The sequence below is a fragment of the Aeromonas sp. L_1B5_3 genome (genome assembly GCF_963866575.1).
GTDB lineage: Bacteria > Pseudomonadota > Gammaproteobacteria > Enterobacterales > Aeromonadaceae > Aeromonas > Aeromonas jandaei.
Genome location: NZ_CAWMDN010000001.1, coordinates 1 through 223,870, shown reverse-complemented (window position 1 = coordinate 223,870; position 223,870 = coordinate 1). Strand labels below are relative to the sequence as shown.

At 59.4% G+C, this 223,870-nt stretch carries 199 protein-coding genes, 1 pseudogene and 1 riboswitch; of the genes and pseudogenes, 88 read left to right on the top strand and 112 right to left on the bottom strand.

Annotated elements, in window-relative coordinates; genetic code table 11:
• The first annotated feature begins 216 nt into the window (after nt 1-216).
• The 3 genes from AACR93_RS01000 to AACR93_RS00990 all read left to right on the top strand — a co-directional run bounded on the left by AACR93_RS01000 (nt 217) and on the right by AACR93_RS00990 (nt 3,663).
• A complete protein-coding gene (locus AACR93_RS01000) occupies nt 217-873 on the top strand; it encodes a Bax inhibitor-1/YccA family protein (RefSeq protein ID WP_033113039.1) in 657 nt (218 codons plus the stop codon).
• A 249-nt stretch (nt 874-1,122) separates the two neighbouring features.
• Complete coding sequence (gene yccS, locus AACR93_RS00995) at nt 1,123-3,288, top strand: YccS family putative transporter (protein WP_043849413.1); 2,166 nt, start codon at nt 1,123-1,125, stop codon at nt 3,286-3,288.
• A gap of 24 nt (nt 3,289-3,312) precedes the next feature.
• On the top strand, nt 3,313-3,663 hold the full coding sequence (locus AACR93_RS00990; protein ID WP_019446869.1) for a TusE/DsrC/DsvC family sulfur relay protein: 351 nt from the start codon (nt 3,313-3,315) through the stop codon (nt 3,661-3,663).
• A gap of 111 nt (nt 3,664-3,774) precedes the next feature.
• Here the strand turns inward: AACR93_RS00990 and AACR93_RS00985 are convergent, their stop codons facing one another.
• The gene (locus AACR93_RS00985) at nt 3,775-4,689 is read right to left on the bottom strand and encodes a Gfo/Idh/MocA family protein (RefSeq protein ID WP_043849412.1); all 915 of its coding nucleotides are present in this window, start codon (nt 4,687-4,689) and stop codon (nt 3,775-3,777) included.
• Nucleotides 4,690-4,896: 207 nt separating this feature from the next.
• Nucleotides 4,897-5,283: a hypothetical protein gene (locus AACR93_RS00980; RefSeq protein WP_043849411.1), complete on the bottom strand. Its 387-nt coding sequence runs from the start codon at nt 5,281-5,283 to the stop codon at nt 4,897-4,899.
• Between the two features lie 730 nt (nt 5,284-6,013).
• Between AACR93_RS00980 and AACR93_RS00975 the strand changes: the two genes are divergently transcribed.
• Nucleotides 6,014-6,658: a hypothetical protein gene (locus AACR93_RS00975; protein WP_231556861.1), complete on the top strand. Its 645-nt coding sequence runs from the start codon at nt 6,014-6,016 to the stop codon at nt 6,656-6,658.
• 176 nt (nt 6,659-6,834) lie between these two features.
• Here AACR93_RS00975 and AACR93_RS00970 read toward each other — a convergent pair whose 3' ends face one another.
• Entirely contained in the window at nt 6,835-8,016 is a 1,182-nt protein-coding gene (locus AACR93_RS00970; RefSeq protein WP_043849410.1) for a M28 family metallopeptidase, read from the bottom strand.
• A gap of 645 nt (nt 8,017-8,661) precedes the next feature.
• Between AACR93_RS00970 and AACR93_RS00965 the strand changes: the two genes are divergently transcribed.
• Complete coding sequence (locus AACR93_RS00965) at nt 8,662-8,880, top strand: DUF7661 family protein (protein ID WP_043849409.1); 219 nt, start codon at nt 8,662-8,664, stop codon at nt 8,878-8,880.
• 589 nt (nt 8,881-9,469) lie between these two features.
• Complete coding sequence (locus AACR93_RS00960) at nt 9,470-11,329, top strand: P-loop NTPase fold protein (RefSeq protein ID WP_043849408.1); 1,860 nt, start codon at nt 9,470-9,472, stop codon at nt 11,327-11,329.
• Nucleotides 11,330-11,421: 92 nt separating this feature from the next.
• Here AACR93_RS00960 and AACR93_RS00955 read toward each other — a convergent pair whose 3' ends face one another.
• The 3 genes from AACR93_RS00955 to AACR93_RS00945 all read right to left on the bottom strand — a co-directional run bounded on the left by AACR93_RS00955 (nt 11,422) and on the right by AACR93_RS00945 (nt 18,205).
• Nucleotides 11,422-13,821, bottom strand: a complete 2,400-nt coding sequence (locus tag AACR93_RS00955; RefSeq protein ID WP_043849407.1) for a YgiQ family radical SAM protein — start codon at nt 13,819-13,821, stop codon at nt 11,422-11,424.
• Between the two features lie 206 nt (nt 13,822-14,027).
• Nucleotides 14,028-17,156, bottom strand: coding sequence for an efflux RND transporter permease subunit (locus tag AACR93_RS00950; RefSeq protein ID WP_043849406.1), 3,129 nt, complete (start codon nt 17,154-17,156; stop codon nt 14,028-14,030).
• Complete coding sequence (locus AACR93_RS00945; protein WP_043849405.1) at nt 17,156-18,205, bottom strand: efflux RND transporter periplasmic adaptor subunit; 1,050 nt, start codon at nt 18,203-18,205, stop codon at nt 17,156-17,158. Before AACR93_RS00945 ends, AACR93_RS00950 begins: the two co-directional genes overlap by 1 nt.
• 200 nt (nt 18,206-18,405) lie before the next feature.
• On the opposite strand from AACR93_RS00945, the gene AACR93_RS00940 reads away from it, so the two are divergent.
• Nucleotides 18,406-19,959, top strand: coding sequence for a sensor domain-containing diguanylate cyclase (locus tag AACR93_RS00940; RefSeq protein ID WP_043849404.1), 1,554 nt, complete (start codon nt 18,406-18,408; stop codon nt 19,957-19,959).
• Between the two features lie 33 nt (nt 19,960-19,992).
• Entirely contained in the window at nt 19,993-20,859 is an 867-nt protein-coding gene (locus AACR93_RS00935) for a patatin-like phospholipase family protein (RefSeq protein WP_033115730.1), read from the top strand.
• Between the two features lie 78 nt (nt 20,860-20,937).
• Here the strand turns inward: AACR93_RS00935 and AACR93_RS00930 are convergent, their stop codons facing one another.
• Nucleotides 20,938-22,299, bottom strand: a complete 1,362-nt coding sequence (locus AACR93_RS00930; protein WP_043849403.1) for a sodium-dependent transporter — start codon at nt 22,297-22,299, stop codon at nt 20,938-20,940.
• A 204-nt stretch (nt 22,300-22,503) separates the two neighbouring features.
• On the bottom strand, nt 22,504-22,770 hold the full coding sequence (locus AACR93_RS00925; RefSeq protein ID WP_026456659.1) for a helix-turn-helix domain-containing protein: 267 nt from the start codon (nt 22,768-22,770) through the stop codon (nt 22,504-22,506).
• Between the two features lie 259 nt (nt 22,771-23,029).
• Between AACR93_RS00925 and AACR93_RS00920 the strand changes: the two genes are divergently transcribed.
• The 4 genes from AACR93_RS00920 to AACR93_RS00905 all read left to right on the top strand — a co-directional run bounded on the left by AACR93_RS00920 (nt 23,030) and on the right by AACR93_RS00905 (nt 27,288).
• A complete protein-coding gene (locus AACR93_RS00920; protein WP_043849402.1) occupies nt 23,030-23,626 on the top strand; it encodes a hypothetical protein in 597 nt (198 codons plus the stop codon).
• A gap of 303 nt (nt 23,627-23,929) precedes the next feature.
• A complete protein-coding gene (locus tag AACR93_RS00915) occupies nt 23,930-24,955 on the top strand; it encodes an OmpA family protein (RefSeq protein WP_041208197.1) in 1,026 nt (341 codons plus the stop codon).
• 337 nt (nt 24,956-25,292) lie between these two features.
• Nucleotides 25,293-26,291, top strand: a complete 999-nt coding sequence (locus tag AACR93_RS00910; RefSeq protein ID WP_043849401.1) for a porin OmpA — start codon at nt 25,293-25,295, stop codon at nt 26,289-26,291.
• A 175-nt stretch (nt 26,292-26,466) separates the two neighbouring features.
• Nucleotides 26,467-27,288 carry an alpha/beta fold hydrolase gene (locus AACR93_RS00905; protein ID WP_043849400.1) on the top strand — a complete coding sequence of 274 codons (822 nt, stop codon included), beginning with the start codon at nt 26,467-26,469 and terminating at the stop codon, nt 27,286-27,288.
• 67 nt (nt 27,289-27,355) lie between these two features.
• Here the strand turns inward: AACR93_RS00905 and AACR93_RS00900 are convergent, their stop codons facing one another.
• Nucleotides 27,356-29,050, bottom strand: coding sequence for an NAD-dependent malic enzyme (locus AACR93_RS00900; protein ID WP_041208193.1), 1,695 nt, complete (start codon nt 29,048-29,050; stop codon nt 27,356-27,358).
• Between the two features lie 69 nt (nt 29,051-29,119).
• A complete protein-coding gene (locus tag AACR93_RS00895; protein WP_043849399.1) occupies nt 29,120-29,977 on the bottom strand; it encodes a helix-turn-helix transcriptional regulator in 858 nt (285 codons plus the stop codon).
• A 120-nt stretch (nt 29,978-30,097) separates the two neighbouring features.
• On the opposite strand from AACR93_RS00895, the gene AACR93_RS00890 reads away from it, so the two are divergent.
• Nucleotides 30,098-31,477, top strand: a complete 1,380-nt coding sequence (locus AACR93_RS00890; protein ID WP_043849398.1) for an MATE family efflux transporter — start codon at nt 30,098-30,100, stop codon at nt 31,475-31,477.
• Between the two features lie 138 nt (nt 31,478-31,615).
• Complete coding sequence (locus AACR93_RS00885; RefSeq protein ID WP_033115738.1) at nt 31,616-31,864, top strand: YciN family protein; 249 nt, start codon at nt 31,616-31,618, stop codon at nt 31,862-31,864.
• Between the two features lie 33 nt (nt 31,865-31,897).
• On the opposite strand, the gene AACR93_RS00880 is transcribed toward AACR93_RS00885, so the two are convergent.
• Nucleotides 31,898-33,019, bottom strand: coding sequence for a GGDEF domain-containing protein (locus AACR93_RS00880; protein WP_043849397.1), 1,122 nt, complete (start codon nt 33,017-33,019; stop codon nt 31,898-31,900).
• A 247-nt stretch (nt 33,020-33,266) separates the two neighbouring features.
• Between AACR93_RS00880 and AACR93_RS00875 the strand changes: the two genes are divergently transcribed.
• Nucleotides 33,267-34,664, top strand: a complete 1,398-nt coding sequence (locus tag AACR93_RS00875; protein ID WP_043849396.1) for a nucleobase:cation symporter-2 family protein — start codon at nt 33,267-33,269, stop codon at nt 34,662-34,664.
• Nucleotides 34,665-34,742: 78 nt separating this feature from the next.
• On the opposite strand, the gene AACR93_RS00870 is transcribed toward AACR93_RS00875, so the two are convergent.
• Nucleotides 34,743-36,119 carry an alanine/glycine:cation symporter family protein gene (locus tag AACR93_RS00870; protein ID WP_043849395.1) on the bottom strand — a complete coding sequence of 459 codons (1,377 nt, stop codon included), beginning with the start codon at nt 36,117-36,119 and terminating at the stop codon, nt 34,743-34,745.
• A 106-nt stretch (nt 36,120-36,225) separates the two neighbouring features.
• Nucleotides 36,226-36,336: riboswitch (glycine riboswitch) on the bottom strand.
• Nucleotides 36,337-36,843: 507 nt separating this feature from the next.
• On the opposite strand from AACR93_RS00870, the gene AACR93_RS00865 reads away from it, so the two are divergent.
• Nucleotides 36,844-37,995: a type III PLP-dependent enzyme gene (locus AACR93_RS00865; RefSeq protein WP_043849394.1), complete on the top strand. Its 1,152-nt coding sequence runs from the start codon at nt 36,844-36,846 to the stop codon at nt 37,993-37,995.
• 70 nt (nt 37,996-38,065) lie between these two features.
• Here AACR93_RS00865 and AACR93_RS00860 read toward each other — a convergent pair whose 3' ends face one another.
• Together AACR93_RS00860 and AACR93_RS00855 are read right to left on the bottom strand one after the other, a co-directional pair.
• Complete coding sequence (locus AACR93_RS00860) at nt 38,066-39,034, bottom strand: calcium/sodium antiporter (protein ID WP_043849393.1); 969 nt, start codon at nt 39,032-39,034, stop codon at nt 38,066-38,068.
• 125 nt (nt 39,035-39,159) lie between these two features.
• Nucleotides 39,160-39,633: a peroxiredoxin gene (locus AACR93_RS00855; RefSeq protein ID WP_043849392.1), complete on the bottom strand. Its 474-nt coding sequence runs from the start codon at nt 39,631-39,633 to the stop codon at nt 39,160-39,162.
• Between the two features lie 142 nt (nt 39,634-39,775).
• On the opposite strand from AACR93_RS00855, the gene AACR93_RS00850 reads away from it, so the two are divergent.
• Nucleotides 39,776-40,702 (top strand): phenylacetate--CoA ligase family protein, encoded by a 927-nt coding sequence (locus AACR93_RS00850; RefSeq protein WP_043849391.1) that lies wholly within the window; start codon nt 39,776-39,778, stop codon nt 40,700-40,702.
• A gap of 54 nt (nt 40,703-40,756) precedes the next feature.
• Here the strand turns inward: AACR93_RS00850 and yfcD are convergent, their stop codons facing one another.
• Nucleotides 40,757-41,239 (bottom strand): NUDIX hydrolase YfcD, encoded by a 483-nt coding sequence (gene yfcD / locus AACR93_RS00845; RefSeq protein WP_043849390.1) that lies wholly within the window; start codon nt 41,237-41,239, stop codon nt 40,757-40,759.
• A gap of 197 nt (nt 41,240-41,436) precedes the next feature.
• On the opposite strand from yfcD, the gene AACR93_RS00840 reads away from it, so the two are divergent.
• Nucleotides 41,437-41,655: a DUF1107 family protein gene (locus AACR93_RS00840; RefSeq protein WP_033115747.1), complete on the top strand. Its 219-nt coding sequence runs from the start codon at nt 41,437-41,439 to the stop codon at nt 41,653-41,655.
• A 53-nt stretch (nt 41,656-41,708) separates the two neighbouring features.
• Here the strand turns inward: AACR93_RS00840 and AACR93_RS00835 are convergent, their stop codons facing one another.
• From AACR93_RS00835 to AACR93_RS00780, 12 genes are all read right to left on the bottom strand, one after another.
• Entirely contained in the window at nt 41,709-42,023 is a 315-nt protein-coding gene (locus AACR93_RS00835) for a DUF2845 domain-containing protein (RefSeq protein ID WP_041208180.1), read from the bottom strand.
• Between the two features lie 196 nt (nt 42,024-42,219).
• Nucleotides 42,220-42,831, bottom strand: a complete 612-nt coding sequence (locus AACR93_RS00830) for an FKBP-type peptidyl-prolyl cis-trans isomerase (protein WP_033115749.1) — start codon at nt 42,829-42,831, stop codon at nt 42,220-42,222.
• Between the two features lie 204 nt (nt 42,832-43,035).
• On the bottom strand, nt 43,036-43,761 hold the full coding sequence (locus AACR93_RS00825) for a copper homeostasis protein CutC (protein ID WP_043849389.1): 726 nt from the start codon (nt 43,759-43,761) through the stop codon (nt 43,036-43,038).
• A gap of 41 nt (nt 43,762-43,802) precedes the next feature.
• On the bottom strand, nt 43,803-44,705 hold the full coding sequence (locus AACR93_RS00820) for an ROK family protein (RefSeq protein WP_043849388.1): 903 nt from the start codon (nt 44,703-44,705) through the stop codon (nt 43,803-43,805).
• Between the two features lie 103 nt (nt 44,706-44,808).
• Nucleotides 44,809-45,315 (bottom strand): GNAT family N-acetyltransferase, encoded by a 507-nt coding sequence (locus tag AACR93_RS00815; RefSeq protein ID WP_043849387.1) that lies wholly within the window; start codon nt 45,313-45,315, stop codon nt 44,809-44,811.
• Nucleotides 45,303-46,109 (bottom strand): M48 family metallopeptidase, encoded by an 807-nt coding sequence (locus AACR93_RS00810; RefSeq protein WP_042032971.1) that lies wholly within the window; start codon nt 46,107-46,109, stop codon nt 45,303-45,305. The genes AACR93_RS00815 and AACR93_RS00810 overlap by 13 nt, the downstream gene beginning before the upstream one ends.
• Before the next feature lie 180 nt (nt 46,110-46,289).
• Nucleotides 46,290-47,264, bottom strand: a complete 975-nt coding sequence (locus AACR93_RS00805) for a PstS family phosphate ABC transporter substrate-binding protein (protein ID WP_043849386.1) — start codon at nt 47,262-47,264, stop codon at nt 46,290-46,292.
• 177 nt (nt 47,265-47,441) lie between these two features.
• Nucleotides 47,442-48,737 carry a phosphate regulon sensor histidine kinase PhoR gene (phoR, locus tag AACR93_RS00800; RefSeq protein WP_033115755.1) on the bottom strand — a complete coding sequence of 432 codons (1,296 nt, stop codon included), beginning with the start codon at nt 48,735-48,737 and terminating at the stop codon, nt 47,442-47,444.
• Nucleotides 48,738-48,745: 8 nt separating this feature from the next.
• Nucleotides 48,746-49,435: a phosphate regulon transcriptional regulator PhoB gene (gene phoB, locus AACR93_RS00795; RefSeq protein WP_033115756.1), complete on the bottom strand. Its 690-nt coding sequence runs from the start codon at nt 49,433-49,435 to the stop codon at nt 48,746-48,748.
• Nucleotides 49,436-49,530: 95 nt separating this feature from the next.
• Entirely contained in the window at nt 49,531-49,950 is a 420-nt protein-coding gene (locus AACR93_RS00790; RefSeq protein WP_043849385.1) for a VOC family protein, read from the bottom strand.
• 62 nt (nt 49,951-50,012) lie between these two features.
• On the bottom strand, nt 50,013-51,293 hold the full coding sequence (locus tag AACR93_RS00785) for a GGDEF domain-containing protein (protein ID WP_043849384.1): 1,281 nt from the start codon (nt 51,291-51,293) through the stop codon (nt 50,013-50,015).
• Between the two features lie 132 nt (nt 51,294-51,425).
• Complete coding sequence (locus AACR93_RS00780) at nt 51,426-52,253, bottom strand: AraC family transcriptional regulator (protein WP_043849383.1); 828 nt, start codon at nt 52,251-52,253, stop codon at nt 51,426-51,428.
• A 214-nt stretch (nt 52,254-52,467) separates the two neighbouring features.
• On the opposite strand from AACR93_RS00780, the gene AACR93_RS00775 reads away from it, so the two are divergent.
• On the top strand, nt 52,468-53,367 hold the full coding sequence (locus AACR93_RS00775; RefSeq protein ID WP_043849382.1) for a DMT family transporter: 900 nt from the start codon (nt 52,468-52,470) through the stop codon (nt 53,365-53,367).
• 81 nt (nt 53,368-53,448) lie between these two features.
• Here the strand turns inward: AACR93_RS00775 and AACR93_RS00770 are convergent, their stop codons facing one another.
• From AACR93_RS00770 to AACR93_RS00750, 5 genes are all read right to left on the bottom strand, one after another.
• Nucleotides 53,449-54,141 (bottom strand): response regulator, encoded by a 693-nt coding sequence (locus AACR93_RS00770; RefSeq protein ID WP_041208165.1) that lies wholly within the window; start codon nt 54,139-54,141, stop codon nt 53,449-53,451.
• Nucleotides 54,142-54,144: 3 nt separating this feature from the next.
• Nucleotides 54,145-55,710: an ATP-binding protein gene (locus tag AACR93_RS00765; RefSeq protein ID WP_043849381.1), complete on the bottom strand. Its 1,566-nt coding sequence runs from the start codon at nt 55,708-55,710 to the stop codon at nt 54,145-54,147.
• Nucleotides 55,711-55,727: 17 nt separating this feature from the next.
• A complete protein-coding gene (locus AACR93_RS00760) occupies nt 55,728-57,278 on the bottom strand; it encodes an NAD-dependent malic enzyme (protein ID WP_043849380.1) in 1,551 nt (516 codons plus the stop codon).
• A gap of 23 nt (nt 57,279-57,301) precedes the next feature.
• Complete coding sequence (locus tag AACR93_RS00755) at nt 57,302-58,618, bottom strand: 2-hydroxycarboxylate transporter family protein (RefSeq protein WP_043849379.1); 1,317 nt, start codon at nt 58,616-58,618, stop codon at nt 57,302-57,304.
• A 500-nt stretch (nt 58,619-59,118) separates the two neighbouring features.
• Nucleotides 59,119-59,301: a hypothetical protein gene (locus AACR93_RS00750; protein ID WP_231556859.1), complete on the bottom strand. Its 183-nt coding sequence runs from the start codon at nt 59,299-59,301 to the stop codon at nt 59,119-59,121.
• Nucleotides 59,302-59,609: 308 nt separating this feature from the next.
• Between AACR93_RS00750 and AACR93_RS00745 the strand changes: the two genes are divergently transcribed.
• The 5 genes from AACR93_RS00745 to AACR93_RS00725 all read left to right on the top strand — a co-directional run bounded on the left by AACR93_RS00745 (nt 59,610) and on the right by AACR93_RS00725 (nt 63,582).
• Nucleotides 59,610-60,116: a MarR family transcriptional regulator gene (locus AACR93_RS00745; protein WP_043849378.1), complete on the top strand. Its 507-nt coding sequence runs from the start codon at nt 59,610-59,612 to the stop codon at nt 60,114-60,116.
• A 1-nt stretch (nt 60,117) separates the two neighbouring features.
• Nucleotides 60,118-61,173 (top strand): HlyD family secretion protein, encoded by a 1,056-nt coding sequence (locus tag AACR93_RS00740; RefSeq protein ID WP_043849377.1) that lies wholly within the window; start codon nt 60,118-60,120, stop codon nt 61,171-61,173.
• Nucleotides 61,163-62,230 carry a DUF2955 domain-containing protein gene (locus AACR93_RS00735; protein WP_043849376.1) on the top strand — a complete coding sequence of 356 codons (1,068 nt, stop codon included), beginning with the start codon at nt 61,163-61,165 and terminating at the stop codon, nt 62,228-62,230. The genes AACR93_RS00740 and AACR93_RS00735 overlap by 11 nt, the downstream gene beginning before the upstream one ends.
• A gap of 99 nt (nt 62,231-62,329) precedes the next feature.
• The gene (locus AACR93_RS00730) at nt 62,330-63,088 is read left to right on the top strand and encodes a substrate-binding periplasmic protein (RefSeq protein WP_043849375.1); all 759 of its coding nucleotides are present in this window, start codon (nt 62,330-62,332) and stop codon (nt 63,086-63,088) included.
• Between the two features lie 137 nt (nt 63,089-63,225).
• A complete protein-coding gene (locus AACR93_RS00725) occupies nt 63,226-63,582 on the top strand; it encodes an MliC family protein (RefSeq protein WP_042032947.1) in 357 nt (118 codons plus the stop codon).
• Between the two features lie 51 nt (nt 63,583-63,633).
• On the opposite strand, the gene AACR93_RS00720 is transcribed toward AACR93_RS00725, so the two are convergent.
• From AACR93_RS00720 to nrdD, 3 genes are all read right to left on the bottom strand, one after another.
• Nucleotides 63,634-64,026, bottom strand: coding sequence for an energy transducer TonB (locus AACR93_RS00720; protein ID WP_041208157.1), 393 nt, complete (start codon nt 64,024-64,026; stop codon nt 63,634-63,636).
• Nucleotides 64,027-64,216: 190 nt separating this feature from the next.
• Nucleotides 64,217-64,726: an anaerobic ribonucleoside-triphosphate reductase-activating protein gene (gene nrdG, locus AACR93_RS00715; RefSeq protein WP_043849374.1), complete on the bottom strand. Its 510-nt coding sequence runs from the start codon at nt 64,724-64,726 to the stop codon at nt 64,217-64,219.
• 100 nt (nt 64,727-64,826) lie between these two features.
• A complete protein-coding gene (gene nrdD, locus AACR93_RS00710; protein ID WP_043849373.1) occupies nt 64,827-66,944 on the bottom strand; it encodes an anaerobic ribonucleoside-triphosphate reductase in 2,118 nt (705 codons plus the stop codon).
• Between the two features lie 445 nt (nt 66,945-67,389).
• Between nrdD and AACR93_RS00705 the strand changes: the two genes are divergently transcribed.
• Nucleotides 67,390-68,364, top strand: a complete 975-nt coding sequence (locus AACR93_RS00705) for an ABC transporter substrate-binding protein (RefSeq protein ID WP_043849372.1) — start codon at nt 67,390-67,392, stop codon at nt 68,362-68,364.
• A gap of 61 nt (nt 68,365-68,425) precedes the next feature.
• On the opposite strand, the gene ligA is transcribed toward AACR93_RS00705, so the two are convergent.
• The 3 genes from ligA to AACR93_RS00690 form a co-directional block, all read right to left on the bottom strand.
• On the bottom strand, nt 68,426-70,432 hold the full coding sequence (ligA, locus tag AACR93_RS00700) for an NAD-dependent DNA ligase LigA (protein WP_043849371.1): 2,007 nt from the start codon (nt 70,430-70,432) through the stop codon (nt 68,426-68,428).
• Nucleotides 70,433-70,531: 99 nt separating this feature from the next.
• Nucleotides 70,532-71,680 (bottom strand): cell division protein ZipA, encoded by a 1,149-nt coding sequence (gene zipA, locus AACR93_RS00695; RefSeq protein WP_043849370.1) that lies wholly within the window; start codon nt 71,678-71,680, stop codon nt 70,532-70,534.
• A gap of 15 nt (nt 71,681-71,695) precedes the next feature.
• A complete protein-coding gene (locus AACR93_RS00690) occupies nt 71,696-75,070 on the bottom strand; it encodes an AAA family ATPase (protein ID WP_043849369.1) in 3,375 nt (1,124 codons plus the stop codon).
• Nucleotides 75,071-75,180: 110 nt separating this feature from the next.
• Between AACR93_RS00690 and cysZ the strand changes: the two genes are divergently transcribed.
• Together cysZ and AACR93_RS00680 are read left to right on the top strand one after the other, a co-directional pair.
• The gene (cysZ, locus tag AACR93_RS00685) at nt 75,181-75,945 is read left to right on the top strand and encodes a sulfate transporter CysZ (RefSeq protein WP_043849368.1); all 765 of its coding nucleotides are present in this window, start codon (nt 75,181-75,183) and stop codon (nt 75,943-75,945) included.
• A 144-nt stretch (nt 75,946-76,089) separates the two neighbouring features.
• Entirely contained in the window at nt 76,090-76,704 is a 615-nt protein-coding gene (locus AACR93_RS00680) for a trimeric intracellular cation channel family protein (protein WP_043849367.1), read from the top strand.
• Nucleotides 76,705-76,789: 85 nt separating this feature from the next.
• Here the strand turns inward: AACR93_RS00680 and AACR93_RS00675 are convergent, their stop codons facing one another.
• The 4 genes from AACR93_RS00675 to AACR93_RS00660 form a co-directional block, all read right to left on the bottom strand.
• On the bottom strand, nt 76,790-77,041 hold the full coding sequence (locus AACR93_RS00675) for a lipoprotein (protein ID WP_041208149.1): 252 nt from the start codon (nt 77,039-77,041) through the stop codon (nt 76,790-76,792).
• 49 nt (nt 77,042-77,090) lie between these two features.
• A complete protein-coding gene (locus AACR93_RS00670; protein WP_043849366.1) occupies nt 77,091-77,636 on the bottom strand; it encodes a YcbK family protein in 546 nt (181 codons plus the stop codon).
• A gap of 163 nt (nt 77,637-77,799) precedes the next feature.
• Nucleotides 77,800-79,284, bottom strand: a complete 1,485-nt coding sequence (locus AACR93_RS00665; protein WP_043849365.1) for a L,D-transpeptidase family protein — start codon at nt 79,282-79,284, stop codon at nt 77,800-77,802.
• A 146-nt stretch (nt 79,285-79,430) separates the two neighbouring features.
• Entirely contained in the window at nt 79,431-79,796 is a 366-nt protein-coding gene (locus tag AACR93_RS00660; RefSeq protein WP_156152834.1) for a hypothetical protein, read from the bottom strand.
• A 135-nt stretch (nt 79,797-79,931) separates the two neighbouring features.
• Between AACR93_RS00660 and AACR93_RS00655 the strand changes: the two genes are divergently transcribed.
• The 5 genes from AACR93_RS00655 (at nt 79,932) to AACR93_RS00635 (ending at nt 85,415) form a co-directional block, all read left to right on the top strand.
• Entirely contained in the window at nt 79,932-80,477 is a 546-nt protein-coding gene (locus AACR93_RS00655) for a hypothetical protein (RefSeq protein WP_033115781.1), read from the top strand.
• A 53-nt stretch (nt 80,478-80,530) separates the two neighbouring features.
• A complete protein-coding gene (locus AACR93_RS00650) occupies nt 80,531-81,538 on the top strand; it encodes a glycosyltransferase family 2 protein (protein WP_042032891.1) in 1,008 nt (335 codons plus the stop codon).
• Complete coding sequence (locus AACR93_RS00645; protein WP_033115783.1) at nt 81,538-81,909, top strand: GtrA family protein; 372 nt, start codon at nt 81,538-81,540, stop codon at nt 81,907-81,909. Before AACR93_RS00650 ends, AACR93_RS00645 begins: the two co-directional genes overlap by 1 nt.
• Nucleotides 81,909-83,075 carry a hypothetical protein gene (locus AACR93_RS00640; protein ID WP_033115784.1) on the top strand — a complete coding sequence of 389 codons (1,167 nt, stop codon included), beginning with the start codon at nt 81,909-81,911 and terminating at the stop codon, nt 83,073-83,075. The genes AACR93_RS00645 and AACR93_RS00640 overlap by 1 nt, the downstream gene beginning before the upstream one ends.
• A 228-nt stretch (nt 83,076-83,303) precedes the next feature.
• Nucleotides 83,304-85,415, top strand: coding sequence for an alpha-amylase (locus tag AACR93_RS00635; protein ID WP_043849364.1), 2,112 nt, complete (start codon nt 83,304-83,306; stop codon nt 85,413-85,415).
• Between the two features lie 68 nt (nt 85,416-85,483).
• On the opposite strand, the gene AACR93_RS00630 is transcribed toward AACR93_RS00635, so the two are convergent.
• Entirely contained in the window at nt 85,484-86,110 is a 627-nt protein-coding gene (locus AACR93_RS00630; RefSeq protein WP_043849363.1) for a glutathione S-transferase, read from the bottom strand.
• A 168-nt stretch (nt 86,111-86,278) separates the two neighbouring features.
• Between AACR93_RS00630 and AACR93_RS00625 the strand changes: the two genes are divergently transcribed.
• From AACR93_RS00625 to AACR93_RS00610, 4 genes are all read left to right on the top strand, one after another.
• Nucleotides 86,279-86,923: a response regulator transcription factor gene (locus tag AACR93_RS00625; protein ID WP_033115787.1), complete on the top strand. Its 645-nt coding sequence runs from the start codon at nt 86,279-86,281 to the stop codon at nt 86,921-86,923.
• Nucleotides 86,924-87,010: 87 nt separating this feature from the next.
• Nucleotides 87,011-87,592, top strand: a complete 582-nt coding sequence (locus tag AACR93_RS00620; protein WP_042032883.1) for a TetR/AcrR family transcriptional regulator — start codon at nt 87,011-87,013, stop codon at nt 87,590-87,592.
• Between the two features lie 71 nt (nt 87,593-87,663).
• Nucleotides 87,664-88,542 carry an alpha/beta hydrolase gene (locus AACR93_RS00615; RefSeq protein WP_043849362.1) on the top strand — a complete coding sequence of 293 codons (879 nt, stop codon included), beginning with the start codon at nt 87,664-87,666 and terminating at the stop codon, nt 88,540-88,542.
• 112 nt (nt 88,543-88,654) lie between these two features.
• Nucleotides 88,655-89,800, top strand: a complete 1,146-nt coding sequence (locus tag AACR93_RS00610; RefSeq protein WP_043849361.1) for a patatin-like phospholipase family protein — start codon at nt 88,655-88,657, stop codon at nt 89,798-89,800.
• A 6-nt stretch (nt 89,801-89,806) separates the two neighbouring features.
• Here AACR93_RS00610 and AACR93_RS00605 read toward each other — a convergent pair whose 3' ends face one another.
• On the bottom strand, nt 89,807-91,759 hold the full coding sequence (locus tag AACR93_RS00605) for a monovalent cation:proton antiporter family protein (protein WP_043849360.1): 1,953 nt from the start codon (nt 91,757-91,759) through the stop codon (nt 89,807-89,809).
• A 120-nt stretch (nt 91,760-91,879) separates the two neighbouring features.
• Between AACR93_RS00605 and AACR93_RS00600 the strand changes: the two genes are divergently transcribed.
• Nucleotides 91,880-92,782 (top strand): GGDEF domain-containing protein, encoded by a 903-nt coding sequence (locus AACR93_RS00600; protein ID WP_033115791.1) that lies wholly within the window; start codon nt 91,880-91,882, stop codon nt 92,780-92,782.
• Nucleotides 92,783-92,849: 67 nt separating this feature from the next.
• On the opposite strand, the gene tilS is transcribed toward AACR93_RS00600, so the two are convergent.
• Complete coding sequence (gene tilS / locus AACR93_RS00595) at nt 92,850-94,196, bottom strand: tRNA lysidine(34) synthetase TilS (RefSeq protein ID WP_043849359.1); 1,347 nt, start codon at nt 94,194-94,196, stop codon at nt 92,850-92,852.
• Between the two features lie 221 nt (nt 94,197-94,417).
• Between tilS and AACR93_RS00590 the strand changes: the two genes are divergently transcribed.
• Nucleotides 94,418-96,451, top strand: coding sequence for a M13 family metallopeptidase (locus AACR93_RS00590; RefSeq protein WP_043849358.1), 2,034 nt, complete (start codon nt 94,418-94,420; stop codon nt 96,449-96,451).
• 120 nt (nt 96,452-96,571) lie between these two features.
• Nucleotides 96,572-97,009 carry a PliI family lysozyme inhibitor of I-type lysozyme gene (locus AACR93_RS00585; RefSeq protein ID WP_005347855.1) on the top strand — a complete coding sequence of 146 codons (438 nt, stop codon included), beginning with the start codon at nt 96,572-96,574 and terminating at the stop codon, nt 97,007-97,009.
• Nucleotides 97,010-97,090: 81 nt separating this feature from the next.
• On the opposite strand, the gene pdxY is transcribed toward AACR93_RS00585, so the two are convergent.
• The 5 genes from pdxY to cadC form a co-directional block, all read right to left on the bottom strand.
• Nucleotides 97,091-97,954, bottom strand: coding sequence for a pyridoxal kinase PdxY (gene pdxY / locus AACR93_RS00580; protein WP_043849357.1), 864 nt, complete (start codon nt 97,952-97,954; stop codon nt 97,091-97,093).
• Nucleotides 97,955-98,025: 71 nt separating this feature from the next.
• The gene (locus AACR93_RS00575; protein WP_043849356.1) at nt 98,026-100,158 is read right to left on the bottom strand and encodes a lysine decarboxylase CadA; all 2,133 of its coding nucleotides are present in this window, start codon (nt 100,156-100,158) and stop codon (nt 98,026-98,028) included.
• 76 nt (nt 100,159-100,234) lie between these two features.
• A complete protein-coding gene (cadB, locus tag AACR93_RS00570; RefSeq protein ID WP_041208134.1) occupies nt 100,235-101,569 on the bottom strand; it encodes a cadaverine/lysine antiporter in 1,335 nt (444 codons plus the stop codon).
• A gap of 152 nt (nt 101,570-101,721) precedes the next feature.
• Nucleotides 101,722-101,967, bottom strand: coding sequence for a hypothetical protein (locus AACR93_RS00565; protein ID WP_156152832.1), 246 nt, complete (start codon nt 101,965-101,967; stop codon nt 101,722-101,724).
• A 435-nt stretch (nt 101,968-102,402) separates the two neighbouring features.
• The gene (cadC, locus tag AACR93_RS00560; protein ID WP_043849355.1) at nt 102,403-103,935 is read right to left on the bottom strand and encodes a lysine decarboxylation/transport transcriptional activator CadC; all 1,533 of its coding nucleotides are present in this window, start codon (nt 103,933-103,935) and stop codon (nt 102,403-102,405) included.
• Nucleotides 103,936-104,563: 628 nt separating this feature from the next.
• On the opposite strand from cadC, the gene AACR93_RS00555 reads away from it, so the two are divergent.
• Both AACR93_RS00555 and AACR93_RS00550 read left to right on the top strand, forming a co-directional pair.
• Nucleotides 104,564-106,324, top strand: coding sequence for an ABC-F family ATP-binding cassette domain-containing protein (locus AACR93_RS00555; protein ID WP_043849354.1), 1,761 nt, complete (start codon nt 104,564-104,566; stop codon nt 106,322-106,324).
• Between the two features lie 68 nt (nt 106,325-106,392).
• A complete protein-coding gene (locus tag AACR93_RS00550; RefSeq protein ID WP_043849353.1) occupies nt 106,393-106,929 on the top strand; it encodes a GNAT family N-acetyltransferase in 537 nt (178 codons plus the stop codon).
• 42 nt (nt 106,930-106,971) lie between these two features.
• Here the strand turns inward: AACR93_RS00550 and yjeH are convergent, their stop codons facing one another.
• Both yjeH and AACR93_RS00540 read right to left on the bottom strand, forming a co-directional pair.
• Complete coding sequence (gene yjeH / locus AACR93_RS00545) at nt 106,972-108,249, bottom strand: L-methionine/branched-chain amino acid transporter (protein WP_043849352.1); 1,278 nt, start codon at nt 108,247-108,249, stop codon at nt 106,972-106,974.
• Nucleotides 108,250-108,350: 101 nt separating this feature from the next.
• Nucleotides 108,351-109,250 (bottom strand): LysR family transcriptional regulator, encoded by a 900-nt coding sequence (locus AACR93_RS00540; protein ID WP_005347867.1) that lies wholly within the window; start codon nt 109,248-109,250, stop codon nt 108,351-108,353.
• Between the two features lie 156 nt (nt 109,251-109,406).
• Between AACR93_RS00540 and AACR93_RS00535 the strand changes: the two genes are divergently transcribed.
• Nucleotides 109,407-110,429, top strand: a complete 1,023-nt coding sequence (locus AACR93_RS00535; RefSeq protein ID WP_043849351.1) for an MBL fold metallo-hydrolase — start codon at nt 109,407-109,409, stop codon at nt 110,427-110,429.
• A 91-nt stretch (nt 110,430-110,520) separates the two neighbouring features.
• Complete coding sequence (locus AACR93_RS00530) at nt 110,521-111,240, top strand: substrate-binding periplasmic protein (protein ID WP_043849350.1); 720 nt, start codon at nt 110,521-110,523, stop codon at nt 111,238-111,240.
• 79 nt (nt 111,241-111,319) lie between these two features.
• Here AACR93_RS00530 and AACR93_RS00525 read toward each other — a convergent pair whose 3' ends face one another.
• Nucleotides 111,320-112,612 carry an HAAAP family serine/threonine permease gene (locus tag AACR93_RS00525; RefSeq protein ID WP_041208124.1) on the bottom strand — a complete coding sequence of 431 codons (1,293 nt, stop codon included), beginning with the start codon at nt 112,610-112,612 and terminating at the stop codon, nt 111,320-111,322.
• A 494-nt stretch (nt 112,613-113,106) separates the two neighbouring features.
• Here AACR93_RS00525 and AACR93_RS00520 point away from each other — a divergent pair, with 494 nt between their 5' ends.
• Both AACR93_RS00520 and AACR93_RS00515 read left to right on the top strand, forming a co-directional pair.
• Entirely contained in the window at nt 113,107-114,045 is a 939-nt protein-coding gene (locus tag AACR93_RS00520) for a LysR family transcriptional regulator (RefSeq protein WP_042032866.1), read from the top strand.
• Between the two features lie 73 nt (nt 114,046-114,118).
• The gene (locus tag AACR93_RS00515) at nt 114,119-115,531 is read left to right on the top strand and encodes an MATE family efflux transporter (RefSeq protein ID WP_043849349.1); all 1,413 of its coding nucleotides are present in this window, start codon (nt 114,119-114,121) and stop codon (nt 115,529-115,531) included.
• A gap of 86 nt (nt 115,532-115,617) precedes the next feature.
• Here AACR93_RS00515 and alsS read toward each other — a convergent pair whose 3' ends face one another.
• Nucleotides 115,618-117,288, bottom strand: coding sequence for an acetolactate synthase AlsS (gene alsS, locus AACR93_RS00510; RefSeq protein ID WP_043849348.1), 1,671 nt, complete (start codon nt 117,286-117,288; stop codon nt 115,618-115,620).
• 18 nt (nt 117,289-117,306) lie between these two features.
• On the bottom strand, nt 117,307-118,101 hold the full coding sequence (gene budA, locus AACR93_RS00505) for an acetolactate decarboxylase (protein WP_033115811.1): 795 nt from the start codon (nt 118,099-118,101) through the stop codon (nt 117,307-117,309).
• Nucleotides 118,102-118,209: 108 nt separating this feature from the next.
• Between budA and AACR93_RS00500 the strand changes: the two genes are divergently transcribed.
• Nucleotides 118,210-119,121 carry a LysR family transcriptional regulator gene (locus AACR93_RS00500; RefSeq protein ID WP_082044025.1) on the top strand — a complete coding sequence of 304 codons (912 nt, stop codon included), beginning with the start codon at nt 118,210-118,212 and terminating at the stop codon, nt 119,119-119,121.
• A 22-nt stretch (nt 119,122-119,143) separates the two neighbouring features.
• Here the strand turns inward: AACR93_RS00500 and tyrS are convergent, their stop codons facing one another.
• Entirely contained in the window at nt 119,144-120,343 is a 1,200-nt protein-coding gene (gene tyrS / locus AACR93_RS00495) for a tyrosine--tRNA ligase (RefSeq protein ID WP_024941863.1), read from the bottom strand.
• 109 nt (nt 120,344-120,452) lie between these two features.
• Between tyrS and AACR93_RS00490 the strand changes: the two genes are divergently transcribed.
• Nucleotides 120,453-121,790, top strand: a complete 1,338-nt coding sequence (locus AACR93_RS00490) for a peptidoglycan DD-metalloendopeptidase family protein (RefSeq protein WP_043849347.1) — start codon at nt 120,453-120,455, stop codon at nt 121,788-121,790.
• A 124-nt stretch (nt 121,791-121,914) separates the two neighbouring features.
• Nucleotides 121,915-123,033, top strand: coding sequence for an anhydro-N-acetylmuramic acid kinase (locus AACR93_RS00485; RefSeq protein WP_043849346.1), 1,119 nt, complete (start codon nt 121,915-121,917; stop codon nt 123,031-123,033).
• A gap of 20 nt (nt 123,034-123,053) precedes the next feature.
• Here AACR93_RS00485 and AACR93_RS00480 read toward each other — a convergent pair whose 3' ends face one another.
• Nucleotides 123,054-123,575 (bottom strand): GNAT family N-acetyltransferase, encoded by a 522-nt coding sequence (locus AACR93_RS00480; protein WP_052497037.1) that lies wholly within the window; start codon nt 123,573-123,575, stop codon nt 123,054-123,056.
• Nucleotides 123,576-124,504: 929 nt separating this feature from the next.
• Here AACR93_RS00480 and AACR93_RS00475 point away from each other — a divergent pair.
• A complete protein-coding gene (locus AACR93_RS00475) occupies nt 124,505-125,770 on the top strand; it encodes a RidA family protein (RefSeq protein WP_043849345.1) in 1,266 nt (421 codons plus the stop codon).
• Nucleotides 125,771-125,871: 101 nt separating this feature from the next.
• Here AACR93_RS00475 and AACR93_RS00470 read toward each other — a convergent pair whose 3' ends face one another.
• Together AACR93_RS00470 and tkt are read right to left on the bottom strand one after the other, a co-directional pair.
• Complete coding sequence (locus AACR93_RS00470) at nt 125,872-126,783, bottom strand: AbiTii domain-containing protein (RefSeq protein ID WP_043849344.1); 912 nt, start codon at nt 126,781-126,783, stop codon at nt 125,872-125,874.
• Between the two features lie 154 nt (nt 126,784-126,937).
• Entirely contained in the window at nt 126,938-128,929 is a 1,992-nt protein-coding gene (gene tkt, locus AACR93_RS00465) for a transketolase (RefSeq protein ID WP_043849343.1), read from the bottom strand.
• A 350-nt stretch (nt 128,930-129,279) separates the two neighbouring features.
• Between tkt and metK the strand changes: the two genes are divergently transcribed.
• The 5 genes from metK to gshB all read left to right on the top strand — a co-directional run bounded on the left by metK (nt 129,280) and on the right by gshB (nt 133,744).
• Nucleotides 129,280-130,431, top strand: coding sequence for a methionine adenosyltransferase (gene metK, locus AACR93_RS00460; RefSeq protein WP_042030287.1), 1,152 nt, complete (start codon nt 129,280-129,282; stop codon nt 130,429-130,431).
• 68 nt (nt 130,432-130,499) lie between these two features.
• Nucleotides 130,500-131,039, top strand: coding sequence for a SprT family zinc-dependent metalloprotease (locus tag AACR93_RS00455; protein ID WP_043849341.1), 540 nt, complete (start codon nt 130,500-130,502; stop codon nt 131,037-131,039).
• Nucleotides 131,040-131,112: 73 nt separating this feature from the next.
• A complete protein-coding gene (locus AACR93_RS00450; protein WP_043849340.1) occupies nt 131,113-131,817 on the top strand; it encodes an endonuclease in 705 nt (234 codons plus the stop codon).
• A gap of 127 nt (nt 131,818-131,944) precedes the next feature.
• Entirely contained in the window at nt 131,945-132,676 is a 732-nt protein-coding gene (gene rsmE / locus AACR93_RS00445) for a 16S rRNA (uracil(1498)-N(3))-methyltransferase (protein ID WP_043849339.1), read from the top strand.
• Nucleotides 132,677-132,790: 114 nt separating this feature from the next.
• A complete protein-coding gene (gshB, locus tag AACR93_RS00440; RefSeq protein ID WP_040098063.1) occupies nt 132,791-133,744 on the top strand; it encodes a glutathione synthase in 954 nt (317 codons plus the stop codon).
• Nucleotides 133,745-133,852: 108 nt separating this feature from the next.
• On the opposite strand, the gene AACR93_RS00435 is transcribed toward gshB, so the two are convergent.
• Entirely contained in the window at nt 133,853-135,478 is a 1,626-nt protein-coding gene (locus AACR93_RS00435) for a methyl-accepting chemotaxis protein (protein WP_043849338.1), read from the bottom strand.
• A gap of 118 nt (nt 135,479-135,596) precedes the next feature.
• On the opposite strand from AACR93_RS00435, the gene AACR93_RS00430 reads away from it, so the two are divergent.
• The gene (locus AACR93_RS00430; RefSeq protein ID WP_043849418.1) at nt 135,597-136,151 is read left to right on the top strand and encodes a YqgE/AlgH family protein; all 555 of its coding nucleotides are present in this window, start codon (nt 135,597-135,599) and stop codon (nt 136,149-136,151) included.
• A gap of 37 nt (nt 136,152-136,188) precedes the next feature.
• Nucleotides 136,189-136,611, top strand: coding sequence for a Holliday junction resolvase RuvX (ruvX, locus tag AACR93_RS00425; protein WP_033116074.1), 423 nt, complete (start codon nt 136,189-136,191; stop codon nt 136,609-136,611).
• Nucleotides 136,612-136,667: 56 nt separating this feature from the next.
• On the opposite strand, the gene dtpB is transcribed toward ruvX, so the two are convergent.
• The 7 genes and pseudogenes from dtpB to ampC all read right to left on the bottom strand — a co-directional run bounded on the left by dtpB (nt 136,668) and on the right by ampC (nt 144,441).
• Nucleotides 136,668-138,173 carry a dipeptide/tripeptide permease DtpB gene (gene dtpB / locus AACR93_RS00420; protein WP_043849337.1) on the bottom strand — a complete coding sequence of 502 codons (1,506 nt, stop codon included), beginning with the start codon at nt 138,171-138,173 and terminating at the stop codon, nt 136,668-136,670.
• Nucleotides 138,174-138,654: 481 nt separating this feature from the next.
• Nucleotides 138,655-139,620, bottom strand: a pseudogene (gene yidZ / locus AACR93_RS00415) (HTH-type transcriptional regulator YidZ).
• Nucleotides 139,621-139,844: 224 nt separating this feature from the next.
• Nucleotides 139,845-140,042 (bottom strand): hypothetical protein, encoded by a 198-nt coding sequence (locus AACR93_RS00410; RefSeq protein ID WP_156152831.1) that lies wholly within the window; start codon nt 140,040-140,042, stop codon nt 139,845-139,847.
• A gap of 27 nt (nt 140,043-140,069) precedes the next feature.
• Complete coding sequence (locus AACR93_RS00405; protein WP_133164099.1) at nt 140,070-140,420, bottom strand: Bor/Iss family lipoprotein; 351 nt, start codon at nt 140,418-140,420, stop codon at nt 140,070-140,072.
• A 415-nt stretch (nt 140,421-140,835) separates the two neighbouring features.
• Nucleotides 140,836-141,807 (bottom strand): HTH-type transcriptional regulator YidZ, encoded by a 972-nt coding sequence (yidZ, locus tag AACR93_RS00400; RefSeq protein ID WP_043849336.1) that lies wholly within the window; start codon nt 141,805-141,807, stop codon nt 140,836-140,838.
• Nucleotides 141,808-141,825: 18 nt separating this feature from the next.
• Nucleotides 141,826-142,998 carry an MdtL family multidrug efflux MFS transporter gene (locus AACR93_RS00395; protein ID WP_043849335.1) on the bottom strand — a complete coding sequence of 391 codons (1,173 nt, stop codon included), beginning with the start codon at nt 142,996-142,998 and terminating at the stop codon, nt 141,826-141,828.
• Between the two features lie 294 nt (nt 142,999-143,292).
• The gene (ampC, locus tag AACR93_RS00390; protein WP_043849334.1) at nt 143,293-144,441 is read right to left on the bottom strand and encodes an FOX/MOX family class C beta-lactamase; all 1,149 of its coding nucleotides are present in this window, start codon (nt 144,439-144,441) and stop codon (nt 143,293-143,295) included.
• Nucleotides 144,442-144,653: 212 nt separating this feature from the next.
• Here ampC and AACR93_RS00385 point away from each other — a divergent pair, with 212 nt between their 5' ends.
• The 3 genes from AACR93_RS00385 to AACR93_RS00375 are packed head-to-tail and all read left to right on the top strand — an operon-like array spanning nt 144,654 to nt 148,511.
• Nucleotides 144,654-145,574, top strand: a complete 921-nt coding sequence (locus tag AACR93_RS00385; RefSeq protein ID WP_043849333.1) for an AAA family ATPase — start codon at nt 144,654-144,656, stop codon at nt 145,572-145,574.
• Nucleotides 145,571-146,554, top strand: coding sequence for a DUF58 domain-containing protein (locus AACR93_RS00380; protein WP_043849332.1), 984 nt, complete (start codon nt 145,571-145,573; stop codon nt 146,552-146,554). Before AACR93_RS00385 ends, AACR93_RS00380 begins: the two co-directional genes overlap by 4 nt.
• Complete coding sequence (locus AACR93_RS00375) at nt 146,541-148,511, top strand: transglutaminase TgpA family protein (protein ID WP_043849331.1); 1,971 nt, start codon at nt 146,541-146,543, stop codon at nt 148,509-148,511. The genes AACR93_RS00380 and AACR93_RS00375 overlap by 14 nt, the downstream gene beginning before the upstream one ends.
• A gap of 71 nt (nt 148,512-148,582) precedes the next feature.
• On the opposite strand, the gene AACR93_RS00370 is transcribed toward AACR93_RS00375, so the two are convergent.
• Nucleotides 148,583-150,013 (bottom strand): alanine/glycine:cation symporter family protein, encoded by a 1,431-nt coding sequence (locus tag AACR93_RS00370; RefSeq protein WP_041208088.1) that lies wholly within the window; start codon nt 150,011-150,013, stop codon nt 148,583-148,585.
• 711 nt (nt 150,014-150,724) lie between these two features.
• On the opposite strand from AACR93_RS00370, the gene tal reads away from it, so the two are divergent.
• Together tal and AACR93_RS00360 are read left to right on the top strand one after the other, a co-directional pair.
• Entirely contained in the window at nt 150,725-151,675 is a 951-nt protein-coding gene (tal, locus tag AACR93_RS00365) for a transaldolase (protein ID WP_043849330.1), read from the top strand.
• A 159-nt stretch (nt 151,676-151,834) separates the two neighbouring features.
• Nucleotides 151,835-152,017, top strand: a complete 183-nt coding sequence (locus AACR93_RS00360) for a DUF3545 family protein (protein WP_005338547.1) — start codon at nt 151,835-151,837, stop codon at nt 152,015-152,017.
• A gap of 150 nt (nt 152,018-152,167) precedes the next feature.
• On the opposite strand, the gene accA is transcribed toward AACR93_RS00360, so the two are convergent.
• The 17 genes from accA to rpsB all read right to left on the bottom strand — a co-directional run bounded on the left by accA (nt 152,168) and on the right by rpsB (nt 171,500).
• Nucleotides 152,168-153,118: an acetyl-CoA carboxylase carboxyl transferase subunit alpha gene (gene accA, locus AACR93_RS00355; protein WP_033116084.1), complete on the bottom strand. Its 951-nt coding sequence runs from the start codon at nt 153,116-153,118 to the stop codon at nt 152,168-152,170.
• A gap of 15 nt (nt 153,119-153,133) precedes the next feature.
• Nucleotides 153,134-156,613 carry a DNA polymerase III subunit alpha gene (gene dnaE, locus AACR93_RS00350; protein WP_043849417.1) on the bottom strand — a complete coding sequence of 1,160 codons (3,480 nt, stop codon included), beginning with the start codon at nt 156,611-156,613 and terminating at the stop codon, nt 153,134-153,136.
• A 68-nt stretch (nt 156,614-156,681) separates the two neighbouring features.
• Nucleotides 156,682-157,272: a ribonuclease HII gene (rnhB, locus tag AACR93_RS00345; RefSeq protein WP_043849329.1), complete on the bottom strand. Its 591-nt coding sequence runs from the start codon at nt 157,270-157,272 to the stop codon at nt 156,682-156,684.
• Nucleotides 157,273-157,425: 153 nt separating this feature from the next.
• The gene (lpxB, locus tag AACR93_RS00340) at nt 157,426-158,565 is read right to left on the bottom strand and encodes a lipid-A-disaccharide synthase (protein WP_043849328.1); all 1,140 of its coding nucleotides are present in this window, start codon (nt 158,563-158,565) and stop codon (nt 157,426-157,428) included.
• Entirely contained in the window at nt 158,558-159,349 is a 792-nt protein-coding gene (gene lpxA, locus AACR93_RS00335; protein ID WP_042030265.1) for an acyl-ACP--UDP-N-acetylglucosamine O-acyltransferase, read from the bottom strand. Before lpxA ends, lpxB begins: the two co-directional genes overlap by 8 nt.
• Nucleotides 159,350-159,354: 5 nt before the next feature.
• On the bottom strand, nt 159,355-159,816 hold the full coding sequence (fabZ, locus tag AACR93_RS00330; RefSeq protein WP_005338559.1) for a 3-hydroxyacyl-ACP dehydratase FabZ: 462 nt from the start codon (nt 159,814-159,816) through the stop codon (nt 159,355-159,357).
• Between the two features lie 24 nt (nt 159,817-159,840).
• The gene (lpxD, locus tag AACR93_RS00325; protein ID WP_005343790.1) at nt 159,841-160,860 is read right to left on the bottom strand and encodes a UDP-3-O-(3-hydroxymyristoyl)glucosamine N-acyltransferase; all 1,020 of its coding nucleotides are present in this window, start codon (nt 160,858-160,860) and stop codon (nt 159,841-159,843) included.
• Nucleotides 160,861-160,863: 3 nt separating this feature from the next.
• Nucleotides 160,864-161,376 (bottom strand): OmpH family outer membrane protein, encoded by a 513-nt coding sequence (locus AACR93_RS00320; protein WP_033116088.1) that lies wholly within the window; start codon nt 161,374-161,376, stop codon nt 160,864-160,866.
• Between the two features lie 149 nt (nt 161,377-161,525).
• Nucleotides 161,526-164,057, bottom strand: coding sequence for an outer membrane protein assembly factor BamA (bamA, locus tag AACR93_RS00315; protein WP_043849327.1), 2,532 nt, complete (start codon nt 164,055-164,057; stop codon nt 161,526-161,528).
• Between the two features lie 34 nt (nt 164,058-164,091).
• Nucleotides 164,092-165,444, bottom strand: coding sequence for a sigma E protease regulator RseP (rseP, locus tag AACR93_RS00310; protein WP_043849326.1), 1,353 nt, complete (start codon nt 165,442-165,444; stop codon nt 164,092-164,094).
• Complete coding sequence (gene ispC, locus AACR93_RS00305; RefSeq protein WP_043849325.1) at nt 165,444-166,640, bottom strand: 1-deoxy-D-xylulose-5-phosphate reductoisomerase; 1,197 nt, start codon at nt 166,638-166,640, stop codon at nt 165,444-165,446. The genes rseP and ispC overlap by 1 nt, the downstream gene beginning before the upstream one ends.
• Nucleotides 166,640-167,497: a phosphatidate cytidylyltransferase gene (locus tag AACR93_RS00300; RefSeq protein WP_043849324.1), complete on the bottom strand. Its 858-nt coding sequence runs from the start codon at nt 167,495-167,497 to the stop codon at nt 166,640-166,642. Before AACR93_RS00300 ends, ispC begins: the two co-directional genes overlap by 1 nt.
• Nucleotides 167,498-167,524: 27 nt before the next feature.
• Nucleotides 167,525-168,301 (bottom strand): polyprenyl diphosphate synthase, encoded by a 777-nt coding sequence (gene uppS / locus AACR93_RS00295; RefSeq protein WP_043849323.1) that lies wholly within the window; start codon nt 168,299-168,301, stop codon nt 167,525-167,527.
• 72 nt (nt 168,302-168,373) lie between these two features.
• The gene (gene frr, locus AACR93_RS00290; protein WP_041208078.1) at nt 168,374-168,931 is read right to left on the bottom strand and encodes a ribosome recycling factor; all 558 of its coding nucleotides are present in this window, start codon (nt 168,929-168,931) and stop codon (nt 168,374-168,376) included.
• A gap of 48 nt (nt 168,932-168,979) precedes the next feature.
• A complete protein-coding gene (pyrH, locus tag AACR93_RS00285) occupies nt 168,980-169,714 on the bottom strand; it encodes a UMP kinase (RefSeq protein WP_041208077.1) in 735 nt (244 codons plus the stop codon).
• Between the two features lie 71 nt (nt 169,715-169,785).
• The gene (tsf, locus tag AACR93_RS00280) at nt 169,786-170,667 is read right to left on the bottom strand and encodes a translation elongation factor Ts (RefSeq protein WP_041208076.1); all 882 of its coding nucleotides are present in this window, start codon (nt 170,665-170,667) and stop codon (nt 169,786-169,788) included.
• A gap of 104 nt (nt 170,668-170,771) precedes the next feature.
• Nucleotides 170,772-171,500, bottom strand: a complete 729-nt coding sequence (gene rpsB, locus AACR93_RS00275) for a 30S ribosomal protein S2 (RefSeq protein WP_005303470.1) — start codon at nt 171,498-171,500, stop codon at nt 170,772-170,774.
• A 371-nt stretch (nt 171,501-171,871) separates the two neighbouring features.
• Here rpsB and map point away from each other — a divergent pair, with 371 nt between their 5' ends.
• The 4 genes from map to AACR93_RS00255 all read left to right on the top strand — a co-directional run bounded on the left by map (nt 171,872) and on the right by AACR93_RS00255 (nt 176,895).
• Nucleotides 171,872-172,660, top strand: coding sequence for a type I methionyl aminopeptidase (gene map / locus AACR93_RS00270; protein ID WP_043849322.1), 789 nt, complete (start codon nt 171,872-171,874; stop codon nt 172,658-172,660).
• Between the two features lie 86 nt (nt 172,661-172,746).
• Entirely contained in the window at nt 172,747-175,383 is a 2,637-nt protein-coding gene (gene glnD, locus AACR93_RS00265) for a bifunctional uridylyltransferase/uridylyl-removing protein GlnD (RefSeq protein ID WP_043849321.1), read from the top strand.
• A gap of 173 nt (nt 175,384-175,556) precedes the next feature.
• Nucleotides 175,557-176,384, top strand: coding sequence for a 2,3,4,5-tetrahydropyridine-2,6-dicarboxylate N-succinyltransferase (gene dapD / locus AACR93_RS00260; protein ID WP_033116099.1), 828 nt, complete (start codon nt 175,557-175,559; stop codon nt 176,382-176,384).
• 127 nt (nt 176,385-176,511) lie between these two features.
• Nucleotides 176,512-176,895: a DUF3461 family protein gene (locus AACR93_RS00255; RefSeq protein ID WP_043849320.1), complete on the top strand. Its 384-nt coding sequence runs from the start codon at nt 176,512-176,514 to the stop codon at nt 176,893-176,895.
• Nucleotides 176,896-177,067: 172 nt separating this feature from the next.
• On the opposite strand, the gene ptsG is transcribed toward AACR93_RS00255, so the two are convergent.
• The 6 genes from ptsG to AACR93_RS00225 all read right to left on the bottom strand — a co-directional run bounded on the left by ptsG (nt 177,068) and on the right by AACR93_RS00225 (nt 183,386).
• Nucleotides 177,068-178,498, bottom strand: a complete 1,431-nt coding sequence (gene ptsG / locus AACR93_RS00250) for a PTS glucose transporter subunit IIBC (protein WP_041208073.1) — start codon at nt 178,496-178,498, stop codon at nt 177,068-177,070.
• A 420-nt stretch (nt 178,499-178,918) separates the two neighbouring features.
• Entirely contained in the window at nt 178,919-179,914 is a 996-nt protein-coding gene (locus AACR93_RS00245; RefSeq protein WP_156152830.1) for a MalM family protein, read from the bottom strand.
• Between the two features lie 77 nt (nt 179,915-179,991).
• The gene (locus tag AACR93_RS00240; protein WP_043849319.1) at nt 179,992-181,242 is read right to left on the bottom strand and encodes a maltoporin; all 1,251 of its coding nucleotides are present in this window, start codon (nt 181,240-181,242) and stop codon (nt 179,992-179,994) included.
• A 526-nt stretch (nt 181,243-181,768) separates the two neighbouring features.
• Nucleotides 181,769-182,203, bottom strand: coding sequence for a flavodoxin (locus AACR93_RS00235; protein ID WP_042030251.1), 435 nt, complete (start codon nt 182,201-182,203; stop codon nt 181,769-181,771).
• 77 nt (nt 182,204-182,280) lie between these two features.
• Nucleotides 182,281-183,054 (bottom strand): tRNA pseudouridine(65) synthase TruC, encoded by a 774-nt coding sequence (truC, locus tag AACR93_RS00230; RefSeq protein WP_041208070.1) that lies wholly within the window; start codon nt 183,052-183,054, stop codon nt 182,281-182,283.
• Nucleotides 183,051-183,386: a YqcC family protein gene (locus tag AACR93_RS00225; protein ID WP_033113715.1), complete on the bottom strand. Its 336-nt coding sequence runs from the start codon at nt 183,384-183,386 to the stop codon at nt 183,051-183,053. Before AACR93_RS00225 ends, truC begins: the two co-directional genes overlap by 4 nt.
• A gap of 259 nt (nt 183,387-183,645) precedes the next feature.
• Here AACR93_RS00225 and AACR93_RS00220 point away from each other — a divergent pair, with 259 nt between their 5' ends.
• From AACR93_RS00220 to AACR93_RS00200, 5 genes are all read left to right on the top strand, one after another.
• Nucleotides 183,646-184,686, top strand: coding sequence for a DUF3549 family protein (locus AACR93_RS00220; RefSeq protein WP_043849318.1), 1,041 nt, complete (start codon nt 183,646-183,648; stop codon nt 184,684-184,686).
• Nucleotides 184,687-184,796: 110 nt separating this feature from the next.
• Nucleotides 184,797-185,096: a DUF3301 domain-containing protein gene (locus AACR93_RS00215; protein ID WP_041208068.1), complete on the top strand. Its 300-nt coding sequence runs from the start codon at nt 184,797-184,799 to the stop codon at nt 185,094-185,096.
• 341 nt (nt 185,097-185,437) lie between these two features.
• The gene (locus AACR93_RS00210; RefSeq protein ID WP_043849317.1) at nt 185,438-185,674 is read left to right on the top strand and encodes a DUF2789 family protein; all 237 of its coding nucleotides are present in this window, start codon (nt 185,438-185,440) and stop codon (nt 185,672-185,674) included.
• Nucleotides 185,675-185,767: 93 nt separating this feature from the next.
• Entirely contained in the window at nt 185,768-186,064 is a 297-nt protein-coding gene (locus AACR93_RS00205; RefSeq protein ID WP_043849316.1) for a DNA-binding protein, read from the top strand.
• 3 nt (nt 186,065-186,067) lie between these two features.
• Entirely contained in the window at nt 186,068-186,853 is a 786-nt protein-coding gene (locus tag AACR93_RS00200; RefSeq protein WP_043849315.1) for a Zn-ribbon-containing protein, read from the top strand.
• A gap of 127 nt (nt 186,854-186,980) precedes the next feature.
• On the opposite strand, the gene syd is transcribed toward AACR93_RS00200, so the two are convergent.
• Nucleotides 186,981-187,529, bottom strand: a complete 549-nt coding sequence (gene syd / locus AACR93_RS00195) for a SecY-interacting protein (protein WP_043849314.1) — start codon at nt 187,527-187,529, stop codon at nt 186,981-186,983.
• Between the two features lie 182 nt (nt 187,530-187,711).
• On the opposite strand from syd, the gene queF reads away from it, so the two are divergent.
• From queF to AACR93_RS00160, 7 genes are all read left to right on the top strand, one after another.
• Complete coding sequence (queF, locus tag AACR93_RS00190) at nt 187,712-188,560, top strand: NADPH-dependent 7-cyano-7-deazaguanine reductase QueF (RefSeq protein ID WP_043849415.1); 849 nt, start codon at nt 187,712-187,714, stop codon at nt 188,558-188,560.
• 135 nt (nt 188,561-188,695) lie between these two features.
• Nucleotides 188,696-190,969 (top strand): tetratricopeptide repeat protein, encoded by a 2,274-nt coding sequence (locus AACR93_RS00185; RefSeq protein ID WP_043849313.1) that lies wholly within the window; start codon nt 188,696-188,698, stop codon nt 190,967-190,969.
• A gap of 88 nt (nt 190,970-191,057) precedes the next feature.
• A complete protein-coding gene (locus AACR93_RS00180; protein ID WP_043849312.1) occupies nt 191,058-192,674 on the top strand; it encodes a GGDEF domain-containing protein in 1,617 nt (538 codons plus the stop codon).
• Nucleotides 192,675-192,825: 151 nt separating this feature from the next.
• Nucleotides 192,826-194,181, top strand: coding sequence for a nucleotide 5'-monophosphate nucleosidase PpnN (ppnN, locus tag AACR93_RS00175; RefSeq protein ID WP_033114234.1), 1,356 nt, complete (start codon nt 192,826-192,828; stop codon nt 194,179-194,181).
• 130 nt (nt 194,182-194,311) lie between these two features.
• On the top strand, nt 194,312-195,112 hold the full coding sequence (gene xni, locus AACR93_RS00170; protein ID WP_043849311.1) for a flap endonuclease Xni: 801 nt from the start codon (nt 194,312-194,314) through the stop codon (nt 195,110-195,112).
• A 158-nt stretch (nt 195,113-195,270) separates the two neighbouring features.
• Nucleotides 195,271-196,278: an isocitrate dehydrogenase gene (locus AACR93_RS00165; protein ID WP_043849310.1), complete on the top strand. Its 1,008-nt coding sequence runs from the start codon at nt 195,271-195,273 to the stop codon at nt 196,276-196,278.
• A gap of 116 nt (nt 196,279-196,394) precedes the next feature.
• Nucleotides 196,395-196,850: a hypothetical protein gene (locus tag AACR93_RS00160; protein WP_156152828.1), complete on the top strand. Its 456-nt coding sequence runs from the start codon at nt 196,395-196,397 to the stop codon at nt 196,848-196,850.
• A 74-nt stretch (nt 196,851-196,924) separates the two neighbouring features.
• On the opposite strand, the gene rlmM is transcribed toward AACR93_RS00160, so the two are convergent.
• The 6 genes from rlmM to dinB all read right to left on the bottom strand — a co-directional run bounded on the left by rlmM (nt 196,925) and on the right by dinB (nt 203,529).
• Nucleotides 196,925-198,019, bottom strand: a complete 1,095-nt coding sequence (rlmM, locus tag AACR93_RS00155; RefSeq protein ID WP_042030238.1) for a 23S rRNA (cytidine(2498)-2'-O)-methyltransferase RlmM — start codon at nt 198,017-198,019, stop codon at nt 196,925-196,927.
• Nucleotides 198,012-198,398: a DUF423 domain-containing protein gene (locus AACR93_RS00150; RefSeq protein WP_041208057.1), complete on the bottom strand. Its 387-nt coding sequence runs from the start codon at nt 198,396-198,398 to the stop codon at nt 198,012-198,014. The genes rlmM and AACR93_RS00150 overlap by 8 nt, the downstream gene beginning before the upstream one ends.
• A 31-nt stretch (nt 198,399-198,429) precedes the next feature.
• Nucleotides 198,430-199,068: an alpha/beta fold hydrolase gene (locus tag AACR93_RS00145; protein WP_043849308.1), complete on the bottom strand. Its 639-nt coding sequence runs from the start codon at nt 199,066-199,068 to the stop codon at nt 198,430-198,432.
• Nucleotides 199,061-199,981 carry a transcriptional regulator GcvA gene (locus AACR93_RS00140; RefSeq protein WP_005338622.1) on the bottom strand — a complete coding sequence of 307 codons (921 nt, stop codon included), beginning with the start codon at nt 199,979-199,981 and terminating at the stop codon, nt 199,061-199,063. Before AACR93_RS00140 ends, AACR93_RS00145 begins: the two co-directional genes overlap by 8 nt.
• 283 nt (nt 199,982-200,264) lie before the next feature.
• Nucleotides 200,265-202,406, bottom strand: a complete 2,142-nt coding sequence (locus AACR93_RS00135; protein WP_043849307.1) for a methyl-accepting chemotaxis protein — start codon at nt 202,404-202,406, stop codon at nt 200,265-200,267.
• A gap of 67 nt (nt 202,407-202,473) precedes the next feature.
• A complete protein-coding gene (gene dinB, locus AACR93_RS00130; RefSeq protein ID WP_043849306.1) occupies nt 202,474-203,529 on the bottom strand; it encodes a DNA polymerase IV in 1,056 nt (351 codons plus the stop codon).
• A gap of 132 nt (nt 203,530-203,661) precedes the next feature.
• Here dinB and AACR93_RS00125 point away from each other — a divergent pair, with 132 nt between their 5' ends.
• Entirely contained in the window at nt 203,662-203,868 is a 207-nt protein-coding gene (locus AACR93_RS00125; RefSeq protein ID WP_043849305.1) for a hypothetical protein, read from the top strand.
• 111 nt (nt 203,869-203,979) lie between these two features.
• Here the strand turns inward: AACR93_RS00125 and AACR93_RS00120 are convergent, their stop codons facing one another.
• On the bottom strand, nt 203,980-204,540 hold the full coding sequence (locus AACR93_RS00120; RefSeq protein ID WP_043849304.1) for a DJ-1 family glyoxalase III: 561 nt from the start codon (nt 204,538-204,540) through the stop codon (nt 203,980-203,982).
• Between the two features lie 31 nt (nt 204,541-204,571).
• Nucleotides 204,572-205,513: a ketopantoate reductase family protein gene (locus tag AACR93_RS00115; RefSeq protein WP_043849303.1), complete on the bottom strand. Its 942-nt coding sequence runs from the start codon at nt 205,511-205,513 to the stop codon at nt 204,572-204,574.
• Between the two features lie 199 nt (nt 205,514-205,712).
• Here AACR93_RS00115 and AACR93_RS00110 point away from each other — a divergent pair, with 199 nt between their 5' ends.
• A complete protein-coding gene (locus AACR93_RS00110) occupies nt 205,713-206,195 on the top strand; it encodes a YajQ family cyclic di-GMP-binding protein (RefSeq protein ID WP_005303589.1) in 483 nt (160 codons plus the stop codon).
• A 101-nt stretch (nt 206,196-206,296) separates the two neighbouring features.
• Here the strand turns inward: AACR93_RS00110 and AACR93_RS00105 are convergent, their stop codons facing one another.
• The 5 genes from AACR93_RS00105 to AACR93_RS00085 all read right to left on the bottom strand — a co-directional run bounded on the left by AACR93_RS00105 (nt 206,297) and on the right by AACR93_RS00085 (nt 211,142).
• The gene (locus AACR93_RS00105) at nt 206,297-207,139 is read right to left on the bottom strand and encodes a nucleoside-specific channel-forming Tsx family protein (RefSeq protein ID WP_043849302.1); all 843 of its coding nucleotides are present in this window, start codon (nt 207,137-207,139) and stop codon (nt 206,297-206,299) included.
• Nucleotides 207,140-207,295: 156 nt separating this feature from the next.
• On the bottom strand, nt 207,296-208,669 hold the full coding sequence (locus AACR93_RS00100) for an AmpG family muropeptide MFS transporter (protein WP_043849301.1): 1,374 nt from the start codon (nt 208,667-208,669) through the stop codon (nt 207,296-207,298).
• Between the two features lie 164 nt (nt 208,670-208,833).
• Nucleotides 208,834-209,409: a peptidylprolyl isomerase gene (locus AACR93_RS00095; RefSeq protein ID WP_033114219.1), complete on the bottom strand. Its 576-nt coding sequence runs from the start codon at nt 209,407-209,409 to the stop codon at nt 208,834-208,836.
• Between the two features lie 2 nt (nt 209,410-209,411).
• Nucleotides 209,412-209,996 (bottom strand): YajG family lipoprotein, encoded by a 585-nt coding sequence (locus tag AACR93_RS00090; protein WP_043849300.1) that lies wholly within the window; start codon nt 209,994-209,996, stop codon nt 209,412-209,414.
• Between the two features lie 12 nt (nt 209,997-210,008).
• Nucleotides 210,009-211,142: a methyltransferase gene (locus tag AACR93_RS00085; RefSeq protein WP_043849299.1), complete on the bottom strand. Its 1,134-nt coding sequence runs from the start codon at nt 211,140-211,142 to the stop codon at nt 210,009-210,011.
• Between the two features lie 206 nt (nt 211,143-211,348).
• On the opposite strand from AACR93_RS00085, the gene AACR93_RS00080 reads away from it, so the two are divergent.
• The 9 genes from AACR93_RS00080 to nqrM all read left to right on the top strand — a co-directional run bounded on the left by AACR93_RS00080 (nt 211,349) and on the right by nqrM (nt 219,211).
• The gene (locus AACR93_RS00080) at nt 211,349-211,663 is read left to right on the top strand and encodes a BolA family protein (RefSeq protein WP_043849414.1); all 315 of its coding nucleotides are present in this window, start codon (nt 211,349-211,351) and stop codon (nt 211,661-211,663) included.
• A 437-nt stretch (nt 211,664-212,100) separates the two neighbouring features.
• Entirely contained in the window at nt 212,101-213,444 is a 1,344-nt protein-coding gene (locus tag AACR93_RS00075) for a Na(+)-translocating NADH-quinone reductase subunit A (protein ID WP_041208046.1), read from the top strand.
• 3 nt (nt 213,445-213,447) lie between these two features.
• Nucleotides 213,448-214,677: an NADH:ubiquinone reductase (Na(+)-transporting) subunit B gene (locus tag AACR93_RS00070; protein WP_041208045.1), complete on the top strand. Its 1,230-nt coding sequence runs from the start codon at nt 213,448-213,450 to the stop codon at nt 214,675-214,677.
• Nucleotides 214,667-215,455 (top strand): Na(+)-translocating NADH-quinone reductase subunit C, encoded by a 789-nt coding sequence (locus tag AACR93_RS00065; protein WP_041208044.1) that lies wholly within the window; start codon nt 214,667-214,669, stop codon nt 215,453-215,455. Before AACR93_RS00070 ends, AACR93_RS00065 begins: the two co-directional genes overlap by 11 nt.
• Entirely contained in the window at nt 215,448-216,080 is a 633-nt protein-coding gene (locus tag AACR93_RS00060; RefSeq protein WP_033114212.1) for an NADH:ubiquinone reductase (Na(+)-transporting) subunit D, read from the top strand. Before AACR93_RS00065 ends, AACR93_RS00060 begins: the two co-directional genes overlap by 8 nt.
• A gap of 3 nt (nt 216,081-216,083) precedes the next feature.
• Nucleotides 216,084-216,680 carry an NADH:ubiquinone reductase (Na(+)-transporting) subunit E gene (gene nqrE / locus AACR93_RS00055; RefSeq protein ID WP_041208043.1) on the top strand — a complete coding sequence of 199 codons (597 nt, stop codon included), beginning with the start codon at nt 216,084-216,086 and terminating at the stop codon, nt 216,678-216,680.
• Between the two features lie 32 nt (nt 216,681-216,712).
• Entirely contained in the window at nt 216,713-217,936 is a 1,224-nt protein-coding gene (nqrF, locus tag AACR93_RS00050) for an NADH:ubiquinone reductase (Na(+)-transporting) subunit F (protein WP_033114210.1), read from the top strand.
• A 3-nt stretch (nt 217,937-217,939) separates the two neighbouring features.
• On the top strand, nt 217,940-218,977 hold the full coding sequence (locus AACR93_RS00045) for an FAD:protein FMN transferase (RefSeq protein ID WP_041208042.1): 1,038 nt from the start codon (nt 217,940-217,942) through the stop codon (nt 218,975-218,977).
• Nucleotides 218,978-218,986: 9 nt separating this feature from the next.
• Entirely contained in the window at nt 218,987-219,211 is a 225-nt protein-coding gene (gene nqrM / locus AACR93_RS00040; protein ID WP_041208041.1) for a (Na+)-NQR maturation NqrM, read from the top strand.
• 74 nt (nt 219,212-219,285) lie between these two features.
• Here the strand turns inward: nqrM and AACR93_RS00035 are convergent, their stop codons facing one another.
• The 7 genes from AACR93_RS00035 to AACR93_RS00005 form a co-directional block, all read right to left on the bottom strand.
• Nucleotides 219,286-219,846 (bottom strand): DUF3833 domain-containing protein, encoded by a 561-nt coding sequence (locus tag AACR93_RS00035; protein WP_043849298.1) that lies wholly within the window; start codon nt 219,844-219,846, stop codon nt 219,286-219,288.
• Between the two features lie 14 nt (nt 219,847-219,860).
• Nucleotides 219,861-220,403 (bottom strand): chalcone isomerase family protein, encoded by a 543-nt coding sequence (locus AACR93_RS00030; RefSeq protein WP_043849297.1) that lies wholly within the window; start codon nt 220,401-220,403, stop codon nt 219,861-219,863.
• A complete protein-coding gene (locus AACR93_RS00025) occupies nt 220,360-220,578 on the bottom strand; it encodes a TIGR02450 family Trp-rich protein (RefSeq protein WP_033114239.1) in 219 nt (72 codons plus the stop codon). Before AACR93_RS00025 ends, AACR93_RS00030 begins: the two co-directional genes overlap by 44 nt.
• Nucleotides 220,578-221,054: a DUF2878 domain-containing protein gene (locus AACR93_RS00020; protein WP_041208039.1), complete on the bottom strand. Its 477-nt coding sequence runs from the start codon at nt 221,052-221,054 to the stop codon at nt 220,578-220,580. The genes AACR93_RS00025 and AACR93_RS00020 overlap by 1 nt, the downstream gene beginning before the upstream one ends.
• 2 nt (nt 221,055-221,056) lie before the next feature.
• The gene (locus tag AACR93_RS00015; RefSeq protein WP_043849296.1) at nt 221,057-222,313 is read right to left on the bottom strand and encodes an SAM-dependent methyltransferase; all 1,257 of its coding nucleotides are present in this window, start codon (nt 222,311-222,313) and stop codon (nt 221,057-221,059) included.
• Nucleotides 222,313-223,095 (bottom strand): DUF1365 domain-containing protein, encoded by a 783-nt coding sequence (locus tag AACR93_RS00010; protein WP_043849295.1) that lies wholly within the window; start codon nt 223,093-223,095, stop codon nt 222,313-222,315. Before AACR93_RS00010 ends, AACR93_RS00015 begins: the two co-directional genes overlap by 1 nt.
• A partial coding sequence (locus tag AACR93_RS00005; RefSeq protein WP_043849294.1) for an NAD(P)/FAD-dependent oxidoreductase occupies nt 223,092-223,870 on the bottom strand: 779 nt, incomplete at its 5' end. The genes AACR93_RS00005 and AACR93_RS00010, both read right to left, overlap by 4 nt.

The window sequence follows — 223,870 nt, the reverse complement described above, 5'->3', positions numbered from 1 at the left end:
CCGCTCTGCCACCCCTCCGAACGGCGAGCATACTACGTCAAGCGCTTGTTCATATGCAATACATATTTCCTGTGGGATAGTGTGCGGGAGCAAAATGGCAGGTGGCTTGAAATTGTTCCTCGTCATCCCTATTTGTTCTTCATAGAATGCTTAGGCTTTAAGTGATGACGAGACGGCCGCTCGCCGCCTCAACAGGACACCAAGAGGACACCCAAGATGGATACCCGTTCTATCTACACCGGCACCCAGAGTGCCGCACGCGATACCAACAAGGTGCTGCGTAACACCTATATGCTGCTCTCCCTCACCCTCGGCTTCTCTGCCGTGGTGGCGGGCATCGCGACCGTAATGAACATGCCGCCGCTGCACTGGGCCATCTTCCTCATCGGCGTATACGGTCTGATGTTCCTGACCGAGAAAAACCGCAACAACAGCATGGGCCTGGTATTCACCTTCGCCCTGACCGGTCTGCTGGGCTATAGCCTGGGCCCCATCATCAACATGTACATGAACAATGGTGGTGGCGAGATCGTGATGACCGCCCTTGGCGGCACCGCGCTCACCTTCTTCGGTCTGTCGGCTTATGCCCTGACTACCAAGCGTGACCTCTCTTTCATCGGTGGTATGCTGTTCGTCGGTTTCTGGGTACTGCTGGTGGCCATGATTGCCAACATCTTCCTGCAGATGAGCGCCCTGAGCCTGGCTCTGTCCGCCATGTTCATGCTCTTCTCCTCCGGGGCCATCCTGCTGACTACCCAGCAGATCGTGCGCGGCGGCGAGACCAACTACATCTCCGCCACCGTTACCCTGTATGTCTCCATCTACAACATCTTCCTGAGCTTGCTGAGCCTGCTTGGCGGCAACCGCAACTAATCAAAAACCCCGCTTCGGCGGGGTTTTTATTGGCGTCGATTTTTGTCAGGATAAGTTGTAAATCAAGGATATGAAGCGAAGTGGCCCTGATTTGGATCAGGGCCACTTCGCGCTTGGCGGGTTACTATCTCGCTCTCGTTTCGATCAAGGGTTTCACCTGTCTCATGCCGATGGATCTCTCTGGCCTGCTGCGCCGACTGCTGATTGATAGTCACATCGATTTTGCTTCGCTCAAGGGTGGTGCCTAGCATGCCCATGGAATTCTCCGGTTTGTTACGCCGACTGCTGACCGATAGTCACATCTACTTCGCTCTCAAAGTGCTGCTGGCCATTCTCGGTCTGCTCGCCTTCACCCTGGCCACCGGCAATATCCAGCTCACCGTGCTGCTCTCCCTCGGGGTCGTAGCGGGCGCCATCGCCGAAACCGACGACAGCCTGTGGGGACGGCTCAAAAACCTCGCCATGACGCTGATTTGCTTCATGTTTGCGTCCCTGTGCGTGCAGTATCTCTACCCCACCCCCTGGCTGTTTGCCATCGGGCTGGCCAGCTCCACCTTTATCTTCGTGATGGTGGGGGCGCTCGGTGCCCGCTACGCCACCATCAGCTTCGGCTCACTGCTGATCGCCATCTACACCATGCTGGGGGCCGCCAAGGCGCCGGATCTCTTCTACCAACCGCTGGCCCTCGGTGCCGGCGCCCTCTGGTACGGGCTGGTCTCGTTTATCTGGCTCTGGTTGCTGCCCTACAAAACCCTGCACGAGCAGCTGGCCCAGAGCTACTTCGCCCTTGGCCGCTACCTGCTGGAAAAATCCCGCTTCTTCCCGGCGGACGAGCACGGCGCCCAGGCCATTCGCCACAATCTGGCCCAGCTCAACATCAATCTGGTGAGCGCGCTGACCCTCACCAAATCGGCCCTCAACGCCCGCCTGAGCCGCCGCCATCCGGCCAGCCCCGAGCTTGCCAGCCTGCTGCGCCTCTATCTGCTGGCGCTGGAAATTCACGAACGCGCCACCTCCAGCCACTACCCCTACAGCCGGCTGGAAGAGGAGCTCAAGCAGGGCATCGTGCTGGAAGGATTTCAGGAGGTGTTCCTGCAGCTCTCCGAGGCGTGCCAGCGGCTCGGTTACGCCATTCTGGTGCACAAGCCCTACGCCCATAACAAGCGCATCCACTGGACGCTGGAGGCCCTCGGCGATCAGCTGGAGTTCACCAATCTCAAGCAGCACTACCCGAAAACCCTGCTGACGCCGATGAAGTTCCTGCGCCGCAATCTGGCCAGCATCAACCAGCTGCTGGGCAGCGCCGAAGTGCTGCAAAACCCCGAGCAGCCGGAGCAGGAGCTGCCCGCGCTGGCCAAGCCACCCCGCCTACCGCTGCTGACCCAGCTCAAGCAGCACCTCACCTTGCACTCCATGGTGTTTCGCCACGCGCTGCGTTTGTCACTCGGGCTGGTGATCGGCTACGGCATACTGCAAGCCTTTGATCTGGAAAAGGGCTACTGGATTTTGCTGACCGTGCTGTTTGTCTGCCAGCCCAGCTACAGCGCCACCCGCCGCCGACTGGTGCAGCGGATGCTCGGCACCTTCGCGGGTATTCTGGTGGGCATTCCGGTGCTCTGGCTCTTCCCCGAGCTGCACGTTCAGCTGGTGGTGATGGGGCTGGCCGCCTTCCTCTTCTTCACCCAGGTGCGCAACAACTACAGCGCCGCGGTCTGCTTTATCACCCTCTACGTGCTGATGGCCTTCAACCTGCTCGATGGGATCGGCTTTGCCATTCTGGGGCCGCGGCTGCTCGATACCCTGCTCGGCTGCCTCATCTCCTACGGGCTGGTGGCCTGGCTCTGGCCGGACTGGCAATACAAGCGACTGCCGACGCTTATCGCCAATTCGCTGTCAGCCAATGCCCGCTACCTCTCGGCGGTGCTGGCGAGCCTCAAGCAGCAGCGGGACGAGTCCATCGACTATCGGGTGGCGCGCAAGAGCGCCCATCTGGCGGACAGCGAACTGGCCACCGCCTGGCAGAGCATGCTGGTAGAGCCGCAAAAGCGCCGCCGCTTCCTCGATCTCTGTTTTACCCTCACCTGGCGCAACCACGCCCTGCTCTCCTACATCTCGGCGCTGGGGGCCCATCGCGACAAGCTGGAGGCCATCAGCGGGCTGGATGAGGTGCGCCACCACATCTGCCACACCCTGGAGCAGGCCGCCGGTCATCTGGCGGGCAACCCCTCCAGCTCCATCGGAGGTCAGTGCCCCATTCTTTGCACGGACAGCAGTGCAGACAGCAGCGAGGAGCAGCTGATGCTGACCCAGCAGCTCAACCTGATCAGCGAGCTGGCGGATCAGCTGCTGCATCTGGCCAACGAGAGTCGGTTGCTCACCGGGGATCAAGGCGCTACCATGCCCGCCCAATCCTGATAGCCCCATTAGCGAGGAGCCCTCATGTCTGCGTCCGAAAAACATCAGCTGGAATTCAACGGCCAACTCATCGAGACCGATGCCAAGGGCTACCTGCTCAACAGCAACGACTGGAGCGAGGAGCTGGCGCTGGTGCTGGCCGCGCAGGAGGGGATCACGCTTGAGGAGCCGCACTGGGAAGTGGTGCGCTTTGTGCGCGCCTTCTATCTGGAGTTCAACACCTCCCCCGCCATCCGCGCGCTGGTCAAGGCGATGGAGAAGCAGTACGGCCCCGAGAAGGGCAACAGCCGCTACCTCTACAAGCTGTTCCCGGAAGGGCCCGCCAAGCAGGCGACCAAGATTGGCGGCCTGCCCAAACCGGTGAAGTGCATCTGATCCCATGCATCTCATCCCATAACAACGGGGGCCGCAACTGCGGCCCCCGTTGTGTTTGATGCGCTATCTTCGCGCACCTCGTATTCATATCTCTGAGACTTCCAGCCAGCCTTATCCCCGCTGGTCAGCCAGCGCCACCAGCTGCTCCGCCAGCCGGTGACCGTGCAGGTAGGAGGCGATCAGCTCGCTATCCGCCTTGCCGATTGCAATCTGCTGATACCAGTGCTCCAGCATGGCGGCAAAGCCGCGCTGGGCCAGCACCGGCTGCCAGTCGCTGGGGCTAAGCATCTGCGCCTGCTTGTCGCGGGCGATGCTGCCGCGAGTGCAGTTCTCAAGGTGCAGGGAGAGATTGTCGCCGTAGGCATCGATGCGCTCCTCGGTGATCCCGGCGCTGCGGTTCATGCTGCCGCTGATGGCGCGATCGCCGCTCTGCCAGCTGACGCTCACCCCGGCCAGCAAGCTGTTGTCCTTCATATCCGGTCGCAAGACCGCATGAAAGTCGCCGTCCGGCACGCCGCCATAGAAGCAGAGGCTGTCGAGCACATGGATAAAATCGTCGAACATAAAATCCCGCGCCTTGCCCGGCAGGGCGAAGCGGTGCTTTTGCCAGTTGAGCTCGGTGAGCGGCTGGGCGCGCGCCTCGGCCATGGCGGGCAGATAGCGGCGGTTAAAGCCGGTAAAGAGGGCGCAATCTTGCGCGATGGCGAGGTTGGCCAGCGCTTCTGCCTCGGCCAGATTGTCGCACAGGGGCTTGTCGACAAAGGTGGGGATCCCTGCGCGCAGGCACTGCTCGGCCAGCTCGCGGTGCACGGCGGTGGCGGCGTGGATCATCACGGCGTCGGGGCGGCTGGCCAGCATAGCCGCCACATCGGTAAAGCACTCGGCGACCCGATACTGGCGGGCCAGCTTTTCCAGCACCGCTGGACTCCGGGTGCAGAGCAGCGGGGTGACCCGCTCATCGCAGGCAAGCAGCGGCAGATAGGCTTTTTGGGCGATATCCCCCAGACCAATCATGGCAATGCGCATGACAACTCCTTGTTTTATCTGGCAAGCGTGTGAAGGGCTGCGGTGGCGACTCTTGCGGCAACCCGGCAATGCAAACTGGCCGACAGGGTAACACTCCCCTCTCGCCGTCTCCATCGGCGGCACCAAAAACAGCAGGGGCGACCCGCTGGTCGCCCCCGTCTCTGCATCTGTTGCATGCACTACACGCCGCGCGGCGGCCTGCGGGCATCAGCCCCGTGACAGCCCCTTGAGGGACTGGCAGTCGTAGTAGGTGATGCGCGGCTTGTCGTTGTAGTTGAGATCGATCACCCCGAACAGCATCTTCTGCGCCGGCAGATAGATATGGACATAGTTGGCCTGCTTGGCATCGGCGACCTTGAGACTCTCCTGACTGTTGTTCATGTAGGAGTTGAGCATGCCGGCGGTGCTGTAGCGCTCCAGCAGGTTCATTGGCATCTCTTCGTTGTGCTTGAGGGTGCAGTTGTTCTCCGGCTTGGGCGGGAACTGACCAATAACCACTTTGCGCCCTTCCGGGCTGGTCTTGTCGACAGAGGTCATGCTGCCAGCACAGGCCGTCAGCAGCAGAGCGGGCAATAACAGAAACAGTTTTTTCATGGAACCTGAACTCACAAAATGAGGCCATCCCGGCCCGGGTTTTCGCCGCGGTGGGGGCCGGAGCATCTGCCGCCAGCCTCACCGCCGTCGCTTGTTATATAGGTCTCGCCGAGGCGAGTGGCGCGCATCTTCACACCCCGCCCGTCGATATTCAATCACTATTCAATCAATAGGGCGGGAAGAGTGTAACCAGATATTTCATGGGGTTATCCAGCCCGCGCCGGACGCGCTTTGCCACCCTTTTCCGCCAACCAGCCGATCGATGCAAGCCCCCATCCTTGCTGGCCTTGGGGCCGACTCCCCTTGCCTCTTTTGTCCGCTGTTATCCAGTGATCGGGGGGATGATTTGCTGCGCCCCTCCCCCTTGGGTTCGCCCATGCCAAGGGCCAATCGTTTCACCTATGTAACGCTTTAAGGGATTCATGTTTCACCTGCGCAAAAATCAGGGTTGGGCTACTAGCGGCGGTTGGCTGGCATGGGCTGCGGGTAGATGCCCGCCAAGAGAGCTTTTCAGGCTCTTATGGTGTCCAGCTCACAGTCATGATGGCTTCGTTTGGCTTACCATGGCGCTCTTGTCCCTGCTGCCGTGCAAAGGGCTGTTGCAGGCTATTTGCCGGAATGGATTACCGCTGACCAAGCCCTGTTTGGCTGCTGCCGTTTATTGGCGGCGGCCATGATGGCCTGTGCGCTATCAGCCCCTATAAGACGCGTTATTTATGGATATATAGCGATGAAATCATCAATTGCTGTCAGGGCCCTGTCGCCCTATATATTCGCCATTTTGTCAGCTGGGCTGATATCCAGCGGATACAATGCGCTGCCGATCTATTGCGGCCTCGCCGTGGTGCTCTATCCGGTGCTGGTTGCCATGCTGGCCAACGACTGGGAAAAAGCGGGGCTGGTCTATCGCGAATCGACCCTGGTCGAGGTGGATGTCAATGTGCGCGGGGTCCTTATCACGGAGCAGAGACGGCATTTGGAGAACCTCTATTTTGTCTCGCCGGAAATAATGCAGGGCAAGCTCACCCGCCTCGCCCGTATCAAACTGCTGCTCTGCGGCACCATGTTTGCCGTGTCGCTCTATGAACTCGCCCTGCAAGCCGAGGCTCAATTTGCCCTGCCCGCCGTCAATCTGCTGGATATCAATCTGCTGGATATATGCAGCCTGATGATCGGCCTTGGCGCCGTGCTGTTTCTCGGTCACTGCGCGAGAAAAAGCCTCTCCCTTTACGAGGCCTGTCGCCACAAAAACTATCTGGTGCACTCTTATGACGAGCCCGGTGCCCAGCTCTATAGCGCCACCATTGCGCTCAAGGGGGATAACCTGCAGGTGCGCCATACCCGCATCTTCGATGCACTGCTAGCGTGGTATTGAGCAAGCTTTACCTGAAATAACGACTGGGGATAGCGACCTTGCGGGGTGTTTCCTCTTCCCCGAAAGCGCCAGCTCTCGGGGCTTTTTGTATGGCGGGGGCAAAGCCGCACAGAAGATAGAAAAAAAGGAAGGAAGTCGAGACTTCCCTCCTTTTGGCTTGCGCAGTGGCCTGTGACTCAGTTTATCTTGCCCATTTCGACGGCAAAGCTGGTCGCCAGCTGGGCAAACTTGAGAGCGTGGCCAGCCGAGGGATCCGAGTTTTGCAACGTATCCTGCGCCGTGTGGATCCTGGGGTTGTATTCGCTAAAGCGTGACTCGAACGGCATGGCGGCGGGGTAGCCCTGATTGTGCCAGGAGGCGTGATCCGAGCAACCATAGCCACAGCTGTCATAGCCATAGCTGACTTGCGGCAGGTAGGCATCGATCAGCTGGGTGAGGTAGCCGGTCAACCCCTTGTCGGTGTAGTCGGTCATAAAGACGATGTCGTTCGCCGAGCCCTTGTAGTTGGTCATGTCCAGCTGGAGCGCGGCCAATACCCTGGTGTTGGCCGCCTTGTAGCGGCTGGCGATATCCTTGGAGCCTCGCAAGCCCACCTCCTCCGCCGCATAGCCGATAAATTGCAGGGTGCGCTCCGGCTGGCGGCCCTGTTCGGCAATGACCCGCAGCACCTCGGTCAGGGTGGCGATGCCGGAGGCATCATCATCGGCGCCGGGGGCCAGCGTCTTGCTGTTGGGGGCCGAGCCTGCGGTGGAATCGAGATGGCCACCGAGCACCACCACCTCGTCCGGATAGCGGCTTCCCTTGAGGGTCAGCACCACCGATTGTTGCTGGTAACCGCTATGTTTGACCCGGCTGACGCTGGCCCATGGCAGGGTGCTGCCGAGGCTCTGCCACTGGCTGGCCACCCAGTCGGCGGATTGCGTGCCGGTGGGGGTGGTGTAGTAGCGGTTGCGCCAGCCGGACAGCTTGCTGATGGTGCTGGCGATATTGCCTTGATCCAGATGGGGTAGCAGCCGGTTGACACTGGCCCCCTGGGTCAACGGCGGTGCACTGAACAGGTTTTGGCTGAGGGGCTGGGCCATGCTCTGCAGCGCATCGGCCAGAGTCGTGTGCACCACATAGCCACCGCAGCGCTGATGGCCTTCGTGCATCAGATGCGAGAGGGAGCCAAGCTCGCTTGCCTCAATCTGGGCCAGCTGGACGGGCGCCCCGCTGGCACTGAACAGGGGGGAGAGCTTGGCATTGACCTGCTTGAGTTCAGCCCCGCTATCGGCCCCAATCGTGATCCACACGGGTGCCCCCGCCTGAACGGCAAGGGGAATCAGGGGGAGCAAAAGAGCTGCAGTCATCGCTTTCATGTCGGATCCTTCCGGTTATGGTCAACAGTGAATAGATTTAATGGGTCTCATAAGAAGACCAAGCTAGTCTAGTCACCCACTGCCGTTAAATCGACCACTCCCTGCACCAAATTGCACCACCTGATGTAAAGCGCGCCAGCCGGGGGTTTTATCTCTACCGGGCCACCTGCTTTTCCCTCCCCGCCCCTGCTGCCCTGCCCGCACCACCTCTTGATTGTTCCACCTGCGCAACAGCTCTTCGCTTATGCGTTGCACCAGTAAAACAATTTGAGGTGTTCCAGCACCCAGCCATGGCCGCAAGATAGCCAGCAGCCAGCGCCCAGTCACTGTCCGGTTGGCGGCAAGGTCGCAGAGCAAGAAGAGTTTGATAGCGGTCAAAAAACGCGTTTTTTCTGATGGTTACATCAGGTTAAGGCTCACCTCGACAGTGTCGTTTGACTTACCATGGCCACTCAGAACCTGTTGAACTGCGATGGGTTGCGGCCAGCGCGGGTCAAGGGAGCATTTTGGAAGCAGGCATCTCGGAAGCAAGAATCCATGGAAGCGGTAGCATTATGCTTGGCTCACACAGGCAGGTGTCCCGGATTTCGTATTAAAAAGGGATAACAGCGCGCGGCAAGGCAACTGCACAAGAAGGAGCACGGCATGATGATATTCAGCGTCTTTGGCCGACTGGTTGGCGTAAAACGGGAGGGGGAGCAGTGGCTGCTGTTTAACGTCAGCCTGCCCGAGCGCAAATACTCGCGCATCCGCGATGTGATTATTCCCGACTTTCTGAGCGAGGATGAGATCCCGCGCTGGCTTGACGATATCTATCATGAGGCCGCCAGCGCCGACCACCCCGATGTGGTGCGTATCGAGTAACTCGCCCGCTTGCCCCCTTATCGGCCACACCATGGTTCAAATCGGCGGGGCTGCCTGTCCATCCCCGCCCCTGTTGCCCTGCCCGCACCGCCCCTTGATTGTTCCACCTGCGTAACAGCTGCTCGCTGATTCGTTGCACCAGTAAAACAATTTGAGGGGTGCCAGCACCCGGCCATAGCGGCAGAATGGCCAGCAGCCAGTGCCCGATCACTGTCCAGTTGGCAACAAGGCTGCAGAGCAAGAAGAGTTTGATAGAGGTCAAAAAAACGAGACGTTTCTGATAGTTATATCACTTTAAGGCTCGCCTCAGCAGTTTCATTTGGCTTATCATAGCCATCCAGAACCTGTTGAACTGCGATGGGTTGCTGCCAGCGCGATTGGAAGCTGTAATCCACGGGCAGTAGCTTCGCTCCTCATTCCGAAATGGTAAATGCTAGATTTTGGAGTAAATGATTCCAAACCAATTTCATGTCATTACATCGAAGCTAATTAAAAAACACACCGCATTTAAAAATAATTTCTTTAAGAATTTTTCACTTCGTGAAGTACCAATCCACCCTAAACTCGTTGCATATTATGGTAATTAAAAATGAACATTAATCATCACATAGAAATGAACTTAGAATACTATTTTAAATTACATGAGCCTGAGTATGCATTTCTGATTACAGGTGCTTGGGGGGTTGGCAAAACATATTTTATTGACTCATTTGTTGAAAGTGTAGAATTAAAAAACAAAGAAATAAAAATCGTAAAAATAAGTTTGTTTGGCTTAAAAAAATCATCCGAAATTAATGACATGATCTTTCAGTCATTCCATCCAATTCTTGGTTCAAAAGGTATGAGAATGGCTGGGAACATATTTAAAGGCGCAATAAAACTAGGGTTAAAAGTTGATCTTGATAGCAACGGGAAACCAGATGGACAAGTTGAACTAAAGAATGAAAATATATTTAACGAGATCATTGAAAAACTAAAAGATAATAAAGGCAATGGGTTTGTATTGATATTGGATGACCTAGAGAGAACGGACATATCAATTACTGAAATCCTTGGATACATTAATTACATAGTTGAAATATCAAAACAAAAAGTTGTTTTGATTGCTAATGAATCAAACATTTCTGACAAAGAAAGATATATCTTATTTAAAGAGAAGGTTGTAGGGAAAACTTTTGAAGTCAAGCATAACTTTGATGAATTCATTAACGCAGCTGTACAGAAACATCCTGCTTGTTATTTGTCAGAAAGCATAGATATCATTAAAGATATATATGAAAAATCAAATTTAAAAAATCTTAGGAAAATAAAAAGATCCATTGAGAATTTTGAATATTTAATAAGTCATATTGATGAGTATAGAAGTCATTCTGAGTTTTATAAAAACTTAATCAGATGCTATTTCTCACTCAGCATGGAAATAGAGACTGGAAATATCAATGAAGAAGTCATAAGGAATAAATTTCCTTTTAATTATGCAAAGGCTGATGAAAAATTATGTGAAGAATCTACAATGACATTTAAGGAGATGCACGAAAACTATTTTAAGGGCTATCCACAACTTTACTCAGGTGATGCTTGGTGTGACTTTTTATACAAAGGTGATATAGAAAAAATAATCTCCCTCACTAAAGGCTTGCCCTATTTTAATAATGACAATGTAAAAGATGACCCTCTATGGCTTAAGCTATGGCACTATAACAAATTAGAGTTAGAAGAATTTAATAAACTACTTCATGAGATGGAATCTGATTTCAAATCTCTAAAAGAGTACGAACTCCCAATTTATTTGCATATAATTTCGCTCATAATATTCTTTATAAAGAATGATCTCAGTACGCTATCAATTAAAGACGTAAAGGAAACTGTATGTAAATATACTGAAGAATTTAAATCAAGCTCTCACTGGAAAAAATCATATATCGGTAAAAAGGAAAGGATGAATGGAAGTGGATATGGATACATTTGTGATGACGATGGAGATGACGACTTCGATTTCTGTAGAGAAATGATTAGGTCTGAAAATGAAAAATCATATCTTGCTGAAGAGGCTGAGCGAACTAAAAATAGAATTATTGAGGCTGCATCTCATCTTTTTAAAGAATTTAATGATGAAACGTTTAAATCAGCATACGAAGAATATAAATACGAACCTATTTTTGAAAATATAAATCCAACCGAGTTCACTCATACCATATTAAATAAATGCAACAATGAAATAAGAATGTTTAATCAGCAACTGTTTGCCAGATACACAGGGTCAATGACTCTAAATAACAGACCGATATGCTTTTACTTTAGAAGCGAATTGTCATTCTGGATGTCTTTAGAAAAAGAACTAGCTAAAGGTTTAGCTGACATAGATATACTAAAAAAACATCTAATACAATCACTTATAAATAACAACATAAAAATAATAATTAGTATTTTAGAAGCCTATCAGTCTTGATGATTTTTGGAATAAGAAAATACTCTAACGGACTATAAAAAGGCGACCATCCGGTCGCCTTTTTATTTCTGTCGCTTTCCAATCAGGAAATATTACCGAGCCGGTCGCTTGGCACCATTTCCTTTGACAGCAGGCTTACCGCCCTGAGCGGCGGGCTTGGCAGAACCGGCACGGGTCGGCGCCTTGCCCTTATGGGCGGGTTTACCGGTCGGTTTGCCCTTACCTGCACTCTTACCAGCACTATGACCTGCGCCTTGTCCGGCGGGCTTGCCGTTCCCCAGCTTGAGCTCGGAGCCCAGCGGCTTGCCATTGCCTTTGCCGCTCTTGTTGGCGTTGCCGCTAGCGTGCTGGCCGTTGCTCTGGCCCGCAGCCTTGTTGCCAGCACCATTGCCACGCTGGTGACTGATGTTGCTGTGGCGAGTCAGGGCCGGTTTCATGCCCTTGCCAGTGGCGGCGCGCTCGTTGCGACCTTCTGCTGGCACCAGACAGCCGGGGCCGTTGCCAATCAGGTGGCCCTTGCCCATGGCGAGTAGGGCTTCGCGGATCATCGGCCAGCCAGCTGGATCGTGATAGCGCAGCAGCGCCTTGTGCAGGCGGCGACGGCGCTCGCCCTTGGCGACGAAGACATCGCCCCCCTCGCGGCTCACCTTGTTTAACGGGTTTTTCTCCGTGTAATACATGGTGGTGGCGTTGGCGAGCGGCGACGGGTAGAAGTTCTGCACCTGATCGAGCTTGAAGCGGTTCTCTTTGACCCAGAGCGCCAGATTGACCATGTCTTCATCTGTGGTGCCCGGGTGGGCGGAGATGAAGTAGGGGATCAGGTACTGCTGCTTGCCCGCCTCTTTGGAGTATTTGTCGAACAGCTCCTTGAACTGGTAGTAGCTGCCCATGCCCGGCTTCATCATCTTGGAGAGCGGCCCCTCCTCGGTGTGTTCCGGCGCGATCTTGAGGTAGCCACCGACGTGGTACTTGGCCAGCTCCTTGATATAGCGGGGATCTTCCACCGCGATGTCGTAACGCACGCCGGAGGCGATGAGGATCTTCTTGATCCCCTTGAGGTCGCGCGCCTTGCGATAGAGGTTGATGGTCGGGCTGTGGTCGGTGTCCATGTGCGGGCAGATGGTGGGCCAGACACAGGAGGCGCGACGGCAGGTCTGCTCGGCTTTGGGGCTCTTGCAGCGCAGCTTGTACATGTTGGCGGTGGGGCCGCCGAGATCCGAGATTACGCCGGTAAAGCCCGGCACCTTGTCGCGGATATCTTCGATTTCTTTGAGGATCGACTCTTCCGAGCGGCTCTGGATGATGCGCCCTTCGTGCTCGGTGATGGAGCAGAAGGAGCAGCCGCCAAAGCAGCCGCGCATGATGTTGACCGAGGTCTTGATCATGTCGAACGCCGGGATCTTCTCCTTGCCATAGGCGGGGTGCGGCACCCGCTGGTAGGGCAGGCCGAAGACGCCGTCCATCTCCTCGGTTTCGAGCGGGAAGGCAGGCGGGTTGACCCAGACGATGCGATCACCGTGAGCCTGCGCCAGCGCGCGGGCGCAGCCGGGGTTGGTCTCGTGGTGCAGAATGCGCGAGGCGTGGGCGTAGAGCACCTTGTCCTCTTTGACCCGCTCATAGGCGGGCAGCTTGACATAGGTCAGCTCCCACGGCTTGGGCTTGGCCGGCTGCACCAGCACGGGTTTGGCCTCTTGCGCGGCAGGCGCCGCGTCGGTGGCGTCATCTGCGCAGGGCGCCCCTTCCATATAGGGGTTGGGGATGGGATCGATGCGGCCAATCTGGTCGAGCTTGCTCGAATCCACCCCTTTCCAGCCCGGCAGCGGCTCCTTGCGGATAACGGCGGTGCCGCGAATATCCTGCATGGTCTCGATGGTCTCCCCCGCTGCGATGCGGTGAGCCACTTCCACCAGCGGCCGCTCGGCGTTGCCGTAGATGAGGATATCGGCCTTGGCATCGAGCAGGATGGAGCGGCGGATGGTCTCGGACCAGTAGTCGTAGTGGGCGATGCGGCGCAGGGAAGCCTCGATGCCGCCGATAACGACGGGCACCTCCTTGAAGGCCTCCTTGCAGCGCTGGGTATAGACCAGAGTCGCGCGATCCGGCCGCTTGCCACCCACATCCCCCGGGGTGTAGGCGTCGTCGTGGCGCAGCTTTTTGTCGGAGGTGTAGCGGTTGATCATGGAGTCCATGTTGCCCGCGGTCACCCCGAAGAAGAGGTTCGGTTTGCCCAGACGCATAAAGTCATCCTTCGATGACCAGTCCGGCTGGGCGATGATGCCGACCCGAAAGCCCTGCGCCTCCAGCATCCGGCCGATGACCGCCATGCCGAAGCTCGGGTGATCCACATAGGCATCCCCCGTCACCAGAATGACGTCGCAGCTGTCCCAACCGAGCTTGTCCATCTCTTTGCGGGACATGGGCAGGAAGGGCGCCGTGCCGTAGCACTCGGCCCAATAGCGGGGATAGGAAAAAAGGTTGGTAACCGGCTGCATTTTAACCACCTGGAACAATTCGGGTCGCGCATTATACCGGTTGCGGCCAAGGGGGGCGATGGCTTTTTGCCCCCAGAGTTCGCACGGGATAAGGGCTGGCCATCAACACCGCCCCCCATTCCGGCAACAACTGCGCCAGCAGCCGGGCCAAAAGCAAGGGCGCCCGCAGGCGCCCTTGTTGGCAAAACTCACCCTGACGGCAGCCGTCAGTGGGCTGGGGTCTGTTCGTCCCCCTCCCCTTTGGCGGTCAATTTGGCGGCCAGCGCCTCGTCCACCTGCTGATCCCGCTGCCCGGTCATGCCGGCGTGGCGGGCAATCAGGTGGTAGGTGGCAGGCACCACCAGCAGGGTAACCAGGGTCGCCAAGGAGAGGCCAAAGAAGACCACAGTACCCACCGCCATCCGGCTCTCGTAGCCCGCCCCCATGGAGAGCATCAGCGGCACCGCGCCGATAATGGCGGTGAGCGAGGTCATCAGGATCGGGCGCAGGCGGCGCACCGAACCGGCGATGATCGCCTCCTCGAACCCTTCGCCGCGCTGGCGCAGCTGGTTGATGAACTCGACGATCAGGATGCCGTTCTTGGTCACCATGCCGATCAGCATGATCATGCCGATCTGGCTGTAGATGCTCATCTCCTGCCCCGTCAGCCAGAGGCCGAGCAGGCCGCCGAAGATGCCGAGCGGCACCGTCATCATCACCACGGTCGGGGTAAGGGTGCTCTCGAACTGGGCCACCAGCACCAGATAGACCACCAGCAGGGCGAGGCCAAAGACCATCGCCATCTCCCCCTGATTGTCGCGGTAATCCTTGGAGTCACCGGCGTAATCGACCGTCATGCCACTAGGCAGATGCTCGTTGGCCCAGCCGTCGAGGAAGTCGAGGGCCTCGCCCAGAGTGTGATCAGGTGCCACGTCGGCGGTCAGGGTCACCGCCTTCTGGCGCTGGTAGTGGTTGAGGCGGTTGGCGGTCGCTACTTGCTTGACTGTCGCCAGGGTCGAGAGGCTCACCATCTCGCCGTTGGCCGCCTTCAGGTAGATGCGGCCGAGATCCGAGATGCCGTTGAACTCCTTCTGGTTGGCGCGCAGGTAGACGTCATACTCCTCGCCCCGGTCCACATAGGTGGTCTTGCTCACCCCACCCAGCATCGCCTGCAGGGTGCTGGCGACGGTGGAGACCGGAATGCCAAGCTGGCTGGCGCTGTCGCGCGAGACGGTCACCTGCAGCTCCGGGGTCTTCTCGGCGTAGTCGAGATCCGGGCTTATCATCAGGCCGCTGGCCTGCGCCGCTTTTTGCAGCTCCAGCCCCTGCTGGTAGAGCTCGGCATAGTCGTTGCCCTGCAGCACGAACTGCACCGCAGCGGTGGAGCCCCCACGGAAGCCCGGCTGGAAGGTGCGGATCATCACGTCGGGAATACCGGCGAGTTTGGCACCCAGCGAGCGGGAGAACTGGGTGGCGGTGATGTCGCGCTCGGCCCAGTCGGTGAGCTGGATGATCACCATGCCGGTCTGATCACCGCCACGGCCAAAGGCGGGGGTACTGAAGCTCATCGCCTTGACCACCCCTTTGCCCAGCATCGGCATGATGGCGGACTCCACCTGCTGCATGTTGCGCTTCATCCGCTCTATGCTGGTCCCCTCCGCCCCCTTGACGAAGACGAAGACCACGCCGCGATCCTCGGTCGGGGTGAGGCTACTCGGCAGCTGGGTAAAGAGAGCGCCGATACCGGCGAGACAAAGCAGCAGCGCCAGCGGCGTCCAGCGCGAGCGGCGCAGCAGCCCCTGCAACAGGCGGCGATAGTGCCCCTCCACCCAGCCAAGGCCGCGATCGAGGGCTGCCGTCAGCCGGTTCGGCTTGTCGAGCGGGCGCATCAGCCAAGAGCCCATGGCCGGCGTGAGGGTCAGCGCCACCAGCGAGGAGCAGAGCACCGCCAAAGAGAGCAGAATGGCAAACTCGGTAAAGAGCCGGCCCACCATGCCATCCATAAAGGCGATGGGGATAAAGACCATCACCAGCACTGCGGTGGTGGCGATGACTGCAAAGCCCACCTCGCGGGTGCCGTGCCAGGCCGCCAGCAGGGGGGGCTCACCCCGCTGCAGATGGTGGTGAATGTTCTCCACCACCACGATGGCGTCATCCACCACCAGACCGATGGCGAGAATAAGGGCCAGCAGGGTGATGAGGTTGATGGAAAAACCGAGATACCAGGCGCCGATAAAGGCAGAAATAAGCGACACGGGCACCGTGATGGCCGGAATAAGAGTGGTTCGCCCCTGGCCGAGGAACAGATAGAGCACCGCCACCACCAGCACGGCGCAGATGGCCAGCGTTTCATATACCTCGTCGATGGCCAGCTTGATAAAGATGGTGGAGTCGTAATCGACCTCCAGCTTGGCCCCCTCCGGCAGGAAGCGCTGCATCTCCACCAGCTTCTTCTCCACCCCCTGCGCCACCGCCAGCGGGTTGGCGGTAGACTGGGCGACGATGCCGATACCCAGACTCTCGCGGCCGTTGCGCTGGTAGGCGCTGTCTTCGTTCTTGGCCCCCACCTCCACATCGGCGATATCGGAGAGATAGACGCTCTGGCCGTTGGCGGCGGTGCGCACCTGCAACTGCTGGAAATCTTCAGCTGTGTGGTAGAGCCGGGCAATCTGCACCGACATGGTCATGGAGTTGTTGCGGATCTCGCCGCCCGGCAGCTCGATGTTCTCGCGCTTGAGGGCATCCTGCACATCCGCCACCGTCACGCCGCGCGCCGCCATATCGGCCGGGCGCAGCCGCACATACATCACCTGGGTGAGATCGCCGGAGAGCTCCACTTCGCTCACCCCGTCCACCAGACTCAGGGGGTCGACCAGCACCCGGTTGGCGTAATCGGTCATGGCGGTGCGATCCATCTGGCTGCTGCTGAAGTTGAGCCAGACCGCCACATCGCCGCTACCGCTATCCTTGGTCACCAGCGGGTCGTCGGCATCCTCCGGCAGCTTGCTCTTGGCGCGGGTCAGGGCATCGCGCACATCGGAGACCCCCTCCACCATGTTCCAGCCGAGCTTGAACTCCACCGTGATCATCGAGCGCCCCTTGCGGGTCACCGAGTTGATGTTCTTGATGCCGCTGATGCCGGAGAGCTGATCCTCGATGGGTTTGGTAACCTGGCTCTCCATCACCGCCGGGGCAGCCCCCTCATAGGTGGTGGTGATGGTGACCGACGGGGTCTGCACATCGGGCATCTCTCGCACCGTCAACTTGCTGAAGGCGACCAGACCGAACACGGTGAGCAGGGCGCTGAGCACCACCGCCACCAGCGGGCGGCGTACTGAGATATCGGAGAGCCACATCAGCCGTTTACCTCCGCCAGATCGCGGACCTTGGCACCATCACGCAGATTGACCAGCCCCTCGACCACGATGCGATCGCCAACCTTGAGCCCTTCGGTGACCCAGACGGTCTCCCCTTCAGTCTCACCGAGCACCACCGGCACCCGCTTGACCCGGCCATCGGCCTCGAGGCGGTAAACGAAGCGCTGCTCGCCGGCATACTCCACCGACTGGGCAGGAATAAGGGTGAGCTGGCGGGAGGGGAGCGAGAGCTCGACGTTGAGCAGCATGCCCGGGCGCAGCTGGCCGTTGTGGTTGGGCAGCTCGACCCGCGCCTTGATGTTCTGGGTCTCGTTGGAGATGCGGCTGTCGAGGGTGGTGAGGTTGCCGTTGAAGTGCTGATCCGGCCAGGCAGCGCTGGTCGCCGTTACCGCCATACCGGGGCGCAGCAGAGCGAGGTAGCGCTCCGGCACCGCCAGATCGAGGCGCAGGGTGTCGATATCGTCGAGGTGCAGCAAGGTATCGCCGCTATTGACCAGCGCCCCTTCGCTCAGATCAATCAGGCTGACGGTGCCGGCAAACGGTGCCTGCAAGTTACGCAGGGAGAGCTCGTAGCGGGCGGCATCGACGCGTGCCTGCACCTGATCGACGGTGGCCTCCTGCCCCTCCAGCACCGACTGGGTGACGGCGCCACGGGCCACCAGCTTGCGCATCTCGTTAAGCTTGCGGTGCTCGTCGCGCAGGCTGGCGCTCTGCTCGGCCAGCTCGGCGCGCTGCTTGCCGTTGTCGAGGGCGATCAGGGTCTCCCCTTTGGCGACGCCCTGCCCGGACTTCACGGCGATATTGACGATGCGGCCGGTCACCTCGGGGCTGATGACCACGGAGCGGTTGGCCTCCAGCTTGCCCACCAGCTTGAGGGTCGGCTCGGCCAGACTCTGCTTGACGGTCTGGGTGCGAATATTGATCTCGCGGGTCGGGGCCTTGGCTGCCGGTTGAAAGTGACCAACCGCCCACCAGATGGCAGCCACCAGAGAGAGCAGGCCGAGGCCCAGCCAGATACGCATTTTCATCGAGCAATCCATGAAGAGTTGAGAGAGGGAAATCTGATTGGGGGCCATTTTAGCCCCAGACTATGCCGTGACTATGTATAAATGTGACAAAACGTAACAGGAGTGGCGCAAGATCACTGCAATCAAGCCTTTTCGATCCCTTTTTCAGCAGAGTCGCATACACTAGCGACAGTTTTCTTCGCAATATAGCCAAATCGCCTATGCCAAATGTGTCTGACCGACGTTTCCTCTCACGCCTGACCTGGCTGCTGTTTGCCTCCGTCATCCTGCTGGTTGGTCTGACCCTGCGGCAAAGTCTGAAACAGATAGAGGATCTCTATCTTAGCGATACGGCCAACAGCGCCATTCGCCTGCGCGATCAGTTCAAGCAGACCGAGACCTTTCTCGAGGCGATGCGCGGACAGGCCGAAGAGCGACTGCGCAGCGATCCCCAGTCGGTACTGACCCGCCAGCTCTATCGCCATCTCGAACAGCTGCCGGAGGGACTGGCACTCGATCACCCGCCAGCCGACCTGCCCGCAGGGCTGGTCGGCAACCTCACCGGATTTGGGCCCCTGCCCCCCCGTGGCAGCGAGCGGGAAGCGCGCATTCATCTGGCCCTGAGTCTCTCGCCCCTGCTCTCTACCGCCAGCCAGCGCCTTGGCAAGGAGATCGCCTGGGTCTACTTCACCGGCGCAGACAACTTTGTCTACCTCTACCCCTGGCGCCCCTCCAGCCAGTACCGTTTTACCAATGCCATCTATGAGAAGTCCTACTGGCAGGATGCACAGGCGACCCCCAATCCGGCCCGCACCACCATCCTCTCGCGCCCCTATGAGGACTTTGCCGGCCTTGGCACCATGATCACCATGTCGCAACCCCTCTACAAAGGCTCGACACTGGTGGGGGTCATCAGCATGGATGTGCTGCTCTCGCGGCTGCACCAGCAATTGCAGGCGCTCACCCCAAAGCTCGGCGGTTACCTGCTCATCAATCAGTACGATCAGGTGCTGGCCTGCAGCAACTCGGATCCCCATCCCCAACAACATCTGGCACCGGACGATCAGTACCGCTGGAATCAGGGGGGCTTTCAACTCACCCAGGCGCTGAGCGATACGCCGCTGCGGCTGGTGCATCGCATCCCTCTGTTTGAGCTGCTCGTTGCACTGATCTGCCAGTCGGCACCGACCCTGCTCGCCATCGCTTTCATGTTGCTGGCTGCCCTCTCCAGCCTGAGATCTCGCCGTCTCAACCTGCAGCTCAACTACCTCTCCTGCCATGATGCGCTCACCGGTGCTTTCAATCGGCACTATCTGACCCAACAGGAGCAGAGTGGCCAGCTGGCAAAACAGATGCCTGTCGGGGTGATCCTGTTCGATGCGGATCACTTCAAGCGGGTCAACGACCGCTTCGGCCATGGAGTGGGTGATATCGTGCTGATCCGGCTGGTGCAGATCTGCCAGCAGCAACTCAGCCCATCGGATTGTCTAATCCGCTGGGGGGGCGAGGAGTTTTTGCTGCTGGTCGCCCGCTGTGACGACGCTCGTCTCGTAGCGCTGGCCGAGCAGATCCGCATCGCGGTCGAGGGTTATGACTGGCGCAGCATAGTACCCGAGCTGGCCGTCACCATCAGCCTCGGTTATCACCCCCATGCAGACTCCATCCCGCTGCACGAGGCGATCCGCCGCGCCGACGTCGCCCTCTATCAGGCCAAAGGCAATGGCCGCAACCGCTCGGAAAGATGGCAGGGTGACGAGGCCCAGCTCACAGAGTAAGCTGGGCCCTCCACACTTTTCAGGAGTCACTTCGTGCCACGAAAACCCCGCGTAGGGCTCGCTCTGGGGAGCGGTGCCGCCAGAGGATGGGCCCATATCGGCGTCATCCGCGCTCTTGAACGACTCGGCATCAAGCCCGATCTCATCGCCGGCTGCTCCATCGGCAGTTTTGTCGGCGCCGCCTATGCCGCTGGCGAGCTGGACAGACTGGAGAGCTGGGTGCGCGGCTTTACCCGCCTGCAGGTGGTGAGCCTGCTCGATCCTGCCCTCTCCGGCGGCCTGTTTCGCGGCGAAAAGGTGTTTGGCATTGCCGCCAACCATCTCGGGGATCCCGAGCTGGAGAGTCTGCCCATCCCCTTCGCCTGCGTGGCGACCGAACTCGATACCGGCCGCGAGATCTGGCTGCAACGGGGGCCGCTGCGCCAGTCGGTGCGCGCCTCCTGCGGCATGCCGGGGATCCTCACCCCGACCCGGGTCAACGACCGCTGGCTGGTGGATGGTGCCGTGGTCAATCCGGTGCCCATCTCGCTGGCGCGCGCCATGGGAGCCGAGGTGGTTATCGCAATCAACCTCAACACCGACATGCACCAGCCCTGGACCGACGAGCCGGATCAATCCGGCGGCGGCCTGCTCAGCCAGTGGCTCAATCGCGGTGAGGCAACCCCGGCCACGCCCGGCATGTGGAGTGTGATGAGCGGCTCCATCAACATCATGCAGGAGCGGATCACCCGTGCACGGATGGCGGGGGATCCCCCGGAAATCCAGCTCTGTCCGCGCCTTGGCAGTTTCTCCATCATGGACTTTCATCGCGCCAGCGATGCCATCGAGGAGGGTGAGGCCTGCGTCGAGCGCAACCTCGACCAGCTCAAGGATGAACTGGGCCGGCTCGGGGTGATCTAGCCCGAAGCCCCATCGCCAAAACCACCGAAACAAAAAGAGCGCCTTGCGGCGCTCTTTTGCTATGCGGGAACGGTTGGCTTAGAAGAGCCCCAGCCCCTTGAGCATCACGATCAGGATCAGCAGCGGCGATACGTAACGGATGATGAAGAAGAGCGGCTTGAGGATCGGCAGCTCCAGCTCGCCACCATTGGTCAGGGCATCGCGCAGCTTCTCCTCGCCCCATACCCAGCCCACAAACAGGCAGAGGAAAATACCGCCCAGCGGCATCAGGATGTTGGAGGAGAGGTAGTCGAACAGATCGAAGAAGGTCTTGCCGGCAACATGCACATCCGCCATGGCGCTGTTGGAGAGCGCGCAAGTGGAGCCGACGGCCCCCAGCACCAGCAGGTTGATCAGGGTCGCCTTGGGGCGGCTCATCTTGAAGCGCTCGGAGAGCACGGATACCGGTACTTCCAGAATGGAGAGCATGGCGCCGGTGGCAGCGATGGCCGACAGCACGAAGAAGAGCACCATAAAGAGGTGGCCAAACGGGATGCTGGCAAAGACCGCCGGAATGGTGATGAACAGCAGCGAGGGGCCAGCGGTCGGTTCGAAACCGAAGGCGAACACCGCCGGGAAGATGGCGATACCGGCCAGCATGGAGACGAACAGGTCGGCACACATCACCCGGAACGCGGTGACCGGGATGTTCTGGTCATCACGGAAGTAGCTGCCGTAAGTCATCATGCAGCCCATCCCGATGGAGAGCTTGAAGAAGGCAAGCCCCATGGCGGTGAGCACCACGGCGCCGGTGATCTTGGAAAAATCGGGCGAGAAGAGGAAGGAGAGCCCCTGGCTCGCACCCGGCAGGGTCAGGCTACGCACGCCGATCACCAGCAGCAGAATGAAGAGCACCGGCATCAGCTTCTTGGTGACCGCTTCGATCCCCTTGGAGACCCCCATCAGCAGGATACCGCCCATCAACGCCAGCACCAGCCACTGCCACAGCAGGCTTTGCAACGGGTTGCTGATCAACGCGTTGAAAGCGTCGCCGGTGACCTTGGGATCGGTCGAGAGGATGGAGCCATCAACCGCTTTGAAGATGTAGGCGAAAACCCAGGCAGCCACTTCCGAGTAGAAGGACATGATAAGGAAAGCGGCCAGCACGCCCATGACGGCGATCAGCCACCAGGGTTGCCCTTTGGGCGCCAGCTTGCTCAGGGTGGTCACCGCATCGGTTTTGCTTTTGCGGCCCAGCATGATCTCGGAGATCATCACCGGCAGGCCGACCAGCAGGGTTGCGATCACATAGACAAGCAGAAAGCCGGCACCGCCGTTCTCACCCGTCAGATAGGGAAATTTCCAGATGTTGCCAAGACCGACGGCAGAACCTAGGGTGGCGGCGAGTACGCCGAATTTGCTGGTAAAGCCGTCTCTGGCCTTGGGGGTGGTTTGACTCATGCTTGTCTCACTTTCTTTCGCATCATGCGAGATGAACCGGGTTTTGAGGGTCGGAATTTTCTGAGGTTTGCTGTGGTTTGCCAAGATGTTTTGCGTAAAAGCTCTATGCAGTGCACAGATACGGGAAACGTCTGGCCGGGCACTGTTTCAGGGACAAAAAAATGCCGCCCAGGGGCGGCATTTCTCTATCTGTCACAGTGACGATTACGCCTTGGCGAGATCGTCCGGACCAATCTGGCCGATTTCGGCGACTTTTTTGTCAGCCAGCAGCCAGAGAGTGAACTTGTGCAGTTCCGGGTGATGAGCCAGGGCAACCAGGAAGGCACCACCGACTTCACGATAACCCAGTTCGTAGTTCTTCAGGGTTGTGGGTGGAACACCCAGCAAATCAGCAAACTTCGGACGGCTCAAACCAACCGCTTCACGGATCTGACGGATCTTCTTGCCAACAGTGACGATATTTGAATTCATATTGTTCCATACTCCGTTTGGCGGATTTAATCCGCCTTTTATTTTTCGCGACGACTCGTAGTCAAGTGTATCAGTTTTGTTCGGACTCGTTATGGTCGAGCCTCTATCTTTATGAGCGCCTTTCGGCGACAACCCTTGCCTTCAAGGGGGGATGGTAATCGCTCAGCCGCCTCAGGTAAACAGTCTCGAAAAGAAACCTTTATTGTTGCCATCCCAATAAACCGTATAATTCGCTGGCTACCCATTAAGAGGAATAAGTATGGCGTTTCCCGGCATTATCTCTCGCCTGCACACGGTTTCCAGCGACATAGAATTGCAACTGCAGCTCCAGCAGGGAGCGCAATATCGCGCCGAAGCATTCTGGCTTCCCGCCTCACTGAGCGATCACTGCGGCACCATTCTGACAACCCTGTCAGAGAAATGTTCACTCTTTCTGGAGCAGGATGAACCGACTCTTCAACTGCGCAGTCATGACGGCGTGTTGCAGCAAAATGGTCTGCTGCTCACCGGTAATGGTCAGGAGATGATGCTGGCCGCCACGCCGGGAGATAAAGGTGTAGTGCCGGAATCAGAATTGGCTGACATGGCCACATGGCTGGAAGCGGGCCACCTGCACTTTGTCTGCCCGGCAGCCATCCAGCCGGTCGCCCGCGCCATCCTCAATATCTGGCCACTGGATCCCTATCTGGCCCACCATTTTCTGACCAGTCTCACTCCGTTGCTGCAAAACGCGACCGAGCAGGATTATCTCGCCGTCTTTGCTGCCAGAGCGAATCCGGCCAACCCGCAGCCAGACTGGGTTCAGGCCTATATGAAGCTCGAAAAGCGCCTGCACAGGGCCTATCTGGATCACTAATTAATCTGGATAAACAGCCAGTTATCGACACGACACAATTTGCCATCAGGTTCATTTGTGAGCTTGATCATGTTTCAAAATCGGCATAGAGTGCGCCTCGTCATCGGAATGACATCGTTGCCTGGCTGCGGTTTTTCACGCTCAGCGTGCCCTGCCAGCGCATCTGACACACCAGGAGAGTGTGCGACCCGACACCGGGTCACTGCCAGACTCGACGCCAGCAGTACGGCGGAGCCTGCAGCTTACATAAATTCAATAGTGCGAAGCATGTGAACAACGTGCGATCTCAACGAGGATTTTTTTATGATGAAAATGGCTCCTTCCCTGATTGCCATCACCATGGCTGCTCTGGGTGCCACCGCTGCTCACGCCGCTGACGACATCTACTTCGGTGCCGGTGTTGGTGCTGCTCACTTCAACGGTCTGAACAAGATCGAAAGCACCAACGTTGGTGAAGAAGATGCTGCTGCTGCCAACGCCTTCGTAGGTTACAACTTCACCGAAAACTTCGGTACCGAGTTCGGCTACCAGTACGCTGGTCGTGGCAACACTGACGGCAACCGTTACGAGAACCAGGGTGCCACTCTGTCCGGTATCGCTCGTCTGCCGCTGGGCGGCGACTTCTCTGCCTTTGCTGAAGGCGGCGCCTACTGGGCTCACACCGATGGTCTGGGCGTAAGCGACACCAAGGTTTCCCCGCTGGCTGGCTTGGGCGTGACCTACAAGGTGAACGACGCTCTGGATCTGCAAGCTCGCTACCGCTACATGTGGGACGTGGCTGACCTGCACGCTGACAACGGTGACCGTTACAAGTCCAACCAGAGCGTTGCTACCTTGGAAGCCGTATACCACCCGTTCCGTTCTTCCTACGTAGCTCCGGCTCCGGCTCCGGTTGTTGAAGAAGCTCCGGCTCCGGTTGCTCCGCAGATCGTTGAGAAAAACTTCGCTCTGAACTCCGACGTCCTGTTCGCCTTCGGCAAAGACAGCCTGAAGCCGGAAGGTGTTGCTGCCCTGAACGCTCTGTACCAGCAGATCGTTGAGTTCCAGCCGAAAGATGGCAACGCTGTTGTTGTTGGTTACACCGACCGTATCGGTTCCGACGCTTACAACCAGAAGCTGTCTGAAGCGCGTGCCCGCACCGTTGCCAACTTCTTGGTCAGCAAAGGTATGGCTGCCAGCAAAGTTGCCATCGAAGGTCGTGGCGAAGCCAACCCGGTTACCGGCACCAAGTGCAACGGCGTGAAAGCTAAAGCTCAGCTGATCTCCTGCCTGGCTCCGGACCGTCGCGTAGAAGTTCGCGTATCTGGCGTACAAGAAGTTCAGAAGTAATCTGACTCTTGTGTGCGGAAAGGGGGAGCCAAGGCTCCCCCTTTTGTTTATCCCCTGTCATTTTTCCCCGCTTCATACTTCCCCGTCTGCTTCTGACAATCCTGTCACCTTTTCCCGTGAACTTGCCTGCTCAGAGTCAAAGGCATACAGTAGTTGCGCCTGTAAGGGATTGGATAAGCGCGAGATAACGCTTCCCTTCCGGCCTGTTGTCCATGATGCCAATGCCTCATGAGTGTCCCGAAGCCATCCGCTATCCACTTTGCTGGCGAATTTTTCGCAGCTAATAAAAACGACTGTTTCGAATGCCCGCAAGGGCTGATGCAACGAGGATAATTCGATGAAAATCAACATGGCACCAACTCTGATCGCACTGGCGCTCGCCGCCGCAGCTACCACGGCACAGGCCGCCGATGACTGGTACGGCGGTATGGGCGCAGGCTGGGCTTATGCCCACAATCTCGATGATTTCGGCAAAGATGCCGACAAGGATGCTACCGCGCTGAACCTGTTCGGTGGCTACAACTTCAACCAGAACTTCGCCGCCGAGCTGGGCTATCTCTACGCTGGCAAAGCTGGCGTAGACGGTACCGACTTCAAGACTCAGGGGGGCACTTTATCCGGCATCGCCCGCCTGCCGCTGGGCGATATCTTCTCCGTATTCGCTGAAGGTGGCGCCTACTTCAACCACGTCAACGGTAACGGCAACGACGCCAACGGCACTGCGCCGCTGGCAGGCCTGGGGCTGACAGCCAAGCTCTCCGACCTCATCGATGTGCAGGCTCGCTACCGTTACCTGTGGAATCTGGGTGACGAGCAGAAAACCTGGGAGAGCGACATGAGTGTTGCCACCCTGGAGCTGGTGCTGCACCCCAACCGGACATCTTATGTCGCACCGGTTGCCGCTCCGGCCCCCGAGCCCGTCCCCGAGCCTGTGGTCGTCGACAAGAACTTTGCCCTGAGCTCTGACGTGCTGTTTGCCTTTGGCAAATCCAGCCTCAAGCCAGAAGGTGTCGCAGCGCTCAATACCCTGTATCAACAGATCGTCGACGTGCAGCCGAAAGATGGCAGCGCCGTGGTGGTCGGTTACACCGACCGCATCGGCTCCGATGCCTATAACCTGAAGCTCTCCGAAGCCCGTGCCCGCACCGTGGCCGACTTCCTGGTGGGCAAGGGTCTGCCGGCTGGCAAGGTCTCCATCGAGGGGCGTGGCGAGGCTAACCCGGTTACCGGCACCCAGTGCGACGGCATCAAGGCCAAGGCCAAGTTGATCGCTTGTCTGGCCCCGGATCGCCGCGTCGAAGTGCGCGTCACCGGCGTCCAGCAAGTAACCAAGTAACCAAGTTCTGTTTGCGTAGCGAACGCTGTATTACCTGAATCAAGGGGGGATGTCTGGGCATCCCCCCCTTGTTATTTATCCTTCGCTTCCACAGCGCTCAAACCAGCTTGCCGTCGTTGCCTTGCCAGCATAAAGTCTGCACTCCCGACCGGTTCAAGTCATAGATAAATACACAATGCATGACGTGCGTTATACCCCCTCCCGCATTCGCATGAGATGCGTCTCGCGCTCGGCAGGCAAATACAACTGGCTGCTGCTTCCAGGTGGTCCGGGGCTTGGCTCGGAAAGCCTGCAGATGCTGGCAGAGCAGCTGACGGTCAACAGCACAGTCTGGCTAATTGATCTGCCCGGCGATGGCAGCAATACCGACATGATCGATCATACGACTGCGTACGAGCGCTGGCCGGATGTACTCATAGAAGCCGCCGATGCACTTCCCAACCCCGTTTTCATTGGTCATTCAACCGGTGGCATGTATCTGCTCTCGGTATCTGAACTGGCTACGCGGCTGGCTGGGCTGGTGTTGATAAGCTCGGCCCCCTCTGCTCGCTGGCAGGCCGACTTTGCAAGCATGTGTGAACAGCACCCCTTGCCCGAGAGCGAGACTGCCGCGCAAGCTTTTTCCCGCGAACCAAATATCGCGACCCTCAGGACGCTCGTCATGGCAAGTGCTCCCTGGAACTTTTCGACGCACACGTTGGCCATGGGGCGGGCCATGCTGGCGAGCCTCCCCTTCAACCTTGCGGCCATGAGCTGGTCGGCAGACCACTTTGATGAAACGTACGAAGCCCGCTGGTGGCCAGCGACTATCCCGGTGCTTATTATTTCCGGTGGTGATGATCGAGTAGTCGCTCAGCAGCAGTGGCAGGATCCCCGCTATCAAGGGGATAACGTTCGACAGGTAACCATCCCCAACGCAGGCCATTTCCCTTGGTATGAAGCACCAGATGAGGTCATGGAAGCAATCATTCAGTTCGATCGCTCACTATCGCAATAACTCACCGGATGCAAAAAGGGATGCCGAGGCATCCCTTTGTTTTTATGGCTTTTAGCGCTGCGCTGTATCAGAAGGAGGTGCGGCGGTAGCGGCGATACTCCGGATGCCAGAAGTTCGCTTCAATGGCCTGATCGATAACCTCGTCCGGGGTCTGCACCGCCTTGCCCTGCAGCATGGCGGTCTTGGCCACCATCTTGGCGATGTAGCGGGAGACCTGATGGATATCCGCCAGATCCGGCAGCAGGGAGCCCTCCTCCCCTTTCACCAGCGGCGAGCACTCCGCCAGCGCACGGCTAGCCGACATCAGCATGGCGTCGGTCACCCGGGTGGCGCCGGAGGCGATGACGCCAAGGCCAATCCCCGGGAAGATGAAGGAGTTGTTGCACTGGGCGATGACGTAGCGCTTGCCCTTGTACTCCACCGGAGCAAACGGACTGCCGGTTGCCACCAGCGCCTGACCGTCGGTCCAGCGGATAAGGTCTGCCGGCGTCGCCTCGACCCGGGAGGTGGGGTTGGAGAGCGGGAAGATGATGGGACGGGCACAGTGCTTGTGCATAGTCTTGACCACCTCTTCGGTAAACAGCCCCGGCTGGCCGGAGACCCCGATCAGAATGTCCGGGCGACCGTGCTCCATCACCTCCAGCAGGGAGATGTTGTCCCCCACCGGCCAGTCGGCAATGCGCTCCACCGGCTGGGAGAGGCGGCGCTGGAAGTCGAGCTGGTTGGGGATCTTGTCGGTGATAAGACCGAATCTGTCCACCATAAAGACCCGGCTGCGTGCCTGAGCATCGGTCAGCCCTTCGGCCTTCATCTGCGCCACGATCTGCTCGGCGATGCCGCAACCGGCGCTGCCCGCGCCGAGGAAGGCAACCCGCTTCTCGGAGAGCTTGGCGCCGGAGGCCTTGCAGGCGGCGATCAGGCTGCCGAGGGTCACCGCCGCGGTACCCTGAATGTCGTCGTTGAAGCAGCAGAGCTCGTTCTTGTAGCGGTTGAGCAGCGGCATGGCGTTGTTCTGGGCGAAATCCTCGAACTGCAGCAGGATATCGGGCCAGCGGCGCTTGACCGCCTGAATGAAGGCATCGACGAACTCGGCATACTCTTCACCGGAGATGCGCGGATTGCGCCAACCCATGTAGAAGGGGTCGTTCAGCAACTGCTGGTTGTTGGTGCCCACATCCAGCACCACCGGCAGGCAGTAGGCAGGCGAGATGCCGCCACAGGCGGTGTAAAGCGACAGCTTGCCGATGGGAATGCCCATGCCGCCGATGCCCTGGTCACCCAGACCCAGGATCCGCTCGCCGTCGGTCACCACGATCACCTTGACGTTCTGCTTGGTGGCGTTTTGCAGCATGTCATCGATCCTCTCCTTGTCCGGATAGGAGATGAAGAGGCCACGGGCGCGGCGATAGATGTTGGAGAACTCCTCGCACGCCTTGCCGACGGTCGGGGTGTAGATGATGGGCAACATCTCGGTCAGATGGTTGTGCAGCAGTCGGTAGAACAGCGTCTCGTTGGTGTCCTGGATGTTGCGCAGATAGATGTGCTTGTCCATGTCGTTGCCAAACGCCATGAACTGGCGATAGGCACGCTCGGCCTGCTCCTCGATGGTCTCGATATTCTGGGGCAGCAGCCCCTCGAGGTTGAAGTTGCTGCGCTCTTCGCTGGTGAAGGCGCTCCCCTTGTTGAGCAGCGGGGTCTCCAGCAGGGCGGGACCGGCGTAGGGAATGTAGAGAGGACGTTTCTGGTTATTATCTTCAAACATGGATCTTGATACCTAAACGGTTAGCTAGACGCAGGAACCCGCCGATCCTAGGGGCTTGTGTCATTAATTTCAAAGAGTTTGCATATCCGTTGCAAAAGGTTTGCGACCGAGTCGACGAAATGCCCCCGGGGTCTGACCAGTCAGGCGTCGAAACGAGTTGGCAAAGTTGGCGCCATCGCTGTAACCGACCCGGGCGGCCAGCTCGCTGAGCGGCCAGTTGGTATAAAGCAGCAACTGGCGCGCCTTGTTCATTCTGAGCTCGGTCACCCTCGCCATTGGCCCCATACCAAAGTGCTGCTGACAGAGGCGGTGCAGATGGGGCACCGAGCAGGCCATCTGGTCGGCGAGCTGGGCCACACTCCAGGGCTCGTCGAGGCGCGCCTCCACCCGGCGAAACAGCGCCTGCAAACGCAGCTCCGGCGTACCACGCACTTCTCCCTGCAGGGTGCGCTCCAGCAGTGCCAACAGCAGAGTGAGCAACTGGGGCTGGAGTGGGGAACGAACCCCTTCGAGCTGGATCAGGCTGAGCAGATGATGAAGCTGATCACCGCCATCCCCCTGCCAGATACGGTGACCAAGCCGATGCAGATGCTGCCAGCGCGGCACGTCATCGAGCAAAATCCAGCTCATCTGCCACTGCTCCCCCACCAGCTTGAGGCCACCGGGCACGGCGGCGGGCAAAAAGATGAGCGAACCGTTCGGGACTGGCTGCTCGCCCCGGTCGGTAAGCAGCGCCCCCCCCTCGCTGTGGCTCGCCATCAGAATGTGAAACTCGGGCCGATTACGGCGAATGAGGTAGTGCTCCCGAATGGTCGAGAGCCCGGTCAGAAAAATACCGGCCTCGCCGAGCAGCGGCAGCCCTTCGCGCCCCAGCATTCGCTCATCGCAGGAGGGCGCTATCTCCAGACACTCGCTGACAAAGGACATAACACCTCAACAGGATAGTTTCACACAATAAACCCGAGAGAGACTCACAGTGAAGCCGCTCGCCACTCCCCCTATCATACCCATGACAAACCTTGCTTTTCTCATACCCGGTTAACACTAATGAATTATTGGCAAGCGATTTTAAAACAAACCACCGATCGCGAGTTCATGACCCGATTGTGGCGGCTGGCCCTGCCGGTTTCGCTGCAATCCATGATGTTCTCCCTGCTTGGTCTCATCGACATCATGATGGTGAGCCAGCTTGGCACCACGGCTGTGGCGGCGGTCGGCTTGGGTAACCGGGTCTTCTTCTTCAATCTGCTGGTGACAGCGGGCCTCGCAGGCGGGGTCTCGGTGTTGGCAGCACAATATTACGGCCGCGGCGAGATGGCAGGGGTACGCCGGTCACTGGCGCTGGCACTGGTCGGCGCCCTGCTGGTGGCGCTGCCGTTTGCCCTCGTCTATGTGTTCGCACCAGGCGACGTGCTCGGATTTGCCAGCCAGGATCCCGAGCTGCGCGCGCTGGCCGACCAGTTTCTGATGATCACCGGCGCCACCATCCTCTGCACCGCCGTGGTGGTGCCGCTGGAGTCGGCGCTGCGCTCGGTCGGCAATGCCGCCGCCCCCACCCGGATCGGCATCATCGCCATCATTGCCAATGTCATCCTCAACTACGCCCTTATCTTCGGCCATTTCGGCTTCGAGGCGATGGGCGTCGCCGGCTCGGCCTGGGGCACCACTATTTCCCGACTGCTGCAAACGGTGCTGCTGCTCATCTATGTGCAGCGCAATGAGGCTCGCCTCGTGCCGCGCAAGGCTGACTGGCTGGCGGCATTTCGGCGCAAGGAGGTGGTGCGCTTTACCCTGATCGCCCTGCCGCTGCTGTTTCATGACGGCCTCTGGGCGTTCGGCATGCTGCTCTACGGCTTTCTCTACGCCCATCTTGGCACCGACTCGCTGGCCATCATGACGACCCTGGGCACGCTGGAGAGCATCCTCATCTCCCTCTTCTTCGGGCTGGCGGTGGCCTGCTCCACCCTGCTCGGCCACCGGCTTGGCGCCGAGGAGTACGAGGTCGCCTGGCAGCACTCCCAGCTCTTCCTGCTGCTCGCCCCCATAGGCGCCCTGCTGGTGGGGATCGCTGTCTGGCTGCTGCAGACCAACCTGCTGCAGTGGGTCGGTAACCTGCCTCCCGAGCTGATGGCCGAGGCGGGTCAGGTGCTCGCTATCATGTGCTTTGGCATGCTGCTCAAGGTGTTCAACATGGTGGGGATCATCGGGGTGCTGCGCTCGGGCGGCGATGTCAACTACACCATCTTCATCGATATCGTCGGCATGTGGTGTATCGGCTTGCCGCTCGCCTGGGTGGCGGTCTCTCTGCTCGGCTGGCCCCTCTCCTGGGTAGTAGCGGTGGTGCTACTGGAGGAGATCAGCAAGATGGTGCTGGTGCAGCGCCGCATTCGCCAGCGCCGCTGGTTGAAGAATCTGGTGATGGGCTAAAACGCGACAAAGCGGGGTCATATCAATGACAGAAAATCCCCGTTTGCAGTATGCTAGCCCCCTCTTCAATCAGAGGCAGGGCGCCGCCACATGCAATGGCTCAATGCCCCTGCCCAGTAGTCGTTTAAGGAGACGAGCATGCAACCACAGAAAGAGCTGATCACCGAGACTGCCCTGCTGGAGATGGCCAACAAGATCATCAAGGAACATGAGGATTTCATCCACGGCATGCGCGCCGACTCGGTGGAGCAGAAGGGGGATATTCTGGTGTTCAAGGGGGAGTTCTTCCTCGCCGAAGATGGCACCCCGACCGGCAAGACCATGGCAGTGTTCAACATGTTCAAGCTGCTGGCCCAGCAACTCTCCGGCAAGTACAAGCTGAGCTGATTTCGTCAGCACCTTGCCAACAAGATGCCGCCCTCAGGCGGCATCTGTTTTTCCACTGTTCTGCCCCTCGACCACCACGCAGTTGCGCCCCGCCATCTTGGCCTGATAGAGACACTCGTCGGCGCGGTTGATCAGAATATCGATGGTATCGTCGGCACGAGCCATGGCAATCCCGATACTCACCGTCACCTCCAGCAACTCGTCCGAGGTGGGACTCTTTACCAGCCGCGCCTCGACCGCAATACGCAGCCGCTCGGCCATTCTGGTCGCCTGTACCGAATCGGCGTTGTTGTGCATCAGGATGGCAAACTCCTCGCCGCCGTAGCGCCCCAGCACCATATCCGGTTCCAGCTGCTCGCCCAGCGTGGTGGCCACCTCCTTGAGCACCGCATCCCCAGCCAGATGACCGTAGATATCGTTGATCCGCTTGAAGCGATCGAGATCCAGCAGCATTACCGCAAAGGGCTTCTTCTTGGTCTGCAGTCGGACTCTCGCCTGTTCCAGCTGCTTCATCAGCAGGCGGCGGTTCATCATGCCGGTCAGCTCGTCGGTGGTGGACTCCCGATAGAGTCGCAGCAGCATATTGAGCTGACCACACTGCACCCAGCAGCTGGCCAGGGTAAACATGCCGAGCACCCAGATCTGGTTCAGGGTGGCCTGGCTCCAGAGGCTCTGCCCCACCAGCAGCCAGTACCCCAGCAGCATGGTCACCAGCACCACGCCAGCCAGCTGTAGCCCAAGAGAGAGCGGAATGGGAAAGATGGCAAACAGGGTGATGAGCAGATAGGGGAAGACGGCATAACCGGCCTGCAGCTCCTGCTCGCTGCCAAAACTGTGCAGACAGAAGAGGGAGAAGATCATCATCACCATCATCAGATAGCCGAGGGCCAGCTTCATCCGCTCGCGACGAAAGTGAATGAGGTAAGAGAGGGGGATCAGCGGAGAGAGTGCCAGAGTGCAGAAGATGCGGGCCTGAAACAGCTGCTCGAAATGGGGGGCAGGCAGGGTAATCCAGTCCACCACGGCCCAGGCTGGCAACCCGGCCATCAGCAGACAGGTGAGCAGGCGCAACCGCACCGTCATAAAACCCATACGGGTACGGGTAAAGTCTTCGGAGTGAACCCTCGCACTCCAGAACTCTGACAACTTAAGCATCCAGAGTCTCCACGATTAATTACCGAGGGCTCATTCTACACCTACAAAGTGGTAAAAATGTCATTAGCGAGGGGAATAAAAAGGAGAGGACGATCACACAAACCGACAGATGATAACGACACCGCGCAAACGTTTCAATACACAGAAAAATAAACCTTTTTTCTCTTCATTAACGCTGGTCATCCCCCTCTCGATCACTACAATAGCGCCCAATTTTTCCCCCTCCCCCCACACAGTCGAGGTACATATGGAACAGGCAGCAGTCACACGCGCCAATCGAGAGGCACATCCACCCAGGCGAGCCCATAGCGAACTGGTCTATGGCATAGAGGATGTCCCGCCTCTGCCCCAGACGCTGTTCGCCGCCCTGCAGCATATGCTCGCCATGTTTGTCGCCATCATCACCCCCCCTCTCATCATCGCCAATGCCCTCGGCCTCCCTGCCGCCGACACTCGCTATATCGTCTCCATGTCGCTGGTCATGTCCGGCATCGCCTCCTTCATCCAGACCCGCCGCTTCGGCCCCATCGGTTCCGGCCTGCTCTCGGTACAGGGCACCAGCTTCAACTTCCTCGGGCCCATCATCGCCTCCGGTCTCGCCCTCAAGCAGGCGGCCATGCCCACCGACGATCTGCTGGGCACCCTGTTCGGCACCATGCTGGCGGCCGCCCTCACCATCGTAGTGATGAGCCGCTTCCTCCATCTGGTGAAACGGATCATCACTCCGCTGGTGACCGGCATCGTCGTGCTGCTCATCGGCCTGACCCTGATCAAGGTGGGGCTCATCAGCATGGGTGGCGGCTACGGCGCGCTGGCGGACGGCAGCTTCGCCAGCCACACCAACCTCTTTCTCTCCCTGCTGGTGCTCGGTCTCATCGTGCTGCTGCAGCGCAGCCGCAACCCCTGGTTGCGCCTCTCCGCCATCATGATCGCCATGCTGGCGGGCTATGCCGTGGCGCTGCTACTGGGCAAAGTGAGCGCCCCCACCTTCGATGGCCCGCTGGTGATGGTGCCCATTCCGCTCCACTACGGCCTCGGCTTTGACTGGCAGCTGTTCGTACCGCTCGCCATCATCTTCGTGGTGACGGCGCTCGAAGCGATCGGCGACATGACCGCCACCTCGGACATCTCCGGCGAACCGCTGGAAGGGCCTGTCTATATGGAACGGATCAAGGGTGGCGTGCTGGCCGATGGCGCCAACTCCATGCTGGCGGCGCTCTTCTCCACCTTCCCCATGTCCACCTTCGCCCAAAACAATGGCGTTATTCAACTGACCGGCGTCGCCAGCCGTCATGTCGGCCTCTTTATCGCAGCCATGCTGGCCCTGCTCGGCCTGTTCCCAGCGGTGGCCAGTCTGGTACAGCAGATCCCCGAACCTGTGCTGGGCGGCGCCACCATCGTCATGTTCGGCACCATTGCCGCCGCGGGTGTGCGCATCATCTCCCGCGAGGAGCTGGACAGACGCGCCCTGATGATCCTGGCGGTGTCGCTGGCCATGGGCCTCGGGGTCGCGCAGGTGCCGGAAGTGCTGCAGCACCTGCCGGAGCTGGCCAGAAGCGTACTCTCATACGGCGTTGCCACCGGCGGCATCACCGCCATCGTGATGAACCTGCTGCTGCCCAAGCGCAGCAAACAGTCTCTCTGATCCCGCGACGAACAGAGCGCAATAAAAAAGCCACGACCTGGGTCGTGGCTTTTTTCGTTTGGATAGATTGTTGCGGGATCAGGCGGTCTGAGGTTCCGGCTCTGCTTCGCCATCCTGTTCGCGGCCAAAGTAGGCGCGGGTCTCGGCAATCACCACATGGCGCAGGCCAATCAGGCCGATGAGGTTGGGCACCGCCATCAGGCCGTTAACTATGTCGGCCAGCAGCCAAATCATATCCAGATGGAGGAAGGCACCACTCGCCACCAGCACCAGATAAATGAGGCGGTAAGGTTTGATCGCTTTCACCCCGAACAGGTACTCGGTGCAGCGCTCGCCGTAGTAGTTCCAGCCAAGGATGGTGGTAAAGGCGAAGAACAGCAGGCCGATGCTCACCAGATACTGGCCGACATGGGCATCAAGCCCCTGGGCAAAGGCCAGACTGGTCATGGCAGCACCGCTCACATCGCCACTCCACACCCCGGTCACCACCAGCGTCAGACCGGTCATGGTGCAGATGATGATGGTGTCGATGAAGGTGCCGGTCATGGAGACCAACCCCTGCTCCACACAGGAGTCGGTCTTGGCCGCCGCCGCCGCGATGGGCGCAGAGCCCAGTCCCGACTCGTTGGAGAAGACCCCCCGCGCCACCCCGGACTGAATGGCCAGCATGATACCGGCACCGACGAAGCCACCGGTCGCCGCATGGCCGGTGAAGGCACTCCCGATCACCAGCGCGATCGCCTCCGGCAAGGCACTGGCATTGTTCACCAGCACGCCCAGGCAAGCGACGATGTAGAAGATGGCCATGAAGGGGACCACCTTGCTCGACACGCTGGAGATGGACTGGATGCCCCCCAAAGTCACCAGCGCCACGATCAGGGTCAGCACCACGGCAGTCGCTTCACGGGGTACCGAGAAGGAGAGGCTCATGGCGTCACTGATGGCGTTCACCTGCGGGAAAGTGCCGATGCCGAAGAAGGCGACACCGATGCCAAACAGGGCAAACAGCTTGGCGAGCGGCCTGGAGCCGAGCCCCTTCTCCAGATAGTACATGGGGCCGCCAGCCATCTGGCCGTTGGCATCCTGCTCGCGATATTTGACCGCCAGCAGACACTCGGCGTACTTGGTCGCCATACCAAACAGCGCTGCCATCCACATCCAAAACAGGGCACCGGGGCCGCCGAGCTTGATGGCGGTGGCGACCCCGACGATGTTGCCGGTGCCGATCGTTGCCGAAAGCGCGGTACAGAGGGCGCCGAAGCTGGAGACATCCCCCTGCTTGCCCTGGCCCTGATCGCGGCCAAAGACCAGACGCAGAGCGAGCGGCAAGCGCACCACCTGAAGCAGACCCAGACGAAGAGTGAGGTAGATACCGGTCCCGACCAGCAGGATCAGCAGGGGTGGCCCCCAGATAAAGCTATCGATGGCGGTTAACGCCGATTGAATTGATGACATGCATCCTCCTTAAGAAACAAAAATTAAGGAGGAGAAGGATGATCTTCCCATAGGTGTCGCGATCCCCAGAGGCGATCGGATGCGGGCCAAGCCCAGGTACAACCATCCCATCCCCTCTGTCCTTTTGCCTGAGAGTTTCCGGCGCCAGATTGCGATGCAATCATGGTGCCTTGCTCCTTCGGCGCCCGATTAAACGGGTCTCTCCAGAGTATCGTCCAGTAGCAGTCCACACCGGTTGCCCGGTACCTGAAAGATTCACTTCTTCGGTGGATGGTTGCCCATCGCTCTCCTGCTACCTTCATCCGAACTAATTTGGATTAGGAAGCGGGCATGTTAATCCAAAAAATGTGAGCTGTCTCGCACTTGGAACCCCGCGGCAGCACTTTTTTGCCCTGCGCTCAAACCCTCGCCAACATGTTAAATGTTAGTTAACTATCAACAAGTTAAGCCCGAACGGCAGCGAAACGGTTCGATCAGGAAAGTGGCTGAATTGATAGCAATCCTCTCAATCGTTTCGGCCAGAAAAACTTGCCAACATATCCAATCAAATAGCTTGCACACAGAGTCAATAAGCAGATAATCCGACGCATAACCAAGCACTTTGCCATCAATTTATGCACTGTGTTCGGTTGGTCCCACCGGACCGCTCGCCTGACCCGGCCGTCGCCGGTTCAATCGCATATGGCTTGGGCATATCACGCCCCCTAAGGATGACCAAAAGAGAATGAACGAGACCCTGGTAGCACAAGATTACCGTCAGCTGGTTGAACAATTCGGCTCCCCCCTGCTGCTGCTCGACAAGGCAGCCGTCCGCAAACAGTATCGGGCCCTGGCCGCCGCCCTGCCCGATGTACGATTGCACTATGCACTCAAACCCCTGCCCCATGAGGCGGTGGTCTCTGTCTTGAAGGAAGAGGGGGCCTGTTTCGATCTGGCCACCAATGGCGAAGTGGATCTGATGCGCAGTCAGGGGGTTCGCCCGGGACGCTGCATTCATACCCATCCCATCAAGCGCGACAGCGATATCCGCTATGCGCTGGAGTTCGGCTGCACCGTGTTTGTCTACGACAACCCGCTGGAGCTGGAGAAGTTCATTCCCTACAAGGACGAAGTGAAACTGCTGCTGCGGGTCAGCTTCCCCAACCCCGAGACCAAGGTCGATCTCTCCAAGAAGTTCGGCTGCACCCCGGAGCAGGCGCTGCCACTGCTGCAACTGGCACACGCCAAGGGGATCAAGGTGATGGGGCTGTCGTTCCACGTCGGCTCGCAGGTGCCTCACGCCCGTCGCCATGTGCAGGCCATCGACGCCTGCCGCGAGATCATGGAGCAGGCTTGGGCGCTCGGGCTCAAGCCCTGGGTGCTGGATATCGGCGGCGGCTTCCCGGTCGATTATGAGGGTGGCGAGTTCGATATCGACGGCTTCTGCGCCCCGATCCGCGAGGCGCTGGCCAAGCTGCCCGCAACCGTACAGAAGATTGCCGAACCGGGCCGCTTTATCAGCGCACCGGCCATGACCTCGGTCGCCAGCGTGATGGGCAAGGCCCACCGCGGTGACAAGATCTGGTACTACCTGGATGACGGCCTCTATGGCAGCTACAACGGCCAGCTCTACGACCACGTCACTTATCCGGTGAGTACGCCCTATGCCAGCGGCGAGCTGCACAACTCGGTACTCTCCGGCCCCACCTGCGACAGCGTGGATGTGATCCGCGAGGGCATCATGCTGCCGGATCTCGAGCTTGGCGAACTGGTAGTGGGCAAGGTGATGGGCGCCTACACCTGGGCCTCCGCCTCAACTTTCAACTTCTTCCCCAAGGCGAGCATCCTCATTCTGGACAGCAGCCAGAAGGGCCAGAAACTGGTGGCTGTCGCTTAAACGCCGCCAACAGAATGCAAAGAGGGGAAGCCATGGCTTCCCCTCTTTCGTTGCATCTTGCCCGATATGGCTAGACGAACTGGCTGCCCAGCAACCAGCCAGTGTAGGCAACGAAGCAGGTGAGCAGCACGCCCCCCTCCAGCCGGTTGATGCGGCCCTGCCCCTTGCGGCCCAGACACATCACCAGCAGCAGCAGGGTCAGCCCCATCATGATGCTCCAGTCGCGGGAGAGCACTTCCGGCGCTACATCGAGCGGATGAATACCGGACGCAATCCCCACCACAGCCAGGGTGTTGAACAGGTTGGAGCCGAGCACGTTGCCAAGGGCCAGATCGTGCTCATTCTTGCGAATGGCGATGAGGGACGAGGCCAGCTCCGGCAGCGAAGTACCGATCGCGACGATGGTGAGACCAATCACCAGATCGCTGATGCCAAGCGTCTGAGCGATGGTCACCGCCCCCCACACCAGCAGGCGGGAGGCGCCGATCAGCAACACCAGCCCGACCACCAGCCAGAAGATGGCGCTTTTGAGGGACATCCCCTCACTCGCGATATCCTCTTCGGTCTCTACATCCAGCGCATCTCCCTTGCCATTCATGCCAGCCCAAATTGACCAGCCCATCAGGCCAACAAAGACGACACCCAGAATGGCGGCATCCATCCGGCCAAGATGGCCATCCAGCAGCAGGGCACCGGAGAGCAGGGTAATGCCGAGCAGGATCGGGATCTCTTTGCGCACCACCTGAGAGGCGACCGCGATAGGGCTGATAAGGGCCGTCAGACCCAGGATCAGCGCAATATTGGTGATGTTGGAGCCATAGGCGTTGCCAAGGGCCAACCCGGGATTACCCTGAGAGGCTGCCAGCGCCGACACCACCATCTCGGGGGCCGAAGTGCCGAAACCGATGATCACCATGCCGATCAGCAACGGCGGCATGCCGGCATAACGGGCGGTTGCCGCCGCCCCATCCACAAACTTGTCAGCACTCCAGACCAGCAGCGCCAGTCCGGCAATCAGGGCAACAAAAGCCAGGGTCATACAGTCTCTATCCCATCGCCAGTAAACAGGAGCGCCAGCAAAAGCTGCTGGCGCCATTGGAAAGTGGCGCCCAGTGTAACGGCGCCGCCTGTCAATTCAAGGGAAAATCAAACAACGATTAATCGCTACAGTCTGCTCAGTAGACTCGCCGCATCGGAGACCTCGAACTTGCCGGGCTCCTCCACAAACAGCTGCTCGACCACGCCATCGTTGGCGATCAACGCAAAGCGCTGGGCACGCACGCCGCCAAAGGCTCCGGTCTCTTTGGCCAGACCCAGCGCCCGGGTCCAGCTGCCATCGCCATCGGCCAGCATGGTGATGGCCCCGGCGTTCTGGGCATCCTGCCACGCCTTCATCACGAAGGCGTCGTTGACCGACAGACAGCAGAGGGTATCGACCCCCTTCTCCTTGAACTTGTCCGCCAGCACCACGTAACCCGGCAGATGGGCGTTGGAGCAGGTGGGGGTAAAGGCGCCGGGCACCGCAAACAGCACCACCCGCTTGCCGCCAAACAGGCTTTGGGTATCTCGCTGCTGCTTTCCCTCGGCGGTGATGAAGGTGAATTCGCCCGCAGGCAGGGTCTGACCAATCGCGATCATCGTGCTCGTCCTTTAGTTGAGGGGGGATCTGTGGATGAAAAGAGCCCCAGTCTACCTCACACCTGCCATGTGACACAGGCCCCTCTCTGCCGGGCCCATTTGAACTAACCTTGAGCAGGATCTGCCGACTCAGGAGGCCTTCATGCATAACCATTACGACGGGCTGGAAATTCGTCCTCCCGCCCTGCGCGCACAACAGCAGCTGGACCAGCTTAATCATCAACTCGCCCATGTCAGCCAGTATTGTTCTGGCTACTCCAGCGCCTATCGCCACTGCCGTCTCGACGATCTGGAGCAGCTCGCCTCCCTGCCGCTGCTCGACAGCACGGATCTCTTTGCCGCCCAGCAAGCCTATCCCCCCTTTGCCGGACTCACCGGTCGACCAGCCAGTCAGGCGTTGCGGGTTTTCTCCTGCCCCGGGCAGCTGGCCATTCCCGAATATGCCGGGGCCGACTGGTGGGGGGCTGCACGGCCGCTCTTTGCCGCCGGCTTCAAGGCGGGAGAGGTACTGCTCAACTGCCACGACTATCACGCCGGCCCCACCGCCTTCATCTTTGACAACGGGGCTCGCCAGCTTGGCTGCCCCGTGGTGCCCTGCGGCCCCGACGACACCCAGCGCCAGCTCGAAGCACTGCGGCGCTATCAACCCACCGGGTTCGTCGGCCCGCTGGTCACCCTGCTCGATCTGCTGGAGGCCGCCGAGCTGGCCGAGACCCCCACCGAGTGTCTGCGCCACGCCCTGCTATGCGAGGTGACCCACCCCGAGACAGCACCGCTCGAGGCTATCCACGGCATTGCCGCCTTCAACTGTCTGGTGTGGCAGGATGTCGGGGTAGTTGCCTACGAGAGTCGTCCCGGTCAGGGCTTTATCGTCAACGAGAGCTGCATCGTCGAGATCATCGACCCGGCCAGCGGCAAGCCGGTGACGGGGGAAGATCCGGGACAACTGGTGGTGACCAGGCTCGATCTGGAGTATCCGCTGCTGCGCCTTGCCACCGACTGGCAGGGCTACTGGCTGGCCAGACCCAGCCGCTGCGGGCGCACCAACCGCCTGCTCAAGCTTGTCTAGCCACACAACAAAAACGGGCAGCCCAAAGGCTGCCCGTTTTTTGTGGCGGCGCTCTTAACGCCGCGCCTGCCAGGTGGCGATGGCCAGCAGGGAGTCGGGGGTAAACTCGGCGGCGCAGGCAGCTATCTCGGCCAGGCTCATCCACTGCACCTCGCTCACCTCTTCAGCCTGCAACTGCAACGGCCCCTGATAACGGCAGCTGAAGAGACCGCCCCAGACCCGATACCCCTCCCCTTCGGCATAGAAGTCACCGAATGTCTCAAGCGGCACATTACGTATCCCCAGCTCCTCGGCCAGTTCACGCCGCGCCGAGGGTTCCATCTCCTCCCCGGTGGTGACCACTCCGCCGGCGCAAGCATCCAGCATACCGGGGCAGAAATCCTTGCTGAGGGTGCGCCGCTGCACCAGGATGCGATTCGCCTCGTCGAGCACCAGAATGTAGCTGGCCCGATGGCAGAGATTCTCGCGCCTCACTCTGGCACGCTCGGCCACGCCAATCACCCGGTTATCCGCATCCACTACATCAACCCATTCCACGCGCAGACCCTTTTGCTCATCCAGTCAAAGTGCTCGCAGTATATCGGGGCCGGGCCGCTGTACCGCACAACTTTTTCATGACCGCATTGCCGCGCATGACCGTGACCGGGTTAATTGAACGCGTACAAAACCGTCATCAGCATGTCATATACGAGTCCCATTATCTCCCCCGTCCGGTTCAATCAGGGTTTGTTGTGATGAAGGTGTTCAAGCAGTTATCCCCGCGCCAGATTGCTCGCTACATCAAGAGCTTTCACCGAGGTTACTTTGCCATCGAGGCATTGGGGACATTTGAATTCAACGCCGGCAGGATCAGCCTTCACGGCCTGACCTGTCGCCAGCGACTGAGGCTGGCCCGCCAGATCAATCTGGCGGTCAGACAACTTGGTCACCGCGACCCCTTGCCGGACATGTGAGTCAAGGGACTTGCCCTTCTGTCTGTTGTGCATCCATGCCTTTCGCCCGCCGGCTACTCGCCGCGCGGGCCATTTTCGATGTCGATTACCTTGCCGTTGCGCACGGTGACAAAGCGCATGAACTCATTCTTGCCGAAGTTGTAGGTCCAGCGTTCGCCATATTTGACCTCGACCACGTTGCCGTACTGATTCTCCTCGTTACGGGTAATATCTTCCCGCAACATCGGCTCGCCGCACTTGAGCAGCATCTCGGCGGTGCTGTCCCCTTCGGTAATGAGCGCATTCTTGCAGCGCATGGCGTCGGCACTGGCCGGAATGCTGAGCAGCAACAGGGCAGTCAGCACGGCGTTGTTCATGTATCTGTTCATCCGGGGTTCCTCGATTTGATCTGACGGTTTGCAGTATGCCTGCTGCCAGAGTGAAAAAATCAATCAAGAGTCGAAAAAGATGGCGGCTATCGTCCCCGATTTCATCTGGTCGCGACAACCGGTGTCTATTGAGGGGCCCCAAAAAACAGACGGCGACCCGAGGGTCGCCGTCTGCATCAAGATCAAGCCAGCCGGATTACAGGATATCCAGCAGCTCTACTTCGAATACCAGCGCGGAGTAGGGCGGGATGGAACCGGCACCACGGGCACCGTAGGCCAGATCGTGTGGGATGTAGAGCTTCCACTTGGAGCCAACCGGCATCAGTTGCAGCGCTTCAACCCAGCCAGCGATAACGCCGGTCACCGGGAACTCGGCCGGCTGACCGCGCGCAACGGAGCTGTCGAATACGCCACCGTGGGTAAAAGTACCGTGGTAGTGCACGCGTACGGACTGACCCGCTACCGGCACGGCGCCATTGCCCTCTACCAGCACTTCGTACTGCAGGCCGGAATCGGTCACAGTCACTTCGTCGCGCTTGGCGTTGTCGGCCAGGAAAGCTTCGCCAGCAGCGGCAGCGGCTTTGGCAACCGCTTCCTGCTCTTCCTGCATGCGAGCGGTGATGACCTGGAAGGCATCGTTGATATCGTCACGGCTGACCGCGAACTCCAGACCATTCAGGGCATCTGCCAGACCTTGCTGCAGAGCCGGGATATCCAGACCGGCGAAGGCTTGCTGCGCCAGCTGATCACCCATGTTGCGGCCGATGCCATAACTGGCTTTCTGTTCGATAGAGTCGTATTGGGACATTGAGATGTGCTCCGGGTCCAGATGATAAAAGAGACGGGATGATATCAGACTTTTTCGCGAGGTGCTGCCGACCTCGCACCTGATTTCCCCGAGCGTGGGAGAGAGTTCACACAAGCAAAAAGAGGGGCGCCAGCAAGTGGCGCCCCTCTTTTGTCCGAAAGGTTATCGTCCAGCAGTACACGAACTACCGCCACGCGGCCCGTATCAGGCCTTGTCCAGCAGAGCCCGCACCGCAGCTACCTTGGCGCCATCTGTGATATTGACCCTGCCATCATCCGAGGTGCCCATATTGACGCCATGGGGCACCATGCCGCCGCGCCAGCCCATGCCGGACATATGCACTTCGATCACCCCGGTAAACTCGATGATGGTACGCACGTTATCGGCATTGACCCCCGCCCCCGGCATCAGGCTGGCTCGCCCCGCCAGCGCCTGTTGCATCGCCTGCAGATTTTCCAGCCCGGCCAGCGCGGTCGGTGCATGGCCGGAGCTGAGAATGCGCTCGCAGCCGGCAGCGACAATGATCTCCAGATCGAGCCGCCAGTCAGAAGAGAGATCGATGGCGCGATGGAAGGTGACCCCCAACGGGCCGGCGGCATCCACCAGCTGTTGAAGTTTGGCGGCGGGGACCCGCCCCTCTTCATCCAGCAGACCAACCACGACCCCTTGCAGACCGGCAGAGCGGGCCGCCGCGATATCTTGCAGCATCATCTCGAACTCACCGTCATTGAAACAAAAATCTCCGGCGCGCGGCCGGATCATGGCATAGACAGGGACGGTGGCGTGACGAGCGGCCAACTGCATAAAACCATAGGAGGGGGTCAGCCCCCCAAGCCCCAGCGCAGAGCAGAGCTCGATACGATCGGCGCCAGCCTCCTGGGCGGTGAAGAGGGATTCCAGATTGTCGATGCAGATTTCAAGTGAGGTCATGAGGACTCCTTTTATCGGGGAGATCAGACCTGCATCTGATCTCATAGATTGAGCAAGGCTGCGCCCCGCACCCCACCGGCACCGCCAAAACGGGCTTCGCGGATTTCGGGCACTGCCACCCCGGGCAGCAGATGGCCGGGCAGGCGCAGCGGCAACTGTTCGTAAAGGGCAGGCAGGCCGCTCAGGCCGCCCCCCAGCACCACCACCTCGGGATCCATCACCGAAATGGCGGTAGCAAGTCCGGCCGCCAGGATCTCCAGCCAGCAGTCGATGGTGGCAACGGCATGGGGCTCATGAGCCTCGAAGCGCGCCACAATCTGATGGCCGGTGGCCCGGTGGCCGTGAAAATGGTAGTAGAGACGCTCAAGGCCTGTACCGGAGCCATAGGTTTCAAAACAGACCAGACGGCCACAGCCGCAGCGGGGACGAGGCAAGTCGGGATACTTCATCAGGATGGTGGCCGGCAGCGGATAGTGGCCGATTTCGCCAGCCAGCCAGTTACGCCCCTGGATCAGGGTGCCGGCCAGATAGATGGCACCGCCGATGCCGGTGCCAATGGTCATGCCAAGCGCACTGCCGGCCCCATCGGCTGCCCCTTTGTGCACTTCCGACCAGAGGAAGCAGTTGGCATCGTTATCCACCTTGACCTGCCGCGCCAGCAGCTCGGCCAGATCAGCCCCCAGATGGCGACCATTGATGGATGGGAGGTTAGCCGCCACTATGCTCTGGTCGTGACGGTTGAGAATGCCGGGAAAACCGATACCGACCGCCCCTTTGACGCCAAAGCGGGTATCGGCCTGCTCGACCCGGGAGAGAACCAGCTGCAACAGCCCCTGATAGTCATCTCCAGGCGTACTCATGCGCTCTTCATGGCAAAGGTTCAGGGCGCCGTCGTAGACAGCGAACGCAATCTTGGTTCCACCGATATCAAAGCCGTAATACATGCCGCACTCCCTGTCAGCGAGTTCTCATCCCATCTGTTTCGGGTGACATTGTATTAATTCGCAAAAAAAATAAAGTGACCGGGGGCGAAAAACGGGAGAGAGATCAGAGCAAACGGGACATTTCCCGCTGCAGACAGGGGTGGCCAAGGCTCATCAGGGTGCGCTCCTGACCATCAAACATGAAACCGCGGCGCAGGTAGAAGCCCTCGCCGATGTGATTGCCATCGAGCAGCCACAATTTGACGCAACTGCAACCGGCGCGGCGCATCTGCATCGCCACCGCCTGCCACAACCGCTTGCCATAGCCCTGCCGCCAGTGATCGGGGTGAAGATAGAAGGCGCGGATCCAGGCGATGGTCTCATCACCCTCCTGCACCGGTTGCCAGTAGAGCAACCCGATAACGACGTCGTCGAGACAGAGCAGCATGGGCCTTGGCCCAGCGTCAGCCAGCCGCTGCTGCCAGATCTGCAGATGGGAGGTCACCGCCAGCTGCTCCAGCAGATCCGGGCCCAGTACCTGACCATAGGCAGCGAGCCAGCTGGCTCGCTGCATCACCGTCATGGCGGCAGCATCCTCGGGCCGCGCCATGCGCAGGCTTATGCCTTGCATTGGGGCACCAGACCCGACGCGCGAGCCTGTTGATAGAGCGGCTCGACTTCAGCCTGCTGCGCCTGCAACTCGGCAATCCGGCTCTCGTTGCTCGGGTGGGTGGAGAGCAGCTGGGGCGGATTGTTGCCACCGGAGGCTGCGCTCATGTTTTGCCACAGCGGAATCGCTTCAGCCGGGTTGAAACCGGCACGCGCCATCAGCTCCAGCCCCAGCCGGTCCGCTTCGCTCTCCTGGGTGCGGCCATAGGGGAGCATCACCCCCACCTGCATGCCAAGGCCAAGCGCCGCCATGGTGGCGCCACGGTACTCGCTGCTGCCGAGGGCAACATCGGCGGCCGCCATACCAATACCGGCCAGCTGGCTGCGGGAGAGGCGCTCGTTGGAGTGCTGGGCCAGCACGTGAGTCAGCTCGTGACCGATAACGGTTGCCAGCTGATCCTGATTCTTGGCTACCTTGAGCAGGCCGCTGTAGACCCCGATCTTGCCGCCGGGCAGCGCAAAGGCGTTGACCTGCTTGGAGTCAAACACCACAACTTCCCAGTTGGTGATGCCGTAGCTGGCGGGCACCTGGGCTGCGACCGCCTTGGCGACGCAGGAGACATAGGCGTTCATTTTGGCATCCGTGCTCACCTTCTCCTGCTGCTTCATCTGGGCAAACGAGTCGGCACCCAGCTGGTTCATCTGCTGGGGAGAGTAGAGCAGCATCTGGCTGCGGCCGGTCGGCGACTGGGCACAAGCGACCAGCAGGGAACTGCAGAGGGCTACCAGGCCAAACTTGGAGAGAGACGCAATCATGAAGGGGTCCTTTGCCATAACGTTGCCCTATTCTCGGAAATGCCGCCCTGCTACGCAAGGGAGCTAGCCCCCGGCTGGCGGAAAAATATCCATCCTGCGCTATTAACAAAACTGACAGCCGCCAAAAACAAAACGAGCCCGCTTGGGGCTCGTTTTATCAGGCATGCTGACTGCAGGCAGTTACATAATACCCAGCTTTTTCAGGTCAGCCTGTACAACCTTGGCCGGTACCGGTACGTAGCCATCTTTGGCAACGATATTCTGGCCCGCCTTGGAGAGCATCATCTTGACGAACTCCTGCTCCATCGGGGAGAGCGGCTTGTTCGGATGCTTGTTCACGTAAACGTAGAGGAAGCGGGAGAGCGGATACTTGCCGGTGATGGCGTTGTCAGCATTCGCTTCGATAAAGGTCTTGCCATCCTTGGAGAGCGGAACCGCACGCACGCCGGAGGTGACGTAGCCGATGCCGGAGTAACCGATGCCGTTCAGGGAGGCGGAGACGGACTGTACCACGGAGGCAGAACCCGGCTGCTCGTTCACACCGCTCTTGAAGTCGCCGTTACACAGGGCGTGCTCCTTGAAGTAACCGTAAGTACCGGATACGGAGTTGCGACCGAACAGTTGCAGATCCTTGCCGGACCAGTTACCGGTCAGCCCCAGATCAGACCACTTGGTGGCCGCCTTGGCTTCACCGCACTTGAGGGTGCTGGAGAAGATGGCGTCGATCTGCGGCATGGTCAGCCCCTTGATGGGGTTGTCCTTGTTGACGAATACAGCCAGGGCATCGACTGCAACGCGGATGGCAGTCGGCTTGTAGCCGTAGCGCTTCTCGAATGCTTCCTCTTCACCGGCCTTCATGGCGCGGCTCATCGGGCCAAACTGGGCAACACCCTCGGTCAGGGCGGTCGGCGCGGTAGAGGAGCCGGCGGCCTGGATCTGCACGTTGACGTTGGGATACATGCGCTTAAATTCTTCAGCCCACAGGGTCATCATGTTGGCCAGGGTATCCGAGCCGACAGAGGACAGGTTGCCCGAGATGCCGCTGGTCGGGGTGTATTCCGGCAGGTTTTTATCGACACCATAGGCCAGGGTGCTGGCAGAAAAGAGGGTTGCTGCGGTGAATCCGATTACACCAGCCAGTTTGTTGAGTTTCATCCAATCTCTCCAAAGTTACAGAAGGTCCGTTCTTAAAACGGCGCCAGTATCTGACCTGGCAGTGACAAATTTATGGATTTAATGTGACACTTTAATGACATGGCGGCGCTTTTGTCCAAATGGCAAAGGGCTGCCAACGCAGCCCTTCCCGTATATCTAACACCTTGTCATAAAAGACTATTTTATCACCACCATCCGGCCGGGGATAAGAAAGCTGAAGCGGCTGCCAAAGCCGACCCGGCTCTCGATATCGAGCTGGCAGTCGTGATGACTCAAGGCATGCTTGACGATGGCAAGGCCGAGGCCGGAGCCACCGGTGTGGCGCGAGCGCGCCTTGTCCACCCGATAAAAACGCTCGGTGAGCCGTGCCAGATGCTCGGGCGGGATCCCCTCCCCCTCATCCTGCACCGCAAACAGCGCCATTGCCCCCTGCTTGCGCCACTCCACCGTCACCTTGCGCCCTGGCGGTGTGTAGTGAATGGCGTTGTAGACCAGATTGGAAACGGCACTGCGCAGTTGCTCCTGATCGCCGCGCACCAGAAGATTGGGCTGCACCACGAACTCGATCTGATGGGCCCGCTCGCCCGAGAGCGCCCGCGCCTCCTGCTCCAGCAGCCCCAGCATGGCGGGCATGTCCACCAGATGGGAGAGATCAACGCTCGGAGCCGCCTCGATGCGTGACAGGGTGAGCAGCTGATTGACCAGATTGTCCATCCGGATGGTCTGCTCCATCATCACCCGGTGCGCCTTGGCCCACATGGCGGGCGGCGGCGGCTCCTCGGTCATCTCCAGATAGCCCTTGAGCACCGTGAGTGGCGTGCGCAGCTCGTGGGAGACGTTGGAGACGAAGTGTTTGCGGGTCTTCTCCAGACTGCGCAAGCGGGTGACATCGCGCACCACCAGCATCGCCTGATCGGAGGCGTAGGGCATTATGCGAAACTCGAGAAACTTCTCCTCGTTGACCGGGGAGTGCATCTCCAATGGCTCGTCAAAAGCCTGTTTCGCCAGATAGGCGGTAAAGGCCGGATTGCGGATCAGGTTGCCGATATGCTGACCGGCATCTTCCGGCCAGCGAAAACCGAGCAGCTGCTCCGCCAGCCGGTTGCACCAGAGGATGCTGCCATCATCGCGCAATACTACGGCCGCGTCAGGCAATGCCTCGGCCCCTTCCCGAAAGCGGCGGATCAGGCCCGCCAGCTCGCGGCGACGGGCGCGGTGGCGCTGCTGCAACTTGTAGATACCGTTGAAGATGTGCTCCCAACTACCTTTGCCGTTGGGAGGAACCAGGCTGCGATCGTGCCACAGCCAGTCCGACAGCCGCTTCTGGAAGCGATAGTGCCAGCCAAGATGGAGCAACGCAGCGACCAGCAGAGTGAGCGAAAGGTGATCAATCAGCCAGCCAACCAATGCGAAGGGCGCGTAAAAAAATGCCATTCGCCACAACTGTCGCCGCCAGGCGTAGGGTTGCAACATAACAGCCTCTAGAGACGGGTTGAGAAGCGGTATCCGGCTCCACGCACCGTCTGAATCAATCTATCGTGCCCTGTCTCTTCGATCGCCTTGCGCAGGCGGCGAATATGGACATCCACGGTTCTGTCCTCGACGTACACATTGGTACCCCAGACATTGTTGAGCAACTGCTCGCGGCTGTAGACCCGCTCCGGGTGGGTCATGAAGAAGTGGAGCAGCTTGAATTCGGTTGGCCCCATGTCGAGGGCCCTCTCTTCGGCGCTGACCCGGTGCGAAACAGGATCCAGCTTGAGCCCCTGCACCTCGATCACCTCGTCCACCGAGGTGGGAGAGACGCGGCGCATCACCGCATGGAGGCGGGCAGTCAGCTCCTTGGGAGAGAACGGCTTGGTGATGTAGTCATCGGCCCCCGCTTCGAGGCCGCGGACCTTGTCCTCCTCCTCGCCGCGGGCGGTCAGCATGACCACCGGGATCTGGCGGGTCACTTCATCCTGCTTGAGCTGCTTGATGAACTGGATGCCGCTGCCACCGGGCATCATCCAGTCGAGCACGATGAGTTCCGGGTAGGGTTCGCGCACCTTCGCCAGTCCATCGGCAAAATCTTCCGCTTCAATCGTCTCATATCCCTTCTGTTCCAGCACGAAACAGAGCATTTCGCGGATCGGTGCTTCGTCCTCGACCACCAGAATTCGCTTAGCCATTCCCTTCTCTCTCCTCTGTGAAGATGGGTGCGCCAATTATTAGAATTTTCTGTGACACTTTTATGACTTTGTGACAGACGGGATGATAAACGTTTTCAAATGCCACTGGCAGATATCCGTTGCAGCAGATCCCAACGGTTGCCACTGATATCTTCAAATACCACTACGGTGCCGTAAGGCTCGTCACGGGGCTGTTCACAAAAATGGACACCATACTGCTGCATCCGCCGGTAATCCCGCCAGAAGTCATCGGTCTCGAGAAACAGAAATACCCGCCCGCCGCCCTGCTTGCCGATGGCGGCACGCTGCTCTTCGCTGGCGGCACGTGCCAACAGCAGCGCGGAACCCGTGCTGCCCGCCGGAGCGACCCGCACCCAGCGCTTGCCCGGTTTGCCCGGCTCGTCGAGCCGGGTATCTTCCAGCAGCGCAAACCCCAGTCCCTCGGTGAAAAAGGCGATGGCCTCGTCGTAATCGGCCACCAGCAGGGTCAAGGCCCCGATGGTTTGTCCTGTCATAGGGTTCTGCCCGTTTTATAAGAAGTTGTCCAATGGTGGTCTACACGGCGTACTGCCCGCTCTCACTGCGCTTCCACCCGATTGCGGCCACGCTTCTTGGCCTGATAGAGCGCCTCATCGGCCCGCTTGAGCACCCGCTCCGGGCTATCTCCCGCCCGTTCGGCCACCCCGAACGAGGCGGTCACCTGCAGGGAGGCGGGCCAGTGGGGATACTCTTCCAACCGGGAACGCAGCCGCTCGGCCAATGCACAGGCCCGCAGCAGGTCGTAATGGAGGCAGAGCAGCACAAACTCCTCGCCCCCCCAGCGCACCAGATGGCAGAGCGCATCGCTGTTTAGCTGGATCTCGCTGACCAGATGCTTGAGCACTTCGTCCCCCACCGGATGGCCGTGGGTGTCGTTGATCTGCTTGAAGTGATCCACGTCGACATAGATGAAGGCAAACGGCAGATCGCCGATATCGGCCAGCAACCGCTCCCCACCCAGACGGTTGAGGGCACCGGTGAGCGGATCGTAACAGGCCAGCTCGCGGGAGCGGCGGCTCTCTTCACTCAGGCTACGGTTGAGCGCCTCCACCTCCTCTTTGGCACGATTGGCGTGGCGCAGCCGCTGCTTCATATGCAGGTGATTGACCATAAAGGTGGCGCAGCCATAGAGAAACCAGACCAGCAGGATCAGGCGGTAGAAGAGGGTGGCATCCAGCCAGTCACCATGAAACTGCAGCTCTTCAATCACCACGCCGTGCTCGCCCGCCGACATGTCGGACCCCGCCGCAATCTCGATGGCGTAGACCCGGCTCAAATCAGGCCCCTGCAATTGCAAGGGCACCTTGTAGCGCTTGATCCACCAGGTGGCCGGGGTAAACACGTCGAGCGGCACCTCATGGCTTCTGCCGTAGTCGGCTGGGCGGAAGATGATCTCGTTGAACTTGGGCGACATGGGATCGCCAGGGATATTGAATGCCCGGTTGTAGTTGCGCAGATAGAAGCGCCAATCCTGCTGACCATTGCCGGTCACGCTCAGGCGCACATGGAGCGTCTTGAAACGCCCGAGGTTGAGCCCCTGCTCGGGGGCAGAAAGCGTCAGACTCAAACCGCAGCCGGGATAGGTATTGTGCTCGCCGGAACGGATACAGCTCACGCCGGGCTCCCCTTCCAGCGAGGGGGCATAGCGGGCCGATGCTTCGCTCGCACCGGGAGCCCGCGTCACCTCGACGGTGTGGGGCCAGTTTTTGATATCCAGTACCCGCTCGGGTCCGAATTCGAACAGCAGAATGGAACAACCTGTCAATGCCAGCAGATACCAGAAAACGGACTCGGCAAAACGGGAACCGGAAGCGAGCATGCTTACCCCATGGCATCAGGATGGATACACAAACCTCAGGATCAAGCCGGGCAACATAGCCCGCGCCTCATCGTGGAATCTCGAAACAAGCCACTATGATACCCTCGATAACGACAATAAACATGTAGCTTATCAAGATGTTCGCGACTCTTTGCCCGGCACTCCCGCCAGCGAACTGCCTCGCGATTGCTGCCGATAGCGCTGGGGCGAGCAGCCCAACTCCCGGTTGAACATGGCAATGAACGCGGAGGTGGAGCCATAACCGAGCCGCCAACTGATCTCCTGAATGGGCAACTCCCCCTTGAGCCAGGCCAGCGCCTTGATAAGCCGCAGCCGCGCCCGCCACTGGCCGAAGTTCATCCCGAGCTCGCGCAGACAACGGCGCGCCAGGGTGCGCTCTGTGGTGTGCAGCTGCTGCGCCCACTGGGCCAGGGTGCGGGGATCGGCCGGATCGTTGTGCAGCACCGCCAGCATGGGGGCCAGCAGTTTGTCCTGACTCATCGGCAGGTAGCTCTCCTGACAGCGGGTGCGGGTCAGCTTGGCCACCAGCAGTTCGGCCTGACGCTGATCCCACTCATCCACCATATGGCCCACCTTGCGCTCGCAAAAATCGGCGAGCAGGGCGCGGATGAGCGGCGTCATCAGCAGCAGGCGCGGCTCGGCCGGCAAGCGGGTGGCCAGCTCGTGACTGACATAGATGGAGGTGTAGTCGAGGGCCTGCTCGTTATAGGCCGCGTGCTCCAGATCCGCCGGCACCCAGATCAGGTAGTCGGCAGGCACCTGCAAGCGCTGGTTGGTCAGACCCATCTCCATCACCCCCAGACTGATCATGCTGAGCTGCCCCCAGGGGTGGGAGTGCATCGCCATGACGTTCTCCGCCTGCAACTGCTGGTAGCGAAAGTAGAGGGGATTGGGCGCTGGCAGCTCGCTGTCTGCCGGATGGTAGTGCCGGGTGGTCATGGTCTCTTCACTCTCCTCTCGATGCCTGTCTCTATAGCCGCCTGATGTTCAATCTCGGCCCGTATCAGGCCGGCGCCATACCCTAACCGGTGGCATTAGCCTTGCAACAGATAACGGGGAGTTGTCTTTTCTGCGGGATAGTTTGTCAGTTTTACGTTACTTGACAACATACAGACAAGGTTAAACTTGTCGCATCTACTCCAAGGAGCCTTTGATGCGACTCTTCTCCCCCCTCCTGTTTCCGCTGATGGCGGTACTGATCTGGGCCACCAATACCGTGGTCTCCAAAGCGGCGGCCAGCGTGCTCGACCCCGCGGCCATCTCCTTCTATCGCTGGGTGATCGCCGCCCTGGCGCTGACCCCTTTCTGTCTACCCACCCTCTGGCGGCGACGCAGTGAGGTTCACCCCTGGCTCGGCAAGCTGCTGGTGCTGGCGGCGCTCGGTATGGTGCTCTACCAGTGTCTGGCCTACTACGCCGCTCACAGCACCTCCGCCACCAACATGGGGGTGATCGGCTCCCTCATTCCACTGCTCACCCTGCTGCAAGGGGCGCTCTTCTTCGGCCAGCGTCCCGGCAAACAGGCGCTGCTCGGCATGAGCCTCTCCCTGTTCGGGGTGCTCTGGCTGCTTGGCAAGGGCGAGCCGCTGGCTCTGCTGCACAACGGCATCAACCCGGGGGATGGCATGATGCTGCTCGGCTCCGCCAGCTATGCCCTCTACGGCCTGCTGATCCGCCGCTGGCAACCCCCCTTCGGCCCCTGGCTCAACCTCTACATGCAGATCCTGCTGGCCGTACTGCTGCTGGTGCCGCTCGCTCTCAGTGCCGACTCGATGGCGGTGCCGGCCGAAGGGTGGGGACTGGTGCTCTTCGCCGGGCTCGCCTCTTCCCTGCTGGCGGCCTACTGCTGGATGCGCGGCCTCGCCTGCATGGGCGCCGAGCGCACATCGGTCTTTATGAACCTGATGCCACTCTGTACGGCGCTTATCGCTGTCGTCGGTCTGGGCGAGCCGATCCACGGCTACCACCTGCTGGGGGGTGGCCTCATTCTGGGGGGCGTGATGATCTCCCAGCTGAAAAAGCGTGTCCCACTGCCGGAGCGCCACACTGCCTGACAGGCAACACGCCAAAAACAACAAGGGAGCCGCGGGCTCCCTTGTTCATTTCTATCGTGTTTGAGCGACGGTGAACCGACTTCACCCCGCCCGGCGCCAGCGGTAGCGCCGCTCCGGCCGCCCTCGCTGACCGTAGTTGAGATCCACATCCACCCGATCTTCCGACTCCAGATACTCCAGATAACGGCGCGCCGTGGTGCGACTCAGCGACAACCGCTGCGCCACCGTATCGGTCGAGAAGACGCTCTCGGGCTCCGCAGCAAGCAGATCGAGCACCTGACGCAGGGTAATGCTGTCGATCCCCTTGGGAGTAGTACGTACCTCCTTGGGTTGGGCACGTCCCTTGCCGAGCAGGCGATCGAGATCCTCCTGCTCCAGCCGTCCCGGCTCGGAGAGCTTCTGATGAAGTTGCAGGATTTCGTCGAGACTCTGCTGGATGCGAAACAGCCGCAGCGGCTTGATGATGTAGTCATGCACCCCGAGATTGAGCGCCTGCTGGATGGTCTCCACATCGCGCGAGGCGGTCACCATGATCACATAAGCCTCGCGGTTGTGGCTGCGCAGGCGGCTCACCCACTCAAGGCCGGAGCCGTCAGGCAGGGAGATATCCACCAGCAGCAACTGCGGCACCACGCCAGCCATCATGGCATCGGCCTGGGCCAGCGTACCGGCCCGCCCCAGCAGGGAGAAACCGGAGGTGGAGGCCACCAGCTCGGACAAGATGGCACCAATCCGATCGTCATCTTCAATAACAAGGGTGAGTATTGGATCCATGGCTCACATTAATTTGTTTTTATTCAGGTAGATGCCAAACAGGGTGGTCTGCTCGACAGTTCGGCGCCATTCTATCACACCCTCGTAGCGCCCCACGGTTTCCTTGACCAGGAAGAGTCCTACGCCATGATCACCGCTCTGGCGGCTCACCCCGTAATCGAACAGGTGATCGGCCAGATCCTCGTCCACCCCCTCGCCGCTATCTTCCACTTCGATCACCAAGCGGCGCCCCACATCGCAGAGCGAAAGCAACACCCGCGGCGGACACTGCTGACGATTGCGCCAGGCCGCCTGCAGACCATTATCCAGCAGGTTGCCGATGAGGGTGATGAGATCGGCCGAGACGGCGGCCGGATACTCGCCGAGCGCAGAATCGGGATCGAGCTCAAGCGTGACCCCCAGTTCGCGGGCCCGGCTGAACTTGCCGAGGATAAGGCCGGCCACCGGCTTGTTGTCGATAAGTTCCAGCAGCTCCTGCAGCAGGGTCTGGCACGCCTCGTTCTCCTGCTGGATAAGCTCGACCGCCTGATCCACATGGCCCAGTTGCAGCAGGCCGGAGAGACTGCTCAGCTTGTTGGCAAACTCGTGGCTCTGCATCCGCAGCATCTCGGCGTACTGGCGCAGGTGGGTGACCTGTACCCCCAGACTGGTCGCCACTTCGGGACGGCTGAAGATCAGGAGATGCCCGGGCTCCTTGCCATGTACCACCTGCCAGCGACCGACGAACGATTCGCCCTGAATGGTGAAGGCAACCTCGCCCTCCTGCTCGAGTACGGGCGCGAGCGGTGGCACCAGCTCGGCCAGTGCCTGCCCCTGCAGGGCGTGACGACCGGTGGCAGGCAGCCGCAGCTGACAGATGGCGGTGCTGTTGATCATGGCGATGTGGCCGCGGCCATCCAGCGCGATCACCCCTTCGGCAATCTGCTCAAGCACCAGATCCTGCAGGGTGAAGCGGCGGACGATCGCCTCCGGCTCCAGATCAAGCAGGGTCTTGCGCAGCAGATATTGCACCCAGAGCGCCAGCAGCAGGCCACAACCAAAGACGGCGCCGATAGCGCTGATGAGCAGGGCAATCCGCTCCATGTAGATGCCCTCCACCTGCTGCATCAGGTAGCCCACCACCACGGCCCCCATGGCGCGCCCGTCAGCCCCCACCACCGGAGAGAAGCAGCGGATCGCCGGCCCCATGGTTCCCATGTCGCGTGAGCAGTAGCTGCGCCGCTCGTGGATCGCTGGCCAGAGATCCTCACCGCGAAACTGCCCCCCCACCAGAGCGGAGTTGGGATGGCTGAGGCGACGGCCATGCTCGTCGGTCACCACCATATAGGCGGCATCGGTGCGGCGGCACACCTCCTCCATGTAATCGCGCAGCGCAGGCTCGCTCCCCTGATGCAGCGCCGCCACCACCCGGCTGTCAGCCGCCATGATACGGGCCAGATCGCCCCCCTTCTCCTCCAGATTGCTCTCCAGCAGGTGGCGGATAAAGAGCGCGAGCAGGCTGCCCAGAATGATGATGAGCAGCAGGGAGAGCCCAAGGGAGAGGGTAACCAGCTGGTGGCGAAGTTTCATGCACGGACCTTGCAACGTCAGGAAGCCACCCAATAGTGCGGATGCCACCAGGTCTGGTCAATCAAAGGTGCCGGATCACCGGCAAAATCGGCCAAACCCTCCTCACGGGCGCAGAGCGCTACCGCTCTGGCGACGGCGCGAGCCACCTCCCCCACCTGTTCGATGGGAGGCAACAGCCGACCCGCCAACAGCGGATAGGCACCGACCGCCCGTACCGCGGCCAGCAACATGCCATCGCTGATACGGCGGGCCTTGACGGCGCAGGCCCCGAGACCAATCCCCGGGAAGACATAGACGTTGTTGCACTGGGAGACCACCCGCCGCTCACCGGCCACCGTCACCGGCGCAAACGGGCTGCCGGTGGCCAGCAGGGCGCGGCCATCTGTGGCGGCCCACACCTGCTCGGGGGTGGCCTCGGCGCTGCGGGTCGGGTTGGAGAGCGGCAGGATCACCGGCTGATCGCACACCTCCCCCATCGCCTGCAACACCTCGCGGGTAAAGAGGCCCCCCTGACCACTCACGCCAATCAAGACCGCCGGTCGCACCTGGCGGATGGTCTCCAGCAGCGAGCTGTTGGCCTCCTCAGCGGCGCGGGCAAACGGCTGCTGGGCGCGGGTCAGGTTGGGACGATCGCAGCAGACCACCCCATCCTGATCAAACAGCCAGACGCCGTCGTGACTCCCCGCCAGCTGGGCCAGCATGGCGGCAATGCCGCAACCGGCAGAGCCCGCCCCGACGATCAGCACCGGGGCATCGCACAGGGCCGTGCCCGCCTGTTGCAACCCGGCCAGCACGCAGGCGGAGGCTACTGCCGCCGTACCCTGAATGTCGTCGTTGAACATGCAGAGCTCGTCCCGATAGCGTGCCAGCAGGTTGGCGGCGTGCTTGCCGGCAAAGTCTTCAAACTGCAGCACCACCTGCGGCCAGCGCTTGCGAATGGCGGCCACCACCTTGTCCATGAAGTGGTAGTAGCTCTCGCCGTCGATGCGCGGGGATTGCCAGCCGAGGTAGGAGTCATCCTCCAGCAGCTCGGGATTGTTGGTACCCACATCGACGCAGAGCGGCAGGGTCCGTGCCGGGTTGATGCCACCCGCGGCGGAGTAGAGCGCCAGCTTGCCGATACAGATCCCCATGCCGCCGATACCGAGATCGCCGAGCCCCAGCACCCGCTCGCCATCGGAGATGACGATCACATCCACCTCCTGCTCCACCGACTCAAGGATGTCGTCAAGATCGTCCCTGTCATGCCAGGAGAGATAGAGGCCGTGGCTGCGCAGATAGAGATCGCTGTGGCGCTGGCACGCCTCCCCCACCACCGGGGTGTAGATGATTGGCAGCAGCTCCGGCAGGTGGTGGCGCACCAGATCGTAGAAGAGCACCGGGTTGTCCTCCTGCAGCTGGCGCAGCAGCAGATGCTGGTCAAACGGACTCTGCATGGCGCTGACCAGTCGGTAGATCCGGCGCCGCTGCTGGGAGAGGGACTCCTCCTTGTGCGGCATACGGCCGCGTACACCCTGACGCTTGCGTTCGGCATAGGGCAGGCTGGTGCCCATCATGATGTCGTTCATCTTGTTTGTTCCTCAATCCGGTATCAGGCAAGCAGGGAGATAAGCGCGGTCGCCAAAATCAGCATCACGGCGCCGCCGAGACGGGAGGAGATCTGGGCAAAGGGCATCAGCTTCATGCGCTGGGCCGCCGAGAGCACGGCCACATCACCGGTCCCCCCCATGTTGGCCATACAGAGCCCGCCGGTGATGGCTGCCTCAATGGGATAGAAACCGATCAGCTTGCCGACCAGCGCCGCGCCGAGGGCGCCGCCAATCACGGTGACCATGACCAGCACGAAGTAGCTGATGGAGAAGGCGCTGATGAGCTCGGGAATACTGGTATAGGCGACGCCGATCCCCACCAGCAGGGATGGGGTGAGGTTACTCACCACAAACTGATACCAGTCGGCTGCCGCCTGCTCATAACGGCGCGGCAGCAGACCGCTCACCTTGATAAAGGCGACCGCCAAAATCATCAGGGCGAAGGGGTGCATGGGGATAAAGTTGCCAAGCAGGGAGCCCAACACAAACATGCTGGAGCTGATGAAAAGGCCCATACCCAGACTCTGCAGGGTCGGCGCTTCGGCCTGCTCATCGGCAATGCTCTGGCTATTCTCTTTGACCATCAGCTTGCCGTTGCCAGTCAGGGAGGGGTAACGGCGACCGAGCCGCGCCAACAGGGAGCCCACCAGAATGGCCAGGGTATTGGCGATCACCACCGCCGGCACCATGCGTGACAAGAGATCCGCACTGGACATCTGCATCGGGCCGGAGAGGATCTCCACCAGAGGCACCGCGCCAGCGCCCATGCCACCGCCCATGATGGGCAGGCCGATCAGCAGCACCGCATTCTTGAAGCCATACCCCATCAGGGAGCCGACCAAACCAACGCTCAGCAGTGCCAGTGCGACGCCACCAAGAATGACCGGCAGGTAGCGCATGGCGGCATTTCTCAGCAAAGCGCCGCTCATGCCAAACACCGAACCGGTCACCAGACTGGCGATAAAGAAGTTGAGAAAGCCTCCCTCCTTCATGAAGTTGGTGATGACCTGTCCCGCCTGCACCGGCAGCAACTGATATTCAAACAGGGCGGCACCGCCGAAGATGGCGAGGATAGTGCCGCCACCCAGATATTCACGGATCGGCATGATCCGCTCCCCCAGCTCGGTCAGCAGGGTGCCAAGCACAAACATCAGCGCCAGCGCACCGACCATGCCGAGCGGCAGCGAGCCGTTCCAGCCGGAAAAGAGAACGCAGGTCGCCAGCCCGAGAAATATAAAGAGCGGCATACCGGCAATTTGGTGGCCACCCATAAAAGCGGCCTTTTCTTGTGTGGTTGGTAGGGTAGAGAGGTTTTTCATTGTTATGGACTCTGCGTGTGATTGTGGCCGCTACTTTATTGATCCCCCTCGCCCCTGTCGGTTAGCCAGACTGCAAAGCCATATAAAAACATTAAAAACTTAAACGTCACGCCTCGAACAAATGTCATACATCCTGTATGGCAAGCGGGCGTTATATGAAGCTCAAGCGAACAAAACGGACAATTATTTTCCAGCCAATCCCGGCTTGTGGATCGGGATAAGCAGAGGCGTCGGTGAAAATAGCAGAACCGGATGACAAACCCTGTGGGCAAATAATCTACGCTGGCAGTGAAACATATGGTCGGGGTCGGAGCCTGTCGACCAGCCGCGCCGCAGCCATCCGTGGCTATGGCCACAGAGACGCAGCAAGAGCAAGGCATCGCAAAAAACTGGCGGCTTGGCCAACATCAGGAAAGGGGAATATCGATATAGAGCGATGAGCCAAGCCAGTGCATACATCGGCACCGGCTTGAACTCACAAGGACTACACGTGGTCAGATCTATTCCATCAGCAGCAATGGAATATTGGCAGGGTCAAAATCATGGCAGATATCGGCATGCTTGCTGGCGCCCTTATTGGGCCCCTCCTGACTCACACCATAATGGGACTCTACACCATATTCTCCATCACTCAGCAGAGCTTCTATTGCCAGATATACACATCCACTGTCATAGCCATCCACAACCCGTCTCTCCCTGTTTTATAACCTCATCAATATTAGCGGATAAAAAATACGCTGCGCGAGCGATACAGATATTTTCTGAAAATATCCTCGAAATTATTACGGTATTTCGTCACATATTTCCGCTCTTCCCGTTTTTCCCCCGGATCCGGTCACGCCACAGCCAAGAAGTTCCAATCAAGCCCCACCCGTTCACGATTTGCTGCCACCTGCTAAAAAAGAGATCTGCATCACACTATTTACTTAGCCTGCTAAACAAATAATAATAGTTAGCAGGCTAACAAATTTATGTGAGTGAGGAACAAGGGATGACGGATCTGGAGAGGTTGCGCGAACTGTCGCTCGCCGAGCAAATAGCACGCATGCACCGGTTGTGGCGTACCGCCGCCGATCTGGAGCTGGCCCCCCTTGGCCTGACCCACCCGCGCTGGACTGCGCTCTGGAAGCTCTCCCGCATGGGCAACCATGTCAGCCAGAAGACCCTGGCCGACGCCCTCGAAATCGAGCTCCCCTCCCTGATGCGTACCCTCGGCCAGCTGGAAGAGCAGGGGCTGATCGAACGCCACTGCTGCAGTCAGGACAAACGGGCCCGCATCGTCTCGGTCACTCCCACCGGCCAGACCCTGCTCGACCAGATCGCCAACCGCATCATGAATATTCGCAGAAAGCTGCTGGCCGGTATCGACGAAGAGACCCTGAGTCTGTTTGAGGCGACGGTGCAGCGCATCTCGGCCAATGCCCTGAGCAAGATTGAAACACACAACGAGAACGGTGGGCAGAGCACCCCGCCCGATGCACAACCCGTAGAGGAATAAGATGACCCCGGATCAACAATTCAGCCGCTGGATCAAATGGTCCATGGCCGGCTTTACCGCCCTCTTTGCCTACTTTCTGATGGCAGACCTGCTGATGCCCCTCACCCCGCAGGCCATGGCCACCCGGGTTGTCACCAAGCTGGCCCCGCAAGTGAGCGGCAAGGTGGTCGAAGTAGCGGTACACAACAACCAGCAGGTCAAAAAAGGCGACCTGCTCTTCAGGCTGGACCCGGTTCCCTTCGAGCTGGCGGTTGAGCAGGCCCGTCTTGCCCTGGCGCAAGCAGAGCAGCAGAACAGCGAGCTGGATGCGGCCCTCAGCGCCGCCAATGCCGAGCTCTATGCCAAGGAGACGCTGGCCAGCCAGAAGTGGCGTGAGGCTGAGCGGATCAATGCTCTGTTCCAACGTCGCATGGTCTCGCTGCAGCAAAAAGATGAGGCAGACAGTGCCCTGCGCAGTGCACAGGCCAGTCTGCGTGCCAGCAAGGCGAAGCTGACCCAGCTTGAGACCAGCCGTGGCTTGACCGGGGATGACAACCTGCTGCTGCGCCAGGCTCGCAACAAGCTGGCGCAAGCCGAGCTGGCACTGGCTTACAGCCAGTTACACGCGGATCAGGACGGTACCATCACCAACCTGCAACTCAAGCCAGGCAGCATCGCCAGTGCAGGCAATCCACTGCTGGCGCTGGTGTCGGAACAAGTTGATGTCATTGCCGATTTTCGTGAAAAGAGTCTGCGCCACGTTGGTGACCAGACCAGGGCGCTGGTCGCCTTCGATGGCGAACCGGGCCAGCTCTATCCCGCCCGCGTCAGCAGTCTCGATGCGGGTGTGAGCGCCGGTCAGTTTGATGCCAACGGTCGGCTGGCCGCTCCGGTCGAATCGGATCGCTGGGTACGGGATGCCCAGCGGATGCGCCTGCATCTGGAGCTGGATGATCTCCCGTCCCACCTCCCCGCCGGTGCCCGGGCCACGGTACAACTGCTGCCGGACAACCCGCTGACCGCCATGCTGGCTCGTGCCCAGATCCATCTGCTCAGCCTGCTGCACTATGTCTACTAATCAAGCTGCGTCACCCAGTCCAGCCACAACCCATCTGTGGCATCGGCCCCTGACCGGTAACGAGCTGCGCCAGTGTCTGCGTATCGCCTTTGGCTGCACCACCGGCTTTCTGCTCTGCAAGCTGTGTGGCTGGAATTACGGGGTCTTCTACACGGTTACCCCCGTGCTGCTGCTTGGCATGGTGCCGGTGATGAATGGTCATGCCGCGCGCCAGCTGATCGCTGCGGCAGCCATCTGCGGGGTGGAGGTGGGTCTGTTGGGGGGGCTGTTCGGCAGCCACCCCGGGCTGATGACCCCCATCGCCTTTCTGCTGTTTCTCTACCGCTTTGCCGCCATGTCGCGGGGCAGCCTGTTCCTGTTTGGTGCCAACGGTGTGCTGAGCCTCAGCATCATGCTCCACTTTGCCAGCTATCCGCAGACCGACCTCAACGACCTCATCTTCAATAACCTCTTGGCCAGCGTGCTGTCGGTGCTTATCGCCTACCTGATGACGGCCCTGATACCGGATGTGGAGGCGCGCCCCAAACCAGCCCCTGCCCCCAAGGCACCGCACCGGATGCGCCATGAGGCTCTGCTGGGAGCAACGGTCGCCACCCTCTCGTTTCTGGTGTTTCAGGTGTTTGATCTGCGTGACTCCATGTCGGCGCAAGCCACCACCCTGCTGGTGCTCTTTCCCATGCACTGGAACGGGGCGCTGAACTACGCCCGCAAACGGGCCATGGGCACCTTGCTCGGTGTCACCTTCGGTCTGCTTGGCCAGCTGCTGCTCTATGACTGGTCGGGTCAACTGCTGCTGGTGGCTCCGCTGCTCTGGCTCGGCGCCATGCTGTTCAGCCATGCCCATGTGAAGGAGGCGAGCGGTTCCGGCGTCGGTTTTGGTGCCCTGACCACCCTCGGCATCCTGTTCGGTCAATATCTGACGCCGGGAAACGATCTGGTATTCAGTGCGCTCTACCGGGTCAGCAGCATCCTCTTTGCCATCGTGGCCACCCTGCTTATCTGCTATCTGGTGCACCAATTACTCAACCGCTTTGAGGCAACCCGCTTCGGCTGCTGACGGTTGGCGTACTCGAACGCCACTAACCACCTTGACCAGGCGGAGCAAGGACGCTAGCTATGCTTGTAGAGCTGCAATGTATGGGTGAGGAGCCGCGCTATGGTCGCTGAGTGGGGAAAATGGTTGGCAGGGGTGCTCTGGCTGGCGGCAAGCCAGACCGGCGCAGCACCATTGCTGATTGGCGCCGAAGATGACTGGGCCCCCTACAGCGTGCTGAACAGGGAGACGGGTCAGCCGCAAGGGCTGGCCCCCGAGCTGGTTCGGGCGGTATTCGCCGCCGAAGGCATCGAGGTCGCCTTTCGTACCCTTCCCTTTGCCCGCTGCATGCACGATGCCAAGAGCGACCAGCTGGCAGGCTGCTTCGATGCCACCATCACGGATGAGAATCACGACCAGTACTTTTGGCACAAGACCCCCATGTTCAGCGAGGATCTCGCCATCTTTGCCCTTGCCAGCGAGCCACGCCGGGACCTCGACCTCGCCTCTCTCAAAGGCAAGCGGGTCGGCATCACTCTTGGTTACACCTACCCCACCAGCTTTATGACAGATCCGCAGATCGCCCGCTTTCAGGCCAAATCCGACGCCCAGATCCTCGATATGCTGGCACGGGGCCGAGTCGACTACATCCTGATGAACGGCATGCCGGGCTATCTCAAGATCCGGGAGAAAGCGCTGACGGGGCAGGTGGTCAAGGTCGGCAAGCTCTCTACCGATGGCTTCTGGGTCGCCTTCTCTCGCCAACACCCTCAAGGGGAAGAGATGGCCAGACGGTTCGAGAAGGGGCTGCAGAAGATCAAAATGAACGGCACCTACGATGCGCTAATGCAGCAGTTTGAAACCCGGCTCGGAGCACGCTGAAAGGCGCTCCGGCCACATTCTACCCCCGTCAGACATCAATCGACGCAACCCTCGCACAAAGTGATTACAGCAGAGCGTTGAGCTGTTAGGCTCACGCCCGTATGACACCACCGTATAACATCAGGGGAGCTGTAACCATGAACAAGGTCCATATGATGAGCGCGGGGGCACTGGCTCTCTCGCTGCTTGCCGGCTGCAATCAGGGCAATACCCTCACCGTTACCGGCGGTAACCCCGTCAGCTATCAGTGTGAACAGGGCAAGAAGGTGCAGGTGCGCTACTTCTCCCTCTCCGACGAGAGCCTCAGCTTTATCAAGTTGTCTCTACCGGACGGCAAGGATTACACCCTGCCGCAGGCCATCTCGGCCTCCGGCGCCCGCTATACGGATGAGCGTGAAGCCGTTTGGTGGAACAAGGGGGATGAGGGGTTTGTCGAGATGCGCGGTCAGGACGATGATTGGCAGATCGTCTACAACAACTGCAAACAGCAGTAAATAGAAGAGACCCCGGCCAGGCCGGGGTCTCTCTTTTGGTTGTTCGGGGAATCAGTTGAGCTCTATTTCAAAGCGGTTGGTCACCACCACGGGAATGGCATCCGGATTGCTGTCCGCCGGACTGTAGCGCAGCCGCGAGAGGGTTGCCAACGCGCTCTGCTCCAGCTCTCCGGGCGGCTCGGCGGCGACGATCTCTGGTTTTATCGGGTTACCATCGGCATCGATCTGGTAGCGTACATCCACATATCCCCTGACCGGTTTGGCAGGCACAACGACAGGCACGTCATCACCAAAGAATGAACGACGGTTTTCCTGGATCCAGTAACTGGAGAGCTGCTCGAGGGGAATCGCGATCGGTGTACGGTTAGCGGCGACCTCCTGCCGGGAGCTGCATCCTGCCAGCAGCAACACGGCACACCCCAACCACAATGCTTTCCATCCCATGCCAAGCTCCTTTTCGTCTCTTATGCTGGTTGTTTCTTGTTCTGCTCTTGGTCAGCAGACTGGCCGTCCACTGGTCAGTGACCCATCCTAGCGAAAAAGACCCGAGCTGGACATAAACAAAGGGCCAATCTGTGAAGATTGGCCCTGAAAACATCAAGTTGGCGAAAGTTAACCCGGCAGAGTGCCGGACTCAGGAGGCAAACAGACAGGGGATGCGCTCCCCGCCCTCACGCCAGGCATTGAGATCGTGGATCTGCTGGTTGCTGCTGCCACGCCAAAGCAAACCGGGATCCGCCAGCTCCTTCTCGAACTTGCCATCCACCAGCACATCAAGCAGAGCCACCAGCTCCCGTTGAGGTGCGGTGAGCTCGCCCAGCTGGTAACCGGTCCAGCACCAGATATCCTTGCCGGGACACTCGGCACGCACCCGTTTCACCAGCGCCAGCACATGAGGAACATTGGCCGGGTGGAGCGGATCGCCGCCGGAGAGCGAGAGCCCGCGCCGTTTGATGCGGCTGTCGTTGAGATCCGCAATAACGCGATCGCTCATCGCCTCATCGAACGGCTTGCCGCCGTCAAGGCGCCAGGTGCTCTGGTTGTAGCAGCCGGGGCACTGATGTTCGCAGCCCGAGACAAACAGGGTGGCACGGGTGCCGGGGCCGTTGATCACATCAACCGGATAGTATTGGTGGTAGTGCATCGCTTGTTTCCTGCCTTGTTCACGGGACTGCGGCATGACTGCCGCCCTCCAATGAAAATGGCCCCTTGAGTCAGGGGCCAGCTCTTCATCATTGCAGCGCTCACATGTGTTTGACGCGGCGCTTCACCTCTTCCTGCTTGCCCGCATTGAAAGGGCGTGCATCCGGGCTGCCGAGGTAGCCACAGACACGGCGGGTCACCGACACCTTGGCGGGATCGTGGTTGCCGCAGCGCGGGCAGGTAAAGCCCTTGGAGGTGCACTCAAACTCGCCGGTAAAGCCGCAGTCGTAGCACTCGTCGATGGGGGTGTTGGTACCGTAGTAGGGCACCTTGTCATAGCTGTAATCCCAGACGTTTTCGAGCGCTTCCAGATTGTGCTGGATATTGGGGTACTCGCCGTAGCAGATGAAACCGCCGCTGGCGATGGGCGGATAGGGCGCCTCGAAGTCCAGCTTGTCGTAGGGGTTGACCTGCTTCTCCACATCGAGGTGGAAGCTGTTGGTGTAGTAGCCCTTGTCGGTCACACCCGGCACCACGCCAAACTCTTTGGCATCGATGCGGCAGAAGCGGGAGCAGAGGTTCTCGCTCGGGGTGGAGTAGAGGCTGAAGCCGTAGCCGGTCTCCTCCTTCCACTCATCGGTCGCGGCCTTGAGCCGCTCGATGATGGCGATGGCCTTCTGTTGCAACTCGGCGCTGTCGAACAGGTGTACCGAGTCACCAAACAGAGCGTTGATGGTCTCGTGTACCCCGATGTAGCCCAGGGAGATGGAGGCACGGCCGTTCTTGAAGATCTCGCTGACGTTGTCGTCGGCCTTGAGGCGCACACCGCAGGCCCCTTCCATATAGAGGATGGGGGCGACCCGCGCCTTGACCCCGTCGAGACGTTCGATGCGATACATCAGCGCCTTCTTGGCCACCCGCAGAGCGGCGTCCAGCTTGTCCCAGAAATCCGCTTCATCGCGGGATTTCAGGGCAATGCGCGGCAGGTTGAGGCTCACCACGCCGAGGTTGTTGCGACCTTCGTGGATCAGCTCGCCATTCTCCTCGTAGGCACCGAGGAAAGAGCGGCAGCCCATGGGGGTCTTGAAGGAGCCGGTCACCTTCACCACCTGGTCGTAGTTGAGGATATCCGGGTACATCCGCTTGGAAGCGCACTCCAGCGCCAGCTGCTTGATGTCGTAGTTGGGATCGCCCTGCTTGTGGTTGAGACCATCCCTGATGGCGAACACCAGTTTCGGGAACACGGCGGTCTTCTTGTTCTTGCCAAGGCCGGCGATGCGGTTGCTGAGGATGGCACGCTGGATCATCCGCGACTGCCAGCTGTCGCCCAGGCCGAAGCCGAAGGTAACGAACGGGGTCTGGCCGTTGGCGGTGTGCAGGGTGTTGACTTCATACTCCAGCGACTGGAAGGCGTCGTAGCACTCCTTCTCGGTGCGGGCCATGGCGTAGGCTTCCACATCGGCAATGCCCCACTCTTCGGCCACTTCACGGTGCTTCTGCCAGCTGATGGTCACATAGGGGGCCAGTACTTCATCGATGCGGTTGATGGTGGTGCCGCCATAGATGTGGCTGGCCACCTGAGCGATGATCTGGGCAGTGACCGCGGTGGCGGTGCTGATCGATTTCGGGGTATCGATCTCCGCATTGCCCATCTTGAAGCCGTGAGTCAGCATCCCCTGCAGATCGATCAACATGCAGTTGAACATCGGGAAGAAGGGGGAGTAGTCGAGATCGTGGAAGTGCAGATCGCCGCTCTCGTGGGCCTGAACCACATCACGGGGCAGCATGTGGCTGGTGGCATAGTGCTTGGCGACGATACCGGCCAGCAGGTCGCGCTGGGTCGGGATCACCTTGGAGTCCTTGTTGGCGTTCTCGTTGAGCAGGGCCGCGTTGGTCTGCTCGACCAGACCACGGATCTCCTGCGCCAGACGACCGCGCGCCTCGCGGGCCTGATCCCGATCGTGACGATATTCGATATAGGCGCGGGCAATGACCTTGTCATCGGAGGCCATCAGGTGGTTTTCAACCAGACGCTGGATCTCGTGGATATCAACCTCACCACGCCCCTCCAGCTCCTGACTCACCGCGCTTGAGATATGCTGTGCCAGTGCCGGATTGGCCTGATTGACCGCTTCCGCAGCACGACTGACCGCCTCGCTAATCAACTGGGCATTGAATGGTGCGCGACAGCCGTCACGTTTGATCACAACCGGTTTCATGAATTTTCCCCGTTAAAAGGCCAGGCAATCTGCTCTGGGCTTACCCTTGTTGGTTCCCCTCCAACGTCTCGTCCTGGACGCAAACAAATTCAGCCGAGGCTTGACAAGCCTGGGCTGAAGAGAGGAAGGGAACAGCTTATACACAGCTTAATAACACAACATATAGGTATTTAAAATGAATGCAGCCCTATATGTGGTGTCTATTAGGCACCAAAGCAGGTAGTCATTTATTGATCCAAAACAGGTTTTACAGCGAGTGGGACAGTTCACGACCAACCAATAAAAGCCTCAAACAAGGCCATCCTCAACGGTGGTGCGGGCTGGCGTCCGATCTGCCCAAGCAGAAAAAAATTCGCAGTAAACACTCTGGATGGCGGAGTGACAGTGCCAAGCAAAACCACTCATACTGAGCGGGTAGAGACGACTGTTCGACACAGGACACCCCATGCGTAAATCCCTCTTGCTGCTACTGCTGACTACCCTATCCCTGCCTGTGTGGGCAGCCCGAATACTGGTGATCAGCAGCTACCACCCCGACTATCTGTGGGACATCAGTTACAACCAGGGGCTGGTGGATGGTCTCAAGGAGAAACACCAGATCAGCCACTTCTACATGGATACCAAGCGCCGGCCACGGGAAGAGTTCGACGGGATCGCCCAACAGGCAATCGCTTTCTACCTCAAGAGCAAACCGGATATTGTGGTGCTCGGCGATGACAACGCCATCAACTATCTCGCCAGCGAGATCTCGTCCCTCGGTACCCCCGTCGTCTTTCTCGGCATGAACGAAAATCCCCGGCTCAAGGGCTTTGTTGGCCATCCCAAGATCACCGGCGTGCTGGAACGCCCGCTGCTCAAACGCAATATCAGCGAGATGAGCCAGATGATGGGCGGTCTCAGCAAAGCACTGGTACTGTTTGATTCCAGCAATGTGGCCCTCACCGCCATCGAGGATGAGTTCAAAACCCAGACCGAGCTGCGCGTCGGCCAGACCCGGGTCTACAGCCAGCTGCTCGGCGAGTATGACCTCTGGCAGGAGGCGGTACTCAACAGCAAGAAAAACGGCTATGGCGCCATCTTCCTCGGTCTCTACCACACGCTGCTGGATGAAAATGGCAAGCATGTGAATGAGAAAACGGTACTGGAGTGGACCAGCCGGCACAGTCCGGTGCCGGTTTTCTGCTTCTGGGAGTTCACCGTGGGCAAAGGGATGGCCATCGGTGGCCTGGTGCTCGATGGCAAAGATCAGGGGCTGCAAGCGGCGGCGCTCATCAACAACATACTGGCAGGTGCATTGCCCAAAACCCTCTCCCCCCGGGCGGCCCTGCGTGGCGAGTATGTCTTCAGCAAGAGCGAAGTGGCCCGCTGGCACCTCACAGTGCCGGAGAAGTGGCGCAACAAGATCCTCTGGCGTGAATAACACCCAATAAAAGAGAACCCGGCCATGCCGGGTTCTCTTTTTATCTCAGCCTGCGGGCCACTCAGCCCTGCAACGCCTGTTGCAGCTCCTCTTCGCTCCAGACGGTGATACCCAGCTCCTGCGCCTTGGCGAGCTTTGAACCAGCCGCCTCCCCCGCGACCAGCACATCGGTTTTGGCTGACACAGAGCCAGCCACCTTGGCTCCCAGCGCCTGCAGTGCCGCCTTGGCATCGTTGCGCGACAAGGTGGTCAGGGTGCCGGTCAGCACGAAGGTTTTGCCGGCAAAGGGTTGCTCCGCGGCCTCTTTCTTCTCGATGGCCGGCCAGTTGATGCCGGCAGCCAGCAAGGCTTCAAGCACCTCCACGTTATGGGGCTGACGCAAGAAGTAGTAGACATGCTTGGCCACCACATCGCCCACGTCGGCCACTTCGAGCAGTTGCTCCACCGAGGCTGCACGCAGGGCATCCAGGGTGAGGAAGTGGTTGGCAAGATTGAGCGCAGTAGCCTCCCCCACTTCGCGGATCCCCAGGGCAAACAGGAAGCGCGGCAGGGTGGTGCTGCGCGCCGCATCGATGGCGGCTACCAGATTGAGTGCCGATTTTTGCCCCATCCGCTCAAGCCCGGCCAGCTGGAGGGCATTGAGGCTGAACAGATCAGCGGGAGTCTTTACCAGCCCCTTGTCTACCAGCTGCTCAACAATCTTGTCGCCAAGGCCGTCCACATCCATGGCACGACGGGCGGCGAAGTGCTTGATCGCCTCCTTGCGCTGCGCCTCGCAGAACAGGCCGCCGGAGCAGCGGGCAACCGCCTCTCCTTCCAGCCGCTCCACTGCCGAGCCACAGACTGGGCACTCGGTCGGGAAGAGAATTTCGCGCGCATCAACAGGGCGCTGTGCCTCGACCACAGCCACGATCTGCGGGATCACATCCCCTGCCCGGCGCACGATCACGGTATCACCGACCATGACGCCAAGGCGCTCGATCTCGTCGGCGTTGTGCAAAGTGGCGTTGGAGACAGTCACGCCGCCGACAAACACCGGTTTGAGCTTGGCCACCGGCGTCACGGCGCCAGTACGGCCAACCTGAAACTCGACATTCTCAAGCAGAGTCATCTCTTCCTGCGCCGGGAACTTGTGGGCGGTCGCCCAGCGCGGGGCACGTGCCACAAAGCCGAGCTCCTCCTGCAGAGCGATGGCATCCACCTTGTAGACCACGCCGTCGATCTCGTAAGGCAGCTCGCCACGGCGGGCCAGAATGTCGTCGTGGAACGCCTGACAACCGGCGGCCCCCTCTTTGAGTTTCACCTCGGGACTAAGCGGTAGCCCCCACTCCTTGAGCTGATTGAGGCGACCGAAGTGAGAGCCACCGAGCTGCTCGCCGCCGACACCGACGCCGTAGGCGTAAAAGCTCAGGGGACGGCTGGCAGTGATACGTGAATCGAGCTGACGCAGGCTGCCGGCGGCGGCGTTACGCGGGTTGACGAACACCTTCTCGCCTGCGGCCAGCGCCTTGGCGTTCATCGCCTCGAAACCAGCCTTGGGCATAAACACTTCGCCACGCACCTCAAGCCGCTCGGGCCAACCAGAGCCCCGCAATGCGAGCGGAATGGCCTTGATGGTACGCACGTTCTCGGTGATCTCCTCACCGGTAGCGCCATCGCCCCGGGTCGCGGCCTGCACCAGCTGACCATTTACATAGAGCAGGCTCACCGCCAAGCCATCAAGCTTGGGCTCGCAGCAGAACTCGAAACGCACTTCACGCTTGAGGCGATCACTCATGCGCTGTTCAAAGGCCAGCAGCTCTTCGCTGCTAAAGACGTTGTCCAGACTCAGCATAGGGATCTCGTGACGCACCTGTCTGAAGGCAGTCAGCGGCTGGCCACCCACCCGCACGCTCGGGGAAGCCGAGGTTTTCAGCTCGGGGTGGTCAGCCTCCAGCGCGATCAGCTCGCGCATCAGACGGTCGTATTCGGCGTCCGGTACGGTCGGGTTATCCAGCACATAGTACTGATGACCATATTCGGTTAGCAGCTCACACAGTTGACGGTGGCGGGAGAGGATGTCGCTCATGAAAAAGTCTCGAAGTGTGATTAAAAATCTGGCCCGGGGTAGAAACAAAAATGCGGTACCTGGGTACCGCACTTTGATTCATTCGACCCGCGTGGCGTATTAGTCGCGGCTGGCCTCGTAAGCAGCCAGCTCATGACGGTAACGGGCGATAGTCTCGTCACTCAGCGGGCTGCGCTCCATATCGGTCAGCATGGCATCGAGATCGCTGGCCAGCTGATCGGCTGCCTGCAGCATGTCCTCGAAGGCAAACGCGGCATTGCTGCGCAGGGGCAGCTGCATGAACAGGGAGACACCCGGCGTGGTGAACTGCTCCATCCGATAGGGATTGAAAGTACCCGGCTTGACCATGTTGATCATGGAGAAGAGCACTTCACCCTTGCCGTTGGCATCTTCGTGGCGGTGGAAGATATCCATCTCGCCAAACTTGAAGCCAAGCGCCATCAGGGAGGAGAGCAGGGTCGCCCCTTGCAGCTCGTGGCCCGGACGTCCCATCAGGTTGATGACATAAACGTCTTGCCAAATCTTCTCGACCGGCTGGGCAGCAACGCGCGGCTCTTCGACCGGCGCTTCGTAGACCGGCTCCTCATACACGGGCTCGGGAGCAACGTGACGGGGCTGCGGCTTGTATTCGGGTTCGGCAGCGCGCACCGGCTCGGCACGCACGCTCTCGTTGCGCGCACCAAAAGTCGGCGCAGTTGCATAGGCTGGCTCGACCAGCGGCTCGTCATCCTGAACCTGCATGACAGGCTCACGCTGGGGACGGGAGCGGTAAACCGGGGTACGACGATTGACCTGCGCCGGCTTGCGCACGGGTGCAGCAGGCTCTTCCTCTACCACTTCGGGCTGAGGCTCATCGTATGCTTCCTCTTCTTCATAGACAGGAGGCGGCGGGGGAACCGGACGGGCAGCAGGCTTGCGCACAACGGGTGGCGGCAGATCGTCCTCGTCATCTTCATCATCAAAGGCGGGCAATGAGGAGCGACGGCTGAGTTCCGGCTGGCGGCTCTCTTCGTCACGATGGAGCTTGGGCTCGGCGCGACGACCACTGCTGACCACACGCACCTGACCGATGCCATCGCTGTCGAACGCATCATCGTCACGATTACGTGACTTGGACTCCATCCGGCCAAGCGGTTTCTCTTTGATCGGTGCCTGACGATTCTTTTTGTTGCTCCACAACCCGTGAATGAGCAATGCCGCAATAGCAATACCGCCCAGGGCAACCAAGATGTAACGCAATTCCTGCATTAGCTGCTTCTCTTTCTAGTTTTGCTCAGCCAAAGCGACGGCTTCACCGATATCGACCGACACAATGCGAGAAACTCCGGGCTCTTGCATTGTGACGCCAACCAGCTGCTCAGCCATCTCCATGGAGACCTTATTATGACTGATGTAAACGAACTGTACTGTGCTCGACATCTCTTTGACAAGAGAACAGAAGCGACCGACGTTCACTTCATCGAGCGGTGCATCCACCTCATCCAGCAGACAAAAAGGTGCTGGATTGAGTCTGAAGATGGCAAAAACCAGCGCAAGTGCGGTTAACGCCTTCTCCCCCCCGGAAAGCAGGGCAATGGTAGCATTCTTCTTACCCGGAGGTCTCGCCATGATGCTCACTCCGGCCTCCAAAAGATCATCGGAGGTGAGCTCAAGCCAGGCACTGCCCCCACCAAACACTTTTGGAAAGAGGGATTTTAAATCTTCGTTGACCTTATCGAAAGTGTCCCGGAAGCGTATTTGTGTCTCTTTATCAATTCTTTTAATGGCTTGGCTCAAGGTTTCCAGCGCTTGCTCAAGATCCTGGCACTGGTTTTCCAGATACGTTGCTCGCGTTTTCGCCTCTTCGTACTCTTCCAGCGCAGCCAGGTTAATGGCGCCAAGTGCCTCCACTTGCGTCTCCAGCGTCTGGATCTCCTGGCGCAGCTTGCCGCGATCAGCGGCAATCAGCACCGCCTGATCGAGATCCACCAGTCGAACCCCCAGCTCTTCGAACTGCTCGTGCAGCCCTTGCCGGCGGGTGAGGTTGCGCTCGCGCTCAAGGCGCAGGGTCGCCAGCTTCTCCTGCAGCACCACCAGCTGCTTGTGATCGGCGCTGCGCGCCTGATCCAGCTCGCTCAATTGACGTTCCAGCTCCGCCAGCCGTTGATGGCAGGCGAGTTGCTGCGCCTCCAGATTGCGCTGCTCCGCCAGCAAAGGGGCGAGATCAGGAATCGCTTCGTTCTCCGGGTTCTTGAGTCCGGCCAGCTCCAGTCCGAGCCTTGCCAACTCCTCCTCACCAAGCGCAATCAGTTGGCGCAGGTTGCCAAGCTCAAGCTGTAAACGCTGACAGGTCGCCTGCTGCTGCTCGCGCCGCCCGCGTGTATCTTCCTGTGCTCGCTCGCAGCGCCCCAACAAATCCTGAGCCGCCTGCAACGCTTCGCTCAGAGGCTCGCCCTGCTCCTGCAACTCGGCCAGACGCGCCTCTTCGAGCCCCAGCTGTTGCTCGGTCTCGGCCAGCCGCTGCGCCTCTTCTGCCTGCTCTTTATCGAGGCGGAGCAACTCTTCGCCAAGCTGGCCGAGCCGCTGCAACCGCTCTTGTCGCTGACCTTGTTGCAAGCTCCAGGCTTCGCGCAGTTGCTGCCATTTTTGCTCCTGCTCGCGCAGGGTTCGCTGCGACAACTCCTGCGCATTAACGATGCGTGCCCGCCGTTCATCGGCTGCTGCCAGCTGCTCGCTCAATTGTGCCAGCGCGTCGGCTACAGCGCGTTGCTCGGTGTGCAACCGCTCACGTTCACCCAGCAGCGCCATGGTACCGAGCGCAGCGCCCTGTCCAATATCCGCCCAGTTCGGCCCCAACCAGTCGCCAGCAGGAGTCAGTACCGACTCACCGGCCAGCAGGGTTGGCTGGCGAGCCTGCGCCTCTTCCCTGTCATCGGCCAACCAGATGGCGTTGAGGAAGGCGGGAACGTGATCACCGCTGATCAAGGAGGCCAGGGTGCCAGGAACGGCTGGCAGTGCCGGGCCAATCCAGAGTCCGCCCAAAGCCGGATTGCACTCATCCGCAGGGGTCGCGGTGAGCCAGCGGCCCAGCACCTTGTCGAGCGCCTGTGCCCATTCGGGGGCAACTTGCAGCCGATCCGCCAGAGTCGCCCCCTCCATCTGCTCGCCAAGGATCTGATCCAGCGTCGTCAGGCGCGCCTCCAGTTCCCGTAGCAACCCCTGCTGCTGGCTGTGGGCCAGTTTGAGCGCTTCATGCTCCTCAATGGCCTGCGCAAGCTGCGCCGCCAGCTCCTCGGCTGCCGCCCGGCCCAACTCCAGTTCCCCCCCCAGCGTATCGAGGGCCGGTTGCAGATCGGCATCCTCTGCGCCGATGGGGCCGGAGCGCTCATCCTCCAGCTTGAGGCGGGCAAGTCGGGTTTTGGCTTGCAGCTCATGCAGGCCACCGAGCCGGGCCCGGGTCTGGTTTAGCTCGCCCTGCAGTCGGGTCACCTGCTGCTGCCACTGTTGCTGCTGCTGGCGGGTCTGCTCAAGCTGCTCGCTGGCTTGCAGTCGGGCTTCTTGCTGCTCGGTGAGCAACTGCTCACACTGCTCCAGCCGCGCCTCTTCCAGCTCGCTTCTTAGCACGCCTTCAGTCAGCTGCTCCTGCTGGCTCGCCAGCTGCGCCTTGCGGCTGGTGATGCGCTCCCCGAGAGCCAGGGTGCGCGCCTGCAAGTCACGGCCAAGCTCGCTCTGGTGCAGCTGTTGCTGTTCAAGGCGGGCGATGGCCTGCCCACCAAGAAAAATCTGTTGTTGCCGATTGGCTTGCTCGGCCTGCGCCTCCTGCCGGGCCACCGAGAGGGTGACGTGGCGTCCCTCGTCGGCGGTGCGCTTGGCATCGAGCGCTGCCAATGCCTGTTCGACCTGCGCCAGCTCGCTCTTGGCCTCGCCAAGACGAGTCTCCAGTGCCCACAGCTCGGAGCCAATCAACTCGGAGCGAGCAGCCCGCGAACGGCTCTTGAGCTGTTTGTAGCGCTCTGCGGTTTCGGCCTGCGCCTTGAGGTGGTCGAGACGGGAGCCCAGCTCGCCGCGGATATCGCCCAGACGCTCCAGATTCTCCTGGGTATGGCGAATACGCTGTTCGGTTTCGCGGCGCCGCTCCTTGTAACGGGAGACGCCAGCCGCCTCCTCCATAAAGAGCTTGAGATCGGCGGGACGGGACTCCACCAGCCGGCTGACAGTGCCCTGCTCGATGATGGCGTAACTGCGGGGTCCGAGGCCGGTACCGAGGAAGAGGTCGGTCACATCCTTTCGACGGCACTTCTGGCCATTGATCTGATAGTGGTTGGTGCCGTCACGCAGCACTTCGCGACGCACCGAGATCTCGGTAAAGCGGCCGAACTCGCCGGGCACCCGGTTATGGGGATTGTCGAACACCAGCTCGACCGAGGCGCGGGCATGGGCGGTGCGGTTGACGGAGCCGTTGAAGATGACATCCGTCATGTTCTCGCCGCGCAGATGGCGGGCCGAACTCTCGCCAAGCACCCAGCGCACAGCGTCGATCACGTTGGATTTGCCACAGCCATTGGGCCCGACCACTGCGGTCATGTCGGCATTGAGCTCGATGCGGGTCGGCTCGACAAACGACTTGAAGCCGGCGAGTTTGATCAGTTTCAGACGCATGGCGACCTGTATCAGTGGCTAAATAAAGGGGAGGCGGGCAGGCGACTTTACCAAATCAAAAGCTTGTTTGTAATATGCTGACTGTCTTCCCATGCACAGATGGAGCTCATATGAGCCAATCACCCCATATGGTCAAAGCGTCAATCAGCGGTGCAGATTACTTCCTGCGCGGTTTTTCCCTCATCCGCCAGCCCGGCATCCGCACCTTCGTGCTGATCCCCCTGCTGGTCAACTTCGTGCTGTTCGCCGGCGCCTTCTATGCTCTGCTGTTGCAACTCGACAGCCTGTTCGCCTGGCTGCACCAGCAGATCCCGGCCTGGCTAAACTGGCTGGACTACTTGCTCTGGCCAATCGCCCTCATCACCATACTGGTGGTCTTCTCCTTTATCTTCAGCTCGGTCGCCAACTGGATTGCCGCCCCTTTCAACGGGCTGCTGGCTGAAAAGGTGGAGCAGATCCTGACCGGCGAGGCGCCCAACGACAGCGGCATGCTCGATATCGTCAAGGATGTGCCGCGCACCTTCGGTCGCGAGTGGAAGAAGCTCAAGTACTACCTGCCCAAGGCGATCGGCTGTCTCATCCTCTTTCTTATTCCCGTGGTCGGCCAGACTTTAGCCCCCGTGATCTGGTTCCTGTTCAGCGCCTGGATGATGGCGATCCAGTACATCGACTATCCGTTCGACAACCACAAGATCGACTTTATCACCATGCGCGATGCCTTGAAGCAGCGCCGTGGCCAGTGCCTCAGCTTTGGCGCTTTGGTGACCCTCTTCTCCGCCATTCCGGTGGTGAACCTGTTCGTGATGCCGGTCGCCATCTGTGGCGCCACCGCCATCTGGGTCGATCACTACCCGCAGGAGCAGCTGCGCCGCTGATCCTCAAACGGTGATTAAAAAGGCACCTATTAAGGTGCCTTTTTGCATTTTCGCATGAATTAAAATAATGGATATATTGCTTTGCTTGTCCCATATAGTCCGAGTTGTTAGGATGCTCGCCTTTCTCGTACCCTGGGATATCTCATGTTACATGCACTCTTCTTGCTGGGCCTGGTGGCCGAAGGGATGACTGGTGCGCTGGCAGCAGGCCGGCGACGGATGGATCTGTTTGGTGTGGTGATCATTGCCTCGGCAACCGCCATCGGCGGCGGTACCATCCGCGATGTGCTGCTGGGGCACTATCCCCTGCTCTGGGTCGAGCATCCGGAATATGTGCTGCTTGTCGCGGGCTCGGCCATGGCCGGGGTCATCTCGGCGCCGCTGATGCGCTACCTCGGCAAGCTCTTTATGGCGCTCGATGCGCTGGGTCTGGTGGTCTTCTCCATTTTCGGCGCAGCAAGGGCACTGGAGATGGGGCATAGTGCCGGCATCGCCTGCATCATGGCGGTCGTGACCGGGGTCTTTGGCGGGGTGCTGCGGGATCTGCTCTGCCAACGCATTCCACTGGTGTTTCGCCGCGAGCTCTATGCCGCCATTTCCCTCATCACGGCTGCCCTCTATTGCCTGGCGCTGGATCAGGGGCTGCCGACCAACTGGGCGGCCTTTGGGGCGATTGGCATCGGCTTTGTGTTGCGCCTCCTGGCGGTTCGCTTCAAGTGGGGATTGCCCACCTTCAACTACCAATACGCAACCCACTGAGTACGCCAGCTTTTGGCGAGACAGCCCGGATTGCGGACAACAAAAAAGCGCCGGTATGGCGCTTTTTTCATGGGCTCTTGCAGCCTCAGTTAATCCCTTCCGAACTGAAGAAGGTCGCCTTGTCGGCGATGAAGCGGATCTTGATGTTCTTGCCATCACTACCCCAGATACAGCTGGTGGTACCCAGTGCATCGTCACAACGCTCGGCTTTGCCAAGAATGGCGCTGGCCTCGGCGTAGCTCATCCCCATCTTCAGTTTGTCGTAGTTGTCGCGGTTGAGCTTGCTGCAACCGGTCAATGCCAGGGCGATCAGGATCCCCGTTACCAGACGTTTCATCTGTCTCTCCTCTCTCAATCATTGGAGCCTAACAGGTTGGCCCGGGTGATCACCAGCTTCGTACAGGGCCGGTATCGAGGTGAACGAAGTTGTCATGGGGGTAGTAGCCGACGCCACCGACCTTGAGATGGAGCGCAGCCTTGCGCAGATTGGCCAGCTGAACGCCGGGAATGCGCACATCGACCGCCTGCCCCAGAGTGTGGTAGCTATGCTTGGCAACCCCGCGGCTTCTGCGGCGCTTCTGGCGATTGGTCGCCGGAGCCCGATAACCGGAGATGAGCTGGATCTCCCCTCGCCGTCCCAGTTTGTGCTGCAGCAGGAAGAGCTGATCGAACAGCTTGGTATCGATGTCGAACACTTCGTTGCAACGATAGTCACGGAAGATATGGTTCAGTTCGGCCAGCCCGTCATTGAGATAGCGGCCATTCTCCCAATAACTGACCCTTGCCCGCTCACCGGTGTTGAGATTGAAAAAGCTCAGTTCACGACCAGTGGTACTGCGGCTTGCCAGCGCCGGGAAAGAGACCAGCGAGCTACCCAGCAGGCAACCGGCTCCCAGCAACAGGCGACGACGACTTATCTCTTGTTCCAGCATAAGGGGTCCGTCCATCGCAGATTCAAGCGACATGGTTGAATAAAGATTGTTCAATGAATTCGGTTCAGGCGCTTGAAACTACCTCCCGACCGGGATCATGTCAAACCTCTCTCGCCCATGAAAAAGCCCGGCCATGGCCGGGCTTTTCACTCTGTGGCAGGGATCACAGCAGACGGCTCTGGAAGCTGACCCGATCAAATCCGTAGATGTCATTGCGCAGTTGCTGACGACCATCTTCGTCGATCCAGCTGCTCCAGTAGACGGTAAAGACCGGGATCGGCTTGGTCAGCGGCAACCACTTGGTCTCGCTCTCCTTGAGGATCGACGCCACCTTGTCCGGCTGGTAGCGGGAGTCAGCCAGCAACAGTTCGGCCAGATCATCGGCATGCTCGACCCGGATACAACCCGAGCTGAAGGCGCGAGCCCCCTGCTCAAACAGGGATTTGCGTGGAGTCGAGTGGAGGTAGATGGCCTCGTTGTTGGGCAGGTAAAACTTGTAGCGACCGAGCGCGTTGTGATCGCCCGGCTTTTGCCGCAGACGATAAGGGAAACCGGCGGCCAGCGCCTGACGCCACCCCTCTTCGGTGAACTGGACCGGATTGCCCTCGCCATCGATCACATCGAACTGCTCACGACTCAGATAGGCAGGATCGCGACTCAGCTTGGGCAAAATATCCTTGCTCAGAATGGAGCGCGGCACATGCCAGGAGGGGTTGAGCACGATGGAACGAATTTCGCTGGCGAGGATGGGCGTAGCACGCTGCTCCTTGCCGACGATGACCCGGCTGGTAAAGACCTCGTTACCGGACTCCACCACGCTCAGGCGATAGTCAGGAATGTTGACCAGCACATAACGGGGCTTGCTCAGCTGATCGACCAGATCACGGCGCCAGAGGTTACGCAGCAGCAGGCTGGCACGAACTTGCGGCCCGGTATTGAGCCAGGAGCGGGTCTGACGGCCGATCACGCCATCGGCGGTCAGGCCGTGACGACGCTGGAACTGCTTGATGGCCTGCTCGGTATCAGCGTCATAGATGGCATCGCTGTGCCTGGGCGCGCTATCTCCCAACTCGTTGAGCATGGTACGGATCTGGCCAAGCTCGTCAGAGCTCTCGCCGGCACGCAGGGTCGGCATGTCGAGGGTGGGCCACTTGTTGGCCATCGGCATCGCCAAAAGCTTGTGGACCTTCTCCCGAACCGCATCATATTCAGCCACCTGAGGGCGCAGCGATTTCACCTGAGTGAGCAGGTCATCATCGCTTGGTTTGGTGACCACGGGACGGTTCAGGTCGAACTTGAGCGTCTTCATCTGTTCCCGGGAGACCAGATCCATCGAGCGCCAGGCATACTGAAAGCGACCCAGCTTGGCGAACGCTTCATCATAAATAGCGCCCCGCGCCGCAGCAGGAGTTGCCTGCATCCGTCGCCAGAGCTTGAAGAAATCGGGATGGAGCTGGGCAAGTACCGCTTCCTGCAGCTGCTGCTCCAACTCGATACGGGCCTGTTCGGCCTTGCTGCCCTGATACCAGTCATGCTGGGTTTTGCTGGCAGCGACTACCACCTGTGCCTCGGCCGCATGCACTACTCCGGCAGGCAAACAGCCAAACCAGACCAGATTGGCAAGTGCCAGCCAATACTTCATCCCCATGGATACCTCAAAACGATGTGTTCACTCTGTCAGACCCTCTGGTCCGGCTGCTCATGATGCGTGAATGGCTATCACTTTGCCAGCACCCCGGAACATAGCACCACCAGATAATTTCATTGTCATTGATTGAATCGCAATCGGCCAATTCACCCGTTGCTGCTAACGGAAGAACCAACTTCTGGCCGCCAATCGCCATATAAAAGCCAGCTGCTCACCAGTGCTGCACCGACATGCGTAAAGCCGCTACAGAGCAGGCGGTCAACCAGTGTGTGATGACCACGTCTTGGCACCCAAAACGCATCAGGTTTATCGACTGCCACCTCGACTGACTGAAGGGGTAAGCAGGTAAAAAAGGGGCTCATATCAGTGCTATTGGAACTATCAGTAACGCCAGTGACGCCATCCGCAAGAAAATGACGCAGCAAACAGCACCATTTTCTTATGCCAAAGAGAAGCATTCCTTTGTAATCAGCCACTTCCATAATGTTTGTTTTATCAACAAACAGTCGCATAGGGTTTGGAGCATCGCGCAAAAGGGGTTAATATGTGACCAAATATTTTTTTGTGATCCACTATGCTTTTTTTGCAATTGGATTAGCATATGCGCGAGATCTGCCTACCAATTTCAGTCAGGCGTAGAGAGTGATATGACGTATAAAAAGTTTGGTTTTCTGACCGCCATCCTGGCGCTGAGCGGTTTCTATCTTTACACCCTCTATCTGGCGGCTCACCCCAACGTGAGTCTGGCCTACCGACTCTATTATCTGGAGGGGAAAACCCGTTTCTGGGAACACAACTCCAGCATGACCTACCTGCCGGGCAACGAGCTCAACCTCACCAAGCCGAGCCGTTTCCTGTCGAGCGAAGGCTGGGCTAAAAAGCCGAGCGAAGAAGGCACCCAGCTGAGCGGCAAGGGCGGCCTCTACTTCGTGCTGCCCAAGCAGGCTGCCAATCCGGAAGAGCTGACCATCCACGCTCGCGTCAACAGCCCGCAAGCGGGGGCTCTGCTGCAGGTAGCGCTCGGTCACGACTTTACCACCACGGTCAAACTGGCCAAGGCCGGGATTAACGAAATCCGCCTCAGCCTGCCGGGGGATTCACTCACCGCAGACCCCAAGCGCCCCAATTTTCTGGCGCTCTCGGCACCAACCCCCATCAACGTTCAATCAGTGCGCCTGACCGTTGCCCAGTGATATTTGCCCTGAACACCGTTTTATAAAAACTACTATCCAATAAGGACGTTCTTATGTCGTATCCAGATTTTCGACTCTCTCTGGTCGTTCCCGTTTACAACGAGGAAGAGAGCATCGATGCCTTCATCAACGCGATAGACAACGAACTGGCCCCGCTGAAAGACCAGCTTGAAATTGTATTCGTCAACGATGGCAGCCGTGACCGCACCCGTGAAGTGGTCGAGCAGGCCATCGCCCGCGATCCCCGCGTAACCCTGGTCAACCTGGCCCGCAACTTTGGTAAAGAGGCAGCCCTCACCGCCGGTCTGCATCAGGCCAAAGGCGATGCCATCGTGCCGATGGACGTGGATCTGCAGGATCCTCCCGCCCTGATCCTGGAGTTCGTCAAACTGTGGCAAACCGGTGACTACGACACCGTCTACGGCATCCGCGTCGATCGCAGCGCCGATACCCCGATGAAGCGCCTGACTGCCGGCGGCTTCTACCGCTTTTTCAACGCCCTCTCCACCAGCACCAAGCTGCCGGAGAACGCCGGTGACTTCCGCCTGATCGACCGCAAGGTGGTTGAGGCTATCAAGCAACTGCCCGAGCGCAACCGCTTCATGAAGGGGCTGTTTGCCTGGGCCGGTTTCCGTGCCGTTGGCGTTCCCTACGAGCGTCCCGCCCGTCATGCCGGCGAGACCAAGTTCAACTACTGGAAACTGTGGAACTTCGCCCTCGACGGTCTGCTCAGCTTCTCCAGCTGGCCGCTGCGGGTGTGGAGCTATGTGGGCGTGAGCGTCTCGCTGGTTGCCTTCCTCTACATCCTGAAAATCATCACCCAGGTGCTCTTCTTCGGTATCGACGTACCGGGTTATGCCTCTCTGATGTCGGTGGTGCTGTTCCTCGGCGGTATCCAGCTGCTGTCCCTCGGTATCATCGGCGAGTATATCGGCCGCATGTTCGTGGAGGTGAAACAGCGCCCTGTCTACCTCATCGAGGGAGTCTACGGCCAGTACGCCAAGGAGGCGGGCAACAAGCAGGATGACGAGCAACAAGAGCAGCAGGAGCAAGCGTCCTGATGATCTCCCGCGAGGAATTCTGGCGGCTGGTTCGTTTCGGTTTTGTCGGCGGGGGGGCTACCCTCGTCGATCTGGGCACCTCCATCGCCCTGTTTCACACCTGGCCAACCATCTCCGAACATCTGGTGACGACACTGGCTTTTGCCGTCGCCTTCTGGTTTTCGTTCTTCGGTCACCGTTACATCACCTTCCAGAAGCAGGGAGCCGCCAGCAAGTTTCTGCTGGTCGCCCTCTTCTCGCTGGCGGTGCGTAACCTGATCCTGAGCGGTCTGCTGTTTGCGGGTCTCTCCGGTCTCGTCCCGGTGGTTATTGCCACCCTGACCGTCACTGTACTCACCTACATCCTCTCTCGCGTCTGGGTTTTTGCCTGATGAATGACATGACCAATACCGCTTCCCTGCCCGGGGACAGCCTCCCCTATCGCCCGTCACTGCGCATCAGCGGCCGTGACTGGCTGATGATCATTGCCGCCTTCGTGCTGAGCCGTGTTGCCCTCTATGGCATGGGTTACTTCGGTGTCCAGCTCTATGGCACTCCCGGTATCGGGCCACTGCAAGCCTATTGCCAGTTCGACTGCGTCTGGTTCCAGCGCATCATCGAAAACGGCTACGACCTCTACCCGCGCTGGCTGAGCAAGGGCAATGCGGCCAACTGGGCCTTCATGCCGCTCTATCCGATGGTCTCCGGCGCCATCTCCAACCTGCTCAATGTCGAGAGCCTGATCGGCCTCATCATTGTCGCCAACGCCTCCTTCTTCGCCAGCCTGCCGCTGATGCTGCTGGTGCTGCGCCAGCTCAAGCTGGGTGATGACACCGCACGTTTCGGCGTCTGGCTGCTGGCCTTCTCCCCCTTCTCCGCCTACTTCGTCTCCGGTTATACCGAGTCGACCTTTATGGCGCTGATGCTGGGGATGTTCCTGTTTGCCTACCGGCAGCAGTGGCTGATGGTGGCACTGCTCGGAGTGTTCATCTCCGCCACCCGCAACCTGGGTGTGATGATGGTCTTCCCGGTGCTGATCCTGGCGCTGCAGGCTTACGGCTGGCGCGAGTTCTTCCGCTTTACCGAGCGCGCCTTCAAGGTGGTCTTCACCCTCTGGATGATCCCCTTTGGCCTGTTTGCCTACATGCTCTACCTATATCACCTCACCGGTGATGCGATGGCCTTCAAGCACATTCAGGTGGCATGGGGCCGTTATATGGACAGCCCGCTGGACTGGTGGCTGAGCGGTTTCGAGCTGGGTGGTCGCAAGGCCTACCTCTCCATCATGGTGATCTTCGGCTGGGGTCTGAACCTCTACCTGTTCAGCCAGAAGCGCTGGGCCGAAGCGACCCTGATGTTCATCTGCTGCACCATTCCGCTGATGACCGGCCTCAACGCCATGCCGCGTTACATGTTCGGTCTCTACCCGACCATGCTGGCGCTGATCCTGCTGACCCATCGCTGGCCCGCCATGCGCCCGGCGGTGCTCTGCATCAGCGGCATGGTTGCCTCCTTCATCGCGGTGGCCTTCGTCAACTTCAAGTTCTTCACCGTCTGATATGACGGCGATGGCTGAAACCTCAAATGCCGGTCAACTGACCGGCATTTTTTATGGCCGCTCTTTTTATCGGCTGCGTTCCCCTGCCACTCCCCGTCACACTTTGCTCGGCTTGAAAACGTAACCATTTGAACTGATGTCACAAATCGGCATTTTGTCGATCCAAGGCTCTCTTTGCTCCTCCTAGAATGGGCCCTTATCCGAACTGCCCTGCTCAAGGAATGGCTTATGCGTTGCGCTCCCAACTTATCCCCTCTCTGGCTCGCCCTGCTTGCCAGCCCTCTGTTGATCGGTCAGGCCATGGCCGCTCCCGAGGTTCACCTCTATGTGGATGGCCAACCGGTAGCGACCCCGATCGCGCTGGACAAGGGGGCGGTCGAGCTGACCCACACCCTCACCAAGGGGAGCCACCAGATCCGCATCAGCGACGCGGGCAACAGTTGCGGTACCAGCTTCGGCCCGAGCGAAAGCAAGCCTCTCCCCTTCGGCACCGCCCAGCCCATGGACAAGTGCAGCAAGGGGCAGAGCTTTAACCTGCGAGTGATGCTGGCGGGGGATTATCAGTTCACCTTCAACCCGGATACCCCCAGCCTCAAGGTGCTGCGGGCGACCAAAAAGAGCGAGTTCAAGCGCCAGCCGCCGGAGGAGCCCTGCATCAGCTGGGATGGCGGCCCGGTCACCGTATCCCTGAAAGGAGTCTGGCCCGACGGCACCCAACTGCGGGATGCCTACTCCGGTCAGGAGAATGTGGTCAAGGGCGGCAAGCTGACCCTGACGCCGAGCAAAGAGAGCGGCGGCCTGCTGCTGCTCGAGCCGGTCAAGGCAACCAAGCCAGCGCCATTCAGCTGGGATCAGGCGAGTGTCTATTTCCTGCTGACCGACCGCTTCAACAATGGCGAGCCCGCCAATGACCACAGCTTCGGGCGCCAGAAGGATGGTCAGGATGAAGTGGCCACCTGGCACGGCGGTGACTTCAAGGGGCTGACCGAGAAACTCGACTACATCAAGCAACTCGGCATCAACGCCATCTGGATCACCCCCATGGTGGAGCAGGTGCACGGCTTCATTGGCGGCGGCGAGCAGGGCAACTTCCCCTTCTACGCCTATCACGGCTACTGGGCGCTCGACTTCACCAAAATTGACCCCAACTACGGCGACGAAGAGAGCCTCAAGACCCTGGTGGACGAGGCCCACAAGCGCGGCATGCGCATCATCCTCGACGTGGTGATGAACCACGCCGGTTACGCCACCCTCGCCGACCTGCAGGATTTGGGGCTTACCGATCTCACACAGAACACAGACAAGCTGCCGACCGTCTGGAACCAGTGGCGCCCGAGCGGTGGCCTCAACTGGAATGGCTACAACCAGTTCATCGACTACCAGTCGCCGAAGTGGGACCAGTGGTGGAGCGGCGACTGGGTGCGCGCCGGTCTGCCCGGTTATCCGCAGCCCGGCACTGACGACGTCACCGGCTCGGTGGCGGGGCTGCCGGACTTTCTGACCGAATCCACCAAGCCGGTGGGGCTGCCGCCGCTGTTGGCGGCGAAAAAAGATACCAAGGCCAAAGTGTTGCCCAACGCCACTGTGAGCGACTATCTCATCGCCTGGCACACCGACTGGGTGCGCCGCTTTGGCATCGACGGCTTTCGGGCCGATACCGTCAAACATCTGGAGCCCGAGGTCTGGGCCCGCCTCAAGCAGGCTGGCACTGCTGCTCTCAAGGAGTGGAAGGTCGCCAACCCGACCAAGAAGCTCGACGACCTGCCCTTCTACATGGTGGGTGAGGTGTGGGATCACGGGGTGGCCAAGGATTTCTGGTATCAGAACGGCTTCGATTCGCTGATCAACTTCGACTACCAGCGCGAGTTCGCCCTGCCCCAGGCCCAGTGTCTGGCCAGTGCCGAGCCCACCTATGCCAGCTACGCCAGTCGCATCAATCAGGACCCCGAGTTCAACGTGCTGAGCTACATCAGCTCCCACGACACCAAGCTGTTCTTCGGCGACTATCAGGACGTGCCACTGCAGCGCCGGGTTGCCAGCAGCTTTATGCTGCTGCCGGGCGGTATCCAGATCTACTACGGCGATGAATCCGGCCGTGGGCTAGCCAAGGATGGCGGCGTGTTCGATCAGGCACTGCGCTCGGACATGAACTGGCAGGAGCTGGCCGGCGGCGACAAGGCCGAACTGGTCAAGCACTGGCAGCGGCTCGGCCAGTTCCGTGCCGCCCACCCGGCGGTGGCAGCGGGCAGCCACAAGAAGCTGGCCGACAGCCCCTATGCCTTCGTGCGGGAGAAGGGGGATGACAAGGTGGTCATCGTGTTCGCCGGCCGGGAAAAATAGAGGCGAAGAGGCTGAGAAAACAAGAGAGGGGAGCCAGTGGCTCCCCTCTCTTTTGCACGTCTATCGGCTTACTGCGTCTGGCGTACAGCCGCTGGCCACTGCAGGCGCGCTTTGACCAGGGTCTCCTGCCACAACGGCCAGGCCAGCAGTGCCTGCTGATAGACCCCCGCCTGACCGGGCAACTGGATACCGTAGCTGGCCAGCCGATAGGCCATCACCGCATAGAAGGCGTCGACAATGCCCGCCTCGCCAAAGTAGAAGGGGCCCCGCGCCTGCGACCAGATCTCCTGCAAACGGGCCAGTTCGCCCACCGCCTCAACCGGCGGCTCGCTGCGGGTGGGAGCACCAAGAAAGAAGGGCAACAGAGTGCGGATCTGGCGAAAACCGGCGTGCAGCTCGGCGCAGAGGCTGCGAGCCAATGCCCGCTCGGCCTGAGATGCGGGATAGAGTTGGCGATCGGGGCACAGCTCGTGAACATATTCGGCGATAGCCAGCGAGTCGTGTACCCGCACGCCATCATGTTCGAGCCAGGGCACCAGCCCGGCCGGCGCCACCCGCTTGAGCCGCACCAACGACTTGGCATCTTCCAGATCGAACACCTGCTCCTGCCATGTCAGGCCGCTCATGGCCAGCACCAGTGCCGCCCGCATCGCCCAGGTGGAGCCCGTGCCCACCGTCAATACCAGAACTCCCATCTTTGCCTCCTGCAGGGACTTGCGCTTTACGCCCCGTCTGCCTCTTGGCACGACATCCGGCGCCCGCTTCACATTTGCGCACAGGCAGGTTTGACCCTCCCGATGAGCGATGCTAGTTTGATTTTTCAAAACAATCAGTTAGCAACCATGTGAGCCATTAACTGAGATATGGACAGCCAATTTACCATCGTCATCGCAGATGACCACCCCCTGTTTCGGGGCGCCCTCTATCAAGCGGTGCACATGGCCATCAACGATGCCCATCTGCTGGAAGCGGACTCCATCGACAGCCTTACCCACCTCCTCGGCGAGCATCCGGAGGTCGACCTGCTGCTGCTCGATCTCAAGATGCCGGGCGCCAACGGCTTTGAAGGGCTGGCTCACCTGCGCGGCCAGTATCCCGACCTGCCGGTCGTGGTGGTATCTGCCTCGGAAGATCCCGCCATCATCCAGCAGGTGTTGCGCCTTGGCGCACTCGGCTTCATCCCCAAATCGGCGCCGATGAAGGAGCTGGTCACCGCCCTCAATACGGTGATCGGGGGCGATAACTGGGTGCCGGAGGGGATCTCGCTCCATCCCGAATCGGAAGATGGCCCCGATTTCGCCAGCAAGCTGGCCAGCCTTACCCCCCAGCAGTACAAGGTGCTGATCATGCTGCGCGATGGCAGCCTCAACAAGCAGATTGCCTGGGAGCTCAACGTCTCAGAAGCCACCATCAAGGCCCATATCACGGCGATTTTCCGCAAACTGGGGGTCAAAAACCGTACTCAGGCAGTCATCGCGTTGCAGCAGATGGATATCAAGGAGGGTTGAGCCCTCCCATCCAGCCCGCCACTTATCTGCCGCTCGACAAATAGCACGATCGTACTTTATGCTGCCACCAGCCATGAGGAGATCGTGATGAGCAAGGGGCGCCTGACCCGGGAAAACATTTTGCAGACAGCCTTCGAGCAGGCGAGCCAGCAAGGGCTGGAGAGCCTCACCATCGGCTCGCTTGCCAATGCCTGCGAGATGTCCAAAAGCGGCCTGTTCGCCCACTTCCACTCTCGCGACAATCTGCAGATCGCCGTGCTGGAGTACGCTGCCGAAGTGTTTCGGGAGCGGGTGATCCAGCCAGTGCGCCAGCAGGAACATCAGAACCAGCACGACAAGCTGATCGCCCTGTTGCAGGCCTGGCTGGCCTGGAACCAGAGCTTTGCCGGACGCTGCATGTTTCTCGATGCCTGGACTTCGGCGCAGGAGGGTGAGGTGCAGCAGGCCGCCCGCCAGCTGGTGCGCTTCTGGCTCGACTATCTGGCTCGTCAGGTCGCACAGGGACAGCTGGAGGGGGAGTGGCGCGAGGGGATGGATCCCTGGCGTGCCGTCTACCGCCTCTATGGCCTCTATCTGGCAGATCAGGTGTTCAACGCCCTCAATCTGTGTCAGGATCCGGCCCGCCACTTCTGGCCCGAAGTGGAAGATCTGCTCGCCAGCTGGCGCTGATCTCCTGGCAATCCTTTTTTAAAACCGACAAAAAAGCACGACCGTTCGCACATAAAAACCACAGGATGACCATGAGCAGCAAGATCTACTTCAACACCCGCCGCTTCAGCCCGAGCAAATGGCTGCTGGGGATCGGCACCCGATTGCACCATACCCTGGCACCCGGCCATGCCAAGCGCACCGCCAGCAAGTTGCTGCTGACCCCCCAGCGCAACCAGCGGGACAACGCAGCGCCAGCCGGTCTGGTCAAGCAGGCCGTCCATACCAGCGAAGGGACGCTGATGAGCTACCGGCTCGGTCAGGGGCCGCTCTGGCTGCTGATGCACGGCTGGTCAGGCAGTGCCAGCCAGTTCTATCCGCTGATGAGCCATATCGCCGCACAGGGTTTTACGGCAATAGCCTACGATCACCCGGCCCACGGCCACAGCGCCGGTCATACCGGCCACCTGCCTCGCTTCGTGCGCGCCTTCGACGAGTTGACCGCCCGGCTGGCAACGGAAGTGGGCCCTGTCCATGGGGTTATCGCCCACAGTATGGGGGGCGCCGTCACCCTCTCCAGCCGCCAGCAGCATCTTGACGGGCTGCCGCTGCTGCTCATCTCGCCAGTGCTCGACTATGTGCCCCAGCTCTACGGCATGGTGGCACGCTCCGGCTACTCCATCCGGCTGTTCGATGCGGTGGTCAAGGAGATTGAACAGGAGTATCAGCACCCATTGAGCACGGTCGATCCACTGGGTCGCCTTGCCAGCCGCAGTGGTGATGCCATCATAGTGCATGACGAAGAGGACAGATTCGCCCCCCATAGCGACTCCCTGCGGGCCAGCCAGGATGGGCATACCCGGCTGGTAAGCACCCGGGGTCTGGGCCACGGTCGCATTCTTGCCAGTGCGCCGGTATTCGCCGCCTTCGATCAGCTGGCACGACCGGAAAATCCTCTCCGGGCCCTTTGACCGGGGGTCATGAAAAAAACGGGCAAGCGCCCGTTTTTATATTTGATACAGCGCCTTATAGTTAATTTGTCAGTGGGAGCATCCTTGTCAGAACCCTATAAGGCGCCAGCATATGGCCAGACCCAATACAGCGTTGTTGCTCACCGGAGGCGGAGCGCGCGCCGCCTATCAGGTCGGTGCCCTCAAAGCCGTGGCGGAGCTCTATCCGCGCAATCTCGGCATCCCCTTTCCCATTCTGTGCGGCACCTCGGCCGGGGCCATCAACGTCACCGCGCTCGCCTGCTACGCCTCCAGCTTTCATCTGGGGGTGCGCAAGCTGGAGTGGGTCTGGCGCCGCTTCGAAACCCACCACATCTTCGATTTTCACCCGGGGCGCCTGCTGTGGCGACTGATGTACGAAGGCTCGGCCGGCCTCATCAATCCTGACACCAACCATGCCTTTCATCTGTTTGACAACGCGCCGCTGCGCCGCCTGCTGGATCAGCTCATCGACTATCACCGCATCGATGACAACATCCTCTACGGCAGTCTGGAGGCGCTCGCCATCACGGCATCCGATTACGACGACGGTCTCTCCACCACCTTCTTTCAGGGGCGGGCCGACCACCATCCCTGGGAGCGAGCCAGACGGCGCGGGGTGCGCACCCTGCTCACCTCGGATCATCTGCTCGCCTCCTCGGCGCTCCCCTTTGTCTTTCCGGCGACCCATATCGGCGACAAGTTCTACGGCGACGGCTCCATCCATCAGCTGAGCCCGCTCAGCCCCGCCATCCATCTGGGGGCGGAGCGGATCCTGCTGATCACGCTCGATCCGCCGGCACACTCGGCACCCACTCACCACCACGGCCACCTCACCAGCTCCAATATCGCCAGCCATCTGCTCGATACCGTCTTTACCGACACCCTCAACTCCGATCTGGAGCGGCTGTGGCGCATCAACCAGACTCTGGACCTTATTCCTGAGCGGGAGCGCAATCGCCTCAAGCTGAAGCGGGTGGAGACCTGCGTGCTCAAGCCAAGCGAAGACCTCGATGCCATCGCGCTGGCCTATCTGCGCAAGCTGCCGGTGCAGTTGCGCCGCCTGTTGCGCGTGTTGGGGGTGAAGGGGGATGAGACCAGCAGTCTGGCCAGCTTTTTGATGTTTTATCCGGGCTACTGCCAGCAGCTGATCAAGCTGGGCTATCGGGACACCCTGAGGGAGCAGGCCAGGGTGATCGACTTTCTCGGCATCGAGCCTCAGCCGAGGGAGAGAGAGTAACCCTTCTCAACGCCCCTCCAGCAGGCGCTGCTCCGCCTGCTCGATGGCGACCGCGGTACCAAACAGGATCAGCCGATCACCAGCCTGCAGGGTCAGCTCATCCCGAGGCTCCAGCATCTGCTCGCCACGCTGAACCTCCTTGATCCTCACCTCATCCAGCGGCAGCTCCCGCACTTCGCGCCCCACCGCCCACGCCTGATCATGCAGCATCAATGGGTGGAGGCGCTCCAGCAGCTGATCAGCTTCCAGATTGTTGGCGCTCTGATCCCCCCAGTAGAAACCGTGCAGAAAGCGGTACTGGCTGCTGCGCTCATGCTCCATGCGCCGGATCACCCGCCCGAGGGGAATGTCGCAATTGACCAGTAGATGGGAGACCAGCATCAGGGCTCCCTCCTGGGATTCCGGGATCACCTCAAACGCCCCCGCCTGCTTGTACTGCTCGAGAAAGCTGTCATCCCGGGTACGTACCAGCACCTTGAGCTCCCCCGCCAGTTCGCGGATCAACGCCAGCATCGCCTCCACCCGCTTGCGATCGTCGAAGGTGATGATCACCAGCCGGGCCCGCAACAGACCGGCCGCCAGCAGGATGTCGCGCCGGCTGGCATCGCCAAAGGCCACCTGCTCCCCTGCCTGCTTGGCCTCGCTCACCCGCTCGGGGTCAAGGTCGAGCGCCAGAAACGGGATCTCCTCGAGCTTGAGAAAACGGGCACAGGTCTGTCCCGCCCGGCCAAACCCGGCGATGATGACGTGCTGGCTCTTGCTGAGCCCCGACTGGGCGACTTCGGAACGGGTCAACAGCGCCGGATCAGTCAGACTGCGGGCCAGCGAGTGGGCCTGAGTAACCAGCCAGGGGGTCATGGCAATGGAGATGATGCCGATGCCGATCAACCGGGAGACCAGTTGCGGATCCAGCAGACCGTGGTGGAGTGCCAGCGCCAGCAGCACAAAGCCGAACTCCCCCACCTGGCTCAACATGATGCCGGCCGCCATGCTGTCGCGCTTGCGCTCTCCCATCAGCCGGCCGGCCAGCAGCACCAGCAGGGATTTGCAGAGCACCAGCACCACCACGCAGAGCAACACCTGCCACCAGGCCTGTGCCACCAGCACCCAGTCCATGTTCATCCCAATGGTGATGAAAAAGAGCCCCATCAGCACATCGCGAAAGGGCTTGATGTCCACCTCAAGCTGATGGCGATAGTGGGACTCCCCCAGCATCATCCCCGCCAGAAAAGCCCCCAGCGCCATCGAGAGACCGAGCGAATAGGTCATGAAAGCGGCCAGCAACGCCACCAGCAGGGCGCTCAGCACGAACAGTTCGTCGGAGCGGGCCCGCGCCACCTCGTGAAACAGCAGCGGCAACAGCCACTTGCCCACCGCCAGCAGGCTCAAGAGGGCAAAGCTCCCCTTGAGAATCGCCCAGGCGATCTCGGCAGCCAGCGCGCTGCCCTGCACCTGTGGCTCGGCCAGAATGGGGATCATCACCAGCAGGGGCACCACCGCCAGATCCTGAAACAGCAGCACACTCACCCCCAACTGGGCACGACGGGTGTGGAGCTGCTTCTGCTCGCCCAACTGCTTGATCACCACCGCCGTCGAGGAGAGCGCCAACGTGCCCCCCACCACCAGCGCCTGCGCCAGGCTCAGCCCCAGATGCCAGCCAAACCAGAAGAAGAGCAGCGAGGTGAGCAGCACCTGCAAGCCGCCTACTCCCAACACCAGATAGCGCATCGCCAGCAGCTTGGGGAGGGAGAACTCCAGCCCCAGCGAGAACATCAGAAAGACGATCCCGAGCTCGGCGATGGTCTGCATGATCGACTGGCCGGTGATCACCGCCAGTCCGTGCGGGCCCAGAAGTACGCCGGCAATCAGGTAGGCGAGGATCACCGGCAAGCCGAAGCGTCGGAAAATTGCCACCAGCAGGACGGCGGCGAAGAGCAGGATCAGCAGGTCTGTGTACAAATTTTCCCCTCCTTTTTATCAACTTAAGTCTAGTCAGCCGATCCTTGGCTCAGGAAACATATATTGGGCATGCCAATTGCAGGTGAAGGGGAGCAGTCAAGTGGTTACAGGTGGAAGACCATGGAAAACAGATCGTCACTCAATGGCTTTAGCCATGGCATCGAGCAGTGGGTTCGCCAGATGGAGCGGCTCACGCCCTTGCCCAGCGTAGAACGCAATCAGTTGCTGGAGCAGTTGCTGGGGCAGCACGAGCTCGGCGGCCTGCTGACAACTTTTGCCGATCGAGCGGCAAAAATTGTCAGGATCCACAGTCTCTATATGGACGGTAGCCACCCCCATGTACTGATCCAGCACCCGCCGATGGCCACCCTCAACCTGCACAGCTACCTGTTCGAGCTGCGCGGCCAGCATGAGCAGCTGCTCGGCCAACTCCACTACGAGCTGGAACACCCGCTGAGCGGCAGCCAGCAGCGGGTGCTGCTGCAGTACCATCAGCTGCTCAGCCTGTTGCTGCCCCTCTACATGCGGCTGGAAAAACTGGATCAGCAGGTGCGCCTCGATCACCTGACCGGCCTTGGCAACCGCTCCTATTTTGACGAAGCCATTGGCCGCGCCATCGAGCAGCACAGCCGCGAGCCCCATGGTCTGGTGCTGGTGTTGCTGGATCTCGACCGCTTCAAGCAGATCAACGACACCTGGGGCCACCCGGTCGGGGATCTGGTACTGAGCCGCTTCGCCCAGCTGCTCAAGGGGTGCATCCGCAGTACGGATCAGGCCTTCCGGCTCGGGGGGGATGAGTTCGCCCTGCTGCTGCAACCGGCCGAACCCGAAGCCTGGCGTCCGGTCTGGCTGCGCCTGCAGCACATGCTGATGACCAACAAGGAGCTCAGCACCTTCTCGGTCGGTTGCAGTCTGGGGGCCGCCAGCTGGCAATCAGGCGTCAGTGTACAAGCTCTTTACGAGGCGGCAGACAGCCACCTCTATGCCCGCAAAAAAGCCGGCAAAGCCGGCCTCGCGGAATAACCGGGTACTCTTCTTTGCTCCGGCACATGCAAGCCATGTGACCGGAGCCCTTTTTTCACTCCGATTCCTACTCAGGCAACAGCAACCCCTCTTGCGTTGGCAACCATTGGCATGAGAGCCCCCCCTGCTCTGCCATAAATCCGTCGCAGACAAAAAGCCCGACCACAGCCGCCACCTGCTCGCCATAGTAGAGGATAGGGATCCGCCCCCGCTGCCACGAAGGAACGCCGTACTCCTGCAACAGCTTCTTCAAGCGGCGACTGCCACCACGTCCCACCGGCTTCAGCATGGCGCCCGGCACCACGCCAAAGCGTACCGACAGAGGCTCCTGTGGCCGGGGCAAACGCAGCAACCCCTCTCCCGCTTTTTCCATACGCACCACCAGTTCACCCAACCCATCCGGCAGGGTCAGCGGCTCGCCCGGCGTCAACGGCAACACCTGATGACAAGGTTGCAGATCCGGGGCGACCAGATAGAGGCGCTCCTGAAAACGGCGGCAACTCAGGCCACCCCAGTTGAGCTGCGGATTGGCATCGGGCCGCGCCAGCGCCACCTCCTGCCACAACCGGGCAAGCTGTTCGCGCGATGGCATCTCCCCTCCCTGACGGCGGATCCAGTAGCGCAGCAGGTTGTTGCGCCGGGTCGACGAGAGAGCGTGCAGCGGGCCGATATGGAGCGCATCCCCTTCGCCGGCCAGCAGCCAGTCGCTCTCGGCCAGTTCGTCCAGCAGCGCCTCCTGCTCGGCGCACAGCGCCATGCTGCGGACGGCAGTACGGGCAATGGCAGGCCAGCGCGCCTTGAGCTGGGGGATAAGCTGCTGGCGCAGAAAATTGCGGTCATAGCTCACATCCTGATTGCTCTCATCCTCGACCCAACCATAAGGCAGGGTAGCGGCAACCTCGGCCAGTTCGGCCCGGCTGATATCGAGCAGCGGCCGCAGCAGCAGACCGCCAGCAAAGGGCTGGCTTGGCAAGATACCGGCGAGACCGCGCAGACCGGCGCCGCGCTTGAGGGCCAGCAGCAGAGTCTCCAGCTGATCGTCCTGATGGTGGGCAGTGAGCAGCCACTCCCCCTCCGTCATGTGCGCCACCAGCCGCTGGTAGCGGGCGGTGCGTGCCTGCGCCTCCAGACTCTCGCCATTTCCGCGGGCAAGGGTTACCCGCTCGACCATGAGCGGCACCGCCAGCTGCTGACAGACCGACTCGCAGTGAGCCACCCACTCGTCGGCATGGGAGCTGAGACCGTGGTGCACGTGCAGCGCCCGAAGCGGCAAGCCGTGCTCACGGGCAAACTGCGCCGCCAGCGCCAGCAGCAGGGTGGAGTCGAGGCCACCGCTGAAGGCCACCAGCAGGCGAGTGGAACCTTCCGGTTCTGGCAGAGTCTGACAAAAGCGAGAATAAAGATGAGAAATCATAGGCTTCCCCAAAACGGACCGGCCGATCTTAGCAGAGTCGCGGCTGGCAAGCTGCACTGTGGCGACTCGAGGCTCGTTCGGGATCACTCGTCCTGACGACGCCGCTTGCGCCGGCACGGCAACCCACCCTAGAGTAGGGCTCGCCTGTGCAGACCCGAAAGTCACCAGTTCAGAAGAGGCGCAGGCAGGGAAGCAAACAACCCGATGTGGAATCAGATCCCATGAACAACAAGAAAAGCATTCTGGCCGGCCTTATCGGGCTGGCCCTGTTGGCTGGTTGCAGCCAGGCGCCCGAGAGCGCGCCGAAACACTCCGGACTGGCGCTGGCCAATATGGATACCCGGGTCAAACCCGGTGATGACTTCTTCCGCTACGTCAACGGCAAGTGGCTCGCCACCGCCAAGATCCCCGATGATCGCCCCGCCGACGGCGCCTTCTACATGCTGCGGGACAAATCCCTCGCCGATGTGCGGGTACTGGTCGAGGGGCTGGCCCATCAGCAAGCCGCCACCGGCACGCCGACCCAGCAGATCCGCGATCTCTACGCCAGTTATCTGGATCAGGCTGGCCGCGACGCCAAGGGGCTCACCCCGCTGGCACCGGCGCTAGCCGACATCGACCGGATCGGTGATCAGGCGGCACTGGCCCGCGCCTTTGCCCAAAGTGGCCGCATGGGCGGCGGCGCACCGTTCGGCATCTGGATCGATGCCGATGCCAAGGCGCCGGATCGCTATGCGGTCTACCTCTATCAGGGCGGGCTGGGGCTGCCGGATCGCGATTACTATCTCAAGCAGGATCCCGACAGTCAGGCGCTGCGCCAGAAGTACCAGCAACATATCGCCGCCATGCTGAGCCGCCTCGGTGAGTCTGACCCGAGCGGCAAGGCCAAGCGGATTCTGGCCCTCGAAACCCGGCTCGCCACCATCCAGTGGGACAACGTCGCGCTGCGGGATCGGGAGAAGAACTACAACAAACGCCCCGCCAGCGAGCTGGCACGCCTTGCCCCTCACCTCGACTGGCAGGCCTATCTCGATGCGGCCGGCATTGCCGCCCAGCCGGATCTCGTCATCGGTCAGCCGACCTATCTGAGCGCGCTGGATCAGGTTGTGGCCCAGACCCCCATTGCCGACTGGCAGGCCTACCTCAAGTGGCAACTGCTGACCGACTACGCCCCCTATCTCGACAGCGAGACCGACCGGGCCAACTTTGCCTTCTACGGCACCACGTTGAGCGGCACGCCCAAGCAGCGGGCCAGCTGGGAGCGTGGACTGGGGGTGCTGAACGATCATCTCGGTGAGGCGGTTGGCCAGCTCTATGTGGCCCGCTACTTCCCGCCTGCGGCCAAGGAGCGGATGGAGCAGCTGGTGGAGAACCTGCGCACCGCCTATCGCCAGAGCATTGAAGAGCTCGACTGGATGTCGCCGGAGACCAAGACCCAGGCGCTCGAGAAGCTGGCCAAGTTCCGACCCAAGATCGGCTATCCGGACAAGTGGAAGGATTACAGCGCCATCGCCATCAAACCGGATGATCTGGTGGGCAACCTGCAGCGCTCGCAGGCCTTCGAATATGCCGACAATCTGGCTCGCCTCGGCAAGCCGGTCGATCGGGACGAGTGGCACATGTCGCCGCAGACGGTGAACGCCTACTACAACCCGAGCAACAACGAGATCGTCTTCCCGGCGGCCATTTTGCAGCCCCCCTTCTTCGACATGACAGCGGATGACGCAGTCAACTACGGCGCCATCGGCGGGGTGATCGGCCACGAGATGGGCCACGGTTTTGATGATCAGGGGGCCAAATCCGATGGCGACGGCATGATGCGCGACTGGTGGACACCGCAGGATCTCAAGGAGTTCCGCTTCCGCACCAGCCGGCTGGTGGCCCAGTACAACCGCTTCGAGCCCATCAACGGTCAGTTCGTCAACGGCCAGTTCACTCTGGGCGAGAACATCGGCGATCTGGGCGGCCTCACCATCGCCCACAAGGCCTACGAGCTGTCGCTGGATGGCAAGGAGGCGCCGGTGCTGGATGGCTTCACCGGCGAGCAGCGCTTCTTCCTCGGCTGGGCGCAGGTGTGGAAAGGGATGTATCGTCCCGAACTGATGCAGATGTTGCTGCGCTCCGACCCCCACTCGCCGCCCGAGTACCGGGTCAACGGCGTGGTGCCGAACATTCCCGCCTTCTACGAGGCATTCAACATCCAGCCGGGGGACAAGCTCTATCTGCCGCCCCAGAAACGGGTGAAGATCTGGTAATGCACGCCTCTTGTGAGGCATAACAGAGGGGCGGATGCCATGTGTCGGCACCGCCCAATCTCCATACGTTGACGTCAGTGAACGGCCCTGCCGCTCACCGCAGTAACAAGGGTAACACCTATGAAAACCTTGCTGATGACACTCGGTCTGCTCACTCTGCCCTTGACCGGCCAGGCAGCGGAGAGCTTCTTCAAACAGCTGACACTCCCCTCCGGTCAGGTGATCACGGTGGCTGAAGGACGCGGCGAACCCGCCTCCATCGGCAGCTACGATGTGCGCCTCTACTCCGGCGCCAATCCACAGTTCCCGCTGGATCAGTTCATCGACGGCAAGGTGCTGCCGCGCGATGGCTCCATCAAGGAGCTGAAATTGCTGGATCTCAACGGTGACAAGCAGCCCGAGCTGGTGGTCATCATGGAGAGCGCCGGCAGCGGCAGCTACCTGAGTGCCGACGCCTTTACCATCAGTGCGCAGGAGGGGCTCGACACCTTCAACCATGTCGAGGGACTCGGCCCCAAGGAGGATGTGATCGAGGCGCTCAAGGATCCCAAGGATTAAGGCGCGACAGCCCCACATCCTTCAGAAATAGAAAAAGCCCTGACCAGCAGGGCTTTTTTGTATCCAGAATCGGCGACGCTGCTACTCAAGGCGAGTGGCCCGGGTACGCACCAGCGGCAACGCCATTTCGTGCTGGGCCGCCACCAGTTGCAGCTCGTAGGCCCCCGTCAGCCAGGTGCGAGCCAGCACCGCATCGACACTGGCGTTAGTGCGCTCGAACGCCACCACCGGAGTGAAACCGGCCAGCAGATTGGCCAGCATGGTGGCGCTTAGCAGATCCCCGACCCCGATGGGGTGGCGGGCAAAAGGGTAGAGCGGGCGCGAGAGGTGAAATGCCCCCTCCTCGCACACCAGCAGCATCTCGAAACGGTCCATGGCAAAGCCGGCTTTGCCCAGATGTTTCACCAGCACCATCTTGACCCCCTGCTCGCGCAGCTGCTGGCACGCCGCCAGCGCCTGTGAGACATTGCCGATATCGCGACCGGTCAGCTGCTCCAGCTCCAGCAGGTTGGGGGCCAGCAGGTCGGCACGGGGCACGGCCCGTTCCCGAAAAAAGTCGGTGACGCCGGGCGCCACTATGCACCCCTTGTCCGGGTGACCCATCACGGGATCGCAGAAGTAGAGGGCACCGGGATTGCACGCCTTGAGCCGGGCCACCGCCGCCAGGATCTCCTCCCCCTGCTCGGCCGAGCCGAGATAGCCGCTGAGCAGCGCATCGCACCGGGCCAGCACGCCAATCTCCGCCAGCCCATCCACCAGCTGGGCGATATGGCCCGCCGGCATCACCATCCCCTGCCACCCCTCACTGTACTGGGTGTGGTTGGAGAACTGCACCGTGTTCATCGGCCACACCTCGATGCCGAGGCGACGCATGGGAAAGACGGCGGCACTGTTGCCGGCACAGCCAAAGACCACATGGGATTGAATGGAGAGCACTCGCTTCATGATGACTCACGCAAGAAAAGAGAAATTCCAGAGGGAAAAACGGGCCTTGCGGCCCGTTGTTGTCACTGTGATTAACGCAGCACCTTGACGGTGTAGCTGCCATCGGCCTGACGATAGAGGCCGTGGATGTCGGTCTCGAAGCCCGGGTAGTGGGCACCGATCTCGCACAGCATCTCGAGGAACTCGAGCACCGGCAGAGAATCCTGGGTCACCATCTCGCCCGGCAGAACCAGCGGTACTCCCGGCGGGTACGGCAGGATCATGTTGGCGCTGATGCGGTCAACCATGTCACGCAGCGGCACTTCCACCACGTTGCCGGCCAGCTCTTGCTGCCATGCGGCGTGCGGAGTCATCTTCATCTCCGGCAGTACGTCGAACGCCTTGAACATCAGCTCCGGCAGACGGTACTTGCTGGTCAGCTCGTGAATGCGCTGCGCCAGCTCCTGAATGCGCATCCCTTCGTAGAAGCTCGGGTCTTCACGATAGAGGCTCGGCAGGATGCTCTTGATGGTCAGGTTCAGGTCGTAGCCACGCTTGAACTCGGTCAGGGCACGCAGCAGCTGCATCGCCTTGGACTGATCGATACCGATGGAGAAGAGGAACAGCATGTTGTAAGGGCCGGTCTTCTCGACCACGATGCCGCGCTCGTCCAGGAACTTGGAGACCAGAGAGGCAGGGATGCCCTTCTCCAGCAGCTGGCCGTCACGACCCATACCCGGAGTCAGCAGAGTGACCTTGATCGGATCCAGGTACATGTGGTTGTCATCGATGTCCTTGAAGCCGTGCCAGTCATCTTTCGGATCCAGCTTCCAGCACTCGACGGTGTCGATGTTGTCCGGCTGCCATACGTCGAAGAACCAGCCTTCGCTCTGATCACGCAGACGCTTGATCTCTTTGCGGAAGGAGATGGCGCGATCGATGGAGTCCTTGATCAGACGCTTGCCGGTGTTGCCACGCATCATGGCAGCAGAGATCTCGGTAGATGCCACGATGCCGTACTGCGGCGAGGTGGAGGTGTGCATCATGAAGGCTTCGTTGAAGGTCTCTTCCTCCACGTCACCCTTGATGTGGATCATCGAGGCCTGGGAGAAGGCCGCCAGCAGCTTGTGGGTGGACTGGGTTTCGTAGAACACCTTGCCCGGCATCGCTTCGCCGCTCATGCCGCACTTGCCTTCATAGATCGGGCTGAAGTTGGTGTAAGGCACCCAGGCACTGTCGAAGTGGATGTAAGGGGTATCCAGACTCTCCTTGATGAAGCCGGTGTTGTAGAGCAGGCCATCATAGGTGGAGTTGGTGACTACGGCGTAACGGGGAGCCTGGGCACCCGGTGTCGCGGCAACCTTGGCAGCGATGGTCTCGCGGCTGAATTCGCTCTGCGGGATACCACCCAGAATGCCGTAGGCGTTGCGGGTCGGACGGAAGTAGATCGGCGTCACGTCGTTCATCATCATCAGGTGAGTGAGCGACTTGTGGCAGTTACGGTCAACCAGCACTGTGCTACCGGCCGGCGCGGAGTACATGCCGACGATCTTGTTGGCAGTGGAGGTGCCGTTGGTAACGATGTAGGAGCGATCGGCGTTGAAAGTACGGGCGATGTACTCTTCGGCTTCCTTGTGCGGACCGGAGTGATCCAGCAGGGAGCCCAGCTCCGGCATGGAGATGGAGACGTCAGCCTTGAACGCGTTCGGGCCATAGAAGTCATAGAAGATGCTGCCGGCCGGGCTCATCTGGAAGGCGGTACCGCCCATGTGACCCGGAGTACAGAAGGTGTATTTACCCTCTTCCACGTACTTGAACAGTGCCTTGGTGAACGGCGGCAGGATGGCGTCCTGATACTCCTGAGTGGCCTGACCCATCTTGAGGGCGATGTCGTCAGCCATGCCGAGACGGTACTCGAAGAAGTGGACGTTCAGACGCAGGTCGGTCAGGTGAATGTCCAGGGTGGACTGGTCGTTGGCGAAGGCGAAGATCGGCAGCTTCTCGTTGCGATCGTGGATCTCCTTGCACAGACCCAGGGAGTATTTGTCCCAGTCGAAGATGGCGCCGCAAACGCGGGGGTTCTTCTCAATCAGTTTCAGCAGGTCGGCGACGTCGACCGGATAAACAACCTCGAAACCCTTGCGCTCGAGGGAGGCTTGCAGCTGGCGAATGGGTTCTTCTTTAAAGAAAACGCCGAGGTGGTTGAGGATGGCAATGATATTCATCGTAATGCTCCACACGTAAAGGGGCGCTCTCCATCAGGGATGGTGAGTGAAGAGCGCTCGGAAGATAAAGGGGAAATCAGTTGCTGGGTTGTTCGTTCAGCAGGGCATCGTGCTGACGCAGACCCAGTTTTTTGGCGTAGAACATCAGGATGATGAGCGACACCACGAAGGTAGCTGTGAGGTTGGAACCCTTGGCACCCATCAGGGCTACCAGACAGAAGACGCAGGCCACACCGGAGAAGATCATGGCGCCAATGCTGCGGGAGGTCATGCCTTCAAAGCGGATCAGGTTAATGCTGGAGTAGAAGTAGGGCAGCATGGTCAGCAGCACCGCATCTGTGGTCAGCACGTTGAAGAGATCGGCAGCGTGAGCGGACTGGGAGGTGAAGGCGGTCAGGCCAATCATCAGGGCAGTCATCTTCAGGGAACCCAGGATCAGACCCTTCTTGGCCACGCCGTTCTTGTCCACTTCACCGTAGATTTTCGGGAAGTTGCCGTCGTTGGCGGCACGCTTGCCCGCCTCGCCTACCAGCATCATCCAGGAACCGAGCGAGGTGAAGCAGGCCAGAGCGGTGAAGGCAGAGACGAACGGTGCAGACCAGCTACCGAAGATGGCGGAGGAGGCCATGGCAAACGGGGCGCCGGAAGCAGCCACTTCACCGGCCGGGAACATGCCGCTGATCACCTGGGTAGAGAGGATGTAGATAACACCCGCAATACCGGTACCCAGCATGGTAGCGAGCGGTACGGTGCGCTTGGGATTCTTCACCATGCCGGAAGAGACGGCAGCAGATTCAACACCAACGAAAGACCATAGGCAGATCAGCACGGCGCTGATGACCGCATGCAGGTCGCTGCCACTGGTGGTGTTCCAGTTCTGGCTGTAGACGGCGCTGTCAAAGTGAGTCCAGCCCACCAGAGCGGTACCCACCACCGGCAGCAGGATCAGTACCAGACCCAGAGTACAGAGTCGGCTCACCCAGCTACCGCCAAGCAGGTTGACGAAGGTGAAGATCCAGACGGCGGCGATGGTGGCTGCAGCGGCCGGGATCGGGCTGTTGAGAATGGGGAAGAAGACCGAGAGGTAGGAGACGCCGGTAATGGCGATGGCCAGGTTACCGATCCAGTTGGCGTGGTAGTAGAGCACACCGGTCTGGAAACCGAATACCGGAGAGATTTCACCTGCGTAGGCAATGGGGCCACCCTCTTGCGGGTTCTTGGTAGCGAGGCGGGCGAAAACGAAGGCGAGGCCCATGGCGCCTACCAGACAGATAGCCCAGCTGAATACAGAAATGGAACCTATGTTGGCCAGTGCCGAAGGCAGCAGTGCGATACCGCTCCCCATCATGTTGCCGGCCACTACACCTGTACAGGCGATAAGGCCGATCTTCTTGCTCGTATCTAGGGACATAAGATCTCCGGGTCTTTAAAAAGGTCGGGTCGTCACATACACAGTTGGCACAACGTCCGGCCAACGAATGGGCACAGACTAGGCCTCTCGTCCCCGAAAAACATAAGGAGCAGCTAACGGATAAAAATATGAGGCAACTTTTTTCACCCCCTTCACCAACTCGATAAAAAACCTTTAAAAACAGTAAATTGATGATGACTCTTCGAGCTTTCTTGATAAAACCTTGATATCCAGTGACCCTGTTTTTTCGCCTTGATAACCCCTTTATCTCGCCGTCTTGATATTTTCCCCGCGATAACCCCGGGATAAAGGGGCTCGCACAGGACCTCCCCGCTCTCGCCTGCCCTGTTCATCTCATCGACCCGGCCAATCCCATCGCCGTAAGCGCCATCTGCCATGGAATTTACCCTCCCCCTGAATGGCAACAGCTCTGCCTATCCAGGGTCATCGGCTCGCTCAATTCGCTGTTCAACCCGTGCGGCGCCATGGCCACACACGCTAAATGACGCAATCGGAAGAAGTTCACTCCGGCTGGACATAGCTGAAGGCACGGGAATGCAGGAATGCAGGAATGCAGGAATGCAGGAATGCAGGAATGCAGGAATGCAGGAATGCAGGAAATGGATGATACAGAGAAACGACTAGAACCAACGGTGTACCCGGTACGGTTCGCCGGAAGCTCACCCGGGGTAGCTCACCACGATATGGCTTGCAGATAACCTCTTTCAGGAGTCTCAAGCCTGATAAAAAGCGGCCAGAAACGGCTCAGGCCACCCGAAGGTGGCCTGAGCGAAGAGCCGGATGTCATGCCGGCAGCGACAAAGGGCGCAGGATTAAAAGAGCTTCACCTTGCTCTGACCCAGTGCATCGAACAGAGCCGGGGTGAGGGTCTCCATATTGCTGTAGAAACCGAGCTGCTGGCAGAGCAGATAGGTCTGCTCGGTCGCCTCCATCAGGAAGGCCTGACTGTAGGCATCACCGGCCTCTTCCGGGCGGCCATCCAGCTCCGCCAGCTTGCCCTGCAGTATGTAATAGAGCACCGAGCGGCCGCGTTTTGCCGCCTGCTCCAGCAGATAGTTGGCCTGCTGTTGCTCGCTGTTGAGCACCGCCTGCAGCGCCAGCGCCTCCCACACCCGGGATGGCAGGGCACCGCCATTTTGCACCACGCGGGCGAGATGGGTTCCCACCTCCTGCAGCCGCTCGCTCTCGGACTTGCCAGCCAGGGTAGCCAGCACCTCACCGGCCAGATAGCGCTCCGCCAGCAGCAGCGGCTGATCCGGCTGGAGCGCCAGCGCCTCTTCGAGCAGCTCGATACCGCGCTTGAGGGCGACCGGATCCCGGCTGTTGGTATAGTAGTGAGCCTCCATCATCGCCATCAGGGAGGCATCATCGGTGGGCCACCCCATGCCCGGCTCGGCATCCGGCTGGTCGAGGGCGCGCAGCAGATCCTGACTGCTCTCCTGCAGCACGCCATGCACGTTGTGGCGACTGAGCTGGTACTGATGGCTGAACAGCACCCGGTTGGTGTTGATATTGCGGTACTCCAGATCGAGATAGGTGCCGCGCGGCTGGCGCGAGACCCGCACGCTCAGCTCCTTGCCGGGCATGATGCCCCCCATCAGGGTGGTGGCACCATACTGCACCCGCAGTGGCGTCGCCGCCGCCACCTCGGCCATCAGGGCGCGGGTGATGCCGTCGGCAAGGCGGACATTCTCGTTGTTGTCATCCATGCCGGAGTGGAAACGGAACACCAGCAGGTTGGGATCCAGCATGGAGTGCACCTGCGGCGCCGTGTGCTGGTAACTGAGCAGGCTGACGATGGCAACCAGAATGACGGCCACGAAGATATCGAAACTCACCATCTTCCAGCGGCTGCGGGCATCCTTGGCATGGTTGGAGATGGCGCGGGTCAGGGGCCCGGCGGGAAAAGGGGCCACATTGGAGAGTGGCTCATCCTCAGCGGGAGGGCTGAGGTCGGAGAGGGTCGGATTGAGCTGGGAATTGGCCGAGGAAACCGTATGCTCCTCGGCTGCGACCAGCTCCTGCTGCGGCCGTACCGGCGCAACCAGCTTGTAGCCACGCTTGGGCACGGTGACGATATAGTCGGTCGCATCGGTGCGACCATCTTTGAGGATCTTGCGCAGTTCGAAGATGGACTGGGTCACTACCTGATCGGTCACCTCGGCGCCGTCCCACACCTCGTTGATCAGGGCATCGCGACCAAACACGGTGCCGGCATTGCGGGCCAGAAACCGCAACAGGTTGACCAGTCTGGGTTCGAGGTAGACCTCGCGGTCGGGACGGCAGAGCGTGTTGTCGTCAACGCTCAGGGTCCAGTCATGGATCTCAAAAACCGATTCGCTCATGATTCACTCGCAGCAGATGGAGACAATGCTCGATGAGAGTGACGCAGGACCTGGGCTGACTGAACGGAACGAAGCGCTGTCACGCAAGGGCGACAGAGAAGAAGAGAACCGAAGCAGTAATCTCTGTGAGCCAGTCTGGCCAGGCCATCCTGTTGACGTCTGAAGGGCATCCTTGCGGGCATTCCGGGCAGAGCCGGAAAAGAATCACTTTAAGCAAAACGAGAGCCGGATCCCACTTTTTTTGCCGACAAATCACCGATGAGTTGATCCAACAGGGGGTTTGGGACCAGGGATAAGAGAATAGCGGGCCCATATGGGCAACCTCTCCATAGCCCTTTTCACAACGATGATGAATTGTTGAACCGGATCCGGCTCTCTTCTTATAATCGCCGCACCGTGCCATAACGAAACACAAGGAGGTAAAACATGGTTATCCAAGCGTGCCCGATCATTTCGGCCCGCCTGTTCGGCACATTTGCCTGCTCTTGCCTGCATACCATCGCGCTGCGATAGCGGGTTCGAGCAAAGCCGACTCCCCTCCATACCGAGACCTTTCTCGACTCTGCCGTTGTCGCCAGCGCTCCTGATGACAGGGATTTCCGATCCCGCGATTTAAGAGAGCAAGAGCATGACAACCCTGATGAGTACCCATTCCCTGCAGATGAGTGCGGGGCACCTTCCGTTATTTGACAATCTCGAACTCGGCATCCGCGCAGGCGACAGGCTCGGCCTGATTGGCGCCAACGGCTGCGGCAAGAGCACATTGCTGGCGCTGCTGGCGGGCGAGCGCACGCCTCAAGCTGGCCGTGTCGTGCAGGCCGCAGCCTGCCGCTGCGAGTTCGTGGCCCAGCAACTACCCGCCGGGCTCTCTACCCTCAGCACCCGCGCCGTGCTGTTTGACGTGCTGGGCAACAGCCCCGCCGCCGAATGGCAGGTGGACAAGATGCTGACCGAGTTGCAGTTGGAGGCTCAGGCCACGCTACCGGTCAGTGCACTCAGCGGCGGCCAGCATAGCCGGCTGCAGATAGGCCGTGCCCTGCTGCGCCAACCCAACCTGCTGCTGCTCGATGAGCCCAGCAACCATCTGGATCTGCCCGCCCTACTCTGGCTCGAGCAGTTTCTGCTGGGCTGGCGCGGCGCCTTCGTTCTGGTCTCCCACGATGGCCGCCTGCTGGATCGGGTCACCGAGCAGACCCTGATCCTGCGCGATGGCGAGCTGCACCGCTTCGCCGTGCCCTGCAGCCAGGCGCGGGCGGCGCTGGCCGCCGAGGACGAGCAGGCCCGCCTGCGCCGGGCTGACGAGCAAAAAGAGATAGACCGCCTGAGCGCCAGTAGCAAACTCCTCGCCATCTGGGGACGGGAGCATGACAACGAGAAGCTGGTGCGTCAGGCCAAATCCATGGAGAAGCGCATCGCCCGCCTGCAGGAGGAGCAGAGCCAGGTGGCAGCGCTGGCCCCCTGGCGGCTCGAGCTGCGCGGAGTGAGCCTGCCTGCCGACACGCTGCTGCGAATGGAGGCCCTCGACGTATCGCCAGCGCCAGCATTGCCGCCGCTGCTGCGCGCCGAAGGGCTCTGGCTGCGGGCAGGAGATAAGGTCGCGCTGCTCGGAGCCAACGGCACCGGCAAGTCCTCCCTGCTTCGCCAGTGCTGGCGCGAACTGGCCGCGCAGAGCCCTCAGGCGGGCTGGTACTGCCACCCCGGCGCCAGCATCGCCTATTACGATCAGTCGCTGCAGCAGCTGGCTGACGACGCCACCCTGAGCGATGCCCTCTACCCGCTGGCACCTCTGCCGGAGACGACCCGGCGTCAGGCGCTGATCCGGGCGGGCTTCCCCTATGCCCGTCACGGCCAGCAGGTACGTACCTTGAGCGGGGGCGAGCGGGCACGGCTGCTGTTTCTCGCCCTGTCCCTCGGCAGCCACCACATGCTCTGGCTCGACGAGCCCACCAACCACCTGGATCTGGCAGGCAAGGAGGAGCTGGCCGAGGCGATTGCCGCCTTCCCGGGGAGCGTGCTGCTGGTCTCCCACGATCGGGAGCTGATCGAGCGCAGCTGCAACCGCTTCTGGCTGATCAGGGACGGGCAGATCCGGGAGGCCCACAGCGCCGAGCGGGCTTATGCCGAGCTGCTCGGCGATGCCCCCTTGCCGGCAGCAGACAAGGCAAACAGGGCCCTCCCCGCAACGACGCAGGCACCGGCCGACCCCGCCATGGGGCAGGCCCCGGCTGGCCAGGCAGATGACGAAGAGGCGCTGCTGGCACGCTGGTATGAACTCGATGCCCTGCTCGCCGCCGATCTGGCCCGCAAGCCCAAGCACCAGACTCCGCGCCTGCAGCAGCAGTGGCAGAGCGAGCTGACGCACCTTGCCGAGCGACTCGGCTTTGTCTGATGCCAGCATCATCCATCCATTACTACTCAACTCACGCGGCCAACCCGGGTTGGCCGCAAGGAATCATCATGACATCAACACAACCCGACATCAGACTGGACCCCGTCACCGATGCCGACTTGCCCCACATCTTCCGCGGTCTGTCGGATCCGCGGGTCGTTGCCTACTACGGCGTCAGCTACGACAGCCTGACGGCGTGCCAGGCCCAGATGACGTGGTATGCAGAGTTGACCCGTACCGGCCGCGGCGCCTGGCACCTCATTCGTGACCGGCACACGGGCGAACCGCTCGGCGCCATCGGTTACAACGATGCCGACCCGACTCACCGGCACGCCGAGCTGGGCTACTGGCTCTATCCCGAGCATTGGGGCAAGGGGGTGATGAGCGCGGCACTGCGGCTGTGGCTGCCGCTCACTTATCGCACCAGCGAGCTGCACCGGCTGCTGGCAGTGGTGGAGGAGCCCAACCTCCCCTCCGCCCGCCTACTGGAGCGGGCCGGTTTTCACTACGAGGGCACGGCGCGGGAGTGTGAACGCAAGGGAGATGGTTTTATCTCCCTGTGCCACTACGCCATCTTGCGCAGCGACCTGCCCGCAAGCCGCTGACAAGCAACAAAAAGCCCCGCACTGCGGGGCTTTTTTCGGGGGCTACTTGATGGCGCAAATATCGTCAGAGGTCAGCAGGCGGCGTCTGCGCCGCCACAACGAGAAGCCGCCGTAGCCAAGACTCAGCACTACCGCATAGAGCACCTGGGAGGCGAGCGCCACCAGCACCAGAGCGCAGAGCAGCACGCTTATCCCCGCCAGCCCCTTGCCCACCCCGCCAAGCAAACGCCAACCCGCCGCCATGCAGAGCAGGTAGACCAGCACGAAGTTGCCGTTGGCGTAGCGGATCAGCTCATCGAGCGGCAGTCGCAGCCAGATGATGAGGGTGATGCAGAGCAGACAGATGGCGAGCACCAGAGTAAGCGCCCGCAGCGGTGCGCCGCGGGCGGTGAGCACGGCCAGCGAGGCGGGCAGCTTGCCTTCGCGCGCCATGCTCCAGATCAGCCGGGCAAAGCCCTGAATGTAGATATTGATGCTGGCAAAACAGGAGAGGTAGCCGAGCACCGCCACCAGCCACTTGGCGGTGGGGCCGAACAGCAGTGCCAGCAGGGAGGGGATGGCGGTGGCGTTTTTCGCCTCATCGCCGTAGAGGCCGTATTTGAGCACCACCAGCGAGTGGATCCAGTAGATAAGCCCCGCCAGAAGTACCCCGCCAAGCAGGGCGATGGGGTAGTCCCGCTCCGGTCGCTTGAACTCCTCCCCCATATGGGCGAAGGCTTCCAGCCCGACGAAACACCAGAACATCACCGCCAGCGCGGTGGCCATAGGGGGCCACTCGTCCGTCGTCGGCAGCGGTCGCGCTGCGTCACGCCAGCTCACCTCCCCCTTGAACCAGATAAGCAGGGTGAGCCCCAAAATGGCGAGCGCAATCAGCAGTTGCAGATTGCCGGAGGAGCGCGCCCCGCGCAGCCCCAGCAGGAAGACCCCGAGCAGAGTCAGCAGCTGGATGGCCCAGAGGGTCCACTCCCCCATCTCGAACAGGGCGTGCCAGAAACCGGCGGCAATCATCAGGGCGGCGGGCAGGCCCACCGGCAGCACAGCCAGAAACAGGAAGGCTGAGAAGCGCTCGGCGCCGTTGCCAAAGGCAAGGCCGATGAGGTGCGGGGCGCCGCCCGCATGGGGATAGCGGCGGCCGAGGCGGGCGAAGGTAAAGGCGATGGGCAGCACCAGCGCAATCAGCAGCAACCAGGCCCAGAGCGAGGCCCCACCCGCCAGCGAGGCGGCAGTTGCCGGTACCACGAAGATCCCGGTGCCGAGCAGCGAGGTGGCGAGCAGCCCCATCCCCTGCCAGAGCCCGAGATCCTTTTTCAACCCAGACATATCCTTTTGTCCTGACTAAAAAAACATCCCGCCATGTTAGGCCTGCCCCGCTCCTTTGTTAAGTACGATGGTTAAGCGCGGTGGCGAAAATATGCAGCCTTTTATTCAGGCTCGGGCTCAGCTTGCAGGGATTCGGCCAGAAAATCCCCCAGCAGGGTGATCTTGAGCACCTGCCGCCGCGCCGCCGGATAGATGAAGTAGAGGGTTTTGGCCGGGCTCTGATAGTTGCCAAGCAGCGGCAGCAGACGTCCCGCAGCGATATGGTCACGCACCTGTTCGGCAGGCTGCAAGGTGATGCCGGCCCCCGACAGTGCCGCCGTCAGCAGCGCCGGCCAGTGGTTGATGCGCAGGCGCGAGGCGACCCGCACCTCCTCGCTCTGGCCATCGCCCCCGACAAACTGCCAGCGCTCGTGCTCGCCCCAGTTGCCGTGCAGACACTGGTGGCGGGCGAGATCGGCCGGATGACGGGGTACCCCGTGACGATTGAGGTAGTCGGGCGCCGCGCAGAGCCGGTAGTGCTGAGTCAGCAGCGGGCGGGCAATCAGCGCCTCATCCTGCGGGCGCAGGGTACGGATGGCGGCATCGAACCCCTCCTCCACCAGATCGACCCAGCGCGGGGTAAGCTGCAGATCCACCTCCAGCTTGGGGTAGCGGTCGAGAAAAGCAGGCAACAGCGGCACCAGCCGGTGATGGCCAAAACTGAGAGGGGCGGCGATGCGCAGCCGTCCGGCCGGCTCGGCCAGCAGGTTCTGGGTGAGTGACTCGGTCAGAGCCAGCTCCTCCAGCACCCGCTGGCAACGAGCGAGAAAGAGCTGGCCCAGTTCGGTCAGGGTCTGCTGGCGGGTGGTTTTGTGAAACAGCTTACCCCCCAGCCACTGCTCCAGCCCCAGCACATGCTTGCCCACCATCTGGGCGCTGATCCCCTCTTCGCTCGCCACCGCGCTGTAGGAGCCGAGATCCACCACCCGGGTGAAGATACGCATGCTGGTCAATCGGTCCACAACCCCTCCTTTTTGCCCGTTTCAAGGCCATTTGGCCTGCGACAAGGGCTCAGATTCACAACCAAAAGTTTAGTAAGAAATGATTTTTAGCCAATTTATCGCACTTTTGGTTACCAATATAGTGGCCAGCAACGCCACCAAACAGGACATATCCCCATGAAAAGCACCTATCTGGCCGCCCTGCTGGTCGGTCTGCTGGCCACCGGTGTCAGCCAGGCGGCCGAAAGCAGCTTTATCAGTAACCTCGATCACGCCCCGGCCACAGCAACTCAAGCCCGGCCCGATATCTTCCGGGTCAGCCTGCTCGGTACCGGCACCCCGGTGCCCCAGATCAGTCGCGGCGGCTACAGCACCCTGGTCGAGGCGGGCAACCAGAAGCTGGTGTTCGACTTTGGCCGCAACTCCGCCACCCGCCTGTGGCAGCTGCATATCCCCATCGGCCGGGTCAACGCCTTCTTCCTCACCCACTTCCACTCGGATCACACCAACGGGCTGGCGGATCTCTGGCTGACCGGCTGGCTGCAACCGGCCTATGGCCAGCGCCACGCGCCGATGGAGCTTTACGGGCCCAAGGGCACCGATGCCCTGGCTCACGGCCTGCAGCAGGCCTACGCCACCGATATCGCTACCCGGGTCAAGGATGAGGGAACGCCGCTGGACGGGGTGAAGATCAACAGCCACGAGGTGACTGCCGGGGTGGTCTACGACCGGGATGGGGTCAAGGTAACCGCCTTTGACAACGATCACGGGGTCAACATCAAGCCGTCCTTTGGCTATCGCATCGACTACCACGGCCACAGCGTGGTGCTCTCCGGCGATACCCGCTACAGCCCTCAGGTGGTGAAAGAGGCCAAGGGAGCCGATCTGCTGGTGCACTGCGTCTCCATGACCTCGGCCGAGCAGATGAAGGCCAACCCGGGTTACAAGGCGATCGCCGGTCACCTCGCCTCCCCCGAGCAGGCCGCCCGCGTGCTCAACGAAGCCAGACCGGCCCTGACCGTGTTCAGCCACATAGGGCTCAACGGCAAGATCACGGTCAAAGATCTGGCGCAGGATCTGCGTGCCCGCTACACAGGCCCCTTCGTCATCGGCAATGACCTGATGCAGATTGACCTGCCCACCACGCCGTCCGGCAAGGGCTACGCCCTCTGGCAGGCGGAGAACATCGACAACAAATAGGTGATGTGGATGCCGGTCAGTCATGACCGGCATCCGCAATCGGCACCACAGGGCTATCTTTAAGAGGTGTTTGACCACAAGGAGTTATCTCATGAGTCTGAAATGGAAGCACCTCGCCCTGGCCACCCTTCCCCTGCTCGGCATGTCGGCAGCTCAGGCGGCGCAGTTGACCAGCCTTGAATGGCCCCCCTACACCAGTGCCAGCCTGCCTGAACAGGGTGAGACCAGTCAGGTGGTGACCGCGGCCTTTGCCCTGGCCGGCGACCCGCTGACCATCAAGTTCTACCCCTGGCAGCGGGCGGTGGACGAGGCGACCAACAACCCCGAAGTGCTCGGCTATTTCCCCGAGTATCTCGATCCCAAGAGCAGCTGCCTCTTCTCCGATCCCATCGGCCACGGCCCTCTCGGCTTTGCCCAGCGGGCCGATCAGCCGGTGAGCTGGCAGAGTCTGGACGATCTGAAGGGCAAGAAGATCGGGGTCGTCAGCGGTTACGTCAACACTACCGAGTTTGACCAGAAGGTGGCCAGCAAGGCGCTCTCGGCCGATGCCACTACCTCGGATAGCCAGAACCTGCTCAAGCTCGGTAACGGCCGGCTCGATCTGGCGGTCATCGACCAGAACGTGATGACCTATCTGCTTGAGAGCGATCCCCATCTCAAGGGGGTCGCCGCCAACCTCGCTTTCAACAGCAAGATCCTCGAGGACAAGTCGCTCCATGTCTGCTTTACCAACTCCGCCAAGGGCAAGGAGGCGCGGGACAAATTCAACAAGGCGCTGGCCAGCGACGAGGTGAAGAAGCTGATGAAGTAGCGCTCTTCGCCGCAAACAGCCATAAAAAAAGCCGCCTCTTGCGAGGCGGCTTTTTCATTCAACAGATTGACCGGTGTTATCAGGCAATCAGCTTGTAGATGATACCGGACATGGCGATCAGGCCGATGATGGTCACGAAGCCGTTGCTGATGTTGCCAGCGTATTTGCGCATGGCAGGAACCTTGGCGATGGCGTACATCGGCATCAGGAACAGCAGCATCGCGATGATGGGGCCGCCCAGATCTTCGATCATGCCGAGGATGCTCGGGTTGATGGTAGCGATGGCCCAGGTGGTCAGGATCATGAAGATCGCGGTCACTTTGTTCAGCTGCTTGACGTCAACGTTCTTGCCCTTTTCACGCAGAGCCTTGGCCATCAGGCCGTTCATGCCCTCTTGCGCACCCAGGTAGTGACCCAGGAAGGATTTGCTGATGGCAACCATGGCGATCAGCGGAGCCACAGTGGCGATAACCGGGTTATCGAAGTGGTTGGCCAGATAGGACAGGATGGAGATGTTCTGTTCTTTGGCAGCAGCCAGGTCAGCCGGAGAGAGGCTCAGTACGCAGCTGAATACGAAGAACATAACGGTCATCACCATCATGACGTGGGCGCCCAGCAGGATGTTGCTGCACTTCTTCTCGGCGTTCTCACCGTAACGACCTTTGTTGTCCACCGCGAAGGAGGAGATGATCGGAGAGTGGTTGAAGGAGAACACCATTACCGGGATAGCGAGCCACAGGGTCTTGATGAAGTCGCCGTTGAAGGCATCACCCAGCGCCGGAGCTTCAGTGATGATGGCACCGTTCCAGTGCGGGATCAGGTAGAGCGCCAGGCCCATCAGGGTGATCACGAACGGGAATACCAGCACGCTCATCGCTTTGACGATAACCTGGCCGCCGAGGCGAACGATCGCCATCAGACCGAGGATCAGCGCCAGAGACAGGATGGCACGGGGAGGTGCAGTCATGCCCAGCTGGTGAACCATCAGGCTTTCGACGGTGTTGGTGATGGCTACTGAATACATCAGCAGGATCGGGTAGATGGCAAAGAAGTAGAGCAGGGTGATGAACTTGCCTGCGGTCTTGCCGAAGTGCTCTTCTACTACTTCGGTGATGTCGCCATCACGGGTAGAACCGGACAGCACGAAGCGGGTCAGGCCACGGTGGGCGAAGAAGGTCAGCGGCAGGGCCAGGATCAGCATGGCAACCAGCGGCCACAGGCCACCTACACCGGCGTTGATCGGCAGGAAGAGCACACCGGCACCGATTGCGGTACCGTACAGGCCCAGCATCCAGACCACATCGGCCTTGTTGATGCCACGAGCGGCGTTGCTGGCTACACGACCATCAGCTGCAATATTCATGTCAGACATAAGTTGTTCCTGTCATCTAGGAAAAATGGGATTCTTGTTCATTCGGGCCTTGGCCCGGTTCCATCTCCCTGGAACGCCTGCTCTTCTTCCCTGTAGCTCTCACGCCCCGGCAATCTGGTCATCACTCCATGTAACAACAAGAATGCAACAAACAACGGCATGAGTTTTTGACTCTGAGGGGGGACACCTGCTCGCCTTAACAACTCGACAACATGCGTCTCTCTCGATGGGGTGACTTTAATTAAATGACCTTATTAATCACAGCGTTTTTTTGAATTAATCAACCAAAGTTTGATTCGAGTCGCCTTTCGGACGACTAAGATCACACTCAAGGCGCCTTGTTGTGAGTTTTTTTTAACATTTAAAATTAGTTTCACTGGATTCAATGAATTTTGATATTTTACATTTTTAAAACAAGCGACCATTTCCGAGTGGATTGTATGCAACATCCCCTTGGCGTACCCTTGTGATTCACGCCTTTTTGTTGACTCAAGATGACCATAACCCGTACCGATCTCGCCGAACTGGCGGTGTTTGCCGCCGTCGCCCGCCATCGCAGTTTCAGCAAAGCCGCCCTCGAACTCGGCGTCTCCGCCTCCGCCATCAGCCACAGTCTGAAGGGGATGGAGGAGCGACTGGGGGTGCGGCTGCTCAACCGCAGTACCCGGGCCGTGGTGCCGACCGAAGCGGGCCAACGGCTGCTCAAGCAGCTGCTCCCCACCCTCAATACCCTGGAAGAGGCGCTCGCCGAGCTGGCCCGCAACAGCGATGAACCGGTGGGCAGGCTCAAGCTCTGCGCCCCGCGCAACGCCATCGACAGCCTGCTGGCACCGGTACTCATCGACTATCTGGCCCGTTATCCGCGGATGCAGGTGGAGGTAGTGGAGCAGGAGCTGATGCCGCGCATGATCGAGGATGGCTTCGATGCCGCCCTCTTTTACGGGGATCTGCTGCCCAAGGAGATGATCGCCATTCCGCTCGGGCCGCCCCAGCGCTATCTGGTGGTAGGCTCCCCCGCCTATCTGGCGCAAAACGGCACGCCGGAGCACCCGAGCGAGCTGAGCCGCCACGCCTGCATCGGCTATCGCCTCACGCCGCACCACCACTACCGCTGGGCCTTTGCCGCCGATGGCAACCTGCTGGAAATAGAAGTCACCGGGCCGCTCACCACCAGCACGCCGGCCCTCTATCTGGGCGCTGCCGAGGCGGGGTTGGGACTGGCCTACTGCCTTGAGGAGGAGGTGAGCCAGAAGGTTGCAGAGGGGAAACTCATCACGGTGCTGGAGCCCTGGAGCCCCACCTTTGCCGGCTTCTATCTCTTCTATCCGAGCCGTCATCAGCTCGGCAGCGGACTGCGCATCCTGATCGACATGCTCAAGGCGCACTATCAAAATAGCGGATTACTGAGCAATACTCAGCAATTCATCAAGTAGAAACCGGATTATCACAAAAAAAGTATTAATCTAGACTAACTGTTCGATAACCGAGCACATCGAGAGAACAGATATGTCTGCCTACTTCACATTACGGCAACGGGCCATGACCCGTCGCTTCTGGGCCTATGCCCTCCCTTCGATCCTTGCCATGCTGGTGTCCGGTGCCTACTACCTGGTCGATGGCATCTTCGTCGGCCACTATGTGGGGGCGGCCGGTCTGGCCGGCATCAATCTGGTCTACCCGGTCATCATGGTGCTGCTCGGTCTGGCCGCCATGATCAGCATGGGCGCCGCCACCGGCATCTCCTACCAGCAGGGTGCCCGCAACTTCGCGCTGGCGCGCAAAACGCTGGTCAATGCCCTCTGGCTGCTGCTGGTGCTCGGTATTACCACCCCCATCCTGCTCTATTACCTCCACACCGATATTCTGCTGGCACTCGGCATCGAGCAGGGTACCGAGACTTGGAAGCAGGCGAGTGACTATCTGCTCTGGATTGGCGGCGGTACCCTGCTGCTGGCAAGCAACCTGGCGGTGCCCTATCTGCTGCGCAACGACGGTCGCCCGAAACTGGCCATGGTGCTGGTAAGCAGCGGCGCCGTGCTCAACATCCTGCTCAACTACGTGATGGTGGCCAGACTGGGGCTGGGACTGATCGGTACCGCCCAAGCGACCCTGATGGCGGAAGGGGCGGTAAGCCTTATCGGCCTTGGCTACTTCTTTACCCCCTGGGCCCGGCTGCGCCTCGGCTGGCGCGACATGGTGCCGAACCTGCCCACGGTGCCGAACCTGCTCTTTACCGGTCTGCCGAGCCTGATTGCCCAGTTCAACCTCGGCCTGCTGCTGATGCTGCACAACAGCCAGCTGATGGTGTATGGCAATGTGAAGGATCTCGCCGGCTTTACCGTGGCCGGTTACACCGAGGCAGTCTTTATCGTCATCCTGCAGGGGCTGGCCTTCGGCATTCAGCCGCTCATCAGCAAGGCGGCCGGGGCCAAGCGCAATCGCGACCTCAAGTATCTGATGGAGATGGGGCTCAAGTTCACCTTCATCTACGGCATGCTGGTCTGGATCACCATCCAGCTGCTGCCCCAACAGGTAGCCATGCTCTATACCGGCGATGACGACCCCGAGCTGCTGGCCGCCGCCGTCAGCAGTCTGCTGCTCAATCTGGGCGCTATTCCGCTGGAGGGGGTCATCATGTTCGGCATCGTGCTGCTGCAATCCATGGCCCGTACCCGTCAGGCGCTGGTCATCTCGATTGCCAAAACCGTGCTGCTGCTCCCGCTCATCTTCCTGCTGCCGCTGCTGTGGGGCCGTGATGGGGTGCTGATGGCCCAGCCGGCCACCGTGCTGCTGCTCACCCTGCCGCTCTGCTGGCTGCTGTGGCGTGAATGGCTGCGCCTCAAGCGCGCCTGCGCCCCCACAGCCAAGCGCCGCGCCAAGCCGGTCAGGGCCGACGGGGCCATTCAGCTGGCTCGCTAAACTCTGCCCAAACCCTGCCTGCAATCGGCATAAAAAAACCGGCATCCCTGATGCCGGTTTTTTCATCTCTCAGCGCCCGATCACACTCAAGCCATCACTTCCGGCCTGAGCTGGGCCATCAACCCGGGGTTGTCGCTGTAATCCACCGGAATGGCCACCACGGCCGGCCCCTCAACCGCCAGCGCAGCACGCAGGGTGGCGCGCAGCTCGTCGGCCGAACGCACCGCAAAACCGGCCGCCCCGAACGACTCGGCGTAGCGCTTGAAGTCGATGGCACCGAACGACACGCCGGAGGTGCGGCAATACTTCTGCTGCTCCTGGATCGCTACCATGTTGTAGCCGTTATCGACCCAGATGATATGGACGATATTGCTCTTGAGCCGCACCGCCGTCTCCAGCTCCATGCTCGACTGCATAAAGCTGCCATCCCCCGATACCGAGATCACCTTCTCCCCCGGCCGTACCAGCGCAGCGCCGATGGCCCACGGCAGGGCGACCCCCATGGTCTGCTGACCGTTGGAGATGAGCACCTGACGGGCGCGGAAGCTGTAAAGGTAGCGAGCGATCCAGATATGGAAGCTGCCCATGTCGACGCAGAGGGTCATGTCATCGCGCACCAGATCCTGCAGCTCGCGCACGATCCGCAGCGGGTGCACCGGCGTGCCGTGCAGATCGTCGGCCCGCATCGCCAGCCGCAGCCGCTGCTGGCGCACCCCTTGCAGCAGGCGATCCACCTCGGGGATACGCAGCTTGGGCGACCCCATGCGGCGGGTCAGTTGCAGCAAGTTGGCACGGATCGATCCCAGCAGCTCCGCCGCCGGGCAGTAGCAACTGTCGATATCGGCGGGCAGCACATCGATATGGAGGATGCGGCGCACCCGGTCGCCATTCCACAGCACGGGGTCGTACTCGATGGGGCTGTAGCCGATGGCGATCACCAGATCGGCCCCCGCCAGCAGCTGATCCCCCGGCTGGTTGTTAAAGAGCCCCACCCGCCCGGCAAAGTCATCGAAGTGGCAGCTGTCGACCACCCCGGCCGCCTGATAGGTGCCGGTCACCGGCAGCCGCGCCTTGTCGAGGAAGGCGCGCACCGCCTCGGCGTTCTCCGGCCGGCTCGCCATCAGGCCGAGCAGCACCACCGGATTGTCCGCCTCGCGAATGAGCTCCATCGCCTGGGTCATGCTCGCCTCGTCGGCGGCGCCGGGCTCCGGCATCTCGCGCGGCACCAGCACCTCCCCCTGCACCGGCTTGTTGATGATGTCCATCGGCAGGCTGACAAAGGCGGCACCCGGGCGGCCAAACTCGGCGGCCCGAAAAGCGTTGGCCATCACCTCGGAGAGGGCTGCCCCGCTGTTGACCTGTGCGCTGAACTTGGTCACCGGACGGCAGAGGTTGACCGTATCCATGCTCTGGTGGGTGAGCTTGAGGCAGTCGGCGCGGCGCACCGCACCGCCCAGCGCCACCATGGGATCCCCCTCCGAGGTGGCGGTCGCCAGCCCGGTAATAAGGTTGGAGCAACCGGGGCCCGAGGTGACCAGCGCCACCCCCGCCTTGCCGGTCAGGCGCCCCACCGCGGCGGCCATAAAGGCGGCGTTGGCCTCGTGGCGCACCACTATGGTCTCGATGGGGGAGTCCTCCAGCGCATCGAACACCCGGTCAATCTTGGCACCGGGAATACCGAACACCTGCTTGACCCCCTGCGCCTCCAGATGGCGCACCACCAGCTCGGCGCCGCACTTCCACTGTCTGTTTTCCATGATATTGCTCCTTCTATATCAGCCTTCTGCGGCCTGAATGGCGCGATCGAGATCGGCGGGGTTGAGGTCGGCCTGCCGGAAAGCGGGATCCGATGGCAGGGCCAGATTGAGATGACGCACCACGGAGAGACGCAGGGTGCCGTGGGCCATGGTGTAGTCGAGCAGATGACCGCCGCCGCTGCGATCGGCGGTGATCATGTGCTCGTGAAAGCCCGCCACATTGATCCCCTGCACAAACGGCGGGCAGCGAAAGCCCACCAACGTCCCCGCCACCGCGGCAAAACGGAACAGCGGCTGCTGCTCGATGGCTTCCAGCATGGGGCGATAGGGCGGCTCCTGACGCGGCACGGTGCGCACCTTGGCCGACTCGAACTGGCCGTCGAGGCGCATGGCGACGAAGACGTTGTCGGAGCCCACCAGCCGGTCGACCCACTGGTGAATTTCGTCGCGGCTGAGGGGATGGTCGAAGCGACGCTCCAGACAGGGGCGAAAGTGGGTCATCACCGCAAAGGGGGTCTTCTGATCGGCGCGGGCCGGTCGGGCCGAGCCATCGGCCCGCAACTGGTGGATCTGGCGCTCGAAGGCGATCAGCTCGCCATCGAGGTGGTTGAAGGTACCGAGACCAAAGTCGCCGTGGCGCAGCAGCTCGCTCATGGTGGTCTCCCCTTCGTAGACCCCCGCCAGCAGGGCGCTCATCAGCGAGCTTTGATAGATCTCGCCGCCATCGTGCTGCCTGCGCCAGCGGGAAAACTGCTGGCTCACTTCGAGGGCACACGCGCATCCGGCACTGTCAGATGTTGCAATACGTTCCATTCGGGTTTCACCTCCGGCCTGAATCCTGTTAGCGTTCGGATTCAATGGTGACCCGGATCACATTTCAACGCCAATACACCGATCCCGCGACTTTGAGACTCTTTCGATATGGAACTGCGAACCCTGCGCTACTTCATGGCGGTCGTCGACAAACAGAACTTCACCCGGGCAGCCGAGGCGCTCAACATGGCCCAGCCGCCCCTGAGCCAGCAGATCCGCAAGCTGGAGGAGAGCCTCGGCACCCCACTGCTGCGCCGTCTCACCCGCGGCGTCGAGCTGACCGAGGCGGGTGCGAGCCTCTATCGGGATGCCACCCAGATCCTGACGCTGGCCGATGCCGCCAAACAGAAGGTGAAGCGGATCGCCCGCGGCGAGCAGGGGGCGCTGCGCATCGGCTTTGCCGGCTCCACCGTGCTCCACCCCGCGGTGCTGACCCTGTTGCACGACTATCGCGAACGCTACCCCGAGGTGGCGCTCACCCCGCAGGAGGGCACCATGCCGGCACTGGTGGAGGCGCTGCGCCACGACCGGCTCGATGCCGCCATCCTGCGGCTCCCCTGCAGCGGCAGTCAGGGGCTGGATCACCACCTCATCGAGCAGGAGCCGCTGCTGATCGCCCTGCCCACCAGCCACCCCAAGGCCAAGCTCGGCCCCATCGCCCTCGCCAGCCTGCGCGACGAGAGCTTTATCCTGTTCCCCCGCGAGATTGGCCCGGGCCTTCACGACGGCATCATGGCCCTCTGCCGGGAGGCGGGATTCGAGCCGCAACTCGGCCCCGTCTGCCCGCAGGTGATCTCCACCGTCGGCATGGTGCAGGCGGGTTTTGGCGTGACCCTGGTGCCAAGCTCGGTGGCGGCGTTGCGCCCGCTTGGGGTGAGCTATCACCCCATCGCCGGCAGCGGCCTGATGACCGCCATCAGCCTCGCCACCCGCCCCCACCCCGGCAGCGCCGTGCTGCGCCGCTTTATCGCCCAGATACAAAAAAGGCCTCCCAAAGGAGGCCTTTTACGGCAATCTTGATGCCTTGCTTGACGGTCGCGGTTTACTTGACGGTCACGCGGGCAAACTTGCGCTTGCCGACCTGATAGACGGCGGTACCGGCACCGATGAGTGCCTTGCCATCTTCCAGCTTCTCGCCATCAACCTTGACCGCGCCCTGCTTGATCATCCGCAGCGCTTCGGAGGTGGTGGCCACCAGATCGGCATCTTTCAGCAGGTTGGCAATGGCCAGACCTTCGCCTTCCAGAGCCAGCTCGACTTCCGGCATTTCGTCCGGAATGGCGTTCTTGGAGAAGCGCTGGGTGAAATCTTCGTGGGCCGCTTCGGCCGCCGCTTCGTCGTGATAACGGGCGATGATCTCTTTGGCCAGCCAGATCTTCACGTCGCGCGGGTTGAGAGTGCCGGCAGCGATGCCTGCCTTGAACTCTTCAATTTCAGCCAGCGGACGGAAGGAGAGCAGCTCGTAGTAGTTCCACATCAGATCGTCGGTGATGGACATGATCTTGCCGAACATCTCGCCCGGAGCGTCGTGGACGCCGATGTAGTTGCCTGCGGACTTGGACATCTTCTTGACGCCATCCAGACCCACCAAGAGCGGCATCATCAGCACGCACTGGGTCGCCATGCCGGCATCTTTTTGCAGCTCGCGGCCCATCAGCAGGTTGAACTTCTGGTCGGTACCGCCGAGCTCAACGTCCGCCTTCAGCGCGACCGAGTCATAGCCTTGCAGCAGCGGATAGAGGAATTCGTGAATCGCAATGGACTGGCCGTTGCTGTAGCGCTTTTTGAAGTCGTCGCGCTCCATCATGCGGGCCACGGTCTGCTTGGCCGCCAGCTTGATCATGCCGGTCGCACCCAGCTCGCTCAGCCAGGTCGAGTTGTACTCGATGCGGGTCTTGGCCGGATCGAGGATCTTGAACGCCTGCTCGGCATAGGTGAGGGCGTTGTGCTTGATCGCCTCTTCGGAGAGCGGCGGGCGGGTGGCGTTCTTGCCGGAGGGATCACCCACCATGGCAGTGAAGTCACCGATCAGCAGGATCACTTCATGGCCCAGATCCTGGAAGGTCTTCAGCTTGTTGAGGATCACGGTGTGACCCAGGTGAATGTCGGGGGCCGTCGGGTCCATGCCCAGCTTGATGCGCAGCGGGCGCCCTTCCTTCAACTTGGCAACCAGTTCCTCTTCAACCAGAATTTCTTCCGCTCCGCGCTTGATCTCGGCTAGCGCCACCTCGAGCTGGGACATTTTTTGACTCTCCATCACGATTCCACAGGGCCAAACATATTACTGGAATGGCGGGCCAATTGGAAAGGCTGTAAAATCCGTCCATTCTGCCCGACTTCATCTGCATCTCATGGTTATTTGGCACGCCTTCAACTCTCTCCCTCACTGGCACCGCAAGATGGTGCTGATTTTGAGCATCATGATCATGATGCTGGCGGCCTGGCCCAGCGAACAGGCGGTCGCCACCCGGGTCGATGAAAACGGCAACGAGATTGCCCTGCGACAGCAACAGGAAGAGAACAGCGACGACAATCTGCCCCAGGACAACATCACCGCAGATGCCGTGCAACCGGCCACCCCGCCCAAGCCGAGCTATGTCACCAAACATGTGAAGGTGCGTCGCGGCGACAACATGGGGGTGATCTTCCAGCGTCTGGGGCTCAGCACCACGGATCTGCACCTGATCGACCAGCTCGATGACAGCAACCCGCTGCGCATGTTGCAGCCGGGGCAGGAGCTCACCTTCAAGCTGACCGAAGATGGCCAGCTGCACAGCCTCTACTACCCCCACAGCTTGGAGCAGGCGCTCAAGGTGAGCCGCAAGGATGACACCTTCGTCGCCCGCAGCGTCAAGATCGCCCTCGACACCCGTGAACAGGTGACCAAGGGGGAGATCCGCTCCAGCTTCTGGAGCTCCGCCGTCGAGGCGGGCATGACCGAGGATCAGATCATGGACTTGGCAGCTATCTTCGGCTGGGACATCGACTTTGCTCAGGACTTGCAGCCGGGGGACAGCTTCCGGGTGGTCTACGAGGACAAGTTCCGCGATGACGAGCGGGTTGCCTCTGGCGATATTCTGGCCGCCGAGTTCGTCAACCAGGGTACCGCCTACCGCGCCGTGCTCAATGAAGATGGCAACTACTACACCCCGGAAGGCAAAGCGATGCGCAAGAGCTTCCTGCGCGCGCCGGTCAACTTCAAATACATCAGCTCCAACTTCAACCCGCGCCGCCTCCATCCGGTGACCGGTAAGATCCGCCCCCACAACGGCATCGACTATGTGGCGCCGGTGGGCACCCCCATCATGGCAGCGGGCTCCGGCAACGTGGTGGCGGCCGGTTACAACCAGTTCAACGGCAACTACGTCTTTATCAAACATGCCGGCAACTATGTGACCAAGTACCTGCACCTCTCCAAACGCACCGTCAACAAGGGGCAGCGGGTCAAGCAGGGGCAGACCATCGGCCTGTTGGGGGGCACCGGTCGCGTCACCGGCCCTCACCTGCACTATGAATTTGTGGTGGGCGGCGTACACAAGAACCCGCGCACCCTCAATCTGCCGCAGGCGGAGTCCCTGAGCGGACGCGAGCTGGCCAACTTCAGAAAACTGGCGACACCGCAACTGGCCAAGCTCGACAGCCCCGAGCTGCAGCTGGCCCAGAACAAGCGGGAGAGTCGCGGCAACTAAAGCCTTCAGGGCTGGCGGGGTAGCGGCCCCGTCAGCCCTTTTTATTTTGCCTGCGCATGGCTCTGCGCCATGCTGCATCGGTGTCGGGAAGCGGACTATCCCGACCAGCGAGTGAGGAGAGCCAATGGCTGAACGCTATATCGGATTGATGTCAGGCACCAGCATGGACGGCATCGACGCCGTACTGGTGGTGATCGACGGGGATCAACTGCGGGTCGAGGCGGCCCTCAGCCACCCCTGGCCCACCGCCCACGAGCTGCACGAACTCTGCACCCCGAGTGACAACGAGATCGATCGCATGGGGGTGGCCGACAATCTGGTGGCGCGCGAATTTGCCGCCGCCACCCACGCCCTGCTGGCCAAGACGGGCCTCACGCCCGCCGATATTCGTGCCATCGGCAGCCACGGCCAGACCATCCGCCACCGCCCCCAGCTTGGCTTCACCCTGCAGATCGGCAACGCGGCCCTGCTGGCGGCACTGACCGGCATCGACGTCATCGCCGACTTTCGCACCATGGACATGGCCCTCGGCGGTCAGGGTGCGCCGCTGGTGCCCGCCTTCCATCAGGCCTTCTTTGCCCGCCCCGGCGCATTGCGGGTGGTGCTGAACCTCGGCGGCATCGCCAATATCTCGGTGCTGCCGGGCCATGCCAGCGGGGTCTATGGCTTCGATACCGGCCCGGCCAACACCCTGCTCGACGGCTGGTATCGCCGCCATCACCCCAAGGGGGCCGGTTATGATGCAGGCGGCCAGTGGGCAGCCAGCGGCCAGCTCATCCCCGAGCTGCTGGAGCAGCTCTTGGCCCACCCCTACTTCGCCGCCCCCCATCCCAAGAGCACCGGACGGGAGATGTTTACCCTCGATTGGCTCGATGGCGAGCTGGCGGGCCGCCCCTATGCTCCGGCGGATGTGCAGCGCACCCTGCAGGCGCTCACCTGCCACAGCATCGCCCGCCAACTGCCCGCGACTCCCGAGGCGTTCGGGGCCAGCCAGCCCAAGACCGAGCTCTTTGTCTGCGGCGGCGGCGCCTACAACACCCCGCTGCTGGCGGAGCTGGCCAGCCTGCTGCCCGGCTGGCGCATCGCCAACACCGCCGAGCTGGGGATTGCTCCCGACTGGATGGAAGGGGCAGCCTTTGCCTGGCTGGCGGAGCGCTTTATCAAGCGCAAACCCGGCAACCTGCCCGCCGTCACCGGCGCCAGCCGTCCGGCGGTGCTCGGCGCCCTCTATCCGGCGGGCTGACGGGCCCATACCCGGCCCTGCTATCGCCTGTTAGCCCGCGGCTGGCAGGCTTGTTCCCCCTCTTCGATTCCCCTGCGCCAGTTAATGCAGCCCTCGATATTGAGGCTGTAGTAGTGCTCATCCTTCTCGATCTTGCCGGTAAAGCGAAAACCGAACGAGGCGTAGAGCTCTTTGGCAATCCGGTTATCCTCGTCGATCATCAGCAGCACCTCCCGATACCCCTCGCGGCCAAAGTGGGCCAGCAGCTCGCCAAAGACCTGCCGCCCCAGCCCCTGCCCCATAAAGCGGGCATCCAGCATAAAGCGGAAGATCTCGACCATGTCGCCCGGCGCATCACACCCCTTGTACATGACAAAGCCCACCAGCTCCTCCCCGCGATAAATCGCTCTGGGCTCAAAGCCCGGGAAGTAGGCCGCCTCCACCAGCGAGATGGCATTGCAGCAGAGATACTGCTCGAACAGGGTGCCCACCCCGTCCTTGTTGGTTGTCAGCTCGCACACCTCGAAGCAGTTCGAGGCGTCGATCTTCTCGATCCTGATCATCTACATCCTTCCGTTGTATCCGGCCCGCTGGCCGCGATAAATAAACCCTCTCCTCTCTTTGCAGTGTCATAACGCTGCACAGTCATAACACTTGCACCGCCATCACGGGCAAAACCGGAGGGGTCGCCTGCCACAACAACACAGGGTTGTGCGCCCGATGGCAGGCTCAAATTGTTTCACCTGAGTAACAAAGAACAGAGACACCATTTCACTGGTGCAAAAATAGCGGGGAGCCCTGACGGCAACCGGTCGGCAAACCGCTGTCAGGGCCGGTCGCCGATCCTGACATGCAGGGGTGAAGGGAGTCTGAACGAGCCCGTTTGCCCGGCTCGGCGCCGCTGAAAATTCATGGCATAAGGCTGATACGGTGAGCCCCTTGCAGCGGCGTGCCACGGGATATCCGGAAAGCCTTTTCACCGGCCCCATGCAAAAGCGCTGAATTATATTCCCGTTACATCTTTGCAGGGGCCTGAATATCCCGCGGCTACCATATTTTTGCTCTGCCAGATAGTGCTTATAAAAAAGCAAAAATAGATATTTATGCGGCAAGAAATGAATGCGCTGCCAGCAAGCCTGAATAATTTGCAATTATCCTGAGTGCCAGCCACCCCTATTTCTGGCGCCAATACCGTTGGCGCTGGCCTTGCGCTGCGGGCTGCTAAAAATGGCTGCCAGATGCTTCTTATCATCCCTGAATTGATCCGCACCGGAGATATATTTCAGGGCGTTGAGCCATCTCATAGAAACGCGATCCCGGTTTGCATCGCTATTTTGCGGTTCATAGAATCGCGCTTGTCTGAACCCTCTCTCCCTCTGGTGCCGCAATGGTTGCCGGGCGCGCTATATCGCCGCGCTCTGCCCACATTTTTTGTCGCTGGCGGGAGGAACCCCTGACCCCAATAACGATGATTACAACGAGGTGTATCCCAATGAGTGGCACTATTATCAAATCGGCCCGCAATACCCCCAATGCTCCGCAGCATATCGGCCCCTATACCCAGAGCGTGGCCTTCTCCCACTACAACAATATCTCCGCCCAGCTGCCGGTCGACCCGAAAAGCGGTGCCCTGGTCGAGGGTGATATCAAGGCGCAGGCCAGACAGTGCCTCACCAATATCAAGGCCATCGTCGAGAGCATCGACCATGTGATGGACGACGTGGTGAAAGTGACCCTCTTCCTGCAAGAGATGGCCGACCTCGAGGCGGTCAACGAGGTCTATCGCGAGTTCTTCCCGCGCAACCTGCCGACCCGTACCGTGCTGGCCGTGGCGGGTCTGCCGCTGCATGCCAAAGTGCAGATGGATGCGCTCATCTCCAATGGCGAAGGCACCTTCCCGCAGGCACCCTGCCCGCTGGTGAAGCTCGCCCGCAACAGCGCCCGTGCGCCGCAGGACCCGCTCTCCACCCAGACCGTCGCCTTCTCCCACTACAACAACATCGGCGCCCAGCTGCCGGTTGAGCCCGCATCCGGCGCCCTGATTGGCGGCGGTATTCGCGAGCAGGCGGCCCAGTGTCTGCACAACATCAAGGCGGTGCTGGAGGGGAGCGACGTGCCCTTCGACGATATCGTCAAGGTGACCGTCTATCTGACCAATCTGGCCGATCTGGATGCCGTCAACGAGGTCTACACCACCTTCTTCCCCGACTCCGCCATTGCCCGCGCCGCCGCCTATATGCCGGCCCGCAGCGTGATTGCCGCCTCCGCCCTGCCCATGGGAGCGCTGGTGCAGATGGATGCGGTCATCTCCCACGGTGACGGCACCCCGCCACAACTGGTGGAAGACAGACACAATCTGGTGATCCGCCCGCGCAATACCGACAAGGCACCACGCAGCCCGCTGCACACCCAGACCGTCGCCTTCTCCCACTACAACCATATCGCCGGTCAGCTGCCGGTTGATCTGGCCACCGGCAAGATCCTGACCGGTTGCGTGCGGGAGCAGACCGCCCAGTGCCTCAGCCATATCAAGACGATTGTGGAGAGCATCGGCCATGTGATGGACGATATCGTCAAGGTCAATATCCAGCTCGCCAATATCGCGGATCTGGCCGAGGTGGATGCCATCTATACCAAATACTTCCCGGCCTACCTGCCGGCCCGCACCGTGATCGCGGTGCGCGAGCTGCCCGCAGGCGCACGAATCCAGATGGATGCAGTGATGTCCAATGCGGAAAGCACCCCGCCGCAGGTATAAAGGTTGAGTTGAATAATAAAAGACACCGGTTTAGGCCGGTGTCTTTTTGTACCGACTCCTATGCTTGGAAAAGATAAATACATATGAAATATATTTCAAAATCACCAACCATAATATTTATTGAGAAGCTCTGAGATAATGTTGCCGGCGACACCTAAATTTATCTGCCAAGCTCCATCAGCAGCCTTACCTACCATTTTTTTAAACCATGACTTAACTTCAGGACCATATTCCTTATTTTCTATATCAACATGCCCCTTATCTGATTCAAGTGCGACCTTTAACTCATGTATATCATCTTCAGAAACTCCATGCCTCTGCAGCTCCTTTTCTAAGGCTGAGATGTTGTTAAAAACCTTAGAATTAACCACATGTTGAGTATTTTGTTTACCAACAAGAATTGTTGTATTGTCTCCGAATATTGCATTATTAAACATTGATGCAGGGTCTACTTCACTAGCTTTGCTTTTTACTTGCTCATCAGTCATATCATCACCAAACTCATTATTTAATTCTAGGAGAAAGTCTAACAATCTAGAACGAACCTCTGTCAGAGTTTGAACCACACCTGAAATAGGTATTTCACACCAAGCTTTTTGGATACGGTAATTATTTGCCAGCCCCTTATTAAGAATTGGAATCCATTCCATTTGTAGAGGTCGCTCTAAAAATTGAGAGTCAGATTTTACAAATTCTTCTAACACAGCTAAAGAATGCATTAACTCTGAATTTTCCAATGAACTTCGTAATTCTGCATCTAAATGTGACAACGGTATTGGATGACGATTGGCCTGATATGCCATATTAGACGCATTGACTAAAACCTCCGATGATAGAATACGATAAGGAGGTAACTCTTCGACATTTTGATAGCCATTCAGCTCATTATTGACCCATGTAACTAAGTCTTTTTGACCTAGCCGATATAAAAGCACTTTTGTTTTTATAAAAGCATTTGTTAAATTTGGTTTTTCAGCACTAAGGATATCTATTATTTCATTTATTAATTTCATCGCTGGCACCATACAATAAAATTTATATACAATTATTTGAGAGCTTTAATTTATACTTACTCATTAATTTATTCCATAAAAAATGCCCCCCATCTTACGATGGAGGGCGTTTTATTTTCCGGCTATTGGGCCAAGCTGGCCCAATCTTCAGGAATTACAGGGACTCAGCGGTCGCAACCACGTTTTCCACGGTAAAGCCGAATTCCTTGAACAGCAGCTCGGCCGGTGCGGACTCACCGAAGGTGGTCATACCGATGATCTTGCCGCCGAAACCGACGTACTTGTACCAGTAGTCAGCGATACCCGCTTCGATGGCTATACGCTTGGTGACGGAGGCCGGCAGGACAGACTCTTTGTACTCGGCAGACTGGGCGTCGAATACGTCGGTAGACGGCAGAGAGACCACGCGCACGGCACGGCCCTTGGCAGTCAGCTGCTCATAGGCGGCAACGGCCAGTTCCACTTCGGAACCGGTGGCGATCAGGATCAGCTCCGGAGTACCAGCACAATCCTTCAGCACGTAGCCACCCTTGGCGGTGTCGGCCAGCTGCTTGGCAGTACGATCCATCTGGGCCAGGTTCTGACGAGAGAAGATCAGAGAGGTCGGGCCGTCGGTACGCTCGATGGCGTGTTTCCAGGCGATGGCAGATTCAACCTGGTCACACGGACGCCAGGTGCTCATGTTCGGAGTCAGACGCAGGGAGGCAATCTGCTCAACCGGCTGGTGAGTCGGGCCATCTTCACCCAGACCGATGGAGTCGTGGGTGTAAACGAAGATGGAACGCTGCTTCATCAGAGCGGCCATGCGCAGGGCGTTGCGGGCATACTCCATGAACATCAGGAAGGTGGCGCCGTAGGGGATGAAACCACCGTGCAGGGCGATACCGTTCATGATGGCGGACATGCCGAACTCGCGGACACCGTAGTGGATGTAGTTGCCGGAGGCATCGTCGTTGGTCAGGGACTTGGAACCGGACCACATGGTCAGGTTGGACGGAGCCAGGTCAGCGGAGCCACCCATGAATTCCGGCAGCAGCTTGCCGAACGCTTCCAGTGCGTTTTGGGACGCTTTACGGGTTGCGATCTTGGCCGGGTTGGCTTGCAGGGTTTCGATGATCTTGGCGGATTCAGCAGCCCAGTTGGCCGGCAGTTCGCCAGCAGTACGGCGCTTGAATTCGGCAGCCAGAGTCGGGTGAGCAGCTTCATAGGCAGCGAACTTGGCAGCCCAGTCGGCTTCCAGTTTGGCGCCCTTCTCCTGACCGTTCCACTCGGCAGCGATGTCGGCCGGGATAACGAACGGAGCGTGGTCCCACTTCAGGAAGGCGCGAGCAGCGGCGATCTCGTCGTTGCCCAGCGGTGAACCGTGGCAGTCGTGAGAACCGGATTTGTTCGGAGAACCGTAACCGATGATGGTGCGGCAGCAGATCAGGGTCGGCTTGCCGGTCTCGGCCTTGGCGGCTTCGATGGCAGCGTTGATCGCTTCCGGGTTGTGGCCGTCAACAGCCGGGATAACGTGCCAGCCGTAAGCTTCGAAGCGCTTGACGGTATCGTCGGTGAACCAGCCTTCAACGTGGCCGTCGATGGAGATGCCGTTGTCATCCCAGAACGCGATCAGTTTGCCCAGTTGCAGGGTACCGGCCAGAGAGCAAGCCTCGTGGGAGATACCTTCCATCAGGCAGCCGTCGCCCATGAAGGCGTAGGTGTAGTGGTCAACGATGTCGTGACCCGGCTTATTGAACTGGTCAGCCATGGCCTTCTCGGCGATCGCCATACCAACGGCGTTGGTGATGCCCTGACCCAGCGGGCCAGTGGTGGTTTCAACGCCCGGCGCGTAACCGTACTCCGGGTGACCCGGGGTGCGAGAGTGCAGCTGGCGGAAGTTTTTCAGATCGTCGATGGAGAGGTCATAACCGGAGAGGTGCAGCAGGGAGTACAGCAGCATGGAGCCGTGGCCGTTGGAGAGGATGAAACGGTCGCGGTCGGCCCACTTGGGGTTGTTCGGGTTATGTCTGAGGTGGCTGCGCCACAATACTTCGGCGATATCCGCCATTCCCATGGGGGCGCCCGGGTGACCGGAGTTGGCTTTTTGAACGGCATCCATACTCAATGCGCGAACGGCATTGGCAAGCTCTTTACGAGAAGGCATCTGTATCTCCTGCGATTGCTTCATTTGATGGCCAAGATGTAAGGCGCGTTATTGTCCCAGCAGGGCGCGCGGCGTGCAAATGTTATCTGGACGAATAAAGCCGCTTTGGGAGGACAATCGCTTTTCTTGGCAGCGTTTGACCAGACAGAACAGCAGCAAACGTTTGATTTCCATCCCCTTGGGGATAGTAAGGAGCCAATAGTGGCCTTCTTGCGACACAGCGACAAAATAGTGCTGGCAATCGGGGGGGGTGCTAACTAAAATAGACGTCCAGATGTAGATACCTCTACACCGTCCTATTCATCCGGTTATTGCCGTGGCGATAACCCAGACAAGCTGAGATTAAAATCATGGCAAAGCTGTTTACTTCCGAGTCGGTCTCCGAAGGCCATCCCGACAAGATTGCGGACCAGATCTCCGATGCGGTGCTGGACGCCATCCTCAAGCAAGATACCAAGGCACGCGTTGCCTGTGAGACCCTGGTCAAGACCGGTATGGTCATGGTGGCCGGTGAAGTAACCACCTCTGCCTGGGTAGACATCGAGCAGATCGTGCGCGATACCGTGCGTGACATCGGCTACACCCACTCCGACATGGGCTTCGATGCCGACTCCTGCGCCGTGCTGAACGCAATCGGCAAGCAGTCCCCGGACATCAACCAGGGCGTTGACCGCAGCGATCCGCTGGAGCAGGGCGCTGGCGACCAGGGCCTGATGTTTGGCTACGCCACCAACGAAACCGACGTGCTGATGCCGGCCCCCATCACCTACTCTCACCTGCTGGTGAAGCGTCAGGCTGAAGTGCGCAAGAACGGCACCCTGCCGTGGCTGCGTCCGGATGCCAAGAGCCAGCTGACCTTCGCCTACGACGACGCAGGCAAGATCATCGGTGTCGATGCCGTGGTTCTCTCTACCCAGCACGCCGAATCCATCAGCCACAAAGATCTGGTTGAAGCGGTACGCGAAGAGATCATCAAGCCGGTGCTGCCGGCCGAGTGGGTCAACAAGGACACCAAATACTTCATCAACCCGACCGGTCGTTTCGTTATTGGCGGCCCGATGGGTGACTGCGGTCTGACCGGTCGCAAGATCATCGTCGACACCTACGGCGGCATGGCCCGTCACGGTGGTGGCGCCTTCTCCGGTAAGGATCCGTCCAAGGTTGACCGTTCTGCTGCCTACGCCGCCCGCTACGTTGCCAAAAACATCGTTGCCGCCGGTCTGGCCGATCGCTGTGAAATCCAGATCTCCTACGCCATCGGCGTGGCCGAGCCGACCTCCATCAGCGTGGAAACCTTCGGCACTGCCAAGGTGGCCGAAGATCTGCTGGTCAAGCTGGTACGCGAGCACTTCGAACTGCGCCCGTACGGCCTGATCCAGATGCTGGATCTGAAGCGCCCGATCTACCAGGCTACCGCTGCCTACGGTCACTTCGGTCGCAACGAGTTCCCGTGGGAGCAGACCGACAAGGCCGAACTGCTGCGCTCTGCTGCTGGCCTGTAAGGTTCACGGTTGTGATAAAAGGGGAGCCTGGCTCCCCTTTTGCTTATCTGCCATTTGACGAGAACCCGATGTCTGCCACCTCTATCCGCCTCGATCCCGCCCTGCACCAGCAGCTGCTCGCGCGCGTCGACGCCTGCTTTGCGCAGGCCGAGGCCCGCCTTGGCCGCACCTTCCCCCGCCCGCAAGTCCATTGCAACATGCGCGGTCGGGCGGCGGGATCGGCGCGGCTGCAAACCTGGGAGCTGCGCTTCAATCCCGCCCTCTGTCAGGCCAACCAACAGGCGTTTCTGGCCGAGGTGGTGCCCCACGAGGTGGCTCATCTGCTGGTCTATGCACTGTGGGGGGAAGGTCGCGGCAAAAACAGGGTCTTACCCCACGGCAAGCAGTGGCAGTCGGTGATGCGGGAGGTGTTCGGCCTTGAGCCCAGAACCACCCACAGCTTCGATCTGGCGGTTCTGGCCCAGTGCACCATCCCCTATCGCTGCCTCTGTCAGCAGCATCAGCTGTCGGTACGCCGCCACAACAAGGTGGTGCGCGGCGAAGCCCGCTATCGCTGCCGCCGCTGCAAGCAGCCGCTGGAGCGGGAACGTCCGGAGCACCAACAGTAAGCCAGCCGGTGTCGCGCTCTTGTGGTAGGGTGCCCGCCATCGTTCGTCAATCATCCCGTTTGCAAGGAATCCCATGCGTTTCATCTCCTCCCTCGCCCTGACCCTGCTGGCCGGTTTGCCGCTGCTCAGCGCGCCTCTGCACGCCCAGACCTTTCGCGAAGCCAAGCAGGATCTGGTCAAGCTCTACCGCAGCCAGCCAGACGCGACCACCTTCTACTGCGGCTGTGACATCAACTATCAGGGCAAAAAGATGAGCCCGGATCTCGCCAGTTGCGGGTACGAGCCACGCAAGCAGCCCAAACGCGCCGCCCGCATCGAGTGGGAGCACGTGGTGCCCGCCTGGGAGTTTGGCCACCAGCTGCAGTGCTGGCAGGATGGCGGGCGCAAGAACTGCGAGAAGGTGAGCCCGGAGTTCAACAAGATGGAGGGGGACATGCACAACCTCTTCCCCGCCATCGGTGAGGTGAACGGCGATCGCGCCAACTTCCGCTTCTCCGACTGGAACGGCAAGCCGGATCAGTACGGCCAGTGCCAGATGCTGGTGGATTTCAAGGAGCGCCGGGTGCAGCCGCCCAAGGGGCCGGTACGGGGCCAGATTGCCCGCGCCTACCTCTACATGAGCGAGCAGTATGGGCTGCGTCTGGCAGCGCAACAGCGTAAACTGTTCGAAGCTTGGGATCGCCAGTACCCGGCAGAGGGCTGGGAGTGCGAGCGCAACCGCCGCATCGGCAAGCTGCAGGGCAATACCAATCCCTTTATTGAAAAGCAGTGCCAATAACCCCATTTGACCAGGGAGGGGAGAGCCCCCTCCTATCATGAAACTCTTTCCTTCTGCCGCGTGAGCCTTGCTCGCCGCCTCGTAGCAGGATATGAAGGGTTTCCAAGCAAGAGACTAACAAGCAGCCATGCGCATTCCACGTATCTATGAACCGGCCACCCTGCAAGTTGGCCAGACCATCGCCCTGTCGGAAGACGGCGCCAACCATATCGGCCGGGTACTGCGCATGCAGCCGGGCCAGCAGCTCGAGCTGTTCAACGGCGATGGCAATCAATATCCCGCCACCATCGCCAGCGTCGGCAAAAAGTCGGTGGAGGTGACCATCGACAGCTGCGACGTCCAATCGGTAGAGTCACCACTGGCCATCCACCTCGGTCAGGTGATCAGCCGTGGCGACAAGATGGACTTCACCATCCAGAAATCGGTGGAGCTGGGCGTCACCTGTATCACCCCGCTCTTCTCCGAGCGCTGCGGCGTCAAGCTGCCAGCCGATCGACTGGAGAAGAAGCGCGAGCAGTGGCAGAAGGTGGTGATCAGCGCCTGCGAACAGTGCGGCCGCAACGTGGTGCCCATCGTTCGTATGCCGATGGAGCTGGATGCCTGGCTGGCGGAAGAGACCAAAGAGCTTAAGCTCAACCTGCACCCGCGCGCCGAGTACAGCATCAACACCCTGCCCGTTCCCGAACATGGGGTGCGCCTGCTGATTGGCCCGGAAGGGGGATTGTCGAGCGACGAGATCGCCCGTACCGTGCAGGAAAATTTCAAAGAGATGCTGCTGGGGCCGCGGGTGCTGCGCACCGAAACCGCCGCCCTGACGGCGATTACTGCGCTGCAGTGCCGCTTTGGCGATCTCGCTTGAGACTATCGGTCGCATCAATCAGCCCCATGGCTGCATCGACGCAGCCGCAAGCGGCCGATTACGCTGCGCTAATCGACCCTACAACCCTATCGAGCCATTAAGAAGGAACAGCGGATGACCATTAAACTCGGCATCGTGATGGACCCCATCTCGGCCATCAACATCAAGAAAGATTCCAGCTTTGCCATGCTCGAAGAGGCGCAAAAGCGCGGCTATGAGCTCTTCTATCTGGAGATGAAGGATCTCTACATGGAAGCCGGTCGAGCCTTTGGCACCATGCGCCCGCTCACAGTCAAATATGACTATGCCGACTGGTACACCCTGGGCGAGGTGGTCGATCAGCCCCTCTCCAACCTCGATGTGATCCTGATGCGCAAGGATCCGCCGTTCGACACCGAATTTATCTACGCCACCTACATGCTGGAGCGGGCCGAGGATGAGGGTTGCCTCATCGTCAACAAGCCGCAGAGCCTGCGCGACGCCAACGAGAAGCTCTACACCGCCTGGTTTGCCGAGCACACCCCGACCACACTGGTGACCCGCCGCGCCGACAAGCTGCGCGCCTTCCACGCGAAGCACAAAGACGTGATCCTCAAACCGCTGGACGGCATGGGCGGCGCCTCCATCTTCCGCATGAAGGAGGATGACGCCAACGTCGGCGTGATTATCGAGACCCTGACCGCCCACGGCAGCCAGTACTGCATGGCGCAGACCTATCTGCCCGCCATCAAGGATGGCGACAAGCGGGTGCTGGTGGTGGACGGTGAACCGGTTCCATACTGTCTGGCCCGCATTCCGGCGCAAGGCGAAACCCGTGGCAATCTGGCGGCCGGTGGCCGTGGTGAAGCGCGTCCCCTGAGCGAAGCCGACTGGGCCATCGCTCGTGCAGTGGGCCCGACGTTGAAAGAGAAGGGGCTTATCTTCGTCGGCCTCGACATCATCGGCGACCGCCTGACCGAAATTAACGTCACCAGCCCGACCTGCATTCGCGAGATTGAAGCGGCCTTCGACGTGCACATTACCGGCATGCTGATGGATGCCATCGAGCGCCGACTGGCCAAGGCCTGAGACAGCCACAGTTAAATTGCTGCTCGATGTAGTGAGCGAGTGTTAATGCAAAGAGGCGGCCCCGGGGCCGCCTCTTCTATTTCATGCCTTGCGCGTTGGTATGAAGGCTTAACAGCGGAACTGCCCTACCTTCAGCTTGAGATCGCTCGATAGCTGCTCCAGCTCGTGACAACTTTGGTTCATCTCGGAGGCGGCCGCCGTCGACTCGGTCGCAATCTGGGCGATATTGACTACGTTGCGGGTGATATCCTCGGCCACCTTGCTCTGCTCCTCGGCGGCGGTGGCGATATGGGCATTGAGCTCGTTGATCATCTCCACCGAGGTGACGATCTCGCCGAGCGCCTTGCCACAGGCAAGCACGGTGCGGTTGGACTCCTCGACCTGCTCCAGCCCGTGCATCATGCTGTTGGCGGCCTCGCTCGCCCCCTGCTGCAGCTTGACGATGGTCTTGCCAATCTCTTCGGTCGAGCGCTGGGTACGCTGGGAGAGTGTACGCACCTCATCCGCCACCACCGCAAAACCGCGCCCCTGATCCCCGGCCCGCGCCGCTTCGATGGCGGCATTGAGCGCCAGCAGGTTGGTCTGCTCGGCAATGCCGCGAATGGCATCCATCACGCTGCTGATATCGCGGCTATCGTCGGCCAGCTGGGTGATCATCGCCGCCGTGGTCTGGATATGGGAAGAGAGGGAAGACATGTGCTGGATAGCATCTTCCACCACCTCATGGCCGTGGCGGGCACTCTGGTCGGCTACTCTGGCCGCATCGGCCGCCCCGGACGAGCTGTTGGCTACCTCGGCCACCGTCGCACTCATCTGGTTCATGGCCGTCGCGCTCTGATCGGTCTCGGCCTGCTGCTGGGCGAAGCGCTGGCGGCTTTCTACGCCGATATGGGCAAGGCGGGCCGACTCTCTGGCCAGATGCTCTGCCATCTCGTTGATCTGGTTCAGCAGGTTGCGAAAATGGCGGATCACGTCATTAAGAGAACTGGCCAGCGACCCCATCTCGTCCTTGCGCAGCACAGGAGCCTGTTGGCTCAAATCAAGATCGGTCTGCATACCACGCAGCACCTGACTCATGGCCGCCAGCGGCTGACTCACGCTGCGGCCGGTCCACATACCGAAGAAGAGCACGCAACCGCCCCCGATCAGAAACAGCAGGAGAAAGAGCTGGAATAGGCGATCCTTGAGCTGGGTCAGCTCGGTCATGCTCTGTTCGGCAGCGGTCAGCTGATACTGCACCAGACCGCTGACCGCATCGCTGAGGGGGTCGATGGCACCATAGAGGGGCATGATCCGGGCACCAAGATGCGCGCGTACCTCGTCCGACCCGCCATCAAGCACCTGCAGCACGGCGGCAATCTGCTGATCAGCCGCAGCGAAGAGCATCTGAACCCGATCCGCCTCCTGCGTCTCCCCCTGATCCATCGCCATGTTGCGGTAATTCTGCCAGCTCTGGGTCACATCGTGCTGAGCCTGTATGATGGCCGCTTTCGCCTTCTCCGGCGTAAAACCGCCCACATTGGCCTTGTTGGTGGCATCAATCACGTTGACGGCGTAGAGATCGGCAATGTGCTTGAGCTCCTTCAGTTGCACCACCTCCCCCTGATACATGGCGTTCATGCCTGCCATCAGCTGGGACATCGCCTGGGTTGCCCCCACCAGCAAGGCCAACAGTGCCAGCAGAGGCACCACGCAACCCAGAATCAACTTCTGCCTGATTGAAATCCCTTCCATGGTTTTCTCTCCCTACCCGAATAAATGGCGGGCCGGCACGCCTTCGATAAAAAGCGGTTTTGCCCACAGAGTCGAGCTGCCATAATTGCCGCAAATACCTTTGCAATATCTGGCCCATATGCAAACACTGCAAAATCACTTTCTTCTTGCCATGCCAAGCCTCTCGGACCCCTACTTCGAGCGTTCGCTGGTCTACTTGTGCGAACACAACGAAGAGGGCGCCATGGGGCTGGTCGTCAACATCCCGGTCGACATGTCCGTTGAGGCCATGCTGACCCAGCTCAAGCTCACGCCCCCGACCGTTGCGGAACTCAAGCAGCCGGTGGTGCAAGGGGGGCCGGTGCACGCCGATCGTGGCTTTGTACTGCACAGCTTCCGCCCCGGTTTCGGCTCAACGATGCAGGTGGGGGACGAAATGATGGTGACCACTTCAAAGGATATACTGGAAACCCTGGGTACGAGTGAGGCTCCCGATCATTGGCTGGTGGCGCTTGGTTACGCTGGCTGGAGTGCCGGACAGCTGGAACAGGAGCTGGTTGATGGCGCCTGGCTGGTGATCCCGCCCAATCCTGACCTTATCTTCAAAACCCCTATCCACAAGCGGTGGCAGCAAGCTGCCGCCAGCATCGGGGTTAATCCGATCCATCTCTCCAGCGACGTCGGCCACAGCTGAGCCGCTGGCGAACCCCGTTTTATTTCGAGGATTTTTCATGTCATCACGCAGCATCATGGGCTTTGACTACGGCACCAAGAGCATTGGCGTTGCCATCGGCCAGGAGCTGACCGGCACTGCCCGTCCCTTGCGCGCCCTCAAGGCCAATGACGGCATCCCCAACTGGGACGAAATCGAGAAGCTGCTCAAGGAGTGGCAACCGGATCTGCTCATTGTCGGCCTGCCCCTGAACATGGATGGCACCGATCAGGAGATCACGGTTCGTGCCCGCAAGTTCGGCAACCGCCTGCACGGTCGCTTCGGCAAACCGGTCGAGTTCAAGGATGAGCGGCTCACCACCACGGACGCCCGTGCCCGCCTCTTCGAACAGGGTGGATATCGCGCGCTGGAGAAGGGCAGCGTGGACGGCGTATCGGCACAGCTGATCGTCGAAGCCTGGATGGAAGAGCAGTACAACTAAACTATCAACAACAAGGCAGGGGCTGTGCCCCTGCCTTGTTTGCATCTATCTCCCCGTCACACCAGTGACTGCGGCGCCAGCAACCCCTCTTCCTCCTGCGGTGCGGCATTCATCATCCGGTTCAGCCAAGGCACCATCAGGCCCATCACCACAGCGATAATCAGGGTCGCTATCCCAATCTTGCCAAACACGCCGGTGTAAATGGGCAAAGTCAGCAGCGGATCCGTGACCCCTTGCGGTACAGCGGTGAAGGTAGCGACATAACCCCCGAGCAGCGATGCCATCGCCTGGGTCAGGAACCACATCCCGAGGATAAAGCCCATCAGGCGTTGTGGCACCAGTGCAGCCACCATGGCCAGACCCAGCGCACTGATCATCAGCTCGCCGATGCTCTGGAACAGGTAAATAAGCACCATAAACCAGGGCGAGGTGAGCCCCTGCTCATCGGCAAACCACCAGCCGGAAGCTGCGGCAGTCAGAAAACCGAGCGAGCAGAAGAACATCCCGAGGGTAAATTTGAGCGGCATGGTGAGATCCCGCCCCTTGCTGCCCATCCGGGTATAGATCACCGCCAGCACCGGGCTACCCACTACCACCCAGAAGGGGTTGAGCGCCTGGAAGCTGACCGGGTTGACGCTCATGCCCAGCATCTCATGATGCATGTTGTTGATGGCAAAGAAGTTCAGTGAAGTCGGCATCTGGGCGTACAGCACATAGAAGAGCACCGCCTCCAGCATCAGCACGAAGGCCACATACATCTTGTTGCGACCCATGGTGTCGAGCTTGAACGCCTCGCGGAAAAAGACAATTACCACGGCGATAGTCACCGTCATCAGCACCATGTTGGCGATCACCACGTGGTGCATCAACCAGGCACAGAAGAAGACCATAACCACCGAGCCAGCCAATACCATCAGCAACTTGCCGTAGTTGAGGGGCAGATGATCCGGCTCGGAGCCAATGTCTTTCACCATATTGCGGCAGGCAAAGAAGGTGAGCAGCGCAATCACCAGCCCGACACCGCAGAGGTTGTAGGTGACGGTATAGCCGTAGTGATCGGCGATGACCGGAGCCAGCGACAGGGAGATAAGCGAGCCGATATTGATCGACATGTAGAAGAGGGTAAAAGCACCATCCAATCGCGGATCTTTCGGGGCATAACATTTGGAGAGCAGACTGGCCGGGTTGGCCTTGAACAGGCAGTTGCCGACCGCGATGGTACCGAGCGCATAGAAAATCAGGTCAGGATTGTAAATCGACATGCCGGTCATGAAATAGCCGATAACCAGTACAACCGCCCCCAGCACCATGGTGCGCTTGGTCCCGAGAATATGGTCGCCAACATAACCACCGATCGATATAAGACCATACACCAGCGCCGAGAAAGCGCCGAAGGTGATAAACGACTGCTCCTGGGAAAAACCCAGTTGCTGTACAAAGAAAACTGCCAGGATCCCCTGCACGCCGTAATAACCGAAGCGCTCCCAGAGTTCGACAAAAAATATCATGAAGAAGGGTTTGGGCTGTTGTAACAACCCGGTTGGTGCTGTTGCTGGACGCATAGTAACCTGCCTTGATAGCTGCTTATTGTTATTAATCTGATGGCGGTGAGCCCATGAAATGAAATACCTGCCAAGCCACCCGACTGCGACCTTGCCCTGTGCCGGCAAGCCGCCGCTCGATATCTGGCAACAGATGTTTCATTCGTCATCTTCAAGGTGATAAGTGGGGCAAGAAGCGACACTGATACACCGCAAAGGGGGCGAGCAGAAATAAGGGGGCACGCCCCGTTATTTCAAGGTGAGGCATGTTATGTCACTGGCAATCAACTGACTTAATGGTTGATCACACTTTAAAATCCAACTTTCATGATGTTTTCTAATGAAACCGGATTACAAATTCTCTTGCAAAGAGTGTCACTCGAGACGTGATTTATCTTCAATTCTGTGTATTGAACGACAGCAAATGGCTCTCTGCACAGCCATCACAGACTCAGAACAACTGGCAGGTACAAAAAAGCCGGCGCAGATCCGCCGGCTGAATTCAGGTAGCCCCCCGGGCTGGCGCTCGCTGATAGAGCCGCCTTATCTCCTGCAGTAACCACCTAACCTTTGAGTCCTGATTATGCCGCTTGTGCCAAAGCAGAATAAAAGTGAGTTCCAGCTTGCTGTAGAGGCGCTCGGGCAGAGGTAGCGGCAAGGTAACGAGATTGGGATGATATTTGGCTGCAAACGCGGTGCAGTAGGAGGGTGCAACCGCAATAAGCTCCTGCTGCGACTGGGCTGCCATATACAGCGCCTGCTCGAAGCTGGATACCATCACGGATACATTTCGCTTGAGCCCTTCATCCTCCAGCAACATATCCAGACTCCATGTCTCTTTGACCTCCAGCACCACGCTGCAATGGGAACAGGCCAAAAAGTTCTCCAGCGACCACAGTTGCCGAAGCAGCGGATGATCTCTGCGCAGGAAGACTACGGGCCTGTCGCAAAAGAGCTCTTCATGATCGATGTAGTAGGGAAGATTACCCAGTTTGAGCAGAGAGCGGTCGTAACTTTCGCGCACACAGACACCCAGATCTGCGTCGCCATTGACAAGGTCGCCAAGGGAGTGGCGATTTCATGCCAGCATCTTGACTATCGAGTTGGGGTACTTTTCATGAATTTTGATGGGCAAGTCACTGAGTAGATAGAAAGGGGATTGCACCATCAGACTGAAGCGAGCCCCATCGGGGATAGCATCACGATTAAGCGAGGCGATCACCCCGGTAAGCTGGAACCAGAGTTCCAGCTCATCCCCCAACGTCAAGGCAAGATTGGTAGGTTGCAACCCCCTGCGCCCTCTCACAAAAAGCGGATCGGCAAACCACTCCCGCAACTTGGCCAATCCCTTGCTCACCGTGGAAGGCGTAACATTGAGCAGCTTGGCCGCACCGGCCACACTGCGCTCAGCCAGCAGGTATTTGAAAAGCACCAGCAGATTCAAATCAAGATCTTTGAGCGCACGCATATCTCTTCTCGTCAGGCATTAGCCATAGCTGCCTTGATACAATAGCGGCCCGTCATAACGCTTGCCATCGCAGCGTAATGACGGGCCGATAGAATAGCTTGCCGTTGAACCTCAACAGCAAGAGACTAATTCCCGTACTGCCATCAACCTGATTTGTGACGACTCAAACTTTGCCTAGCTCTTTGGCACCACAAAGAAGAGACCTTCCAGATTCGGGAAACCAATCACCAGCATCTCTGTCCCCCCGTCATTTTAAAATGATTGCGATATAAGAAACCACACCATCCATCTATATTAGCCAATTGCTCTGGAGTATTTTTGTTTTTTATTTTTACTACAACGACTTTATATTCATTACAACTACAAATATAAAAATCTCCTACACCAAGCACAACCGACAATATAATATTCTGTTTTAACACCCTCGGTATCCTCTCTTTGTCATCTTGTCATCCTGCGCAATCAATTCTTGTCGTACGAGGCGCATACAGGCCTGCGCTCAAACTGCCAAACACAGAGTCCCAAAATCCCCGTTTTGTCTCTATCTGCACGACATTTTCAACACCATGACAAATAGCTGCCGCATCAATTTTGTCATTTAGACCGAAGTCGACATCAGAAAAGAAGAAATGGCTGGTAATCTCTTCTGAATGGATAATCGCACCTTTATTAAGTGCAATAGTCTGTGAGCCATCAGAGTGAACAGTATTCTTGGCACAGCCACAGAGTAATACGGTCAATAAACTGGTAACCGTTATAGTTTTGCAATTAATCATATAAACAACCTTTTTCAGTTCCACTCACCAACTACATCGAACCTTTACTGCTATAACCAAGGGGTCAAATAGAGCTTCTCTGGTATAAATAAAAGTCGTAATGATTTATTTTATGAGAGTTCAAATACTAATGGACGCCCCCTGAATAAACATCCAGATGTAAAACAGGGCAATAATGTCAAACAAGTCAATATTATTAACATTGTAATTACTGCGTAGCCTCTGGCATACACAGAAAACAATATTTTCAGTGCAATGCAGAGGCGTTTATTATAAGTGGCAGTATCTAACAGAGGGAGGTATAGAGTCTATAGCAAAACAGGAAGTCAGAACGTTCCATTACGGAATCAGTGTTAAGAGAATGTATCAATATAAATACATTTTTATCAGTATCAGCTATTCAGCGCGCATAAAAAAACCGGAGCAAACGCTCCGGTTTTTATCCATTCGATTGTTCCGACTCGCGATTGTAGAGCCGCCTTATCTCGTTGCGCAGCCACATTACCTTGGCATCCTGATTGTGCCGCTTGTGCCAGAGCAGGATAAAAGCGATCTCCAGCTGCTGATAGAGTTTCTCCGGCAGTGGCAACGGCATGGCAATGAGGTTGGCATGGTGCCTGGCTGCATACCCCCCGCAGTAGGAGGGCGCCACAGCGATAAGCTCGTGACTTGACTGGGCAGCAATATGCAGTGCCTGCTCGAAGCTGGAGACCATGATGGGCACCTCCCGCTTCAGCCCCTCTTCCTCCAGCAGACTGTCGAGGGCCCAGGTATCGTTCGCTTCCCACACCATGCTGACCTGGGGACAAGCCAGAAAATTCTCCAGCGACCACTTCTGCTGCAGCAGGGGGTGATCCTTGCGCAGAAAAGCGACTGGCCGATCGCTGAACAGCACTTCGTGATCGATGTAATAGGGCAGCCGGTTGACCTTGGCCCGGGAGCGGGAATAGGTCTCCCGGGCACAGAAACCGAGATCGGCATCGCCATTGACGATGTCGTTGAGCGAGTGATGATCCCAACCCAGCATCCTGACCACCGAGTTGGGGTACTTTTCGTAGATGGTCATCGGCAGATCACTCAGGAAACTGATGTAGAAGGGGGACTCCATCACCAGACTGAAGCGGGCGCCATCAGGGATCGCCTCGCTATTGAGCGAGGTGATGCTGTCGGTCAGCTGATACCAGACCTTGAGCTCCTCTTCCAGCGTCAGGGAGAGATTGGTCGGCTGCAACCCCTGTCGTACCCGGACAAAGAGGGGATCGTCAAACCACTCCCGCAGCTTGGCCAACGCCTTGCTGACCGCCGACGGGGTGACGCAGAGCCTCTTGGCAGCACCGGCGACACTGCGCTCCTGCATCAGATACTTGAAGACAATCAGCAGGTTCAGATCGAGCTCAACCAACGTACGCATATCCCTCCTCATTCCCGTTTATCCCCGCGATTGCGCTTCGCGAACAGCAAGCCATGGTACCAGCCCTTTCACTCCCAGGTAACTGAGCAGCGTCAGCAGCAGGGAGCAGAAAAGCATAGCCAGCGGGGAAAAGCCCAACTGCCCCGTCAGCCAAATATAGAGACCGGACAGGCTGATCTGCATGACGCAGAGCACCGCACTGGCGAAGGCCACATTGTGCTGGCAGCCATCCAGCGCTTTCCCCATGGCCACCCCGAAGCCGCAGGAGAAGCCGACACAGACCAGTGCAAAGCCGGCCAGCAGCAGTGCGACATCATTGCCCCGCAACCAGCTACCCAGCAGCAGGCATGCCGCCAGCAGGTAGGCAAGATGGGAGAGCGCCAGCACTCGCTGTTTACCCAGCCAGCGCAACAGCAGAGGCGTCAGGAAGGAGGTCGACATGCTCACTCCCGCCATCACCATCATGACGACGGAGTACTGCTCGGGGGAGAACCCATACTCCTGCATCAGGATCAGGGGAGAGACACTGACGTAGACCAGAATGGCAGTCACGCTGGTGCTGGTCAGCAGCGAAATCAGCATAAAGCGCGGGGAGCGCAACAAGGCAAAAGGCAAACTGCCGGCACTCTCCTGCCTGTTTGTCGGCCGGGTCTCCCTGAGCAGCAGGAAGTTGATCAGACCGGTCAATGCCGCCACCAGAGCCATCGTGACGAAGATCCCCTGCCATTGAAAACGGGAGAGGATGAGGTAGCCCAACACCGGCGCCAGTACCGGAATGACGCAGATAACCCCGTTGATCATGGAGAGTGCCATCGCCAGCCGCTCTTCGCTCAGCACATCCCGTAACACGGTAAAAGTCATGATATAGAGTGCCCCCGCCCCGACCCCCTGCCAGAATCGCCCCAGATAAAACTGGGTGACATCGGTTGAATGGGCTGCCACCAGCGAGGCGGCAAGAAATATGATGGCACCACCCAGCACCACGGGACGACGCCCATAACGATCGGCAATCATGCCTCCCAACAGGACAGTGGCTGCCATGCCAAAGAGATAGATGGAGAAGGCGGTGTGGATCTGCGCCTCATTGGCCTGCAGGCTCTCGGCAATCCGGGGGACGGCGACCAGATAGAGATCGATGCCGACCGGATAGAGGATGATCATCAGGAAGGCGCACAGCAGAAAAGTTCTCATGGAGGCTCCGTAACAGAAATCTGTCCCCTGTTCTGCCAAAAGCGCGGCAAACAGCAGGCAAGCAAGTGACTATGCGGAGCACTATAGGGGGGGCCTACCACCACACCTAGTGAAGAGATGGCGATCGATACATTCCAAAATGGAAATATTGTTTCTGACAATGTGCGATTAAGGCAACTGAATGGACAAGCCGCCGGGCAGTAGAGAACTATGAGCTGAGTAAAAATAAACGCGATAAAAAGTGCGCCGGGCAATCCCGGCGCACTTGCTTACGGTAAAACGCTATCCCCGTGATCAGTCGGCCAGCTTGCTCAAAATGGCGTAAGCCGCCTTGACCCGGGCATCATTGGGATAGTTGCGGTTGGCCAGCATGACGATGCCAATCCCCTTGGCCGGGACAAAGGCAACATAGGCACCAAAGCCGTTGGTCGAGCCGGTCTTGTTGTAGAGTCGCGCCCCCCCCGTCTCTTGGGACGCGGCAACAGGTTTGACCGGGTTGGCATTGTAAATCACCGCCGAGGAGTTGCCCGCCAGCAGCGTCTGCTCGCTGACGGGATAGGCGTAACTCTCCCAGCCCAGTCCCTGGGTCATCTCGCCTACCGAGTAGCGCCCTTGGTGGGTCAGGGAGATGGCCTGCTGCAACGCCTTGTCATCAACCCCGCTGATATTGGCCTTCACGAAGGCGAGCAGATCCGCCGAGCTGGTCTTGATGCCGTAGGCCTCGTCGGCCAGCATGCCGGGATTGACCCTGATGGGCTTGTCCTCTTTCGAATAGCCATAGGCGTAGTCCCCCATGGCCTGCTTCGGCACCTCGAGATAGGTGTGGTGCATACCCAGCCCAGGCAGCAAGGTCTGCCCCATCAAGCGGGCAAATGGCTGCTGCAGGCTGCTCGCCGCCAGATAGCCGAACAGACCGATGCTGGGGTTGGAGTACTGGCGATGGCTGCCCGGCTGATAGGCCGGCGTCCACTGGCGATAGTAAGCCTGCATCTGCTCGACCGATTCCACCTCATCGGGGAACTGCAGGGGCAAGCCGCCTGCGCTGTAGGTGGCGAGCTCGGCCATGGTGATGCCATCAAAGGCGGAGCCCTTGAGCCAGGGCGCGTGCCGGCTCACCTTGTCATCGATCTTGAAGCCCCCCTTGACCACGGCGTAGGCGCCGAGGGTGGAGGTATAGGTCTTGCTGACCGAACCAATCTCGAACAGGGTCTGCTCGCTGACGCGCTGACCGCTCTCCCGGTTGGCAACGCCATAGTTGAAGTAGTGGGCCTTGCCATCTTTCAGTACGGCAACCGCCATTCCCGGGATCCGGTACTCCTTGAGCACGGGTTGAATGGTGCCGTCCACGATGGTAGCGAGCGGAACATCCTGCGCGGCAGAAGCGAATGAAGAGATCAGCAGGGAACCCAGCGTCAGCAGCGAGAGAGTTTTTGGTTGTTTCATGACATCTGTCTTGTGGTGAGTTGAGAAGTGCATCATAAGGACGCTTGGTGAGCTGAGCGTGAACAACTGTGAAGTCGGTGTGAAGTCATTGAAAAAACGGGTCATTTCAATGGTTTTACGGCGTACTGAGCCCGCCCTGATCGACTGGCGTATAAGCTGTAGGTGCCAAAACAGAGAAGCAAGATACGGGCAAACCGAAAGCGGGAGGAGTAGTGAAATCACAGGAACAGATCACGGCGGTGCTGACAGCGCTGGAACAGGTGATTCTGGGTAAACCGCTGCAGCTCAAGGTTGCACTGGTCACCCTGCTAGCCCGTGGCCACCTGCTGATCGAGGATCTGCCCGGCATGGGCAAGACCACTCTGGCTCAGGCGCTGGCACAGGTATTGGGACTGAACTGCCGCCGGATGCAGTTTACCGCCGATCTGCTACCCGCCGATTTGCTGGGCTTGCAGATCTTTGATCCCCGCCAGCAGCACTTCACCTTTCACCCCGGCCCCATCTTCACCCAGGTGCTGCTGGCCGACGAGATCAACCGCGCCAGCCCCAAGGTGCAGAGCGCGCTGCTGGAGGCGATGGCCGAGCAGAAGGTGAGCATCGAGGGCCACACTCACCCGCTGCCAACTCCCTTCTTCGTCATCGCCACCCAGAACCCGGCCGATCAGGCGGGTACTTATCCCCTGCCCGAATCCCAGCTCGACCGGTTTGCCGTGCGGCTTTCACTCGGTTTCCCTCCTCGCGAGGCGGAGCGCAGACTACTGCGTGGCCAGCAGCTGAGCCAGCCTCTCCCCTGCCTGCTGGACGCCGATGCCCTGGCTCTGTTGCAAGCCGAAGCCGAGGCCATTCACCTATCTGATGCCACCCTCGACTACCTGCTGGCACTGGTACAGCAGAGCCGGTTTGATGGCGAGCTGCCACAGCCCCTCTCCCCCCGGGCGGCACAGACCCTGCTGATGGTGAGCCGGGCTTGGGCGCTGGTGGCCGGACGACGCTTCGTCACGGTGGAGGATGTGCAGGCGGTCTTTCCCTATGTGGCGGAGCATCGGCTGCGGGGCAGCTTTGGCGTGCAGCACGGCGAAGCCTGCCCCCTGAGCCAGCGGCTGCTGGCCAGCGTCGATCCGGATCGGCCATGACTGACTGGCGCCGGCTAAGGGATCGCTGGCAGCTGCGCTGGCTTGATCGCCGCATCCCTCCGGCACGCCAGATCACGCTGGGGCCGCGCAGCCTCTTCATCCTGCCCACCCGCATGGGGTTGCTCTATCTGCTGGTACTGCTTGCCATCTACCTGCTCGGCACCAACTACCAGAACAATCTGGTGCTGCTGGTCGCCTACTGCCTCGGCAGCCTGTTTATGACGGCCATGTGGCTCACCCATCGCAACTTGCTGGGTCTGGCCTTGATGGGCGGGCCCACAGCTACCGGCGAGGCGGGCAGCCAGCTCCCCATCAGAATACGGGTACAGAGCCCGCGCCCGCTCTACGGCGTTCAGTTCACCCTTGGTGATGGCGCGCTCTGGCAGGCCGAGATAGGCTCCACGCCCCTCGACCTGCTGTTGCCGATCACGGGTCGGCGCCGCGGTCGCCTCCCCCTTGGCCGGCTTAAAGTCGAGAGCCGCTATCCCCTCGGCCTCTTTCGCTGCTGGTCGTTGCCGGATCTGCAACTTGAGGGATGGGTCTACCCCAAGGCTGTCCATGGCCCGCTGCGGGAGGGTGAGAGCACCACGGCCGATGAGCAGCAAGGGGATATGCTGCCAGCCGCCATTGGCGACTTTGATACCTTGCGGGCCCATCAGCAGGGCGAAGCCATGAGCCGGATCGCCTGGAAGCAACTGGCACAGGGGCGCGGCCTGCTCAGCAAACAGTTTTGTGAGCCGCATCGGGCTGGCCACCATCTCAGCCTCTCGCGGGTAGCAGGTGGCGATCTGGAGCAGCGGCTGGCGGTACTAGCTTGGTGGTGCTGCGACTATGGCAAACAGGGGCACCCCTTCTCCCTGACGCTGGCTCGAGAGACGTTGGGGCCTGATAGCGGTCCCGCATTTGTGCAGCGCTGCCTGCTGGCACTGGCGCAACTGGATAACCCGGCAGACGAGGGCAGAACGGATGCTGCTCGATAACCGGCGTCTGCTGCCCCTCACCGCCCTGCAACAGTTGCTGCTCATTGCCGCGCTCTGGCCCCAGCTACAGCTCTGGGTCATGGCGGTGGGCGCCATCACCCTGTTTACCCGCGCCATGATGCTGTGGCGCGGATGGCGTCCTCCACCGGCACGAGTGCTGGCGATACTGGCCATCGGCAGTTTGCTGATGCTCCTGCTGCAGTGGCGGGGATTGGGCACCCTGCCCGCGCTGGTCAACCTGCTCTGGCTCGGCTATAGCCTCAAGCTCATCGAGGTTAGGCGCGATCGTGATGTCGAACAGGTGCTGCTGCTCGCCTTCTTTCTGATTGCGCTGGCACTGGTGCAGCGCCAGAGCATCGGCTGGGCGCTGTTGCTGGCACTCTCGCTCTGGCTGGCAGTCACTGCACTGGTCAATGCCGCGGCCCCGCAGCAGAAGCGTCCATGGTGCAGCGCGGGCGGCGCCCTGCTGCTCGCCCTTCCCCTGCTGCTGACCCTCTTTATCGTGCTGCCAAGGTTGCCACCGCTCTGGCAGATGCCCACCGCAAGCCGAGCCCTGACAGGCCTCTCGGAAGAGGTGGCCCCCGGCGACATCAACGAACTGGTCAGCTCCTCCGAGCTGGTGTTTCGCGTCACCTTTGCCGATGGCCCGCCCCCTGCGCAGGAGCGCTACTTTCCGGTCATGCGGCAGGAGTATTTTGACGGACGGCGCTGGCAACTGAGCGCCGAGGTGAAAAGATGGCAGCAAACAGTCCCCTTGCTGAACGTGACATCCACGCTATCAGATAGCCCGCTGCCCGCGGGGAGCTATGAAGTGCTCGCAGAGTCACAACGCCATCGCTGGGCCTTCGCCATGACGGCACCCCGTGTGGTGGTGGGGCCGGTACAAGCCACTCCGATCGCGACCCTCTATCGACAGGGAAGCAACGAGCTGGCCATCCGCTATCGGGTCAGCACAGCGACTCTCCCCGATGCTACAGAGCGTGAACAGCAGAGCAACCTCCAGCTACCTGCCGAAGGCAATCCGCAGGCGCGGGCCTATGCCCGGGAGCTTGCCACCCGTTATCCCGAACCGAGCTCGCTGGTCGGGGCCCTGATGACCCGATTTCGCAGCCAGCCTTACACCTATACTCTGACACCGCCACGGCTTGGCCCGGATGGTGTGGACGATTTTCTGTTCGATACCCGGCGGGGATTTTGTGGCCACTACGCCATGGCTACTGCCTTTGTGCTGCGGGCAGCCGGTATTCCGGCACGACTGGTGACCGGCTATCTCGGTGGCGAGTGGAATCCGCAGGGCAGCTATCTGGCGGTCCGCCAGTTCGATGCCCACGCCTGGGTGGAGTATCTCGACCGGCAGCAGCATTGGCAGCGCATCGACCCGACCGCAGCCGTCGCACCGGAGCGGATCGAAGGCAATATGGTGCAGGCACTCGGCGAGCAGTTTGCCGCCGCCGACCCCCTCTCTTTGCAGCGCTATCGCAACTGGGCCCTGCTCAACCAGTTGCGCTGGTGGGGCAACAATCTCGACTACCAGTGGAGTCGCTGGGTATTGGGGCACGATGCCAGCCAGCTCTGGCAACAGGTTGCGCTGCGCTGGCCATCGCTGGCCGGGCAGATCCCCTGGCTTATCCTGCTCAGTTTGCTGCTGGTCGCTCTGATGGTCAGCCTGCCGCTCCTCTGGCCTGCCCGCGCCCCCGCAACCCTGCGGATCTGGCAGCCACTGCTGCGCCGGGGCAACGCGGCCGGCTGCACAGTGCAAGCAGGCGAGACGCTGGGCCAGTGGTGTGAACGACTGGCAACGCTGCGCCCTGTTCTATCCCGCCCCTTGCTGCAGGCGGCCTGGCTCTACCGGCGCTGGCGTTACGGGCCACTCACCCCCCATCAGCAGAAACGCTGCCAGCGACAGCTGAAACGGCGAGTGCGCCAGATTTGCCAGAGCTGGGATCGCCAGCCATAAGCGCATCACACAAGGCATAAAAAGAGAGGGGAGCCACCGGCTCCCCTCTCTTTCACATCATGCAACACGGATTACTTTTTGACGGGATTATCCCAGATACCCTCTTCCAGCTGGGAGCGGATCTCGGGGTACTTGTTGGCATCAAAGGTAGGCACCTTGCCCAGCCTGAGCTGGTCGTTGTAATCCTTCGCCAGCTTGATAGCAACGCCGGAGAGCAGCAGGATGGCCACCAGGTTGACGATAGCCATCAGCCCCATGGAGACATCCGCCATCGCCCAGACAGTCGGCAGCTCTCCTACCGAGCCGAACATCACCATCCCCAGCACAAACATCCGGAACAGCATCAGGCCGCCCTTGTGGTTGTGCTCGAGGAACACCAGGTTGGTCTCGGCATAGGAGTAGTTCGCCACGATGGAGGTAAAGGCGAAGAAGAAGATGGCCGCCGCAATAAAGATATTACCGCCATGACCAATCTGGGAGGAGAGCGCACGCTGGGTCAGCTCCACCCCGGTCACACCGGAGCCCGGCTCAAACTGGCCTGACATCAGGATGATGGCTGCGGTACAGGTGCAGATGATGATGGTGTCCATAAAGACCCCCAGCATCTGCACATAGCCCTGTGAGGCCGGGTGCGGCGGATAGGGTGTGGCAGTGGCTGCTGCGTTGGGGGCCGAGCCCATCCCCGCTTCGTTGGAGAAGAGACCGCGCTTGATACCGTTGATCATCGCCTGGGAGATGGCATAGCCCAGCGCCCCCGAACCTGCCTGCTCAATGCCGAAGGCAGATTTGAAGATCAGCATCATCACGTGGGGCAGCTCGCTGATGTTCATGGCTACGATGACCAGCGCCAGCAGGATGTAGGCCAGCGCCATAAAGGGTACCACCAGCTCGGCAAAACGGGCGATGCCGCGAATGCCGCCGAAGATGATGAGACCGGAGAGCGCCACCAGTGCCAGACCGCTGACCCAGTCAGGAATGCCGAAGGCCACCTTCATCGCTAGGCTGATGGAGTTGGCCTGCACCGCATTGAACACCAGACCAAACGCCAGAATGAGGCAGAGCGAAAAGAGCACCCCCATCCAGCGCATGCCAAGCCCCTTTTCCATGTAGTAGGCAGGGCCGCCACGGTAGTTGCCATCCTCATCCTTGACCTTGTAGAGCTGGGCCAGAGTGCTTTCGACGAAGGCGGTCGACATACCGATAAAGGCGATCAGCCACATCCAGAAGATGGCGCCGGGGCCACCCAGATAGATGGCAACGGCCACACCGGCCAGATTGCCGGTACCGACCCGGGCGGCAAGGCTGGTGCAGAGTGCCTGGAAGGAGGAGATGCCGGCGTTGTCCGATTTGCGGCTGTTTTTCAGCACGGAGAACATGTGCCCGAAGTGGCGGATCTGGATAAAACCCAGGCGGAAGGTGAAGAAGATACCGACCCCGATGAGCAGGTAGATGAGCACGGCTCCCCACATCAGGTCGTTTAGCATCGCAATCAAGGTGTCCATAATTCTCTCGTTGTTATTCACATCCATGGCCAGTGCAAATCTGCGTACACAGGCCGCGTTCTGTCTGTTGTTTAATTATTGTGTCGCTAAAGGGGCGGAATCTAGCACAGCGGAAGAACCCGGAATAGTGATCCCGATCACTCTGGACACAAAAAACGAACGGAAAACGCCACTAAAGCTCCATTTAAATCGCAAACTTTCAACAAATCCAATAATTTAATCAGACAAACGCGAATATAGCTCCATAGGAGTATTTTTCTGCCGGCCTATTTCTCTCCGTCAGAAACAGGCAAACGCTTGCATGAAACGGCTTTCAAGAGGGGATATTTCGCAAAACGTTTTCGCTGTAAGAAAATTTCAAGTATGCAACTCAACAATTTATGTGATCGGCTACGCAAATATGAATATTGGCTAAAAAAAATGGCTTGGCGGCAAACCGGAAACAGTCTGCCGAAAAATATAAAAAACCTTATTAATCAGTATGTTTTGCGCATTAAAACGGAACTTCTCAACAGCCTGAATATTTAACAGCCAAGTGCCCCTATTGCAGGAAGCACCACATAAGTATTAATTAGGCAGGCAATGATGATGGGTCATACCCATCGCGCTTTTCTGAGCCTGAGGCATCAAGATCCTGTAATTTTATTTCAGAACCACCGTCTCAAGCCCGCAACCCAGGGATTACTCCCTCATTAAGAGATGACATTCGCTATGGCCGATAAATTAACCCAGCTGAAAGCCCTGACCACTGTTGTTGCCGACACCGGCGATATCGAAGCGATCAAACGCTATCAGCCCATCGACGCCACCACCAACCCCTCTCTGGTTCTGAAAGCCTCCGAGATCCCCGAGTACGCGCCGCTGATCGAAGACGCCATCAAGTGGGCCAAATCCCAGAGCCAGGACAAGGCACAGCAAATCATCGACGCGGGCGACAAGCTGGCAGTCAACATCGGTCTGGAAGTGCTGAAGATCGTTCCGGGCCGCATCTCCACCGAAGTGGATGCCCGTCTCTCCTTCGATACCGACGCCAGCATCGCCAAGGCCCGCAAACTGATCCGTCTCTACAACGAAGCCGGCATCAGCAACGACCGCATCCTGATCAAACTGGCCTCCACCTGGGAAGGGATCCGTGCCGCCGAAGTGCTGGAGAAAGAGGGTATCCAGTGCAACCTGACCCTGCTGTTCTCCTTCGCCCAGGCCCGTGCCTGTGCCGAAGCCGGTGCCTTCCTGATCTCCCCGTTCGTGGGTCGCATCCTCGACTGGTACAAGGCTAAAAATGGCCGTGATTACACCGCCAGCGAAGATCCGGGCGTGGTCTCCGTCACCTCCATCTACAACTACTACAAGCAGCACGACTACCCGACCGTCGTGATGGGCGCCAGCTTCCGCAATACCGGCGAGATCCTGGAACTGGCCGGTTGCGATCGCCTGACCATTGGCCCGGCCCTGCTGGAAGAGCTGAGCAAGACCGAAGGGGCCGTGGTACGCAAACTGGACTACACCGGTGAGCGCAAGGCCAAACCGACCCCGATGACCGAAGCCGAATTCCGCTGGGAGCTGAACCAGGACGCCATGGCTCACGAGAAGCTGGGCGAAGGTATCCGCATGTTTGCCATCGACCAGGGCAAGCTGGAAACCATGCTGGCTGGCCGCCTGTAATCGGTTAATTTTTCTACGAAAAACCGGGCCCTCTCAGGGGAGCCCGGTTTTTTTGTACCCGACTTTTAGCACGGTCATAGAGCTGTAACGAAAACGTTTTATTTTCAACCTCGTTATGTTATACGGTTGGTGAAAACGATAAAAACCAAGGAGGGAGCCATGGAAATGTTCAACTTCGATTATGACGAGGTAGTTGAGCTCGGTTCACGTAGCCGCGGGACAACGGGAAAAAAACGCAAATGGCGCGAGATTGAGGCGTTGAAAGACAAGCACCGCCTGCAGAAGGAGCTGCAATCAATCGATATCGCCTATGAAGGTCTGACCGACGAGATTGAGCTGTAATCGAGTCAATCTTGGTAAAAGCGCCCCGCTCACCCGGGGCGCTTTTTTGTTGCCTCCAACCGGCGCTCAGAAGCACACCTGACAGCTTGTTACAGGGCTATAAAACAAAAGCCCCCGTATCGACGGGGGCTTGGTGCAGAGCGAGTGGACTTAGCAGTAACCGTAGCCCAGCAGACGCTGGTAACGCTGCTCCAGCAGCTGCTCGCTATCGAGCGGACGCAGGGCATCCAGATCCTGCTTGATGCGCGCCTTGAGGTTTTTGGCCATCTTGGCGACATCGCGGTGAGCGCCGCCAAGCGGCTCCTCGACGATGGAGTCGATGAGCTTGAGCTCTTTCAGACGCTGGGCAGTAATGCCCATCGCATCGGCCGCCACGGAGGCCTTGTCGGCACTCTTCCACAGGATGGAAGCACACCCTTCCGGCGAGATGACGGAGTAGGTGGAGTACTGCAGCATGTTGACGCGGTCGCCCACGCCGATAGCCAGTGCGCCGCCGGAGCCGCCTTCACCGATCACGGTGCAGACTACCGGCACGGTCAGACCGGCCATCACCTTCAGGTTGCGGGCAATCGCTTCGGACTGGCCACGCTCCTCGGCACCCACGCCCGGGTAGGCGCCCGGAGTGTCGATAAAGGTGATGATCGGCATCTTGAAGCGCTCGGCCATCTCCATCAGGCGCAAGGCCTTGCGGTACCCTTCCGGGCGCGGCATGCCGAAGTTGCGCTTGATCTTCTCCTTGGTCTCGCGACCCTTCTGGTGACCAATCACCATCACCGGCTCGCCGTCGAGACGGGCGATACCGCCCACGATGGCCTTGTCGTCGGCGTAGGCGCGATCGCCGGCCAGCTCGTCAAAATCGGTGAAGATGTGCTCGAGGTAGTCGAGGGTGTAAGGGCGCTGGGGATGACGCGCCATCTGGGATACCTGCCAGGCACCCAGATCACCGAAGATCTTCTTGGTCAGCTCTTCGTTTTTCTTCTCCAGCCGATGGATCTCGTCTTTAAGATCCACGGCACGATTGCCTTCACTCACATGTTTGAGTTCATCAATCTGCGCCTGCAACTCGGCAATCGGCTGTTCAAAATCCAGAAAAAGACTCATAGGGCCTTAGAACCTCTAATCAAAAACCAACTCGACCCGCTCTCGCCCAAGCAGGACGCGCAAGTCATCTAACAGTTGATCGGTGGGCGTCACCCGCCACTCGGTACCGAGCGTCAATCGCACCCGGGAACCGGGGCGACGATAGTTTACCTGAACCGGACAGACTCCGGCACGGGCGGGCTCCAAAATCTCGCACAAACGCGGAAAAAAACGATCATCGATACGCTGTTCATCAAGGGAGATGCGAATTGCTCTGGCAAAACGCTCCCTCGCATCGTTGATATCCAGTAATTCACGGGCCGACATTTTAAGGCCACCGGAGAAGTCATCAAAGCTGACCTGTCCAGAAACCACCAAAATACGGTCTTTTTGCATCAACTCTTCGTACTTTTCCAGCGCTTCGCTGAAAAGTGTCACATCGAGACGGCCGGAGCGGTCGTCCAGAGTGAAGATCCCCATCTTGTTGCCGCGCTTGGTCACCATGCTGCGGGCGGCAATCACCAGCCCCGCCGCCGTGGTCACCGTATCGCGGGAAGTAGGATGCAGATCGCACAACCGGCCCGACGTATAACGACGCAGCTCGCCGCTGTACTGGTTGATCGGGTGGCCGGTGAGATAGAGCCCGAGGGTCTCGCGCTCCCCTTCCAGCCACACCTTGTCAGGCCAGTGCGGCACGTTGGCGAACGCCTTCTTGACATCGTCGATCTCCTCGGTGAGCACGCCGAACATGTCGACCTGCCCCACCGCCTGCGCCTTGGCGTGCTGCTCGGCGGCGCGCATCGCCTCCTCCAGGGTCGCCATCAGGGCGGCGCGGTGGGGGCCGAGCCGATCCATGGCACCGGAGAGAATAAGCTTCTCCATCACCCGCTTGTTGAGCTTCTTGATGTCGACCCGGTTGCAGAAGTCGAACAGGTCGCGGAACGGGCCGTCCCGATCCCGCGCGTCCAGAATCGCGTCGATAGGGCCTTCACCGACCCCTTTCACCGCGCCGATCCCGTAGACGATGTGACCATCTTCATTGACGCTGAAGCGGTAGCGGCCGGTATTGACGTCCGGCGGGATCACGGTGAGCCCCATCCGCTGGCACTCGTCCACCAAGGTCACGATCTTGTCGGTGTTGTCCATATCGGCGGTCATGACCGCCGCCATGAACTCGGCCGGGAAGTGGGTCTTGAGCCAGAGAGTCTGGTAGGAGACCAGCGCATAGGCGGCGGAGTGTGACTTGTTGAAGCCGTAGCCCGCAAACTTCTCCACCAAATCAAAGATCTTCATCGCCAGTTCGCCGTCGACGCCATTTTTGATGGCGCCCTCTTCGAAACCGGCTCGCTGCTTGGCCATCTCCTCGGGCTTTTTCTTACCCATCGCCCGGCGCAGCATGTCCGCGCCACCGAGCGTATAGCCCGCCAGCGTCTGGGCAATCTGCATCACCTGCTCCTGATAGAGGATGATGCCGTAGGTGGGTTCGAGGATGGGCTTGAGGCTCTCGTGCTGCCACTTCTCGTCCGGGTAGGAGATGGCTTCATTGCCGTGTTTACGGTCGATGAAGTTATCCACCATGCCTGACTGGAGCGGGCCCGGTCGGAACAGGGCCACCAGTGCGATCATGTCTTCGAAGCAGTCGGGCTGCAGCCGCTTGATGAGATCCTTCATGCCGCGGGATTCAAGCTGGAACACCGCGGTGGTCTCGTAGCGCTGCAGCAGGTCGAACGACCGCTTGTCATCGATTGGGATGGCGGCGATGTCGACCGGTGGCTTGCCCTCTTTGGCCAGACGCGGGTTAATCATGCCGAGCGCCCAGTCGATGATGGTGAGCGTTCGCAGACCGAGGAAGTCGAACTTCACCAGACCGGCATATTCCACGTCGTTCTTGTCGAACTGGGTGACCGGGTGATGACCCTCGTCATCGCAGTAGAGCGGCGCAAAGTCGGTGATCTTGGTGGGCGCGATCACCACGCCACCGGCGTGTTTACCGGCGTTGCGCACTACCCCTTCGAGCCGGCGGGCCATATCGATGAGGTCTTTGACCTCCTCATCCTGCTCGTAGAGCTCGGGCAGCTTGGGCTCGGCCTCGAACGCCTTGGCCAGCGTCATGCCGGGATCCGGCGGGATCAGCTTGGAGATGCGATCGACAAAACCGTAGGCGTGGCCCAGCACCCGGCCCACGTCCCGCACCACCGCCTTGGCCGCCATGCTGCCGAAGGTGATGATCTGTGACACCGCCTCCCGACCATACATATCGGAGACGTGCTCGATCACCTCGTCGCGCCGATCCATGCAGAAGTCGACGTCGAAGTCGGGCATGGATACCCGCTCGGGGTTCAAGAAACGTTCGAACAGCAGGTCAAATTCCAGCGGGTCGAGGTCGGTGATCTTGAGGGCGTAGGCCACCAGAGAGCCTGCACCCGAACCACGGCCCGGGCCAACGGGTATACCGTTGTCCTTGGACCACTGGATAAACTCCATCACGATGAGGAAGTAACCCGGGAAGCCCATCTGGTTGATTACTTTCAGCTCGATGTCGAGACGCTCGTCATACTCGGGACGGCGCTCGGCCCGCACCGCCGGATCCGGGAACAGGAACTCGAGACGCTCCTCCAGACCCTCTTTCGATTTGGCCACCAGAAAATCTTCGGTGGTCATGTCGCCGGTCGGGAAGTTGGGCAGGAAATATTCACCGAGACGCACCGTCACGTTGCAGCGCTTGGCGATCTCCACCGTGTTCTCCAGCGCCTCGGGGATGTCGGCAAACAGCTCGCACATCTCCTCCTGACTGCGCAGATACTGCTGCGGGCTGTAGCGACGGGGACGGCGCTTGTCCATCAGGGTATAGCCATCGTGGATGGCGACCCGGATCTCGTGGGCGTCGAAATCATCGGCGTTGAGGAACACCACCTCGTTGGTGGCCACTACCGGCAGCTCGAACTCGGTGGCAATGGCCACCGCCATGTGCAGGTAGACCTCCTCGTCAGAGCGGCCGGTGCGCAGCAGCTCGAGGTAATAGGAATCCGGGAAGTGGGTCTGATAGAAGGCGACGCACTGCTCGGTCATCTGACGGTTGCCCTTGAGCAGGAACTTGCCCACATCCCCCTCGCGCCCGCCGGAGAGGACGATCACCCCCTTGGCGTGTTCGGCAAGCCAGGCCTTGTCGATGACCGGACGCCCCTGCACATGGCCGCGCTGATAACCACGGGAGATGAGCAGGGTGATGTTCTGGTAGCCCTCGTTGTCCATGGCAAGCAGGGTGAGGCGGAACTGCTCGTCACCGAGCTCGTCACTCTGCACCCAGAAGTCGGCACCGACGATGGGTTTGATCCCCTTGCCGTGGGCGGCGCCATAGAAGCGCACCAGACCGCACATATTCATCTGGTCGGTCAGGGCAATCGCCGGCATGTTGTCGGCCGCGGCAGCCCCGACGATGGGATTGATCTTCTGCAGTCCATCCACCATGGAGAAGTCGGTGTGGACTCGCAAATGGATAAAACGGGGGTCAGCCATCGTCATGCCCTCTCATTACGCAAGCAGAACCAGCCAAGGCAGAAATCGTTCCGACAGATCAGCATGGATTATTCGAGCCCCAGTGCGCGGCGCACCGGCTTGAAGCTTTTGCGATACTCCGGCAGCGGGCCGCGCTCGGCCAGAATGGCGAGGTGCTCCGCAGTCGGATAACCCTTGTGGCGGGCAAAACCGTACTCGGGATGACGGCTGTCCAGCTCGGTCATCTCCGCATCACGGGTCACCTTGGCGAGGATCGAGGCGGCGCTGATGGCGGCCACCAGACTATCGCCCTTGACCACGGCACGCGCCTCCATCGGCAGAGCAGGACAGCGGTTACCATCGATAAAGACCAGCTCGGGCGTCACCTTCAGCCCCGCTACGGCGCGCTGCATCGCCAGCATGGTGGCATGCAGGATGTTGAGATCGTCGATCTCCTCCGGGGTGGCTCGGCCGATGGCGAAGGCCAGCGCCTTCTCCTTAATCTCGTCAAACAGAGCGAGGCGCTTCTTCTCGGAGAGCTTCTTGGAGTCCGCCAGCCCGGCAATCGGATTGGCCGGGTCGAGAATGACCGCGGCGGTGACCACGTCACCCACCAGCGGGCCGCGGCCCACTTCGTCCACACCGGCAACCAGCTTGTCGTCAGGAATATCGATCATCATCTTGTAGCCTTGAATCAAAACAAGGAAGGTAGGTTCGAATAGCGAAGCGTATTCGAACGTTCCCTGGGCATCTATTAGTTAGGTGAGCGTTCGGTGACACAGTGACGCGATCGTCCGATTACGCCGCAGCGCGGCTAATCGAACCTACCGCTGCTACCTGCCGAGCAGCTCGGCTACCGCCTCGGCAGCCTGCAGATCGGCGTTGCAGCGAATGAGTTGATGGAGCTCGGTGAAGGTGTTGACCAGCGCACTGTTGTCGTGCTCGAAATATTTGCTCACCTCTTCCACCAGATTCTCCGGGGTGCACTCGTGCTGGATGAGTTCAGGCACCAGCATGCGCCCGGCCAGCAGGTTGGGCAGGGAAACAAATTCGGTCTTCACCAGCCGCTGGGCCAGCCAGTAGCTGAAGGGCTTGAGCTTGTAACCCACCACCATCGGCTTTTTCACCAGCATGGCTTCGAGCGCCGCCGTACCGGAAGCGAGCATCACCACGTCGGCGGCGATCATCGCCTCGCGTCCCTGCCCTTCCAGCAGCACCATCTCGAGATCCGGCGCCACTTCGGCCTTGATGGCCATGAATTGCTCACGCCGTTTCTGGTTGACCAGCGGCACGATGAAGCCGAGATCCGGATAGCGCACCGTCAGGTGTTTGCACGCTTCGAGAAACAGAGGGGACATAAAGCCCACTTCCGCCGTGCGGCTGCCCGGCAGTACCGCCAACCAGCGGCGGTTGGCATCGATCCCGAGATTACGACGCACGGCAGCCTGATCCGGCACCAGCGGAATGTCATCCGCCATGGTGTGGCCGACAAAACGGCAAGGGGCCTCGAAACGGTCGTAGAAAGCTTTCTCGAACGGCAGGAAGGCAAGCACCATGTCGGTGGCGGCCTTGATCTTGTGAATGCGGTTCTGACGCCATGCCCACACCGAGGGGCTGACATAGTGAACCGTCTTGATACCGGCGCGGCGCAGTTTCAGCTCCACCCCGATATTGAAATCCGGTGCATCCACACCGATGAAGATATCGGGTGGATTGGCGATGAAGTGGCGCAGCAGTTCGCGACGAACCTTGAAGATACGCGGCAGACGCCCCAGCACCTCGGTGATCCCCATGACGGAGAGCTCTTCCATCTCGAACAGGGCCTTGACGCCCAGAGCCTGCATGCGCGGCCCGGCGATCCCTTCGAACTGCGCGTCCGGGTAGCGGACTTGGAGCTCGCGCACCAGACCGGCAGCCAGAATGTCGCCGGAGACCTCTCCGGCGACGATACCGATACGAACCGGATCAGGCACGGATGATCCCGCGCTCGTTGTCTTTGAGGAAGTCCACATAGAGCTGGACGGCCGGCTCGGCTTGCGCCATCTCGATCAGCACCGGCAGCACCTCTTCGATGGTCTTGCCAGAGCGGAAGATCTCTTTGTAGGCACGCTTGACGGCGGAGATAGCCTCGGCGCTGAAACCGCGGCGACGCAGACCTTCGGAGTTTACCCCGAACGGCTTGGCGTAGTTGCCTGCTGCCATCACGTAGGGCGGCACATCCTTGTTCAGGGCGGCACAGCCACCGACGAAGGCGTGGGAACCGACACGGCCAAACTGGTGAATGGCAGAGAGACCACCGAAGATCACGAAATCGCCGATCACCACGTGGCCCGCCAGGGTCGCGTTGTTGGCGAAAATGCAGTTGTCACCGATGATGCAGTCGTGGGCAACGTGAACGTTGACCATGAACAGGTTGCCGCTACCGACCTTGGTCAGGCTCTGATCCTGGATGGTGCCGCGGTGCACGGTGCAGTTCTCGCGAAAGACGTTGTTGTCGCCAATCTCGAGGAAGGTGCGCTCACCGGCGTACTTCTTGTCCTGGCAATCCTCACCGATGGAGGTGTGCTGGAAGATCTTGTTGCCGCGACCAATCTTGGTCGGGCCCTTGATCACCACGTGGGAGCCCACCCAGGTGTTGTCGCCGATTTCTACCTCGGCGCCGATGACAGAAAAGGGGCCGATTTCAACCCCTTTACCGATCACGGCAGACTCATGGACGATAGCAGTATCGTGAATGGTGGCAGTCTGGTCGATCACGTGTGTTAAACCTCGCGTTTGGCGCACATCAGCTCGGCGGTACAGACCACTTCACCGTCGACGGTGGCGACACCGGTGAACTTGGCAATACCGCGACGCTCTTTCAGGAACTCCACGTCGAGCACCAGCTGGTCACCGGGGCCGACTGGACGCTTGAAGCGAGCGTTGTCGATTGAGGCAAAGTAATAGAGTTCATTGGGGGACGGCTTGCCCACCATGGTAAAGGCCAGGATACCGGTGGCCTGCGCCATCGCTTCCAGGATCAGTACGCCCGGGAACACCGGCTTGGCCGGGAAGTGTCCCTGGAAGATCGGCTCGTTGAAGGAGACGTTCTTGATGGCGCGCAGGGTTTTACGCTCATCGCTGATCTCGTAGTCGTCTACACGATCCACCATCAGGAACGGATAACGGTGGGGCAGCAGATCCATGATTTCCTGGATGCCCAGGCTCTTCTTTTCAGTAGTCAAAACAGTACCCTATACCAATCGTGATTATTCTTGATCCAGCTTCTTCTCAAGCTTGCTTAACCGCTTGTGCATCTCTTCGATACGCATCACCCGGGCGGCGGTCTTGCGCCACTCTTTATTGGTTTGCAGAGGGATGCCGGAAGAGTAGACACCGGGCTCGGTAATGGGTCGCATCACCATGGCCATACCGGTGACGGTGGCCTGGTCGCAGATCTCCATATGCCCGTTAAAGACGGAAGCGCCGCCAATGATACAGTATTTGCCGACCTTGAGACTACCTGCCATCACGGTGGAGCCCGCCACGGCGGTGCCGTAGCCGATCTCGACGTTGTGGGCGATCTGGCACTGGTTGTCGATGATAACGTTGTCAGCGATGCGGGTATCTTCCAGCGCACCGCGGTCGATGGTGGTGCAGGCACCGATCTCGACCCGGTTGCCAATGGTCACGCCGCCGAGCTGGGGGATCTTGATCCACTCGCCACGCTCGTTGGCATAACCGAAACCATCGGCACCGATCACTGTGCCGGATTGAACCAGACAGTCGGTACCCATGGTTACATTGTGATAGAGGGTGACGTTGGCCCACAGCCGGGAGCGAGCTCCCAGCCGGGTATTCTTGCCAACGAAACAACCCGGGCCAATACGGACATCGTCACCCAGCACGACGCCGGATTCGATCACTGCATTGGCACCGATGGCCACTCTCTCGCCCAGCTGGACGTCGGCCGCGATGACGGCACTCGGATGGATATCCATGGCCGGCTGCGGGGTGGTGTCCAGCAGTTGGGCTACCCGGGCAAAACCCACGTAGGGATCCTTGAGCACCAGCGCATTGGTAGGACAGAAAGGGAGATCCGCCTCAGTGATGAGCACGGCAGTCGCCTTGCTCTGCTCCAGATAAGAGCGGTACTTCTTGTTGGACAGGAAGGTAATCTCACCCTCCCCGGCCTTTTCCAGTGTCGCTACCTTGCGGATTTCCAGGGTTCCGTCGCCATGGACCTGGGCCCCCAGTTGCTGGGCCAGCTGTGCGAGAGTAAATGCCATCAATTAGTTGCTCTTGCTTACCTGAGAAATAACCTGGCCGGAGATGTCCAGCTTGCTGGCGGCATACGGGGCGGCGTTACGCTCCAGCACCAGATCGTAACCATTGCTCTTGGCGATGGAGTCGATGGCAGCTTGCACCTTGGTCAGGATCTTGTTGCGCTCTTCAGACTGACGACGGCCGTTGTCCTGCTCGAATGCCTGGCGCTTCTGGTTGAACTCCATCTGCAGCTTGGCCAGCTTCTCCTGGCTCTGCTTCTTCTGCTCGGCGCTCATGAAGGCTTCATCCTTGCGGAACTTCTCGACCAGCTTCTGGCCTTCCTGTTCCAGCTTCTGCAGCTCGCGCATGCGCGGCTCGAATTCGCCTTTCAGCTTGGCGGCAACGGCTTCACGCTGGGGCAGCTTTTGGAAAACTTCGCCCATGTCGACCACGGCAATCTTGGTCTCAGCGAAGGCAGAACCCATGCCGGCAGCCATCAGTGCAAAGCTCAAACCAGCTACTTTCAACGCTTTATTCACACTTACTCCTTGTTCCCTCATGGCGAGGGCTACCTGATTTACCCGATTATGCAAGCGGCATTGACACCGTCTTGTTACCTGGTGAGGCACGCAAGCTGCGCGTCCCATCATTGAATACCCCCACCGCATGGGTGGGGGTGAAACACTCATCAGAAGGTACGGCCGATGTTGAACGAGAAGAACTCGGTACGGTCACCCTCATATTTCTTGATCGGCTTGGCCAGTGCGAATACCAGCGGGCCCATCGGCGAGAGCCACTGCAGGGAGACACCGGCAGAGACCCGGATATTGCCCGGATTGGAGTAGTCCTGGCTCAAGTAGTTGCAATCCGAGCCTGCAGCGCAGGGGTAGGCACCATTGGCAAAATCGGTGCTCCAGACAGTACCGGCATCGATAAAGGCGGTAGAGCGGATCTGCGGACGGTAGGTCTCGGAGACGAACGGGGTCGGGAAGACCAGTTCGAACGAGGCCACCGCCAGTGCATTGCCACCGACCGAGGTGTCGGAACCTTCGTAATACCCGGTCTCACACGGCTGATTGCCGGTACAGGTTCCGGTACCCGGCTTGTTATAGGTCTTGTAGATCGCCTTGGGACCAATGGTATTGCTCTTGAAGCCACGCACCGTATCGAAACCACCGGCGTAGTAGTTTTCGAAGAAGGGGAGCATGGAGTCATTGCCATAGCCATTGCCGTAGGAGACGCGCCCCTTGCCGATCACTACCCAGCTGTGATCCGCATCGAGCGGGAAGTAGTGGGCATCTTCGGCAGAGAGCTTGTAGTACTGCAGCTCCATGCCCGGCACGGTCACCTTGGCGTTTAAACGCTGGCGATCACCGGCGGTCGGGAACATCCCCTTGTTCAGGGTGGAGCGGGTCCAGCCAGCGGTCACATCGACGGTCACGAAGTCGAGGTTGGAGCCATCCTGCGAGTAGAGGTTCCAGAACTGATCCATCTGCACCGACTGGCGGTTGTCGTTCCACTGATCCCAGCAGTAGGTGTTGCCATCGGTATCGGGGTTGTCTTTCAGACACTCCTGATAGTTCTGGGCATTGAATGACGGACGGCTCAGCTTGGTGCTCTCGACACCGGTACTGAAGTCGAGACGGTTGAACTCGTTGACCGGGAAGCCGCTGGAGAGACGGAAACCGATGGTTTCGTTTTCGTAATCAACGATATCCGCATCATCGGCACGGAACTGGTTATAGTAGACACGGCCACCCAGGCTGACGCCATCGACGGTGAAATAGGGGTCGTTGTAGCTCAGGTCAACGTTCTTGGAGTAGTCGTTGGTGCTGGCATTGATGGCAACTTTCTTGCCGGTTCCCATGAAGTTGTCCTGGGAGATCCCCGCCTGCAGGCTCAGGCCCGATTCGGTACCGTAACCCACACCCGCGTTGATGGAGCCGGCCGGCTGCTCTTTGACCTTGAAGTCGAGATCGACCAGATCCTCGTTGCCCGGCACCCGCTTGGTGTCCACTTCCACGCTCTCGAAGTAGCCGAGGCGGTTGAGGCGGCTCTTGGACTGCTCGATGTTGTCGGAAGAGAGCCAGGTCCCCTCCATCTGGCGCATCTCGCGGCGCAGCACCTGATCTTCGGTGGTGGCGTTGCCGGTGAAGTTGATGTTGCGCACATAGACGCGCGGACCCGGCTCAACGTTGACGATGAGCTCGACTTCCTTGGTCTTGTCGTTGATCTGCGGGAAAGTGACCACTTTCGGATAGGCGTAACCATAACGACCGAGGAACTTGGAAAGCACCTCTTCGGTGTGGGTGACCTGGCTTGCAGAGTAGGTGCTGCCCGCTTCGATGGGGACCAGCCCCTTCATCTCGCCGCCGCGATCGATCAGATCGCCCTTCAGCTGGACGCCGGAGACCTTGTACTGATCCCCTTCCTTGATATTGAGGGTGACGTAAACGCCCTTCTTGTCCGGGGTCATGGAGACCTGGGTGGACTCCTGCTGGAAACGGATATAACCGCGGTCCATGTAGTAGGAGCGCAGGGTTTCGATATCACCGGCCAGCTTCTGCTTCTGATAACGCTGATCCGCGGTGAAGTTCCACCAGGGCACTTCGTCACGCAGGGAGAGCTGGGCAATCAGCTTGTCTTCCGGGAAGACGCTGTTGCCGACGATGTTGATCTGCTGAATCTTGGCAGCCTGACCTTCGACGAAGGTGAACTTCAGGTCTACCCGGTTGCGCGGCAGCGGGGTGACGATAGCCTTGACCTTGGCGGAGTACTTGCCCACGCCATAGTAGAAATCTTCCAACCCTTTTTCGAGGGAGGTAAGCACGGTGCGATCCAGCGGGTCGCCGACACGGATGCCGGAGGACTCCAGACTCTGGGTCAGCTGCTCCTCTTTGATATCCTTGTTGCCGGAGAACTCGATGCTGGAGATGGTCGGACGCTCCTTGACCATCACCTGCAGCACCTGACCATCGCGGTAGACCTTCACATCCTCGAAGTTGCCCGAGGAGTAGAGCTTCTTGATGGCATTCGCCAATGCGACGGAGTCGACAGAGTCGCCAACCCGGATCGGCAGGTTCAACAGTGCCGCACCCAGGGTCACCCGTTGCAAACCTTCGACCTGGATATCTTGCACCACAAAAGAGGCAGGGGCCGCCTGGGCCAGGAAACTGGCGCCCAGCAGGCAACTCAACACCAATGCTTTTTTAACAGCCATTTTGTTCTTATGTGTCCTTGTTGATGCTCTGGCCTCAGAGGCGAGCGAAATCGTTAAACAGCGCAATGCCCATCAATAACATCAGAATGGCGGCACCGATCCTGAAACCCACTTCCTGAATTCTCTCCGACACCGGTTTGCCAGTGACCGCTTCGATTAGGAAATAGACCAGATGGCCACCATCGAGCACCGGCAGGGGGAACAGGTTGATAATCCCCAGGTTGACGCTGATCAGCGCCAGAAAACTCAAGAAATAGACCAGACCGTAGTCGGCACTGCTGCCCGCCCCCTTGGCAATGGAGATGGGGCCGCTCAGGTTATCCAGCGACACTATGCCAGCAACCAGCTTGCCGATCATGTCAAAGGTGAGCGTGATCAGGCTCCAGGTCTTCTGAGCTCCCTGCCACAGGGCCTGCAAAGGGCCATACTGTAACAGAATTCGGTATTCATCCGGTAATGGAACCAGTTGCGGCGAGAGACCGACAAAACCAACCAGTTTGCCCTGCACCTTTCTGGTATCCGGGGTCAGGGTCACATCAAGGTCGCTGTTGTTGCGCTCGACCACCACCTGCAACGGTTCGCCCGGTGCGCGCTGCACCAGCTCGACGAACTGGGCCCACTCGGTGATCTCCTGCTCGCCGACCCGCTTGATGCGATCGCCAACCTGCAAACCCGCCTTTTCACTGGCACTCTTGGCTACCACGGCCGACACCACTGGCAATACCTTGCCACCAAGGGGGACAATCCCCAAGCTGCCGATCGGGGATTCCCGGTCTGGATCAAACTTCCAGCTATCCAGCGACAGATTCTTGTCGGTGGCATAGCTGGTCTGGGGGGCTTTCACCTTGAGGGTGACCGACTGATCGCCCAGATGGCTCAGCAGGGCGTAAGTGACGCTCTCCCAGTCGCCGGTCTGCTCATCACCCACCCCGACAATCTCCATGCCCGGCAGGATACCCGCCTCGGCCACGATGGAAGCAGGGCGCACCTCGCCAATCACCGGTTTTACCGCCGGTACGCCGATCATGAACATCAGCCAGAGGGCAAACAGGGCAAAGACGAAGTTGGCCATGGGGCCAGCCGCAACGATGGCCATCCGGGCCCATACCGACTTGTGGTTGAAGGCATACTGCTCGTCACCGGGTTTGAGCTCATCCACCCGGCCATCGAGCATCTTGACGTAACCACCCAGCGGGATCAGGGCCAGCATGTATTCGGTGCCGTCCTTGCCAAGGCGACGCCAGATCGCCTTGCCAAAACCGATGGAGAAACGCTCAACCTTTACCCCGCAACGGCGGGCAACCCAGAAGTGGCCAAACTCGTGCACTGCGACCAACAGGCCAAGGGCAACGACAAAGGCACCGATATTCCACAACACACCGCCCATCAGCCAAGCTCCTCAATCAGGTGGCGGGCACGGGCACGCGCAACGCCATCCAGGGCAAACAGATCGTCGAGGGAGCTCACGGCACAGCTCTCCAGCGCCAGCATTACCGCCTCGTTGATCCGGGCAATATCCATAAAGCCAATCCGCTCGGCCAGGAAGGCGGCAACCGCCTCTTCATTGGCCGCATTGAGCGCAGTGGTTGCTGCCTGCCCCTTGTGGCAGGCATTGATGGCCAGCGCCAGGCAGGGATAGCGATCGTAATCAGGCCGGATAAAGCTGAACTCTCCGACACTGAAGAAATCCAAAGGTTCCACGCTGGAAGGGATGCGATTGGGATAGGCCAGCGCGTGGGCGATAGGAGTGCACATATCGGGGTTGCCGAGCTGGGCCAGAACGGAGCCATCCTTGTACTGCACCATGGAGTGGATCACCGACTGCGGGTGGATTACCACCTGGATCTGCTCGGGCGCCGCATTGAACAGCCAGCGCGCCTCGATATACTCCAGCCCCTTGTTCATCATGGTGGCGGAGTCGACCGAAATCTTGGCCCCCATCGACCAGTTGGGGTGAGCGATGGCTTGTGCCGGCGTGACATGGGCCAGCTCGCCAACCTCGGTATAACGGAACGGGCCACCGGAACCGGTCAGCAGGATCTTGCTGATCCCCGCCGCCGCCAGATCGCAGAAACCGGGTTGGCGCTGCACCTCGGTCGGCAGGCACTGGAAGATGGCATTGTGTTCGCTGTCGATGGGCAGCAGCTCGGCACCATGCTCACGCACAGCCTCCATGAAGAAGGCACCGGACATCACCAGCGCCTCCTTGTTGGCCAGCAGAATGCGCTTGCCGGCACGTACCGCAGCCATAGTGGGGGCGAGTCCGGCCGCACCGACGATGGCCGCCATTACGCTGTGAGCATCGGGGTGTGCGGCTACGTCGCACAGGGCGGCGGCACCAGACATGACCCGAGTCGCACTGCCGTGCACTTGCAGACGAGCAGCCAGCTCACGGGCTGCCTCCTCATCGACCATCACGGCAAAACGGGGGGAGAATTCGAGACAATCCCGCAACATGGCATCCACGTTGCGGGCGGCGGTCAACGCCAATACTTGCCAGCTGCCCGGGTTGTGGCGCAGCACCTTCAGGGTACTCTGACCAATGGAGCCGGACGCTCCCAGAATAACCAGAGACTTGTGCATCAAAACTCCTGGCTGAGTAGCAGATAGCTGAGCAGGAACACCGGCAGGGCGGCAGTCAGGCTATCTATCCGGTCGAGGATGCCACCATGGCCCGGCAGCAGAGAGCCGGAATCCTTGATACCGGCTTCACGCTTGAACATGCTCTCGGTCAGATCGCCGAGTACCGAGGCGAGCACCGCCAGCAGCGAGCAGAACAGCACGATCCCCATCTTGGCGGGCACAAAGCCCATGAACCAGGTCACCCCTACCGCCAGCATGCTGGCAGTAAAGAGGCCGCCACACATCCCTTCGATGGTTTTACCCGGGCTCACGGCCGGTGCCAGCTTGTGTTTGCCGAACGCCTTGCCGAAAAAATACGCGCCAGAATCTGCCGCCCAGACCAGTCCCATGACAAACAGCAGGATCCAGGCCCCCATCATAGGGTCGTGATAAAAGTTGTAACCACGGATGGCCACCAGTGACCAGAAGAAGGGAACCAGAGTCACCAGACCAAACAGGGACTTGAGCCAGACCGACTCTTTCCACAGCTTGGCGCTTTGCGGATAGCGCAGCACCAGCAGCAAGCCGAGCAGCCACCAGCTGACGGCGGTCCAGAGTACGCCCATCACCAGCGGGTGCAGATGGGGAGTCCAGAGCTGCTCCACCGGCAACCAGAACAGGCTGGCCCCGAGCAACAGGCAGAATACGATGGGTAACCATTGTTGCGGGGCGGCAGAGACAAAGCCGCTCCATTCACGGCTGGCCAGCAAAAAGACCAGCGCTGCCAACAGGGCAAAAAACTTCAATGGCAGAAAGAAAAGCGCCCCCAACACCAGGGGGATCAACATCAAAGCAGTAATAATTCGTTGTTTTAGCAAAAGAAACCTCTCTCTTGGGAGCGGGGTTTAGCCGGTCTGCTGCTCGGCGATCAATTCCCGGATCTGTTCACCCGTGCAGCCGAAGCGGCGTTCGCGGGCAACAAAGGAGGCAACGGCCTCACTGAACTCGGCCTCGTTGAAATCGGGCCACAATACCGGGGTAAAGTAGAGCTCGGCATAGGCGAGCTGCCATAAAACAAAATTGCTGATGCGATGGTCACCACCGGTACGGATCAGAAGATCCACCGGGGGCAGATCGGCCATGCATACCTCGCGGCCAAGCATGGACTCATCAATCTGGTCGGCTGACAATTGACCGGCCGCCACGGCAGTGGCCAGCTTGCGGGCCGCCTGGGCGATATCCCACTGGCCGCCATAGTTGGCCGCAATGTTCAGGGTCAAACCCTTGTTGTTGGCGGTCAGCGCTTCCGCCTTGGCGATCTTGGCCTGCAGCCGCTCGCTGAAGCGGGCGGTATCGCCGATCACCTTGAGCCGGATGCCGTTGCTGTGAAGCTTGCTCACCTCACGGCCCAGCACGGTAATGAAGAGCTCCATCAAGGCACTGACCTCCCCTTCCGGGCGACGCCAGTTCTCGCTGGAGAAGGCGAACAGGGTCAATGCTTCGATCTTGGCCCGGGCGGCAAAGGTCACCGCCTCACGCACCGACTTGACGCCAGCCTTGTGCCCATAGACCCGCATCTTGCCACGGTTCTGGGCCCAGCGGCCGTTGCCATCCATGATGATGGCGACGTGACGGGGCAAAGAGGTGTTGGCGCAATCACCCAACGCAGCCAAAAGCGACATGGTTTTCTCCCACAAAGACAAAAGCGCCGTGCAGGGGCACTACACGGCGCTCGTAATATACCTTTCAGGCGCTTAGATTTCCATTAGCTCCTTCTCCTTTGCAGCAAGGGCCTCATCGACCAGCTTGATGTAGGAGTCGGTCAGTTTCTGGATCTCTTCCTGGGCGCGACGGTCGTCGTCTTCGGAGATCTCTTTGTCCTTCAGCAGCGCTTTCAGATCGGCGTTGGCATCGCGACGGATGTTGCGCACGGCAACACGGGCGTTTTCCGCTTCACCACGAACAACCTTGGTCAGGTCGCGGCGACGCTCTTCGGTCAGCGGCGGCAGCGGCACACGCAGGCTCTGGCCGTTGCTGGAGGGGTTCAGGCCCAGATCGGAAGTCAGGATCGCTTTCTCTACCGCCTGGATCATGGAGCGGTCAAATACGGAGATGGAGAGGGTGCGAGAGTCTTCGGCTACCACGTTGGCCAGCTGCTTCAGCGGAGTGGCCGCACCGTAGTACTCAACCTGGATACCGTCGAGCAGGCTCGGGTGAGCACGGCCGGTACGGATCTTGGACATCTGGGTCTTGAGTGACTCGACACTCTTGCCCATGCGCTCCTTGGCGTCGTTTTTAATCTCGTTGATCACAGCGGTTTTCCTTTTGGCGAACGAGCCGCCACGCGGCTCGCATCTATCTTATTTGCTGACGTGATGGATCAGGGTACCTTCCGGCTCACCCATGATAACCCGGCGCAGAGCACCCGGTTTGTTCATGTTGAACACGCGGATCGGCAGATCATGGTCACGTGCCAGAGTAAAGGCAGCAAGATCCATCACCTTGAGCTCTTTTTCAAGAACTTCATCATAACTCAATTCATGGTACAGCACGGCATCCGGATTCTTGACCGGATCTTCGTTGTATACACCATCGACCTTGGTGGCTTTCAGCACCACGTCGGCTTCGATTTCGATCCCGCGCAGACAGGCCGCAGAATCGGTAGTAAAGAAGGGGTTGCCAGTACCGGCAGAGAAGATCACCACTTTGCCTGCACGCAGCTGGCTGATGGCTTCGGCCCAGACGTAGGAGTCACAGATCCCCTGCAGGGAGATGGCAGACATCAGACGGGCATTCACATAAGCACGATGCAGGGCATCACGCATGGCCAGACCGTTCATCACGGTTGCCAGCATACCCATGTGGTCGCCCACCACGCGGTTCATACCCGCTTTGGCAAGACCGGCACCACGGAACAGGTTGCCGCCACCGATGACCAGACCGACCTGAACACCCAACTCAACCAGCTCCTTGATCTCTTGGGCCATCCGATCCAGCACCGCCGGATCAATGCCGAAACCCTCGGCGCCTTGCAGGGCTTCACCACTCAACTTCAGAAGAACACGTCTGTATGCAGGTTTGGGATTGGTACTCATGTCACTGATTCCTGGTCATATAAAGACCGCGACATAAGTCGCGGTCTGGGGAAACGGAAAAACCGGTTCGATTAAGCCTTCTGAGCGGCCGCGATTTGAGCTGCAACTTCAGCAGCGAAATCGGTCTCTTGCTTCTCGATGCCTTCGCCCACTTCGAAACGGGTGAAGGAGACAACGTCAGCGCCTTCTTTCTTCAGCAGCTCGGCAACGGTCATGGAAGGATCTTTCACGAACGGCTGACCAGTCAGGGAAACCTCACCGGTGAACTTCTTCATGCGGCCTTCAACCATCTTCTCGGCGATCTCTTTCGGCTTGCCGGAGTTGATGGCGATGTCGATCTGGATTTCGCGCTCTTTGGCAACGACGTCAGCGGAAACATCTTCCGGCTTGACGAATTGCGGGCTGTTGGCAGCTACGTGCATGGCCAGATCTTTGGCCAGCTCGTCGGTACCGCCAGTCAGCTTGGTGATAACACCGATGCGGGAACCGTGAACGTAGGTACCCAGGTTGTCACCTTCAACCAGCATCACGCGACGCAGGTTCATGTTCTCACCGATCTTGGCGATCAGGTTGGTGATGGTCAGCTCTACGGACTCACCGTTGCCGAAGTCAGCGGCTTTCAGCGCGTCAACGTCAGCAATCTTCTGGGTAGCAGCGATCTCGACGATCTTCTGACCCATGGCCAGGAAGCCGGCATCCTTGGAAACGAAGTCAGTCTCGCAGTTCAGCTCGATCATGACGGCAACGTTGCCTTCGGTACGGGCGAAGATCACACCTTCAGCGGCGATACGGCCAGCTTTCTTGGCGGCTTTGGCCTGACCGGATTTGCGCATGTTCTCAATTGCCAGCTCGATATCACCAGCAGCTTCTTCCAGTGCTTTTTTGCAATCCATCATGCCAGCGGCGGTGCGCTCGCGCAGTTCTTTTACCAGGGCGGCAGAAATGTTTGCCATGTCCAGTATCCTCGGTCTTGAATTGACAAGAAACAGGGGCCACAAGGGCCCCTGCTAACCAATTACATCAGCTTGGTTAATAAGGGCTTTGCAGTCCTTATCAATTACTCAGCTTCAACGAAGCCATCTTGTTCAGCTTGAACAACGATGTCCTGAGCGCGAGCTTCCAGTACGGTGTCAGCAGCAGCATTCAGGTACAGCTGAACAGCACGGATAGCGTCGTCGTTACCCGGGATGACGTAATCAACGCCGTCCGGGTTGGAGTTGGTATCAACGATGGAAACTACCGGGATACCCAGGTTGTTGGCTTCTTTGATAGCGATGTGCTCGTGGTCGGCATCGACAACGAACAGAACGTCAGGCAGGCCGCCCATGTTCTTGATACCACCCAGGCTCTTCTCCAGCTTTTCCATTTCGCGAGTACGCATCAGCGCCTCTTTCTTGGTCAGCTTGTCGAAGGTACCGTCTTGGCTCTGGGTTTCCAGATCTTTCAGGCGCTTGATGGACTGACGAACGGTTTTCCAGTTGGTCAGCATGCCGCCCAGCCAGCGGTGGTTAACATAGAACTGGTCGCAACGCTCAGCGGCTTCTTTTACGGCTTCAGACGCGGCACGCTTGGTACCTACGAACAGTACCTTGCCTTTCTTGGCAGCTACGGAGCTGATGAAGTTCATGGCATCGTCAAACATCGGAACGGTTTTTTCCAGGTTGATGATGTGAACTTTGCTGCGAGCACCGAAGATGTAGGATTTCATTTTCGGGTTCCAGTAACGAGTCTGGTGACCGAAGTGAACGCCGGCTTGCAGCATGTCGCGCATAGAAACTTTAGCCATTTTATACCTCTGTATTGGGGTTAGGCCTCCACACATCCCATATAACCGACCCGTTAAGGCACCCCGGCATATGTGTCGATGTGTGTGTGTTGTTTAAGTAAGGGTGATGAAATCGGGACGCAAGTTCCCCATTCCGGCGCGCTTTATATCATAACTTTGGCCACGACACCACCGGAGCGAGGCTAAACGAGCGCTAAATATGGATCCCGTCAACGGAGGTTGCGACTGCCATTTGACGTTGTGATGACAATCACACTGGAAGTACGAAGGGGTTGCGGATAAAATTTTGGCCTGATTGCAAACGCATCTATTTTTCATTACCTGTCCAGCCTGCCCTCGCAGGCCCGGTGGCAGGCCGCAAGAGAGATCCCATGTCCATTAAAATCAAGACACCGGAAGAGATTGAAAAGATGCGCGTTGCCGGCCAATTGGCCGCCGATGTGCTGGTCATGATTGCGCCCCATGTCAAAGCAGGCGTCACCACTGACGAACTGAACACCCTTTGCCACAACTACATCGTTGATGTGCAGCAGGCTATCCCGGCTCCGCTCAACTACCACGGCTTCCCTAAATCCATCTGCACCTCGGTGAACGATGTGATCTGCCACGGCATCCCGAACCACAAGAAGCTGCGTGATGGCGACATCATCAACCTCGACATCACCGTCATCAAGGATGGCTACCACGGCGACACCTCCGCCATGTTCATCGTGGGCGAGACCACCCCGCTGCGTCGTCAGCTCTGCAAGATTGCGCAAGAGAGCCTCTACGCCGCCATCAAGAAGGTGCGCCCGGGTGCCTGCATCACCGAGATCGGCGCCGTGATCCAGCCCATCGTCGAGAAGGCAGGGTTCTCCGTGGTGCGTGACTACTGTGGCCACGGCATCGGTGCCGAATTCCACGAAGAGCCGCAGATCCTCCACTACCGCAACAGCGGCAAGCTGGAGCTGAAAGCGGGCATGTGCTTCACCATCGAGCCGATGGTCAACAGCAAGAAGTACCACTGCAAAGTCAATCCGAAGGATGGCTGGACCGTCACAACCAAGGATGGCGGCGACTCCGCCCAGTGGGAACACACCCTGCTGGTAACCGAGGATGGCTGCGAAGTGCTGACCCTGCGTCCCGACGACACTATCGACCGCTTCATCAAACACAGCTAACATCGAACCCCGGCCCTTTAGCGAAAAGCGCCGGGGTTTTTACTGCCCGTTTCAGCCATATGCCTGCCACTTGTGTGTGAGATGCCATGGACGCCAGCCTGCTTTCCCCCCACCTGTTACCCGACGACCAGCTCACCCGCGACAACTGCAAAGAGTACCTGAGCCGCTTTCTCGGCTGGCTGCACGCCCGCTTCGATGCCGGTGACAACATTATCGAGCTGGTTGCCACCCGCTCCGAATATATGGATCAACTGCTCTGCCGCCTCTGGCAGAAGTTTGGTTTCGACAAGAGCGACCTCACCCTCATCGCGGTGGGGGGTTATGGCCGTGGCGAGCTGCACCCCCACTCCGACATCGACCTGCTGATCCTCTATGACGGCGACGAGCTGGACGAGGTGCTGGGGCTGCGCATTGGCGAGTTCATCACCCTGTTGTGGGATCTCAAGCTGGAGGTGGGTCAGGCGGTGCGCAACGTGGCTGAGTGCATCGAGCAGGGCAAGGCCGACATCACGGTGGCAACCAACCTCATCGAGGCGCGCTACATCACCGGTCGCAAGGAGGGTTTCCGGCAACTCAAGGAGGCGACTGGCCCCCAGCACTTCTGGCCGAGCGAAGCCTTCTTTCGTGCCAAGCGCCAGGAGCAGGCGGAGCGGCACCAGCAGTTTCTCGGTACCGCCTACAAGCTGGAGCCGGATCTCAAGTGCAATCCGGGCGGCCTGCGCGACATCCAGACCCTCGCCTGGGTCGCCCGTCGCCACTTCGGTGCCACCACCCTGTTCGAGATGACCAGTCACGGCTTCCTCAACCGCGCCGAGTACCGCGAGCTGCTCGACTGCCAGAATTTCCTCTGGAAGGTACGCTTTGCCCTGCACATGGCCATCAACAAAGGCGACAACCGCCTGCTGTTCGACCGCCAGCGCACCGTGGCCCAGATGCTGGGCTTCGAGGGGGAAGGCAACGCGCCGATCGAGCAGATGATGAAGCGCTTCTACCAGACGGTGCGGCGGGTCGCCGAGCTCAACGAGATGCTGCTGCAGCTATTTGACGAGGCAATCCTTGGCAACAGCGCCATGGATGTGCGCCGCCTCTCCGACGAGTTCCAGCTCCGTGGCCGCCTCATCGATGCAGTAGATGCCGAGCTGTTCGCCCGCGAGCCTGCCGCTATCCTGCGCCTCTTCTACCAGATGGCCCAGCATCCCGAGATTGCCGGTATCCACTCCGCCACCCTGCGCCAGCTGCGCGAAGCGCGGCGAAAGCTCAACTGCTGGCTGCAGGATCTGCCGGAGTGCCGTCGCCTGTTCATGGCGCTGCTGCGCCACCCCAACGGTATCGCCCTGCCGATGAGCCTGATGCACAAGTACGGCATTCTGGCGGCTTACCTGCCGCAGTGGAACCTCATCGTCGGCCAGATGCAGTTCGACATGTTCCACGCCTACACGGTGGATGAGCACACCCATCGGCTGCTCAAGAACATTCACGGCTTTCCCAACCCGGCCAACCGCCAGAGTCACCCGCTCTGCCACGAGGTGTTCACCCGGTTGCGCAAACCGGAGCTGCTCAGCATCGCCGCCCTGTTCCACGATATCGCCAAGGGGCGGCGCGGCGATCACTCCGAACTTGGCGCCGTCGATGCGCTGGAGTTCTGCCAGCTGCACGGCCTCGATCGCTACGAGAGCCGGCTGGTCGCCTGGCTGGTGCGCCACCATCTGCTGATGTCGGTCACCGCCCAGCGCCGCGATATCTATGACCCCGAAGTGGTCACCGACTTTGCCCAGAAGGTGCGCGACGAGCAGCATCTCGACCTGCTCTACTGCCTCACCGTGGCCGATATCTGTGCCACCAACGACACCCTGTGGAACGACTGGAAGGGCACCCTGCTGCGCGAGCTCTACTTCGCGACCCAGAAGGCGCTGCGCCAGGGGCTGGAGAACCCGCCCGACATGCGGCTGCGCATTCGCGAAAACCAGCGTCAGGCCAAGCAACTGCTGGCACAGCGCGACGTGCCGGAAGAGGCGATCAACCAGCTCTGGGGCGACTTCAAGGCTGATTACTTCCTGCGTCACAGCCCGGAACAGATCGCCTGGCACTGCCGCCACATCATCGAGCATGGCGACAACCCGGCGCCGTTGGTGCTGATCGGCAAACACCCGACCCGCGGTGGCAGCGAGGTGTTCATCTACTGCCGCGACACGCCGAACCTGTTTGCGACCGTCGCCTCGGCACTGGATCAGAAGAACCTCAACATTCACGATGCCCAGATCATGAACTCGCGCAGTAACTTCGTGCTCGATACCTTTGTGGTGCTGGAACCCAACGGCGAACCCATCAGCCCCAACCGCACAGCCACCATCAAGAAAGCGCTGGAGAAGGCGCTGCAGGAGCCGGGCAAGCTGGTGCTGCGCAACAAGCCACTGTCACGGCGCCACCGCCAGTTCAGTGTGTCGACCCGGGTCGTTTTCCTGCCGCACAAGGGGGAGAGCCGCCACACCCTGATGGAGCTGACCGCCCTCGATACTCCCGGCCTGCTGGCGCGGATCGGCGCGGTATTCCAGCAGTGCGGCCTGTCGCTGCACGCCGCCAAGATCGCCACCTTCGGCGAGCGGGTCGAGGACTTTTTCAGTCTGACCAGCCTCGATGGCGAGCCATTGACACCGGAGCAACAACTGCAGCTGGAAGAGCGGCTGGTGCATCAGCTCAATCCGCAGCAATTTGCCATGGAGTGAGTGCAATCTGATTCGAAAGAGGCTGTTTTCACCTCCGTTTTCCCATACCAAACAAATGGTTGGCTGGGAAATATGAAAGAAATGGTCGCTGGCCGGAAGAATTCCGGTCAGCCACTTAAAAACAGTCGGAAAAGTGTGATACAACAAACAGAATTTTTTAAAGGAAACCTGTCATGACCGAGTTGCAACAGATCATTGAAGCGGCCTTCGAGCGCCGCGACACCATTACCCCGAGCACTGTGGACAGCGCTACCAAATCCGCCATCCTGCAGGTCATCGAGCTGCTGGACTCCGGCAAGGCCCGGGTTGCCGAGAAGATCGCCGGTGAGTGGGTTGTTCATCAGTGGCTGAAGAAGGCGGTACTGCTCTCGTTCCGTATCAACGACAACGGCATCATCAAGGGCGACGACGCCCAGTACTACGACAAGGTTCCCCTCAAGTTCTCCAACTACACCGAAGAGCAGTTCAAGGCTGCCGGTGTACGTGTGGTGCCGCCGGCGACCGCCCGCAAAGGCTCCTTTATCGCCCCCAACACCGTGCTGATGCCCTCCTACGTCAACATCGGCGCCTACGTTGACGAAGGCACCATGGTCGACACCTGGGCGACCGTCGGTTCCTGCGCCCAGATCGGCAAGAACGTGCACCTCTCCGGCGGCGTCGGCATCGGCGGCGTACTGGAGCCACTGCAGGCCAACCCGACCATCATCGAAGACAACTGCTTTATCGGTGCCCGCTCCGAAGTGGTTGAAGGGGTGATCGTCGAGGAAGGTTCCGTCATCTCCATGGGCGTCTTCATCGGCCAGTCCACCCGCATCTATGACCGCGAAACCGGCGAAATCCACTACGGCCGCGTACCGGCTGGCTCCGTGGTCGTCTCCGGCTCCCTGCCCTCCAAGTGCGGCAAATACAGCCTCTACGCTGCCGTGATCGTCAAAAAGGTGGATGCCAAGACCCGCGCCAAGGTCGGCATCAACGCCCTGCTGCGCTCCATCGACGAGTAAGCCGTTTTACCGTGATTTAAAGGGCGCCTGATGGCGCCCTTTTGATTTTGGCGCCGCTGTCACAGGCAAGCAGCACAAGCTCGGTTAAGATAGATGGGACAGGATCGTTTCAAACCGAGGAAGCCTGATGTACGAGAATCTCAAGAGCCTGGGGATCCAGGATCCCGCCTCCGTCGACAGCTACACCCTGCGCCAGGAGGCCAACCACGACATCCTCAAGATCTACTTCAAGAAGCAGAAGGGCGAGTTCTTCGCCAAGAGTGTCAAATTCAAATACCCGCGCCAGCGCAAAACCATGCTGGTTGACTCGGGCACCCATGAGTACAAGGATGTCACCGAGATCAACGCCAACCTGAAATACGTGGTGGACGAGCTCGACAATCTGACCCAGGGCGTTCATGTTCATGCCGACCCCGATATCAAGCAGAAGATCCTGCGCGATCTGCGTCATCTGGAGAAGGTGGTACAGAACAAGATCAGCGAGATTGAGCGAGATCTGGAGAAACTCTAACCCTTCCCCGTCTTGCTTAAAGAGCGCCCGATGTGGCGCTCTTTTTATTGCCGCGTACCTGCAATACCGGTCAAGTGCTTCATGACAGACTCCGTCCCAGTCACCAAACAGCACAAAAAGAAGAGGGAGGCTTGCGCCTCCCTCTTCCGGAACCTGATGTCAGGCAACTGAATTAGTTGCTCTTCATCCAGATATCCATGTCGGTTTTCAGGTTGTCGGACTTGGTACCGAAGATGGCTTGTACGCCGGAACCAGCCACTACCACACCGGCAGCACCCAGTTTCTTCAGACCCGCCTGGTCAACCTTGGCTACATCTTTCACGCCAACACGCAGACGGGTGATGCAGGCATCCAGAGAAGCGATGTTCTCTTTGCCACCGAAGGCAGCAACCAGAGCAGCGGACATTTCGTCTTTACCTTGGCCAACTGTGGACTCGGTGCTCTCGTCTTCACGACCCGGAGTTTTCAGGTTCATGGCACGGATAACGAAGCTGAATACCACGTAGTAGATGGCAGCGTATACCAGACCCAGACCAACCAGCAGCATCATGTGGCTGGCGCGCGGGGACTGAACAACGAAGTCGATGAAACCGTTGGAGAAGGTGTGACCGTGTACGATACCCAGGGTGTTGGTCAGTACGTAAGCCAGACCAGCCAGTACAGCGTGGATGGCGTACAGTACCGGAGCAACGAACAGGAAGGAGAACTCGATCGGCTCGGTAATACCGGTCAGGAAAGAGGTCAGGGCTGCAGAGGCCATGATACCTACTACCTTGGCACGGTTTTCCGGCTTGGCGGCGTGAGCGATGGCAAACGCAGCAGCAGGCAGACCGAACATTTTGAACAGGTAGCCACCAGCCAGCTGACCGAAGCCGTTACCGGCAGCGCGGGAGGCGTCATCAGCGGTCAGGAAGCAGGTCATGATGCCGTGAACAGTTTCACCGGCACCGTTGACGCAGGTACCAGCCTGATAGAAGAACGGTACGTTCCAGATGTGGTGCAGACCGAACGGGATCAGAGAACGCTCAACCACACCGTAGATACCGAAGGCCAGTACCGGGTTCTGGTTGGCAGCCCAGTCAGAGAAGGCACCGATAGCGCCACCTACAGGCGGCCAAATGACGGAGAGGATGACACCCAGACCGATAGAGAGGAAACCGGTGATGATGGGTACGGCACGTTTGCCGGCGAAGAAACCCAGATACTCGGGCAACTGGATTTTGTAGAAGCGGTTGAAGGCCCAGGCAGCGATACCACCGGCCAGGATACCACCCAGCACACCGGTCTCGATGCTTTCAACACCCATGACAGGTGCCATTACCTTCAGAGTGGCGACCATTATGCCGTAGCCAACGATGGCAGACAGGCCGGATACACCGTCGTTATTGGTAAAGCCAAGGGCGACACCCACTGCGAACAGCAGGGCCATCTGGCCAAATACGGAACCACCGGCCTGTTCCATCAACTGGGAAACAATTTCCGGCAGCCAGCTGAAGTGGGCAGCACCCACCCCCAACAGAATACCTGCGACTGGCAGGACTGATACTGGCAGCATCAGCGCCTTACCAACCTTTTGCAGATTAGCGAAAGCATTTTTCAACATTGTGTGCGCTCCTGAATGGATTGTCGTCCCTGAACGATTTATTAGGATGAACCAACGACTCTTCATCGAAATATTATCGAATGGGGTTTGCTTATTTTGACCATCAGAATATAACCCAGCAGGTCGTAAATTTCTGCTTTCGATGGGAGTGGAATATTGATTTTGGAGGGAAGATCACAACTTGTTCTGGAGGGAGAATTACACATATTTTTAGAATGCAATTCTGCACACTCACTCTATTACACCTAAATATAAATTACAGTTTCGCATTGTATTTTTATCATTCCAAACAATGCACACCGAAACAATATGTAACCAAACGTAACAAGCTTATTCTCTATTATTACAGTCTACCGATTAAAAAGGCCTCCAACAAGGGAGGCCTTAATAAATATAGTGATCACTCAAATTTGCTTGAGCTTATTTTTGCGAGCGCTTCACCGCATCGACAAATACCTGTTTCGCTTTGGTCGAACCGGCACGTTCGGCTTCATTGACCAGCTGCATCGCCTTGTCGATATCGCCCGCTTTCACCGCCTTCTCGATCTGGGATTGATAGAAGGCTTCGGTTTCACTCAGCATGGCAGGAGCAGGTTTGGCAGGGACAGCTGCACTCGTTGCAACAGCAGCGGCTGTTGCTGCAGGAACAACCAGCTTGTTCGGGGTCGGATCGACGATCGGTGTGTTGGCATTGATCGCGTCTTGGTAAACCGGTTTGTAGAAGTTATCACCCAGCTTGGTGGAACTCATGTCTTCCACATCAATGCTAACCACACCCCAGGCAGAGTGAGGGATGAGCGGGTCCTTGGCGCCATAATCCTGAACACTCAATGACTTGGCCATCATCTTGGAGGGGCTCATCGCTTGGGTGGTTTGGCTCAAAGTTGCCTGAGTGGTGTAAATCACCATGTAGGTTTCGTTGTTCGGGTTGCCAACATAGGAGCGGTCAATGGTAAAGACGCCCTCTACCCGATCACCATCCAGCAGCCTGGCCGGCTTATAGGTAATGATGTCGGAACCGATAGTACGAGTCGGTTTGAACTGGGAGTCCAGCATCAATACGGTGGGGTTGAACAGGGTCTTGTCGATCAGACCTGCAACGGTAATTTTGAGATCGCCGGAATTGGTCGGCAGCTTGAACGCTGCGTAATAGCTCTTGCCTTCCGGGAAGTTGAACGCCGGAGAGCTGCCATCAATGGCAATCAATTTTTTCTGCTCAGCGGCCAACGGCTGATACCGCAACTCACTGATACTAGAGCAACATACTGTGGCTGTGCCGAGTTGCTGCAGTGCGCTGGCACGGCTATCGAGGATACTCTTGTACTCCTGGGTGGGAGCCACAGTAGCCTCAAGAGACGCACACGCCGTCATCAGAGTGGAACACAAAATCGTCAACGCTACCTTGCTATATTTCATCTGCATACCCTACACGCCATCTTGAAAAAAAGAGCCCCCGACAAGCGGGGGCGACTTGATATCAGGTGATGGTGAGATTACCACCAAGCTTCAGCTTGTACACCGAAGTTCCAAGCATTGTCCTGTTTAACACCGTTGCTGTCGGCACGGAAAGCACCATCCTGATCCACGTAAGAGGCGAATACACGGATTTCCGGACGAGCCCAGAAGCTGGAGCCAGCAGACCAGGCTTGTGCGATGGTATACTTGCTACCTTCAGTGGACTTATCGGCTTTATTGGTAACCTTCTCGTTATCCTTGAAGTAACCCAGCTCGACGATGGTCTTCATTACGTCGTTCCACTTGTACATCGGACGAGCAACGATGGAGAAGGTATCTACATCCTTGGTGTCTTTTTCCAGACCGTTTGCCTGTGCGTAGATGATCTGGTGACCAAACTCGACCTTGTCACCTACCGGCAGTACACCCCAGTTGATCAGACGGAAACCGTCACCGCTTTCTGCATTGGCCTGCAGACCACTGCCTGAACCACCTTGGTAGTTAACACCTTGAGCAGCCAGACCATCCTTGAAGTACTGAGCGACAGTCTTGTTAAAACCGCCCAGCATGGATTGGGTCAGCTCAGCAGTCACCATGTGGCCATCTTTCAGATCCGGATATTTCAGTTTCTGCTGATCAGTCGGGTTGGAGCTGGCAAAGTCATAACCCAGTTCCAGAGAGGCGTCTGTCCAGAGCGGGATACCGGCATAACGGATGTCAAAAACGTTAGTATCCAGAGTCTTGGAATCGTCTTTACCACCATCGTAAGCATCCCACGGGTCGTTACGAAGCACAGCCACAGAGAGCTTGCCCGGACCAGCTTCGATATTTTCTACACCGGCACCGGCACCGGAGACATCCCAGTAGTAGGTATCGGAAATATGGATGTCATGACGCTGGTAGTAGCGCTTACCGGCCCACAGGGTCTCGTTACCGCCAAACATGTTCTTGGCTTGAACGTTGAACTGACGCAGAGCGAAGGTAGCATCGCCATCTTTGCCGTCGCCTTCCCAGTCACGCTTCTGACCAGAGGTCATGGCAAACATGGAGTCGACATAGAAAGTCTGGTTGTTCTTGTTGTAAACCTCTTGGCCCAACTGAACTTCACCATAAGTTTCGTTCTCGTTACCCAGACGACCAACTTTTTGCTTGCTGATGGTCTGCATTTCACCGTTGTCGGAAACACCGACACCGGAACGGAAGTAACCGTGGAAATCTACGGCAAAGGCGGCTTGGGAAGCCAGGGCGGCAGTAACAGCTGCAGCAATCGGGAGCCACTTCATTTTCATTGTCATATTCCTTATTTCCCGCTGTGAGGAGTGTGATCCTGAATATTTATCACCGGGCAATCCTGCTGGTGATAACCGAGGTCGATTATAGGGAGCACATATCGCGACAAATATGAACCGACTCACAAAATGGCGACAAATCGCTCGGCAAACGATCGCCTCACACCAATGACGCAAAAAAGCCAAAGACAACGCAATAACTAACCAATAACATCAAAAATGAAGCGATCAAGATCAACCTGAAACCGCTCTCATTGATTAATTTGCGACGAGATGAAAGTGAATATTTGATCACTCATTGGCAAAAACATGACTGAAATCGCTTTCATGATTGAACTTTTATTTGCCTGATATGTCTTGCTGCCTTTTGGAACAGCACAAACAAGAAAACGGTGTCAGTGAGAAATATGTCGTTATTATCAGTGCGGATATTTGATGGACATGGTGAGAATGACGCACAAATAATAATCCCCTGCCGAACCGGACAGGGGACTTATATGAAGCAAATTACAGCGTAATTTTTCGGCTATATATGCCAGCTTTTTAGCCAGGCCAGAGCGACCCGCTCCGGCTCATCGTGCAGGGTCGCATCCAGCTCAAGGCGCGGGACAACCGCTGTTGCCCCCAGCTCCTGCAACTGACTATCCAGCCGACGGCCAGCGCCGCAAAAATGGTCGTAGCTGCTGTCCCCCATGGCGACCAGAGCGTACCGCAACCCCTTGAGCCAGGGGGCGCGCTCAGCCAGATCGGTAGCAAAGGGCTGAAGATTGGGGGGAATGTCCCCCTGCCCCGTGGTGGCGCTGACCAGCAATAAAAAACGGCCGGGGTCGATATCCTCCAGCCGTGCCTCTTCATAAAGCGCTGTCTTGTGCCCTTGCCGTGCCAGCTCATCAGCCAGCGTCTCGGCCACCAGCATGGCCGCACCATAGACGCTCCCTACCACGATATCGATCTGTGCCATCACCTGCTCCCTGCCATTTCACTCGGATGATGAGTCACTTTATCGACAAGCTGGCGCCAGATGCAACCTGATGCGGATCAGTAGTCGCTCTCGCTGGCAGGCCAGCCCAACTCGGCAAACAGGCGCAGCACATCCTGGCCAAGCGGCGCCTGGATCCGCATCGGCACCTTGAGGATCGGGTGGGTAAAGCTCAGGGTGCGGGCCACCAGCAGCAGACGCTCGCAGCCATAGTGCTCGCGGAAGAAGCGGTTATGGCGGCCATCGCCGTGGGTGGTATCGCCCACAATCGGGTGGAACAGATGATCCATATGGCGGCGCAGCTGATGCTTGCGGCCGGTTTTCGGGAACAATCTGACCAGACTGTAGCGACTGGTGGGGTGTTTCTTGGAGACCGCATGGGGCAGCTCGACCCGATGCAGCCGGCGGAAGGTGGTGACCGCCTCCTGCGCCGGCCGATCCGGGTCGCTCATGGCGTCGGCGATCTTGTCCAGCTGCTCCTTGAGGGGGTAGTCGATCACCCCCTGCTCGGGCGCCCAGCCACGCACCAGCGCCAGATACTCCTTGTGCACCTGACGGTTGGCAAACGCCTCGGTCAGGGTACGAGCCACCGCCGGATCGAGGGCAAACAGCAGCACCCCGGAGGTGGGCCGGTCGAGACGATGAACCGGATAGACATGGCGACCGCCGATCAGATCCCGGGTCATCTGCATGGCAAAGCGGGTCTCGGCCTTGTCGAGCCAGCTGCGATGCACCAACAGGCCGGAGGGCTTGTTGACCGCCACCAGCCACTCATCCTGATAGAGCAGGGTGAGCTGCAGCGCTTTCTCTTCTTTACTCTGCTCGTCCATCATTGCTCGACCACTTTGCCGGAGAGCAGCAGGTCGAAGCGGGCGATCAACCGCAGCAGGGCCTCCACCTCGGCCAGTTCCTCTTTATAGACTTCGCTGGCCATGGGGTAGAGGGAGACGCTGCTCGGCAACGGCGCCTGCATCACCACCAGCTGCTCCATGCGCGGGATCAGCACGAACTGCAACCACTGGTCAAAGCTCAGGGTATCGACACAAAAAGGCAGGGTACTGGCCAGTGCCTCCTCGCCCGGATGCTCCGCCTGCCAACGCTCGAGGCGCTGCAGCTCGGCCGTGAGTTCCCCCAGCAAGCCGGCGACCAGCAAATATTGATTCATATCGTGCACTTCCTCATCACCACAGGTTGATCCGGGATGGCCGTGCGCTTGCCGAGCAAGGCAACAACAAGACGCCAGCCAGAGCGGCAGCCTTCGCAGCCAACCGCCCGTAAAAAAGGGCGATACTATACACCTCCTCCCGAGCGGCTGCCATGCAGAGATCCCGCCACAGGCTCGCCATCAGGGCCGGAGCCAACGCTGGCTATCCGTGGCCATGGCCTTATAATCGGCCCGCATCATATTCAAGCCGGAGCTCTCCATGTCTGCGACGCCGACCGCCATCAATACTCTGACCGACTTTCTGACCCAGGCTGGCACCCAGTTCCAGCTGTTTGACATGGGCCGCCAGGTGCGGCCACTGGCCAGCGACACCTTTGTGCGCATCGAACAGCAGCAGGAGCCCTACCCCTGGCCACTGCAGCAGCACGCCTGGCTCGGCGTCCACTTCTTCCAGCCAAGCGAGTCGCGCCACTACCTCTGGTTCCTCAAGTTTGCCCTCGACGAGCGCGGCCTGCTCATCTCGAGCGGCCCCAAGCACTTCATGGATCAGGTGGTGGAGACGCTGGGCTACAAGCTGACCGGCGAGCTCGACGAGGAGAAAGCCAAGCGACTGGCTGACAACCCCTACACCTTCCGCCCGGCCGAGGCCAAGATGGCCAGCCTGCACGCCAAGCTGGCGCGCCAGCTGGAGCAGGCCCCGTCTGCCTATTACGAAGCGCTCTGCCACTATCTGGCTGCCCCCAACGACACCGGCTGGCAGACGCTGGGGCTGCAGGGTTTTGCCGATCTGGCGGAGCGGCTGCATGATGAGCGCAATCTGGCGCTGGTCTGCAAGGCGCTGCCCAAGTTGCCGCAAGAGCCGCTCTACGCCCTCTGCCAGAGTCTGGAGAGCGCCCCCTTGCCACCGGCGGTGCAAGGCGCCCTGCTTGAGCGGATCGGCGAGGAGCAGGAGTGTGCCGCCCCCAACCCGGAGACCCTGGCCTACCTCTGTCGCGCCATGGCCTCCTGCCCCGGCAGCGCACTGCGCACCAACAAGCTGCTGACCCTGCTGCAAACCCAGCCGAGCCCGGCGCTACTGCTCGCCATCGCAGGCCGGCTCTGGCCTGATCTGCAGGATGCCAGACTGCTCGGCGACTATCTGGAACAGCTCGCCCTGCAACCGACCCAGTTCTTCAATCAGGTTTTTGCCGAGCTCGTCACTTTACCGGCCCTGCGCAATGATATGCTGGCCAGACTGCGTGACCCGGAGCGCAGCGAGGAGCTGGGCAAGGCGATTGGCCGCCTGTTTGCCTCAGCCTGATCTGCAGGCCCATTGGCCACGGTTTGGGAAACAAGGGAGCCTGACCACAGGCTCCCGCTATCTGGCTGACAGCCGACTCTGACAATCATCCGACAACAAGGAAGCTGCCTATGGGAGAGATGCTCGGAATTCTGGCGCTGATGGCGATAGCCGGCGCGTTCTGGCTGCAACGCCGTCAGGCCGAACTGGCGTGGCAATATATGCGTCGCTACTGCCAGCACCACGACCTGCAACTGCTGTCGCTGGCCCGCAGCCGCCGTGAAGTGGCCGGCAAACCGCTCAGGCTGCTCACCCACTACCAGTTCGAGTTCTCCAGCGATGGCGAGAGCCACTATCAGGGCACCCTCAAGATGCAGGGCCTGCACGTTATCGGCGTCGAGCTGCCGCCCCATCGCATTCCCACGGTTTAACATCCCCTTGCTTCATTACCCGGCCTGCTTATCCCCCTCCCCATCCGGGTCGGGGCCGGCAAGCCATATGACAGAGATCGGGCGAATGCCTTTGACGAGCACAAACGGCATGCTGGATGCCGCCAGCTGTACGCCCTCCTCGGCATAAGCTAAAGTTGGGGAATTTTCCTAAAACCCATAAATTTTGTTTATAGCGACCAAGCCAGGCCATCTCCCGTCTCTCCAACCCTCGCCATCAGCGGCGCAATGCCCCCTCTGCCATGTGAATGAACCCCCGACATGCAGCGGGGGAAGAAATTTGCCTGTCTATAATCTCAGGGATTAGCCAAGGGAGAGACGAGATGGACCCCCTGCACCACGATTTACCCGCCCTGTTCGCCCAGCTCGGCATGGCCAACGACGAGCTGAGCCTCTATCGCTTCGTCCACGAGCATCATCTCGACAACGAGACCCTGCTGCCGGAAGCGCAGTTCTGGAGCGCCGCTCAGGCCAGCTTTCTGCGCGATGCCCTGTGGCACGACTCCGACTGGTGCGAGGCGATCGATCAGCTCGACCTGATGCTGCGCCAGCCCCGCTGAGCCCTCCCCTTTTATCCCCTGCGGGCTTTGGTTAAGATCCCGCCCCGACCAGCCACTTCGGCCCCCCATCTACCCATTCAGCAGAGCACGCTTATGTCCGCCCACGAGATCATCCGTATCGCCAACGAACTGGCCGCCAAGGGGATCACCCCGACTACCGCCATGATCAAGGCTCGCCTGAGCCAGCCGGTTGCCATGGCCGAGCTGCTGAAGGTGCTGAGCCAGTGGAAACAGCAGCCCGCAGGTGCCCCGGAAGCGGCCAGCCAGGAGCAGCAAGCCCCTGCCCCCGTTGCCGAGCCCACCCTGTTGCAGCTTGCCGAACAGCTCAATCGTCTTGAGCGCAAAGTGGATCGGCTGACCGACCTGCTCATCCAGCAGGGGAAAAACTGAGCCATGTATATCGTCGAACTCTGCTTTGAGTGCTATCGCGACACCTCCCTCGGTGAAGCCGAGCGGGCCATCGTCAACTATCTGGACATGCTGCGCTATCAGGGCCAGATCCTCGGCCGGGAGTTTCCCACCAGCATGCACGAGGGCTATTTCGTCAGCCGGGTGGTCTGCCCGGAGCAGGACAGCCTCCACCCGGACAACCAGAGCGAGCAGGTCAAGCTGGCCGAGCAGCAGCTCAATCAGGCGGGGCTGCTGGCGCCGAAACTCCATCTGCAGGGGGCGGATCTGCTCTCCGACAGCACAGATCCTTGCGGCCAGCAGGGCGAGCGCCCCGGCTGGATGATGCTCTACACCAGCTTCCTGCACACCTGCTCGCCACTGCGCTGCGGCGACCACTTCGCCCCCATCCCGCTCTATCAGGTGCCGGCCGTCGCCAACGGCGATCACAAACAGATCATCAAGTGGCAGGAGGATTGGGAGGCGTGCGACCAGCTGCAGATGAACGGCTCCATCGCCGAACATGCGGCGCTGCACGAGATTGGCGAGGTGGGCAGTCGTCTCTACCGGCGTGGCAGCGATCTCGCCAAACGGCTGGAGGTGCTGACCGGCATCCCCACCTACTACTACCTCTACCGGGTGGGCGGCGTGAGCGCGGCCGAGGAGAAGGCGCGCCCCTGCCCGAGCTGTGGTGGCGAGTGGGCGCTGGCAGCGCCACTGCACGAGATCTTCGACTTCAAGTGCGACAGCTGCCGGCTGGTCTCCAACCTCTCCTGGGATTTCAAGGATTAAGCGTGCCCTGCCCGTGACGCCATAAAAAAGAGCCTTGCCGCGTGGCAAGGCTCTTTTTGTTGCGATATTCGTTTCGGCATTTCGTTTCGAGATCTGTTCCGCCAAGCAACAGTCGCGCGAACAGGCGCTATTGCGGCAGGGTCTCCAGCCGCGCCAGAAACGCCGGCAATGAGGGGGCCAGCGGCAGCCGGCGACCTGAGTCGAGCCACTCCAGCCACACCTGACCACTCTCGTTATCAAGAGAGATGAGGGTCATCTCGTTGCGGGTGGTGGCAAGGAAGATGGAGGGGGTGCGCTTGAGCTTGCGCAGCATCAGCAGGTGGCCGATGAGGTTCTCCTTGAGCAGGTCGAGATCCGCCTCGTTCCACGGCAGGATCAGCTCAAGGCGCAGCCCCTTGAAGAGGCATGGGACAGGGCGGCTGAACCAGTGGCCAAACAGGGTGGTCACCGCGGGATGAAGCTGCAGCTCCAGCGCCTCGTTCATGGCGGTGAAATCGCCGGGCTCGCTGCGCAGATGGGGGCGCCAGCTGATCTGGCCGTCGACCGGTTCGCCAAGCTGACAGGGGGAGCGCCACTCTGGTTCCCACTGGCACAGGGGCAAGCCTCGTCTGGCCTCGCCGTCACGCTGCCAGCGGGCAAAAAAGTGCTTCAGGGCAGACAAAACTTGATCCGACATCGAAAATCCCCACAATTGCTGGCAAAGTCCGCTATTGCACCATCAAACCGGGTGACAGACAAGATTGCCAGCGCACCGTTGCAGCTCGGGGTTATCCCCGCTGGCAAGGCTGCGAGCACGCTCTGGCCATGCAATGGCCCGCTTCCTCCCAATCATGATGAACACGTTAGGTGAGCAAACCTGTGAGCAAACAAGATAGATACGCCGGCGCCAGCGCCCTCAAGGGCTTGAGTCTGGGCCAGCAATCCGACTACATCAGCCAGTACACCCCCTCCCTGCTGCAACCGGTTCCCCGCAGCCTGAACCGGGATGATCTGAAACTCGGTGACGACCTCCCCTTTACCGGTTGCGATGTCTGGACGCTCTATGAGCTCTCCTGGCTCAACAGCAAGGGCAAGCCGATGGTGGCCGTGGGCGAAGTGACCATTCCGGCCACCAGCCCGAATCTTATCGAGTCCAAATCGTTCAAGCTCTACCTCAACTCCTTCAACCAGACCCGTTGCGACTCCATCGATGCGGTGGCGGCCATGCTGGAGCAAGATCTCGGTGCCTGCGCCGGCGAGCCGGTCAAGGTGACCCTGTTCCCGCTCGATCGCGCCCCGCACCAGATCGCCACCCTGCCCGGCGAGTGCATCGACGAGCTGGATATCGAGGTCGACCACTACGAGTTTGATGCCAACCTGCTGCAGGGCGCCGCCAGCAGCGAGCTGGTCGAGGAGACCCTGCACAGCCACCTGCTCAAGTCCAACTGTCTGGTCACCAGCCAGCCGGACTGGGGCTCTGTGGTGATCCGCTACAAGGGGCCGAAACTGGATCGGGAGAAGCTGCTGCGCTACCTCATCTCGTTCCGCCAGCACAACGAGTTCCACGAGCAGTGCATCGAGCGCATCTTCATCGACCTCAAGCACTACTGCCAGCCGGAGCAGCTCACCGTCTATGCTCGCTATACCCGTCGTGGCGGCCTCGACATCAACCCGTTCCGCTCCGATTTCGAGGCGGTGCCCGCCAATCTGCGGCTGATCCGTCAGTAAAACGGGCTGACAATAGAAATGAGAGGGCGTCGGTTGGACGCCCTCTTCTTATCTGCAGGGGAAGCATGAGTAAACTCTGGACGCACAGGGGGGCGTTGGATAACATGCCCTCACCCCTGTGCCGTCCTTAATCCAATGAATCAACTGTTTTTTCTGGCCATGATGATGTCCTCCCTGTCCGCTCCGAATCTGGATCTGGACAAGGAGCAGCTCTCTGTCGACCTCCAGCAGGCTCAGTCGCTGGTTCAGACCGATCCCGCCAGATGCGTCCAGATCACCTCCGCCTTCCTGACGCGCGCAGCCAACAATCCCCAGCAGATCATCAGCAACCGGCAGGAGTTCGGCTATCGCGAGCCAATCCTGAACTACAGCACCATCGCCCAGTCCGTCGGCGCCTATCTGCTCAAGGGGGAGTGCCTGTTGCAGCTGGGCCAGTATCAGGCTACCCAGCAGGCGCTCGACAAGGCGATGGTTCTGGCAGACAAGGAGAATCTGCCAGAGCTCAAGGCACACGGCCTCTATCTCAAGCTCCGCAGCCAGCTGCTCAAGCCTGACCACCAGAGCAGCAGTCGCCCCTTGCTCAGCGAGCTTGAGGAGCAGCTGACAGCCCCCAATCTCAAGCAGAGCCAGCTGCAGATCTACAGCCGGCTGCTGCGCACCAGCTATGACATCGACAATCAGCAGCTCGAGGATGCCAAGGTACATCTGGCCGAGGCACGCAACTGGGCAGCCAAAGCCGGTTATCCACTGGCCAGCGCCTGGGTCAGCGCCATCAGTGGCGATCTCTATCGCGCCCTGCAGCAACCCCAGCTGGCCCTTGGCGAATATATCGATGCCCAGCAGCAGGCGAGAAATCTCAACGATCCGCTGTTCCTCGGCCTGCTCTCCAACCAGATCGTCAAGCTCTACCAGCAGGAGCAGGAGCCCCAGAAAGCGCTCCAGTATGCCAATGAAGCGGCCAACTACTTCCACTCCATCGGCAATCCCTCCCTGCTGTGCGACTCGCTCATCGTGCTGGCGCGCCTCAACCGGGATCAGGGAGACCTCAATCTGGCGCTGGTCTACTTCTTCAATGCCCTCGACCTCATCGATGAAGGGAGCAACCGGCCACAGTCCTCCCTGCTCAAGTACGAGATTGGCAAGACCTACCTGCAAAGCGGCAACCTCTCGCTGGCCAGCAACTACCTCAATGCGGCGCGCCAGTCCCATGAGCTGAACGATGCCAAAGAGCCGCTTATCGATACCCTGCTGCTGCTCGGCGAGCTCTATCTGAAAAAGCAGGAGGCCGCCATCGCCATCCTGCAGCTTGAGAATGCCCGGGCACTGGCCGACCAGATTGGCGATACCCGCCGCCAGTACGAAGTGTTCCGTCTGCTCTCGCTGGCCTACGAACAGAAAGGATTCCTGCGCCAGGCGCTGGACAGCTACAAGCGCTTCCACCGACTGGGTGAGGAGGTGCGCCAGCAGGAGATAGCCCAGGAGCAGGCCGCCATCCGCGACAACTATGTCCACGTCGAACGGGTGCAGCACATCAAGGAGCTGGAGCAGCAGCTAAGCCAGAGTCAGCACCAGCAGGAGCGCTATCTCTGGTCGAGCATCACCACCAGCCTGCTGCTCGCCCTTTTTATCTATCTCTTCTTTACCCTCTGGCTCAAGCTGCGCACCGCCCGTCTGCAGGCCAAGCGCACCGGTGAAGCCCTGCTAATCGAGCCCCGCTCGGGACTGGCCAATTGGCAGCGCCTGATGAACCGCTGGCCGCGGGAGATGGCCAAACGCCAGCTTAAATCGGAGCGCTGGTATCTGAGCGAAGAGCCCACCAGCGAATTTGACGACAAGCTGCACTATCTGCTGTTCCGGGTTCCCTTCCTGCTCAATGTGCGGGAGCAGCACGGCTATCAGGTCAGCAGCGAGATTGAACAGGCCTTTGGCGCCTATATCGAGACCCTGACTCCGCAGGATGGCCGCATCTACGATTTACGCGAAGGGCACCTGCTCTATGTGGTACCGCAGCGGCATGTGGCCAATCTGCATCAGCTGGCCGGCGATCTGCTGATTGCCATCGCCGCCTTCCCCTGCGACTACCCCATCGATCGCCGGGTAAGCCTTGGCATCGTCAGCCACCCCTTCCTGCCGAAGGCGGCGACCGCACTCGATCACCACGGCCTGTTTGACCTCTGTTATCTCGCCCTGTCGGGAGCCATTCAGCTCAGTGAAAAACACCAGCAAAACGTCTGGCTGGAGCTCGCCGCCATCGATTGCCAACAGGCAGCATTTTTTAATGGGGATGTGTGGCAATGCGCCCTGATGGCAATTGACAAGGGACTGGTAAAAGTCAATTCTTCTCATGAAAAGCAATGGGTTAATTGGCACCAGCTTGCAAGGAAGCAAGACACCGGCCCACAACCGTAAAATAGATAACAGACGAGGCTCGATCACGGGTTCGGTCACTGTTGCTATCTGACACGAAAAACAATAATGACAACAGGGCGACCTGATAATGAATGACATCGCTGCCGTAGCAGGACAATTGGCAAGGCTAAGGGAATCCCTTCAGCAGAAACAGCTGGAGCTCGACGGAGTACTCTCATTCTCCGATGCCGAGCGTGCCCGCGGCATTCAGTTTATCAACAAGCTGATGCTCTCCTGCCGTGGCTTCGACCGTGAGCTGGACAACCGCTTCGCCAAACTCAAGCAGAAACTGGATAATAATCCCGCTTTCACCGCCCTTGACGCCGATCTGCTAGCGATCGAAAAACTGTTGCAGCAGCACAGCAATGCCATCGAAGAGTCGATGACCCTGACCCAGGCCGCCATCGATCTGGGCTCCAGGCAGCTCAAGACCATCAAAGGCTTTCCGGAAGAGACCCGCAAATCCCTCAAGGAGTTTTTGGCCAGTCCCGCCGGTTACGGCATTGCCGACCATCAGAAGAAGGTGATCCGGCTGCTGGAGTTCTACCAGCAGGCCATCAAGATCCAGCTGCTGCCAAGCCAACCCCTGCAGGTCAATCCGGAGCAACCCGCAGCCGAGAGCGAGCACAACCCAAACGAAACCCAGACAGAAAATGATGCCTTCGATCTCAAGGAGCATGTCCGTCTGGCCGACGAGTTGCAGCGTCTCATCACCGAGCTCGATTTTGCCGGTTCCATCGGCGAGAGCCTGAGTGACATTCGCCGCCAGCTGCTGATCGGGATCAACCCCGCTCTGCTGGCCGAAACCAGCCTGCAGGTGATCGAACTCATCATCGAGGGCACCCGTGAGGAGCGCAAAGCTTCCCGCGCCTTCCTGAGCACCCTCAACGAAAGCCTTTCCGCCGTTCACGTCGGTTTTACCGAGTCGCTGGATGAAGGGCGCGCCCTGCACAACGAGACCAAAGAGACGCGCGAGGCGCTGGTAAATGAATTGCAGGCCATCGATCAGACGTTGGCCAGCCACCACACCCTCGATGCGCTTAAAGAGGCGATTTCCGGCCATATGGGCGCCATCAACCAGCTGTTGCAGGAGCGCGAAAACACGGCGGCAAGAGAGCGCCATCTGCTCACCCGCCTCTCCACCATGGAGTCAAAGCTCAGGTTGATGAAGGAGGAGACCGCCGAGTACAAGAAGAGGCTCACAATCCAGAAGCACAAGCTGTTCCTCGACAGCCTGACCCAGGTGCACAACCGGGCCGCCCTCGACGAACGGCTGGAGCAGGAGTACAAACGTTGGCTGCGCTATCGCACGCCACTCTGCATGGCCATTATCGATATCGACCACTTCAAGAACATCAATGACAACTACGGTCATATGGCGGGCGACAAGGCGCTGAAAGTGGTTGCCAAGGCACTGCAAAGCGCACTGCGTGACACCGACTTCATCGCCCGTTTCGGCGGCGAGGAGTTTGTGGTGCTGCTGCCCAACATCAATCCGGACAAGTTCCAGAAGCCCCTTGAAACATTGCGCCAGACCATCAAGAGCATCCCGTTCCGCTTTCGGGATGCCAAGGTGGAGATCACCATCTCCATCGGTGCCACCCTGTTCAAGGAGGGGGACAACCCGTCCGATGTGTTCGAGCGGGCGGACAAGGCGCTATACCACTCCAAGCATACCGGTCGGGATCAAGTGACTCTGGCCTGACTAGCGGTCAAAAAAACAGCGAACAGTCGTCCCCCCTATTTCCCTCCCCCCTCTGTTACCACTACTATCGAAGTCAGGGGATGCAAGAAGGCATCCCCTTTTCTCCCCAGGGAAAAGCACAACGATAACAAGATGAGTAAAGGGGAACCCTATGATTACGCATATAAATCCGGTCGGCAGCATGGATTTGCTGTCACAGCTTGAGGTCGATCGCCTCAAGCAGACAGCCTCCAGCGATATCTATCAGCTGTTTCGCAACTGTTCGCTGGCGGTGCTCAACTCTGGCAGCCACACCGATAGCTCCAAAGAGATACTTGAGCGTTTCAAGTCGTTTGATATTCACGTGATCCGGCGCGAGCGCGGGGTCAAACTCGAGCTGTTCAACGCACCGGAACACGCCTTCGTCGATGGCGAGATCATTCGCGGCATTCAGGAGCACCTCTTCTCGGTGCTGCGCGACATCCTTTATGTCTCCAACCAGCTCGAATCGAACCGTCAGGTCAATCTGACCAATTCGACCCATATCTCCAATGTTGTCTTTGCCATCCTGCGCAATGCCAAGGTGATCCAGCCCGGCGCCGATCCCAACCTGATCGTCTGCTGGGGTGGCCACTCCATCAACGAGATCGAATACCAGTACACCCGGGCGGTCGGCAACGAGCTGGGTCTGCGCGAGCTCAACATCTGTACCGGCTGTGGCCCGGGCGCCATGGAAGGCCCGATGAAGGGTGCTGCTGTTGGCCACGCCAAGCAGCGGGTACGCAACGGCCGTTATATCGGCCTGACCGAACCCTCCATCATTGCGGCCGAGCCACCCAACCCCATCGTCAACGAGCTGGTGATCCTGCCAGATATCGAGAAGCGACTGGAAGCCTTCGTACGCCTCGGCCACGGCATCATCATCTTCCCGGGCGGGGTAGGTACGGCAGAAGAGCTGCTCTATCTGCTCGGCATCATGATGAACCCGGCCAACGAACGCCAGCCGATGCCCATCATCCTGACCGGCCCGAAAGAGAGTGCGGACTACTTCCGTGCCATCGACGACTTCGTCAAGGCGACCCTCGGCGAACCGGCTACCCGCCTCTACCGGATCATCGTCGGCGATGCACCGGAAGTGGCGCGGGTGATGAAAGAGGCGATGCCGAAAATTCGCGAATATCGCAAATCGGTCGGCGATGCCTACTCCTTCAACTGGTCGCTCAAGATTGAGCCGGAGTTCCAGCTCCCCTTCGAGCCGGATCACGCCAACATGGCCAGTCTGGATCTGCACCGCAACCAGCCGCCCCAGCTGTTGGCAGCCAACCTGCGTCGTGCCTTCTCCGGCATCGTCGCGGGCAACGTGAAAGAGGGCGGCATTCGCGCCATCGAGAAGAAAGGCCCTTTCAAGCTGCACGGCGACAAGGAGCTGATGCACCTGATGGACAAGCTGCTGGAGAGCTTCGTCAAGCAGCAGCGGATGAAGCTGCCGGGCAGTCAGTATGTGCCTTGCTACGAAATCGTACGCTGACGGGTACAGCAGGTAAATCGAGGGGCGCAATGCGCCCCTCTCTTTTGCCACTAGCTGCCAACGGCCATCAATCCCCCATCAGGCTCGCGGGTTTGTTACAATGGGGCGTTCCGACTGCCAAGAGTGCCCCATGTCAAATCCAAGGCCACACCTGCTTATCATCGATGCCCTCAACCTCATCCGCCGTCTGCATGCGGTGCAATCACAGCAGGCGCTGACTCCTGCCCAGGCGCTGGTCGCTACCCGCGCCAACCTCGTCAATACCTGCCGCAAGTTGCTGGCCAATAGCGAACCAACCCATGTCATCGCGGTTTTCGACGGGGAGGTGCATAGCTGGCGCAAGGAGATCTATCCGGCCTACAAGGAGGGACGCACACCCATGCCACCGGAGCTGTGCGAAGGGCTGGGTACACTGCAGGATGCCTTCTGGGAGTGCGGCATCGACGCCCTGCTTTCAGAAACCGACGAGGCCGACGATCTCATCGCCACCCTGGCCTGTGGCATTGCCCAACACGGGGCAAGGGCTACCATCATCTCCACCGACAAGGGGTTCTGCCAACTTATCTGCCCGCAGATCCAGATCCGCGACTACTTCAACAAGCGCTGGCTGGATGCCGCCTTTGTCGAGCAGCAATACGGGGTTGCGCCAACACAACTGGTCGATTTCTGGGCGCTGACCGGTATCGGGGGCTCCAACATCAAGGGCGTTCCGGGAATCGGCCCCAAGACCGCAACCCAGCTGCTGCAGCAATATGGCGATCTGGCCGCCATGCTAGCTGCCAGCGAGCAGGAAGAGGCAGCGAAAGCGCTGCTCAAGCTGCGTCAGCACAGGGAAGAGGCACTGCTAGCCCAACGATTGGTGCGGTTGCAACAGGATATTCCGCTGGGATTCAACCTGCGGGACATCCGTTACCCGCCCCAGCCCGAATAACGCCCGAACAAAAATGCAGGCAAGGGCGCGAACCATGACGAGACTCACCCTCGTCGTTGATGAAAATGAGTAGAATGTAAAGGAATGTGGTTGGATTGCTAAGTAAATGATATAAAGCAGCCCCATCCTCCCCTATACCCTGGAAGTGGAACCCTCTCATGTCCAAAAGAACAATTACCGTTATCCCGGGCGACGGCATTGGCCCCAGCATCATCGAATCAGCCATCCAGATCCTGACCCACGCAGGCTGTGATTTCGAATATGAGTATGCAGATGCGGGTCTGGTTGCCCTTGAAAAGCATGGCGAACTGCTGCCACAGGCGACGCTGGATCTGATCGAGAAGAACAAGGTCACCCTGAAAGGGCCGCTCACCACTCCGGTTGGCGGCGGTTTTACCTCCATCAACGTCTCCCTGCGCAAGAAATTCAACCTCTACGCCAACGTGCGTCCGGTCATCTCCTTCAAAGGCACCAAAAGCCGTTACGAAAATATCGACATCATCACGGTGCGCGAAAATACCGAAGGGATGTATTCGGGCGCTGGCCAGAAACGCAGCGATGACAACAAGAGCGCCGAGGCGATGAGCATCATCACCCGCGAGGGGGCCGAGCGCATCGTCAAATTCGCCTTCGAGCTGGCCCGTCAGGAAGGGCGCAAGAAGGTCACCATCATCCACAAGGCCAACATCCTCAAGTCAACCTCCGGCCTGTTCCTCGAAGTGGCTCGTGAAATCGCCAGCCACTACCCGGATATTCAAAGCGAAGAGATGATCGTCGATGCCGCCTGCATGAATCTGGTGATGTATCCGGAGCGCTTCGATGTGATGGTCACCACCAACCTGTTTGGCGACATTCTCTCGGACCTGTGCGCCGGTCTGGTTGGCGGTCTCGGCATGGCGCCGGGTGCCAACATCGGCGATGGCGCCGCCATCTTCGAAGCGGTGCACGGCTCGGCACCGGATATCGCAGGCAAGAATATCGCCAACCCGACCTCGGTGATCCTCGCCTCCATCCAGATGCTGGAGTACCTCGGCATGCAGGATAAAGCAGAGCGGATCCGCGAGGCGGTACGCACCACTATCGAATCCGGTGATCGGGTTACCCGGGATCTGGGTGGCAGCGCCTCCACCAGCGAATTTACTCAGGCCATCATCGATCGGTTATGAGTTAATCCATTGATATTGAAAGGGAGCTTCGGCTCCCTTTTTTATCTTCGCAATGGCCTTACCCAGCCGTCTGTTGCCGTCTATTTTCATAGGAGAGGTGACAGGGAGGGTCTCCGATGCGTACTACCGGAATGGTATTTTTGACAGGGCTGTTACTCTTGATTGACCGGGCTGCCGCATTGGAAAACAGCACCAATCCGGGGGCCATGCTCCCGCGCCAGCAGGTGCTGACCAGCCGTGAAGTGTGGCGCTCTACGCTGGATACCAACGATCTGCTCAAAGCTCCCAAACCGCTCTCGTTCGGTATCGAAGTCACCACCGATAACTACGGCAACCAGCAGATAACCTCCTATCCGCAACTCAATCTCACCCCGGAAAAGAGTGTCAGCCTCTCTTTCGAGCGCTACAAACCCAAGGTCAAGTTCAGAACCGGCACCATGAATACGGCGATAAAACTGAGGGGCAACGGAGTAAAACTGCAGCTCAATCCGGTCGACAAGAGCATTCCCCTCGAGATCGAGCTGAAGGTCACCAATGACGAATCCTCCCTGCGCGTCGATTATCGCTTCTAGCCAGAACCAGATAGCAAAAGACCGGTGAGTTTCCTCGCCGGTCTTTTTACTATCTTGGATGTGCGTCCTGTCTATCAGGCCTTGGGCTGCAGCTTGGAAACCCAGTACTTGTTGTAGACATGCACGGTGATCTCTTCACGATCGTGGTAGAGCTGCTTGGCCTGGATCACGAACGCGTTGTCGATCTCCTTGAGCATTTCACGCAATACCTCGATATTGTGCACCGATTCGGCATAACGCTTCTTCATCGGCAGCTTGAGGTTGAACATCGCCTCCTGGCAATCATTCTCCCGGAACCAGTCCGCAATCATGTGAACGACCCGCGCCGGTTTATCGACCATGTCGCACACCAGCCAGTAGGTGTTCTTCTTGCTCGGACGCCAGACAAAGCCGTCATCGCGCACATGTTTGACCTGACCGGTATCCATCAGAGATTGCGCCATCATACCGTTGTCGACCGCCGTCACCATCATGCCACGACGCACCAGCTGATAGGTCCAGCCACCCGGGCAAGCCCCCAAATCCACCGCCTTCAGGCCGGAGCAGAGACGCGTATCCCACTCTTCTCGCGGCACGAACACGTAAAACGCCTCTTCCAGCTTGAGGCTGGAGCGGCTCGGCGCATCAGCCGGGAAGCGCAGACGCGGGATCCCCATATGGAATCCGGAGTTGTTGAAGGAGTAGGAGTAACCCAGCAGCACGTGATCATTGGCCATGAAGAAGGCGTGGAACACCGGGCGGTTCGGCGTCTCCTTCTTGGTCAGGATCTCGTTGTTGCGCAGCGCCTGACGAAGCGGCACGGTGAACTTGCGGCAGAAGGCCGACAGCTCTTTCGCTTCGTTGGTGTCAGCAGTCTCGACCCGCAGATCGCCGCAAATGGTGTATTCGCGAACTGCGTCGATGATGGGGGTGATCCGATCCGCAACATCCAGATCCTTCAGATCGTGGGTCACCACCAGCATCTGACGGATAAAGATAAGCTCGCGGAATGGCAGCTTGCGAGCCAGCAGGTCTGCCTGCTCCTCGTCATACAGTTCAAATATCACATAACCACTGTCGTCCTTGACCCGGGCAAAACCGTAGCACTGCATGTTACCGGCACGCTCGGTGATCTCTGCAGCCGCCTCTTTCTCAAAACCGGGGCGGCAATAAAGCAGCAGATTATTCATTTTTTCCTCCAAGACGACAGCCAGCCCAGATAAGAGCCGCCCATCCCAACATAAAACAGAGGCCACCGGCCGGGGTAATGAGCCCCAGCCCCTTGCTGCCAAGCAGCACCATGGCGTAAATACTGCCGGAGAATCCCAGGATTCCCAGCACAAATGCGGTGCCGGCAACGGTAATCACCTTGCTGCGCACCCCGCACCAACCCAGTACCAATAGGGCCAGTGCGTGAAAAAACTGATACTGCACGGCGGTATTAAAGGCCGCCAGACGCTCGGGAGCAATGCCGGTGGCGGCCAGTCCATGGGCGCCGTAAGCCCCCAGCATGGTTGCCGTCAGCCCGAAAAAACCGGCCAGCACCAGCCAGTGTCGATGGATACTCATCCTGACTCTCCTTCTGTAATTCCCCGATGCGTCAAACCGGCACCGGCACAACACCAACGAATTGCCGTATCCGGCTGGCGGCCTGTTGCAGATTATCCTGCTCGCAAAGACCACTGCTCTTTCTCGGCTTGAAACCATGATCACCATCGGTCAGCCAGTGGACCGATACGGCGGATGAGAAAGGAAAATCGGCCAGTTCGACGCGAGAACCGAAAGTGTCGCGCTCCCCTTGCAGCAGCAGGGTCGGCGTCTTGATCTGCTTGAGAACCTCGCCCCGCCAACGGTCGGGCCGAGCCGGGGGGTGGAAAGGATACCCGAGAATGAGCAAACCTGCAGCATTCATCTCGCAATAGATCTCGTCACTGATCTCGGCCGCCATCCGCCCTCCCATCGACTTGCCAGCCAGAAACAGCCGGGGATGGGCAAATTCCCGCACCATCTCGCGCCAGTGGGCAAGCAAGACGGGTTGCCGGTCTGGCGGGCGACGCTTGCCATCCTGAGCCCGCTTGCTCATATAGGGAAAGTTGAAGCGCACCACCTCGATATCCGGCCCGGCCAGCAGACGCGACAGCTCGGCGAGAAAGGCGTGTTCCATTCCGGCGCCGGCACCATGTGCCAATAAAATGCGAACGGGGGCATCAACTGCCCCCTCACGGATCACCTCATGCATCGGCGAGTCGCGCTCTGCGGCGGGCCTCTTCCTGCTCCACCAGCTCCAGCATCCAGTCGCGGAAGGCTACGATCTTGCCCTGATCGGACTGCTGCTCCTGACAAACCAGATAGAAGGCATTTTTGCTCACCAGCACCTGCTCGAACGGACAGATGAGGCGGCCAGCCTCAATCTCGGGCTGAGCCAGCACGCTGTGGCCAAGCGCAACCCCCTGACCGTGGATCGCCGCCTGGATCACCATGGTGGAGTGGCTGAAGATGGGGCCCTGATTGACGTTGGGCGCATCGATATCGAGCTGGCGGAACCACGCCTTCCAGTCGCGGCGGGAAGTGTCGTGCAACAGGGTGTGCAAAGTCAGATCCTGCGGAGTGCGCAGTGGCTTGGGACCGGTCAGCAGCAAGGGGGAGCAGACGGGGATCAGGTATTCGGTGTGAAGCTTGTCCGAGCGCAGACCCGGCCAGTTGCCACGGCCGTAGTAGATAGCCACATCAACATCATCGGTCAGTGAGCCTTCATCCAGATCGACCGCCTTGATCCGTACATCGATGTCAGGATGGCGCTCGCTGAACTTCACCAGCCGCGGCACCAGCCACTGGATGGCAAAACTCGGCTGCAGGCTCACCGTCAGCGCCCCTTTGGCGCTGCGCGCCAGCAGCTTGTCGGTCGCTTCCGAGATGGAGGCAAAGATATCCTTGATATCGAGGAAGTAGCCCTGCCCCTCTTCCGTCAACAGCAGGGAGCGGTTCTTGCGGCGAAACAGCTTGATGCCAAGATACTCCTCCAGCGCCTTGATTTGATGACTGATGGCAGCCTGGGTAACGAACAGCTCTTCCGCAGCCCGGGTAAAGCTTAAGTGACGAGCCGCAGCTTCGAACGCCTTGAGAGCATTGAGCGGGGGTAAACGACGAGACATGACACCAGCCGACGATGAGTTTTTCTAATGGGGCGCATTATAATTTGTCGGTTGCGGGTCGACCAGTGAATAAACATAATTCGCCCAGCAATCAGTCGCCATATGGCTCACATTTTCTACTACATGTTGGCTTGCATGGGTTTTTCGTGAGTCGTTCGACTGTGATTGTGGTGTTGTGTTTCTTCCTCTGCGGGAAGAGGGGTTTAAATCTTATCGATTTGACCCAGTCTGTCATCTGAATGTGTTTGGCGCCTCCTGTCGGATGGCGCCTTTTTTCATTCCCCTACACCTTGAACTGACCCACCAGCTGCTGCTGCTTGTCGGCCAGCGCCGACAATTCGCGACCGTTTTCGGCGGAAGTCGCCGCCTCGGCGCGGATGGTGTGGCTCACATCGCGAATGTTGCTGACGTTGCGGTTGATCTCGTCTGCTACCCTGCTCTGCTCCTGCGCCGCCCGTGCTATCTGCTCGTTCATCTGGTGGATGGTGGAGACCGACTGGATGATCTGCTCCAGCACCCGCACCGAGAGATCGACCTTGCCAAGGGTCTGGTCAGCCTGACCATGACCATCGTGGATCGCCTTGACCACGGCCCCGGTGCCGGACTGCAACTCGCTGATCAATTTCTGGATCTCGACAATCGCATTCTGGGTTCGTCCCGCCAGATTGCGCACCTCGTCAGCCACCACGGCAAAACCACGACCCTGTTCACCAGCTCGCGCAGCCTCGATGGCCGCATTGAGCGCCAGCAGGTTGGTCTGCTCCGCAATCCCCTGGATCACGGTGAGAATATCATTGATGTTGTCACTGTTGGCGGAGAGCCGTTCAACCACCGGCAGGGCATTGTTGATGATGGCCATCAGCTTGCGCATTGCCTCCTGGGTATCGGCCACCACATATTTGCCCTCTTGGGCAGCCGCGTCGGTTTCATTGGCCGCAGCCACCGCCGAGGAAGCGTTGCCGGAAACCTGCAGAGCCGTTGCGCTGAGCTCTTCAAAGGCAGTAGCGACCAGATCGACCTCCTGATACTGGGTCTGCATGCCGCTGCTGGTGCGCTCGGCAACGTGAGCCGCCTGCTCAGCACTGGTACGCGTTCCTTCTACCGTGGCGATGACCTGACTGATGGTCGATTGCAGCTTGTTGAGGAAGCTGTTGAACCACTTGGCCAGCTCGCCAATCTCGTCCTGACGATGGATTTCGATGCGCTGGGTCAAGTCCCCTTCACCAGTGGCAATATCCTTGAGTCGGGCAACCACGGCACGGATGGGGGCAACGATTTGACGGGCCATCAGCCAGATAAAGCTCAAGGCCAGCAAGGAGATAAGCGCGCCAATCCCGAGCTGGGTGGCGACGCTGCGGCTCGATTCACTGGCGAGATCCTCTTGCAGCTGCTGGGCCGATGCGAGCACCACGGCTCGGGGCAATTCGATATAGATGCCCCACTTGCGATCGGTACCACGCATGGTCACGGGGACAAAGGTTTGCAGTATGGAGCCGTCGCTACTCCAGCGGCTCAGCTCCTGCCCTTGATTGAGCCACCCTTTCAGGTCAGCAGCCAGCCCCTGATACTTCTGATCCAGCGCTCGCCCCAGCGTGACATCGAATTGATCAGCACCTGCCACGCGCCCTTCATGACTGACCAGCAAGATCCTGCCTTTACCGTCATAGAGCTCCTTGTCCATGGTGGAAACCAGATTCTGCAATGCAGTCAAAGAGATATCGACGCCAACCATCCCCAGCAAGTTGCCGTTATCCAGCAAAGGGGTGGTCACCGACGTGATCAGAACCTTTTTATCGCCGACGTCATCCAGATATGGTTCAAGCAGGCAGAGCGCCTTGGTGCGAATGCTGCAACGATACCACTCGTTTTCAACGCCGCCAGATGCGGTCGGTGTTTCGTCAGCCAGCACATCCTCGTTTTGCACTTCAGGCACCAGCTTGCCGTTGTCATAGGCCCAATAGGTTGAGAAACGCCCTTTGTCATTGGAGCCAATCTCGCTGGAGCCCTGATAGTTGCTGTCCTCTCCGTCCAGCTGATCGGGTTCAAACACAGCGTAAACGCCGAGCAGATTGGTGGAAGAGGCTGCGGCATCGTGCAGCTGCTGGTTGATAGCGCCACGTAGCGCCTCGGAGTGAACAAAGTTGTCGGCCGCATTCTTGCGCTGGAACAGCACATTTTCAGCAAGCAGAGTAGCCCGGAAATAGGCCTCGTCCAGATAACTGGTCACCTTGGCAGCCTGCTCCGCTCCCATCGCTTTCATCCAGTTTTCTGCCGATTGCTGCGCCTCGTGCATTGTTGCTTGTCGCACTTGCGCCTGCATCTTGTTGGCATTGTAAAGAGATGAAGCAACCAGAGCGGCTGCGGTAACCAACAAACAACAACCGGCAATCAGGGTGATCCGACCCTGGACAGAAAGAGCACTCATGCCAATATTCCTAACGTCATAGCGATATGGATAGTTTATCGACTTTATAAACAAAAACTTAACTATCTCAGAGCAAATCCAGCGATAGTTGGTTAACTTCTCCCTCTTTCGGCAAACCCACCACCAACCCCAGTAGACGTACCGGACGCCCTTGCGCCCGCAGCAACCCCTCTTTCAATAAGGGTATGAACAACTCGGCCTGATATCCTCCCTGACTGCGATAAACTGTTGTCTGGTGAAAATCGGCAAATTTGAGCTTGATCCCCTGCCCCATAAGCTGTTCTGCCGGGCAGACCTGCTGGAAGCGGCGCTCCAGCTCGGGTAACAGTCGATTTAGCACCTCCGTGCAGGCCAATTCATCACAGAGATCGCTTGCCAATGTGGTTTCCACGCCCACCGTCTTGCGAACCCGCAGTGCCTGTACCGGCTCTTCATCCAGACCCCAGATGCGGCTCGTCAACATCTCTCCCAGCTTGCCAAACCGGCTTTGCAACTCTTCAGGCGCCAGAGCGCGGGCATCTTCACAAGTGAACAGACCTTGCGCCTCCAGCCTTTCTGCCGTCTTGCGCCCGACGCCGGGCAACTTGCCAAGAGGAAGCAGGCAGGTAAACGCCTCCACCTCGTCAGGGCGGATAATGAACAGACCATCCGGTTTGCGCTGCTCCGAGGCGAGCTTGGCCAGAAACTTGTTTGGCGCGACCCCAGCCGACGCGGTCAGCCCCAGTTCGGTGACGATGGCATGCCGGATCTCCCTGGCCATCAGGGTGGCACTACCGCAGCAGCAACGACTGTGAGTGACATCGAGATAAGCCTCATCCAGCGACAAGGGCTCCACCTGATCGGTATAGCGATGAAAAATGGCTCTTAACTGACGGGAAATATCCTTGTAGAGCGCCATCCTTCCCGGCAACAGCACCAGCGGCGGACAGAGCTTTTTCGCCAGCGCGGTGGGCATGGCCGAGCGCACACCAAAGCGACGGGCAACATAATTGCAGGTCGAAATGACGCCACGCCGCTCGGACGCCCCCCCTATCGCCAGCAGTACTTCCCGCAATGCGGGGTTATCCCGCATCTCCACCGCAGCAAAAAAGCAGTCCATGTCGATATGGATGATTTTGCGCATACCACTGTATAAATAAACAGACATCACATCATATTACTGCAAGCCCGGGAGGAGCTCTATCTCAATCAATGGCTGCGTTCCTGTTAGACTCCAAAGAGACCTCATCAATCACTGCAACAAGGAGTGTTGGCAATGAAATACCTCTGGTTGGGACTCTGTCTGCTGCCACTCGCCGGGATCGGCAAAAACAATCCGACCGCCGAGTGCCGTTGGCTCTACGATCGCATCGCGGCACTGGAACAAGCCATCAAGAAGGGGGACAAGCTGGGCACGCAGGAAGAGCTCTCCCGCTGGCGCACCGAGTTCAAAGAGAAACAGTGCAAAGAGTACGACTACTGACCCGGGGTATCGTTCGTGCATAGAAGAACGGGCCCCTGCCGATATGGCAGGGGCCCGTTGTCAGACAAGATGAGAGCGCAGCTAAAGGCTCATGAAGCAGATAACCCTTGGCTAAGGCAACACCATGGGCGCTGCAACCGCCGCAGCCAGCTCATCACTACGCAGCACCCGCACCAGTTCGAGGGCAAACTCGATGGCGCTTCCCGGCCCCTGACTGGTGATCAGGCGATGCGCCTCATCCCTCACGACCCGGGCAGTAGAGAGCTGCGTTGCCGGTAACCGAGCCTGAAAAGCGGGGTGACAGGTCACGCAAGCCTCATCCAGCAAGCCATGGTGGTGCAGCACGACGGCAGGAGCCGCGCAGATGGCAGCTCGCCAGCGCCCCGCGCTTGCCTGCGCTCTGAGCAGCTCGATAGCAAGCGGGGTATCGCGGATCACTTCGCTGCCAGGCAGGCCACCCGGCACCACGATAGCCTCGAAATCACGAGGAGCCAGCTCATCGATATGGCAGTCGGCCACCAGCTGTACCCCGCGCGATGCCTTGATCTGGCGCTTGCCAAACGGGCAACAAGAGGCCAACACCACCTCCAGCTGGGCACGCACCAAGGTATCGACAATCGCCACCGTCTCGATCTCTTCCGATCCCGGCGCAACCAGAACCAGTACGCTCATCTTTGCCTCCTTGCTGTTGACCTCGTCAGAGTCAGGTTGTCTGACTCTTCTCTTTGACCGCCTGATAGAGTCCCTGATTGACCGGGACCGCGATGCCATGCTCGGCCGCTTTGGCCAGCAGGAATCCGGTGATCGCTTCAATCTCGGTCTCTCGACCCAGTTCCATATCCTGACACATGGAGGAGTAGTTGTCGGCGGTCAGCTCGACCACTGTCATCACCCGGCGCAGCAACTCTTCAGCGGTCGTGGCAATGCCTTGCGCACTCATCACATCGGCCACCTCGACGCAGACCTGCTGCAGTGCATCGGCAAAACGGGGGCCTGCCAGCTCGCCATTTTTCAGCTTGTGCAACGCAGTCAGCGGATTGATAGCGCAGTTGATGGCCAGCTTTTGCCACTGACGCTGCAAAATCTGCTCATCCCAACCGGCCTGACCGAGCGCCAGTGCCAGTTCGTCAGCCAGAGCGGCATGTGCCCTGGCGGCCTCATTGACCGGCCCGAGCCAGGTTTCGCCCTTGCCGGTATGGCGAAACACGAAGTGGCCCAACTGCATGGCACCATGGCTGGTCACCCCGGCAATAACCGGATTGTGGGGGAACATGGCAACAACCTGCTCGGCAATCCCCATGCCGTTGTGCAGCAGTATGATGGGCACTTCGGCATCCAGCTTGCCAACCAGCGGCGCCAGTGCGGCCACCACCTGACTGGCTTTGGTCATCACCAGCAGACGCTTGATCTTGCCCGGCTTACTGGCGAAACCACGTTCGATATTGAGCAGCTGAACGTGCCCTTCCAGCGAGGTGAAATCAAACCCCGGATGCAGGGTGGATTGATGATGCTCGCGCAACAATACTCGGGTTGACTGACCGCTTTGGGTCAACAGGGAGGCAAAAACGCCGCCGAGAGCACCGCAACCCAATATGGACCATTGAGTGGTGGCAGGCTGTCGGGAATTCTTTAATCCGCTTGGCATGGTGTGACTCTGTCAGGGTAAGGGTTGCAATCCTCTCAACCTGTTACCGGGGATAAGTGAAGCTGTCGCTGGCGGACACTATCGGGTCCATCCATCCTGTGCGCACAGGATTCTAGCAGAGCAGCCCCATCAAAATCAGCAAATTTGCCTTATTTCTGGTAGATTTGGCCCCCGATAATGCAACATGAGGAGCCCGGCTATGCCGTCATTCGATATTGTCTCTGAAGTCAAAATGAACGAGGTGTTGAACGCCGTCGACAACGCCAATCGTGAACTGGCCACCCGTTTCGATTTTCGTGGGGTAGAAGCCAGCTTCGAGTTGAACAAGGAAGAGGTCAAGCTGGAGGCGGATGCCGATTTCCAGCTCAAGCAGATGGTTGAAATCCTGCGTGGCGCCCTGCTCAAGCGCAATATCGAAAACAGCTCGATGGACGTGGGCGATTCCGTTCACTCCGGTAAGCGTTTCCACCTGACCGTAAAGTTCAAGCAGGGGATCGACAAGGAAGTGGCCAAGAAGCTGGTCAAACTGATCAAAGATTCCAAGATCAAGGTGCAGGCTGCCATCCAAGGTGATGAAGTACGTGTCACCGGCAAGAAGCGTGACGATCTGCAAGAGACCATGGCACTGGTTCGTGGCGCCGAGCTGGGTCAGCCGATGCAGTTCCAGAATTTCCGCGACTAAATAATGCTGTTGCGTGGCGCCGCTACCGAGCACGTCACGCAATAAGCGCGAAAATAAAAAACCGGAGCCAAGGCTCCGGTTTTTTTGTACCTCAAGTTTGATTAGAACTTGTAGGTAACGTCGAAGTAGTGGCTGAAGCCAGAGCTCTTCCACGGAGTACCGTCGAATGCAGTGGAGCCATCTTTGTTGCCATAGGCATCCATGAAGTACTTCAGGCCGTAACCGACAGCGAAGCGGTCAGAGTGCCAGTAGATACCGTGGAAGGTAGCCAGGTTGTCAGTGGTACGATCGGCACGGTTATAGGTATCCAGATCGAACTGATAGTCCAGGTAACCTTGGTAGGAGACGAAGCTGCCGTTACCGAAGGTGTAGAAAGGTTTGAACCAGTTCATGGAGAACTGATAACCGTTCCAGGAATTCTCTTCTTGTCTGAAGAACTGGTTCTCGTTGGAGTAACGAGCGTACAGGTTCATGCCAACCTTGCCGAACCAAGGAACCATGACATCAGCGCCCAGACCGATCTGGTTTTCCATCTGACCGTCAGCGATGTTGTTCAGGTTGGCAATGTAGAGTTCTTGCACCGGGCCAAAGGAGAGGTCTTTGCCAGTCAGGGCATCCAGAGACAGACGCGGAGCAAACTTCATGAACAGGTTCTGGCCGCCATGCTTGTCGCTATGCTTGTTGTCGAGGATGTCGAAAATATCGACATAACCATACAGATCAAACATGCCGGAACGACCACCAAATTCCATTTCCAGATAGGTGTCGTTGTAATCTTTCTGGCCAGCAGTAAACGGACGCTGGTCGATGGTGTGCATTACGTTGAACTGCATCCACTTGAAGTCGTTCTTGTGGATGTCACCGCTGTAGTCAGCAGCGAAGGCCGGAGTGGCAGCAGCAGCCATCAGGCCGGCAGCGATCAGAGTCTTGGTAAATTTGGCCATTTTATTGGTCTCTTGTGCGTTAGTTGAGGTTTTCCGTAGCCTGCCCACAAGGAGCGAGAGGAATTCTAATCAAATAAAATAGGGGGAGAAACAACTTCTCGGGAACTTTATCCGGAAGTGTGAATCTAATCACCCCCGATTCTACGCAAACGCTTGCTATTTGTCAGCCGCTGAGAGCAACGCACTCCCCTTTCTGGCTACCAGCACAATCAACAACAACACAGGCAAGCCCAATAAACTGGTTCCGACAAAGAAGGCACTGTAGCCAATCTGCTCCACAATTTGCCCGGAAAAACCGGCCAGCAGTTTGGGCAACAACAACATTACGGAGCTGAACAGGGCGTACTGGGTCGCCGAAAAGGCGACATTGGTAAGGCTCGAGAGATAGGTGACAAAGGCAGCGGTCGCGATACCGGCGCTGAGGTTGTCGAGGGAAATGATCAGCGTCAGCAGCTCCAGATTGTGGCCCACCTGATGGAGCAGAGCGAACAGCAGGTTGGTACTGGCAGTGAGCAGCGCGCCAAGAAACAAAATGCGCAAGGTGCCAAACCGCATCACCAGCACGCCACCCACGGCTGCCCCCACCAGCGTCATGATCACCCCGAACACCTTGGTTATGGTGGCCACTTCTGTCTTGCTGAACTGCATGTCCACATAGAAGCTGTTGGACATCACCCCCATCACCACATCGGCAACCCGATAACAGGCGATAAGCGCCAGGATCAGCATTGCCGAGTGACCATAGCGACGGAAGAAGTCGGCAAAGGGGCTCCAGACCGCCTCATAACCCCAGGCACCGGCACTGGCCAGCGGTGCAGGCCAGCCACGGGCCAGTAACAGCGCCTTGCGCTCCCCCTGCTGCTGGCTCTGTCCCGCCAGATCGATTTCCGGTTCATGACACAAGAGGGTGGTAATAACCCCGAGTGACATCAGCGCAGCCATCAGCAGATAGGTCACCTGCCAGCCGTGATAGTCATACCCGCTGTTGCTGCCAAACCAGGCCGCCAGAGCCAGTGCGCCGGCACCGGCGATGATCATCGCCAAGCGGTAGCCGGTCATATAGGAGGCCGCCATCGCAGCCTGCAGCCGCTCTGGTGCCGACTCGATGCGATAGGCGTCGATCACGATATCCTGCGTCGCTGAAGCAAACGCCACCAGCAGGGCGAACAACGCCAGCTGGGTCAAACCACTCTTGGGATCACAAAACGCCATACCGGCCAACGCCCCGGCGATCAGCAGCTGGGAGAAGAGCATCCAGCTGCGGCGACGCCCCAGCAGGGTAGAGAGCAGTGGCAGCGGCATGCGATCCACCAGTGGCGACCACAGCCACTTGAAGCCATAGGCCAGTGCAACCCAGCTCATGTAACCGATATCGGTCAGGCTGACATCCGCTTCCCGCAGCCAGTAAGAGAGGGTGCCAAAAACCAGCAACAGGGGCAGACCCGATGAGAAGCCCATGGCAAAGAGGATCAGCACTCTGGGTTCGAGATAAACGGCGAGGGATTCTCGCCAGCTCGGCTTGCGGATCATGTTGAACTACCTGACGAATCTGGGAAAAGTGCGCCATTCTGGCAGGTTGAAGCCCGATAGCCAAGGCAGGGAGATAGATGAACAAAAGGCTCACCCCGAACGGGATGAGCCTTTAAAAGAATTTCCAGACCAGCCAAAGAGAGCGCGGCAGGGAAAACTGGCACCTACTTCTTGGCTTTCTTCTCTACCGGGGGTTCAGCCAGCAACACCACCTTCTTCAGGATGATGGGACTGGTCGGCACATCATTGGCACGCAGAATGGGGCTGTAGCCAGTCTGTACCTGCGCCAGCTTGTCGAGCACTTCCATCCCCTGCACGACCTGACCAAATACCGTGTAACCGGCACCGCCATCGGCGTTGAGGTTGTTGTTGTCGACCAGATTGAAATAGAACTGACGCGTGGCGCTATCGACCGCCTGGGTACGGGCCATGGCGATGGTGCCGCGCTTGTTAGGCAGGCCGCCACGGGATTCGTTGACTACCGGTTCATAGGTCGGCAGCTGCTGGAACTGCTGGTTGTAACCGCCGCCCTGCACCACGAAATCCTGGATCACCCGGTGGAAGATGCTGCCGTCATAGCTGCCATCCGCCACGTAGCGCAGGAAGTTCTTTACCGTCTGCGGTGCCTGTTTGGATGCCAGCTCCACCACGATATTGCCGTGGTTGGTCTCCAGTTTCACTTTCGGGCCAGCAAACGCCAACGGGGCGATCAGCATGGCCAGCAACCAGAGTTTTTTCATCTTTACACCCCTGTGGTCGCAGGCTGGCCTTTCAGATAACCACGCAGCGCCTCGTCGGCCATGATCTGCTGCAGTGCGCTACCCAGTTGCAGGTTGAGGGTGGATTCCAGATCCGCCATACTCGGCTCGCTCGGGCTCTCCTTGCTGGAGGACATGTTGAACTGCTTGGTCAGACGGTTGCCCTGAAAATCGGCGATCACCTGCAGGCTGACACGGGACTTGGTGACATAGGTAAAGGTCTTCTCTTCCACATTGACCGCGGCGTTGGAGATGACCAGGGTCAGGTTGGTGGTACCGCTGTTGCCCACTTCCAGCCCCTGACTGCGCAGCCCTTCCGCCAGCCGTTCGGCCATCAGCAGGTTGAGCGGGCGTTCGCTGTTGACCAGCACCGGCGCTTTCTCCTTGTACTTGATGGAGAAGACATAGGCGGCTTCACGCTTGTCCACCCCTTCCATGGTGATGCGGTTACCGGAGTAGACTTGCTGGTTGGCGGGGATCACCTGCGGGTTGAGCATCGCCGTCTCCGGCCAGTGAGTGGCACACCCGCCCAGCATCAGGGCGGCCAGCAGCAAGAGTGACTTTTTCATCATGGGTTTCCTTTAGCGTTTGATGGCTTTCAAAATAACGAATTTGCTGTTCGACGCAACGACTTGTGCGTTGGCAAACAGACGCTTGAGCTTGTTGTGATAGTCCAGATGACGGTTGCCTACTATCCAGAGTTCGCCCCCCCGAGGCAACACCCGGTGCGCATCGCAGAACATCTGCCAGGCGATATGATCGGTGATTGCCTGCAATTGATGGAAGGGAGGATTGCAGAGGATCCGATCCGCCGAACCGGCCGCGATGCCGTCGAGACAGTTGTTGACCATAAAGCGGGCGCGCGGCAGCGCATCGGCCAGATTGTGCTCGATGTTGAGCCGGGCCGAGGCAACCGCCATGTAGGACTCATCGATAAAGGTCACCTCCACCTCAGGATCCCGCGCCAGCAGCGAGAGTCCCAGCACGCCGTTGCCGCAACCGAGATCGATCACCTGACGTGCGCTGTGGATGGGCAAGTTGTCCAGCATAAAGCGGGCACCGATATCGAGACTGGTGCGCGAAAAGACGTTGGCGTGGTTGTGGATGAGCATGTCGGTGCCCTCCAGCGGCCAAACGGTCGGAAAGGGGTTGGCCAGCGCCGGCAGGTCAGCCTGCGGCTCGCAGTGGATAAGGCGCGCTTTTTTCCAGGCCAGCGAAGTACGAGTCGGCCCCAGATACTTTTCGAACAGCTTGAGGGTCGAGGTATGAATATCCTTCGCCTTGCCAGCTGCGATGACGCGGGTCGCCGGTGTCACCACCTCCCGCAGCGCCAGCAGTTGCTGCTCCAGCAGCGCCTGATATTTGGAAACCTTGATTACCACCAGCGCGGGGGCTACCGGCAGCGGCGCCAGCGCATCCTGCAGGGTGATCCCGCCAGCATCCAGTCCGTTCTCGGCCAAATTGGCCAGGATCCCGCGCTCGCTGATGTAGGAGTCGGTCACGCTGCAGGGAGCATGGCCATGCAGAAAAGCAGTCAGCGCTCCGAAGCTGTCATTCATGATGATGACGGGGCCTGTCTGCTCGAGCGGCGCCTCCGCCAGCGTATTGATCAGATACTCGTCTGCCGCATCCCATGCTTGCAGGGTCTCCTGGCTCAGGCGCGGATAACGGTAGAGCGTGAGCTGGCAATGGGGCGTCTCGAGAAGGGTTTGCATAGGATGGGTCCAACCTCGGCTTGATTCGGATAACAGGCGCCTGGGACGACGCAAAGTGGCGCTATTCTAGCGAGGAGCAGGAATTTCACCAGTTGCATGCGCGTCAGAGCGCGCTGCTGATGGATGATTTCCCTCGCAAGGGGGGTTATTCAGCCCCGCAACTGCCGATAGAATGGCCCGACATTCACGTTTCGGAAACAACACAGATGACCATGCAACAACTGATCGAAGCCAAGCTGACCGCAGCCCTCTCCCCCAGCCTGCTGGAAGTGATCAACGAAAGCCACATGCATCGGGTTGAACCGGGCTCGGAGAGCCACTTCAAGGTCATCATCGTCAGTGAACAATTTGCCGGAGAGCGCCTGCTTGCCCGCCATCGCCAGGTCAACGCCATTCTGGCCGACGAGCTGGCAGGCCCGGTTCATGCGCTGGCGCTGCACACCTACACAGGCAGCGAGTGGCAAGAGAAGGGCAATGCCCCGCGTACCCCGAGCTGTGTGGGTAAACCGTCGATCTCCTGACAGAATTGACCTCCCGATAACCTGAACATCGGCAAATAGCCATAAATTAAACAAATCCTGTGCATTTCCAGCCTTTTTGACGGGTTGGAAATGCAATTTTCCCGGACGATGTTCAAGGCTGATCCATCCAGGTCTCCCCCTCCGGTTTCCTCGACAAAGCGTAAATAAAAAACCTTTAAAACCACGAGTTACAAGGGGTTTGGCGATTATTCATTGCAGGTTAATTTTGTGATGCCACGGGGATTTTGCCCATTTGGCATGGAAAAAAATGCACCTTGAGTGGTAAACTCAGGCGCTTTTGAATGACCTCGCATGTTTAATAATCGTTGTGTCAGCCCGCCTGACACGGCTGCAATGCCGATTCATTCAACCACCCGTCGTGATGTATTTCTCGGCGCTAACCAACCTCTCTTCCCGTAACGGTAGTGCAATTAAGTATGATTACAATCAAAAGAGGACTGGACATCCCCGTGCTGGGTGCGCCAGAGCAAGTAATCTACGATGGCCCCGCCATCACCCGTGTTGCTACACTGGGCGAGGAGTTCGTGGGGATGCGACCTACTATGTTCGTCAAAGTAGGTGATCGCGTCATCAAAGGTCAGGAGCTCTTCGAAGACAAGAAGAATCCGGGCGTTAAATTCACAGCTCCCGCCACCGGTGTGGTCTCAGAGATCAACCGTGGTGCCAAACGTGTTCTCCAGTCCGTGGTCATCGACCTGGACGGCTCCGATGAACAGGTGACCTTCGAGCACTTTGCCTCTGCCGAGCTGGCCAAGCTCGAGCGCAGCAAAGTACAGGAGATCCTGCTTGCATCCGGCCAGTGGACCGCGCTGCGCACTCGTCCCTTCAGCAAAGTTCCCGCGGTAGGCACAGCCCCGCGCGCCATCTTTGTGACCGCCATGGACACCAACCCGCTGGCCGCCAACGCAGAGCTGATCATCAAGGAGCAGTCTCAGGCGTTCCTCGACGGTCTGGCCGTGCTGACTCGTCTGACCGACGGCACCGTCTATGTCTGCAAGGGCGAAGGCAGCCTGCCTCACTCTCCTCTGGCCAAGGTCAAGGAAGAGATCTTTGTTGGCCCGCATCCTGCCGGTCTGCCAGGTACCCACATCCACTTCCTGGATCCGGTCAGCAGCACCAAGGTGCAGTGGCACATCAACTATCAGGACGTGATCGCATTCGGCAAGCTGTTCACCACCGGCCAGATCTTCACTGACAAGGTGATCGCTCTGGCAGGCCCGAACGTGCTCAAGCCGCGTCTGCTGCGTACCCGCATGGGTGCCTGCATCAGCCAGCTCACCAACAACGAGCTGCGCGCTGACGAAAACCGCGTCATCTCCGGTTCTCTGCTGAGCGGTGCCAAGGCTGACGGTGTTCACGACTATCTGGGTCGCTACCACAATCAGGTTTGCGTACTGGGCGAAGGTCGCGAGAAAGAGTTCCTGGGCTGGATCAACCCCAGCGCCAACAAGTTCTCCATCACCCGCACCACCCTTTCTCATCTGATGAAGGGCAAGCTGATCAACTTCACCACAACTACCAACGGTAGTGACCGTGCCATGGTGCCTATCGGCAACTATGAGCGGGTGATGCCACTCGACATCCTGCCGACCCTGCTGCTGCGGGACATGATCTCCGGCGATACCGACGGTGCTCAGGCACTGGGTTGTCTGGAGCTGGATGAGGAAGATTTGGCCCTCTGTACTTTCGTCTGCCCCGGCAAGACCGAGTACGGCCCCATCTTGCGTGAGTGCCTGACCAAGATTGAACTGGAAGGTTAAGCGATGAGTTTCAAGCAACTTCTTGAAAAAATGGAACACCACTTCGAACCGGGTGGAAAGTACGAGAAGTACTACGCCCTGTTCGAAGCGGCATACACCCTGTTCTATACCCCGGGTTCCGTAACCCGCAACGCCTCCCACGTTCGTGATGCGCTCGATCTGAAGCGCATGATGATCATGGTGTGGCTGGCCGTGTTCCCGGCCATGTTCTGGGGCATGTACAACGTTGGTAACCAGGCCATTGCCGCGATCGCCCACATGGGCTCGGCAGCCGGTGCCAGCAGCTGGCAATATGCGCTGGCGACCATGCTGGGTGCCTCCCTCGATCCCGCTGTTGCCGGTATTGGCAGCAAGATGATGATCGGCGCCGCCCACTTCTTCCCCATCTACCTGACCGCCTTCCTGGTCGGTGGCTTCTGGGAAGTGCTGTTCGCCATGGTACGCAAGCACGAGATCAACGAAGGCTTCTTCGTGACCTCCATCCTGTTTGCCCTGATCGTGCCGCCCGAGCTGCCCCTGTGGCAAGCTGCTCTGGGTATCACCTTCGGTGTGGTGATGGCCAAGGAAGTGTTCGGTGGTACCGGCAAAAACTTCCTGAACCCGGCGCTGGCCGGTCGTGCCTTCCTGTTCTTCGCCTACCCGGGCCAGATCTCCGGTGACGCCGTATGGGTTGCTGTTGACGGCTACTCCGGCGCAACCGCGCTGAGCCAGTGGGCACAGGGCGGCCAGATGGCACTGATCAACGGTGCAACCGGTCAGGCTATCAGCTGGATGGACGCTTTCCTGGGGAACCTGCCGGGTTCCATCGGTGAAGTCTCTACCCTGATGATCCTGCTGGGCGCAGCCATGATCGTCTACATGCGCATCGCCTCCTGGCGCATCATCGCCGGCGTGATGATCGGTATGATCGCCACCTCCCTGCTGTTCAACGTCATCGGTTCCGATACCAACCCCATGTTCAACATGCCGTGGCACTGGCATCTGGTGCTGGGTGGCTTTGCCTTCGGTATGGCCTTCATGGCAACCGACCCCGTCTCCGCCGCCTTTACCAACAAGGGCAAGTGGTGGTACGGCGCCCTGATCGGCGTGATGGTCGTGCTGGTTCGCGTAGTCAACCCGGCGTTCCCGGAAGGCATGATGCTGGCCATTCTGTTTGCAAACCTGTTTGCTCCCCTGTTTGACCACTTCGTCGCTCAGGCAAACATCAAGCGGAGGATTGCTCGTGGCGTTTAATAAAGACTCAACCTTCGGCACCATCAGCGTGGTAACCGGCCTCTGCCTGGCCTGTTCCATCGTGGTATCCGTTGCTGCCGTTGGCCTGCGTTCTACCCAAGAGGAGAACAAGGCGCTGGACAAGCAGAGCAACATTCTCTCCGTAGCCGGCGTAGACATCAGCGATGTGGCCAAGCGCGATCTGGCCAAGCTGTATGGCGACAAGATCGAAGCCCGTCTGGTGGATCTCGCCACCGGTAACTTTGTTGACGGCGATGCCGACAACTTCGATACCAAGCAGGCGGCCAAAGATCCGGCGCAAAACATCCGTCTGGCTGCTGCCGACGACAAGGCTGGTCTGCGTCAGATCTCCAAGCTGGTTCCGGTATTCTTCGCCAAGGATGCCGAAGGCAAGATCGACAACATCATCCTGCCCATCTACGGTCAGGGTCTGTGGTCGACCATGTATGCCTTCGTCGCGGTTGCCGCTGATGGCCAGACCATCAAGGGCATCACCTACTACGACCACGGTGAAACCCCGGGTCTGGGCGGTGAAATCGAGAATCCGGCCTGGCGCGAGCTGTTTGTCGGCAAGAAGCTGTTCGATCAGGATGGCATGCCGGCGCTGCGCGTCATCAAGGGTCACGCTCCGGCGGGCTCCGAGCACGAGATCGACGGTCTCTCCGGTGCCACTCTGACCGGTAACGGCGTACAGCATACCTTCGACTTCTGGATGGGTCCCAAGGGCTTCGGTCCTTTCCTGGCCAAGGTTCGTGCAGGAGAAATCAACAATGGCTGACAAGAGCGAAATGAAAAAGTTGCTGTTGACCCCTGTGCTGGGCAACAACCCCATCGCCTTGCAGGTGCTGGGTGTCTGTTCTGCACTCGCGGTTACCAGCCAGATGAAGACAGCGTTTGTAATGACCCTCGCGGTTATGGCGGTCACCGCCTTCTCAAACCTGTTCATCTCTCTGATCCGCAACCAGATCCCGAACAGCGTGCGGATCATTGCCCAGATGGCCATCATCGCTTCGCTGGTTATCGTGGTTGACCAGGTGCTCAAGGCCTATGCCTATGACATCTCCAAGCAGCTGTCGGTCTTCGTCGGCCTCATCATCACCAACTGTATCGTGATGGGTCGTGCCGAAGCCTACGCCATGAAGAGCGCGCCGCTCCCCTCCTTCCTGGATGGTATCGGCAACGGTCTGGGCTATGGCGCCATTCTGCTGAGCGTCGCTACCGTGCGTGAACTGCTAGGCTCCGGCACCTGGTTCGGCATCGAGCTGCTGCCGCTGGTGAACAACGGTGGCTGGTATGTACCCAACGGTCTGCTACTGCTGCCGCCGAGTGCATTCTTCATCATTGGTCTGATCATCTGGGGCGTTCGCACCAAGGATCCCAAGCAGGTGGAGGCGAAGGATTAAGGTATGGAACACTATCTGAGTCTGTTGATTAAATCGATCTTCATCGAAAACCTGGCACTCTCCTTCTTCCTGGGGATGTGTACCTTCCTGGCGGTGTCCAAGAAGGTCAAGACCTCCATGGGTCTTGGTATTGCCGTTATCGTGGTGCAAACCATCGCCGTACCGGTCAACAACCTGATCTACAACTATGTGCTGAAGGCAGGTGCCCTCTCCCCTGACCTGGATCTGAGCTTCCTGAGCTTCATCACCTTCATCGGGGTGATCGCGGCGCTGGTGCAGATCCTGGAGATGGCGCTGGACAAGTACTTCCCGGCTCTCTACAACGCCCTGGGTATCTTCCTGCCGCTCATCACCGTGAACTGCGCCATCTTCGGTGGTGTCTCCTTCATGGTGCAGCGTGACTACAACTTCATGGAGTCTGTGGTCTACGGCGTGGGTTCAGGTGCAGGCTGGATGCTGGCGATCGTTGCGCTGGCAGGTATCCGTGAGAAGATGAAGTACTCCGATGTTCCGGAAGGCCTGCGTGGTCTGGGCATCACCTTCATCACTGCCGGCCTGATGGCGCTGGGCTTTATGTCCTTCTCTGGTATCTCCCTGTAATCGGCTTTCCTGCAATCAGAAAGGAACGATAGATGGAAATTATTTTGGGTGTGGTCATGTTTACCGTGATCCTGCTGGCACTGGTGGCAGTCATTCTGTTCGCCAAGTCCAAGCTGGTGACCGCGGGCGACGTGACAATCAGCATCAACGGTGACCCGGCCAAGGCAGTGACCAGCCCGGCCGGTGGCAAGCTGCTCGGCGTTCTGGCCGGCAACGGTATCTTCGTCTCCTCCGCCTGTGGCGGCGGTGGCTCCTGCGGTCAGTGCAAGGTGCGGGTGAAGTCTGGCGGCGGCGATATTCTGCCGACCGAACTGGATCACATCAGCAAGGGCGAAGCCCGTCACGGCGAGCGTCTGGCCTGTCAGGTCACCGTTCGTGGCGACATGGACATCGAACTGCCGGAAGAGATCTTCGGGGTGAAGAAGTGGGAATGTACTGTTATCTCCAACGATAACAAGGCCACCTTCATCAAGGAGCTCAAGCTGCAGATCCCCGATGGCGAGAGCGTGCCGTTCCGCGCCGGTGGTTATATCCAGATCGAAGCCCCGGCTCACCACGTCTACTACAAGAACTTCGATATTCCCGAGGAGTATCGCGGTGACTGGGATCGCTTCAAGATCTTCGAGCTGGAGTCCAAGGTCGATGAGCCGATCATCCGAGCCTACTCCATGGCCAACTATCCGGAAGAGTTCGGCATCATCATGCTGAACGTGCGTATCGCTACGCCGCCGCCCAGCAACTGGACTGCCCCTCCGGGACAGATGTCCTCCTACATCTTCAACCTGAAAGCGGGTGACAAGGTGACCATCTCCGGTCCGTTCGGCGAGTTCTTCGCCAAGGATACCGATGCCGAAATGGTATTCATCGGTGGTGGTGCGGGTATGGCGCCGATGCGCTCCCACATCTTCGACCAGCTGCGTCGCCTGAAGTCCAAGCGCAAGATGAGCTTCTGGTACGGTGCCCGTTCCAAGCGCGAAATGTTCTATGTCGAAGACTTCGACATGCTCGCCGCCGAGAACGAGAACTTCACCTGGAACGTCGCCCTGTCCGATCCGCAACCGGAAGACAACTGGGACGGCTACACCGGCTTCATCCACAACGTGCTCTACGAGAACTATCTCAAGAACCACGAAGCGCCGGAAGATTGCGAGTTCTACATGTGTGGTCCTCCCGTGATGAACGCAGCCGTCATCAACATGCTCAAAGATCTGGGCGTTGAAGACGAAAATATCCTGTTGGATGACTTTGGTGGTTAATCCATGCACAGTGTTGTAAAGACCTGGCTAGCCTTCGGGCTAGCCTTTTTCTTGACTGGGTGCGGTCAGGAAACGGTCCAATCCAAACCGGAGATCCACATCACCGGTAGCACCATGGGCACTTACTACTCCATCAAGGTGGCGGACAGCGTCATCACCGATCCGGCCAAACTTCAGGCCGAGGTCGATGTCTTGCTGGAGCGGGTCAACGATCAGATGTCCACCTATCGTCCCGATTCCGAGCTGTCGCGCTTCAACCAGCACCGCGGCTCCACGCCGGTGGTGGTCTCGCGGGATACCGCCCGGGTAGTCACAGAGGCCATTCACATTGGCCGTGAGAGCCAGGGGGCGCTGGACGTCACCGTCGGCCCCTTGGTCAATCTGTGGGGCTTTGGCCCGGACAAGCGACCAACCAAGGTGCCGTCCGACGAGCTGATCACCCAGACCCGTCAGAAGACCGGTCTTGGCAACCTGCACGTCATCACCTCGGTGGATGCCGATACCCTGCAAAAGGATATTCCCGACCTCTACGTCGACCTCTCCGCCATCGCCAAGGGCTTTGGCGTAGACAAGGTGGCCGAGTATCTGGAATCCCTGGGTGCGCGCAACTATCTGGTGGAGATTGGCGGCGAACTGCGGATCAATGGTGTCAACGGCAAGGGTCACCCCTGGCGCGTCGCCATCGAGAAGCCGACTGCCAATGCCGGCTCGGTGCAGGAGGTTATTGTCCCGGGGGACAATGGCGTTGCCACCTCCGGCGATTACCGCAACTACTATGAGCTGGATGGCCAGCGTTTCTCCCACACCATAGACCCGCGCACCGGCAAACCGATCCAGCATCGTCTGGTGTCGGTGACCGTGATCCACCCCTCCTGCATGACCGCAGACGGGCTGGCGACCGTGTTCATGGTGATGGGTACCGAGAAGAGCCTGGCCTATGCCAACGAGCGAGGCCTGGCGATCTTTGTCATCACCAAGACCGACAAGGGCTATGAAGAGGCCTACTCCGAGGCCTTCAAGCCTTATCTGGTCAAGAAGTAAGAGGTAGAGATGCAGATTTTTCTGATCACCTTCGGGGTATTCATGCTGGTGATTGTGGCCATGGCCATTGGCTACATCTTCCAGAAGAAGACCATCTCGGGCTCCTGTGGCGGCCTGGGTGGCGTCGGCATCGAGAAGGAGTGCGACTGCCCCGAACCTTGCGACAATCGCAAGAAGAAGATGGCCAAGGAAGAGGCCCGTCGCAAGATGCTGGAGGAGAACCGGATCATCTGATCTGCCTGCCTTGCGATAGACAAAAGCGCGCCATCGGCGCGCTTTTTTATTGGCTTGAATGCGAAGCACACCGGTCAGGATGTTCGCTCGATGTAGAGGATCACCTCCCCCAGATGGATGCCGAACTTGCTGATGGCGGCGCGATTGATCAGGCGATCCTCATCCAGCAGATACATCCAGTCATCGAAGCTCACCCGCACCACCTCACCGTCCGGCAGCGCCAGATCGAGTTGATAGCGCCAGTTGAGGGCAAACCCTTGCGTTTTACCCACGGCCTCCCCGACCACATCCGATGCTGTCCCACGCCAGTGGCCATCGGCCCCCTTGCTCAGATACCAGGTACGGGTCTGCTGGCGGCCATCGTCAAAATAGAACTGCTCGAACAGCTCGCCCTTGCCGTTCTGCCAGCGCCCTGTCATCTCGACCCGAAAGCGGCTGGTCACTTCGCCGCTGCGGTCGGTCACCAGACCATGGGCCACCAGCTTGCCATTGAAGAAATGGGCGAGATCCCACTGCGGACTCTGGCCCCGATAACTGTCGAGACTGGCGCCGCAACCACTGAGCAGCAGGGCAAGGCCCAATACAAATAGCCGCCTGGGTAGCAGGGAGCGTAGCAACAACGGGATAAACAGCATGGCAGACTCCACTATCAGGATTGACCGCGCAGACGGCGGGTCAGGGCGGGATCGCGGCTGTTATCAGCCAACCAGATGGCGAGAAAGGCGGCAGAAAATCGGGGATCGTCGAGGGAACCAAGGCGTTTGTCTTGCCACCAGAAGTGGCCATGCCCCGCCTCATCGACATAGAAGGTGAACCGATCGCCCGCAGCTACATCCGGCCAGATTGCCGCGAGTTGCTCCAGCCACTGCTTGCGCTCGGCATCGCTCCCCACCCCGAGGCGCTGCCACTCGGACGAAGTGGCGCCGAGCAGCTCGTCCCGCTCGATGGCTCTGGCATAGGTGAGGGTAAGTGCTTGTGGATAGTGACCCGGCTGGTAGCGACCACTCTCGCTAAACAGGGTGGCGTCGTAGAGCTTGAACCAGAGCCACTGCATCTGTCCCTGACCGACCGGACGCAGCTTCTGCCAGGGGAGTGTTGCCGCATCGCTGGTGGTCGCAACGAGCAGGCTAAGGGCGGCAAGGTGGAGGCTAATTCCACCCCATATGCCAGTGATTGGGGTCTTCGAGTTCATGCCAGTCCATCTCCTGTTCCTGCAGGGTATTGATATCCTGCATCACCACCTGCACCAGCTGTCCCTGCGCATTCCGCTGGCAGGCAACCACCAGATAGAAGCGATCCGTCAGCTCGTGCTGGCTCTCTTTGGTCCACTTGGAAAAAAGCAGCGTGTCGGTCGAAAAGGAGTTCATCATGACTCACCCTCCAGCTTGACCATTACCCACAGGAGTACGGGTAACCACCACATCCAGATCACTGCCAGCAGCGCCGCACTGATCCCGATGCCCCAAGGTAAGTGTACTGCCCCCATGGCGGCTCCCGCCACATAGGAGGAGGTGCCGCCAACCATGCCAAACAGCGCCTGCTGCCAGCGAGGCAAGCGCAGCAGCCAGCGCATGCCATGAGCAAGCGTCAGGGCAAAACCGAGCCAGAGCAGTACCAGCCAGAGAGGAAAACCGGCAGGAAAGCGGAACAAGCCGAGCTGCCAGAGCAGGGCATCCAGCAGACAGCCGGCCACCGCGATGGGGAGCAGCCGCCAGTCACGCTGACGGCTGGGTGAGAAGAGAAAGTGCAGCAGCAAGATCACCAGCAGCGGGCCCGGCTGCTGCCACTTCACCGCCAGCAACCAGTAGAGGTTGAATCCCAGCAGGTGAGCCCACTGCCACATGGTCAGTGACCGCTTACTGGCAAATCACCCGACCAGCCAGCGGGCCCCGGCTTGGCGGCCTCCAGCTGCACCAGACTGATGCTGCGCTCCCAGAATCCCCCCTCGCAATAGGCGAAGTAGAAGTGCCACAGCCGGATGAAATCCTGGCTGTAACCGAGCTTGGGCAGCTCGGGTGCCAGCGCCAGAAAGCGCTCGCACCAGTGAGCCAGGGTTCGGGCATAGTGGTGGCCGTGATCGTGCAGCCGCACCAGCTGCATATCGGTCTCCCGTGCCAGCAACCCCGCCATCTGGGAGACGCTCGGCAGGCAGCCACCGGGGAAGATGTAGCGCTGGATGAAATCAACCCCGCGCAGATACTGGGCATGACGCTGATCGGCGATGGTTATGGCCTGAATGAGCAGACGGCCACCGGGCTTGAGCAGCCGCGACAGCTGGCGGAAATAGTCGGGCAGAAAGGCGTGGCCCACCGCCTCGATCATCTCGATGGAGACCAGCTTGTCATAGGTGCCCTCCAGCTTGCGGTAATCCTCCAGCAGCAAGGTGATGCGATCCCCCAGCCCTTCCCGCGCAATCCACTCCTTGGCATAGTCGTGCTGGGCCCGGGAGATGGTGGTGGTGGTCACCCGGCAGCCATAGTGGCGGGCGGCATAGACGGCAAGGCCACCCCAGCCGGTGCCGATCTCCAGCAGATGATCGTCAGGCCCCAGCTCAAGTCGCTCGCAGATGGTGCGCAGCTTGGCCTGCTGCCCCTCTTCGAGCGTGGCCTCGGCGCTCGGATAGATGGCGCTCGAGTACTGCATATGGCTGTCGAGAAAACCCTGATAGAGGGTATTGCCGAGATCGTAGTGGGCGGCGATGTTGGAGCGCGACCCGGTCAGAGTATTGCGGTTGAGCCAGTGGCGCACCTTGTTGAAGGGAAAACTGAGCCAGCCGAGGCGCCGTTCAAGGGAGTCAAGCAGGGTCAGGTTGCGAGCCAGCAGCCGCACCAGCGCCACCGGATCCGGACTAGTCCAGAGTCCCTCCACCCAGGTTTCTCCGGCGGCAATGCTGCCCCCCAGCAGCAGGCGACGATAGAAGGCCGGATCCTGCACCACCAGTTCGGCATGCAGATCGGTGCCCGCGACGCCCAAGCTGTGGCGCTCACCGCCATCCCGCAGCAGCAGCTGGCCATGTTCAAGGCGCCCCAGCAGATTGAGCAGCAGTTGCCTTGCCCCCTTGTCGATGAAAGAGGCAGAGAGGGTTGATTGCACAAGTTCCATTAGCGGCTCTCCGGATGGGTAAAAATCGGTGTTCGTTTGATAAAAAGACGCAGGGCCTGCCAGTAGATCCCGAGCAGCACCTTCATGGTCATCCATGGCCAGCGGGCCAGCAGGGCCACCAGCCCCTTGCGTGACAAGGGTTCGCGAGTGAGCGCCAAGGTGGCGTCAAACAGCTTGGCTTCACCGGATACGGGATGGCTCTCGATATGGATCAGTGTCTCCCGCGCGGGCGGCCTGATCCGCCAGTGATAACGCATCGCCAGCCCCATAAAGGGGGAGACGTGAAAATCCTTGTCATGGGGGGCCAGCGCCGCCAGATCCAGCAGGTAGTAGTGACGCTCGTTCCAGGGGGTGTTCGACACCTCTGCCAGCAGATAGCGCGCCTCGCCCTGCCGGTAGCAGAAGTAGAAGTTGACCGGGCTGAAGTAGAAGCCCAGACAGCGCACATTGCCGAGCAGCAGTACCCGCCCCTCGGGCTCGGCATCACCACCCAGCTCGCTCACCTTCTGCCACACCGCCTGCTTGAGGCTCCCCTCGCTGCCCTTGAGATAGTCATGGCGGTGAAACGAGAGCAGCCCCGAGCGCTCCACACCGAACCAGCGTCCCTGATCGAGCTGCGGCAGCTCGTCGAGGTCCAGTCCCAGCATAAAGAGGCTGTAGGAGAAGGCGTGGGCCCGCGGCGCAAAACGGCGGTGGCGCACCGAACCCTGCCAGATGGCGCTGGTGACGCCGGCCAGTTCGTCGGCACGCTCATGTTCGGTGGCCACAGTGGCGCCGTTCATAGCTCGGCCCCGAACCGTCTGGCCACGTCCAGCGCGCTGCGCACCCCATCCTCATGAAAGCCGTTGTACCAGTAGGCGCCGCAGAAGTGGGTGTGCTGCTGGCCGCAGATCTCCGCGCGGCGCTGCTGGGCAGGGATAGAGGCCTGATTGAACACCGGATGGTGATAGACGAAGCGGCGCAGCACCTTGCTCTCATCGACCTTGCCCCTGGGGTTGAGACTGACGCAGAAGGGCTCCGGCGAGTTCACTCCCTGCAGGATGTTCATGTTGTAGCTCACCAGCGGCCGTGCCTCGTCGTTGCCATCGAGCTGATAGTTCCAGCTGGCCCATGCCTTGCGGCGGGTGGGCAGGCAGCGCACATCGGTATGGAGCCAAACATCGTTGGCCTGATAGGGTATATCGCCGAGGATGGCCTGCTCCCGCTCGCCGGGATCAGCCAGCAGCGCCAGCGCCTGATCGCTGTGGCAAGCGAAGATCACCTCGTCAAACCGCTCCTCGCCGTAACTGCTCAGGATCATCACGCCATCCGCGTCCCGCCGCACGCTCTGCACCGGACAGGCGAGCCGGATCTGCGACTGCCAACCCGCGGTAAGGGGGCCGATATATTCCCGCGAGCCGCCCGGGATCACGTACCACTGGGGGCGATTGGCCACATCGAGCAGGCCATGGTTGGCAAAAAAGCGCAGGAAGAAGCCAAGGGGGAAGGCGCGCATATCGGCCAGGGTCGATGACCAGATCGCCGCCCCCATCGGCAAGATGTAGTGGCTGTCTCTTA

Bases quoted from the DNA above. Each gene is read 5' to 3' on its own strand.
- ligA (WP_043849371.1), bottom strand. From the start codon at position 70,432: ATGAGCGACATCCTCTCCCGCCACCGTCAACTGTGTGAGCTGCTAACC.
- AACR93_RS00220 (WP_043849318.1), top strand. From the start codon at position 183,646: ATGTCTGCGACGCCGACCGCCATCAATACTCTGACCGACTTTCTGACC.
- cadB (WP_041208134.1), bottom strand. From the start codon at position 101,569: ATGTCCCTAGATACGAGCAAGAAGATCGGCCTTATCGCCTGTACAGGT.
- AACR93_RS00455 (WP_043849341.1), top strand. From the start codon at position 130,500: ATGTCTGCCACCTCTATCCGCCTCGATCCCGCCCTGCACCAGCAGCTG.
- xni (WP_043849311.1), top strand. From the start codon at position 194,312: ATGTCAAATCCAAGGCCACACCTGCTTATCATCGATGCCCTCAACCTC.
- AACR93_RS00565 (WP_156152832.1), bottom strand. From the start codon at position 101,967: ATGGCAGATGGCGCTTACGGCGATGGGATTGGCCGGGTCGATGAGATG.
- AACR93_RS00530 (WP_043849350.1), top strand. From the start codon at position 110,521: ATGAGTCTGAAATGGAAGCACCTCGCCCTGGCCACCCTTCCCCTGCTC.
- AACR93_RS00850 (WP_043849391.1), top strand. From the start codon at position 39,776: ATGCATAACCATTACGACGGGCTGGAAATTCGTCCTCCCGCCCTGCGC.
- AACR93_RS00150 (WP_041208057.1), bottom strand. From the start codon at position 198,398: ATGAGTATCCATCGACACTGGCTGGTGCTGGCCGGTTTTTTCGGGCTG.
- AACR93_RS00970 (WP_043849410.1), bottom strand. From the start codon at position 8,016: ATGAAAGCGATGACTGCAGCTCTTTTGCTCCCCCTGATTCCCCTTGCC.
- AACR93_RS00520 (WP_042032866.1), top strand. From the start codon at position 113,107: ATGACCATAACCCGTACCGATCTCGCCGAACTGGCGGTGTTTGCCGCC.
- AACR93_RS00550 (WP_043849353.1), top strand. From the start codon at position 106,393: ATGACATCAACACAACCCGACATCAGACTGGACCCCGTCACCGATGCC.
- AACR93_RS00395 (WP_043849335.1), bottom strand. From the start codon at position 142,998: ATGAGAACTTTTCTGCTGTGCGCCTTCCTGATGATCATCCTCTATCCG.
- yccS (WP_043849413.1), top strand. From the start codon at position 1,123: ATGCCCATGGAATTCTCCGGTTTGTTACGCCGACTGCTGACCGATAGT.
- AACR93_RS00765 (WP_043849381.1), bottom strand. From the start codon at position 55,710: ATGAAACTTCGCCACCAGCTGGTTACCCTCTCCCTTGGGCTCTCCCTG.
- AACR93_RS00135 (WP_043849307.1), bottom strand. From the start codon at position 202,406: ATGAGTGCTCTTTCTGTCCAGGGTCGGATCACCCTGATTGCCGGTTGT.
- AACR93_RS00835 (WP_041208180.1), bottom strand. From the start codon at position 42,023: ATGAACAGATACATGAACAACGCCGTGCTGACTGCCCTGTTGCTGCTC.
- AACR93_RS00475 (WP_043849345.1), top strand. From the start codon at position 124,505: ATGAGTGGCACTATTATCAAATCGGCCCGCAATACCCCCAATGCTCCG.
- AACR93_RS00735 (WP_043849376.1), top strand. From the start codon at position 61,163: ATGTCTACTAATCAAGCTGCGTCACCCAGTCCAGCCACAACCCATCTG.
- AACR93_RS00640 (WP_033115784.1), top strand. From the start codon at position 81,909: ATGAATGACATGACCAATACCGCTTCCCTGCCCGGGGACAGCCTCCCC.
- AACR93_RS00035 (WP_043849298.1), bottom strand. From the start codon at position 219,846: ATGCTGTTTATCCCGTTGTTGCTACGCTCCCTGCTACCCAGGCGGCTA.
- AACR93_RS00485 (WP_043849346.1), top strand. From the start codon at position 121,915: ATGGCTGAACGCTATATCGGATTGATGTCAGGCACCAGCATGGACGGC.
- rseP (WP_043849326.1), bottom strand. From the start codon at position 165,444: ATGGGCGGTGTGTTGTGGAATATCGGTGCCTTTGTCGTTGCCCTTGGC.
- AACR93_RS00775 (WP_043849382.1), top strand. From the start codon at position 52,468: ATGCGACTCTTCTCCCCCCTCCTGTTTCCGCTGATGGCGGTACTGATC.
- AACR93_RS00785 (WP_043849384.1), bottom strand. From the start codon at position 51,293: ATGCTCGCTTCCGGTTCCCGTTTTGCCGAGTCCGTTTTCTGGTATCTG.
- AACR93_RS00730 (WP_043849375.1), top strand. From the start codon at position 62,330: ATGGTCGCTGAGTGGGGAAAATGGTTGGCAGGGGTGCTCTGGCTGGCG.
- AACR93_RS00865 (WP_043849394.1), top strand. From the start codon at position 36,844: ATGAACGAGACCCTGGTAGCACAAGATTACCGTCAGCTGGTTGAACAA.
- AACR93_RS00875 (WP_043849396.1), top strand. From the start codon at position 33,267: ATGGAACAGGCAGCAGTCACACGCGCCAATCGAGAGGCACATCCACCC.
- AACR93_RS00500 (WP_082044025.1), top strand. From the start codon at position 118,210: ATGGAACTGCGAACCCTGCGCTACTTCATGGCGGTCGTCGACAAACAG.
- AACR93_RS00905 (WP_043849400.1), top strand. From the start codon at position 26,467: ATGCATGACGTGCGTTATACCCCCTCCCGCATTCGCATGAGATGCGTC.
- AACR93_RS00145 (WP_043849308.1), bottom strand. From the start codon at position 199,068: ATGCATGAGGTGATCCGTGAGGGGGCAGTTGATGCCCCCGTTCGCATT.
- AACR93_RS00025 (WP_033114239.1), bottom strand. From the start codon at position 220,578: ATGAACTCCTTTTCGACCGACACGCTGCTTTTTTCCAAGTGGACCAAA.
- AACR93_RS00635 (WP_043849364.1), top strand. From the start codon at position 83,304: ATGCGTTGCGCTCCCAACTTATCCCCTCTCTGGCTCGCCCTGCTTGCC.
- AACR93_RS00770 (WP_041208165.1), bottom strand. From the start codon at position 54,141: ATGGATCCAATACTCACCCTTGTTATTGAAGATGACGATCGGATTGGT.
- AACR93_RS00225 (WP_033113715.1), bottom strand. From the start codon at position 183,386: ATGAATCAATATTTGCTGGTCGCCGGCTTGCTGGGGGAACTCACGGCC.
- AACR93_RS00235 (WP_042030251.1), bottom strand. From the start codon at position 182,203: ATGGCACAGATCGATATCGTGGTAGGGAGCGTCTATGGTGCGGCCATG.
- AACR93_RS00555 (WP_043849354.1), top strand. From the start codon at position 104,564: ATGACAACCCTGATGAGTACCCATTCCCTGCAGATGAGTGCGGGGCAC.
- AACR93_RS00095 (WP_033114219.1), bottom strand. From the start codon at position 209,409: ATGAAAAAACTCTGGTTGCTGGCCATGCTGATCGCCCCGTTGGCGTTT.
- syd (WP_043849314.1), bottom strand. From the start codon at position 187,529: ATGTCGGATCAAGTTTTGTCTGCCCTGAAGCACTTTTTTGCCCGCTGG.
- AACR93_RS00010 (WP_043849295.1), bottom strand. From the start codon at position 223,095: ATGAACGGCGCCACTGTGGCCACCGAACATGAGCGTGCCGACGAACTG.
- AACR93_RS00625 (WP_033115787.1), top strand. From the start codon at position 86,279: ATGGACAGCCAATTTACCATCGTCATCGCAGATGACCACCCCCTGTTT.
- AACR93_RS00930 (WP_043849403.1), bottom strand. From the start codon at position 22,299: ATGAGTCAAACCACCCCCAAGGCCAGAGACGGCTTTACCAGCAAATTC.
- AACR93_RS00360 (WP_005338547.1), top strand. From the start codon at position 151,835: ATGGAAATGTTCAACTTCGATTATGACGAGGTAGTTGAGCTCGGTTCA.
- AACR93_RS00100 (WP_043849301.1), bottom strand. From the start codon at position 208,669: ATGATCCGCAAGCCGAGCTGGCGAGAATCCCTCGCCGTTTATCTCGAA.
- AACR93_RS00760 (WP_043849380.1), bottom strand. From the start codon at position 57,278: ATGAACGACATCATGATGGGCACCAGCCTGCCCTATGCCGAACGCAAG.
- AACR93_RS00855 (WP_043849392.1), bottom strand. From the start codon at position 39,633: ATGATCGCGATTGGTCAGACCCTGCCTGCGGGCGAATTCACCTTCATC.
- AACR93_RS00885 (WP_033115738.1), top strand. From the start codon at position 31,616: ATGCAACCACAGAAAGAGCTGATCACCGAGACTGCCCTGCTGGAGATG.
- ispC (WP_043849325.1), bottom strand. From the start codon at position 166,640: ATGCACAAGTCTCTGGTTATTCTGGGAGCGTCCGGCTCCATTGGTCAG.
- dnaE (WP_043849417.1), bottom strand. From the start codon at position 156,613: ATGGCTGACCCCCGTTTTATCCATTTGCGAGTCCACACCGACTTCTCC.
- AACR93_RS00185 (WP_043849313.1), top strand. From the start codon at position 188,696: ATGAATCAACTGTTTTTTCTGGCCATGATGATGTCCTCCCTGTCCGCT.
- AACR93_RS00955 (WP_043849407.1), bottom strand. From the start codon at position 13,821: ATGCAGCCGGTTACCAACCTTTTTTCCTATCCCCGCTATTGGGCCGAG.
- AACR93_RS00780 (WP_043849383.1), bottom strand. From the start codon at position 52,253: ATGACCACCCGGCACTACCATCCGGCAGACAGCGAGCTGCCAGCGCCC.
- AACR93_RS00255 (WP_043849320.1), top strand. From the start codon at position 176,512: ATGTACGAGAATCTCAAGAGCCTGGGGATCCAGGATCCCGCCTCCGTC.
- tilS (WP_043849359.1), bottom strand. From the start codon at position 94,196: ATGATTTCTCATCTTTATTCTCGCTTTTGTCAGACTCTGCCAGAACCG.
- AACR93_RS00215 (WP_041208068.1), top strand. From the start codon at position 184,797: ATGGGAGAGATGCTCGGAATTCTGGCGCTGATGGCGATAGCCGGCGCG.
- AACR93_RS00925 (WP_026456659.1), bottom strand. From the start codon at position 22,770: ATGAATTCAAATATCGTCACTGTTGGCAAGAAGATCCGTCAGATCCGT.
- AACR93_RS00965 (WP_043849409.1), top strand. From the start codon at position 8,662: ATGATGATATTCAGCGTCTTTGGCCGACTGGTTGGCGTAAAACGGGAG.
- rnhB (WP_043849329.1), bottom strand. From the start codon at position 157,272: ATGATGATCGATATTCCTGACGACAAGCTGGTTGCCGGTGTGGACGAA.
- AACR93_RS00610 (WP_043849361.1), top strand. From the start codon at position 88,655: ATGGCCAGACCCAATACAGCGTTGTTGCTCACCGGAGGCGGAGCGCGC.
- AACR93_RS00120 (WP_043849304.1), bottom strand. From the start codon at position 204,540: ATGAGCGTACTGGTTCTGGTTGCGCCGGGATCGGAAGAGATCGAGACG.
- AACR93_RS00805 (WP_043849386.1), bottom strand. From the start codon at position 47,264: ATGAAACTCAACAAACTGGCTGGTGTAATCGGATTCACCGCAGCAACC.
- AACR93_RS00680 (WP_043849367.1), top strand. From the start codon at position 76,090: ATGTTACATGCACTCTTCTTGCTGGGCCTGGTGGCCGAAGGGATGACT.
- AACR93_RS00830 (WP_033115749.1), bottom strand. From the start codon at position 42,831: ATGTCCCAATACGACTCTATCGAACAGAAAGCCAGTTATGGCATCGGC.
- AACR93_RS00240 (WP_043849319.1), bottom strand. From the start codon at position 181,242: ATGAAAATGAAGTGGCTCCCGATTGCTGCAGCTGTTACTGCCGCCCTG.
- pdxY (WP_043849357.1), bottom strand. From the start codon at position 97,954: ATGAAGCGAGTGCTCTCCATTCAATCCCATGTGGTCTTTGGCTGTGCC.
- AACR93_RS00615 (WP_043849362.1), top strand. From the start codon at position 87,664: ATGAGCAGCAAGATCTACTTCAACACCCGCCGCTTCAGCCCGAGCAAA.
- AACR93_RS00205 (WP_043849316.1), top strand. From the start codon at position 185,768: ATGTCCGCCCACGAGATCATCCGTATCGCCAACGAACTGGCCGCCAAG.
- cadC (WP_043849355.1), bottom strand. From the start codon at position 103,935: ATGAGCGAATCGGTTTTTGAGATCCATGACTGGACCCTGAGCGTTGAC.
- AACR93_RS00745 (WP_043849378.1), top strand. From the start codon at position 59,610: ATGACGGATCTGGAGAGGTTGCGCGAACTGTCGCTCGCCGAGCAAATA.
- rlmM (WP_042030238.1), bottom strand. From the start codon at position 198,019: ATGAATAATCTGCTGCTTTATTGCCGCCCCGGTTTTGAGAAAGAGGCG.
- AACR93_RS00860 (WP_043849393.1), bottom strand. From the start codon at position 39,034: ATGACCCTGGCTTTTGTTGCCCTGATTGCCGGACTGGCGCTGCTGGTC.
- AACR93_RS00690 (WP_043849369.1), bottom strand. From the start codon at position 75,070: ATGCGTCTGAAACTGATCAAACTCGCCGGCTTCAAGTCGTTTGTCGAG.
- ruvX (WP_033116074.1), top strand. From the start codon at position 136,189: ATGTCATCACGCAGCATCATGGGCTTTGACTACGGCACCAAGAGCATT.
- AACR93_RS00960 (WP_043849408.1), top strand. From the start codon at position 9,470: ATGAACATTAATCATCACATAGAAATGAACTTAGAATACTATTTTAAA.
- AACR93_RS00740 (WP_043849377.1), top strand. From the start codon at position 60,118: ATGACCCCGGATCAACAATTCAGCCGCTGGATCAAATGGTCCATGGCC.
- glnD (WP_043849321.1), top strand. From the start codon at position 172,747: ATGGACGCCAGCCTGCTTTCCCCCCACCTGTTACCCGACGACCAGCTC.
- alsS (WP_043849348.1), bottom strand. From the start codon at position 117,288: ATGGAAAACAGACAGTGGAAGTGCGGCGCCGAGCTGGTGGTGCGCCAT.
- AACR93_RS00245 (WP_156152830.1), bottom strand. From the start codon at position 179,914: ATGAAATATAGCAAGGTAGCGTTGACGATTTTGTGTTCCACTCTGATG.
- AACR93_RS00370 (WP_041208088.1), bottom strand. From the start codon at position 150,013: ATGGACACCTTGATTGCGATGCTAAACGACCTGATGTGGGGAGCCGTG.
- AACR93_RS00515 (WP_043849349.1), top strand. From the start codon at position 114,119: ATGTCTGCCTACTTCACATTACGGCAACGGGCCATGACCCGTCGCTTC.
- AACR93_RS00920 (WP_043849402.1), top strand. From the start codon at position 23,030: ATGGCGTTTCCCGGCATTATCTCTCGCCTGCACACGGTTTCCAGCGAC.
- AACR93_RS00620 (WP_042032883.1), top strand. From the start codon at position 87,011: ATGAGCAAGGGGCGCCTGACCCGGGAAAACATTTTGCAGACAGCCTTC.
- AACR93_RS00525 (WP_041208124.1), bottom strand. From the start codon at position 112,612: ATGTCTGACATGAATATTGCAGCTGATGGTCGTGTAGCCAGCAACGCC.
- AACR93_RS00210 (WP_043849317.1), top strand. From the start codon at position 185,438: ATGGACCCCCTGCACCACGATTTACCCGCCCTGTTCGCCCAGCTCGGC.
- AACR93_RS00910 (WP_043849401.1), top strand. From the start codon at position 25,293: ATGAAAATCAACATGGCACCAACTCTGATCGCACTGGCGCTCGCCGCC.
- AACR93_RS00945 (WP_043849405.1), bottom strand. From the start codon at position 18,205: ATGAAAATGCGTATCTGGCTGGGCCTCGGCCTGCTCTCTCTGGTGGCT.
- AACR93_RS00085 (WP_043849299.1), bottom strand. From the start codon at position 211,142: ATGCAAACCCTTCTCGAGACGCCCCATTGCCAGCTCACGCTCTACCGT.
- tkt (WP_043849343.1), bottom strand. From the start codon at position 128,929: ATGCCTTCTCGTAAAGAGCTTGCCAATGCCGTTCGCGCATTGAGTATG.
- AACR93_RS00755 (WP_043849379.1), bottom strand. From the start codon at position 58,618: ATGAAAAACCTCTCTACCCTACCAACCACACAAGAAAAGGCCGCTTTT.
- rsmE (WP_043849339.1), top strand. From the start codon at position 131,945: ATGCGCATTCCACGTATCTATGAACCGGCCACCCTGCAAGTTGGCCAG.
- phoB (WP_033115756.1), bottom strand. From the start codon at position 49,435: ATGGCTAAGCGAATTCTGGTGGTCGAGGACGAAGCACCGATCCGCGAA.
- AACR93_RS00470 (WP_043849344.1), bottom strand. From the start codon at position 126,783: ATGAAATTAATAAATGAAATAATAGATATCCTTAGTGCTGAAAAACCA.
- tyrS (WP_024941863.1), bottom strand. From the start codon at position 120,343: ATGTCCCAGCTCGAGGTGGCGCTAGCCGAGATCAAGCGCGGAGCGGAA.
- budA (WP_033115811.1), bottom strand. From the start codon at position 118,101: ATGGAACGTATTGCAACATCTGACAGTGCCGGATGCGCGTGTGCCCTC.
- AACR93_RS00650 (WP_042032891.1), top strand. From the start codon at position 80,531: ATGTCGTATCCAGATTTTCGACTCTCTCTGGTCGTTCCCGTTTACAAC.
- dinB (WP_043849306.1), bottom strand. From the start codon at position 203,529: ATGCGCAAAATCATCCATATCGACATGGACTGCTTTTTTGCTGCGGTG.
- AACR93_RS00200 (WP_043849315.1), top strand. From the start codon at position 186,068: ATGTATATCGTCGAACTCTGCTTTGAGTGCTATCGCGACACCTCCCTC.
- AACR93_RS01000 (WP_033113039.1), top strand. From the start codon at position 217: ATGGATACCCGTTCTATCTACACCGGCACCCAGAGTGCCGCACGCGAT.
- uppS (WP_043849323.1), bottom strand. From the start codon at position 168,301: ATGTCGCTTTTGGCTGCGTTGGGTGATTGCGCCAACACCTCTTTGCCC.
- AACR93_RS00940 (WP_043849404.1), top strand. From the start codon at position 18,406: ATGCCAAATGTGTCTGACCGACGTTTCCTCTCACGCCTGACCTGGCTG.
- truC (WP_041208070.1), bottom strand. From the start codon at position 183,054: ATGATGGACGAGCAGAGTAAAGAAGAGAAAGCGCTGCAGCTCACCCTG.
- AACR93_RS00575 (WP_043849356.1), bottom strand. From the start codon at position 100,158: ATGAATATCATTGCCATCCTCAACCACCTCGGCGTTTTCTTTAAAGAA.
- cysZ (WP_043849368.1), top strand. From the start codon at position 75,181: ATGAGCCAATCACCCCATATGGTCAAAGCGTCAATCAGCGGTGCAGAT.
- AACR93_RS00490 (WP_043849347.1), top strand. From the start codon at position 120,453: ATGGTTATTTGGCACGCCTTCAACTCTCTCCCTCACTGGCACCGCAAG.
- map (WP_043849322.1), top strand. From the start codon at position 171,872: ATGTCCATTAAAATCAAGACACCGGAAGAGATTGAAAAGATGCGCGTT.
- AACR93_RS00675 (WP_041208149.1), bottom strand. From the start codon at position 77,041: ATGAAACGTCTGGTAACGGGGATCCTGATCGCCCTGGCATTGACCGGT.
- AACR93_RS00990 (WP_019446869.1), top strand. From the start codon at position 3,313: ATGTCTGCGTCCGAAAAACATCAGCTGGAATTCAACGGCCAACTCATC.
- AACR93_RS00140 (WP_005338622.1), bottom strand. From the start codon at position 199,981: ATGTCTCGTCGTTTACCCCCGCTCAATGCTCTCAAGGCGTTCGAAGCT.
- AACR93_RS00790 (WP_043849385.1), bottom strand. From the start codon at position 49,950: ATGACAGGACAAACCATCGGGGCCTTGACCCTGCTGGTGGCCGATTAC.
- dtpB (WP_043849337.1), bottom strand. From the start codon at position 138,173: ATGCGTCCAGCAACAGCACCAACCGGGTTGTTACAACAGCCCAAACCC.
- AACR93_RS00590 (WP_043849358.1), top strand. From the start codon at position 94,418: ATGAACAACAAGAAAAGCATTCTGGCCGGCCTTATCGGGCTGGCCCTG.
- AACR93_RS00665 (WP_043849365.1), bottom strand. From the start codon at position 79,284: ATGGGGATGAAGTATTGGCTGGCACTTGCCAATCTGGTCTGGTTTGGC.
- AACR93_RS00725 (WP_042032947.1), top strand. From the start codon at position 63,226: ATGAACAAGGTCCATATGATGAGCGCGGGGGCACTGGCTCTCTCGCTG.
- yidZ (WP_043849336.1), bottom strand. From the start codon at position 141,807: ATGCGTACGTTGGTTGAGCTCGATCTGAACCTGCTGATTGTCTTCAAG.
- AACR93_RS00870 (WP_043849395.1), bottom strand. From the start codon at position 36,119: ATGTCATCAATTCAATCGGCGTTAACCGCCATCGATAGCTTTATCTGG.
- AACR93_RS00660 (WP_156152834.1), bottom strand. From the start codon at position 79,796: ATGCGACTGTTTGTTGATAAAACAAACATTATGGAAGTGGCTGATTAC.
- ampC (WP_043849334.1), bottom strand. From the start codon at position 144,441: ATGAAACAACCAAAAACTCTCTCGCTGCTGACGCTGGGTTCCCTGCTG.
- AACR93_RS00435 (WP_043849338.1), bottom strand. From the start codon at position 135,478: ATGGAAGGGATTTCAATCAGGCAGAAGTTGATTCTGGGTTGCGTGGTG.
- AACR93_RS00900 (WP_041208193.1), bottom strand. From the start codon at position 29,050: ATGTTTGAAGATAATAACCAGAAACGTCCTCTCTACATTCCCTACGCC.
- gshB (WP_040098063.1), top strand. From the start codon at position 132,791: ATGACCATTAAACTCGGCATCGTGATGGACCCCATCTCGGCCATCAAC.
- AACR93_RS00160 (WP_156152828.1), top strand. From the start codon at position 196,395: ATGCGTACTACCGGAATGGTATTTTTGACAGGGCTGTTACTCTTGATT.
- AACR93_RS00430 (WP_043849418.1), top strand. From the start codon at position 135,597: ATGCAAACACTGCAAAATCACTTTCTTCTTGCCATGCCAAGCCTCTCG.
- AACR93_RS00820 (WP_043849388.1), bottom strand. From the start codon at position 44,705: ATGTATTACGGCTTTGATATCGGTGGAACCAAGATTGCGTTCGCTGTC.
- AACR93_RS00020 (WP_041208039.1), bottom strand. From the start codon at position 221,054: ATGTGGCAGTGGGCTCACCTGCTGGGATTCAACCTCTACTGGTTGCTG.
- AACR93_RS00630 (WP_043849363.1), bottom strand. From the start codon at position 86,110: ATGGGAGTTCTGGTATTGACGGTGGGCACGGGCTCCACCTGGGCGATG.
- tsf (WP_041208076.1), bottom strand. From the start codon at position 170,667: ATGGCAAACATTTCTGCCGCCCTGGTAAAAGAACTGCGCGAGCGCACC.
- AACR93_RS00585 (WP_005347855.1), top strand. From the start codon at position 96,572: ATGAAAACCTTGCTGATGACACTCGGTCTGCTCACTCTGCCCTTGACC.
- AACR93_RS00480 (WP_052497037.1), bottom strand. From the start codon at position 123,575: ATGATCAGGATCGAGAAGATCGACGCCTCGAACTGCTTCGAGGTGTGC.
- AACR93_RS00600 (WP_033115791.1), top strand. From the start codon at position 91,880: ATGGAAAACAGATCGTCACTCAATGGCTTTAGCCATGGCATCGAGCAG.
- AACR93_RS00375 (WP_043849331.1), top strand. From the start codon at position 146,541: ATGCTGCTCGATAACCGGCGTCTGCTGCCCCTCACCGCCCTGCAACAG.
- AACR93_RS00655 (WP_033115781.1), top strand. From the start codon at position 79,932: ATGACGTATAAAAAGTTTGGTTTTCTGACCGCCATCCTGGCGCTGAGC.
- AACR93_RS00840 (WP_033115747.1), top strand. From the start codon at position 41,437: ATGAAGGTGTTCAAGCAGTTATCCCCGCGCCAGATTGCTCGCTACATC.
- nrdD (WP_043849373.1), bottom strand. From the start codon at position 66,944: ATGAAACCGGTTGTGATCAAACGTGACGGCTGTCGCGCACCATTCAAT.
- AACR93_RS00825 (WP_043849389.1), bottom strand. From the start codon at position 43,761: ATGACCTCACTTGAAATCTGCATCGACAATCTGGAATCCCTCTTCACC.
- phoR (WP_033115755.1), bottom strand. From the start codon at position 48,737: ATGTTGCAACCCTACGCCTGGCGGCGACAGTTGTGGCGAATGGCATTT.
- AACR93_RS00985 (WP_043849412.1), bottom strand. From the start codon at position 4,689: ATGCGCATTGCCATGATTGGTCTGGGGGATATCGCCCAAAAAGCCTAT.
- rpsB (WP_005303470.1), bottom strand. From the start codon at position 171,500: ATGGCTAAAGTTTCTATGCGCGACATGCTGCAAGCCGGCGTTCACTTC.
- AACR93_RS00980 (WP_043849411.1), bottom strand. From the start codon at position 5,283: ATGAAAAAACTGTTTCTGTTATTGCCCGCTCTGCTGCTGACGGCCTGT.
- metK (WP_042030287.1), top strand. From the start codon at position 129,280: ATGGCAAAGCTGTTTACTTCCGAGTCGGTCTCCGAAGGCCATCCCGAC.
- ptsG (WP_041208073.1), bottom strand. From the start codon at position 178,498: ATGTTGAAAAATGCTTTCGCTAATCTGCAAAAGGTTGGTAAGGCGCTG.
- AACR93_RS00890 (WP_043849398.1), top strand. From the start codon at position 30,098: ATGAATTATTGGCAAGCGATTTTAAAACAAACCACCGATCGCGAGTTC.
- AACR93_RS00815 (WP_043849387.1), bottom strand. From the start codon at position 45,315: ATGCAAGGCATAAGCCTGCGCATGGCGCGGCCCGAGGATGCTGCCGCC.
- AACR93_RS00895 (WP_043849399.1), bottom strand. From the start codon at position 29,977: ATGTCCTTTGTCAGCGAGTGTCTGGAGATAGCGCCCTCCTGCGATGAG.
- AACR93_RS00070 (WP_041208045.1), top strand. From the start codon at position 213,448: ATGAGTTTCAAGCAACTTCTTGAAAAAATGGAACACCACTTCGAACCG.
- nqrF (WP_033114210.1), top strand. From the start codon at position 216,713: ATGGAAATTATTTTGGGTGTGGTCATGTTTACCGTGATCCTGCTGGCA.
- AACR93_RS00720 (WP_041208157.1), bottom strand. From the start codon at position 64,026: ATGGGATGGAAAGCATTGTGGTTGGGGTGTGCCGTGTTGCTGCTGGCA.
- tal (WP_043849330.1), top strand. From the start codon at position 150,725: ATGGCCGATAAATTAACCCAGCTGAAAGCCCTGACCACTGTTGTTGCC.
- AACR93_RS00015 (WP_043849296.1), bottom strand. From the start codon at position 222,313: ATGGAACTTGTGCAATCAACCCTCTCTGCCTCTTTCATCGACAAGGGG.
- lpxD (WP_005343790.1), bottom strand. From the start codon at position 160,860: ATGGCATTTACTCTCGCACAGCTGGCCCAGCAACTGGGGGCCCAGGTC.
- nqrE (WP_041208043.1), top strand. From the start codon at position 216,084: ATGGAACACTATCTGAGTCTGTTGATTAAATCGATCTTCATCGAAAAC.
- ppnN (WP_033114234.1), top strand. From the start codon at position 192,826: ATGATTACGCATATAAATCCGGTCGGCAGCATGGATTTGCTGTCACAG.
- accA (WP_033116084.1), bottom strand. From the start codon at position 153,118: ATGAGTCTTTTTCTGGATTTTGAACAGCCGATTGCCGAGTTGCAGGCG.
- AACR93_RS00125 (WP_043849305.1), top strand. From the start codon at position 203,662: ATGAAATACCTCTGGTTGGGACTCTGTCTGCTGCCACTCGCCGGGATC.
- AACR93_RS00045 (WP_041208042.1), top strand. From the start codon at position 217,940: ATGCACAGTGTTGTAAAGACCTGGCTAGCCTTCGGGCTAGCCTTTTTC.
- AACR93_RS00450 (WP_043849340.1), top strand. From the start codon at position 131,113: ATGCGTTTCATCTCCTCCCTCGCCCTGACCCTGCTGGCCGGTTTGCCG.
- AACR93_RS00030 (WP_043849297.1), bottom strand. From the start codon at position 220,403: ATGAACTCGAAGACCCCAATCACTGGCATATGGGGTGGAATTAGCCTC.
- AACR93_RS00080 (WP_043849414.1), top strand. From the start codon at position 211,349: ATGACCATGCAACAACTGATCGAAGCCAAGCTGACCGCAGCCCTCTCC.
- AACR93_RS00950 (WP_043849406.1), bottom strand. From the start codon at position 17,156: ATGTGGCTCTCCGATATCTCAGTACGCCGCCCGCTGGTGGCGGTGGTG.
- AACR93_RS00705 (WP_043849372.1), top strand. From the start codon at position 67,390: ATGCGTAAATCCCTCTTGCTGCTACTGCTGACTACCCTATCCCTGCCT.
- AACR93_RS00975 (WP_231556861.1), top strand. From the start codon at position 6,014: ATGAAATCATCAATTGCTGTCAGGGCCCTGTCGCCCTATATATTCGCC.
- AACR93_RS00075 (WP_041208046.1), top strand. From the start codon at position 212,101: ATGATTACAATCAAAAGAGGACTGGACATCCCCGTGCTGGGTGCGCCA.
- AACR93_RS00090 (WP_043849300.1), bottom strand. From the start codon at position 209,996: ATGAAAAAGTCACTCTTGCTGCTGGCCGCCCTGATGCTGGGCGGGTGT.
- AACR93_RS00180 (WP_043849312.1), top strand. From the start codon at position 191,058: ATGAATGACATCGCTGCCGTAGCAGGACAATTGGCAAGGCTAAGGGAA.
- dapD (WP_033116099.1), top strand. From the start codon at position 175,557: ATGACCGAGTTGCAACAGATCATTGAAGCGGCCTTCGAGCGCCGCGAC.
- AACR93_RS00880 (WP_043849397.1), bottom strand. From the start codon at position 33,019: ATGCTTAAGTTGTCAGAGTTCTGGAGTGCGAGGGTTCACTCCGAAGAC.
- AACR93_RS00810 (WP_042032971.1), bottom strand. From the start codon at position 46,109: ATGATTGCGTCTCTCTCCAAGTTTGGCCTGGTAGCCCTCTGCAGTTCC.
- AACR93_RS00645 (WP_033115783.1), top strand. From the start codon at position 81,538: ATGATCTCCCGCGAGGAATTCTGGCGGCTGGTTCGTTTCGGTTTTGTC.
- nrdG (WP_043849374.1), bottom strand. From the start codon at position 64,726: ATGCACTACCACCAATACTATCCGGTTGATGTGATCAACGGCCCCGGC.
- zipA (WP_043849370.1), bottom strand. From the start codon at position 71,680: ATGCAGGAATTGCGTTACATCTTGGTTGCCCTGGGCGGTATTGCTATT.
- pyrH (WP_041208077.1), bottom strand. From the start codon at position 169,714: ATGAGTACCAATCCCAAACCTGCATACAGACGTGTTCTTCTGAAGTTG.
- AACR93_RS00105 (WP_043849302.1), bottom strand. From the start codon at position 207,139: ATGGCCAAATTTACCAAGACTCTGATCGCTGCCGGCCTGATGGCTGCT.
- AACR93_RS00060 (WP_033114212.1), top strand. From the start codon at position 215,448: ATGGCTGACAAGAGCGAAATGAAAAAGTTGCTGTTGACCCCTGTGCTG.
- AACR93_RS00115 (WP_043849303.1), bottom strand. From the start codon at position 205,513: ATGCCAAGCGGATTAAAGAATTCCCGACAGCCTGCCACCACTCAATGG.
- AACR93_RS00165 (WP_043849310.1), top strand. From the start codon at position 195,271: ATGTCCAAAAGAACAATTACCGTTATCCCGGGCGACGGCATTGGCCCC.
- AACR93_RS00670 (WP_043849366.1), bottom strand. From the start codon at position 77,636: ATGCTGGAACAAGAGATAAGTCGTCGTCGCCTGTTGCTGGGAGCCGGT.
- AACR93_RS00110 (WP_005303589.1), top strand. From the start codon at position 205,713: ATGCCGTCATTCGATATTGTCTCTGAAGTCAAAATGAACGAGGTGTTG.
- AACR93_RS00380 (WP_043849332.1), top strand. From the start codon at position 145,571: ATGACTGACTGGCGCCGGCTAAGGGATCGCTGGCAGCTGCGCTGGCTT.
- AACR93_RS00915 (WP_041208197.1), top strand. From the start codon at position 23,930: ATGATGAAAATGGCTCCTTCCCTGATTGCCATCACCATGGCTGCTCTG.
- bamA (WP_043849327.1), bottom strand. From the start codon at position 164,057: ATGGCTGTTAAAAAAGCATTGGTGTTGAGTTGCCTGCTGGGCGCCAGT.
- yjeH (WP_043849352.1), bottom strand. From the start codon at position 108,249: ATGTCTGGGTTGAAAAAGGATCTCGGGCTCTGGCAGGGGATGGGGCTG.
- AACR93_RS00535 (WP_043849351.1), top strand. From the start codon at position 109,407: ATGAAAAGCACCTATCTGGCCGCCCTGCTGGTCGGTCTGCTGGCCACC.
- nqrM (WP_041208041.1), top strand. From the start codon at position 218,987: ATGCAGATTTTTCTGATCACCTTCGGGGTATTCATGCTGGTGATTGTG.